The organism is Marinococcus sp. LNSP9103-4, assembly GCF_056034345.1.
In genome coordinates this window covers 114,702-276,398 of sequence record NZ_JBQLIA010000001.1, presented here as the reverse complement: position 1 = coordinate 276,398, position 161,697 = coordinate 114,702, and the positions used below count along the sequence as shown (strand labels likewise).

General features: G+C 47.8%; 163 protein-coding genes, 1 pseudogene and 1 riboswitch (1 of these 165 cut by a window edge). Of the genes and pseudogenes, 114 read left to right on the top strand and 50 right to left on the bottom strand.

Annotation, left to right across the window (positions count from 1 at the left end; translation table 11 throughout):
• Positions 1–235: 235 nt before the first annotated feature.
• Positions 236–1,708 carry a phospholipase D family protein gene (locus ACTRXG_RS01400; RefSeq protein WP_474283761.1) on the top strand — a complete coding sequence of 491 codons (1,473 nt, stop codon included), beginning with the start codon at positions 236–238 and terminating at the stop codon, positions 1,706–1,708.
• Between the two features lie 11 nt (positions 1,709–1,719).
• On the opposite strand, the gene ACTRXG_RS01395 is transcribed toward ACTRXG_RS01400, so the two are convergent.
• On the bottom strand, positions 1,720–2,448 hold the full coding sequence (locus ACTRXG_RS01395; protein WP_474283759.1) for a YwaF family protein: 729 nt from the start codon (positions 2,446–2,448) through the stop codon (positions 1,720–1,722).
• A gap of 237 nt (positions 2,449–2,685) precedes the next feature.
• On the opposite strand from ACTRXG_RS01395, the gene ACTRXG_RS01390 reads away from it, so the two are divergent.
• Complete coding sequence (locus tag ACTRXG_RS01390; protein WP_474283757.1) at positions 2,686–3,648, top strand: bile acid:sodium symporter family protein; 963 nt, start codon at positions 2,686–2,688, stop codon at positions 3,646–3,648.
• Positions 3,649–3,699: 51 nt separating this feature from the next.
• On the opposite strand, the gene trxA is transcribed toward ACTRXG_RS01390, so the two are convergent.
• Positions 3,700–4,014, bottom strand: coding sequence for a thioredoxin (trxA, locus tag ACTRXG_RS01385; RefSeq protein ID WP_322526643.1), 315 nt, complete (start codon positions 4,012–4,014; stop codon positions 3,700–3,702).
• A 201-nt stretch (positions 4,015–4,215) separates the two neighbouring features.
• On the opposite strand from trxA, the gene ACTRXG_RS01380 reads away from it, so the two are divergent.
• Together ACTRXG_RS01380 and ACTRXG_RS01375 are read left to right on the top strand one after the other, a co-directional pair.
• Positions 4,216–4,806 carry a protein-L-isoaspartate(D-aspartate) O-methyltransferase gene (locus ACTRXG_RS01380; protein ID WP_474283755.1) on the top strand — a complete coding sequence of 197 codons (591 nt, stop codon included), beginning with the start codon at positions 4,216–4,218 and terminating at the stop codon, positions 4,804–4,806.
• 107 nt (positions 4,807–4,913) lie between these two features.
• Positions 4,914–5,237, top strand: a complete 324-nt coding sequence (locus ACTRXG_RS01375) for a 2Fe-2S iron-sulfur cluster-binding protein (protein WP_474260918.1) — start codon at positions 4,914–4,916, stop codon at positions 5,235–5,237.
• A 57-nt stretch (positions 5,238–5,294) separates the two neighbouring features.
• On the opposite strand, the gene ACTRXG_RS01370 is transcribed toward ACTRXG_RS01375, so the two are convergent.
• From ACTRXG_RS01370 to ACTRXG_RS01355, 4 genes are all read right to left on the bottom strand, one after another.
• Positions 5,295–6,977: a sensor domain-containing phosphodiesterase gene (locus ACTRXG_RS01370; protein ID WP_474283753.1), complete on the bottom strand. Its 1,683-nt coding sequence runs from the start codon at positions 6,975–6,977 to the stop codon at positions 5,295–5,297.
• Positions 6,978–7,185: 208 nt separating this feature from the next.
• Positions 7,186–8,418: a dicarboxylate/amino acid:cation symporter gene (locus ACTRXG_RS01365; RefSeq protein WP_474283750.1), complete on the bottom strand. Its 1,233-nt coding sequence runs from the start codon at positions 8,416–8,418 to the stop codon at positions 7,186–7,188.
• A 183-nt stretch (positions 8,419–8,601) separates the two neighbouring features.
• Positions 8,602–10,149 carry an L-glutamate gamma-semialdehyde dehydrogenase gene (gene pruA, locus ACTRXG_RS01360; RefSeq protein WP_474283748.1) on the bottom strand — a complete coding sequence of 516 codons (1,548 nt, stop codon included), beginning with the start codon at positions 10,147–10,149 and terminating at the stop codon, positions 8,602–8,604.
• A 17-nt stretch (positions 10,150–10,166) separates the two neighbouring features.
• Positions 10,167–11,372 carry an ornithine--oxo-acid transaminase gene (locus tag ACTRXG_RS01355; protein WP_474283746.1) on the bottom strand — a complete coding sequence of 402 codons (1,206 nt, stop codon included), beginning with the start codon at positions 11,370–11,372 and terminating at the stop codon, positions 10,167–10,169.
• A 330-nt stretch (positions 11,373–11,702) separates the two neighbouring features.
• On the opposite strand from ACTRXG_RS01355, the gene ACTRXG_RS01350 reads away from it, so the two are divergent.
• On the top strand, positions 11,703–13,310 hold the full coding sequence (locus tag ACTRXG_RS01350; RefSeq protein WP_474283744.1) for an L-lactate permease: 1,608 nt from the start codon (positions 11,703–11,705) through the stop codon (positions 13,308–13,310).
• A 93-nt stretch (positions 13,311–13,403) separates the two neighbouring features.
• Here the strand turns inward: ACTRXG_RS01350 and ACTRXG_RS01345 are convergent, their stop codons facing one another.
• Together ACTRXG_RS01345 and ACTRXG_RS01340 are read right to left on the bottom strand one after the other, a co-directional pair.
• A complete protein-coding gene (locus tag ACTRXG_RS01345) occupies positions 13,404–14,453 on the bottom strand; it encodes an EAL domain-containing protein (RefSeq protein ID WP_474283742.1) in 1,050 nt (349 codons plus the stop codon).
• A 134-nt stretch (positions 14,454–14,587) separates the two neighbouring features.
• Positions 14,588–16,162 carry a BCCT family transporter gene (locus ACTRXG_RS01340; RefSeq protein ID WP_474283740.1) on the bottom strand — a complete coding sequence of 525 codons (1,575 nt, stop codon included), beginning with the start codon at positions 16,160–16,162 and terminating at the stop codon, positions 14,588–14,590.
• Positions 16,163–16,603: 441 nt separating this feature from the next.
• Here ACTRXG_RS01340 and aceA point away from each other — a divergent pair, with 441 nt between their 5' ends.
• Both aceA and ACTRXG_RS01330 read left to right on the top strand, forming a co-directional pair.
• Positions 16,604–17,887 carry an isocitrate lyase gene (aceA, locus tag ACTRXG_RS01335; RefSeq protein ID WP_298784703.1) on the top strand — a complete coding sequence of 428 codons (1,284 nt, stop codon included), beginning with the start codon at positions 16,604–16,606 and terminating at the stop codon, positions 17,885–17,887.
• A 30-nt stretch (positions 17,888–17,917) separates the two neighbouring features.
• Positions 17,918–18,052 (top strand): protein YhfH, encoded by a 135-nt coding sequence (locus ACTRXG_RS01330; protein WP_474260926.1) that lies wholly within the window; start codon positions 17,918–17,920, stop codon positions 18,050–18,052.
• A gap of 148 nt (positions 18,053–18,200) precedes the next feature.
• Here the strand turns inward: ACTRXG_RS01330 and ACTRXG_RS01325 are convergent, their stop codons facing one another.
• Positions 18,201–20,381 (bottom strand): malate synthase G, encoded by a 2,181-nt coding sequence (locus ACTRXG_RS01325; RefSeq protein WP_474283738.1) that lies wholly within the window; start codon positions 20,379–20,381, stop codon positions 18,201–18,203.
• A 177-nt stretch (positions 20,382–20,558) separates the two neighbouring features.
• On the opposite strand from ACTRXG_RS01325, the gene ACTRXG_RS01320 reads away from it, so the two are divergent.
• Complete coding sequence (locus tag ACTRXG_RS01320; protein WP_474283736.1) at positions 20,559–20,939, top strand: DUF1516 family protein; 381 nt, start codon at positions 20,559–20,561, stop codon at positions 20,937–20,939.
• Between the two features lie 158 nt (positions 20,940–21,097).
• Positions 21,098–22,300 (top strand): Bcr/CflA family efflux MFS transporter, encoded by a 1,203-nt coding sequence (locus ACTRXG_RS01315; protein ID WP_474283734.1) that lies wholly within the window; start codon positions 21,098–21,100, stop codon positions 22,298–22,300.
• Positions 22,301–22,355: 55 nt separating this feature from the next.
• On the opposite strand, the gene ACTRXG_RS01310 is transcribed toward ACTRXG_RS01315, so the two are convergent.
• The 8 genes from ACTRXG_RS01310 to ACTRXG_RS01275 all read right to left on the bottom strand — a co-directional run bounded on the left by ACTRXG_RS01310 (position 22,356) and on the right by ACTRXG_RS01275 (position 29,803).
• Positions 22,356–22,568 (bottom strand): DUF896 domain-containing protein, encoded by a 213-nt coding sequence (locus tag ACTRXG_RS01310; protein WP_322526655.1) that lies wholly within the window; start codon positions 22,566–22,568, stop codon positions 22,356–22,358.
• 98 nt (positions 22,569–22,666) lie between these two features.
• Positions 22,667–23,260, bottom strand: a complete 594-nt coding sequence (locus ACTRXG_RS01305) for a response regulator (RefSeq protein WP_474260930.1) — start codon at positions 23,258–23,260, stop codon at positions 22,667–22,669.
• Between the two features lie 14 nt (positions 23,261–23,274).
• Positions 23,275–24,396, bottom strand: a complete 1,122-nt coding sequence (locus tag ACTRXG_RS01300) for a sensor histidine kinase (RefSeq protein WP_474283732.1) — start codon at positions 24,394–24,396, stop codon at positions 23,275–23,277.
• 84 nt (positions 24,397–24,480) lie between these two features.
• Positions 24,481–25,530: a Delta(5) desaturase DesA gene (desA, locus tag ACTRXG_RS01295; protein ID WP_474260932.1), complete on the bottom strand. Its 1,050-nt coding sequence runs from the start codon at positions 25,528–25,530 to the stop codon at positions 24,481–24,483.
• Between the two features lie 237 nt (positions 25,531–25,767).
• A complete protein-coding gene (locus tag ACTRXG_RS01290; protein WP_474283730.1) occupies positions 25,768–26,604 on the bottom strand; it encodes an STAS domain-containing protein in 837 nt (278 codons plus the stop codon).
• A gap of 77 nt (positions 26,605–26,681) precedes the next feature.
• Entirely contained in the window at positions 26,682–27,530 is an 849-nt protein-coding gene (locus ACTRXG_RS01285; RefSeq protein ID WP_474283728.1) for a DegV family protein, read from the bottom strand.
• Positions 27,531–27,693: 163 nt separating this feature from the next.
• On the bottom strand, positions 27,694–28,632 hold the full coding sequence (gene cyoE, locus ACTRXG_RS01280; RefSeq protein WP_474260935.1) for a heme o synthase: 939 nt from the start codon (positions 28,630–28,632) through the stop codon (positions 27,694–27,696).
• A gap of 295 nt (positions 28,633–28,927) precedes the next feature.
• Positions 28,928–29,803, bottom strand: a complete 876-nt coding sequence (locus tag ACTRXG_RS01275) for a Cof-type HAD-IIB family hydrolase (protein WP_474283726.1) — start codon at positions 29,801–29,803, stop codon at positions 28,928–28,930.
• Between the two features lie 239 nt (positions 29,804–30,042).
• Here ACTRXG_RS01275 and nirB (ACTRXG_RS01270) point away from each other — a divergent pair, with 239 nt between their 5' ends.
• Positions 30,043–32,403, top strand: a complete 2,361-nt coding sequence (nirB, locus tag ACTRXG_RS01270) for a nitrite reductase large subunit NirB (RefSeq protein WP_474283724.1) — start codon at positions 30,043–30,045, stop codon at positions 32,401–32,403.
• Positions 32,396–34,549 carry an assimilatory nitrate reductase catalytic subunit NasC gene (gene nasC, locus ACTRXG_RS01265; protein ID WP_474283722.1) on the top strand — a complete coding sequence of 718 codons (2,154 nt, stop codon included), beginning with the start codon at positions 32,396–32,398 and terminating at the stop codon, positions 34,547–34,549. Before nirB (ACTRXG_RS01270) ends, nasC begins: the two co-directional genes overlap by 8 nt.
• A gap of 227 nt (positions 34,550–34,776) precedes the next feature.
• Here nasC and ACTRXG_RS01260 read toward each other — a convergent pair whose 3' ends face one another.
• The 4 genes from ACTRXG_RS01260 to cobA all read right to left on the bottom strand — a co-directional run bounded on the left by ACTRXG_RS01260 (position 34,777) and on the right by cobA (position 40,431).
• Positions 34,777–36,318: an MFS transporter gene (locus tag ACTRXG_RS01260; protein ID WP_474283720.1), complete on the bottom strand. Its 1,542-nt coding sequence runs from the start codon at positions 36,316–36,318 to the stop codon at positions 34,777–34,779.
• A 113-nt stretch (positions 36,319–36,431) separates the two neighbouring features.
• A complete protein-coding gene (nirD, locus tag ACTRXG_RS01255) occupies positions 36,432–36,758 on the bottom strand; it encodes a nitrite reductase small subunit NirD (protein WP_474283718.1) in 327 nt (108 codons plus the stop codon).
• An 18-nt stretch (positions 36,759–36,776) separates the two neighbouring features.
• Positions 36,777–39,206 carry a nitrite reductase large subunit NirB gene (gene nirB, locus ACTRXG_RS01250; protein WP_474283716.1) on the bottom strand — a complete coding sequence of 810 codons (2,430 nt, stop codon included), beginning with the start codon at positions 39,204–39,206 and terminating at the stop codon, positions 36,777–36,779.
• A 49-nt stretch (positions 39,207–39,255) separates the two neighbouring features.
• Positions 39,256–40,431, bottom strand: coding sequence for a uroporphyrinogen-III C-methyltransferase (gene cobA / locus ACTRXG_RS01245; protein WP_474283714.1), 1,176 nt, complete (start codon positions 40,429–40,431; stop codon positions 39,256–39,258).
• 629 nt (positions 40,432–41,060) lie between these two features.
• Here cobA and ACTRXG_RS01240 point away from each other — a divergent pair.
• The 14 genes from ACTRXG_RS01240 (at position 41,061) to ACTRXG_RS01175 (ending at position 49,003) form a co-directional block, all read left to right on the top strand.
• Entirely contained in the window at positions 41,061–42,056 is a 996-nt protein-coding gene (locus tag ACTRXG_RS01240) for a hypothetical protein (protein ID WP_474283712.1), read from the top strand.
• A gap of 25 nt (positions 42,057–42,081) precedes the next feature.
• Positions 42,082–43,056, top strand: coding sequence for a hypothetical protein (locus ACTRXG_RS01235; RefSeq protein ID WP_474283710.1), 975 nt, complete (start codon positions 42,082–42,084; stop codon positions 43,054–43,056).
• A 13-nt stretch (positions 43,057–43,069) separates the two neighbouring features.
• Positions 43,070–43,339, top strand: a complete 270-nt coding sequence (gene gvpA / locus ACTRXG_RS01230) for a gas vesicle structural protein GvpA (protein ID WP_022794406.1) — start codon at positions 43,070–43,072, stop codon at positions 43,337–43,339.
• 27 nt (positions 43,340–43,366) lie between these two features.
• A complete protein-coding gene (gene gvpO, locus ACTRXG_RS01225) occupies positions 43,367–43,681 on the top strand; it encodes a gas vesicle protein GvpO (RefSeq protein WP_474281284.1) in 315 nt (104 codons plus the stop codon).
• A gap of 6 nt (positions 43,682–43,687) precedes the next feature.
• Entirely contained in the window at positions 43,688–44,305 is a 618-nt protein-coding gene (locus ACTRXG_RS01220; RefSeq protein ID WP_474260945.1) for a gas vesicle protein GvpO, read from the top strand.
• Between the two features lie 5 nt (positions 44,306–44,310).
• Positions 44,311–45,384: a gas vesicle protein GvpN gene (gene gvpN / locus ACTRXG_RS01215; RefSeq protein ID WP_474278231.1), complete on the top strand. Its 1,074-nt coding sequence runs from the start codon at positions 44,311–44,313 to the stop codon at positions 45,382–45,384.
• Between the two features lie 13 nt (positions 45,385–45,397).
• Positions 45,398–46,147 (top strand): GvpL/GvpF family gas vesicle protein, encoded by a 750-nt coding sequence (locus ACTRXG_RS01210; protein ID WP_474283708.1) that lies wholly within the window; start codon positions 45,398–45,400, stop codon positions 46,145–46,147.
• A complete protein-coding gene (locus ACTRXG_RS01205; RefSeq protein ID WP_079475234.1) occupies positions 46,144–46,401 on the top strand; it encodes a gas vesicle protein GvpG in 258 nt (85 codons plus the stop codon). Before ACTRXG_RS01210 ends, ACTRXG_RS01205 begins: the two co-directional genes overlap by 4 nt.
• 15 nt (positions 46,402–46,416) lie before the next feature.
• Positions 46,417–47,277, top strand: a complete 861-nt coding sequence (locus tag ACTRXG_RS01200; protein WP_474260947.1) for a GvpL/GvpF family gas vesicle protein — start codon at positions 46,417–46,419, stop codon at positions 47,275–47,277.
• Positions 47,258–47,491, top strand: coding sequence for a gas vesicle protein (locus ACTRXG_RS01195; RefSeq protein ID WP_319630721.1), 234 nt, complete (start codon positions 47,258–47,260; stop codon positions 47,489–47,491). Before ACTRXG_RS01200 ends, ACTRXG_RS01195 begins: the two co-directional genes overlap by 20 nt.
• Before the next feature lie 16 nt (positions 47,492–47,507).
• On the top strand, positions 47,508–47,813 hold the full coding sequence (locus tag ACTRXG_RS01190; protein ID WP_474260948.1) for a gas vesicle protein K: 306 nt from the start codon (positions 47,508–47,510) through the stop codon (positions 47,811–47,813).
• 73 nt (positions 47,814–47,886) lie between these two features.
• Positions 47,887–48,213 carry a gas vesicle protein gene (locus ACTRXG_RS01185; RefSeq protein ID WP_474261139.1) on the top strand — a complete coding sequence of 109 codons (327 nt, stop codon included), beginning with the start codon at positions 47,887–47,889 and terminating at the stop codon, positions 48,211–48,213.
• Between the two features lie 11 nt (positions 48,214–48,224).
• Positions 48,225–48,452, top strand: coding sequence for a hypothetical protein (locus ACTRXG_RS01180; protein WP_298784765.1), 228 nt, complete (start codon positions 48,225–48,227; stop codon positions 48,450–48,452).
• A gap of 95 nt (positions 48,453–48,547) precedes the next feature.
• On the top strand, positions 48,548–49,003 hold the full coding sequence (locus ACTRXG_RS01175; protein ID WP_462867864.1) for a YkvA family protein: 456 nt from the start codon (positions 48,548–48,550) through the stop codon (positions 49,001–49,003).
• Positions 49,004–49,054: 51 nt separating this feature from the next.
• Here ACTRXG_RS01175 and ACTRXG_RS01170 read toward each other — a convergent pair whose 3' ends face one another.
• Both ACTRXG_RS01170 and ACTRXG_RS01165 read right to left on the bottom strand, forming a co-directional pair.
• The gene (locus tag ACTRXG_RS01170; RefSeq protein ID WP_474283706.1) at positions 49,055–49,603 is read right to left on the bottom strand and encodes a shikimate kinase; all 549 of its coding nucleotides are present in this window, start codon (positions 49,601–49,603) and stop codon (positions 49,055–49,057) included.
• A gap of 90 nt (positions 49,604–49,693) precedes the next feature.
• Positions 49,694–50,719 carry a hypothetical protein gene (locus ACTRXG_RS01165; protein WP_474283704.1) on the bottom strand — a complete coding sequence of 342 codons (1,026 nt, stop codon included), beginning with the start codon at positions 50,717–50,719 and terminating at the stop codon, positions 49,694–49,696.
• Positions 50,720–51,175: 456 nt separating this feature from the next.
• On the opposite strand from ACTRXG_RS01165, the gene aroD reads away from it, so the two are divergent.
• From aroD to ACTRXG_RS01140, 5 genes are all read left to right on the top strand, one after another.
• The gene (aroD, locus tag ACTRXG_RS01160; RefSeq protein WP_474283702.1) at positions 51,176–51,952 is read left to right on the top strand and encodes a type I 3-dehydroquinate dehydratase; all 777 of its coding nucleotides are present in this window, start codon (positions 51,176–51,178) and stop codon (positions 51,950–51,952) included.
• 159 nt (positions 51,953–52,111) lie between these two features.
• Entirely contained in the window at positions 52,112–52,456 is a 345-nt protein-coding gene (locus tag ACTRXG_RS01155) for a nuclear transport factor 2 family protein (RefSeq protein WP_474283700.1), read from the top strand.
• Between the two features lie 61 nt (positions 52,457–52,517).
• Positions 52,518–53,132 (top strand): hypothetical protein, encoded by a 615-nt coding sequence (locus ACTRXG_RS01150; RefSeq protein WP_474283698.1) that lies wholly within the window; start codon positions 52,518–52,520, stop codon positions 53,130–53,132.
• A gap of 111 nt (positions 53,133–53,243) precedes the next feature.
• Positions 53,244–53,606, top strand: a complete 363-nt coding sequence (locus ACTRXG_RS01145) for a hypothetical protein (RefSeq protein ID WP_474278255.1) — start codon at positions 53,244–53,246, stop codon at positions 53,604–53,606.
• 13 nt (positions 53,607–53,619) lie between these two features.
• On the top strand, positions 53,620–54,060 hold the full coding sequence (locus ACTRXG_RS01140; RefSeq protein ID WP_462867873.1) for a PH domain-containing protein: 441 nt from the start codon (positions 53,620–53,622) through the stop codon (positions 54,058–54,060).
• 268 nt (positions 54,061–54,328) lie between these two features.
• Here ACTRXG_RS01140 and ACTRXG_RS01135 read toward each other — a convergent pair whose 3' ends face one another.
• Positions 54,329–54,598, bottom strand: coding sequence for a glutaredoxin family protein (locus ACTRXG_RS01135; RefSeq protein ID WP_474260966.1), 270 nt, complete (start codon positions 54,596–54,598; stop codon positions 54,329–54,331).
• A gap of 209 nt (positions 54,599–54,807) precedes the next feature.
• Here ACTRXG_RS01135 and dinB point away from each other — a divergent pair, with 209 nt between their 5' ends.
• A complete protein-coding gene (gene dinB / locus ACTRXG_RS01130; RefSeq protein WP_474283696.1) occupies positions 54,808–55,926 on the top strand; it encodes a DNA polymerase IV in 1,119 nt (372 codons plus the stop codon).
• A gap of 20 nt (positions 55,927–55,946) precedes the next feature.
• Here the strand turns inward: dinB and ACTRXG_RS01125 are convergent, their stop codons facing one another.
• The gene (locus ACTRXG_RS01125; RefSeq protein ID WP_474283694.1) at positions 55,947–56,582 is read right to left on the bottom strand and encodes a YIP1 family protein; all 636 of its coding nucleotides are present in this window, start codon (positions 56,580–56,582) and stop codon (positions 55,947–55,949) included.
• A 91-nt stretch (positions 56,583–56,673) separates the two neighbouring features.
• Between ACTRXG_RS01125 and ACTRXG_RS01120 the strand changes: the two genes are divergently transcribed.
• From ACTRXG_RS01120 to ACTRXG_RS01110, 3 genes are all read left to right on the top strand, one after another.
• Positions 56,674–57,264, top strand: a complete 591-nt coding sequence (locus ACTRXG_RS01120) for an HD domain-containing protein (RefSeq protein ID WP_474283692.1) — start codon at positions 56,674–56,676, stop codon at positions 57,262–57,264.
• An 82-nt stretch (positions 57,265–57,346) separates the two neighbouring features.
• Positions 57,347–58,123: an alpha/beta fold hydrolase gene (locus tag ACTRXG_RS01115; RefSeq protein ID WP_474283690.1), complete on the top strand. Its 777-nt coding sequence runs from the start codon at positions 57,347–57,349 to the stop codon at positions 58,121–58,123.
• 272 nt (positions 58,124–58,395) lie between these two features.
• A complete protein-coding gene (locus tag ACTRXG_RS01110; RefSeq protein ID WP_474283687.1) occupies positions 58,396–59,859 on the top strand; it encodes a catalase in 1,464 nt (487 codons plus the stop codon).
• A gap of 235 nt (positions 59,860–60,094) precedes the next feature.
• Here ACTRXG_RS01110 and ACTRXG_RS01105 read toward each other — a convergent pair whose 3' ends face one another.
• On the bottom strand, positions 60,095–60,955 hold the full coding sequence (locus ACTRXG_RS01105; protein ID WP_474260972.1) for a Cof-type HAD-IIB family hydrolase: 861 nt from the start codon (positions 60,953–60,955) through the stop codon (positions 60,095–60,097).
• A 265-nt stretch (positions 60,956–61,220) separates the two neighbouring features.
• Here ACTRXG_RS01105 and ACTRXG_RS01100 point away from each other — a divergent pair, with 265 nt between their 5' ends.
• From ACTRXG_RS01100 to ACTRXG_RS01075, 6 genes are all read left to right on the top strand, one after another.
• Positions 61,221–61,682 (top strand): GNAT family N-acetyltransferase, encoded by a 462-nt coding sequence (locus tag ACTRXG_RS01100; protein WP_474260973.1) that lies wholly within the window; start codon positions 61,221–61,223, stop codon positions 61,680–61,682.
• A gap of 19 nt (positions 61,683–61,701) precedes the next feature.
• The gene (locus ACTRXG_RS01095) at positions 61,702–63,411 is read left to right on the top strand and encodes an FAD-dependent oxidoreductase (protein WP_474283685.1); all 1,710 of its coding nucleotides are present in this window, start codon (positions 61,702–61,704) and stop codon (positions 63,409–63,411) included.
• 157 nt (positions 63,412–63,568) lie between these two features.
• Positions 63,569–64,495, top strand: coding sequence for an ABC transporter ATP-binding protein (locus tag ACTRXG_RS01090; protein ID WP_474283683.1), 927 nt, complete (start codon positions 63,569–63,571; stop codon positions 64,493–64,495).
• Positions 64,492–65,451: an ABC transporter permease gene (locus tag ACTRXG_RS01085; protein ID WP_474283681.1), complete on the top strand. Its 960-nt coding sequence runs from the start codon at positions 64,492–64,494 to the stop codon at positions 65,449–65,451. The genes ACTRXG_RS01090 and ACTRXG_RS01085 overlap by 4 nt, the downstream gene beginning before the upstream one ends.
• A gap of 72 nt (positions 65,452–65,523) precedes the next feature.
• The gene (locus ACTRXG_RS01080) at positions 65,524–65,970 is read left to right on the top strand and encodes a DUF4064 domain-containing protein (protein ID WP_474281216.1); all 447 of its coding nucleotides are present in this window, start codon (positions 65,524–65,526) and stop codon (positions 65,968–65,970) included.
• Positions 65,971–66,021: 51 nt separating this feature from the next.
• On the top strand, positions 66,022–66,522 hold the full coding sequence (locus ACTRXG_RS01075) for a metallophosphoesterase family protein (protein WP_474283678.1): 501 nt from the start codon (positions 66,022–66,024) through the stop codon (positions 66,520–66,522).
• Here the strand turns inward: ACTRXG_RS01075 and ACTRXG_RS01070 are convergent.
• Complete coding sequence (locus tag ACTRXG_RS01070) at positions 66,519–67,847, bottom strand: dihydrolipoyl dehydrogenase family protein (RefSeq protein ID WP_474283676.1); 1,329 nt, start codon at positions 67,845–67,847, stop codon at positions 66,519–66,521. The two genes, ACTRXG_RS01075 and ACTRXG_RS01070, sit on opposite strands and share 4 nt — an antisense overlap.
• A 102-nt stretch (positions 67,848–67,949) precedes the next feature.
• Between ACTRXG_RS01070 and ACTRXG_RS01065 the strand changes: the two genes are divergently transcribed.
• The 5 genes from ACTRXG_RS01065 (at position 67,950) to ACTRXG_RS01045 (ending at position 72,508) form a co-directional block, all read left to right on the top strand.
• A complete protein-coding gene (locus ACTRXG_RS01065; protein WP_474283674.1) occupies positions 67,950–69,128 on the top strand; it encodes an MFS transporter in 1,179 nt (392 codons plus the stop codon).
• 256 nt (positions 69,129–69,384) lie between these two features.
• Positions 69,385–70,227, top strand: coding sequence for an arylamine N-acetyltransferase (locus tag ACTRXG_RS01060; protein ID WP_474260981.1), 843 nt, complete (start codon positions 69,385–69,387; stop codon positions 70,225–70,227).
• A gap of 109 nt (positions 70,228–70,336) precedes the next feature.
• Entirely contained in the window at positions 70,337–70,885 is a 549-nt protein-coding gene (locus ACTRXG_RS01055; protein WP_474260982.1) for a GNAT family N-acetyltransferase, read from the top strand.
• 136 nt (positions 70,886–71,021) lie between these two features.
• Complete coding sequence (locus tag ACTRXG_RS01050; protein WP_474283672.1) at positions 71,022–71,678, top strand: futalosine hydrolase; 657 nt, start codon at positions 71,022–71,024, stop codon at positions 71,676–71,678.
• Entirely contained in the window at positions 71,675–72,508 is an 834-nt protein-coding gene (locus ACTRXG_RS01045) for a 1,4-dihydroxy-6-naphthoate synthase (RefSeq protein WP_474283670.1), read from the top strand. Before ACTRXG_RS01050 ends, ACTRXG_RS01045 begins: the two co-directional genes overlap by 4 nt.
• Before the next feature lie 89 nt (positions 72,509–72,597).
• On the opposite strand, the gene ACTRXG_RS01040 is transcribed toward ACTRXG_RS01045, so the two are convergent.
• Genes ACTRXG_RS01040 through ACTRXG_RS01030 form a run of 3 tightly spaced genes read right to left on the bottom strand, consistent with a single transcriptional unit; the run spans position 72,598 to position 74,315 of the window.
• Positions 72,598–73,089 (bottom strand): CRISPR-associated protein Cas4, encoded by a 492-nt coding sequence (locus tag ACTRXG_RS01040; protein WP_474283668.1) that lies wholly within the window; start codon positions 73,087–73,089, stop codon positions 72,598–72,600.
• Positions 73,053–73,343, bottom strand: coding sequence for a hypothetical protein (locus ACTRXG_RS01035; RefSeq protein ID WP_474283666.1), 291 nt, complete (start codon positions 73,341–73,343; stop codon positions 73,053–73,055). Before ACTRXG_RS01035 ends, ACTRXG_RS01040 begins: the two co-directional genes overlap by 37 nt.
• A gap of 27 nt (positions 73,344–73,370) precedes the next feature.
• A complete protein-coding gene (locus ACTRXG_RS01030; protein ID WP_474283664.1) occupies positions 73,371–74,315 on the bottom strand; it encodes a DMT family transporter in 945 nt (314 codons plus the stop codon).
• A gap of 132 nt (positions 74,316–74,447) precedes the next feature.
• On the opposite strand from ACTRXG_RS01030, the gene ACTRXG_RS01025 reads away from it, so the two are divergent.
• Positions 74,448–75,458 carry a S66 family peptidase gene (locus tag ACTRXG_RS01025; protein ID WP_474283662.1) on the top strand — a complete coding sequence of 337 codons (1,011 nt, stop codon included), beginning with the start codon at positions 74,448–74,450 and terminating at the stop codon, positions 75,456–75,458.
• 14 nt (positions 75,459–75,472) lie between these two features.
• Positions 75,473–76,009 (top strand): GNAT family N-acetyltransferase, encoded by a 537-nt coding sequence (locus ACTRXG_RS01020; protein ID WP_474283660.1) that lies wholly within the window; start codon positions 75,473–75,475, stop codon positions 76,007–76,009.
• 29 nt (positions 76,010–76,038) lie between these two features.
• Here ACTRXG_RS01020 and ACTRXG_RS01015 read toward each other — a convergent pair whose 3' ends face one another.
• Positions 76,039–76,401, bottom strand: a complete 363-nt coding sequence (locus ACTRXG_RS01015) for a VOC family protein (protein WP_462867916.1) — start codon at positions 76,399–76,401, stop codon at positions 76,039–76,041.
• A 142-nt stretch (positions 76,402–76,543) separates the two neighbouring features.
• Here ACTRXG_RS01015 and ACTRXG_RS01010 point away from each other — a divergent pair, with 142 nt between their 5' ends.
• Positions 76,544–77,161: a flavin reductase family protein gene (locus tag ACTRXG_RS01010; protein WP_474283658.1), complete on the top strand. Its 618-nt coding sequence runs from the start codon at positions 76,544–76,546 to the stop codon at positions 77,159–77,161.
• Positions 77,162–77,210: 49 nt separating this feature from the next.
• Here the strand turns inward: ACTRXG_RS01010 and ACTRXG_RS01005 are convergent, their stop codons facing one another.
• Positions 77,211–78,242, bottom strand: a complete 1,032-nt coding sequence (locus ACTRXG_RS01005; RefSeq protein ID WP_474260990.1) for an LLM class flavin-dependent oxidoreductase — start codon at positions 78,240–78,242, stop codon at positions 77,211–77,213.
• A gap of 160 nt (positions 78,243–78,402) precedes the next feature.
• On the opposite strand from ACTRXG_RS01005, the gene ACTRXG_RS01000 reads away from it, so the two are divergent.
• The 4 genes from ACTRXG_RS01000 to ACTRXG_RS00985 all read left to right on the top strand — a co-directional run bounded on the left by ACTRXG_RS01000 (position 78,403) and on the right by ACTRXG_RS00985 (position 82,730).
• On the top strand, positions 78,403–79,422 hold the full coding sequence (locus tag ACTRXG_RS01000; RefSeq protein WP_474283656.1) for a hypothetical protein: 1,020 nt from the start codon (positions 78,403–78,405) through the stop codon (positions 79,420–79,422).
• A 220-nt stretch (positions 79,423–79,642) separates the two neighbouring features.
• A complete protein-coding gene (locus ACTRXG_RS00995) occupies positions 79,643–80,710 on the top strand; it encodes a tartrate dehydrogenase (protein ID WP_474260992.1) in 1,068 nt (355 codons plus the stop codon).
• A gap of 317 nt (positions 80,711–81,027) precedes the next feature.
• Positions 81,028–82,263, top strand: a complete 1,236-nt coding sequence (locus ACTRXG_RS00990; RefSeq protein WP_474283654.1) for a C40 family peptidase — start codon at positions 81,028–81,030, stop codon at positions 82,261–82,263.
• Between the two features lie 188 nt (positions 82,264–82,451).
• Positions 82,452–82,730, top strand: a complete 279-nt coding sequence (locus ACTRXG_RS00985) for a peptidoglycan-binding domain-containing protein (protein WP_474283652.1) — start codon at positions 82,452–82,454, stop codon at positions 82,728–82,730.
• Positions 82,731–82,779: 49 nt separating this feature from the next.
• Here ACTRXG_RS00985 and ACTRXG_RS00980 read toward each other — a convergent pair.
• Positions 82,780–83,714: pseudogene (locus ACTRXG_RS00980) on the bottom strand (aldo/keto reductase).
• A 197-nt stretch (positions 83,715–83,911) separates the two neighbouring features.
• Between ACTRXG_RS00980 and ACTRXG_RS00975 the strand changes: the two are divergent.
• The 10 genes from ACTRXG_RS00975 to ACTRXG_RS00930 all read left to right on the top strand — a co-directional run bounded on the left by ACTRXG_RS00975 (position 83,912) and on the right by ACTRXG_RS00930 (position 94,177).
• Positions 83,912–84,490 carry a hypothetical protein gene (locus ACTRXG_RS00975; RefSeq protein WP_474260995.1) on the top strand — a complete coding sequence of 193 codons (579 nt, stop codon included), beginning with the start codon at positions 83,912–83,914 and terminating at the stop codon, positions 84,488–84,490.
• Between the two features lie 347 nt (positions 84,491–84,837).
• A complete protein-coding gene (locus ACTRXG_RS00970) occupies positions 84,838–85,227 on the top strand; it encodes a tautomerase family protein (RefSeq protein WP_474260996.1) in 390 nt (129 codons plus the stop codon).
• Between the two features lie 120 nt (positions 85,228–85,347).
• On the top strand, positions 85,348–86,751 hold the full coding sequence (locus ACTRXG_RS00965; RefSeq protein ID WP_474283650.1) for an FAD-binding oxidoreductase: 1,404 nt from the start codon (positions 85,348–85,350) through the stop codon (positions 86,749–86,751).
• Positions 86,744–88,051 (top strand): (Fe-S)-binding protein, encoded by a 1,308-nt coding sequence (locus tag ACTRXG_RS00960; protein ID WP_474283648.1) that lies wholly within the window; start codon positions 86,744–86,746, stop codon positions 88,049–88,051. Before ACTRXG_RS00965 ends, ACTRXG_RS00960 begins: the two co-directional genes overlap by 8 nt.
• 107 nt (positions 88,052–88,158) lie before the next feature.
• Positions 88,159–88,719, top strand: coding sequence for a methyltransferase family protein (locus ACTRXG_RS00955; RefSeq protein ID WP_474260999.1), 561 nt, complete (start codon positions 88,159–88,161; stop codon positions 88,717–88,719).
• An 18-nt stretch (positions 88,720–88,737) separates the two neighbouring features.
• On the top strand, positions 88,738–90,240 hold the full coding sequence (locus ACTRXG_RS00950) for a phytoene desaturase family protein (RefSeq protein WP_474283646.1): 1,503 nt from the start codon (positions 88,738–88,740) through the stop codon (positions 90,238–90,240).
• 175 nt (positions 90,241–90,415) lie between these two features.
• Positions 90,416–91,402: a beta-ketoacyl-ACP synthase 3 gene (locus ACTRXG_RS00945; protein WP_474283644.1), complete on the top strand. Its 987-nt coding sequence runs from the start codon at positions 90,416–90,418 to the stop codon at positions 91,400–91,402.
• Between the two features lie 170 nt (positions 91,403–91,572).
• Positions 91,573–92,313: an SDR family oxidoreductase gene (locus ACTRXG_RS00940; protein WP_474261002.1), complete on the top strand. Its 741-nt coding sequence runs from the start codon at positions 91,573–91,575 to the stop codon at positions 92,311–92,313.
• 120 nt (positions 92,314–92,433) lie between these two features.
• A complete protein-coding gene (locus ACTRXG_RS00935) occupies positions 92,434–93,333 on the top strand; it encodes an alpha/beta fold hydrolase (RefSeq protein WP_474283642.1) in 900 nt (299 codons plus the stop codon).
• Positions 93,314–94,177 (top strand): alpha/beta fold hydrolase, encoded by an 864-nt coding sequence (locus ACTRXG_RS00930; protein ID WP_474261004.1) that lies wholly within the window; start codon positions 93,314–93,316, stop codon positions 94,175–94,177. The genes ACTRXG_RS00935 and ACTRXG_RS00930 overlap by 20 nt, the downstream gene beginning before the upstream one ends.
• A gap of 9 nt (positions 94,178–94,186) precedes the next feature.
• Here the strand turns inward: ACTRXG_RS00930 and ACTRXG_RS00925 are convergent, their stop codons facing one another.
• Both ACTRXG_RS00925 and ACTRXG_RS00920 read right to left on the bottom strand, forming a co-directional pair.
• Positions 94,187–95,011, bottom strand: coding sequence for an ABC transporter permease (locus ACTRXG_RS00925; RefSeq protein ID WP_474283640.1), 825 nt, complete (start codon positions 95,009–95,011; stop codon positions 94,187–94,189).
• 17 nt (positions 95,012–95,028) lie between these two features.
• On the bottom strand, positions 95,029–95,961 hold the full coding sequence (locus ACTRXG_RS00920; protein WP_474283638.1) for an ATP-binding cassette domain-containing protein: 933 nt from the start codon (positions 95,959–95,961) through the stop codon (positions 95,029–95,031).
• Positions 95,962–96,107: 146 nt separating this feature from the next.
• Between ACTRXG_RS00920 and ACTRXG_RS00915 the strand changes: the two genes are divergently transcribed.
• Positions 96,108–97,046: an alpha/beta hydrolase gene (locus ACTRXG_RS00915; protein WP_474283636.1), complete on the top strand. Its 939-nt coding sequence runs from the start codon at positions 96,108–96,110 to the stop codon at positions 97,044–97,046.
• Positions 97,047–97,097: 51 nt separating this feature from the next.
• Here the strand turns inward: ACTRXG_RS00915 and ACTRXG_RS00910 are convergent, their stop codons facing one another.
• The 3 genes from ACTRXG_RS00910 to ACTRXG_RS00900 all read right to left on the bottom strand — a co-directional run bounded on the left by ACTRXG_RS00910 (position 97,098) and on the right by ACTRXG_RS00900 (position 99,779).
• Positions 97,098–98,165 carry an SDR family oxidoreductase gene (locus tag ACTRXG_RS00910; RefSeq protein WP_474283634.1) on the bottom strand — a complete coding sequence of 356 codons (1,068 nt, stop codon included), beginning with the start codon at positions 98,163–98,165 and terminating at the stop codon, positions 97,098–97,100.
• Positions 98,166–98,278: 113 nt separating this feature from the next.
• Positions 98,279–98,821 carry a M15 family metallopeptidase gene (locus ACTRXG_RS00905; RefSeq protein WP_474283632.1) on the bottom strand — a complete coding sequence of 181 codons (543 nt, stop codon included), beginning with the start codon at positions 98,819–98,821 and terminating at the stop codon, positions 98,279–98,281.
• Positions 98,822–98,897: 76 nt separating this feature from the next.
• Positions 98,898–99,779 (bottom strand): ROK family protein, encoded by an 882-nt coding sequence (locus ACTRXG_RS00900; RefSeq protein ID WP_474283630.1) that lies wholly within the window; start codon positions 99,777–99,779, stop codon positions 98,898–98,900.
• A 163-nt stretch (positions 99,780–99,942) separates the two neighbouring features.
• Between ACTRXG_RS00900 and ACTRXG_RS00895 the strand changes: the two genes are divergently transcribed.
• From ACTRXG_RS00895 to ACTRXG_RS00880, 4 genes are all read left to right on the top strand, one after another.
• The gene (locus ACTRXG_RS00895) at positions 99,943–100,626 is read left to right on the top strand and encodes a spermidine synthase (protein ID WP_474283628.1); all 684 of its coding nucleotides are present in this window, start codon (positions 99,943–99,945) and stop codon (positions 100,624–100,626) included.
• Between the two features lie 103 nt (positions 100,627–100,729).
• Entirely contained in the window at positions 100,730–101,665 is a 936-nt protein-coding gene (locus ACTRXG_RS00890; protein ID WP_474283626.1) for a glycosyltransferase family 2 protein, read from the top strand.
• Complete coding sequence (locus tag ACTRXG_RS00885) at positions 101,662–102,036, top strand: GtrA family protein (RefSeq protein ID WP_474261013.1); 375 nt, start codon at positions 101,662–101,664, stop codon at positions 102,034–102,036. The genes ACTRXG_RS00890 and ACTRXG_RS00885 overlap by 4 nt, the downstream gene beginning before the upstream one ends.
• A gap of 51 nt (positions 102,037–102,087) precedes the next feature.
• Positions 102,088–104,640: a YfhO family protein gene (locus ACTRXG_RS00880; protein WP_474283624.1), complete on the top strand. Its 2,553-nt coding sequence runs from the start codon at positions 102,088–102,090 to the stop codon at positions 104,638–104,640.
• Between the two features lie 46 nt (positions 104,641–104,686).
• Here ACTRXG_RS00880 and ACTRXG_RS00875 read toward each other — a convergent pair whose 3' ends face one another.
• A complete protein-coding gene (locus tag ACTRXG_RS00875; RefSeq protein ID WP_474261015.1) occupies positions 104,687–104,977 on the bottom strand; it encodes a hypothetical protein in 291 nt (96 codons plus the stop codon).
• Positions 104,978–105,149: 172 nt separating this feature from the next.
• Here ACTRXG_RS00875 and ACTRXG_RS00870 point away from each other — a divergent pair, with 172 nt between their 5' ends.
• A complete protein-coding gene (locus tag ACTRXG_RS00870; protein WP_474283622.1) occupies positions 105,150–105,836 on the top strand; it encodes a YqjF family protein in 687 nt (228 codons plus the stop codon).
• Between the two features lie 47 nt (positions 105,837–105,883).
• On the opposite strand, the gene ACTRXG_RS00865 is transcribed toward ACTRXG_RS00870, so the two are convergent.
• Positions 105,884–106,624: an SDR family oxidoreductase gene (locus ACTRXG_RS00865; protein ID WP_022793291.1), complete on the bottom strand. Its 741-nt coding sequence runs from the start codon at positions 106,622–106,624 to the stop codon at positions 105,884–105,886.
• A gap of 237 nt (positions 106,625–106,861) precedes the next feature.
• The gene (locus ACTRXG_RS00860; RefSeq protein WP_474283620.1) at positions 106,862–107,245 is read right to left on the bottom strand and encodes a hypothetical protein; all 384 of its coding nucleotides are present in this window, start codon (positions 107,243–107,245) and stop codon (positions 106,862–106,864) included.
• Between the two features lie 115 nt (positions 107,246–107,360).
• Between ACTRXG_RS00860 and ACTRXG_RS00855 the strand changes: the two genes are divergently transcribed.
• Positions 107,361–107,690, top strand: coding sequence for a tRNA-binding protein (locus ACTRXG_RS00855; protein WP_474261017.1), 330 nt, complete (start codon positions 107,361–107,363; stop codon positions 107,688–107,690).
• Positions 107,691–107,702: 12 nt separating this feature from the next.
• The gene (locus tag ACTRXG_RS00850) at positions 107,703–108,557 is read left to right on the top strand and encodes an NmrA family NAD(P)-binding protein (RefSeq protein ID WP_474283618.1); all 855 of its coding nucleotides are present in this window, start codon (positions 107,703–107,705) and stop codon (positions 108,555–108,557) included.
• Positions 108,558–108,597: 40 nt separating this feature from the next.
• On the opposite strand, the gene ACTRXG_RS00845 is transcribed toward ACTRXG_RS00850, so the two are convergent.
• Positions 108,598–109,407 carry an alpha/beta fold hydrolase gene (locus ACTRXG_RS00845; RefSeq protein ID WP_474283616.1) on the bottom strand — a complete coding sequence of 270 codons (810 nt, stop codon included), beginning with the start codon at positions 109,405–109,407 and terminating at the stop codon, positions 108,598–108,600.
• Between the two features lie 188 nt (positions 109,408–109,595).
• Here ACTRXG_RS00845 and ACTRXG_RS00840 point away from each other — a divergent pair, with 188 nt between their 5' ends.
• From ACTRXG_RS00840 to ACTRXG_RS00820, 5 genes are all read left to right on the top strand, one after another.
• Complete coding sequence (locus ACTRXG_RS00840) at positions 109,596–110,336, top strand: alpha/beta hydrolase (protein WP_474283614.1); 741 nt, start codon at positions 109,596–109,598, stop codon at positions 110,334–110,336.
• Between the two features lie 40 nt (positions 110,337–110,376).
• Positions 110,377–110,586, top strand: coding sequence for a hypothetical protein (locus ACTRXG_RS00835; protein WP_474283612.1), 210 nt, complete (start codon positions 110,377–110,379; stop codon positions 110,584–110,586).
• A gap of 83 nt (positions 110,587–110,669) precedes the next feature.
• The gene (locus ACTRXG_RS00830) at positions 110,670–110,990 is read left to right on the top strand and encodes a YrhK family protein (protein ID WP_474261021.1); all 321 of its coding nucleotides are present in this window, start codon (positions 110,670–110,672) and stop codon (positions 110,988–110,990) included.
• Positions 110,991–111,058: 68 nt separating this feature from the next.
• Positions 111,059–113,047 (top strand): penicillin-binding transpeptidase domain-containing protein, encoded by a 1,989-nt coding sequence (locus tag ACTRXG_RS00825; RefSeq protein ID WP_474283610.1) that lies wholly within the window; start codon positions 111,059–111,061, stop codon positions 113,045–113,047.
• 123 nt (positions 113,048–113,170) lie between these two features.
• Positions 113,171–113,779, top strand: coding sequence for a VanZ family protein (locus ACTRXG_RS00820; protein ID WP_474283608.1), 609 nt, complete (start codon positions 113,171–113,173; stop codon positions 113,777–113,779).
• A 49-nt stretch (positions 113,780–113,828) separates the two neighbouring features.
• Here ACTRXG_RS00820 and ACTRXG_RS00815 read toward each other — a convergent pair whose 3' ends face one another.
• Entirely contained in the window at positions 113,829–114,191 is a 363-nt protein-coding gene (locus ACTRXG_RS00815) for a DoxX family protein (RefSeq protein WP_474283606.1), read from the bottom strand.
• A gap of 19 nt (positions 114,192–114,210) precedes the next feature.
• A complete protein-coding gene (locus tag ACTRXG_RS00810) occupies positions 114,211–114,531 on the bottom strand; it encodes a hypothetical protein (RefSeq protein WP_474283604.1) in 321 nt (106 codons plus the stop codon).
• Between the two features lie 42 nt (positions 114,532–114,573).
• A riboswitch (Fluoride riboswitch) is annotated at positions 114,574–114,637 on the top strand.
• Positions 114,638–114,689: 52 nt separating this feature from the next.
• On the opposite strand from ACTRXG_RS00810, the gene crcB reads away from it, so the two are divergent.
• Positions 114,690–115,064 (top strand): fluoride efflux transporter CrcB, encoded by a 375-nt coding sequence (gene crcB / locus ACTRXG_RS00805; protein ID WP_474283602.1) that lies wholly within the window; start codon positions 114,690–114,692, stop codon positions 115,062–115,064.
• On the top strand, positions 115,064–115,414 hold the full coding sequence (locus ACTRXG_RS00800) for a fluoride efflux transporter FluC (RefSeq protein WP_474283600.1): 351 nt from the start codon (positions 115,064–115,066) through the stop codon (positions 115,412–115,414). Before crcB ends, ACTRXG_RS00800 begins: the two co-directional genes overlap by 1 nt.
• Before the next feature lie 36 nt (positions 115,415–115,450).
• On the opposite strand, the gene ACTRXG_RS00795 is transcribed toward ACTRXG_RS00800, so the two are convergent.
• Positions 115,451–116,638 (bottom strand): MFS transporter, encoded by a 1,188-nt coding sequence (locus tag ACTRXG_RS00795; protein ID WP_474283598.1) that lies wholly within the window; start codon positions 116,636–116,638, stop codon positions 115,451–115,453.
• A gap of 255 nt (positions 116,639–116,893) precedes the next feature.
• On the opposite strand from ACTRXG_RS00795, the gene ACTRXG_RS00790 reads away from it, so the two are divergent.
• From ACTRXG_RS00790 to ACTRXG_RS00705, 18 genes are all read left to right on the top strand, one after another.
• Entirely contained in the window at positions 116,894–117,790 is an 897-nt protein-coding gene (locus ACTRXG_RS00790; protein ID WP_474283596.1) for an ABC transporter ATP-binding protein, read from the top strand.
• Positions 117,783–119,000: an ABC transporter permease gene (locus ACTRXG_RS00785; protein ID WP_474283769.1), complete on the top strand. Its 1,218-nt coding sequence runs from the start codon at positions 117,783–117,785 to the stop codon at positions 118,998–119,000. The genes ACTRXG_RS00790 and ACTRXG_RS00785 overlap by 8 nt, the downstream gene beginning before the upstream one ends.
• Before the next feature lie 60 nt (positions 119,001–119,060).
• Positions 119,061–119,435, top strand: coding sequence for a PH domain-containing protein (locus ACTRXG_RS00780; protein WP_474283593.1), 375 nt, complete (start codon positions 119,061–119,063; stop codon positions 119,433–119,435).
• A 130-nt stretch (positions 119,436–119,565) separates the two neighbouring features.
• Positions 119,566–120,387, top strand: coding sequence for an AraC family transcriptional regulator (locus ACTRXG_RS00775; protein ID WP_474283591.1), 822 nt, complete (start codon positions 119,566–119,568; stop codon positions 120,385–120,387).
• Positions 120,388–120,496: 109 nt separating this feature from the next.
• Entirely contained in the window at positions 120,497–121,648 is a 1,152-nt protein-coding gene (locus ACTRXG_RS00770) for a Gfo/Idh/MocA family protein (RefSeq protein ID WP_474283589.1), read from the top strand.
• Between the two features lie 13 nt (positions 121,649–121,661).
• Entirely contained in the window at positions 121,662–122,846 is a 1,185-nt protein-coding gene (locus ACTRXG_RS00765; protein WP_474283587.1) for a dihydrodipicolinate synthase family protein, read from the top strand.
• Positions 122,846–123,664: a sugar phosphate isomerase/epimerase family protein gene (locus ACTRXG_RS00760; RefSeq protein ID WP_474283584.1), complete on the top strand. Its 819-nt coding sequence runs from the start codon at positions 122,846–122,848 to the stop codon at positions 123,662–123,664. The genes ACTRXG_RS00765 and ACTRXG_RS00760 overlap by 1 nt, the downstream gene beginning before the upstream one ends.
• Positions 123,665–123,735: 71 nt before the next feature.
• Positions 123,736–124,815, top strand: coding sequence for a Gfo/Idh/MocA family protein (locus ACTRXG_RS00755; protein ID WP_474283582.1), 1,080 nt, complete (start codon positions 123,736–123,738; stop codon positions 124,813–124,815).
• Positions 124,816–124,831: 16 nt separating this feature from the next.
• On the top strand, positions 124,832–126,022 hold the full coding sequence (locus ACTRXG_RS00750; RefSeq protein ID WP_474283580.1) for a Gfo/Idh/MocA family protein: 1,191 nt from the start codon (positions 124,832–124,834) through the stop codon (positions 126,020–126,022).
• Between the two features lie 28 nt (positions 126,023–126,050).
• Positions 126,051–127,082 carry an aldose epimerase family protein gene (locus tag ACTRXG_RS00745; RefSeq protein ID WP_474283578.1) on the top strand — a complete coding sequence of 344 codons (1,032 nt, stop codon included), beginning with the start codon at positions 126,051–126,053 and terminating at the stop codon, positions 127,080–127,082.
• A 178-nt stretch (positions 127,083–127,260) separates the two neighbouring features.
• Entirely contained in the window at positions 127,261–128,301 is a 1,041-nt protein-coding gene (locus ACTRXG_RS00740) for a TRAP transporter substrate-binding protein (RefSeq protein WP_474283576.1), read from the top strand.
• A 24-nt stretch (positions 128,302–128,325) separates the two neighbouring features.
• Positions 128,326–128,832 carry a TRAP transporter small permease gene (locus ACTRXG_RS00735; RefSeq protein WP_474283574.1) on the top strand — a complete coding sequence of 169 codons (507 nt, stop codon included), beginning with the start codon at positions 128,326–128,328 and terminating at the stop codon, positions 128,830–128,832.
• Positions 128,823–130,130, top strand: coding sequence for a TRAP transporter large permease (locus ACTRXG_RS00730; protein WP_474283572.1), 1,308 nt, complete (start codon positions 128,823–128,825; stop codon positions 130,128–130,130). The genes ACTRXG_RS00735 and ACTRXG_RS00730 overlap by 10 nt, the downstream gene beginning before the upstream one ends.
• Before the next feature lie 193 nt (positions 130,131–130,323).
• On the top strand, positions 130,324–132,411 hold the full coding sequence (locus ACTRXG_RS00725; RefSeq protein ID WP_474283570.1) for a bifunctional aldolase/short-chain dehydrogenase: 2,088 nt from the start codon (positions 130,324–130,326) through the stop codon (positions 132,409–132,411).
• A 119-nt stretch (positions 132,412–132,530) separates the two neighbouring features.
• A complete protein-coding gene (gene rhaI / locus ACTRXG_RS00720) occupies positions 132,531–133,751 on the top strand; it encodes an L-rhamnose isomerase (RefSeq protein ID WP_474261046.1) in 1,221 nt (406 codons plus the stop codon).
• The gene (locus tag ACTRXG_RS00715) at positions 133,748–135,238 is read left to right on the top strand and encodes a rhamnulokinase (RefSeq protein ID WP_474283568.1); all 1,491 of its coding nucleotides are present in this window, start codon (positions 133,748–133,750) and stop codon (positions 135,236–135,238) included. The genes rhaI and ACTRXG_RS00715 overlap by 4 nt, the downstream gene beginning before the upstream one ends.
• Before the next feature lie 98 nt (positions 135,239–135,336).
• Positions 135,337–136,086: a sugar phosphate isomerase/epimerase family protein gene (locus ACTRXG_RS00710; protein WP_474281131.1), complete on the top strand. Its 750-nt coding sequence runs from the start codon at positions 135,337–135,339 to the stop codon at positions 136,084–136,086.
• A 45-nt stretch (positions 136,087–136,131) separates the two neighbouring features.
• Entirely contained in the window at positions 136,132–136,704 is a 573-nt protein-coding gene (locus tag ACTRXG_RS00705) for a thioredoxin family protein (protein WP_474283565.1), read from the top strand.
• A 28-nt stretch (positions 136,705–136,732) separates the two neighbouring features.
• Here ACTRXG_RS00705 and ACTRXG_RS00700 read toward each other — a convergent pair whose 3' ends face one another.
• Positions 136,733–137,194, bottom strand: coding sequence for an OsmC family protein (locus tag ACTRXG_RS00700; protein WP_474261050.1), 462 nt, complete (start codon positions 137,192–137,194; stop codon positions 136,733–136,735).
• A gap of 140 nt (positions 137,195–137,334) precedes the next feature.
• Between ACTRXG_RS00700 and ACTRXG_RS00695 the strand changes: the two genes are divergently transcribed.
• The 9 genes from ACTRXG_RS00695 (at position 137,335) to ACTRXG_RS00655 (ending at position 145,528) form a co-directional block, all read left to right on the top strand.
• Complete coding sequence (locus tag ACTRXG_RS00695; protein ID WP_474283563.1) at positions 137,335–138,108, top strand: NAD-dependent epimerase/dehydratase family protein; 774 nt, start codon at positions 137,335–137,337, stop codon at positions 138,106–138,108.
• Positions 138,109–138,113: 5 nt separating this feature from the next.
• Complete coding sequence (locus ACTRXG_RS00690) at positions 138,114–138,629, top strand: N-acetyltransferase family protein (RefSeq protein ID WP_474283561.1); 516 nt, start codon at positions 138,114–138,116, stop codon at positions 138,627–138,629.
• Between the two features lie 97 nt (positions 138,630–138,726).
• Positions 138,727–139,950, top strand: coding sequence for a dicarboxylate/amino acid:cation symporter (locus tag ACTRXG_RS00685; protein ID WP_474281124.1), 1,224 nt, complete (start codon positions 138,727–138,729; stop codon positions 139,948–139,950).
• 52 nt (positions 139,951–140,002) lie between these two features.
• Positions 140,003–141,094 carry an NAD(P)-dependent alcohol dehydrogenase gene (locus ACTRXG_RS00680; RefSeq protein ID WP_474283559.1) on the top strand — a complete coding sequence of 364 codons (1,092 nt, stop codon included), beginning with the start codon at positions 140,003–140,005 and terminating at the stop codon, positions 141,092–141,094.
• 59 nt (positions 141,095–141,153) lie between these two features.
• Positions 141,154–141,678, top strand: a complete 525-nt coding sequence (locus ACTRXG_RS00675) for a 5' nucleotidase, NT5C type (protein WP_474261055.1) — start codon at positions 141,154–141,156, stop codon at positions 141,676–141,678.
• Positions 141,679–141,803: 125 nt separating this feature from the next.
• Positions 141,804–143,036: a CynX/NimT family MFS transporter gene (locus ACTRXG_RS00670; protein WP_474283557.1), complete on the top strand. Its 1,233-nt coding sequence runs from the start codon at positions 141,804–141,806 to the stop codon at positions 143,034–143,036.
• Positions 143,037–143,143: 107 nt separating this feature from the next.
• A complete protein-coding gene (locus ACTRXG_RS00665; protein WP_474283555.1) occupies positions 143,144–143,791 on the top strand; it encodes a DUF4396 domain-containing protein in 648 nt (215 codons plus the stop codon).
• Between the two features lie 122 nt (positions 143,792–143,913).
• Entirely contained in the window at positions 143,914–144,834 is a 921-nt protein-coding gene (locus tag ACTRXG_RS00660) for a DMT family transporter (protein ID WP_474283553.1), read from the top strand.
• Between the two features lie 37 nt (positions 144,835–144,871).
• Positions 144,872–145,528: an MOSC domain-containing protein gene (locus ACTRXG_RS00655; RefSeq protein ID WP_474283551.1), complete on the top strand. Its 657-nt coding sequence runs from the start codon at positions 144,872–144,874 to the stop codon at positions 145,526–145,528.
• A 17-nt stretch (positions 145,529–145,545) separates the two neighbouring features.
• Here ACTRXG_RS00655 and fdhD read toward each other — a convergent pair whose 3' ends face one another.
• The 3 genes from fdhD to ACTRXG_RS00640 form a co-directional block, all read right to left on the bottom strand.
• Complete coding sequence (gene fdhD / locus ACTRXG_RS00650) at positions 145,546–146,358, bottom strand: formate dehydrogenase accessory sulfurtransferase FdhD (RefSeq protein ID WP_474261061.1); 813 nt, start codon at positions 146,356–146,358, stop codon at positions 145,546–145,548.
• A 147-nt stretch (positions 146,359–146,505) separates the two neighbouring features.
• Entirely contained in the window at positions 146,506–147,945 is a 1,440-nt protein-coding gene (locus ACTRXG_RS00645; RefSeq protein WP_474283549.1) for an alanine/glycine:cation symporter family protein, read from the bottom strand.
• Positions 147,946–148,050: 105 nt separating this feature from the next.
• Positions 148,051–148,575: a sigma-70 family RNA polymerase sigma factor gene (locus ACTRXG_RS00640; RefSeq protein WP_474283547.1), complete on the bottom strand. Its 525-nt coding sequence runs from the start codon at positions 148,573–148,575 to the stop codon at positions 148,051–148,053.
• A 156-nt stretch (positions 148,576–148,731) separates the two neighbouring features.
• Between ACTRXG_RS00640 and ACTRXG_RS00635 the strand changes: the two genes are divergently transcribed.
• The 5 genes from ACTRXG_RS00635 (at position 148,732) to ACTRXG_RS00615 (ending at position 154,607) form a co-directional block, all read left to right on the top strand.
• A complete protein-coding gene (locus ACTRXG_RS00635; protein WP_474261064.1) occupies positions 148,732–149,850 on the top strand; it encodes a glycerol dehydrogenase in 1,119 nt (372 codons plus the stop codon).
• A 141-nt stretch (positions 149,851–149,991) separates the two neighbouring features.
• Entirely contained in the window at positions 149,992–150,828 is an 837-nt protein-coding gene (locus ACTRXG_RS00630) for a PRD domain-containing protein (RefSeq protein ID WP_474261065.1), read from the top strand.
• 207 nt (positions 150,829–151,035) lie between these two features.
• Positions 151,036–152,475 (top strand): sucrose-specific PTS transporter subunit IIBC, encoded by a 1,440-nt coding sequence (locus ACTRXG_RS00625; protein ID WP_474282410.1) that lies wholly within the window; start codon positions 151,036–151,038, stop codon positions 152,473–152,475.
• 10 nt (positions 152,476–152,485) lie between these two features.
• The gene (locus tag ACTRXG_RS00620; protein ID WP_474283545.1) at positions 152,486–153,925 is read left to right on the top strand and encodes a glycoside hydrolase family 32 protein; all 1,440 of its coding nucleotides are present in this window, start codon (positions 152,486–152,488) and stop codon (positions 153,923–153,925) included.
• Positions 153,926–154,007: 82 nt separating this feature from the next.
• Complete coding sequence (locus ACTRXG_RS00615; protein WP_474283543.1) at positions 154,008–154,607, top strand: short chain dehydrogenase; 600 nt, start codon at positions 154,008–154,010, stop codon at positions 154,605–154,607.
• Positions 154,608–154,653: 46 nt separating this feature from the next.
• Here ACTRXG_RS00615 and ACTRXG_RS00610 read toward each other — a convergent pair whose 3' ends face one another.
• Positions 154,654–155,280 carry a uracil-DNA glycosylase gene (locus ACTRXG_RS00610; RefSeq protein ID WP_474283541.1) on the bottom strand — a complete coding sequence of 209 codons (627 nt, stop codon included), beginning with the start codon at positions 155,278–155,280 and terminating at the stop codon, positions 154,654–154,656.
• 103 nt (positions 155,281–155,383) lie between these two features.
• Here ACTRXG_RS00610 and ACTRXG_RS00605 point away from each other — a divergent pair, with 103 nt between their 5' ends.
• The 5 genes from ACTRXG_RS00605 to ACTRXG_RS00585 all read left to right on the top strand — a co-directional run.
• A complete protein-coding gene (locus tag ACTRXG_RS00605; protein ID WP_474283539.1) occupies positions 155,384–156,532 on the top strand; it encodes a M14 family metallopeptidase in 1,149 nt (382 codons plus the stop codon).
• 237 nt (positions 156,533–156,769) lie between these two features.
• Positions 156,770–157,636 carry a BglG family transcription antiterminator LicT gene (licT, locus tag ACTRXG_RS00600; RefSeq protein ID WP_474283537.1) on the top strand — a complete coding sequence of 289 codons (867 nt, stop codon included), beginning with the start codon at positions 156,770–156,772 and terminating at the stop codon, positions 157,634–157,636.
• Between the two features lie 126 nt (positions 157,637–157,762).
• On the top strand, positions 157,763–159,664 hold the full coding sequence (locus tag ACTRXG_RS00595) for a beta-glucoside-specific PTS transporter subunit IIABC (protein WP_474283535.1): 1,902 nt from the start codon (positions 157,763–157,765) through the stop codon (positions 159,662–159,664).
• Between the two features lie 20 nt (positions 159,665–159,684).
• Entirely contained in the window at positions 159,685–161,148 is a 1,464-nt protein-coding gene (locus ACTRXG_RS00590) for a glycoside hydrolase family 1 protein (protein ID WP_474283533.1), read from the top strand.
• Positions 161,149–161,301: 153 nt separating this feature from the next.
• A protein-coding gene (locus ACTRXG_RS00585) for a threonine synthase (protein ID WP_474283531.1) crosses the window boundary here: on the top strand, positions 161,302–161,697 show its start. The gene runs 711 nt beyond the window's last position; the window shows 396 of its 1,107 coding nt (coding positions 1–396); its start codon is at positions 161,302–161,304; its stop codon lies beyond the right edge, outside the window.

Here is a 161,697-nt window from a genome sequence, read left to right as displayed (position 1 = left end):
ACTATTGCACCCCGTTGGAAGTATTCATGAGGTATATGGAGAATGATATGGTGTCTAACTTAATTTGACGATTTAAATAAATAGAATATACAGAAACTACATTTTGATATTTAATCTGTCGGGAATAAGAAACTAATTGAAGGTTCAGAGAGAAAGGCAGACAGTAATGTCCGTTGGCAGAAAATTTTAGTTAAAGAAAGATTGGAGAAGCAAAACCAATAAAAGGAGCACTGTTATGAAAAGAGAAATTCCGAAAATATTTCAGAGAGACGCTCTTAGACAGAAGTGGATGCTGGTGGCTTTACTCAGCACTATTTCAGCTGTAGTCGCGGCCGCTGTTTATGGAAGCAATAAGCCCCTGCCTGCGAATGTCTCCTATGAAGGGCGAAAGCATCGTACAGACCATGTTCTTTTTCTGGAAGATCATACCTACGTTTCCTCCACAGAGTCACAGGTGGCAGAACAAGAAATATTTGATACAGTGATCCGGAACATTGAAGAAGCGGACCAGTTTATCGTGATGGACATGTTCTACTTTAACAGCGATCATGAAGCGGGAGTGGATTTCCCCCCTTTAACGAGGCGTTTGTCGGAGGCATTAATCGACAAAAAAGAAGCGGAGCCGGACATAGAAATAGTGGTTATAACTGACCCGGTTAACACTTTTTACGGGGCTTATACGCCTGAACATTTTCAGCGGCTCGAAAAGAGCGGCATTGAAGTCATTTTTACGGAACTGGATGCATTAAGGGATTCGAATCCGTTTTACTCATGGTTTTACCGGACCTTTGTTCAGTGGTTTGAAAACCAGGGGAGGGGATGGCTACCTAACTTTTTCACGAGTAACGCTCCCGATGTAACGCTCCATTCTTATCTGGAGATTTTAAATTTTAAAGCCAATCACCGGAAAACGCTTGTTACAGAAAAGGCAGGAATGGTTACTTCAGCTAATCCTCACGATGCCAGCGGATATCATGCAAATACAGGCTTTGAAGTCAGAGGAGCTGTGCTGAAGGATTTATTGAAAACAGAAAAAGAAGTAGTGGAAATGGCGGGCCGCTCAGGGGAAAAATTCGATTCGTTTATCTCTAAAGTGGAAGTGCCGGAAGAAAACGGGAAGTACGAGGTTCAGCTGTTAACAGAGCGCAAAATTAAAGAGCGGGTGCTGAGAGAAATACGCGAATTACCCATGGACGGGAAATTACGTATGGGAATGTTTTATTTAGCGGACCGCGATGTTATTGAAGCGCTCATCGAGGCCGCTGGCCGTGGCGCTGATATTGATATTATTATGGATATAAACGAAGAAGCTTTTGGAAACGAAAAAATAGGCATACCCAATCAGCCGGCAGCTAACGAGCTCGTGGAGAAATCAAATGGCCATATTAACATACGCTGGTATCATGCCGATGGGGTACAGTATCATGCCAAAATGATGATGATGGAAAAGGCTGAGGAGACAGTAGTTATTGGTGGATCAGCGAACATGACAAGAAGAAATTTGAATAATTACAATTTGGAAACTGATGTTGTAGTTACCGGCAGTAATGAGTCGGAAGCCGTGAAAGGCGTACGGGATTATTATCATCGGCTGTGGAATAATTCTGATGGCACGCACACGCTGGATTACACAAAATATAAAAATGATTCCCGTTTGCTTTATTGGCGTTACCGGCTGCAGGAATGGAGTGGAATGTCTTCGTTTTAAACACAGAAAAATTAAAAAAGCAGAAACTTTTTCAGGACGAAGCGATACCCTGCGTACAGGCATAGAAACGCAGTTAACGCTATCGCTTGAAGCGTGAGCAAATAATAGGGCCATGGGCCGAAGAAATCGTAAGGGGAAGGAGACGCTGGTTTTTCCATTAAATACATGTAATTGGCGTCGAAATAGAGGTTTACCAAAAATGCCACCACGGCAGCAGCGTTCAAGGCTCCCCAAACGACAAACAAGGAACGAAAGGAGATAAACGTACGCTTTACAACGACCTGATAAACAACGCCTGCCACAATCAGCGCATGTGTAATAAAAAAGTGAAGAAACCGGAAATGGGGAAAGCCGTACCGTTCCATGTCTGGAAACACTATAGTAAGCAGGGCGCTTGAGGTGCCGGCATAAAACGCGAATGCCGTCCAGAAGCGGCTGCCGGTTATAAGCATAATAACGACTGCTATCCAGGCCAGATCGCTGACTTTAAGTGGAAGTGAAAACCGCGGGTTCCACATACCGTTTGTAATATAAAAAAGCTGCAAGGCCAACTGTCCAAGGAGGAAGGTGGAAATGATAAACCACTTTATCGTCTTTCTTGCTAAGGGCTCGCGCCGAAGGTAGCTTTGAAAAAGTATAAGACCAATACAGGCGAGGGCGAGAAAAAGCCATACCATAAGCTGCCCGGTACCAAAAGGTTCAAAGGCTGGACCGTCATGATTAAATTTCCACCACCACACGTTTCATCCCCTCCTAATTGTTTTTCTTTTATCAGTAAACACGTTGCCGAAAGATTCCCTCAGCCACTCTTCTTTAAACAAACGACTCCAGGGCCAGGCCTGGTTTCAATAATAAATAGTGTAAAGGAAAAACAAAGTATTCCTCTTCCTTTTTTACACTAAAGTATTGAAATATTAGTATAATAGCGTTAAAATGCTAAATATTTCATAATTTAGAGAAAATAAAGGGGTGGGAGAATGAACAGCCTGAATATATTTGTAAATAAATATTTTGCTGTTTTTGTGTTAATTGTTGCGTTCATTGCTTATCTGCTACCGGATGCATTTGTAGGAATTACCGGCTACATAACTATTTTACTCGGGATCATCATGTTTGGTATGGGACTCACGCTAAACCTTTCCGATTTCCGTATTGTGGCGAAAAAGCCGCTGCCGGTGCTGACCGGGGTGATTGCACAGTTCGTTATTATGCCGCTTGCGGCCTTTATCATTGCCCTGGTTCTGCAACTTCCGCCGGAAATAGCGGCAGGTCTCGTACTTGTAGGCGCGTGTCCGGGAGGGACAGCCTCGAATGTTATGGTTTATCTGGCCAAAGGGGACCTTCCGGTATCGGTTGCTATGACGACAGTGTCGACGCTGCTCGCTCCTCTTCTGACACCGTTTGCTCTATTGGTGTTTGCAAATGAGTGGCTGCCGGTGGACCCGCTGGCAATGTTCTTGTCCATTTTCCAGGTCATTATTATACCTATCGCGCTCGGCTTAATTATTAAACAACTGTTTCCAAAAACAGTGGAAAAAAGCGTTCAGGCGCTTCCAATTGTATCTATGGCAGCAATTATTGCTATTGTAGCCGGGGTCGTAGGAGCAAATCAGGAGAACATTGCTGCAACCGGACTATTGGTTTTTGCAGCGGTTGTGCTTCATAACAGCTTTGGTTTGGCCCTTGGCTATGTAACGGCGAAGCTGGTGGGATTAGACGAAACAAAACGGCGGGCGGTATCTATTGAGGTAGGAATGCAGAATTCCGGGCTTGGCACCCAGTTGGCCACGGTCCACTTCACACCGCTTGCTGCACTTCCAAGCGCTATTTTTTCCGTCTGGCATAATATCTCCGGGCCGCTGCTCGTGTCCTGGTGGGGGAGAAAAAACCAGAAGAAGGAAGAGGCTGTGAAGGAAAAAGAGTGGAAGCACTATAAGTAAGAGAAAAAATCCCGTGCTCATATCGAGCGCGGGATTTTTAATAAAGAAAAATTACATGTGTTTTTCAAGCAGACCCTGAAGCTGGTCCTTCGGCTGGAAGCCGACGATTTGTTCTACCATTTCGCCGTCCTTGAAAATCATGAGTGTTGGAATGCTCATAACGCCGTATTTACCGGCAGTTTCCTGATTTTCGTCAACGTTTAATTTAGCAATTTTGACATTGTCGCCGATTTCTTCGTTAATTTCTTCGAGAACCGGAGCAATCATCTTGCAGGGTCCGCACCAAGGTGCCCAAAAGTCAGTTAGAACGACACCTTCGGAAATCTGTTCGGAAAAGTCCTGGTCTGATACGTGTACAATAGCCATTGATGAGTACCTCCTTCATTTCGCTTCATTGCGAGTATAGAGTAATCGTAGTACGAATAACCCTATTTGTCTAAAAGTATGCTTGGATCATTCAATTTTTTCAAGAGAAGGAATGGAAAATGAAGCGTGCGGGAAAAGAATATAAGTAAGAAAGCTCTCAAAGAGTATGTATTCGGGAACATAAGAAGAAAGGAGGCCGCCATGTCAAAAAAAGAAAGGGATAAAGAAATACGAAGCTACTTTCGGGCAATGGACCGCAGTTTTTATATGGATACAGACAAAAATCTTGCTAATTGGGATCAGGCTTTATCGATTGGGCACGGACAGACCATCTCCCAGCCATCGCTTGTATTGAAAATGACGCTGGAGCTGGACGTTGATGCCGTTTCCAGGGTGCTCGAGATTGGTACGGGCTCCGGCTACCAGACGGCTCTATTAGCAGCTTTTGCTGAACAGATCTATACAGTCGAACGGATTTTACCGCTGCAGGAAAGGGCCCGGGAGCGCCTGCAGGAAGCAGGGTTTACGAATATTAAGTATCGTCTGGGTGATGGCAGTAAAGGCTGGCCGGAGCATGCGCCGTACGATCGTATTATGGTAACAGCAGCAGCTAAAACTGTGCCGGAGTCCCTGGTCGGGCAGCTGGCAGCTCCCGGGAAAATGATCGTGCCGGTAGGTGGCCGAATGGGGCAGGAACTGCTGCTTATAGAAAAAAACAGTCAGGGAGAAGTGAACTCCTCTGTAGTCGAATATGTAGCGTTTGTACCGCTCAAGCAGGATGAAGAAACGTGATAAAATGCGGGAGGCATAAAGGGGCATCTGATTAAAGGATGATTAGGCTTGCTGTTTTTCATTGTGTTACGCTTTACGTGCATTTTATTTCAAAGAGGAGGTTTATTATGCCAACGGTTAATGTAAAAGGCTACGGTACATTTGAAGTGGAAGAAGGAAAAAAATTAGTGCTCGCGCTTGAAGACAATGGTGTTGATATTCTACACCGCTGCGGCGGGAACGCCAGGTGCACCACCTGCAGGTGTGAAGTAAATGAAGGAGAACTCGGGCCGAAGGAAGCTCCGGAAGCCGCGATTCTCGAAAACAAAGACATTACTGATGAAAATATCAGGCTCTCCTGTCAAAACCGGGTGTATTCCGACCTGACGGTAACACCAGTCATGACGGCCTCCAATTCTGATATGGAGCCGGGAAGACGCCCGGTGGATTAATAAAAATGAATACTAAAAGACTCTCCTGGCAACTGCGGAGAGTCTTTTTTACATAGATTAAGCATCATTCAAAAGCTCCTGAAAAGGAAGCGGCTTGTAATAATAATATCCCTGCCCCCATTTCACGTGGCGGGCCTGGTAAAAGGAATGCTGATCGTAGGTTTCTATTCCTTCCACTACAGAACGCATATCCAGGGAATAAGCAAGCTCAATAATCGCACTGACTATTTTTTTGTTCGCAGTGGAGGTCAAATTAGTGCTTAATTTTTTGTCGATTTTTAAAACGTCAATAGGGAAACGATGGAGAAGATGAAAAGAAGCATAGCCGACACCGAAATCATCGATGGCAATGCGGACTCCCATTGCCCGGAGCTCCTTCAGGTTTTTTAGAACCTCCGGCTTTTCGTCAATGAACAGCCGTTCTGTAATTTCCAGAATGAGGCGGGAAGGCGGAAATCCTTTCTTCGTTAAAATGTCATATACATTTTCTGAAAAGGAAGATTCATATAATTGGATCGGTGATACATTTACGGAAAGATCTACCGGTTTATTTCGTGAAAAATAATACGCCAGTTCGGCGCAGCTTTTTTCGAGCACCCATTTACCGATGCCAGGAAGAGCGCTCGAGTTTTCGGCAATGGGCAGCCATACGTTTGGAGGAATTCTTCCGTAAACCGGGTGGTCCCAACGAAGCAGAGCCTCTACTCCGCCAATTTCTCCATTCTTCAGGTCCACCTGAGGCTGGTAATGAAGGGAAAGCTGCTCGTATAATTCCTCTTTTTGGAGTTCGTTACTGAGCATAAACTCTTGCTGGACAAGGTCAGTATGATTATCGTTATTGATTATATAGCGATAGTCCTTTTTGTGCTTAGCCTGCATCAGCCTTCGTTTAGCAGTCTCAAGGAGTTCTTCATATGTGGCAGTTTCTTTTGGGAAATAAGCAAGCCCGATACGAAAATGAACGTACACATTATTACCATTCAAGGAAAAGGGGGAATTGCATAAGTGATACAGCAATTGTTGTATAGCTTTCGTAGAACTGTATTCTTCATTTTCATCCTCCGGATGAGGAAGAAGAACCGCAAATTCGTCCTGGCTCATGCGTCCAATAATCGCTTCCTGCGGAAGCTCCTCGGAAAGAAAATGAGCAATTTTTTGAAGCAGGCTGTCACCCTGCGCCCATCCGTACTGCTGGTTAATCATCTGCAGGTTTTGCACATCAATGTAGAAAAGACTGCAGATAGGGTAGTCCTGCATTAAATGCTCGAACAACAGAGGGAAAGAACGTTGATCATAGAGGCCGGTCAAAGGGTCACGTACTTTTTCCTGCTCCATCTGCACTGTCTGACCAACCATAAAGGCCATGCCCTGCATCCACTTTTCATCTCTGTCACTGAATTCGTAGGGCTGGTCACTGATTAAACATAACGACCCGATAGAAGTGTTGTTATCCAGGGTGATGATAGTGCCTAAAAAGCTGCCGTTTCCATATGTTCGGGTGAAAGGATGATTTTTGGCAGTGGGATGATCAGCGAGAGAAGGTATGCGTATTGATTGAGTCAGTTCGGCTAAAGCTAACCGGCAGAGCGAATGATGAAAAGATTCAGTGTAACCTTCAGGCACGTCCAAATATGCCTGGTCCCACACCCGGTGAATGACATTGGTATTATGATCGTGAGTAGCAAAAAATACCGTATGGGCGGGAAACATGCTGCCAATTAAACGCATCAAATGACTCATGGTCCTTTGGAGGCGCAAATAATAATGGGTATCCTGATGAAGAATATGATTCCCCTCCCTTCCTATCACGTTCATTACTCAATAGCTGTTTAATTAAGTCGTAAGTACTATTATATACTTTAGTACCTTATTTGTATATTTTAGAAAAACATGGAAATATGAACTATGAAAAACGCCGGATAGCAAAGAATGCCTCCAGCGCTTCGAATTATGATTTTCCAGCAGCATCGCCCGTTTTTTCTGTTTTGTTGATCAGCTTCGTTCCGACGAGGTCTCCGGTAACGTTTAAAGCTGTTGCTCCCATACCGACAAGTACATCAACTGCGGTTAAAAGTGCTACTGCTTCCATCGGGAGACCGACCTGGGCAAAAACGGTGGCAATCATAATAATGCCAGCTCCGGGAACCCCTGCGGTACCAACCGTAGCCAGTGTGCCGACAATTACAATTTGGAGAATGGCCACAAAGCTGAGCGGCTCGCCTACGACGTTTGCTGCAAAAACGGCGGAAACAGCGACCCGGATGGCGGCCCCGTCCATGTTAATCGTCGCTCCGAGAGGCAGGCTAAAGCCGTAAAGGCTCTGCTTTAATCCAAGGTCACGGGCAGCGTTTAACGTGAGAGGAAGGGTGCCTGAGCTGCTTTGAGTGACGAAGGCCGTGAGCATCGGGGTGCGTGCTTCCCGGAAAAAGGCGCCCAGATTAGTTTTGGCGGCTAAAAGAAAGACAATATAAAGGCCAAGCTGTACTGCAAGGGCAATGTACAGCACGAGTATAAAATTACCGAGGGAGAGAAGCGTATTTGCTCCCTGACTGCCTACAATTTCAGCTATAATAGCAAAAATGCCGAAGGGAATGAACTGTAAAATGCCTTTCATAACGGTGAGCGTAAGTTCGTTTAAGGCTTCTGCCCCGCGGTACAGACGCTCGCCCATTTCTTTATAGCTTGAGGATGAACGCAGATAAGTTAAAGCAATGCCAAAAGCAAAGGCGGTAAAAATAATGCCCAGAAGATTCATCTCCGTAAAGGCTACGGCGATATTATCAGGAACGATATTTAATATAACCTCTGTAACTCCGGGGTTTTCCGGTGTATCAAAGCTTTCGCTCCCATCCAGTGTAGTGCCGGTGCCGGGGTTGAAAAGACTGGCGACAGAGGTGCCTACTACGATAGCTACAGCAGAGGTAAGAAGGTAATAAATGAATACTTTGCCTCCCATCCGGCCGAGACCACCGACAGTAGTCTGATTAACCCCGACAATCAGTGTAAATAAAATCAACGGAACTATAATAAATTGAAGCAGCCGAAGCATAAGGTCGCCGATAGGGGCGAGCACGGCGGCGTCTTCACCGAAAATAAAACCTACAGCGATACCGGCAATAAGAGCAGTTGTGATTTTGGCAATCAGCGACACATCAAAGTAACGCTTCATCAAGTGTTTCACCAGTTGAACCTCCTTTATTAATAAATTCTTATCGGTTTAATCAACATTATAAAAACTAAAGCAAACAGATGCTTCTGTCAAAGTGAACGCTCAGGTGAGGGATGAGATTAACGATAAAAAAGAGTTTTCCCGCGTTGGAGAAAACTCTTTTGTAAAAGATATAAGACAGCACAACTAGCCATTTTAAAGCATCTGGCTGATGGTTTTTGGATGCAGGTGCTGAATCAGGTAATCCGGGCCGCCGGCTTTGGCATCCGTGCCGGACATTTTGAAGCCGCCAAATGGGTGGTAGCCGACGATGGCACCGGTGCAGTTACGGTTGAAATAAAGATTGCCGACGTGGAAATGCAGCTTGGCGTATTCCAGACGGTCGATGTTATTGGAGATGACTGCCCCGGTTAAGCCGTATTCAGTATTGTTCGCAATATCAATGGCTTCTTCGTAGGAGGACGCTTTCGTAAAAGCGACGACCGGGCCAAAAATTTCCTCCTGCATAATACGGGCTTTCGGGTCAAGATCAGCGAAGACGGTTGGGTCAATGAAGTATCCTTTGGAGTCGTCACTCTTTCCTCCGGCCACAAGCCGTCCTTCCTGCTTGCCGATATCAATATAGCCGGTGATTTTATCAAATGCTTTCTGATTGACGACAGGGCCCATGTAGTTGTCATAGGAAGTTGGATCCCCGACGGATAAAGCTTTGGCCTGCTTTTCCACTTTGCTCAGAACTTCGTCGTACACGTCCTGGTGAGCGACGACCCTGGAGCCTGCCGAGCATTTCTGGCCGGAAAATCCGTAAGCGGAAGCAATTATGGCCTCAGCGGCGGTGTCGAGATCTGCTTCGCTGTCGACGACGATTGTATCTTTGCCGCCCATTTCAACGATGACCCGCTTTAAATGCTGCTGGCCTTCCTGAATCTCGGCGGCTTTTTTATAAATGCGTGTGCCGGTGGCACGGGAGCCGGTGAAGCTGATGAGTGCTGTTTTCGGATGGTCCACGAGGTGGTCGCCAATTTCTTCCGGTTCACCGGGTACGAAGTTAATGACGCCGTCCGGCACGCCGGATTCAATCAGAATGTCCACAAACTTCGCAGCAATGACAGGGGTCGGCTCGGCCGGCTTTAACAAAACGGTGTTGCCTGTAACCAACGGAGCAACGGTCGTTCCCACCATGATCGCGCAGGCGAAATTCCACGGCGGAATCGTAACAGCCACACCGAGCGGCTGGTACACATACTGATTGTACTCTCCCTCTCGGCTGTTAATCGCCTTGCCGTTTTTCAGCTCGAGCATTTGGCGGGCATAATATTCGACGAAATCAATAGCTTCGGCCACATCGGCATCTGCTTCCTTCCAGGGCTTGCCGCCTTCTTTCACGAGCGTGGCCGACAATTCATGCTTCCGGCGGCGCATTTTTGCAGCTGCGCGGAACATGACTTCCGCACGGGCATCAGCACTTGTCGTTCTCCAGGACTTAAACGCTTCGCTTGCGGCATCGAATGCCTGATTAATTAATGCGGGGTTGGCTTTGGAAACACTTCCGACGACTTCCTTTTTATTGGCAGGGTTGATGGAAACAAGCTTTTCCCCAGTGATAATCCGCTCCCCGCCAATAATCAGCGGGTAATCCTGACCGAGGTTTTTTTCGACTTCTTTGATTGCCTCTGCAAATTCCTTTCGGTTCTTTTCATCCGTAAAATCGGTAAAAGGTTCATGACGATACGCTGTATACATTTGAAAGCCTCCTATTATTAAAGTTCAGTAAGCACTTCTTCAATTCGTTCAGCCGCCCAGTCCAGATCCTGCTGTGAAATAACTAGCGGCGGGGCGAAGCGGATAACAGTATCATGTGTTTCTTTGCAGAGAATTCCTTTTTCTTTTAGATGCTCACAGCAGGCACGCGCCGGAATATCGAGTTCGATGCCGATAAACAGCCCTCTGCCCCGTACCTCTTTAATGTGAGGATTTGTGATAGAGGCAAGCCTGCGTTTAAAATGCTCTCCGAGTTCGAGTGAACGGGAGGCAAGCTGCTGCTCTTCGATCACGTCAAGAGAAGCTGCCGCCACTGCACAGGCGAGGGGATTGCCGCCGAATGTAGAGCCGTGGGAGCCCGGGGTGAAAACGCCAAGGATATCCTCATCAGCAGCTACGCATGATATAGGAAAAACGCCGCCTCCCAGTGCTTTTCCAAGAATATATATATCAGGAGTAACACCGTCCCAGTCGCATGCGAACATTTTACCAGAGCGCCCCAGGCCGGATTGAATTTCATCAGCGGCAAACAGCACCTGATGGGCCTGGCACAGCTCGGACGCCTGCTGCAGAAATCCTTCAGGGGGTAGTATAATTCCGGCTTCCCCCTGAATGGGCTCAACTAAAAATCCAGCTGTATGAGGAGTAATGGCTTTTTCGAGCGCCTTGAGATCCCCGTACGGTACGATTTTAATACCCGGGAGCATCGGACCGAAGCCCCGTTTGTATTCCTCTTCGGAAGAAAGAGAGACAGCGCTCATCGTACGACCATGAAAGTTTCCCGCGCATGCAATAATTTCCGCGCGCCCTTCCGGAATACCTTTCTTTTCGTAGCCCCAGCGGCGAATCGCTTTGACAGCTGTTTCTACTGCTTCTGCCCCGGTATTCATGGGGAGTACCATGTTCTTGTTGGTTAAGGCTGACACCTTGTCATAAAAAGGAGCAAGCTGATCATTATGAAATGCCCGGGAGGTAAGCGTTACCCGATCGGCCTGATCTTTCAGGGCCTGTATAATTTTGGGGTGGCGGTGGCCCTGATTGACCGCGGAGTATGCACTCAGCATGTCAATATAGGAGCGGCCTTCCGGATCCTTCACCCATATGCCCTCCGCTTCAGTAATAACAATGGGAAGCGGGGTGTAATTCCGGGCACCGTGTTTATCGTTTTGATCGATAATCTGACTCGAAGACATTGTCTCTGCCATGCATACCCACTCCTAAAGTAAGGTTACTGTAAAAGTTGCAAGAACCGTGCCAACTTCAGAAGGCGCCTACAGCAGGAAGCAGCTGGTGAAAGAAAGAGGAAAGGAAAAAAATTTTGCATCCAGTGATTAATTTTTTTGCACTTTTTTGAAAATTAAAGTGTTTTAATTGCAAGCAGGAAAAACCGAATACTGGAGGAAATAAAGAATAATTTTAAATTTAGAACTTTATGTGAATATATTCACAAATTTATTGTGTCGGTGACTTCTTCGGGTTATGCTCTATATGTGAAATGATTCACATATAGAGATGGAGAGAAGGAAGGGATTTTCATGTTTGTGGAAACGTACGATCCGTTTCAAAATATTGTTTTTTCTGCTCTGTCAGCTGCAGTGCCAATTTTATTGTTTCTGGTATGCCTGACACTGTTCAAAATGAAAGGGATCTATGCCGCATTGCTTACGCTCGGCGTTACTTTTGTAATAGCAATGGGAGTTTTTGGCCTGCCGCTTGCTCAAAGCGGCGGGGCAGTGACAGAAGGAATTGTGCAGGGGCTGTTTCCGATCGGCTATATTATTATCATGGCTGTCTGGCTGTATAAAGTATCGGTCGCATCAGGAAAATTTCAGACGATCCAAAACAGCATCGCTTCGATTTCCGCAGATCAGCGGGTGCAATTATTATTAATAGGTTTTTGTTTTAATGCCTTTCTGGAAGGCGCTGCAGGGTTTGGAGTACCGATAGCTATTTGTGCCGTGCTGCTCGTTCAGCTCGGATTTCAGCCGCTTCAGGCAGCTATGCTTTGTCTGATTGCCAACGGCGCAGCCGGAGCTTTTGGGGCCATTGGAGTGCCTGTAGGTATTATTGATACACTTCAGCTTGAAGGAATCACTGCAATGGATGTGTCGCAGATGACTGCACTCACGCTTCCGTTCGTGAACTTCAGCATTCCGTTTTTACTGATATTTCTTCTGGATGGGTTAAAGGGGATCAAAGAAACTCTTCCGGCAATCCTGGTAACAGCTGTAACATATACGGTGCTCCAGGCAGTGATTACGATTACTGCCGGTCCTGAGCTTGCCAATATTATTCCTTCCCTGGCAGCGATGGGGGCTCTTGCCGTCCTCCAGCGGTTCTGGCAACCGGTTAATATTTTCCGCCTTGATGGTAAAGAGTATGTGCGGGCTGAACCGAAAACGAAAGGGTCGTGGCAGACGGTAGTGTTTGCCTGGTCGCCGTTTTATCTGCTGACGATTTTTATCATGATATGGAGCTTTCCAGGATTTAAAGCGCTTTTTGAAGACAGCGGCATACTTTCCCCTGCGGTGCTTGGTTTTATTCTGCCGGGAACGTACAGCAGCTCGGCGGGCCAGGGAATTGTATTTAACCTGAACTTTATCGGAGCTACAGGTACAGCTATTCTGCTGGCGGTGCTCGTGACAGTGTTATTTGCCAAAAACATGAACTGGTCCAGGGCGCATGCAGAATTAATGCAGACATTAAAAGAGCTGTGGCTGCCGATTGTCACCATTTGTGCCATTCTTGCAGTAGCTAAGCTTGCCACCTATGGCGGACTAACGATGGCTATGGGGGAAGCAGCAGCTATGACAGGGAATATCTTTCCTTTCCTATCACCTGTACTTGGCTGGATTGGAGTATTTATGACAGGATCGGTCGTAAATAATAATACGTTGTTTGCTTCTATTCAAACGACAGCTGCTGCGGGAGTTGGCGTTGATGGGGCTCTGCTGGTAGCTGCCAACACAGCAGGAGGAGTAATGGCGAAGCTGATCTCGCCGCAGTCCATCGCTATTGCGACTGCCGCTGTCGGACAGACAGGTAAGGAAGGGCAACTAATGAAAATGACGCTCAAATACAGCCTGTACCTTCTATTATTTGTCTGCCTGTGGACGTTTGCTCTGAGTTTATTTATTCATTAAAGCGGATTGTTGGGACAAAAAATACAGCAAAAAGGACCGGCTTTTCAGCGTCGGTCCTTTTTATTGCCCGGGAAATAAACAGGTTTATTCTGATTAGCCCGAAATCGAAGGGGATTCAGGTACTGCTCTTGGTTTTCCGATCAGGTACCCCTGGGCCAGGTCAAATCCAATTTCGCGCACACAGTTCAATTCTTCAGAACGCTCAATTCCCTCAGCCAGCGTAATAATACCGTAGCTGCCTGCGCGTGAAACGATTTTTTCCAGCCGCTGCTGCTTTTTAATGTCCTGATCGCAATGGTCGACTAGTGAACGGTCGATTTTTACGTAATGCGGCTGCAGCTCCTCCATAACATCAATCGTCGAGTAGCCGGCTCCAAGATCATCTAAAGCAACACGTACACCGTACGATTGAAAGGCTTGAAAAATACGGAGCAGGTGTTCGAGCTCATCAAACTTTTCTGTCTCCACCACTTCAAACACAAGATCCTTTGTAGAAATCCCGCAGCTTTTGGCTGTTGCAAATGTAGAGAGCAGACAGTGGTCCGGATCATAGATCGAAGAGGGGAGAAAATTAATAAACCGTTTGATGCCGGGCTTTAGATATTTGGCACTGGTTTTAATAGACGCAATGCGTGCCCGGTTGTCTAAAAGCGACTGCAGGCCGCTCTGCTGGGAAAATGAAAACAGCTGATCCGGGCGGAACTGGGCAGCATCTGCCTGCGGGCGCATGAGAAATTCGTATCCCATTACTTCACCGGTGTTCAATTGAATAATCGGCTGCATGTGATGAGTGAACTGCTCATTATTGATGACAGTCATAAAAGAGGGGCGGGAAACCCGCTCTTTCAGTTGGTGGAAATTAATCATGTTCGCATGGGCCTGCTGATCTTTACCTGTCCAGGTGCCCTTTAACTCGGCCGGGTCTCCGGGAAGGGTGCGTTCAATGAAATCCAAAAAAGGGCCGAGTGTCTGAACAGCAGAATAGTAATAATGAAGCGTATTATCCTGAGTGTAGGAATTGTAACCGTTTTGGAGCATGTGATAATGAAGCTCACGGAGCACACTGAAGGTTGTATGGGTGAACAACAGATACCCGGAAGATTCCAAATCAGGCAGTGCTGTGCAGCTGGAGCATTGATTCATGATCTTAGGTCCTCCTAATCAAAACGTACGCTTATATAGCTTTATGTTCTCTCTATTTTATCGGATTCCGAAAGAAATTGTTGAAAAAAACATAAAAAAGCAGAGAAAAGGAGGTGTCCCTTTCTCTGCGCATATTATTGTGCTTCTTTTTTTATTTCACTATTTACGGAAGAGGATGCTGTAATTCCCTGCTTTTGAGCCATTGCTTTGGCTGCTTTCGGCGCGAGCCAGAGCGTTGGCAGCAGAATAAGGGAGACGGGAACGGCGGTTACTACGATAAATGACTGCAGGGCGTCCACGCTGCCTTCACCGATAAACAACAGGCAGGCAGCCACGGCTCCCATAATAACCACCCAGAAAACACGAATGGCAGAATGCGGCTCTTCGCTGTCACTGACTACAATTGAAATCGTGTAGGACATAGAATCCGTCGTAGTCACAACGAAAAGAATAGTAACTAATAGAAAACAGAAAGCGATAAATGTTCCGAGAGGCAGCTGCTGCACGATTGCCATCATCGAAGCAGGCATGCCCGATTCAAACAGGGCATCTGAAACTGAGCCCGGGTTGTTTAATTCATAAAAGATGCCCGTGCCGCCAACAATGGTAAACCAGAAGTTTGTGACAAGAGGAGCGATAATAGACACGGCTAGAATCAGCTGCCGGATCGTTCTTCCGCGGGAAATTCTCGTAATGAAAATGGCCATCATCGGCCCATAGCCTAAAAACCATCCCCAGAAAAAGATCGTCCATAAACCGAGCCACTCATTGTTTCCGCGAAAGCTGCTCATTTGTGCAAATTCCTGCGTATAAACCCCGAACGAAGAGATAAAGGCGTCTAAAATGAAGCTGCCCGGGCCAATAAGCAATATAAATAAAATCAGAACCATCGTAAACCATACATTGAACCGGCTTAAAAGCTGAATTCCTTTATGAATACCGGTGACGGCGGATATAGAAGCCACGGCTACAAGACCGGCAATAATCATAAACTGTGTCGGATAATTGTTTGGGATCCCCATAAGGGTCTCAAAGCCATAGCCAGCCTGGGTACCTAAAAAGCCAATAGGACCGATAGTGCCGGCAGCTACCGAAACGATCGAACACACATCCACGATCGTGCCAAGCGGACTGTGAATAGCGATTTTTTCGCCGAAGACCGGATAAAGAAGCGTCCGTGGACGAAGAGGCATGCCTTTATCGTAATGTGCATGCATTAACACTATAGTACTAAGCGTTCCGAGAATAGCCCAAGCGAGAAAGCCCCAGTGTAGAAAGCTTTGGGCGAGTGCGGGCTGTATTGCTTCGGAGGAACTGCTTTCCAGCCCGGAAAATACCGGTGGCAGATCCATGAAATGATAAATAGGCTCGGCTGCAGCCCAGAAAACCCCGCCGCCGGCCAGCAGGGTACACATAATGATGGAAAGCCATTTAAAATAGCTGAATTCCGGTTCAGCTAAATTGCCAAGGCGTACACGTCCGTATTTCGAAAAGCCGATATAGAGTCCGATGAAAAAAGTGGCAAGTAAAAGAATCTGCCAAAAAGCTCCGAAAAAGGCAACAGCCCAGTTAAAGGTGGTCGTGACAAACTGGCCGACAGCTCCTGCGTTAATAAGAGAAAAAACGACAAATAAGATCAACAGTCCACCGCTGAGAAGCGTGACCGGCCAGTCATTGTTTTTCCAATGATTCGGGGGTTGTGAAGACACAAATATTCCTACTTTCTTTATATATGGAGTAAAGATTTATGCGGACAGAGAAAAGTCAGGACTGAAAAATCGATTTTCAGTAGCCCGACACAAAGAACATATCATAGTAGAACCAGTTGGTTTCGTCAATGAAAAAGGCTGTAAGTTTTGCAAAACCAGCAGGTTTTAAGGTAAAAGCATTCTTCTTGAGAAAAAGTGTTCTTCTGTATTAATACAGAAGGTATTTAAGTGCTCTATTTATTAAAAAAGAAGAACTCATTTCAATCGGTGCCTGCGAACCTTTGATATAAAAGGAAATAAAAATTTCAAAAAATTATTATAAAACAGTTGACGAAATTTATATACTGTTATAATATAGTCTCAACAAAACAAATTGTACTATAACAGAAAACACAGCTGCATCTCAAATTTGTTTAATCTGAAGAAAAAGGAGAGAGACATATGATTCGTCAGGAAGATGTAAAACAGATGGAAGAAGCCTGGGAGAACGAGGAACGCTGGAAAGGAATTACACGCCCATATTCAGCAGAGGATGTATTGAAGCTTCGTGGGTCGATTAAAGTAGAATATACACTCGCTGATATGGGGGCGAATCGTCTTTGGAATTTAATGCAGGAGGATCCGTTCGTACGGGCGCTTGGGGCACTTACAGGCAATCAGGCCGTACAGCAGGTGAAAGCAGGATTGAAAGCGATTTATTTAAGCGGATGGCAGGTTGCCGCTGACGCCAACCTCTCCGGCCATATGTATCCGGATCAAAGCTTATATCCTGCCAACAGTGTTCCTCATGTAGTACAGCGTATTAACCAGGCACTCCAGCGGGCCGATCAGATTGAGCATCTTGAAGGAAATGACGAAACAAACTTTTTTGCTCCAATCGTAGCCGACGGGGAAGCAGGATTTGGAGGCCGTTTGAACGTGTTTGAATTAACCAAATCGATGATCGAAGCGGGAGCCGCCGGTGTTCATTTTGAAGACCAGCTTGCCTCTGAAAAGAAATGCGGCCACCTGGGCGGAAAGGTATTGATACCGACGAGCACCGCTATCCAGAATCTTATTTCTGCAAGACTCGCAGCAGACGTAATGGGAGTGCCGACAATTATCGTAGCCAGAACCGATGCGAATGCGGCCGATTTGCTTACAAGCGACATTGATGCCTATGATCACTCATTTATCCGAAGCAACGAACGGACCGAGGAAGGCTTTTACCGTACAAATAATGGGCTGGACCAGGCGATTGCAAGAGGTCTTGCTTATGCACCGTACGCCGACCTTGTCTGGTGCGAGACCTCTGAACCAAACCTTGAGGAAGCACAGAAATTTGCAGACGCGATTCACGAAAAATTCCCGGGGAAAATGCTTGCCTATAATTGCTCGCCTTCCTTTAACTGGAAAGCAAAGCTGAGTGACGAGGAAATTGAAACCTTCCAGGAGCGGCTGGGTGAGATGGGATATAAGTTCCAGTTTGTTACTCTGGCCGGCTTTCACGCTCTTAACAACAGCATGTTTGAACTGGCTGGCGGCTATAAGGAGCGCGGCATGGGTGCTTATTCCGAGCTTCAGCAAAAGGAATTTGCCAACGAAGACCATGGCTACACGGCAACGCGCCACCAGCGTGAGGTTGGTACAGGATACTTCGATCAGGTAGCAACTACCATTTCAAGCGGAAAATCATCCACAACAGCGATGAAAGGCTCTACAGAATCAAGTCAGTTCAGCCGGTAAGTATTAAAAAATCATAAGGAGGTTTTTCCAATGAGAGAAACGACGATGGAGTATCAAAGCGAAATACCGACAATGATTTGCAGCGACTGCGGAGGCGAAATGACAGAGCATCAGGAAACACCAATGATCCAGTGCGATCACTGCTTAAGTAAAACTGAAGAATAACAGAAAAGATACGGCCGGTGTCCCGCGTTACAGCAGGACGCCGGCTTTTTTGCTGTATACATATGTAAAAGAAGTAGCTGAAGTGGGGAACAAAAAAAGAGCCTCAGGATTTCCATACAGTGGAAGCCCCGAGGCGGCGGAAAAGCAGTTATTTGGTCTCTGCTTTTAAACGATTCTTAGCTTCTCTACGGCGTCTATGCAGGATAGGCTCGGTGTAGCCGTTTGGCTGATTGTACCCCTTGAATACTAAATCGCATGCAGCCTGAAAGGCGGTTGATTGTTCAAAGTCCGGGCTCATCGGACGGTATTCGGGGTCATGGGCGTTTTGTTCATCTACAACAGCGGCCATTCGTTTGAATGTATCCATTACCTGCTGCCTGGAGCAAATATGATGGTGAAGCCAGTTGGCAATATGCTGGCTGGAGATGCGAAGCGTTGCCCGGTCTTCCATAAGAGCAACATCGTTGATATCAGGCACCTTAGAGCAACCAATGCCAAGCTCAACCCAGCGTACAACATATCCAAGAATGCCCTGGGCGTTGTTATCAAGCTCTTCCTGGATTGCAGCCGGGGACCAGTCTGGCCTGTCGGCAACAGGTATAGTTAAAATAGAATCAAGATGGGATTCAGAGATCTGCTTTAAATCTTTTTGAACCTCCGGGACATCGACCTGATGATAATGGAGAGCGTGCAGTGTGGCGGCCGTTGGTGACGGCACCCAGGCGGTGGAAGCCCCGGCTTTTAACTGCCCGTCTTTCTGATCCATCATCGCTGCCAGCTGCTCGGGCATTGCCCACATACCTTTACCGATCTGAGCACGCTGTTCGAAGCCGGCAGCAAGCCCAGTCTGTACGTTTGATTTTTCATAGCTTCCGAGCCAGGCAGAGGTTTTCATTTCGCCTTTCCGGATCATCGGTCCAGCCTCCATGGAGGTGTGAATTTCATCTCCGGTCCGGTCCAGAAAGCCTGTGTTAATGAACATTACCCGGTCTTTTACTTCTTTAATGCATGCTTTCAAATTAATCGTTGTTCTCCGTTCCTCGTCCATAACGCCTATTTTCAAGGTATGGCGTTCCAGGTGGAGCATGTCTTCAATACGGTCAAACAGTTTGTCTGCAAAGGCAGCTTCTTTAGAGCCGTGCATTTTTGGTTTTACAATATAGATGGAGCCTTCGCGGGAATTTTTGTATTTTCCGTTCCCAAGCAGGTCGTGTTTGGCGATCAGGCTCGTAATGACCCCATCCATAATGCCCTCAGGAATTTCTTCTTCCTTTTCGTTCAATATGGCGTCGGTCGTCATCAAATGGCCAACGTTCCGGTTCAGCATGAGAGAACGGCCTGAAAGAGTAAATTCTTCGCCTGCAGGAGACGTGTAGCTACGGTCGGGGTTCATAATACGGGTCACTGTTTTGTCGCCTTTTTGGAACTGGGCTTTAATATCTCCTTTAATGAGCCCGAGCCAGTTGCGGTAAACGAGCGTTTTATCTTCAGCATCTACAGCAGCTACAGAATCCTCGCAATCCATAATGGTCGTAAGCGCGGACTCAACGACTACATCCTTTACCCCGGCTGGATCGTTCCTGCCAATCGGGTGGCCGTAATCAATTTGAATTTCGATGTGCAGCCGGTGATGCTTTAAAAGAACAGCTACCGGCTGGGCACTCGCTCCCTGGTAACCTGCAAATTGTTCAGGATATTGGAGCTGGTCCTTGCTGCCATCCTGAAAAGAAACTTCGAGGCTGCCATTTTCGATCGAGTAGCTAGTGGCGCTCTTGTGGGAATGGCTGCGCAAAGGAAAGTATTCATCTAAAAATTGTTTGGCATAAGCAACGACTTTTTCTCCGCGTACGGGGTTATAGGCTTTCTGCTGCTCTGCCCCGCCTTCGTCATTGATGATATCGCTTCCATATAAAGAATCGTAAAGACTCCCCCAACGGGCATTAGCAGCGTTAATGGCGAAGCGTTCGTTACTGATGGGAACGACAAGCTGCGGCCCAGCCTGCATAGATATTTCTTCATCCGTTTGCTCAGTTGCAATTTGAAAATCGTCCGGCCCCTGTTCAAGGTAACCGATACTTTCGAGAAACGTCCGGTACTGATCCGGGTCCCACCGTGAGTGAGCCTGGTGCCATTCGTGAATCTGATTCTGCAGGTTATCTCTCGTGTGCAGAAGCACTTCGTTTTCAGGAGTCAAATCGTGAACAATCTGTCCGAAGTCCTGCCAAAATTGTTTTTGTTCCAATCCAGAGCCGGGAAGCACTTCTTCATTAATAAATTGATATAAAGAAGGGTGTACATGAAGGCTGCCTGTCGATCGATACGTCGTCATACTATTCCTCCTTTAAAGTAAGGGAACAGAAAAAGCTGCTCCCAGGATATAATATCATTGTATTATAACAGTTATATAAATATCAATACTGTTATATAAAATTATAAACTTCGTCAAACGAATTTTTCTTTAGTATAGTGGAGGCACTGTGAATTAAAGTTAAGAAAGGAAGAGAAAATGACCCCGCAAATAGTGCAATTCCTTGTTACGGCTCACCTTTCATTGATAGTCCTCCTGCTCGTGTTATTCGTTTCTGCGAATATTTTTTACCAGACGGGAAGAAACAAATTTGCTTTAGGAGTGCATTACACACTCCGGGGTGCATATTTGCCTGGATTAATTTCTGGCGGGCTGCTTATAGGACTGACACCGGATTTTCCGGCAATATTTTTAAAAGCTGCTTTAGGACTGTTAACCCTTATTTTTATGGAAATTCATCTCAATCATATTATCGGCAGTGAACACCGCCCCAGGTTCGCTTTTCTAACGTATTCTATGATTGTGTTCACGATCGTATTAGGCATAGTGTTTCCCGTTGGTATATCCGTTATGGAGTAAAACCAGTAATGAGCAGCTCTTATGCTGACACTTAAGAGCTGCTGGCGAAATGAGGTGTACATGAGCAGGGAAACGGGATAGAATAACTAACGTATGCAGAAAATGTAAAATTGCATGCGAATGCACGGTTATCTCAAGTAGAAAGGTGTTCCTTATATATGATTCAAAATCCAAAAGGAAAAGAGCGGGTCGGGCTGGCGTTGATTCTTAGTATGCTTGCGATCCTTGGACCGCTCAATATTGATATGTACCTGCCAAGCTTCCCGGGAATAGCGGAAGATTTGAACGCCCGCGCTTCGATGGTGCAGCTTAGTTTAACTGCCTGTCTTGTAGGGCTTGCAGTTGGTCAGGTGATTGTCGGGCCGATTAGTGATGCGAAAGGAAGAAGAAAGCCGCTGCTGGTTTCTATCACATTGTTTGCGGCTGCTTCGTTTATTTGTGCAATCGCACCGAATATATACATATTGATTGCTGCTCGGCTGCTGCAGGGTTTAACCGCTTCTGCCGGTATTGTCGTTTCACGGGCAGTGGTAAGGGACATTTTCAGCGGCCGGGAGCTGACAAAGTTCTTTTCCTTATTGATGGTTATTAATGCTATCGCCCCGATGGCAGCACCGATGATCGGGGGAGCTATTTTGCTTCTTCCGTTTTCAAACTGGTCGACAATTTTTCTTTTTCTGGCGGCCGTAGGAGTTGCCATTGTCGTTACGATTGGTTTTCGGCTCGAGGAGACTCTTCCGGAGGAAAGAAGGACGCCGAGTTCACTCAAATATACGATCCGCACTATTGGTGATCTGTGGAAGGATCGTTCTTTTATAGGCTATGCCTTAACGCTTGGCTTCGTGCACGGCGGAAGCTTTGCTTACGTTTCCGGCACGCCGTTTGTTTATCAAGAGATCTACGGGGTTTCTGCCCAGGTATTTAGTGTGTTATTTGGCATCAACGGTCTCGCGATTATCACCGGCAGCTTTTTAATAGGCCGGCTGGCAGGCATTATTGCTGAACGCAAACTGCTGCGCACAGCCGTAATCACGGCGGTAAGCGCAAGTTCTTTTCTTCTCGTGATGACAATCATTGAAGGACCGCTTGCGCTGCTTGTCATTCCCATCTTCATTTATATGACAGCGATGGGCATGGTGCTGACAAGCTCGTTTACACTGGCAATTGCCAAACAGGGTCACCGGGCAGGGAGTGCAAGCGCGCTGCTCGGTATGCTTCCGCTCTTGATTGGCTCGATAGTTTCCCCGCTTGCCGGTATTGATGAAACAACGGCTGTCCCGATGGGGTTTATTATGTTTATTACGACTGTTTTTGGACTCACAGCCTTCAGTACACTCAGTGAACGCCCGCAAAAAGAATAAAAGTAAGCCGGCACGCTGTTTTATTTAGCGTGCCGGCTTTTATATCAGGCGTCTTTTAGGATTGAATGTTTTTTAATTTATCCGGTGTTACATCGTTACCTTCCGGGTCCTGCACGGTGGTGGTAAGCAGAGTCGCCTCCATCGATCCGCGGATCATCTGAAGGTACTCTTCACGAAGCTGCTTTTGCTCCTGCTGCTCTTGTACAGTCAGTCCCTGATTCACCTTTTTTCTCGCCAGTTCATTAATGCGAGGAAGCGTTGCGATCATGTGAATTCCCCTTTCTTTTTATACCCATACATGTATATGGTATAAAAATAGTATAGCAGAAGCCTGCTGCATATGCAAGTCGGAGCAGCAGGCGCCCTTTAATGCTTTAATTCCTGAAATTTAGTGACGGCTTCCACACGGTTGCTTACTTCAAGCTTATCGAAAATAACTGAAATATAGTTTCTTACAGTACCGTTGGTGAGGGAAAGCTGCCGGGCTATGGCTGTAGTGCTTTTCCCCTCTGCGATTAAAGCGAGTACTTCTTCTTCACGTTTAGTAAGTGTAGCGGCAGTGTTATATGCAAGATCCACTAAATCAGGCGAATAGACTTTTCTCCCGCTCATAATAATGCGGATAGACTGAGCCAGTTCTTCACTCGGGCTGTCCTTCAAAAGGTAGCCGCTGATTCCCGCTTTTCGGGCCCGTTCAAAATAACCGGTGCGGGCGAAGGTGGTGAGAATGATAATTTTGCACGTGCTTTCCTTTAGTTCCTCTGCAGCCTCTAACCCGCTTTTTACCGGCATTTCAATATCCATAATGCAAACATCGGGCTGCTCATTTTCAATAAGAGTCAAAGCTTCCTGTCCATTTTCCGCCTTTCCGACCACTTCCATATCCTCTTCTAAATCAAGAAGAGAACCGAGCGCTCCTAAAAGCATCTGTTGATCCTCCACGATCACTATTCTTATCATAGCTGGCGGCTCCTTCATTTAATTTGCTGAACGACCAGGGGCGCTTGAATCGCAAGCTTTGTGCCCCCGGAGGAATAATAATCCAACTGGCCGTTGATGAAACCGAGGCGTTCTTTAATACCCTGCAGACCGCTTTCGGACCACGATTTCTGATCAGAGGACATGCCTTTGCCGTCGTCTTCGACTGTAAGTGAAAGACTGGTGGTTGATTGATCAATCGTAATATAACAGTTTGTGGCTTCGCTGTGTTTGACAACGTTGGTGACAGCTTCCTTTAAACACATACTGAGCACGTTTTCAATGAGAGGCGGGGCTTCGTTAAAGCTAGCGCTCCCTGTTACATGAAGAGTAATACCGGCGGCCTGGAGAATCTCTTCTACGCGGAGGAGTTCGTCGCTCAGCTTGGCCCCTTTCATATCTGATACAAGCTCGCGAACTTCTTTTAACGCGGTTCGGGCGGTCTGGTGAATGTCTGTTAACTCTGCCTGACTCCGCTCAGGTTTAGTGTCTATTAATTTTCCTGCGAGTTCACTTTTTAAACCAATCAAAGAGAGCTTCTGCCCAAGAGTATCATGCAGGTCTCTGGCAATCCGCTGCCGCTCTTCAAGAACCACGAGCTGGGAAATGCGTTGGTTAGCCTGGTGAAGCTCGGTTTCAAGCTTTTCACGCTTATTCCGGTTGTATATGTTAAAAGGAAGAAGAATGACGCCGATAACACTGATCGCAATAAAGGGAAGCTGCATCATGAACAGTTCATTTTGGACGTAAAAACCTATAATAACAGCGGTCAGGGTAGTGATAAGGTGGAGAACGTATAAGGTGATAAAACCGGCTTTATGCTGGATATTGCCGATAAAGAAAGCCAAAAACAGGGAAAAATAAACATAACCGAAATAAAGGGTCATTCCGATGCTGATCAGCATTTCAATGCTCACAGATAAATAAACCGTCCAGCCTTTTTTAATGAAAGATAAACGATAGGTTGTAAAGAATAGAAGAATCATAAAGACACCGAGGGCAATTTCAAAGTACGTAGCGGAGCGGATAATAAAATAAAATGGCAGTAAACAGAAAATGATCCAGGCGTACAAGCTGAGTCCCGTACTTTTTGGAAAAATATCGAACCAGTGATGCATAAACGGGCTCCTTTTTCATGAGGCGTAGCACTTCTTTATATTAAGTATAACAAACCCCTCTCTGTAACAGAGAAGGGTTTGTTTTTAAGATTTTTTATCAGCTGGTGCTGGAGAGGTTCTGGAAGCCTCTGCCTGTCTTTTGCTTCGGATATTTGCTTCCTTGAAGCTGACAAAGGTTTTATTTGTTTCATCGTACAGCCGGAACCGAATGGATGTGAGGCTTGTCCTAAGAGTAATCTTTGTAGCCTGCTGCAGTGGTTCAATGTTTTCATGGGTTTTTGGCAAATTATAGTTTGGCACACGTGGACTGAGGTGATGCACGTGATGGTAGCCGATATTGCCGGTAATCCACTGAAGCACCTTTGGAAGCTCGTAGTAAGAGCTTCCGTCTACGGCAGCTTTTACAAAGTCCCATTTGTCTTCGTTTTCAAAGTAGGAGTCTTCAAATGTGTGCTGGACATAAAACAACCAGATGCCGAGAAATCCTGCTGTGAAAAGCATAGGGATCTGAATAGTGAAAAAAGCAGCCCAGCCGACAAGCCAGATTAACAAAGCGTAAATAACTACAATAGAAATATTGGTGAAATATGTGTTCAGGCGTTCTTTTCTTTTCGCATTTTTACGGTTGAATCGGTTCTCCACGAGAAACAGGTAAAATGGCCCTAAAAAGAAAAGTACGAATGGGTTGCGGTACATGCGATAGCTGAGCCGGAGCCATTTGCTGGCGTTTTGGTATTCCTCGACGGTCATGACCCAAACATCTCCGGTGCCCCGTTTGTCGAGGTTGCCGCTGGTGGAATGGTGCATCATATGGCTTCTTTTCCATTTTGCGTATGAGAAATGAGTAATGATCCCGGTTAACGTACCAATCCGGTCATTCGCTTTGCTGCTTTTGAAAAATGAACCGTGTGTGCAATCGTGAAAGATGATAAAGGTACGGACGACAAAGCCTCCGGCGACGATCGCAATGGCTGCACTGATAAAAGGAGATATGAAATAAGCTCCGTATGCAAGCGCCCAGAGGGCCAGGAGAGGAAGAATGGAGTTAAATAATTGAATAATACTTGCTTTATGGTCAGAATGTGCGTAAGGGGCAGCACTTTTTTTCAATTGCATTTGTTCTTGCCTGCTCATGGTTAATCGCTCCCTGTTTTATGGGGTGTATCTCTATTAATAGAATATAAAATTTTGACTCCGTCTGTAAGTCATAGACGTCAGGGAGAAAAAATGACAAATGTCATATACGGGCTGAATGAAGCGGAAGGAAATGGAATATGTATAAAATGGGCCATCGTATATATGGTTTTGCCTTGCTTAAATAATTGGCAGACCAAAGCCTCTGAACACTTTAGGAGCTCAGAGGCTTATGCTTTATAAAGCGTAGTTTGTGCGCAGTGCATGGGTCAGCTCTGAAACGATATCGATATTTTTAAAGCTGATGCCAAGCTGGACAGCCGTCTGGGCCATCTCCGGGCGCATGCCGCACAGCGTAGTCTTTACCCCAACCAGCTTTAAGGCGGTGGCAAGCTGCATGATGCGCTGAGCAACGAATGTGGTGATGTCACGAACGCCGGAAAGGTCAATATACAGACGTGTTAATTCGCTTTCGGTGCACTGCTTTAACGTATGCTCCACAATAACCTGTCCCCGCTGTTCATCGATATGGCCAATAAGCGGAAGGAGGCCGGTTTTCTTTTGAATCAAAATGATCGGGGAGGAAAGCTCCATGATCATTGCCTCTTTCAGCTGCATCTGTTCGTTCATATGATAAATGGCTTCTTTCATGAAGGCCCGCCCGGCGTAATCGAAAGCCTGGAGTGCTTTGCGCTGCCAATCGAGCACGTGATCGATGGGAATTGATTCCTCATACTGATGAACAAACAGGCGGATCTGTTCTAAAATGGCGTTGCGGTAATAAGTGAATTCTTCCTGAATGGTCAGCATTGGCTGCCACATTTCCTTATTTTCCTCCACAATGTCATTGATTTTTTCTTCAAAGTGCTCGTAAAACTGAGTTTCTTCCTCCTGAAACACATGAATAAGCTCCTGGGCAAAGACTTTTTTCATTTCTTCGAGCTTGTGACTTGTATAATCATCGGAAGAGTGGCCGGGAAAAGAATCGGCAGAAGATGTGTCACGCATCGTATCTATATGTTCAATCAAATAATCGTATAAGGAGCCGTCGGCTTTTTCCTGATTAAATTGCACGGTCGTTTTCCTCCAAAATGAAAGTATGGTGCGGATTGGTCTAATTATAGAGCCTGGAAGGAAAAGTCACAAGTTTTTTATCCGTATTCATACCACATGATTCCCATCGTTTCAGCCCCGCCGTGAACACCGATTACCGGGCTGAGAGGGCAAAGGTGAATCGTGAGGTCAGGGGAGAGGTTCTGCAGCTCTGTTTTCCATGTCTCTGCTTTTTCCTTCGTTGTCGTATAAATAATACTCATGTCCTCGACCTGATAGGAGGCTATGGCTTCTTTAGCAATTTGCAGCAGCCGGTTTTCCGCCCGTTTCCGGGTTCGTATTTTTTCAAAAGGAACAATCTGTCCACCATCAAAGGTAAGAAGAGGATGGATCTTTAAAAGCGTGCCAAGGATCAGCTTTCCGCGGGAGATTCTGCCTCCTTTGTGTGCCTGTTCAAGGCTTCCGAGCAGCAGATAGCCTCTGGCGTGCCCGGCCATCTCTGTTAACCGCTGCTGTATTTTCTTCGGCGTGTGCCCTTCGTCTGCTAATTGCGATCCTCTCGTCAGCAGCGGGCGGATGCTGCCGGCGCCCATCTTCGAATCCACAGTGAAGAGCGGAAATCCGGTCATATCTGCTGCGAGCTGGGCTGTCTGAAGAGTGCCGCTTAAATGACTGCTGATATGTATGGCAATTCCTGCATCATAAGAATCCTTCAGCTGTTCAAACAGTTCGGAAAAACTGCCTACAGATGGTTGGCTGGTCGTAGGGAAAACTTCTTCATGCGGCAGCCGCTCATAAAATTCATCCGTTGTAATTTCAATATTTTCTTTATAGCTTTCGTTTTCAAACACAACAGATAAGGGAACAATATGAATATTATATTTTGCGGCCGTTTCTGCATCGATAGAACTGGTACTGTCTGTAATCCAGGCTATGCGCTGTGTCATCATCCACCTCTTTTTTTATGTTAATTTGACAACGTTTTCACCGGTCTTGAATATATTATACATATTTCTGTATGGGAATTCGAATGAAACCCCCGCAGGATCCATATAAAAACGAGGGTAAAGAAAAACATGTCCGGGACCCATGCGGGCGCCAGAACATGCTTTAATTAAAAAACGGGGAGATTAGAGAAAATCCAATTACGACAGTGAACAAAATCGTCATATGGTTCAGCGAAAAAATAAACATAGTAGTTGCCCATTTTTTACTGTCCATCCGCCGGTAGCATATAAAGCTTGCAGCAAGCCAGGCGGCGCTTAATACGAAGGAAACGCCAACGATAAAGCTGCTGACAGGAAGGAAAAGAAAGCTCGAGAGCGTTAACAGAACAAGGTAAACGTTTGTCTGAATATAGGTCCGCCGGTTTCCTTTGATTACTGGAAGCATAGGAATATTTGCTGCTTTGTACTCGTCATGTCTGCGTATGGCGATGGCATAGAAGTGCGGCATCTGCCATAAAACCATAATAACGAAAAGGCCGAGAGCTGCCGGGTGGAAAAAGTCATTGGAAATAGCTGCCCAGCCGATAAGCGGGGGCACTGCTCCGGAAATACTCCCAATCTCTGTATTGTAGATCGTGCGCCGCTTGCTCCACATTGTATATGGAACAACATAAAAGAATAAGCCTGTAAATCCGAAGAAGGCAGCGAGCGGTGAAGCCGCATATAAGAAGCCTAAGCCTGCAAGTGTCATAACAATTCCTAGTATAAGTGCATTTTTCAGCTGCATCCGGCCAGTCGCCGTAGGGCGGTTCTTCGTCCGGTCCATGATCTTATCAATGTCGCGGTCGTATAAGTTGTTAAACGTGCCGGCAGCGCCGATAACAAGACCTGAGCCAAGCGTAGCAAGGACTATCGCTCCGATTTTTTCAGAAAAAGCGATGTTGTGAATATATAAAGCAAGGGTAATCCCTGCAAACATAACGATTAAATTGGATTTGATAATCCCGGTTTTAATCGTTTCCGCCAGTACTTTACGAAGTGCCTGTTTCGGGGCAGCGAGGGATCCTTGTTGAACCGTGCGTTCGATATTTTCCGATTTCATTTTATTCCCCCCAACCGTGTTCATCCGATACTAATGTATCACATATGTCGTTAAATTTAGAGATATTGACAAAAAAGTTCGCTATCTTGTCAATTGTTTGTGAACGATTCATGACAAATTATTATATATATATGTACTTCGTACTTTTAGCAAACAAAATTATATTCTCACATTAACCGCGTGTTGGCAAGTGTTACTTCCCGGGTGGTCCGGGCACAGGAGTTCATGAAAATGCTTCTGTGTGGGCTTATTCCCGGCCGTACAAAAGCCGTCCGGCAGGGAAACGGCATGATTATCAGCTGCTTTTTGTTTTTAATTCATGGAGCATTTCATGCACAGCGTGAGCAACGCCGTGTTCAGTATTCGTTTTTGTAGAAAAGCCGGACGCGTCCTTAACCTCCGGAACGGCATTTCCCATGGCGACGCTCCGGCCGGCCATTTGGAGCATATTCAAATCGTTAAAGTTATCCCCGAGAGCCATAACGTCTTCAAGGGAGATTCCGCGTCCGAGCGCGAACTCCTGAAGGGCAAAGCCTTTTTGGGCACGTACGTGATTTAATTCAAGGTTTCCCATGCCCGAAGAAGTCAGAGCGAGCTCGTTATCACCCCGGAGCTCGTATTTCATCCGCTCGAGAACGGAAGCCTCTGAAGAAAAGGCAAGCATTTTATACACATCGAGGCCCTCGTAATCGAGTATTGAAAAGAAATCGTCTGCGAACTGGAAATTTTCATCCTCAAGCCGGCGCTCAGCATACTGTTCTGCTGCAGCTGTTGTTAGCTCGGGGTGCGCGGTCTGCAGCATTCCTACAACGACACTCATATATGCTTCTCTTGAAGGGGCGAAAATTCCCTGGCTGGTAAACAGTTCAATATAAGAGCCGGCAGCGTGATGCACGGTTAAAATTCGTTCGCAGGAGCTTTCTGATATCGGAGCAGACCGCTGTATTTCTTTCCGGTTTTTGTAAGTGACTGCCCCGTTCATACTGATAATTGGGTAGGACAGACCGGCCGAAGCCAATGGTCTGTGTGCTGCTTCGTAGGTTCTCCCTGTGGCGATCACAATATCAATGCCTTGTGCCGAAGCAGCCTGAAGCGCTTCGGCGTTCTCTTTACTGATTTCTCCGTTCTGATCCAGCAATGTTCCGTCCATATCCGTTGCAATTAGTTTCATTTCTTCTCCTCCGATATGCTCCAGGTCTGTTGACTCCGTTTTAATTATTACCTCCTATTATCGAACAATTCACCTAAGTCATCAACTTTTTTGTTTTCAGCAGGAACGCTGGGACTATAAAAACATCGACAGCTTATCTTACAAGGTGATTGAAGAATTCGTAAGGTTTCTACAGACTGATAGTAGCTTATGAAAATTTCGGAAAACATATTTCGCTCTGCGGGAGGGCGGTTTTTAACATGAAAAAACAGCATGTAGTCATTATAGGAGGAGGGCTTGCGGCGATCCGGTTAATGGAACAGCTGCGTGAGCGGGCGGCCCGGGTGCATATTTCTATTTTCAGTAAAGAAAAAACGCTTCCATACAACCGGATTCAGCTTTCATCCTATTTAAATGGAGAAATAACAGAAGACGACTTAACAACCTATACAAATAAATGGTTCCGCCGGAATAATATATCTTTTCATCCGGGAGAGCCGGTCGAGCATGTGTTAAAAGAGGAAAAGAAAATCGTGACGGCTGGCGGAGAACACTCATACGATCATTTAGTCTTCGCTACAGGATCATCGCCGCTCATCCCCCCGGTGGAAGGTGTAGAAAAAGAGGGAGTATTTCCTTTTCGCACGCTTGAAGACTGCCGCAGGCTTGTAGAAGCAGCTGAACGTAAGCGCCGGATTCTGGTTATTGGCGGAGGTCTGCTTGGGCTTGAAGCGGCTAATGGATTGAGCCGCTTCGATGCAGAAGTGACTGTCATACAGCGGGCGGATAACATTATGGACCGCCAGCTTGACAGGCAGTCTGCCGCCATGCTGCAGGGAAAACTGGAACGGCGCGGAGTGAAATTTTTGCTGAGTAAAGACGTTACTTCTATTTTGGGGCTCCGGAAGGTATCAGGAATTGCTTTTGGGGACGGGACACACATGGAAGCAGACATGGTGGTATTTGCAATCGGGATCCGGCCGCAGCTGAAGCTTGCAGAGGCATCCGGTATTGCAACGAACCGCGGAATAATCGTGAACGATCAAATGGAGACAAGTGACAAGCACATATACGCAATAGGCGAATGTATAGAACATGACGGCCGAACATACGGTCTTGTACAGCCGGTGAACGAACAGGCGGATGTATTGGCCCGGCGTTTAAGCGGCGAGCATAAAGCCTACTATAAAGGCTCAAGTACTTCAGCAAAGCTGAAAATATCCGGGGTGGAGTTGTTTTCTGTCGGCTCTCTGATAGAGGATGAAGCTACAAAATCATGGGTGCTTCATGATGAGGAGAATGAGCTTTATAAAAAAATAGTTTTTCGTCATAAAACGGTCCAGGGAGCTGTGCTTTACGGAAATACGACTAACAGCGATCTGTTAAAGAGCCTGGTGATGACGGACAAACCCATCAATGCTTCGGAGAAAAAACAGCTGCTGTCAGCAAGCAGCGAGCCGGCCGGTTTTCTACTGGAAATGCCAGGGTCTGACACGGTGTGTGCCTGTAATAATGTAAATAAAAATACCATTATCCAGGTCGTTCAGGAGAAAGAACTGACCACGCTGGATGAAGTGAAAACCTGTACAGGAGCTTCCACCTCCTGCGGGGGCTGCAGCAGCATGGCAGAGGGGTTGCTGAAGCTTGCCTGTGAAGGGAGGGTGGAAGCGGAAAACAAGGCAGAAGCGCTGTGCGGATGCACGGGTCTTGACCACCCTACGTTGATTAACCGGCTGATGGAAGTAAAACCATCGACGCCGGAGGAAGCGATGGAGGCGTTAAACTGGAAAACGCCTGAAGGCTGTGAAATGTGCCGGCCTGCCATTGCGTACTATCTATATATGATTCAAATGAAGAAGGGAGAGCTTTCAAGCAATGAAACGCTGCCATTTACATATTCGCCGTACATTTCCCTGGAGGCGGATGGGACCTATACTCTGCAGCCGATCATGAAGGCAGGAATTATATCTCCTGAGCTGATCAAAAATTTAAATGCCGTTATCGAAAAATACCAGTTGAGCTATTTTCACATTACAGCGGGCGGACGCATACAGCTCCCTTATGTAGAGGACGAAGATGTGGTGGAGGTATGTGACAGCCTGGATATTCCCCTCCTTAACTTTCCAGGTTTTCAAATGACGGCTGTACAGAGTGTATTCAAGGACCGGATCCGGGAGCGTCACAATCCCGGAATGGTACCGTACGCTCTGGAGCTCGAGGAACCGGTGGAAGCTGTTCCTTTTCCCGATACGCTCCGTTTTGTCATGCTGGAGGGTTTTTCAATTCTTGAAGGAAATCACGTTGACGCCGGACTGCTTAAAATGGAAGACAAGTGGGAGTTTCATATTCATTTTGAGGAAAAGTCCGTGCTGCTGTTCTCAGCCCCTACCTTTATGGAAATAAAAGAGTATATTTGGGCGCTGCTTCAATATTACCGGGAAACAGCGTTTTTTAAGGAATCATTTGCCGGATGGTGCGGACGTATGACCGTTATTCACATACGGGAAGGACTCTTTGATCCGGAGACAAGAGAGCAGCTGCTCCACCAGTTAAGTGTCTGTTTGAAGAAGCCGCTGCCGTATCATTTTTCGATTCCAGAAGGGAGTACAGTTCATGAATGATTTCGGATCCAATTACGGACAAATAATAGAGCCGGCGGTGCTCGAAGAAAACCGGCATCAGGCTCAGTGCCCTTTCTGCAGTATGCAGTGTAAAAAGGAAGTAGTGGAGCAGATCACTACAAAAGGCATTAAATATAAAACCGTAGGTGTGGATAACCCCACCACGCACGGCCGGTTATGTGTCAAAGGTCACTCCGCCTACCAGCACGTTATTCATGAAGACCGGATTACGATGCCGATGAAAAAAGTGAACGGCCGGTTTAAGTCCATTGAATGGGACGAAGCCCTGGATATTATTGAACAGCGGACGAAGGAAATTCAAAACGCCTCCGGCAAAGATGCTTTATCGGTATACGGCGGAGGCTCGCTTACGAATGAAGAATCCTATCTGCTCGGCAAATTTGCCCGTATTGGGCTGCAGACAAAATACATTGATTACAACGGCCGGTTCTGTATGTCTTCTGCTGCCTCGGCGGCGACAAAGACGTTCGGAGTCGACCGCGGTTTTACCAACGGCATTGAGGAAATTCCAAACGCAAAATGCATTATACTCGCCGGTACTAATATTGCGGAATGCCAGCCAACCATTATGCCGTATTTTGAACAGGCGAAACAGAACGGATCCTTTATTATTGTGATTGATCCGAGGGTGACAGAGACAGCTAAAATGGCAGACCTGCATCTGCAGCTGAAGCCCGGGGAGGACTGGTCTTTGACGACCGCGCTTTTAAAAGTGATTTTTGATAAAAACCTGCAGAATAAAGAGTTTCTGCAGAACCGCACAGAAGGTGCTGAAGAGCTTGAAGCTTACGTGCGCCAGTACAGCGTAGAGGAGCTTGCGACACGGGCAGACGTGCCCCGCGGCGACATTGAGCAGGCGGCTACGGTCTTCGCCGAAGCTGGTACAGGCATGGTATTTACTGCGCGGGGAGTGGAGCAGCAGATTGACGGGCACCAGGCTGTCCGCCATTTTATTAATTTAGCGCTGATCTGCGGCCACATCGGTAAACCAGGTGCTGGATACGGAGCGATTACAGGTCAGGCAAACGGCCAGGGAGGGAGGGAACACGGCCAGAAATCTGATCAGCTTCCAGGGTACCGCTCGATTGAAGACCCAAAAGCCAGGGAGCATATAGCTGCGGTTTGGAATGTGAATGAGAAGGATTTGCCCGGAAAAGGTGTCTCCGCCTATGAAATGATGCAGAAAACGCAGAACGGGGAAATTAAAGGGATGTTTTTAGTAGGATCCAATCCTATCGCTTCCAACCCGAACGCCTCTATTGTGAAGCAGGGGCTGGAGGCGCTTGATTTTTTAGTGGTCGTCGATTTATTTATTTCAGAAACGGCCGAATACGCCGACCTGGTCCTCCCGTCGACCGCTTATATTGAAGATGAAGGAACGCTTACGAATATGGAAGGGCGGGTGACCTGGAGACAGGGAATGCGCCCGGCTCCTGGCCAGGCAAAGCACGACTGGGAGATTTTATCGCTGATTGCTTCGCGTCTTGGTAAAGAAAAGTGGTTCAGCTACTGCTCGGCAGAAGATGTTTTCGAAGAGCTGCGTCTTGCTTCAAAGGGAGGACCGGCTGATTATTACGGAATTACGTATGAACGGATTAAAAAGGAAGAGGGCGTTTTCTGGCCGTGCCCTTCCCCAGAAGAAAAAGGAAGGCAGCGTCTGTTTGATGACTCTTTTGTACATGATGGCGGCAGAGCCCGCTGCTTTACTCCGGAAAACGGTAAAGAAATTATTAAAGAACGACTGTCGGAAGCGAGACCGCTGTATTTAACGACTGGCAGGGTAATGTCGCATTACCTGACCGGGGTTCAGACTGGAAAAAGCGCCAGATTAAATGCCCGTTATTTTGAATCATTCGTCGAAATTCATCCAGAAACAGCAGAAAAGTACGGCATTAAGGAAAACGACCTTGTCACCCTGGAATCTCTGCAGGGCTCTATTGTGGTTAGAAATCAATGGTCGGAAAACATCCGGAAGGATACCATCTTCGTGCCTTTTCACTGGGCAGGCAAACAGAACGTGAACCGGCTGATTGCGGGTACGCTGGATCCAGTGTGCCAGATGCCGGGGTTTAAGCTGGCAGCAGTCTCCATGAAGCCGGCAGAAGCGCAAAAACAAAAAGTATAATAGATACAACGAACGCTGCCGGGATCGACAGCGTTCTTTTTTGTGCCGGAATGGTGTCTATTTAATAAATAAAAAACCAGCCCCCGTACCGGTTGTGAACGGCACGGGGGCTGGTCGGGGTTTGTGGCTGACATGGCAGGCTGTGGCCTCAGCAGCCCGCGGAGCGTTTATCCCTGATAGAGAAAAGCTCCGCGGGCCGGCCTGGTAAACCAGGACCGGGCCCTCACTCAGCGGTCTTTATCAGAAACCTGGCTGGCGTAGGAAACGGCTTCCTTCGAGCGGAGGGCCGCTCCTTTTGCTTTTTCTTTAAGCAGCTGATCCTCCTTCGAGAGGTAGTAGTCGTCGGCAAAGGAATGCTCCGGTTCTTCGAGTGTGAAATAGCATATGATAAAGCTTACGAAAGCCCCTCCGGCCAGAATGAAGAAAAACTGGCTCGGGGTGACGAACGTATAAAGCGTTAAATATACACTTGCACCGATGCTTCCATAAGCTCCGGTCATACCGGCCACCTGCCCGGTGACCCGTTTTTTTACCATTGGAACCATTGCGAAGGTGGCGCCTTCGCCTCCCTGCACGAATAACGAAGTAAGGACCGTCATGAGGACAGCGAGTATTACCGGCCAGCCGGAGTTGATCATGCCCATGCCGCACATGCCGATCACGATGCCAAACATGTAAACGAGCATCACCTTGCGCCGGCTTCCAAGGCGGTCGGATAGTACACCGCCAAGCGGACGGGCAAGCAGGTTCACGAAGGCAAATGAAGCTGCAATAAGACCGGCTGTGGACGGTGTAAGGGAGAAGGTGAGCTGGAAGAACATAGGGAGCATCGATACAATCGCGAGCTCTGCACCGAAGTTGGCGAAATAAGTACTGTTCAGCGCTCCAACGTTTTTGAAGTTGTATTGATCGTCTTTTGCTATGCCTTGTTTAATAATAGGAACGTTTACTTTGACGATCATATAGATTTGATAAATTAATACGATACCTACAGCTGTGAAAATGCCGTATACAATAGATGTGGAGATAAAGCCCATATCGAAGACTCTCCAGGCGCTAAGGGCTACGGCACCGCCGACAGGTATCGTCCAAAACATCAGTTGAGCCATGTCTTTCCAGGAGCTCACTTCTATGGCACCGAACCGCTTCGGTTTAATAAGCGTATGACCTTCCGGCGTGTCGCGGACATTTAAATAGAAAACAATACCATAAATAAAGCAGACAACCCCGGTAAAGGCGACCGCGTACCTCCAGCTGTCATCGCCTCCGATAAGGGTAATGGCGAGCCACGGGAGAATAATAGCTCCTGCTGCTGAACCAAAATTGCCCCAGCCGCCGTAGATCCCTTCAGCAAATCCGACGTGCTTGGGCGGGAACCATTCTGCGATCATTCGGATACCGACAACAAAGCTTGCGCCAATACTTCCTAGTACAAGCCGGCTGATGGCAAGCTGTGCCCAGGTGCTGCCGAATGCAAAAATAAATGTAGGCACCGCCATAATAATCAACAGTGTGGAAAAGACGACCCGCGGGCCAAATCGGTCGAGGAGTGAGCCGATAATGATCCGGGCCGGAATAGTCAGGGCTACGTTCATAATTCCGAGGGCGGCGATATGTTCAGTTGTGAGCCATCCAAGGTCAGCCATCATAGTGGTCGCGAGTGGAGCCATGTTGTACCAGGCGAAAAATGAGATGAAGAACGCAAACCAGCAGAAATGAAGAATTTTAATACGTTCATCCTGAAAGCGGAAAAGGTCTTTAATAGTCAAAAGGAGAACCTCCTAAGGTGGGGTAATTATTTTTGGTTTATTCAAAAAACAATTGACAGCTGACACTCGCATACTTATTTCTCAGGAAGTTCGCCGATGCGGGCAAAGAAGATTTATTTTAAAAGCAGATAAACCATGTTGTTTTCAATTCTTGTATCATAGGAGGCGGTACAGCCTTCATCCGCTCCCTGGGCCTGTCCGTCGTTTAGGCTGATTTTCCAGTCGTGAAGCGGGCAGAAGACATGCTCTCCGCTGACAATCCCCTGGGAAAGAGGCCCTCCTTTGTGAGGGCATTTATTTTCCAGGGCGAAAATGGTGTTTTCTTTAGTCTTAAAAATGGCTATTGAAGTTTCTTCAATGATCAGTTCTTTAGGAATATCGACCGTAATTTCATCGACAGTTGCTACAGCTACTTCTTTTTGTTTATCTACGCTATTCATCACTATTCCTCCCTCATATTAAACGAGCTCCACTTTACGCTGTTCAAACAGCTCCTGCTTTTTCTTTTCGTTATACGTAAGTTCCTTCCATGGGTCTTCCCCTTTATGCTCGAGGGCTACTTCCATGCGCTCAATTAAGTTTGCCCGTCCCTCTTCATCTTCGAGAACGACCGCTTTTACATGATCAAGGCCGACGCGTTCGATCCAGTGGGAGGTACGCTCGAGGTAGTGGGCGGACTCCCGGTAATACTGAAGAAAGGCACTGATAGAATCCAACAGCTCGTCATCACTGTTCATTTTTCCGAGCAGTTCGCCGCCCCGGAGGTCAACGCCGCCATTTCCGCCGACGTACATTTCCCAGTGCCCTTCAAGACCGACAATACCGATGTCTTTGATACCGGACTCCGCGCAGTTTCTCGGGCAGGCAGAGACGGCCATTTTCACTTTATGGGGAGTGTTGAGCCGTTCGTATTTTCGTTCGATGCTCATACCCATCCCGATGGAATCCTGAGTACCGAAACGGCAGAAGTCTTCACCGACGCATGTTTTAACGGTGCGTATACTTTTTCCATAAGCATGGCCGGAGGGCATATCGAGTTCTCCCCATATGGACGGAAGGTCTTCTTTTTTGACACCAAGCATGTCGATACGCTGGCCGCCTGTCATCTTAAGCAGCGGCACTTCATACTTTTCTGCGACATCGGCAATTCTTCGGAGCTGATCTGAATTAGTGACGCCTCCGTACATTCTTGGAACAACGGAATAGGTGCCGTCGTTTTGAATATTGGCGTGCACACGTTCATTGATAAAACGGGAGGAGTAGTCGTCTTCATACTCTTCTGGTTTCGAAACGCTCAGGTAATAGTTCAGGGCAGGGCGGCACTTGGAGCAGCCTTCAGGCTCCTTCCATCCCAGCACATTCATCACTTCGCGGGTATGGGTGAGCTGCTTAGTCTTTATTTCTTCAGTGACCTGCTCGTGAGAGAGATCGGTACAACCGCACAGCGGCTCCACTTCGGAACCAGAAGCCTCGTCCCCGAGCGTGGCATTCAGCAGGTCGGAAACGAGCGGTTTACAGCCGCCGCAGGAGCGTGAAGCGTTCGTATGCTGTTTGATCTCGTTGACGGAAGTCAGTCCTTTGTCATTAATGGCAGAAACGATATCGCCTTTACAGACCCCGTTACATCCGCAGACCGTTTCTTCGTCCGCCATGTCTACGACTGGACTCTCCATTGGCGCATTGCTTTCAGAAGGGAGGATAAGCCCTTTGCCAACGTCGGAGATGTCTTCTTTTTTATTAATCAGGTTCAAAAGCTTCGGCGAATCAGAGGTATCTCCGAATAAAACAGCTCCGACCACCTTGTTATCACGGATATTCACTTTTTTATAAACGCCATCAAAGTCGTCATGAACAAGCACAGATTTTAAATCGTCCGCTTCTCCAAATTCACCTGCCGAAAAGACATCCACACCTGAAACCTTTAATTTGGTTGATGTAAGAGAGCCCCGGTAGCCGGTCCCGGTTGCTTCCTTGGAGACGAGCCGCTCAGCCAGAATTTTTCCCTGTTCATACAATGGAGCTACCAGGCCGTAGGCAATGCCGTTATGCTCTGCACATTCACCAACGGCGTATACATCGGGAGCGCTCGTTTCAAGATAATCATTCACAACAATCGCGCGGTTTGTATCCAGACCGGAATTCTCTGCAAGGCTAATATTAGGACGGATGCCGACAGCGATAACAATGAGATCGGCGTAAAGTGATTCCCCGTCTTTGAAATGAAGTCCCTGGACGCGTTTGCGTCCGAAAATCTGTTCTGTCTGCTTTTCCATGTGGAACCGCATGCCCTGGCCTTCGAGCTCACGCTTCAGCATTTTGGAGGCGTTCGGGTCGAGCTGGCGCTCCATTAACTGATCCTGAATGTGGATTACTTCTGTTTCCATGTTTAGGTTCAGCAGGCCCCGGGCAGCCTCAAGACCGAGCAGCCCTCCGCCAATTACAGCTGCCTTTTCATATTTTTTGGAGGCTTCAATCATCGTTTCGGTATCTTTTATGTCCCTGAAGGAAATTACTCCTTCTTTGTCAGATCCGGGGATAGGGGGCATAAAAGGGTTGGAGCCGGTAGCTACGATCAGATGGTCGTAAGTACACACAATCCCCCCGGCGCTTTCCACTTGTTTGTTTTCCGTATCAATACGTTTGACCTCATCGCCTGTATGAAGCGTAATATTATGTTCTTCATACCAGTTGTAATCATTTAAAACGATATCTTTTAATTCACTGTCACCCTGAAGAACAGAGGACAGCAGGATGCGGTTGTAGTTTGGGTGCGGTTCCTTGCCAAAAACCGTAATTTCAAAACGGTCCGGCTCCTGCTTTAAAATTTCTTCAATGGTGTACATACCGGCCATGCCGTTGCCGATTAAGACGAGACGCTCTTTATTCATGAATGAATCCTCCTCAGATAATTTAAATAATTTTGACATTTTCACCGGTTTAAATGCCGGACGGTGTTTTCACAGAAAACGAATTAAGGCTGTTTAACTGGTCTGTCATTTGTTCAGGCAGCAGTGAAGGATCTATATAAAACACATCTGCTTCATCTGAAGGGAAGGCCTCCTTATCAAAAATAATGTACACAGGAAAAGCAGTGGTTTGCTGTTCGCTTATCATCCGGTCGATGCCTGGCTTCAGCTGTTGATAGGAGGCGTAATCGGGGACGAAAATAGTATCGATCAGCTCCTCTTCAAGCAGTCGTGAAAGAGCATGTTCGGTGTTTGATGAAAGGCCTCCGGCATCAATCGGCTGATTCGTATGGCAAATGGCGGCCTGCTCGTCCTGCAGATAATCTGTAAAATTCTGAAGCCCGGGACGTCCGGCGGTGAAGGCTGCAATGCTCCGCCCGGTTTTTTTACCCGGGTCAAACCACTGCGTTCTGGAGTGCATTCCGGTAACAGTGCCCACTATAATAATTGCCGGATTTGTAATCTTTTTTCTGTGAACGGCTTCTTCAAGTCCGGCGAGCGAAGCGGCGGTTGACTGCTGCCTGCCGTAGGTGCCCCACTGCACAATAAGAACCGATTCTTCGGGTGAGCGGCCGTGCTGGATCAGCTGTTCTGCGATCCATCCGGCGTGTTTGACGCCCATATAAAAGACGATCGTATCAGAACCAGCAGCAAGGCCGCCCCATTGAATATCGGGCATTCCGTCCTGCTGTTTGCCGTGGCCGGTCACCACGGTGTAAGAGCGTGAATGTTCCCGGTGGGTCAAAGGAACACCGGCGTAAGCTGGAGCAGCGCTCCCGGAAGTGACCCCCGGAATAATTTCAAAGCGTATCTGGTGCTTTTGAAGCTCTTCGGCTTCTTCGCCGACTCTTCCGAAAACTCCCGGATCCCCTCCTTTTAAACGGACGACCCGGCTGCCGCGCCGGGCATGGACCCGGAGCTCGTGGTGAATGTCCTGCTGCCGGAGCGTATGCCGGCACGGCTGCTTGCCACAGTATATAAATTTCGCATCAGGAGAAGCCTGCAGCAGGAGCCCGGGATGAGCCAGACGGTCATAAATAACCACATCGGCCTGTTGTAATTTGCGCAGACCCTTAGCGGTGATTAATTCAGGGTCGCCCGGTCCGGCACCTACAAATGAAACGATTCCGGTATGATTACTGCCCATGCCGCACCTCTTTCCTTTTAATATGTACCTGCAGTATTTATTTTTCGACTACGAGTTTTATTCTAGGTAAAGCCAAAAGGTAATTCAGCATATGTGAAAGAAAACTTAACGTACTTTTTCCTTTTTTCGTACTTCTGAACTTTTTCATACGTGCACTGACGAATATTTGATAAATATAAGTGCGAAAACCACATTATTTTTGTGAGTAAATCTAACAATGGCTTTCCTGAGCCCAAGAGAATAAAGAAAAATTTAGACGCTCGTTAAAAAATATGAATCAGAAATATAGGTATTTAGAACTTTTTTTAAAAATAAATTCATTAAAAAGTTTAGATCCATGAAGTAAAAGGTAATTTCAACTAAAGAAGTTATTCAATTCAGATGAGAAAGCGAGTGTTTGTCATGATTCGTACAATTTTAATGGTTATTGGAGCTATTGTTGTGATTGGAGCAATTCTCTCCTTAATTTAAGAAGAAATTGCTCAAATGATTACATTAAAGACCCTCTCCAGCCCAGCGAATTCATGACTGTTTATTTCCAGCTATTCATTGGAAAAGCATGAAGCCTTTGGCCGGATGAGGGTTTTTGCGTATAAATTAAATTTTCACGTTAAGAAAGGTGAGATACAGTGACCGACGCTAAAGATAAAGTTACGTACGGATTGATGGCCGCTGGCAGCCTTATTGGCGGAGCGCTTCCTCTAATCACTAAAGGGACGAAAAATAAACTTCAATCCTCAGAGGAATCTTCTGAGGAAGAAAATATTGATGAGCCAGCCGAAAACCAGGAGAAAGAAAAAAAGGCTCCCCAGCTCAAGCAGACAGCAAAAAAACCTGCGAATAAAGCAAAGCAGGCGAAAGATAACGTAAAGGAATCGGGCAGACAGCTGCAAGACACCGTGGAACATAAGAAGAAAAGCGCTGAAGATACCGCAAAAAATGCGGGTGAACAGGCGAAAGAAGCCGTCTCAGGAAAAGCTAAAGGAGCCAAACAGGCGGCTGACGCGAGCAAAGTTGTTTATAAAGGAAATAAAAAGGTTAAAGAAACTAAGGGCAGAATAAATGGAGTTAAAAATACTGTCGGCGAAAAAGTAGAAAAAACCGGCATGAAAATACAGGATCAAAAAAACGCCCAAAGCAACGCCAATGAAGCTGAAGAAGCAGAGCACCCAAGACAGGAAGCGGGCAGCGCTCCGAAAAAAGCAAAAAAAGTTTCTAAAAAAGCTGCGCGCCGGCTGACGGATGCGACAGGCCTTGAACAGAGCGCGGCTTCAGCAGAGCCGGGTGCAGAAAATGCGGAAGAGTTAACGCTAACGCAGGAGCTTGAGCGCCGCCCGGAAGAAATGAACGAAGCTGAAGTGGATGCTTACCAATCCAGCAGTCAAAACGGAAGTAAAATGAACCACAGCCTGACGGACGTAATGGATACCGTGAACGATTTCTTTAAAAACTATGTAGCCGAGCCACAGCGGATTACTTCTACGGAAAAACAGGAGGGCCACTGGCTGGTAGAAATCGAAGCGTTGAATAAAGAAGGCAGAAAGTCTAAAAAAGAAACGTATCAGGTGCAGGTAGATGATCATTTAGAGGTGACCTCCTATAAGCGGGTAGATGGAAATAAATAATGCTTCGGTTTGAGGAGACCAAATTATGGCAAAAAAGATTTTATTAACTGAAGGCGGAAAATATGTCGATGGCTCAAAGCCAAAGGTAAGAAAAACGTTCTCCGTACCGGACGAAGCCTGGAAAAAAACGTACTTTTCTTCTTATTCCAAAGAAGCAGCATCCGATGATAAATCATCCGGGAAGCAATCCACTGATGAAGAAAAGAGCTCCGAGGATGATGAGTCATTTTTGGACAAGGTGAAAAGCGGTGGCCAAAAAGCTGCTAAATGGGTTTCCTTTAATAAAACGAAAGAATTCCTTGATGAGCAGACAGAGGATACGTTCATTGAGCCTATTAAAGACACCGCAGAAGAAATCTCTGACTTGAACCCTGTAGAAACAACGAAAAACATGATTCAGGGCAATGCTAAAGAAGAACTGGTAAAAACAGCTACAAAAGGGGTGAAAAATAACCCTAAGGCTGCCAATGCCGTAGCTGCAGCCTATATGGGCAAAAAGTTTTTCAACACCCTGGAGAGCGCCCGTCTGGCAAAAGAACATGCGCAGGAAAAAGTAGAGGAAACAAAGAAGGCACTGGAAGGAAAAGGGGAAGAAGCCCAGGAAAAATTGCAGCAAGCTGTAGAGCAGGCTAAAGAAAAAGGCCAGGAAGCCCAGGAAAAACTGGGTGAAGCTACAGGGCAGCTCCAGGACAACGTCCAGGGCGGCTCCAATAAGTCCGGGAAAGGGGGCGGTAAAATCCTTCGATCGCTGCCCGAAAAAGGCTTGAGCGATCTAAAGGGAATGGAAGACATCAAGGGACCGTCGAACATCAAGACTTACAGCGAGTCCAGGTTAAGAAGCTATGATGAGGTCAAGGGCGTTGATGATATTAAGGGTATAAGCGAACTGAAAGGCTTATCTGACATCAAGAGCTACAAGGAATCGAAGCTGAAAAGCTACGATGACATCAAAGGCATCAGTGCCATTAAAGGAACAGAAAATATTAAGCATTATGATTAAGGAGTGAAAGATTATGGCAACAATTGAAAAAAGTACAGATTCTTCCAGCTTGGCAGAGGTTATTGACCGTATACTCGACAAAGGTATCGTTATCGACCTGTACGCCCGTATTTCTGTGGTAGGAATTGAGCTAATCACAATTGAAGCACGTATCGTTATTGCAAGTGTTGACACTTGGCTCCGTTACGCTGAAGCGGTCGGACTGCTCCGAGACGATGTCCAGGGCGAAATCGATGAAGATGCAGACTCTAATGAGCGTGCCGGGCAGTTAAACTTTGCTTAAATTTCTCTAATCCCGTCATGCGTATGACTGCATGGCGGGATATATTTCTATTGGAAGAAGAAAGCGGGGACCACTATGAAGGAAGTAATGAAATCACTGAACGATTTTTTTGAAGAAAATTTAAAACCTCCATTTCGAATTACTTCGGTTTCCGAAGAAGAGTACGGCTGGTTTGCAGAAGTGGAAGTTATCGAAGAAGATGAGTATATGCAGAAGTACGGACATGACCAGCTTCTGGGCGTCTATGAAGTGAAGCTTAACAACAATCAGCAGGTAGGATCGTTTGAGCGAGTGAATCTGAGACCGAGAAGTGCTCACGTTGAAACGGCAGAAAGGAGATAGGTATCCATGGCGGCCAAACAATCAACGACAAAATCAAAAGAAACTACTGAAGAGAACCAGGGCCAGGAACTGAAAACCAGTAAAAGCGGCTCGTATAAACCTTTCTCCTCTGAAGAAGAAGGAGAAGAGCAGCCGAAAGAGCAGATTAAAGGCCCGGCGAAATCAGGTTCTTCGAGTGAAACTTCAGAGAAATCATCCGGACAGAACGAAAAAACGGACGATAAAGGAGAAAGTGACGAAGTGAATAATACCACGACCGCCAGCAAGAAAAATACAGCCAAAACCAAACAGACAAAAAAAGAAGCCGATGAAGAAGCAGCTCAACAGGAGGAGTCAGACGAGGCATCATTTGCCCCTATTAAAAGTGATATGTTTGAAACCATCCGTTCATTTTTCGAAGAAACGATGAACTCACCAGTCCGTATCACGGCTATTATGGACGCGGGAGACGGCTGGAACATTGAAGTAGAACTAGTAGAAGAAAAAGAGTATACGCAAAAATACGGAAGAGACCAGCTGATTGGGATTTATGAAGCCACGATGAACAAGGATCAAAAAATAACTTCCTATCAAAGGATGAACACTCGTCCGAGAAGTACTCCTTTTGAGAAAAAAGAGAGGTAAAAAATATGGCGACTACTAACGAAAGAAAGCAGCAGACTCAGAAAAAGTCATCCAACACATCGGGGAGCTCCAGAACGAATCAGCAAAAAGGGAGCTCTCAGAGCAGAGGGCAGTCAAAAAAGATCAATGCTCCTGCCACAGCGAATTCGAAGCAAACGACCTCTGAAGAACAACAACAGTCAAAGCAGCAAAAGATCCGTACGATTGATCAAATCGTAGAAACTGAAGAAATGCAGTCGATTTTAGAACGTTCCGAAAAGTATTTAACCTCTGGATATCCTGTACACTTTACAGGTGCAGCCGGAGTAGGTAAAACCACCCTTTCGTTTCAGCTTGCACGCCGGTTTAACCAGCCTGTCACGCTGTTAAACGGGAATGAAAGCCTCTCGAATACGGACCTTCTCGGCGGAAGAATCGGTTATACCAGTGACAAATTAATCGATAATTACGTCCGGAAAGTGTATAAACGCGAAGACCATATTACAGAACGGTGGAGCACCGGCCGTCTGCTTGAAGCAGTAAAAAATGGCCACACGCTCATTTACGATGAATTTACACGTTCGCTGCCGTCTACAAACAATTTATTCCTTTCCGTACTTGAAGAAGGTATACTGCCGCTTTACGGCACTCAGCGTAACGAAAGCTTTATTACCGTGCACCCGAATTTTAAAGCAATTTTTACAAGCAATCCGGAAGAATATGCCGGTGTGCATAAATCCCAGGATGCTCTCCTTGATAGAATGATTACAATTCCGGTGGAGGATCCGAATAAGGAAGCCCAGGTTTCTATCCTGACAGAAAGAGCTTCCATCAGTGAAAAAGAAGCTGAAACCATTATTAAAGCACTGGATTGGGCGAAATCCACGAGCAGGGAAAACGATACGCATGTCCCAAGCTTCCGGCTCGCTGTTATGACTGCGATGTTAAGCTCGGAGCATGATGTTAAAATAGATGTAAAAAATGACGATTTTCAACAATTGTTTTTTGATGTGATGGGGCATTATTTCCTGGAAAATATTCAGGGAGAAGATGTCAGCGAAGCACAAAAAAGAATGAAGGAAGAGTTGAAAAAGGTCTAGGAGGCAAGTAACCGTGGGAATTTATATGTTTGGAGTTATTGAAACTACTGAAAAGCCTACCTTCGGCACCGTGGAACTCGAGGGAAAAGAGCGAAAAATCTATACCCTCCAGCGCGGGCAGGAAGCGATGGTGGTAGCGGAAGCTCCGATGCAGATTTATGATCCAACGAGGAAAAACCTGCGGGCTCATCAAGATACAGTGGCCAGAGTAATGGAAGAATACGATGTCATTCCGATGAGTTTTGGGAACGTCCTTGAGGATCAGAAAGAAGTCTTTGCTCTAATGGAAAAGCTGCAGGATCAGTTTGAAGAAATTTTTCCGAAGATCCGCAGCAAAATGGAAGTTGGACTTAAAATCATCGGAAAGAAAGAATGGCTGAATGAACAAATCCGCCAGGAACCGGGAATGGAAGACCTGCGCAAAAAAACGGATACGAAAGGCAAAAACGCCAGCTATTACGAGCGTATGCAGCTCGGAGAATCAGCGCAAAAATTCATGATCAGGCTGCACGAGCGCTTTGAGGAAGAGGTTTTTCAGCCGCTCGCAGAGATTGCCAATGCAGCTAAAAGTAACGAAGTAATCAATGAGCGGATGCTGTTGAATGCCGCTTTTTTAATAGATAAGGAAAACGAAGAAGCTTTTGATGCAAAAGTAAACGAGATTTTTAATGAATGGAATGAACACGCTGATTTCAAGTATACGGGCCCGTGGCCGGCATACAACTTTATTGACCTGAAAATAAAAGCGGGGAACAGCGTATGATTCATAAATTATTTACCTGGCCGCTTGATACTGTCGTCTGGGCTGGTAAAAAAGTAAAGGAAGAGGCGGATAAGGAATATTTTGACGTCCGCCAGATTCAAAAGAAACTGGCCAATCTGCAGATCATGTACGAAATGGAAGAAATTTCTGAGGATGCCTTCACAGAGCAGGAGGAAGAGCTGCTGCAGCGGTATCGCAGAGCGAAGCAGATTGAACAGGAAGAATTACGGGAAGAGTTAGAGGAAAAGGATTAAAGGAGTGAACCGGCAGTGCAGACAAACTCGGGCGCTCCGGCTCTTTTGTATTTGTATGCCTTGATTCCCACCAGCGAATATGAGGAAGATCCTATGGAGCCGATGGAAGGTATGGAGCCGGACAATAATATCAGCTTTATTGAACATGGCAGTATCACTGCAGTAGTTACTCATGTTCCGGAAGAAGAATTTTCCCAGGAACAACTGCAGAAGAATGTAGAAAAAATGGAATGGCTGCAGGCTAAAGCCTTTCACCATCATGAAACGATGAACCAGCTGCATGATCGCTATACCACGATCCCGTTAAAATTCGGCACGATTTTCGAGCAGGAAGCAAATCTTGCGGAAATGATTGAAAAATACCAGGAGAGCGTAACGGCTCAGCTTTCTTATTTGGAAGGCAAAGAAGAATGGAACGTCAAAACTTACGCTGATCAGCAATTGTTCACTGAAGCCGTCGTGCAGAACAGCGAGGAAATTCAGGCGAAAGAAGCAGAGCTTGAAGCGATGCCGGCTGGCCGGCGCTTTTTTGAGAAAAAGAAAATGGACCAGTTCATTGAAGCGCAGGCAGACGAGCAGATTGAGAAGCACTGCCAATCGTTTCATGATGAGTTAGCTGCCTGGAGCGAAGGCACAGAAATAAAAAAGAATTGGGAAAAGCGTGTCACAGACCGGGAAAAAGAAATGGCTTGGAACGCCGTATACCTGATCCACTCGAAAGACCGGGAGGCGTTTATTCAATTAATTGAACAACGCCAGGCAAAAGAAGAAGCAGAAGAGACCGGAATGGATTTAGAGTGTACAGGCCCGTGGCCGGCATTTCATTTCTCAGGCCTGACAGACAGGAGGGAGCAAAATGCCCCAGGACACTCTTAAAAACCGGGAAGTTTCCCTGCTCGATGTCTTGGACTCCGTACTAGATAAAGGGGTCGTACTCCAGGGCGATGTAACGATATCCATTGCAGGGATAGATCTTGTTTATTTGGATTTACGCGTACTGATCGCTTCTGTCGAAACCCTGCGACAGTCGGAATTGAAGACGCAGAAAGAATTTGTTTCTAATTCTTCAGAACCTTCCCAAGTCGAATAAAGGAGGCCGAACACAGATGGAAAATAGTAACCCGCAAGTAACACAAGCCCAGCAGCCGACCGGACGCATATCACTGGATCCCGACAAAGCAGAAGAAGGGCTCACCCAGCTGGTGATGACGGTGGTGGAGCTGCTGCGTGAGCTGGTGGAACGCCAGGCAATGCGCAGAGTTGAAGGCGGAGATTTAACAGAGGAACAAGTCGAGCAGCTTGGTGTAGCGCTCATGCAGCTGGAAGATAAAATGGAAGAAATGAAGGAAATCTTTGGCCTTACAGCAGAAGATCTGAACATTGATCTTGGACCTTTAGGGAACTTACTGTAAGCTTCAAAATAGGCTTGAAAGAAGGGAATATATTATGGCTGAACAACCTGTACAACGATCAGCACCCGATCACATGGAGAGACCGTCCGGCGGCCTTGTTGACATTCTGGAGACGGTATTGGATAAAGGTGTCGTCATTGCTGGAGACATTAAAGTAAATATTGCGGATGTGGAACTGCTGACCATTAAAATCCGCCTGGTCGTTGCCTCGGTAGATAAAGCAAAAGAAATGGGCATCGACTGGTGGGAAACAGACCCGCATTATTCGTCCAAGGCAAAAGGGCTCGAAGAAGAAAATCAGCGGCTGCTTGAACGGGTGGAACAGCTTGAAGAAAAGCAGCAGACTGAAAGCGAAGAGCAGCAGGCTACAGCACAGAATAAAAACAAAGCCGAAAAGTGAGGTGAACGCACGTGATTTTCCGTGACCTGTCTAAAGACATCGGCCAGCTGGTACGGGACCTGCAGAATCAGGACAAGTCGCAGGTTCAGCGTACAGAAGAGCGCACGTTTGGAAAAGACGAAAACGCACCGAAGCTTCGGATGGAATATAACATGAAAGCAAGAACACTTCCGTCGAAGGAAGAAATGGAAGAATACCGAAAAGAAATCAAGCAGCGGGACAGGGATCGTCTGGAATAACAGATCCTGTCCTGCGTGAAAGCTTTTCCGGGGGCGTCTGTTTTTCTCCGGAGAAGCAGTACATAGCTGTATTAATTAATAAAGGAGCTGGGCACATGGCAAAAGATAAAAAGCGGCGGAGCTTTTTAAAGAAGAAAAACATTGACGAATCAACGTTGAAGGACCGATTAAAGCGCCTGAATCCGCGGGCGAAAAAATATGCGAAAGACCCAAAAGAAACGGAAAAACTGCTACGGCAGGCAAGAGAAAAAGCGGACGAAAATCAGAGTCCGCTGAAAAACGTGTGGCAGGAGCTGCAGCTAATGCTTGAAATGCTTCGTGCCTGGTGGAAAAAAGAGTACCAGCATGCGCCCTACAAATCGATTGTAGCCATCATTGCAGGACTGATCTATTTCGTTTCTCCCATCGATTTGATTCCGGACTTTCTCCCAGGCGGTCTGATTGATGACGCAGCGGTTATTTCGTTTGTGTTCAAGCAGGTACAAAAAGACCTCGATGACTTTAAAGAGTGGAAGCTGCAGCGTGATAATACGATTGATGCAGATGAATAATAATCAAAAAAGCTCCACCCGGCAGTTTGAGCCTGGTTGGAGCTTTGCTTTTTATTCGTATAATTTCCAGGCCGTTTTTAGTGAATTAGTAATATAATCAGCTACTTCTTCTGGAGAATCTTTATCGATGGTAACTTTGGAATGGTGGCTGGCGTATGCTGTCTGCCTGCTGTAAAACAACTCTTCGATATCTTCGAGCGAACGCCCGTGAAGAACAGGACGGTCTGCCATAAGCAGATGTATTCGTTCCTTCCAGGCTTCCCATGGCATGTCCAGGTAAAAAACGGTGCAGTTGTTTAAGCATACGTCCCGGATCTCCTCCTGCATGAAAGCTCCCCCACCGAGAGAAATAACCTTAAGGCTTTGATTGGCGTACTTTTTCACAAGCTCTTTCTCTTTCTGCCTAAACGCAGGCTCCCCGATCAATTTAAACACCTCTGGTACAGGCAATTGAAATTCTTTTTCAATTTGTTCATCGATATCAATAAAGGATCTGTATAGGTTCTGAGCGACAAGTCTGCCGACAGTGGTTTTGCCAACTCCCATAAAGCCTATGAATACTATGCTTTTTTCTCGTAAAGATTTTTCTTTTATTGTCATATGTCTGCACTCTTTCGTTAATAAAATGAGGTAGTCAGCGAAATGTACCGTGATTATAATATAGTTTTCAGCAAAAGTAAAAAACCGGTGCTACATAACAAGCTGCAGAATATAGGCGAAGCTCATCGTAAACAGCATATATCCAATGACAAATGGCAGATTCCACAAACCGAGCCGGTACGGATTGATATTCAGGTGGTAACCTACAATTGAAACAGATATATTAAACGGGCTGAACATGACAGGGCTTAAGCTGCAGACAATTAAAACAAGGGCCAGTGGTATTGCCTGAAGATCCGCAAGCGAAGGTGCAATGATTTCTGCAAGCAGAATAACAGACACCAGCGGGTGAAAACCGATAATACTGGAAACAAGAAAATAAGCACCGATCAGCAGGTAAAAAATAAAAATCTGCTGATGTATGGAGGTGAACAGCTGCTGGAGGACATCAAATAACGAAGTTTCTGCAAGCATTTGGACGAATAAACCGGCGCTTAGAAACATGAAAAAGAAATTAGCCATACCTTTAGTTCTTGTTTTCCATTGATTAAAAACAAATAATGCATATCTGCGCAGACGTTTAATAAAAGCCGCCCATAAAAAGGATACAGGGGCAATAAACAAAACGAGAGTGAATAAGTAATCAAAGCCCGACCACTGATTGACAAAGCTTACACAGGTTACAAGCAGCAATAAGAGAGCAATTAACTGTTTGATCTTTCTGCTTGCGGCATCTGAATGGTGAGTTTGGGTGCCTGCAGGCTGCAGACGCAGTTTCGGGTACTTGAAAGAGGCAGTCAGAATGTCAAATAAAATTACTATAATAATGATTGTAATAATGAACGGGAAAACATAAATGTAATTCTGCCCGGTTACATTTAAAGCTGTAATGACCATAATTTCGAGCGGGCTCCAGGCAAGGCACAGAGCATAAGCTCTGAGTAAATTCTGTGTATAAAACTTCGTCTTTATCTTTTGTGGAACCGAGCTGAAAGTCCGGTCCAGAGTGCGCATCAGAACAGCGAACGTGGCGATGTTTAAAAACACCCCGAGCACGTGGCATACAAAAAAACTTCTTCTGTACAACTGGGTGATGGTGTCCGCGCCCTGTTCCATGAATTTTCGAAGTCCGTAGTCGTACTTGCCCACCCGGATGAGTGAATTGAGAAAGGGGAGCATAAAAAAGAACGAGAGAATGCTGAGCATTGTCTGAAATGACGTAAAGTAATCCTGCCAGGATGCGCCCGTCTGGAAAAATAAAAATGTTCCGATCGTGTAGAAGGCAATGCCTGAATAAAAGAACAGCCCTTTTGCAAAAAAAAGGGAAATGAATATAACAACATTTGCGAGGATACCTATAAATAAAGAAAAATATGGTAATTGTAAAAATTGTGAAAGTACGTAGAAGAGGATTAATAAAGAATATATGTATAAACGCAACTGCTGTTCCCCCAATTTCCGGTTGATGGCATGCAAGAGTATGATAGCATATTAGTTACATACAGAGAGTCAATCTGTACATTTAACAGTACTGGGGAAAACTTAATACTAATCATTTGAGCGGAGGACCATATGACAAGTCACAGATATCAAACACTTCAGATAGGAAATAAATCGTACAGTAATTCGCAGCCAATGGTCTGTGTCCCTCTAACAGAGACCACGGCAGGAGCATTAGAGGCAGAACTGAAAGCGATAAACGTTGCTCAGGCAGACGCTATTGAATGGCGGGCGGATCACTTTAAAGACCTAAAAGATAAAAAAGCTGTAAATCAGGTGCTGCAGATGCTCAAGCAGCAAGCTCCGGAATGCGTGCTTTTATTTACTATTCGTTCTGCTCAGGAGGGTGGAGCTGATCGGGAATTAACTGATAAAGAAACGGTGGAAATCATTTCTGGGGCAGTACGTTCAGGAAGTACAGATATAGTGGATGTAGAGGGAAGAATGAGCAGCGGACTTATAGCTGCCGTTCGTCAAATAACCCGTGAGCATGGAGTGAAATTATTACTATCCCATCACGATTTTTCAAAAACGCCTGCCTCCCTGGAAATGAATCGTTGGGGCGAGGCGGCGGAAAGACATGAGGCAGACATTGTAAAAATAGCAGTTATGCCAAATCATAAATCAGATGTATTGGATCTTTTAAGAATGCTTGTTGAATGGAGTGACAGACTGAATATCTGTACAGCTGCTATGTCTATGGGGTCTGAGGGGCTGGCTTCCCGTCTGGTTGGTCATTCATTTGGTTCTATGATGGTATTTGCTTCCGGAAAAAAAAGTTCTGCACCTGGGCAAATTCCACTTGAGGAAGCCCGCCTGGTGATTGATATTGTCAACAAATATTCGTAAGCTCCGTCTGTATTGTCAGCTTATGCAAGCCGCGGATAAAAATAATCGTTATGAATCAGCAATAAAAGTTGAAAAACCTGTGGAAAAACCCGTATCATTTGATGTAGATACGGGTTTTTACGTATGGTCAGGTCGCATACATAAAAAGGGTGAAGACTGATGGAAGACATACGCCAGCTCGAGGAAGACCTGCTAAAGCCAAGTATCCGGCGGTCGGCTGTAGAAGTGAGCCGGCTGCTGGCAGAGGATTTCCAGGAAATCGGAGCATCCGGCCGGATTTTTACCCGGGAAGATGTGATTTGTGGTTTAGAGGAGGAGCGCCCCGTCCATAGAACGGTGGCTGACTATAAAACAAAACCGCTTTCGGAGCATTTGTACCTGGCAACCTATACCGTAACGAGCGAGCTGGGGACTTCGCTGCGCAGCTCCATATGGCGGAAGACGGCCTCCAGCTGGGAGCTTGTTTTCCATCAGGGGACGCCCAAAAAATCAAACCAGCCATAGAAGCAGAACACAATTGCTATTTTCGGCACGAGTGCAGTCAGCCTGCAGAAGGGCAGTAGAGGTGAACAATGTGGAACTATTCCATTACCATTTTTGGACAACAGAGGTAGAAGAAACAGAAGCTTTTTACAGCAGTCATGGATTTGAAGTAGTAGGGCGCTTTGCCCTGGAAGATTATCGTATTAAACGGTATGATCCGCCGGTTGGGTGGGATGACTTCCGTCATAAAGGGTTAACGTTCCGGATGATAGAAATGAGTCTCGGCCAGGTGAGGGTCACCTTTGGCGCAGGAAGAATGGATACGTTCGGCTACTTTGGCTATCGTGTAAATGGGGAAGAACATGCCGGTATTCTTCGGCGTGCAAAGGAACATGGATGGGGGATCAACAAAAAAGAAAGAAGAACCTTTCTACAGCCGCCGACCGGTCCGAAGATTCAGCTTGATTGGGCGGAAGAGCTTCCTATTGGAGGAAAAGAGAAGGTGCAGTCTGTCCTCATTACCAGTCCCGAGCCTTATGATTCACACGACTGGCTGACCGTTCTGGGTTCAGAAGCGCTAGTGCCTGCCTGGGAGGAAAAGCGTGCCTTCGAACTTGAAAAAGTAGTTATTCAGGGAGCGGAAGAGACAGAGACTGTGCAGGATCCAAACGGTGTCTATCTGGAATTCCGTCCTTAATGGAAGGAAGAACAGCATGATGAAATATGTAATAGGGATGGTTCTGGGGTTTGCGTTGTTTACAGTAAAGCCGAGAACGGCAAAAAGCAGGGAATAGGGAGCGAATACATCTTGGAGTCGTCATTTCGTCAATTAATTATTGTTATTTTAGCTATACTATCGGCTGTGCGTCTGGTCTTCTTTTTTGTGCTGGATCAGCCTCTTATCGATGCCATGATGCCGCTTGCGTTCATGGTGTACTGGATGCTCATTTTATCAATAGCGGACAGCAGACAGCTGTGGAGTGCAAAACGCGAACTAATCACCATACTGGTGGCAACAGCGCCGGTATTGATTGTTTCATTTATCGGGGTCGTAATGGAAGCTCACGAAATCTTTCTTCCGCTGTTTACGAATTCGATGCTTTTAATGGTTCTTATGCCTATTGTTTATAAGTACGGGCTGAAACCAAACGATTCTGATAAAAAAAACTAGAGGAGACCGGATAATGGTGTTTCGAGCGAAAGGAAGCAGACTGCTGTCCGTATTTGCGGTCATAGCCATTGTGCTGCTGGGATATTCTGTTTTTCAGGCGCTGTTTATGTATAACGGAGGGCCGGGGACTATTCTGAGGGCTGTGATTGATGCGGTCATTATCATTTTAGTAACTCAGATTGTATTTTTCACAAAATATGAATTAAACGAAGAGCATCTGGCAGTCCACGCCTCTCTGTTGATCCGGCTGCGTATTCCTTATGACTCTATTCAACGGGTGGAAGAGGCACCCGGGTGGATTAAGGGGGCAACCCCGGAAAGACTGAAGGTGATTTACCAGGAGGGAAATCGTCATCAGCATATTGCACCGAAAGATGAAGCATTGTTTCTGGAGAAACTGGCTGCGAAAAACAAAAATATTGAAATGCCAAAAGAAGGACGGTTCACGCGGTGAACGGTCCTTCTTCATAATTTGTCGTAAAATTTACGAAGGAAATAGAACCCAATAGAAGCTAAAACCATTCCGGCAATAATTATCGTTACGATAAAAAGCACTGTAGGCACGAATCTTCCTCCCTTCGCTGCAAATTCCTGCTGTTATAGGTATTTACCCCGGGAGGCATAACCGCAAGCATCTTTATTTGAACAGCGGGGCCTAAAGGATCTTGTTCAATAAATATAAAAAAGCACTGGCTTAAAACCAGTGCTGAATGCCGTTAGCATTAATTGCTTTGGCCGGATATTCCGACGGTAGTAACAAGCGTTTTTATTTTTTTCAGATTTGGACCGACGACCTGATATCTTTTGTCGTCCGTAACAATAATAGTAATGGGAACGAATTTTTCGTTTAATGCACCGAACTCCTGGTTCGCCTGTGGGTCATTGACGATATCTTTTTCAATAAAAGAAATACGGTTTTCCTGAAACCAGCCTTTTACTTTAGCACAGGAGGAGCAGTTTGGCTGGGTAAAAATCTGAACTTCATAATTCATATATATTCCTCCAATCGGGTGTGGGTGTACCGCGGCGCCTTTGTATTTATACGATTATGATAGTATACCAAAGTGCCGGAGAACGCAATGGAGAGGACAGAGGGCCAGGCCGTAGAATACTATTGAATAAGAACGTACGTTTGTGAAAAGAGGTATTGTCCGCTATAATAGAAGGAACAGAAAACTGCGCGTATAAGGGGGCGTAGGAAATGAAGCAGGAGGAACAAAAGCTCCGGAAGATTATTCATATTGATATGGACGCTTTTTTTGCAGCCATTGAACAGCGCGACCAGCCCCATTTGCGGAACAAGCCTCTAGTAGTCGGAGGTTCTCCCTGGTCAAGAGGTGTCGTGGCTACATGCTCCTACGAAGCGAGGCCGTACGGTATTCATTCCGCTATGTCTTCCTACGAAGCCTACCGAAGGTGCCCGGAAGCTATTTTTATTAAAGGGAACATGGAGAAATACAGGGAGGTTTCGCGTGAAATTATGGCCATCTTTCATGACTGCACAGATTTGGTGGAGCCTCTTTCCCTGGATGAGGCTTATCTCGATGTGACAGAAAACCACTGGAACCTCCCGTCCGCTACGCTCGCAGCTAAAGAGATACGGAAAAGAATTTATCAAAAGACCGGTCTCACTGCCTCTGCCGGTGTTTCATATAATAAATTTCTTGCAAAGACGGCTTCGGATTATGATAAGCCGGACGGCCTGACAGTTATTACTCCGGACCGGGCGGATGCTTTTGTGAAGGCTCTTTCCATTGGTGATTTTCGCGGAGTGGGAAAGGTGACCAAACGGAAATTTGATTCACTCGGCATTGAAACCGGGGAAGACCTGCAGCAGCTGAGTGAAGCAAGGCTCGTGGAATTGTTTCATAAGCAGGGCCATGTTTTTTACCGTCAGGCCCGGGGGATCGACGAACGTCCGGTGAATCCGGAAAGGGAGCGGAAATCGCTCGGAAAAGAGACGACGCTTTCACAGGACCTTCTGCTTGTGCAGGATATGCTTCCAGTCATTGAAGAGCTGCTTGATCAGGTGCTGGCCAGGCTGAAAAAAGACGGCATAAGAGCCAAATGTATTGTGCTGAAAATAAAATTTGCTGATTTTCAGCAGATAACCCGCCGGTCCACCCTCGAGCACCCGAGCAATGATCGTGCGGAGCTCCTCGAGGCTCTGCGTCTTTTACTCGAGGAAGGGGTCTCCGGTGGAGATCCTGTCCGGCTTCTGGGAGTTACAGCTTCGGAATTTTACGGTCCGGGAGAAGTAACGGGAGGTCGTGGCAAGGTTTACAAAACAGTTAATTACGAACAGCTGCGTCTATTTTAAAACGCAGCTGTTTCAGTTGATTAACTGGAGAAGACGCCGAAGAAGAAAATAGCTATCAAAGCTAAAAGCAGAACTATAATAAAAATGAGAAGCGTCAGTAACAGGGCAAACACTACAAATGCCCCGAACGCTTTACCGCCGGAGAAGCCGGCAGCGGCGGAAATTAAATTCACCTGGGTGACAATAGTCCAAATAGAAGCAGCGGCTGTGAGAACCCCGGCGATGGCTGTAAGCATCGCAGCCGTGTCATCATTGCCCGCAAGTTGTCCGATGTATAGTAAACAAATGAGGGGGAAAATGATAGCCTGCGGAAAAAGGGAGAGTCCGTAAATGGTCCGGGATTCCCGGGCGTTCATACTGCCCTGGAATATCAAAATAACGAGCTTTAGGATCAGTCCATTCAAGTAAAAAGTGACAATTTGAAATATAAGGAACGCGGCGATAATACCGGTTGCTGCCAGAAACGTAAAAAAAGCGGAATCCGTTTCAAGCGGTGCCGTTTCTCGGGTGTTTTGTGCAAAGGCCTGAGACATTCCGGCAATGATAACGATCCAAAGGGCGGTGGAGTGAAGCTTTGGATGATCGCTTAATTGCCGGTACGTTTTTCGAGGTGCAGTAAGCAAAGCTGACAGCTGCCTGGGATTCATAATGATCATTCCCCGCTTTCCTTAATGTATCTTTTTTCCATCTAATGTTAGTGTACAATAGTTTGAAGAAAGAAAACAGGTTGTATAAGGAGGTTGGGCCGTGAATGCCAGGCTATTTTCTATTTTAGAAACACTGGAACTGTTTGACGAAATGAAATCCATTCAGCGTGCTTCATTAAAGAAGGATGGCGACCGGGAGAACGACGCAGAGCACAGCTGGCATTTATGCATGTATGCCCTGCTTTTGTACCGGGAGGTTGATCCGGATATGGACATTGCGAAAGTAGTGGAGATGCTGTTGATACACGACCTGGTGGAAATATATGCCGGCGATACGTTTGCGTATAACGAAGAGGGTAAAAAAGATCAGGAAGAAAGGGAATGGCAGGCAGCGGAAAAGATAAAAAGCAGGCTTCCGGCTGAGCTCGGGCGTTGGTACATGGAAAGATGGCGTGAATTTGAAAAGGAAAAGAGTACCGAGGCAGACTTTGCCCGTTCGCTTGACCGGATGCAGGCTATGGGACAGAATATTTTTACCAACGGAGCTTCCTGGAGAAAAAACGGTGTCCGGCCGCAGGACGTGGAGAACCGGGCACAGACATGGAAAAACAGCAGCCCTGCTGCAGAAGAAATTTTTGCTCATTGGTGGCACGAAGCGTTAAATGAGGGGTATTTCACAAGCGAGGATTGACTAGAGCAACGTTCAAACTAACACCCCGGAAATATCTTATGGTACAATTTTCCCAATGTGATATTTAGAAGGGATGGAAGAGATGTCGACGATGAGCAGTGCGGACAAAGTCACTTTGTATTATAAAGAAGCGGGCCAGGGATATCCTGTTATTTTTCTGCACGGACTGACTGGAGATCACACGATGTTTGAACGTGAAATGGATCAGTTGAAAGATCAATTTCGCGTTATAGCACTTGATATGAGAGGGCACGGCAGGTCGGATAAGCCTGAAGCATATACATTGGAAGATCATATACAGGACGTACTGCACATGATGGATGAGCTCAGTATTGAGTCAGCTCACCTGATCGGTGTTTCAATGGGGAGCTATATAGCTCAGGGTGTAGCTGTTGAAGCTCCAAAAAAAGTGGCGAAACTTGTGTTAACAGCACCGAAAGCACATGGAAAAACGTCTTCCACGGCGCGCTTGTTTGCTGAGCATGAAGCCGAGCTGAGCGGTCTTTCCCACCGTGAAAAACTAAATAAAGCCTCGATGTATATCTATCATGATATTGGCAAGGTACAGGATTGGTCAAAGCAGATCGAAGACCGTGCTGTCGAGCTGAATGCCGAAGAAGAGCAGGCAGCGTCTGATGCTTTAAAGGGGTTTGACTTCCGGGACCAGCTTCCTTTTGTAGAAGCGGACTCACTTGTGATCAGCGGAAAATACGACGGCCTGAATCCGCCGGAATACGGGAGGGAAATAGCTGATCTGATTCCTTCGTGCCGGTTTGTGGAATATGAACATTCGGGTCACGGCATAAACGTTGAAGAGCATGAACGATTCGTAGAAGAAGTCAGAGAATTTTTGAAATAAAGCCGATAAAAAGAGCAAGAGCACGTTTACTAAACGAATCGGCGTACTCTTTTACTCAGAACGCCGGAGAGCCGCTGTGATTTTCAATTGAAGAGGCAGATATTCAATTGAGTCGATAGGAATAATGATTTTTGAAGGTTTTAAGCTGTTTTTAAGGTGTGAAAGGTTTGGAAAGCTATTTCCCAGATTAAAATTGTTATAAAATAATATTGATTTTTATGTGGGGTATGTTATCATATGGAATATGAAAATAATTAAGAGGTGATGAAAGCATGGCTGATCGTAAAAATGTACAAACAACCGGTTCAGGTGCTCCAGTAGGAGATAACCAGAACTCGTTGACAGCAGGCACCAGAGGTCCCACTCTTATTCAGGACGTACACCTTTTAGAAAAACTTGCTCACTTTAACCGCGAGCGCATTCCTGAGCGTGTCGTTCACGCAAAAGGCGGCGGTGCTCATGGTGTATTTGAAGTGACAAACGATGAAATTTCTAAATATACCAAAGCTGATTTCTTAAGCGAAAAAGGCAAAGAAACACCAATGTTCATCCGCTTTTCCACAGTGGCGGGCGAATCCGGTTCAGCGGACACAGTACGTGACCCGCGCGGTTTCTCCGTGAAATTCTATACAGAAGAAGGCAACTACGATCTCGTAGGTAACAATACGCCAATCTTCTTTATTCGTGACGCTATTAAATTCCCGGATTTCATCCACACACAAAAACGTGACCCGCAGACGCACCTGAAAGACCCGGATATGGCATTTGACTTCTGGTCCCTTTCTCCAGAGTCGCTGCACCAGATCACGTATCTGCACGGTGACCGTGGCATTCCGGCAACGTGGCGCCACATGAATGGCTACGGCAGTCACACGTTTAAGTGGGTTAACGACCAGGGAGAAGCATTCTGGGTAAAATACCACTTTATTAGTGATCAGGGCGTTAAAAACCTTGACGAGCCAACAGCAAATCAAATAGCTGGGGAAAACCCGGACTATCATACGGAAGATCTGTTTAATGCTATCGAAGAAGGAGACTATCCTTCCTGGACACTGTATGTACAGATCATGCCTTACGAAGAAGCACTTACGTACAAATGGGATCCGTTTGATGTCACTAAAATCTGGTCGAAGGAAGACTATCCACGTATTGAAGTCGGCCGTATGACATTAAACAAAAACCCTGAAAACTACTTCGCAGAAGTAGAGCAGGCTGCGTTTTCACCGGGACACTTTGTACCCGGCATCGAGGCTTCTCCGGACAAAATGCTGCAGGGACGTCTGTTCTCTTACTCTGACGCCCACCGTTACCGCGTAGGCGCCAACCATGAACAGATTCCGGTTAACAAACCAGTAAGCGGGACAAACAACTATCAGCGCGACGGCTTTATGCGTACAGACGACAACGGCGGCGGTTCGAAAAACTATGAACCGAACAGCTACGGTGGTCCTACTGAAGACGCGGCAGCAGAAATCAGCCCGTTTGATGTAGAAGGCAAGGTTGCAAGCACACCTTACCCTGATGACGATCACTACACGCAGGCAGGCGACCTTTACCGCTTGATGAGCGAGGACGAAAAGCAGCGCCTCGTTGATGCGTTTGTGGGCCATATGAAACCAGTCCGTAAGGATGAAATTATTAAACGTCAATTGGAAATCTTCTACAAAGCGGATCCGGATTACGGACGCCGTATTGCTGAAGGACTCGGCTATAAAGTACCACAAGAAGAAGCGTAAGCAGTACCACCGTTTGCGCAATCACCAATTTTAATTTTATGCATCATCCACTCACAACTTGCACCCGTGCCTTTTTAGGCACGGGATTTTTTTATGAAAAAAGCCGGGATCCAAAGAAATTCTTCGGAACCCGGCTTATGCAGTGAAGTTTCAGCGCCTCTGTTTATATTTTGAAAAGAAAGACGAAAATGTTTCAGCACGTGGTATGATAAAGACAGATGAAAAAATGCATCGTTTAAGAATTCAGCATGTATGTAATAGCTTCCGCAACGCCGTGCTCGTCGTTTGTGCCAACAATATGGTCGCTAATGGTTTTGACTTCATCCACAGCGTTTCCGATAGCGACGGCATAGCCGGCTGTTTTTAGCATACTGATATCATTGTAATTGTCTCCGATGGCGGCAGTATCTTTTAACGGTACAGCAAGCTCTGTAGCAAGTCTTTCAAGCGCAAGCCCCTTCGAAGCTCCCGTATGTTCAACCTCAAAATTATGATCACCTGAAGTAACGAGGGTTAAATCTTCCCGGTTTTTAAAGTGGTCAATGCCTGTCTGGCGCTTTTCTTCGATGAAAGAGACCGCCAAAATATTGTACAGGGAAACGTTCATATCATGCAGATCGAGATAGCTTTCAATAAAAGAAAATCCAGTTTGGCTGTACTGCCGTTCCGCTGCCTTCTGCATGGAAGCTGTATCTGCATGAGGATTGGCGCTTTTAATACGGTCCTGCTCGATTTGAAGCAGCTCCCGGCTGTTGTGGGGAGTGTAGATTGCTTTTTCTGTAAACGCTTCATAATAGAATTCGTGCTGATGCAGCCATGAAAGTACTTCCATCCCTGTCTCCTTTGGAAGTGGCACAGAGATATACAACTCACGGGCGGGAGAATGAACAGCAGCCCCGTTCGCAGAAATCACCCACGGGTGAAGAGAAGTGTTTTTAAGTATATTCCATACGTCAAAGTGGGCTCTGCCTGTAGCAATAACGATATCAAGGCCATTTCCGGCCGCTGTTTCAAGTGTTTGTATCGTTTTGTCATCTAATTGGTTTTCGCTGTTTAAAAGAGTGCCGTCCAAGTCAATTGCGACCATTGAAAACATGTTGTGTCCTCCCATTACTAGACGAGGTTAAAAGCATAAACCTTTTATACTTTAACATAAAATATCGTGAACAACGAAATTACGCGCAAAAATTTGTATAATAATGGTAACATGATTATACAGCTTCGTTCGGAAGATGTGTAAAAATCCTGGATTGCTCATGTCCGGAGGATCTTTTTAATGGCCGTAGAAGGATATGGAAAAGTAAGACAAGAAGGTATCAAAGGAAAAAGAATGCGCAGGATATTGAATAGGGGGCGTGGTTATGTACATTAAAAGAACAGAAGACCCGGTGCTGCTCAGCCAGTTAAATCAGTCACTGCACGAATGGCACGTAAACCTTCATCCTGAACTTTTCTTCCCTTATGATCAGCCGTCGGCTCAATCATATTTTGAAAAAAAGCTCGCTGACGACTGCCACATGTTTTTTATCGCTGTCGAAGACGAAGAGCCGCTGGGGTACGTCTGGCTTGAGCTTCGTAAAGAAAAAGGCAGCGATTTTAAACGACCTTCTCACTACGGCTATATTTACCAGATTGTAGTGAAGGATCAACACCAGGGCCAGGGCGTTGGAGCTTTTTTAATGAAAGAGGCGGAATATGCTGCGCGGGACTACGGGGCAGATAGGCTTGAGCTGGACTATTTGGCACAGAATTATATAGCAGAAGCCTTCTATAAAAAAATCGGATATGAACCAAAACGGGTTACAGTGCATAAAGAGCTTTAAGAGGATGGGGGCTGGAGAGATGGTTACGAGTCATACGAATATTATTATCGCCGGTACAAGCATCGAAGGACTTGTGCTGGCACGGGCTTTGGAACGCTATGATGTAAATGTCCGGCTGCTTGAAGCTAAAAAGTCCCCTGCCCACGAACCAAAAGCACTGCTTCTATATGCGCGGACGCTGGAAATGCTAGAAAGCATTAAACTGACGAAGCCATTGCTGGAGATAGGCATACCCTATCATTCACTGGAATTCAATTACGAAGGAAAAAAGATTTTTACTCCCTCCTTCGATTTTTTGAAAGAAGAATCTTTGTATCCATATGTATTGTCGCTCGCTAACTGTGATGTACAGCGTGTCCTGCAGCGTGCGTTAGTGAAAACATCTGTGGAATGGGGCACGCGCATTACGCAGCTGAAGCAGAATGGTTTAAAAACAGAAGCGTTAATCGAAAAAAATAATATGGAGGAGCGGATAATTGCTGATTATGTCGTCGGGGCCGACGGGATTGAAAGTGTTGTCAGAGAGCTTGCTTCCATTAAATGCAAAATGGAGGGCGGCTCTGAATTAATAATGGCAGATATTAATACAGAGCAGCGGATGACAAATAATGCTCCGTCCATGATGTTTAATAAAAAAGGAATTATGTTTGCCGCAGACCTTCCCGGTCACCAGGCAAGAATCATGATGATCGACCGCGACAATCCAGACACCCGCCTTAAAAATACGGAAGCTTCTCTGCGGGGGCTCTATCAAAAAATCACTGGCCGCCCGTTGTCAATGCAAAAGGCGGTGACGGTGCAGTCGAAGCAGGCTGTGTTTCATCAGGCAAAAGAGTTTCGGGCAGGGGACGTGTTTTTAGTCGGTGAAGCGGCACATGCTCATCACCCGATGACAAGCCAGAGTGTGAATCTAGGCATCCAAGACAGCATTAATTTAAGCTGGAAGCTTGGAATGGTATGTGCAAGGGCCTGCCCGGAAACACTACTTAAGTCATATGAGACTGAACGGCTTCCAGTCGCAAGAAAAGTTAACCGGACGACGGATTGGACGGTTCGAAGCCTGACTGTGCAAAAGCCGATTGCTGTGCAGGCAAGAAACCGAACGCTGAAAATGGTGGAGATGATTGAACAGCTCCCGGAGGCCTTTATCCGCCGACTGTCGCATTTGTCTGTGAGATACCGGGCGTCGGCACCGCCGTTGAAGGAAGAGCTCAGGCGTGAAGGCGTACTGCATCCAGGAGACAGGGTGCCTGATGCAGCATTAACGGATTTTGAGAACCGTAAAACCAGGTTATATGAGCATTTGCAGGAAGGAAAATTTTTATTTGTGATGCGCACAAGCGGAAGCCAGATTGATAAGGAATATGCGTTTATTAAGAGGTGGATTCGTAAGTCCGCGCCGTATTTTGGCAGCATGGTACAGCCTGCGTTAGTCGCGCCGACACCGACGATGGGGCAGCCTGATGATATTTTATGCTGGAGTGAAAGGCATTTAAGCAGGGAATTCAGGCAATTAATTGGGCCGGGTGAATCTATGCTCGTACGGCCGGATGGTTATCTGCTTTTTCACAGCGATGCTGCAGGATGGAGCAGCTGGAAGGATGCAGTTGAGCTGTTTCTTGCAGCGGGGGCTGAATGGGACCTCGAGGAGCAGGAAGCGCGGAAATGGTATCAAAATTTCAAGCTGATCAGCCGCAGATGGAAAAAACAGCTGACATTCAGTAAATAAGAAAGCTTCCCGTAAAGCCGGTACCGTATACAGCGGACGCCGGCTTTTTGAAACGCCAGGACATGTATTACGTAAAAACGAAAGAAAACATTGACATCCACATTCCAAAAATAGGAAAATGAACGGGTTGAATGCCTATAAGTAAGGAGAGGAAACCATGTCATCGATTTTAGAAGTGAATGATGTACATAAGCGTATTCACGGTAAACAGATCATTCAAGATCTGAAATTCTCTGTCGAGCCGGGAGAGGTTTTTGGCTTTCTTGGACCGAACGGCGCGGGAAAAACGACGACGATCCGTATGATGGTCGGACTAGCCCCTATTTCGTCCGGAGATATTCTTATCGACGGGTACAGCATCCAAAAATCATACGCGAAGGCGATTAAACAGGTTGGAGCCATCGTGGAAAACCCGGAAATGTACAATCATCTAACAGCGGAAAAGAACCTGGTCCATTTTGCCAGGATGAATGGCAAGGTGGATCACGAACGCATTGACGAACTGCTCGGACTTGTAAAGCTGGAGCATGTGAAAAAGAAAAAAGTGCGGACGTTTTCGTTAGGAATGAAGCAGCGGCTCGGTATCGCCCAGGCGCTTTTGCACCGGCCGAAGCTGCTGATTCTGGATGAGCCCACTAACGGCCTGGACCCGGAAGGGATTCGGATGGTTCGGGCTTACCTGCGCCGGCTTGCCGAGGAGGAAGGGCTTGCTGTGCTTGTTTCGAGCCATTTGCTCTCAGAAATGGAGCTGATGTGCGACCGTTTCGCAATTATCCAGGACGGTAAGCTGATTAACATTGAAGATCAGCGCGTCTCAGAAGAAGAAGGCCGCCAGCTTCCGTACCAGATTGATGTAGGTCCGCAGAAGCTGGAGGCTGCCATGCAGGTGGTGAAAGAAGCTTATGCGGATCTGAAAATAGAAGAAGCAGACCAGCGGCTGACGATCTACATAGAAAAAGAGAATGTCCCTGCCCTGCTGCGCTATGTCATAGAAGCCGGATTTGACCTTTACGAAGCAAAAGAAGACAAACAAACGCTCGAAGACCGGTTTCTTCAAGCAACGTCGAAGGAGGGCTCCTCATGATCCGCCTGATTCAAAACGAATGGATGAAGCTGTTCTGGCGTATCAGTACATGGGTGATGACGGCGATTCTGCTGCTCGGAGTGGTAGGTGTTCTTATTTATTCCCTCACTAATCAGCCTTCAGCGGAAGAGCTACCGTCTGAAGAGCAGTGGAAAGCTCAGCTGGAGCAACGGATTGAAGAAGATCAGCAGGCGCTCGAGGACAGCGGGGCTGCAGCGGAGTTCTACGAGCAGAGAATTGCAGAAAACGAATACCGTATTCAAAATGACCTGCCGCCGCAGAGCGCGACAGGGGAAAGCGTCTGGTCGTTCATGAGCACGAACTCAGGGCTGCTCGATCTGCTGAGTATTTTTGTTATTATTGTAGCAGCTACGATCATTTCCTCTGAGTTTAAAAGCGGGACTATTAAGCTGCTGCTGGTCCGCCCGCCGTCCAGGATTAAGATACTAACGTCCAAATACCTCACAGTGATCCTTTATGCTATTGCAATGCTCGCTCTGCTTTTCGGGGCCTCATTCATCCTGGGAGCTCTTTTCTTTGGATTTGGTGAGCCTTCCACACAGTTAATCTACACGGGCGGAGAGGTCGAACAACGGCCGCAGGTGCTTGCCCTTGCGATCGATTACCTGACCGGCTCAGTGAATTTTGTCATGCTTGCGACTCTGGCTTTTGCTATTTCAGCCATTTTCCGGAGTGAAGCGATGGCGATTGCCATCAGTGTTCTGTTATACGTAGTGGGCGCCGGTGTAACAAGTACTCTGGCTATTGCCTACGACTGGCCGAAGTACCTGCTGTTTGCAAACACGAACCTGAATCAGTACTTTACAAGTGGTGGACCGCCGGTGGAGAGCATGACGCTTGGTTTTTCCATTGTCGTCCTGATTGTGTACTGGCTGATTTTTATGGGTTTTGCGGTGTGGATGTTCAAAAAAAGAGAAATCAGCGTAACCGGTTAACGAAGGTTGTTTGAATCCCGGCATAGACAGGGAACGAGATAACTGAAAGTAAATGAAGAGGAGTGTGCGCCTATGGTGAAACGTACGGCAGAAAAAGTGCTTGGAATTATTGCGGCTGTTTTAAGCGGCCTCGGCATCGTTTTAGGAATTATTTTTCTATTTGTGGACGTCTCGGCGATAGAGGAAGCAAATCAGATGATTCAGGAGGAAGGAACAGGAGAGACGCTGAATGCTCAGGAGGTGGCTGCGCAGGCTACGAATCTGGGAATCAGTCTGATTATCTTTTCAGCGGTCGCAACAATCCTGGCGGTGATAGGCGTCTTTCTGTTGAAGCGCAATAAACGCTCTGTCGCTTCCGGCATTTTGTTTTTCCTTGCGGCAATTGCGGGCTTTATAGCAGTCAGCTTGTTTGCAATTGTTCATTTTATCCTGCTCGTGGTGGCAGGCATTATGGCAATTGTGCGCAAGCCGGATACGCCAGCCGATAATTCCACAGAGGCACAGGAATATCCGGAATAACAGAGACGGGGCTCCGAGAAACTCGGAGCTCTTTTTTATGAGGAGGATTGGATGAGAATACTGGTGATTGCCGATACCCATATGCCGAAAAAGGCAAAAAAGTGGCCGGAGGAGCTTTATAAGGAATTTGCAGAGGCTGATTATATTATTCATGCCGGAGACTGGCAGGACCCGGGCGCGTGGGAAGATTTAAGACAGTATGCTCCGCTTACGGGAGTATATGGAAATGTGGACGGAGACGATATGAAAGATGTCGTGAATGAAAAGGAGGAAGTCGTGCTTGAAGGGTGGCGTATAGGTATCGTGCACGGGCACGGCGAAAAAGGGACAACTGAAAAAAGGGCCGGAGAAGCGTTTGCCCCCGGCCAAAAGGATATTATTATTTTCGGTCATTCTCATATTCCTTACCTGCGGTATGCTGGAAAAACATTGATGTTTAACCCGGGGTCACCGACAGATAAGCGTAAAGCGGCGATGTTCTCATACGGGCTGCTCGACCTCCGTCATGACCATTTTGAAGCCCGGCATGTATTTTTTCCCAGGAAAAGCTAAACGAAATACTGAAGATCCGAAGCATTGGTCGGGTAAGCAAACATCGTCCGGGATAAAGAGCTCGCCGGGATTTCGTGCTGGATGACAAGCGTCATATAGTTAATGAACGAGGCAGCATCGCTGTTTAATGCGTGGGCACCAACAACGGTATCTTTTTCTTTATCAATAATTAATTTTACAAAAGCTGTTTTTTCATTTTTATGCTTGTACGTAAACCACGAGCTGACGTCTTCAATAACTGTAGAAAGTCCGCGGGCGGAGGCAGCATCGCCTGTCAGACCTACCGCTGTTAAACCGGGCACGGTGAATGCTGCAGAAGCGATCGGTCCGTATTGAATGGGCGTACTGTTGTTTTCGAGCAGGTTGGTGGATGCGCAGCCTGCCTCAAAGCCAGCTAATGGAGTTAACGGGCTGCCGGCTGTATCGGCGCAGTCGCCGGCAGCATAAATATTTTCATTGGTCGTGCTCTGCAGATATTCATTTACAGTCACACCCTGCTTTTTATTATAGGCAGCGTCTGCTTTTTCCAGATCCAGCGTTTGTACGTTCGGTGTACGGCCACTGCCATGAACGATAATATCGCCATAAAAGGTGTATTCTGTATTCGTATAAACCTGATAGCCTTGACTCTCGGGACGTATTTCGTCTGCTTCGGTATGCAGGTGTACATGCACACCGATCGATTCGGAGTAGTCAATGAGCTTTTGGACAAGCTCAGTATCAAATCCTTTCAATGCACGATCTCCGCGCTGTAGAATATGAACATCGGCTCCCGCCCGTTTGGCAAGGTGGGCAAATTCAAAGGAAATATAACCGCCCCCGATAAAAACAATGCTTGATGGCAGCTGATCGAGTTCGAGAAAATCATCGCTGCTGAGCATATGTTCAGATCCTTTAATCGGAAGAGTGGCAGGGCTTGCGCCGGTGGCGAGCACGAATTTTTTACTCTTAATATGGCGGCCATCTACTTCTATCGTTTCCTGGTCGATAAAACGGGTGCGTCCGTGCAGGGTGTCGATGCCGCTGTCTTTTAAGCTTTGTTCGATAGTTTCCGGCACGCCCTGGACGAACGTGCGCTTGAAATTCATTAAATCTTCCCAGTGGATGGATAAATTGCCTTCAAGACCAAGGCCTTGCAGGCGCTGGGCCTGGTCGAGAACCTCTGAAGCATGGATGAGCACCTTCTTCGGGTCGCATCCACGCAGGGCGCAGGTGCCGCCGTAGGGACGTTCATCCACTATTGCTGTATTCCATCCGGCTCCGTTTAAGTTTCCTGCAGCGGTCATGCCCGCCGAACCGCTCCCGATTACGATCGCGTCATACATAGTATTTACCTCCTTTAATTTCTTCGTTTCTATTCCTTTTGCCGGAAGAAATGAAACGAAATTCCAAAATGGAAAAATCTCACTTGAAAGAAGGAAAAGCATATGCAGTACGAAACAAGTGAATTCCGCTCCGAACGATTGACGACCGGGCTTTTGTTCTGGTCAGGGCTGATTGTGATGTCGAGTTTGTACATGACAATACCGCTGATACCAACTTTTTCGGAAGCATTTCGCATTTCTGCCGGGGAAGCTGCCTGGGCAGGGAGTGTTTTTTCCATCTTTTTTGCAGCTGGCTGCCTGCTGTACGGACCGTTATCGGAACGGGCGGGGAGAAAACGTACGATCGTAACGGGTCTGCTTGTGCTCGCTGTTGTCACCCTGCTGATCGGTTGGGTGCCGACCTTTTCTGCTCTGCTCATCGGCCGGGCTCTCCAGGGACTCGCGGCGGCTTCATTTTCTCCAGTGGCTCTCGCTTACATTGGAGATATGTTTGCACCGGCTAAGAGAGGTTCGGTTATCGGGTTTATCAGCGCCGGCTTTTTAATTGCCGGAATTTTCGGGCAGACGTGGAGCAGTGCCGCCATTCAGGCGGCCAGCTGGCACTGGGCCTTTTTGCTGCTCGGTGTTGTGTATGTGCTCACCTTTATTTTAATGTGGCGTCTGCTTCCGGTAGATCCGTCAAAAGGAAAAACTGGCAGTAAGCTGTCTTTTTTTTCGCAGCTGCAGGCGGCGGCCAGAAATAAGAGCCTGCTGCTCTGCTTTATCGTCACTTTTTCTGTGCTGATGGTTTTTGTGGGGATGTATTCTTCACTCGGGCAGTACCTGCAGGGCGCATTCCAACTAAGCCAGGGTGACATTTTGTATGTCCGGGCCGCGGGGCTGCTAGGCATCAGTGTTGCTTTTTTCACAGGGAAATGGAGCAGGCATGTCGGCAGTCCGTTTATCCTTCGCGCCGGTCTCGGTATCGGAGCGCTCTCGCTTTTGCTGATGCTCGTGACCGACAGCTTATGGCTGCTTGTAACATGGAGCGTGCTGTTTACGGTCGGAGCTGGTTTAATCGTTCCTGCGATTATTGCGCTCATCAACCAGGTGGGTGCTGAAGTGAGAGGGGTGGCAACGTCGCTGTATACATTTATTTTATTTATCGGTGCCAGTATCGGGCCGGTGCTCAGCACCGCAGTAAGCCAGGCTATGTCTGTCGAATGGGCCTTCGGTGTTCTCGCTTTGATTTACACTGCCAGTTTTGTAACAGCTTTAGGAATACGTGTGCCAAAGCAGTAAAGAAGTCGTTAAACGGCTTCTTTTTCATTTTATGTGAATTTATTTAACATATTTTTTCTTCTGAATAGGTTTTATCGAAAAAATACGTAGGAATAACATAAACAAGAAAGGGTAATGATAGAAAATATAACAAAGTAATTTCTATATCGCCCTCTAATTACTCGAAATTTTCAGAAAATAATGATATGATAAAAATCCAAGCAGGAACACAATAAAAGATATATTTAGATAATCCAGATAAATAGGAGTGGTGAACATGGTTAAAAGCAGTACGAAGCGCTATTTGAAATCCCTACGTTTGACGGTGGAAGAACCTTCTTTTTCTTATCTGGCCAAAATTATGAACGCTCACTTGTTTACTTTTCCATTTGAAAATGCGAGCAAACTAATATACCACCGGGAAAATTCCTGGAAAAATTACACGCCGGACACGCAGAGCTTTGTCGATAATTTCGAAAAATACAAGTTCGGCGGAACGTGTTTTACCGTTAATCAGAAGGTGGCGGCTATACTTCAGGATTTAGGCTTTGATGCTTACAACATTAACATGGGTCCGGAACACATTGCGACTGTTGTCAGGCTGCAGGGCGAGCGTATTCTCGTGGACTGTGCCGTTTCGGCACCGATTTTTTCACCGGTGCGCCTGGAGAGGTCCGACCGGAATATTTATATGTATCATGATGAAAAAATTGTCATCAGTCCGGTGGATAAAGAAAACCAGTTGTATGAATTTAAACGATATATAAAAGGGACGCTGACAAAAGATCAGTGGGTATTTAACGCTGACCAGCCGAGAAGCCAGAAATATCTTAACGATATGGTAGAGCATTCCCACCGGGAAGACGCTATGTTTATGTCGCTGTTGAGACTGCAGATGTGGCAGCCAACGCGAAACATTACGCTGAAAAATAACCGGATGCGCATTTATCATCCAGACGGAACTACGGAAAAAAGAGATCTGCAGTCGATTGAAGAAATCGAAGAAGTGGTTCAGCATGAATTCGGACTCGGAAAGCTGCCTGTGCGAAAAGCGATCGAATATCTCGAAGCTAAAGGGATAGACGTATTCGCCTCCTTAAATAAAGAAGAAGCATCTTAAGTGAAACCGGCGCTGTCTGCGCCGGTTTTTTTGTTTGAAGACGGTTGCGGGCGGTTATCTGTATCGCATATGATAGACAGACAATATTAACATAGGGCAGGTGTCTGGATTGAATAACGCGATTGCTGAGGTGAAACTGGTACCCTTTAAGCGGGAGCATTATGACAGGTTAATCGAGTGGGTGCCGTCGGCCGATTTTTTAAAGCAGTGGAGCGGAGAAGCTTTTACATACCCGCTGAATGCAGAGCAGCTCGATGATTACCGCAGACAGCAGGAGGGAGATAATCCTAAACGGCTTGTCTATACTGCCCTGCATCAAACGACAGGTGTCCCCGTCGGTCACATATCGCTTGGGGCCATTAACTACCACGATCGTTCCGGGCGGATAGGCAAGGTGCTCGTGGGAGAGGAAACGATGCGCGGTGTGGGTCTCGGGCAGTGGATGGTCCGGGAGGTGTGCCGGATCGCTTTTGACGAATTGCAGCTGCACCGGGTGGCGCTCGGAGTTTTTGATTTTAACGCTTCCGCTTTGCGCTGCTATGAGCGTGCCGGCTTTCAGCGCGAGGGGGTAAAACGGGATCTTCGTCTTGTAGGAAACACCTATTGGTCTCTTGTGGAGATGAGCATGCTCGAAGAGGAGTGGGAGAAGCTGCGTTAATTCCCCTGCCGGTGGTTACTGCATTTCTGGAAATTTTGCGGTAAAAGGTTCATAATAAAATGACAGGAGCCATCTGCGCTCGTGTCTTTTTTATAGGCGGGCAGCAGAAGCTTGATTACGGCTTGGAGGGAAGCGCATGGAGAAAAAACCATCTGTACTGGTAATGGTTTCTGTAGAGGCAGAAAAAGAAGCCCTGCAGGCAGCAGTGGAGGCAGAAGACGCCTGGGAGGTGCAGGTAGGCGGTGTCGGAGCAGCACAGATGAGTGTCCGGACATCGCTGCTGCTTGCTGAACAAGACTATGATCTAGTTATAAACGCCGGTATTGCGGGTGCATTTCCGGATAAAGCCTGGCTGGGTGATATTGTGGCAGCCAGCGAAATCGTCGCCGCGGATATGGGGGCAGAAACAGAGGAAGGATTTGCTCCGCTGGAAAAGCTTGGGCTGGGGCCGACACGTTTTCCGGCAGAAAAAAAATACACGCCTGAGTTAGTCCGGCGTCTTGCGGAACAGGGGATTTCAGCTGTTGAAGCCCCGGTGCTTTCTGTGTCAACCGTAACCGGTACACAGGCAACGGTGAATCAGCGGGCGTTTTTATATGAAGATGCTGTGGCAGAAGCAATGGAAGGCTACGGCGTGGCAGTGGCCGCCAGCTATTTCGGAATTCCGGTAATGGAATTACGCGCCATATCAAATGAAGTCGGGCCAAGAGACAGGGACGCCTGGAACATACCGGGAGCACTGGATTCTCTGCGATCGGCTGTAATTATATTGCAGGAGGTTACATCATCATGAAAATAGCTTTTTCCCCGTGTCCGAACGACACGTTCGTGTTCCATGCCTGGACGCATGGATTGTTAAAAGATACAGAAGCTCCGGAGGTCACATTTGCAGACATTGATATCACTAACCATTGGGCTGCAAACAAAGAAGGGCCGGAAGTGATGAAAATTTCCTACGCGGCTCTGCCGTGGGTGCTTGAAGATTATGCTCTTCTTCCGAGCGGTGGTGCCCTTGGGTACGGATGCGGCCCGTTAGTATTAACAAAAGGTGAAAAAACGCCCGAGCATTTAATCGGAAAAACGGTAGCGGTTCCGAGTGAACGGTCCACAGCTTATCTGCTGTTTCGTTTATGGGCATCCAAAGTGATTCCTGAAGGTGTTGGAGAAATTAAAGTGATGCCCTTCGATGATATTATGCCGGCAGTCCGGGACGGCGAAATAGATGCCGGCCTTGTCATTCATGAAGCCAGATTCACTTACCATAATTATGGCCTGTCGCTTGTAGAGGATATGGGCAGCTGGTGGGAAAGGGACACGGGATTCCCAATTCCGCTTGGAGCGATCATTGCCCGCCGCCATTTAGATACGCAGGAGCTTGCAGATAATGCCCGGCGCTCTGTGGAATACGCCTGGGAGCATCCGGAGGCATCAAGTGATTTTGTCATGGAAAACGCTCAGGAGATGTCACCGGAGGTGGCTCAGTCCCACATCGAGCTGTATGTTAACGAATTCACCCGCAAGCTTGGTGAGGACGGATACGCTGCTGTGGAAACCCTGCTCGGACGGGCGATGGAAGAAGAATTAATCCCTTCCTTTGATCTGAAAAAAATCAGGCTGTATTAAACAGAAAGTTCCTAGAGTCTTTTGAGCGGTAATTATTGAGGTGATATTTATCATGTCACCTTGTAATTAAGTTCATGCTCCAGGAATTTTTATTTAGAATAAGTACATTGCTTATCCCGGTAAATGCAGGATCGGCATTTTACTTTAGAAGGGTTTACAGGCACCGGTCCACCTTTTTCCGACGTTTCCATATATCCGAGAATGTCTTCCAATTTTTGCCGCTGCCGTTTTGTGTTCTTTATGTAAAAACTTTTGTTGCGATAATATAAATAACCTCCTCGAACCGTGCCGTATTGTTCAGCCAGGATAAAACCAGCTGTCAACTGCATCTGGTCATGAAAGCGCGGACTGTTTTTAGCTGATACGCCGGATTTCTTTTCTCCGACAGTCACATACCAATTATTTTTCAAAATGAGATCCGGTTTGCCCCGGATTTTCCATTGATGATTTTCAAGAATTGGAGCATAAGTCCCTTTTTTATCTCTATAAACGACCTTGTTTGCTCCTCTGAATATTCTGTACATGAAAAAACATGCAAAGATCGTCAGAAAAATATAGAAGACCATATGGAAAGCGCCCAAAATATACCTCCTCCGGCGAGTAAAGCTGCTCCTAAAGCAGCTAACAGACGTACAAAACCAAAACCGGGCCGCTGGGTTTGATTGAACTTTTCATGTGCTTTATTTCCGCGGCTGAATCGTTGTCCCCTTATTTGCTTCTGTTTGTCATCTAAAAAAATTTTATTATGCTTAAGGGCTTTATCCAAACGCCATTGCTCAGAGCATCTGGTAAAGGTATTGATTTCTGTAGGGGTAAAATACTTTTCTTTTTTCATTGAAAGCTCCTTTCTGCAAAAATAAGATTAAGTTTGTATAGTTTTCATTTTCCTCGCTGCCAAGGCGGCGCGAAGGCTGTGAAGAATCATGCCTGCGAGCACGAGCGCAATGCCGGAGAACGTCAAGGCCGAAGGTGCTGCTGTATGAAGCAGAAGCATTTCACCAATAAGGGCAAACAGCACCTCCCCGGACTGAGTCGCTTCGACTCCAGCTAATTTAGCAGTATCGTTTTTCACTAGTTCTGTGGCGTAAAAAAACAGGACAGTAGCAATGATTCCGGAGGAAACAGCAACGATGAAGGACTGGGAAATCTGAGACCTGCCGGGAAGTCCGTGTACGGAAGCTCCATACAATGCTAAAATAATCCAAAAGGGCATGCTCGCAATAGTCATGCCAAGCACCCGCTGGAAAGTAGTGAGTCCGTTTCCGGCCACGTGCATCATTTTCCGGTTGCCAAGCGGATAGGCAAAGGCAGCCAGCAGAAGGGGAAGAACACAGAGCCAGACATTCAGTAGCGGCACCGCTGAAGCATGTTCAGCCTGCATAATAAACACTCCCGCAAGAATTACTAAAGAGATTAGTACACTCTGGAGCGGGATGCGCTGCTTCGATCCGGGTGTTTTATGTAAAAAAGGCACAAGCAGCGACCCGGCAATGATAGTAATTTGGAAAGTGGCGGCGACAAGCCAGCCAGGACCATAGACGGTGGAAAAGGCTATGGGGGCGTAAAAGAGTCCAAAGCCGACTGTGCTCCAAAGAAGCCACTCGGAAGGCCGGGCGCGGAGATGATGAAAGACGGGGCGAAGCCGTTTCTGTGCTCCGACGATTGCGATAAGCATGGGCAGCATAAAAAAATAACGAAGCGACGCACTCCAGGCCCAATGGCCGCCGGAAAGCTCCATCGAACGGTTCAAAACAAACGTGACAGAAAAAAAGAGGGCTGCTGTAAGGCCCAGCAAAATAGCTTTCATTTATGAGGACCACCTTCAATACAATATTTGGTTATTGTACCACAGCTAAAAATTTTTCCCAATATTCTGTTGAATAAAAATGGCGGCACACTGTGCTTATGAAAAAAATCAGGTAAAGAAAGCAGGTGGAGTATGAAGTACCCTGAAGCTCTAAAAAAGGGAGATACAATTTATGTAACAGCTCCGTCGAGCGGAGTACCTGCGTCTTTACACGGGGTGCTTCAGCAGGCAGTAGAAAAAGTCCGTACGAGAGGGTTTAACGTACGGGTGGGAGAAACGGCCTGGACGCAGCAAAAGGCAGCAAGTACAGATCGTTTTCAAAGAGCTGAGGAGTTGATGATGGCACTGGCAGACCCGGAGGTACAAGTAGTGATGCCTCCGTGGGGAGGGGAAAGAATTGTAGATATTCTGCCCCTGCTAGAATGGGAATGGCTTCGTGAACTGCCGCCCACCTGGATTCTCGGATACTCTGATACGAGTACACTTGCCTTTGCCTACACGATGATGACCGGAACGGCTTCGGCTCATGGCACGAATCTGTTTGATCTGGCTGCGCCTATCTGGGACGACGTGACAAAAAAATGGGAACGGGCTTTAAAAGCTCCGCTGGGCGAAGCCATTTATCAGCACTCAAGCTCGTATTATCAGTCGTCCTGGGAGAAGGCGTTTGAGCAGCCCGGCTCAGGATTTGTGCTCGATAAAAAGACGTCCTGGAAGCATCTTGAAGGGGCGAATACGGATGAATTGAGTGGTCGTCTACTCGGCGGTTGCCTGAATACGCTTCCGCGTCTTGTCGGCACTCCTCTGGACCGGATACAGGAGTGGCGTTCAGAAAAAGTCATTTGGTACCTGGAATCTACAGGCATGGATGCAGCAGAAATGCACCGCTCCCTGTGGCAGCTGCAGCAGGCCGGGTGGCTGGACAACGCTGCCGGCATACTTCTGGGCCGGCCCGAAGGTTATAATGACACAGAAGGCTTTACTCTGGAAGATAGTCTGAAGGAATTGTTCGGGGGCCGCCTTCCTGTCTGGTATGACGCTGATATTGGCCACATGCCCCCGCAGTGGACGTTTATTAACGGGGCATTTGCAAACCTTCGTTTTGACCGGGGCCAGGCTGAGATGACCATGAGAAAATCATAGAGGGGGGGACCATCGTGCAGCTAGAAAGCAGCCGGCTGCTTTTAAGGCCTTTTTCGGAAAAAGATATAGATGTATTAGCAGAGCTTGCCAACAACTACCGTATTGCAAAAACGACCCTGGAGCTCCCCTACCCGTATACAGAGGAAGATGCACGGTGGTGGATCGGACATCATCCAGGCTGGATGGAAGAAGGCTCCCGTTTCCCGTTTGCTGTTACTAAAAAAGATGAAGATGAATTAATGGGAAACATTACGGTGCGCGTGCAGCCTGAACACCGCCGCGGCGAGCTTGGATACTGGCTCGGTGCGGATTACTGGGGGAACGGTTATATGAGTGAAGCAGCGGCGCTGGTACGCGACTTCAGCTTCCACACATTAAAAACGAATCGGCTGACAGCTCCTGTTATGAGTAAAAATCAGGCTTCGGCCGGAGTGTTAAAGCGAATCGGCATGCGTTATGAAGGCACGCTACGCCAGGACGTCTGGAAATGGAGCCGCTACGAGGATGTAGATGTGTACGGCATGACTGCTGATGACTGGAAGGAAGCATAAAATAAGCACTGCCGTATCGGCAGCGCTTGTCAGCTTTTTAACAGAAACACATTATCGTCTTCATCGCGAAAGCTTGCATAAGTAATTCCATTCATCTCTGTTGGTTCTTCATCAAAAACAATATTTTGGGCTTTCATCCACTGGTAGGAGGCGTGCACGTTGTCGCATTCAAAAACAATTGATGGCTTCAGCTCCTGCCAGTTCATAACGTAGGATTTAGGGTAGATAGCGAGTGCTGTTTCCGCTCCCGGGGCTGCTACCTCGAGCCGGTACGCGTTTGGCCCAAGCGGGTCTTCGCGCCGGACCTCAAATCCTATTTTTTCTGTCCAGAATTCTTTTGCCCGCTGCTGATCTTCTACATATACAGCCGTAGAGGCAATTTTTCCTATCATGTTTATACTCTCCTTTAGACGCACTGTTTTATTATATCAACTGCATGCAAAATTCCAAGGGAAATTATTTCCGGCAGTTCTTTTGAAATGGACTCCGGCGGGGAATACGTATAAAATATTCGAAAAAAGGAGACTGTATACTATGCATGAACTACATCCAGATGATCTGCCGGTAAAAGAAGTGTATAAGCTATTGACCGGTTCGGTCATCCCCCGCCCGATAGCCTTTGTCACCACAATGGCAGAAGACGAAACATTAAACGCAGCACCGTTCAGCTTTTTTAATGCGGTAAGTCCGGACCCGCCGGTATTAATGATATCTATTACGAGAAAAGAAGGAAAACCAAAGGACAGTGCAAAAAATATTTTAGATCGCGGGGAATTGGTGGTACACATAAGCGATGAAGGTATTGTAGAGGATTTAAACATTACAGCAGCCACGCTCCCGCCGGAGGAAAATGAACTCGAGCACACTGTTCTACATACGGTGCCGAGCAGAATGGTGGCAGTACCGGGTATCGAAGAAGCAAATATCCGCTTTGAATGCCGGCTGCATAAGCACGTACCGCTTCAAAATGCTGAAGGAAAAACTACTCAGGATGTCATATTTGCAGAAATTATATGCATCCATGTTTCCGAGGGTGTCTATGACAGTGAACACAATTATATTCTTCCCGATAAGCTGAAGCCGGTCGCACGTCTGGCAGGAAATGATTATTCCAAGCTTGGGGAATTGTTTACGCTTGAACGCCCGAAATAAAAAAAGGCCGCACCTGTTGCCGTAAAGCGAACAGGCGCGGCCTTTTTTATCAAATCGAAGCTGTAGTGGCGGTTGATTGTTTTTGTACCTCTTTAATGAGCTCATAGGAACGAAGGCGTTTTGTCTGATCGTACACACTGCCGCTGATCATAATTTCATGAACCGGAACGCTCGAAGAAAAATCTTCGAGCTGCTGGCGTACGGATTCTGGTCCGCCCTGGATCGTGCCGGCGTCCCAGCGTGCCATCATCGCTTTTTCCTGGGACGTCCAGAGTGCGTCCATATCTTCTACCGGTGGCTGTATTTTCCCCGGGCGGTTGCGTATTAAGCTGAGAAACTGCTGTTTCATTGTAGTACCAAGGTAGTCAGCTTCCTCATCTGTTTCCCCGGCGATCACATTGATCCCGGTCATGGCATAGGGTTCATCCAGCACCTCAGACGGCTGGAACGAATCCAAATACAGCTGCAGGGCTGCTTTCATATTCTCGGCTGCAAAGTGGCCGGCGAATGCATACGGAAGTCCCAACTGTCCGGCAAGCTGGGCACTGAATCCGCTGGAGCCAAGCAGCCAGATTGGAATATCCAGGCCTGCGCCCGGCACGGCTTTTACCTGCGGAGGGATGGCCATATTAGCTGGATCCTGGAAATATCTCTGCAGCTCTTCAAGACGGGCTGGAAAGTCTTCTCCGCTGTTTACATGACGGCGGAGGGCTGCAGCTGTCGTTTGATCTGTCCCCGGCGCCCGTCCGAGACCTAAATCAATGCGTCCCGGATACAGGCTTTCGAGTGTGCCGAACTGTTCAGCAATCGCGAGCGGGGCGTGGTTCGGAAGCATAATACCTCCCGAGCCAAGACGGATGCTTGACGTTCCTCCGGCCAGGTAGCTGAGTAGTACAGAAGTAGCCGAGCTCGCGATCCCTTCCATGTTATGGTGCTCAGCGACCCATAAGCGGTTGTAGCCGAGTTTTTCGGCATGCTGAGTCAGCTCGAGGCTTTTTGCAAATGAATCTCCCGCTGTTTCCCCTTCGTTTACCGGGGATAAATTTAATACTGAAAGCGGCATATCTTTAAATGCTGGCATGAAAATCTCTCCTTTATATGACACGTCCTGCTGGTAATTGAGTCATAGAAAATTATACGCCTCCTGCGTATTGTTATTCAAAAAAGGTGCTCATTACTGAAAAATTCTCTAGTATAATAAAGTCATCTGGGCTTTAAAGCCAGGGGGAGGGCGAAAATGCATGAATATTGTTTTATCCGGGTTCGGGGCTGTTGGACAAGCAGCGGTCCGTGTATTGATGAATAAAGAAAAAGAATGGGAGCGCATGTACGGGGTACATATAAAAATTACTGCTGTGCTCGACCGAAGCGGGGCTGTAGTGCATAGCGGTGGGCTGGATCTAAAACAACTGCTGGAAGTAAAAGAGGAAACCGGCCGTGTGGATGACGGCTCGCTGCCGCCAAGAAATGTAGACCAGCTGTGGGCGGACAGCCAGGCTGATATATTCATTGATGCAGCAGAAACAGATATATTAACCGGAGGATCGGGCCTGCCGCTCATACAGTCATCGTTAAAGCATGGGGTGGACGTGGTCTGCGTCAGTAAAGGAGCGCTTGCCTATGCCTGGGACGATCTGCATGAGCTTGCTGAAGCGTCCGGAAGATCAATAAAATACAGTGGAGCGGCAGCCGCTGCTCTCCCGACTGTGGACACAGCTCTGTACAGCTTAGCCGGAGCGGAAATACATACAATCGAAGGACTGCTGAACGGAACCAGCAACATGATTGCGACAAGGGTCGCGGCTGAAAATATTACGCTGCAGGAGGCGTGGGAAACAGCAAAAAAGGAAGGTAAAGCCGAGGCAGACCCCTCTGAGGACATCGGGGGAAAAGATACGGCGCTGAAGATGTATTTTCTGACAAAAGCCTGCCTTGCGAAGGAAGTAACCTGGAAAAGTATTGCGGTGCGTGGTCTGGACCAGCTCTCCGAGGCTGAATGGAAGCAGGCGGAGCAGGGGAAATCAAAGTGGAAACTAGTTGGGAAAGCGCAAAAGACAGCGGATGGAGCCACGGTTTCCATCGAACCCAGGCTGCTTCCAGTGGAGCATCCTTTTTTCAACGTTGACGGTGCCGAGAAAGCAGTGCTTTTTTCCACAGATACGATGGGAAGGCTCCTCGTTTCCGGAGGCGCGTCCTCTCCAACAGGAGCAGCTGCTGCAGCATGGAAAGATGTTATTCATCTTGCACGTGAAAGAGCCTGAGAAAAGGCTCTTTTTTACGTTTGAATGGCTGAAAAGTCCTGTATAAGTAATAGGAGGAATATCGTTCCTGAATTGAGAAATAATTTCTAAATTAGAAGTTTGTTTTAAATCAAAAAAGGCATTTGCTACTAAAAGCATAAGAAGACATAGAAAGAAAAGATGACAAACGTATAAAGAAATGGAAAAATGAAAGTGCATACACTAAAAAGGAGATGAAGAAATGAATACATATACGATTGCGTCAATTGCAGGAGATGGAATAGGCAAAGAAGTTGTACCGGCTGCATGGAGAGTGTTAAAAACGCTTGAGAGAGTGCAGGGAGACTTTGAGCTTCGTGTCACAGAATTTCCATGGAGCTGCGATTACTATATTGAGCATGGCAGAATGATGCCAGAGGATGGGCTGGAGCAGCTTGAAGTTTTTGACGCCGTGTTTTTAGGAGCGGTCGGTCATCCGGATCTCGTTCCGGATCATATTTCTCTGTGGGGGCTTTTAATTAATATTCGCCGCGGCTTCGAGCAGCAGATCAATGTCCGGCCATCCCGCCAGTTTGAAGGGCTTGCTTCTCCGCTTGCGAATCCGAACCAGTTCAATCTAATGGTGGTCAGAGAGAACAGCGAGGGTGAGTACAGCGAAGTCGGAGGACGAATGTACAGAGGGGAAGACGAAATTGCGATTCAAAACAACGTATTTTCCAAAAAAGCAGTAAAGGCAGCCATGGAATATGCCTTTCAGCTGGCAAAAGACCGCAGCGGGCATGTAACTTCTGCAACGAAATCCAATGGGATTGTGTTTTCGATGCCATTTTGGGATGAAGTGTTTAACGAGGTGAAGGAAAGCCATCCTGAAATAAAGACCAGGGCAGAGCACATTGACGCTCTGGCAGCAGCCTTTGTTACCAAGCCGGAGACAATGGATGTTATTGTCGGAAGCAACTTATTCGGAGATATTTTGACAGACATTGGCGCCGCTTTGATGGGGAGCATTGGTATTGCGCCGGCCGCCAATATTAATATAAATGGGAAATATCCATCCATGTTTGAGCCGGTGCATGGATCCGCCCCGGATATTGAAGGGCAGGGACTGGCAAATCCAATTGGCCAGCTGTGGACAGCTCAAATGATGCTTGAGCATCTCGGAGAAAACAAGGCAGCGCAAACATTAATGAACGCTATGGAATATGTCATCAAAGAAGGAACGGTTACGAAAGATCTTGGAGGCAGGGCTTCTACGGAAGAGGTAGTAAAAGCAGTGGAAGAATATTTAACATCAGAAAAAGAAAAATAGGAATTAACTAATAGGCACTTAATAATAATTCAAATGTGCCTTCGCAGCATGCTAATCATGAAATTCCTTGATAGTTAACTAATTTTGATACTAAAGACACTTTGAATTTCCATATTATAATTATTTATCCCAATGTTACAGTTTCAATACAAATGTATTGAGTATATTGTCTATACCCCCTGGCACTTATATACTACTTTATACACAACAGTAGAGTCAGGCATCGCAGCACATGATCAAATGGGGGGTGGATTCGCTCGGGCTTTTCGCATTGCGCTTGTTCAGAGCAGCGGTACAAAAGTTTATAGCGAAAATGTATGAAAAAATATGCATATCCAGCAGCGATTGTTGCTGCGGCAACAGTAGTTTTTGCAGCTCCGACTGCAGCAGATGCTGCGTTAGGTGATCAAACACTACGTCAGGGCTCGAAGGGTTCGGAAGTTAAAGAACTGCAGGACTGGTTAAAGGGAAATGGCTATCATAACGGTTCGGTGGATGGGATATACGGACCGGCGACCGCAGGATCCGTGCAGGCCTTTCAGCGTTCAGCGGGTATCACCTCTGATGGTATAGCCGGATCGAATACATTTTCCAAAATGAGCTTAAACAAAAAACAAGCTTCGCCCGAAAAAAGCTCGAAAGATACTGGCAGTTCCTCCAGTTCATCTTCAAGTGTATTAAAGGCAGGTGCTTCAGGAAGCGATGTCCGGGATCTCCAGACAAAATTGAAAAGTAAAGGCTTTCATGCTGGATCGCTCGACGGAGAGTTCGGCCCGGTCACGAAGTCTTCAGTCATTGCGTTTCAAAAGGCAGCCGGGATCGGCGTTGACGGTGTAGCCGGCCCGAATACGTTCAAAGCATTAAGCAGCTTTAAAGCCTCGGATAAGACTAATAATTCAAGTACTGCCAAACCGGATACATCTTCTTCCGGCACCTCATCCAAAACGCTCCGGCAGGGAGATACGGGAAGCAATGTAAAAAGTATGCAGCAGACGCTTAAAAGCAAAGGATTTCTTTCGGGCACAGCGGACGGCCAGTTTGGTCCGCAAACAGCAGGGGCAGTAAAGGCCCTGCAGCGGGCCGCTGGTTTGAGCGCTGATGGCATCGTTGGTTCTAATACATGGAAAGCATTAAGCGATTCTTCGGTGAAAAGCGGCACGAGCTCTTCTCCGGAAAAAGTAAGCTCAGGCTCTTCAGGCAGTGTATCGGGACTGATAAATACAGCGAAACAGTTTATAGGCGTGCCTTATGTATGGGGAGGTACGACGACAAGGGGGTTCGATTGCAGCGGATTCACCCAGTATGTATACAGGCAAAATGGAACGAACCTTCCACGTACGGTGGCCCAGCAGTATGCTGCGAGTAAAAAAGTGTCAAGCCCGCAGGTAGGCGACATGGTATTTTTCACTACCTACAAAGCGGGAGCCTCGCACAATGGAATATATATTGGAAATAATCAATTCATTCACGCAGGGTCCTCGACAGGCGTCACCATCAGCAGCATGAGTAATTCATACTGGGCTCCGCGCTACATCGGGGCCGGGAGCTTCTAAATTATACTTAGAGCACACCGTTCAGCAGAAACGGTGTGCTCTTATTCAGTCCGGCAGGGAAAGTTTATAAAATTACACGTATGAACAGAGGGTTACGTATTGTTTACAACTCTGTAATAGCCATTGTTCTGTCCGGGCCCCGTGCTTACAATAAAATAGAATCAGACGATAGAAAGCGTGGGATTGTAATGAAAAGAGGAATATCAGCGTTCATGCTCGCTGCTTTATTATTATTTGTACCTGCACAGGCTGATGCCTCTCTGGGGAGTGAAACGCTGCATCCAGGAGACCGTGGAGAAGAAGTGGAGGAGCTTCAGGAAGCTCTCCAGCAGGAAGGGTTTCACAGCGGGAAAACAGACGGGGTTTACGGTTCAGTCACCACCTCGTCGGTGAAAGCTTTCCAGAAGTATGAAGAACTAACTGCAGACGGGGTGGCCGGAGAGGAGACTCTCGAAAAGCTTTCCTGATGAAAAAAAGAAGCTGAAGCCATGTTAGCTCCAGCTTCTTTTCTTTTTTTTAGGAAAAAATACTGCTGATGTGTTCTACTTCTTCTTTCGTCAGTTCCACATCGGAGGTTTTCAGGTTATTGACTACTTGATCAGAGGTTTTGGCTCCTGGAATCAAAACGTCAACCGAAGGCTGATGCAGATACCAGGCGAGAACGACGTGAGCTATTTCTTCGCCTTTTTGATCAGCGATTTTTTTCACTTCATTGACTTTACGGAGATTTTCTTTGAATGTTTCTCCCTGGAAATTAGGCTTTTGGGCACGGATATCGTTAAATGTCGTATTTTCATCATATTTTCCGGCTAACAGCCCGGATTCAAGTGGAAAATAAGGAACGAAGGTGATGTTGTTTTCTGCAGTGTATGGAAGAATGTCTTTTTCCACTTCACGGTTCAACAGGTTATATTCGGACTGTACTACGTCCACGTAGCCATTCTTATTTGCTTCCTTCAGCTGGTCAAGAGTGAAATTTGATACGCCGATGGAACGGATTTTTCCGGCTTCCTTCATTTCCTGCAGAGCACCGACGGCTTCATCTTTCGGTGTATCTTCATCCGGAAAATGAATATAAAACAAATCAATATAATCCGTTTGAAGGCGGCGGAGTGCGTCATCTACGGATTGTTTTAAAAATTCCGGAGAGTTGTCCATCACAGTGTCCCCATTATCGAGAAATTTATGGGCTGCTTTTGTCGCGATAACTACCTTTTCACGGGCGTTTTTTCTTTTACTACTTCACCGACAAGTTCTTCTGAACGGCGCGGTCCGTAAATAAAAGCTGTATCCAGGAGATCCACGCCGTTATCGATGGCAGTCGCGGTTAACGCTTTTCCCTGCTCCTCATCGAGCATGTCAGGATAAATATTATGTCCACCTACTGCGTTGGTTCCCAGTCCAAGAGGGTTTACAGTGACTTCAGATTTTCCAAGTGTTACACGATTCATTGCCATTTAAACGTCACTCCTTTGTAATTTCAGCACACTCTTTCATATTTCACCTGTAACCAAAAGCTAAACATTTCTCAGGGCGTATGAATAAGTGTATATTTCCGCAGAAATTCACGTTTACTAAAGAAAAGATAAAGGTAAGGAATAGATAGGTTCTATTAACGAAGGATACTGAGAATAAAGGGGAGAAACATATGCCAGAGCAGCAAAACAGTAAATTACCAATTATTATAGCTTCTGTAATCATTGCAGGGATCGGGGCAGTATTTCTAAATCGTTCAGCCCGTGACACGGTGAAGGAAAAGTCTTCAGAGGCAAAAGAAACGGCCAGTCAGTACAAGGAAAATGCCAAAAACAGTGATGCAGTGAATAAGGATGACTTCATGGAACGTATCCAGAACGCTACAGAGCTGGCAAAAACAATTGGTACCCAGCTTCAGGAGGTATATAATAATTACGGCAAAGATCTGATCGCCCAGGTGCAAAAGGTGAAGGATGACTCAGAAGAAGTGGTATCGACAGCGAAAGAAGCTGGCGAAGAGTTGAAAGGCGTAGGCGACACGGCAAAGGATGCCGGGGAAGAATTAAAAGAAGCCGGCAGCCAGGTAAAAGAAGCTAAAGACGAAGTTGCAGGTTCTGACGATAATAATGATACTAAAACAAAAGAGTATCAGAGCGCTACCGATGCTTCCAAGTACAGCGACAGCGATCTTCCAACGATCGGATCTACCGGAAACATGGATGAAGATATTAACAAATCTGCAAGAGAATAATGCCTGGACTCCGAAGATCCCCTTCGGAGTCTTTTTATATGCAGGGAAGTATTGAATAGCCAGTTGAATGTGTTTATAATTAGTTAAGCGCTTAACTATATTTTTATAATTTTGTGAAAGCGGTATCATCTACACAAACGAAAAAGTGAGCATCGACATTCAATAAGATAACGGTGCAGGTAAACGATACGTGCACCTCGAAGAGAGTCTATCAAAACTATTTGACCTGCATTAGGACGAGATGAAGGGAGCCAAAGCGAACGTTTTAAAGCATAGGAATATTTTTAGCAGCGCAGGCAAAGCTTCTGAAGTCAAAATAAAATGAAATTTCCTGAAGGAGGGTTACGATGCCGTTAATACGAATGGATGTTATCGAGGGACGCACGGAAGAGGAATTAAAATTGGTCGCAGACGCCATACATGATGCAGTCGTAGAAAGCTTTGAAGTTCCGGAACGAGACCGCTATCAGATAATTAATCAGCATAAGCCGTATGAAATGTATATTGAAGATACCGGGCTCGGCTTTGAACGGACAAATAATATTGTAGTTATTCAGGTGATCAGTAAAACACGTACAGCAGAGCAGAAAAAACAGCTGTATAAAAAAATTGCCAATAACCTGCAGGACCGCTGTTCTATAGCCCCGGAGGACGTGATGGTGTCAATCACTGATAACACAGAAGCGGACTGGAGCTTCGGACTGGGAGAAGCCCAGTTCTTGAATGGGAAACTGTGAAGGCTGGAGACTGCTTGCGGGCAGTCCCGGCCTTCTTTTGTCAGAATATTGCATTCACCCGGGCGGGGGAGTACGATAATGATAAGTTGTTAAAGAGAAGGGAGAAAGGAGCTGCTTGTATTGCATGAATGGGAAGAACAGCTGCGTGCTCTTTTAAGTGATAAACGGGTATTTACAGAGCTTGCCGACCGTTACAGCTACAGCTTTGATGCCTCTTTTGGCGAGCATCTGCCGGAGGTGGTTGTACAGCCTAAAACGACCGAAGAAGTACAGACGATCATGAAAATTGCCAACCGGTTCGGACTGGCTGTAACGCCCAGGGGGCAGGGCACCTGTCTGAGCGGTGGCCCGCTGCCGGTTAAGGGGGGAATCCTGCTGGATATGGCGCAATGGCCCCGGGAAATTGACGTTTTCGCTGATGACTTGATTGCGGTCGTCACCCCGAGTGTGCTGACGGCTGATATTCATACGGCTGCCGAAAATTACGGTTTAATGTACCCGCCTGATCCAAGCAGTGCCCACGTATCAACAATTGGTGGGAATCTGGCTGAGAATTCCGGGGGGCCGAGAGGGCTGAAGTATGGAGTAACCAAGGATTTTGTAATTGGTCTTGAAATCGTTACCCCGGAGGGCGAGGTGATGCATACGGGCGGCCGTACTATTAAAAATGTAACCGGTTACGATTTAACCAAGCTGCTCGTCGGCTCCGAAGGGACGCTTGGAGTAATTACAAAAGCGACGCTCAAGCTGGTGCCAAAGCCTCCGGCCGTACAAACGATGATGGCCGCCTTTACAGACATGGCAACAGCCGGGAAGGCTATCTCTAAAACGCTCACCTCAGGAGTGCTTCCGGCAAAAATGGAATTTATGGACCGGGCCTGTATTGAAGCCGTTGAGCGGTACCGCCCGTCAGGTCTGCCCACTGCCTCGGAAGCACTGCTTTTGATCGAACTCGACGGCCATCCTGAGACAATTAAATTAGAAGCCAAACAGGTGAAGCACATTCTCGAGGAGTTAAAAGCAGATCCAATCATTACAGCCGAAAGCGATGAAGAAGCACAGAAACTGTGGAGTGCAAGAAAGCTTGTGTCGCCGGCAATTGCGACGATCAAACCGACAAAAATTTCCGAAGATGCCACAGTGCCAAGAAGCCGGATCCCGGAAATGATGGAACGGCTGAAGCAAATCAAAGAGGATTATCAGGTGGAGCTCGTCGTGTTTGGACATATCGGGGACGGCAACCTGCATCCGGATATTATGTGCGACCAGCGTGATGAAGAAGAAATGATACGCGCTGAAAAAGCGGTGGCGGAAATCTTCCGGGCAGCCCTGGAGCTTGGAGGCACGCTTTCCGGAGAACACGGTATTGGCACGATGAAAGCCCCCTTTATGGAACAGGAAATGGGAGAGGTGGGAGTATCAATGCTAAAACGGATCAAAGAAGCCTGGGATCCAAACAACATTATGAACCCGGGGAAAATATTCGCAGAAAAAGGGCAGAAGCTGGTGCTGCGTGATGGCTGATACACTAAAAGACATGCTGCGCTACGATTTGACCTTTGACTGTGTGCAGTGCGGCTACTGTCTTCCTGTCTGCCCGACATACGAAACAATGGAGCGCGAGACGCATTCCCCGCGCGGCCGTATTAATTTAATCAAAATGGTTGCAGAAGGAAAAGCGTCAGTGGAGGATTTAAAACAGCCAATCGACAAATGCCTGGGATGCATGGCGTGTACGACCGTCTGCCCGACTGATGTACAGTACGGCCAGCTGTTTGAAAGTGCGAAGCATGTGATCGATGAATATGAAGAAAAAACGTTCATACAGCAAAAGACCGAAAATTTTTTATTTCACTCCTTCTTTCCTTCTGGAGCATGGATGGATCAGCTTGGAAATGCAACATGGCTGTACCAGGTGAGTGGTCTGCAAAAAGCGGCACGGGGGCTGAATTTAATGTCTGCGGCACCGCTTCATCTCGGTAAATTTGAGCAGGTGCTGCCATCGGCCCCGTCGCCTAAAGAAAGGCATGCAAGGAAAAATCGCCTGCACCCGGATGGCCCGGCGAAGGCAGTGGTCGCATTTTTCACCGGGTGTGTAATGGACAGCGTATTTTTTAAGCAAAATGAAAAAACGATGGAGCTGCTCCGGCTTTCTGGAGCGGAAGTGCAGCTTCCGGAGGCGCAGACCTGCTGCGGAGCGCTGCACGCCCATGCAGGTAAAGAGCCTGAAGCTGTCACGCTTGCCAGGGGAAATATACAGGCCTTTGAAGAAAAGCCAGTTGATTATATCGTAAACAACGCCGGGGGCTGCGGAGCCCAGCTCCATAAATACGGGGAGCTGTTCGCCGGCGACCCGGAGTGGGAGCAGCGGGCGAAAGCTTTCTCCGAGAAGGTGAGAGACATTACAGAAGTACTGGTGGAGCTTGACGGCCTGGAGTTTACCGAAAAGGTCGAGGAAACCTATACGTATCAGCCTTCCTGTCATATGACGAATGTGCAGAAGGTAAAAGAACCACCGCTGCAGCTGCTCCGCTCAGTGCCGGGGGTAACGCTTAAAGAGCTCGACCGGCCTGACTTCTGTTGTGGTTCGGCAGGCATCTATAACATTACGCAGCACGAAGATGCAATGGATATTCTGGATGTGAAAATGGAAGACGTTAAGCGGCAGCGCCCAGAGGGAATTGTCACGACCAACCCGGGCTGTATGCTCCAGATGAAATTGGGGGTACAGCGTGAAGGTCTCGAAGAAGAAATTGATACGGTGCATATTGTCGATCTGCTGATGAAAGCTAAGCCTGTAACTAAAAAGGCGGTGCAGGCGTAAAAGTAAATGAACAACTGGAAGGGCCTTTTGGTTTAGCGGCAGCATAGAAGGGGGAAATGGTAACGAGTGTAAAAAGAAACTGAGGCGTGAAGGGAGAAGGTAAAACCATGGTGCTGATTGATACAATATTTGTGGTTGCCACCTTCTTCTGGATCGCTGAATTTTTTTTATTCAGGCAGAAGGCTCCCTCAAAAGAGCCGGAGCTTACTGAACGACGCTCGTTCCGCTGGATACTTGCGGCTATTATTCTGTCGATGGGGACCGCAGTGGTATTTGGCGAGACTGGTTTTCTCAGCCTCTCCTCAGTTTGGCTGCAGGCTGCCGGGCTTTGTCTGTACGGAGCCGGTATTGGCCTTCGGTATTGGGGAATTCTTCATTTGCGGGACCAGTTCAGCAGAGACGTTTCTGTCAGAAACGGGGACCGCCTGGTAAGCAGCGGTCCGTACCGTCGTTTGTGCCATCCGCTTTATACCGCTTTATTTTTCATTGTACTTGGCTTTTGCTTATTCATGAATAGCCCCGGAGCAGCAGTCATAAGTACAGGAGTCATGGTGCCGGCACTTCTTTACCGTATCCGTATTGAAGAAGAAATGCTGCGTCAAACGCACGGCGATACGTATCGTTTATGGTGCCGGCAGAGAAACCGGCTAATTCCATTTTTGTACTAATTCACGGAGGTGTGCTATTTGAAGAAAAAAGCAATTGTCATTGGCGGAGGCCTTGGAGGCATGTCCGCAGCTATCCGGCTGCAGACGGATGGATATGAGGTAACGTTACTGGAGAAAAATGAAAATCTTGGCGGCAAATTAAACCGCCGCAGCGGCAAAGGATTCACCTTTGACACCGGCCCGTCCATCCTGACGATGCCATGGGTGCTTGAACAGCTGTTCCACAGCGCGAACCGCTACCTTGATGACTACATACAGGTAGAACGGGTTGAACCGCAGTGGAAAACATTTTTCGAGGACGGAACATCACTGAATGTTACGAGCGATCTGCCCGGCATGATTGAAGAGGCAGCGAAAGTAACGGATCAGCCGAGCCGTAAAATAACAGAATTTTTATCCTATACAGAAGAAATGTATGAATTATGCATGAAAAGCTTTTATAAATACAGCATCGAAGATTTAAAGGATTTGAAAAGTCACCACACGCTGGGCGACTTAATGAAGATGGATCCGTTGAATACGGTGGCCAAAGCGACGCATAAACAGTTTGACAACAAATACCTCGAGCAGATGTTCAACTTCTTCATTATGTATGTCGGATCCAATCCATACGCAGCGCCAGCTATTTTAAACCAGCTTGTCTATGTTCAGCTTGGGCTCGGCATCCATTATGTGAAGGGCGGCATGTACAAAATTGCCGAGGGTATGGAACGCCTGATGCAGGAGCTCCGGGTTGATATTCATCTGAACAGCCCGGTCAGCCAGCTGTTGGTGGAAAACGACCGGGTGACTGGTGTGGAAACAGAGGATGGAGACAAGTATGAAGCGGATGTTGTCGTTTCGAACCTTGAAGCAATTCCGGCCTACAATACGATTGCTCCTCCGGAAACGAAGGCAAAAAAAGAATCCAAAAAGCTAAGCAAAACGTTTATTCCTACTGTTTCCGGTGTCGTGCTGCTTCTCGGGGTGAATAAAAAATTCGACGGTCTGCACCATCACAATTTCTTTTTTTCAGAGGATCCTGAGCTTGAATTCAAGCAGGTATTCGAAGAAAAGGTTCCGGCTGATGACCCGACAGTGTATATTGGTATCTCCGCCCGGTCGGATGAGACCCAGGCGCCGGAAGGAAAAGACAATCTGTTCGTCCTGACGCATGTACCTCCGATGGATGCCAAACAGAAAAAATCCTTTGACTGGGATAAGTACCAGGAGACAATTTTGAATAAATTAGAGCGAAACGGACTGGACGGCCTGCGGGAGTCGATCGAGTTTGAATACCGTTTCACTCCGGAAGGCCTTGAAGAACTCTACGGCGCTAACGGAGGCTCGATTTACGGCGTAGCCTCTGATCAAAAAGTGAACGGCGGGTTCAAAGTGCCGGCGAAAAGCAGAATATATGACAATTTGTATTTTGCCGGAGGGTCCACGCATCCCGGCGGTGGTGTACCAATGGTGACACTGTCCGGACAGCTGACAGCAGATCTGATTCAAAAACACGAGCAGGCAGAAGTGAAAAAATAGCCTGATAACCCTTCCTTATAAAAAAGGAGGGGTTTTTCCTGTTATGGGCTCATTATGCGAACAAAGGAAAGGAGGCATAAGCCTTGGTTTTGTGATAATATAAATTAAGTATGGGATTCAACGAAAATCAAAGCGAATTGGCGATAATTATACATAAAACGGGGGTTACATACCGATGGTACAATCAAAAGCTTCAATTACAGCATTAGGATCTTTTGTTCCGGAAAAACGACTGACGAATGATGATCTGGAAAAAATGGTGGAAACAAACGACGAGTGGATTACGTCCCGCACCGGCATCAAAGAACGCAGAATCACGGAAGAGGACGAATTCACCAGCACGATCTGTTTGAAAGCAGCGGAAGAGCTGCAGCAGGTGAGCGGCAAGACGCTTGACGACGTGGATTTGATTATTGTGTGCACGTTGACGCCGGACCATAAAACGCCGAGTGTCGCCTCTCTCGTGCAGGCCGGCCTTGGCATTTCCGGCGCGGGCGCCTTTGATTTAAACGCTGCCTGTGCGGGCTTTTCCTACGGACTGCACGTGGCAGATGGTATGATTACCTCCGGTCTTCATCGTAAAGTGCTGGTGATCGGCGCTGAAACACTTTCCAAAATTACAGACTACACGGACCGTGCCACATGTATTTTGTTCGGGGACGGCGCCGGTGCCGCTCTTGTGGAAGCGGACGAAAGCAGCCCCTCCTTTCTTGCGGCCCTCACGGATTCGGACGGAAAAAAAGGAGAGTACCTGTACTGCACCGATTTGTCCAACCAGATTGGCGGCCACGAAGTGGATCCGGATGGTTATGTGGTCCAGAACGGACGGGAAGTTTACAAATGGGCGGTTAAGACAGTGCCTCAAGGTATCGACAAGCTTCTCAGTGATGCAGAAGTGACGATTGAGGACATCGACTGGTTTGCCCCGCACAGTGCGAACATGAGAATGATCGAGTCGATTTGCGAACGTACCGGTATTCCAGTGGAAAAGACGCTGACGAGCCTCGAATATTACGGCAATACCTCGTCTGCGACGATTCCGTTGTCTCTCCGGGAAGCGCAGAAGGATGGCCGGCTGAAGAACGGTGACCTCGTGCTTATCTATGGATTTGGCGGCGGTCTGGCACAATCAGCTTTATTAGTCCGCTGGCATGCAGAATAATGGAACTGAAAAAGCTCCCGGAAACGGGGGCTTTTTTTGATGGATCAAATGAAGAGAAATCGTCTCGCATATAATGTCTGCAGTTAAGAGGTAATGGTAAAGGTTACGATTATAGTGCGGCGGGTATATAGAGTAGGTGATCAATTCAGAAAAGCATTGGAGGAAATAACATGGCAGAGGTTGAAGGAAAAGTAGTTATACTGACAGGTGCTTCAAGCGGTATCGGTGAAGCAGCGGCTAAGGAATTAGCCGCTAAGGGAGCTAAAGTAGTGCTGGCTGCCCGCCGCGAGGAACGTCTCCAGCAGCTTCAGAAAGATATCGAACAGAACGGCGGTACTGCAGCCTATAAAGTAGTGGATGTCACCTCCCAGGAGCAGATGGACGAACTTGCCCGGTTTGCCAATGAAACGTACGGCCAAATTGACGTTATAGTAAACAATGCGGGGCTGATGCCGCTTTCGATGCTCCGGAACCGGCAGTTTGAAGACTGGAATCAGATGATCGATGTGAATATTAAAGGCGTACTTTACGGTATTGGTGCCGTGCTGCCCTACATGAGAGAAAGAAAAGAAGGCCACATTATTAATGTTTCCTCAGTAGCTGGCCATCAGGTATCTCCGGGTGGTGCCGTCTATAGCGGAACGAAATACGCTGTGCGCGCTATTTCGGAGGGGCTTCGTAAAGAAGAATCGCCGGAAAACAACATCCGCTCTACCATTATTTCACCTGGGGCTGTGGAATCGGAGCTTACTGAAACGATATCGGATAATCAGGTGAAAGAACGCGTAGATGAGCTGTATAAAAACGCGATCTCTTCAGAAAGCATTGCCCGCACCATTCGGTATGCGATTGAAGAACCGGCGGAAGTATCGGTTAATGAAATTGTCGTACGTCCAACTGCCCAAATGTAAAAACAACGGCACCTGTCTACACGGACAGGTGCTGTTGTCATTTATAGCGGCATATAGAATTTCACCATTGAAACAAAGCGTTTACGGGTAAAGAAACTCATAGAGTGAAGGAGGTTTTTGATGGCAGAACTATCATTTAAATATGTACATGTGAACGGCATTCGTCTTCATGTCGCTGCTGCGGGCCCAAAGGACGGAGAAATGGTTATCCTTCTGCACGGCTTCCCGGAATTTTGGAGAGCCTGGGAAAAGCAGATGCTCGCCCTGGCGGAGGAGGGCTATTTTGTTGTGGTACCTGATCAGCGGGGCTATCACCTGAGCGCCAAGCCCTCCGGAACAGCATCCTACACAATGGACGCTCTCCGGGATGATATCATCGGCCTCATTTTTCATTTCAAAAGAGAAAAGGCCGTAATAGCCGGGCATGACTGGGGCGGGGCAATAGGCTGGTATATGGCACTTACCCGTCCGGAATACATTTCGTTGTTTATCCCTGTTAATATGCCGCATTTAACAGCTATGCCAAGGACAATGCTCACCCGTCCAATGGACTTGCTCAAAGGGTATTACATGGCGGCCTTCCAGCTTCCCACCCTCCCTGACAAAGCGGCTGCCATGTTCCAATACGCTGCATTGAAGGCTCACCTGACTGTGACGAGCTGTCCCGGAGCGTTTTCAGAGCGGGGCCTGGACGCATACCAGTTTGCCTGGTCTCAGCCCGGCAGCGTAACGGCCATGTTTAATTGGTTTCGGGCAATCCCATTCGGGCCGGGAGAAGCGATGAGTACAGAAACTATCAATGTGCCCGTGCGTATGATCTGGGGCATGCATGATTGGTTTTTGGGCACCGCTGCTGCTAAAGAGAGCCTGAAATACTGCAGCGATGGAAACGGGATTTTTATTGAAGAAGCGACGCACTGGGTACATCATGAACAACCGGAGCTCGTTACGCAGTTCATCAAAAGCTTTATTCAGGAAAAACAACTAGGGGGCAGTACGTATGCAGAATATCAGCTTTGAGACAATAACGGTAAACGGCGTTTCTTTACACACGGCACTGGCTGGGCCGGAGGAGGGACCGCTTGTGGTGCTTCTGCATGGCTTTCCGGAGTTTTGGTATGAGTGGAGACATTTAATCGGACCGCTTGCAGCACGTGGATACCGGGTGGCGGCGCCGGATCAGCGCGGATACAATCAAAGCAGCAAGCCGCTTGAAATTGAAGCTTATGCCCTGGACGAGCTGCGTGATGACGTGACAGAGCTCATCAAAGCACTGGGACGGGAAAAAGCAGTGATCGTCGGCCACGACTGGGGCGGAGCGGTCGGGTGGTACACGGCAGCCTCAAGGCCGGAATACGTGGAAAAATTTATTGCTATCAATATTCCACACCTGCCTGCTATGCCGGCGAGCATGAAAAAAGATCCCACGCAGCTTTTGAGAAGCTCGTATATGCTTTTTTTTCAGCTTCCGAGACTGCCGGAAAAGCTGCTTGCCTATAATGACTTTGAGGAGTTTGCCAACGGACTCGTAAAAACGAGCAGGCCCGGAGCTTTTACCGGGGAGGATCTGGAAAAATATAAAGAAGCATGGTCGCAGCCGAATGCGGCCACAACCATGATCAACTGGTACAGAGGGATGAGAAAAGGGCCAAAGGATATTGTGGAATCAAGTCATGTGACTCCGCCAGTACGGATTATCTGGGGCGTGGGAGACGCCTTTTTATCGAAGGCCTCTGCCCGGACAAGTCTTGAATACTGCCGTGCCGGAGAGCTGATTTTTGTATCCGATGCCACGCATTGGGTAGTTCATGAGCAGCCGGATATTGTAGAGCGGCTGGTGACGGAATTTATAGAACAGACGTGAAGCCGCCGCTCAGGCATTGGCTCTGCGGAAGCTGATGGTGGCAAGCGCGATCAGAATAGAAGTGAAAATAATTAAAAAGAGCAGTTCCTCTGCCACTGTTACTGTACGCCCGAACAGCTGCAGGCTCAGTCCGAGTGCATCCTGGGCGGCGACCGGGAGATCTCCGGCGCCGGTCATTACTTTTTTCATAGCGTCTACGCCGTAGGTGACAGGATTAACCTTAACAAGGATATCCATCCAGGCTGGCATATTCGTTACCGGAAACAATGCTCCGGAAAGAAACACCATTGGAAACACGAGTACCTGCACAATCAGCTGGAACCCCTGCGTTGAGCGAAGCAGGCTTGCTATCAGCAGGCCAAGGGAAGCGAGCGTGCAGGAAAGCAGAAACATAATTGGCAGTACAGCCAGTACGTTGCTCCATTCGTAGGTTACGCCTAGAACAGGGATTAAAATAAACATCAGCACGCCCTGCATAAACGCAACCGTAGAGGCCCCGAGCATTTTACCGATGGCAATGTTCACCCGGGAGACCGGGGACACGAGAATTTCTTTCATATAGCCGAATTCTTTATCCTGGATAACTGATAAAGAAGAGAAAATTGAAGTCATTAAAAGGGTCATGGCGACAATCCCCGGAAAAATAAACGTAAGGTAATTAAAATCTTCGATTTCAGAGGTTTGATTCATCACCAGATTTTCCATCGTTCCGCTGAAGCCCCCGCCAAAAATAATTAAAAATAAAATAGGCATCGCAAAAGATCCGAGCAGACGGGGGCGATCCCGGACGAATTTCATTAAATCCCGCTGCCAGATGGCAAAAATACCTTCCATATGTGTGATCTCCTTTCTTAGGCGGGGCCGGCTTTAATATCTCGCCCTGTATAAGACAAAAATACGTCGTTAAGCGTGGGCCGGCGTATGTTCAGGCTCGTAATAGGAACGGGGATCTGCTGCAGAAAAGTGGATATAAACTGGTCGCTGCTTGGTACCTGGATACGCAGAATGCCTGCTTCCTGTTTTATTTCGGCTTCCGGCATAGCTGACTGCAGCTGCGTGGCGACAGTGTCATTATCCTCGGTGCCGAGTTCAATGACGTCTCCGCCAACCTGCTTCTTTAAGCGCTCCGGCGTATCAAGGGCGATGATAGTTCCTTTATCCATAATAGCGATACGGTGACTGATTTCTGCCTCATCAAGGTAATGGGTGGTAAGAAATATCGTAATATTTTCCTTTTTTTTCAGGCGGAGAATATACTCCCAAATATGGGCCCGCGTCTGGGGGTCAAGACCGACAGTGGGTTCGTCCAAAAAAAGAACCTTCGGATAGTGCAGCAGGCCGCGGGCAATTTCAAGCCTTCGTTTCATCCCGCCGGAGAATTCTTCTACTTTTTTCTTTTGATTGTCGACCAGATCTACAATTTCAAGCACTTCCTGAATACGTTCTGCCCGTTTATTTTTAGGCACACGGTAAAACCGGCAGTGAAGCTTTAAGTTTTCAAGAGCGCTTAATTTTTCGTCGAGTGTATTTTCCTGAAAAATGATGCCAATGCTTTCACGGACTTTTGCTTTTTGTTTAAATGCGTCATATCCATTAATGGTAACGCTTCCGGAAGTGGGAGCGAGCATCGTGCAGATCATGTTGATAGTCGTGCTTTTTCCTGCACCGTTTGGGCCGAGAAAGCCGAATATCTCGCCCTGCGCGACATCAAAATGAATGCCTTTGACCGCTTCCATGTCTTTGAATGATTTTCGCAGATCGTGCACTTGAATAATAGGCTCCATATATTTACCCCTACTTTAGCCATAGTCATTATGTTAGCGTAACTATATAACTTCAGGCAGTTATCGTCAATGGATACGAAAATGAAGAAGGGGTAGGTAATCAAAATTCAGGGTATTGGTTGTATAGAAAGAAGGGGGCAGAAATCATGGAACTTCGAGACCATGTAAAGAAATATTTGGAGCAGAACAATTCTTTCGAGGTGGAAACGGTGGAGGAAGTAGTCGATGAACGCAGACGAAGAAACGAAATGACCTTAGCTCCGTCGGAACGGCCTGCTGTAGCTGAAGTCTTGGATAAAGATATTGATTTAGAAGGACGGACCCTGACCGTGCGCAGATATAAACCAGCATCTGAAGAGCCGCTTCCTGTAGTGATTTTTTTTCATGGCGGTGGATTTGCCGTAGGGAGCCTTGAAACTCATGACACCTTCTGCCGGGTGCTTGCCAACGAACTGGAGGCGTATGTTGTAGCGGTGGACTACAGGCTTGCGCCGAAGCACCCGTTTCCGTCAGGAGTATACGACTGCCTGGACGCTGTTCGCTGGGTGCTTTCCGAGTACCGGGAATGGCCGAATACAGAGGACCGGTTTTACCTGTGCGGTGACAGCGCTGGAGGAAATATTGTCTATGCAGCCTCTACGCTGCTCCGAAGAGAGCAGACATACCTTGAAGGACAGATGCTTCTGTATCCTGTCGCTGATTTTTACAACCGGGAGGAGGATCCGGCGTACGTATCGTATCATCGTTTTAGTGAGGGATACGGCCTGACGGCCAAAAATATAGGCGACTTTTGGTCGCATTACTTAGCGGCCTGGGATGAACGCAGAGATCCGCTCGCTGTACCGATGCGGGATGAAGCAAAACGCGAAAACCCCCCTACTCTTATTATAACGGCAGAATATGATGTGCTTCGGGATGAAGGCGAGGAACTGGCACGTCAGCTGAAAGAGGCAAATGCAGAGGTGCATCACCACAGGGTGGATGGTACTATTCACGGATTTATCAATCAGTTTCCACTCGAGGAAGACGGGCAGGAAGCGATGCATTACATGAGGGCGTTTGTACACAAGCATATTGGCAAATGATGAAACCCCCATCCAGCTTCTGCCGGATGGGGGTTTCAGGCAAGCGGCAGTTTAGTCTGAGAAGTCCGGGATCAGCCGCTGCTCCTGAAATTCACGAAGCAGCTGCCGGAGCATGTCATCACTGTTCACGACTTCAGTAAAACCAAACTGTTTTACTTTATTAGTATCAGACATCACATCATACTCTACATTGAAAATGAAATCACCGAATGGCCAGGCGGCCAGTTTCTCAAATGGAATATTCTGCAGACTGTATTTTTCCTGCATTTCCTCCCATAGATCCTGCTGCAGCGGCATGAAATCAGAAAGTGTAATTGTTTGCACGGGCCCGGTGTTCATTTGGAACTCCTCGGCGATGACCGGCCACATGTGCTCCCACCGAAAGAAGTCACCATTGGTAATATTGAACGTCTCAAATGCACACGGTTCATGCAGCGCAGCCCATACGGAACAGCGGGCGAGCAGGCCGGCGTCAGTCACCTGGGCAAGTGATCGGTAGGTAACATCCTTTCCCGGAAAACGAAGGGGGAGGCCGAGTTCTTTAGAAATAGAGGCATAAACAGCAATAACCATGCTTAAATTCATGGGAGTGCCTACCGAATAGCCACATACCACGTCGGGACGCAAAATTGTCCACGACCAGCTTTTTCCTTTCTGGTGGTTTCGCAGGTAATCCTCCTGATTGTAATAAAAGTTCGGCGGCATATGACGCGGGTCGCTTTCCCGTGCCGGGGTTTTAAAAGCGCTGATGTGCGCACCGTACACTTTGGCTCCCTGCATCAATACGACACGCTGGAGCTGGTCGGATGTCGCTTCCACGGCCTGGACGACGCTTTGGAGCATATTGGTATTAACTGTGATATGTTCTTTGGAGAGTGGATCATAATCCTGGTAGGCCGCGTAAAAAATATGAGTGACGGCAGGCACATCCTGAAGTGCCTGCATTATTTCTTCTTCCTTTAAGAGATCAGCCTCCACGTAATAATCGGCCCCGTGGATGTCTTCAGGCTGGTGCCGGGAAATACCTACAGCGGTCCAGTCTTCGAGCGATGAAATATGTTTTAAAATACTGCTGCCTATGATGCCGGTCGCTCCTACGATCAGGGCGGTTTTAGTCATTACAGAGGGCTCCTTTCAGGATATAGGGTAATACAGCTGTATACCACAAATTGGCAGAAACTTAACCTGTCCAATCAGAAAAATCGTCCGGCCAACGAGCCGGACGATGGTAATTACGTATTCTGCTGTTCAGCGGCACGAAGCTCCTCTAGACTCAGGCCGAAGGTCATTTCAAGGTGGGGGTAGTCTTTAAAACCAGGCCAGTCCCCGCCCCAGCTGAAGCCGAGCTCCTTAGCGATCTCCACAGCTTCCGTCCAGTCTGTCTCTCCGTTACCGTTGTCATCGCGTTCCATATCCCAGGCAAGCTTTCCGTCCGGTGTACGCAAAGCAAAATCAACGGCAAGGCCGTAATTATGATATGATTCTCCGTCCCGGGCCTGCGTTACAATTTCTCCCTGTGAAGTCCGGCCCTGGGCATATAAAGCATCCTGCTCTTCCACCGAACGGTATTCGTCCGTTACGACAACTTCGATCCCCTGCTGTTCTGCACGCTGGATCCATTCATTTTTTCGCTCCTCCACAACAGGGTGAAGGCTGTTCTGTTCGACGACTTCGCTTGCTTCCACCTCGGGAAGAGGGTTTTGCCTGCTGTTCCATCCGAGTACAACCAGAATAAGGAGTAAACCGGTAATCAGTAGCAAGACATGTCTTTTCACTCAGCTGATTTCCTTTCTTTTTCAACCTGCGTACAGGAAGTATAAACGAGTATTTGTGTCCTGGAACTGTCTGCCTTTAGCTGGGGGCGTCTTCGAGCGCCTGGGCAGCAAGCACAAATCCGCCGGTGATGCCCGCACTGTCCTGGAGCCCCGGAGTAACAATATATTGATCGATATTATGAGTAATCATTGGGTCCTGAACGTATCCCTGCAGAAGCTGCTGCGTCTGTTCCTGTACTTTTGTGAGCAGGGAAGGCTGTTTGCTCACGCCGCCGCCGATAATAATCCGCTCGGGGGTGAGAATCAGAATGTAATTCATCATTGCCTGAGCAAGATAATAAGCTTCAAGGTCCCATACTTCCGGGCGGGAGGTCAGTGCGCTGCCCTTTTCTCCCCAGCGCTGTTCCACGGCGGGCCCTGAAGCAAGTCCCTCAAGGCAGTCACTGTGGTAAGGGCACGTGCCGGTGAAATGGTCCTCAGGATGCCGGCGGACCATAATGTGCCCGGCTTCCGGATGGTTCAGGCCTTCAAGAATATTGTTGTTAATAACCGCACCAACACCGATGCCGGTGCCGACTGTCATATACAGACAGCTCGTCTTTCCAGCGCCGGCACCGTGCTTCCATTCACCGAGCGCCGCCGCATTAACATCGGTGGTGAAGCCTGCCGGCAGAGCAAGGTGTTTTTGTACGTCTCCGAGAATGTTAAAGTTTTGCCATGCTGTTTTTGGCGTTGTGGTGATATAGCCGTATGTATCATTTTTTGTATTAATATCAATCGGACCAAAAGAACCAATACCAACAGCTTCGATAGAAAAAACACGGAAAAAATCGTACACCTGCTGCATAGTTTCATCAGGTGTCGTAGTCGGGATGGAAATGCGTTCTTTTATGTCACGGCCGTTTTCACTGACCGCACAGACAAATTTTGTTCCTCCTGCTTCAATGGCGCCGAGCATACAAACAACCTCCTGGTCTTTTGCTGAAATAGTAAACAGATCATTCAAAAATAAATGAAAATTTCATAGGTGATAAAATTCTGCACACTTTTTAATCGTACCTTTTTTTTCTGGTTTTGCAAATATGAAATATACTTTCCGGGCGGGAAAGGAGTAAGCTTGAATGAACAGTAATAGAGAAATAATAGCAAACGTTCAGGGGAAAAGCGGAGAATTGCAGCTGCAGCGCCGCGGTCGGCATTATGAAGTCATAAGTAACGGCACATTTTTGATGGCGACACACAACGGAGAGTCGGAGCGGCGGATGGTGCAAGGAGCGCTGAATCATGCTTGTTCAGCAGAGTCGGTGCTGATTGGAGGCCTTGGTGTCGGTTTTTCACTCCACGAAGCGGTGCAGCATGCAGAAACGGTTCATGTAACCGTTGTGGAACTGGAGAAAAACATTATTGAGTGGAACCGCCTGTATTTTCTGGAATGGAACGGAGGGGCTCTTGAAAACAGTAAAGCACAAATCGTAGAAGAAGACCTTCAGGTGTTTCTGGAAAAAAGCACAAACAACCGTTGGGACGCTGTTTGCATGGATACAGATAACGGCCCTGACTGGCTTGTCCGGGAAGACAACCATCACATGTACGAGGCGGGAGGACTTCAAACGGTTTACGTCGCGCTCCGGCGCGGAGGAGTTGCTGCTTTTTGGAGTGCTTCTTATTCCAGGACTTTTGAAAACAGTCTGAAAGCGGTTTTTGATAATGTATGGATAGAGGAGGTGGATGTCGGACGCGGCGGGCCGGATGTTATTTTTTACGCCCGGAAAGCAGAATATATGCATCCATCACATAATTTTTGAGATTTTTTTAGCCCTCTACAGTGATACAAAAGATACAGAGAAGGGTACGATATGAAAGTACTGTGTAAACAGTGGGAGATGAAGGGGCCAGGGAGGAAATGGAATGAAAAAGATATCAATTGTAATTCCTTCGTTTAATGAAGAGGACAACATTGTATCTGTATATGAATCACTGCAGAACCATTTAGGGCATCTGCCCTATGAAATAGAGGCACTTTATGTAGATGATGGAAGCTCGGACCGGACACTGACAAAGATGAGAGAGCTTGCCGGGATGCATGAAAATGTAAGCTACGTTTCTTTTACCCGTAATTTTGGAAAAGAAGCAGCATTGATTGCCGGACTGCATCATGCGGACGGGGACGCTGTAGTAATCATTGACGCTGACCTGCAGCATCCGTCCGAAGTGATTCTCGAACTGATTGAAGGATACGAAGAAGGCTATGATCAGGTGATTGCAAAACGGAACCGGGAAGGAGATTCCAAGTTCCGTTCCGGTATGGCATCGATGTATTATAAATTTATTAACAGAATGGTGGATGTGAAGCTTGAAGACGGCGTCGGTGATTTCCGCCTCTTAAGCCGGCGGGCGTTGGACGCCCTGCTATCCCTGAGTGAAGCCAACCGTTTTTCGAAGGGGCTTTTTTCATGGATCGGCTTTCCGTCCAAAACGGTTTACTACGAAAATGTCCAGCGCCAGGAGGGCGAAACCAAATGGTCGTTTTCGAGCCTGCTGAATTACGGCGTTGACGGCATGATTTCCTTTAATAACCGCCCGCTGCGTGTCTGTTTGTATACCGGCCTAATCGTGATGCTGCTTGCGCTGGTTTATATCGGTATTACGTTTGTGCAGATTCTGAGGATGGGAATAGAAGTGCCGGGTTATTTTACGACAATATCCGCTATACTGTTTTTAGGGGGCGTACAGCTAATGAGCCTTGGCGTGCTCGGGGAGTATATCGGACGCATTTACTATGAAACAAAAAGGCGCCCGCACTATTTAGTGCAGGAATCTAATACGAAAAGGCGAGATGCATGAAACAGTTGAATAATGAGTTTACCAGATTTGTTTTAGTGGGCGGCATGAATACCTTAAACTACTATGCCGCCTACTTACTGCTTCACGTGGTGCTTTCGGTACCATATATGATCGCCCATATTACCGGGTTTTTTATCAGCTTTGTCATTTCTTTCTTTTTAAATACATACTTTACTTACAAAGTCAGGCCAACATGGAAGAAGTTCTTCCAATTTCCGCTGACCCAGATAGTAAACGTAGGGGCTTCATCCGTTTTTGCATATATATTTGTGGAATGGCTGAGTATTAACAGTACTATCGCCCCGTTGGGAGCGGTGATTTTTACTATACCAATCACTTTCATTGTCACAGGGAAAATACTAAAAAGATAGCGTGGGGAGAGAATGTTGAAGCACAAGCATATATGGGGGGTTATAGCAGCGGTGATTCTGGCAGTCATCGCGGCGCATGCGTTTTTCTTATACCAATGGACCAACGATACGTACATGGCCGGGCCGAATGACGGCCTGAACCAGATGGGCCCGTTTAAGCAGCTGCTGTATGATCATTACACGAGCGGTGAATTTTTTTATTCCTTTCAGCTTGGACTTGGCGGCAGTATGTTTACCCAGCTGGGTTACTATTATTCAACGAACCTGTTCTTTTATTTTCAGATGGCCGTGGTGTATATGCTGGAGCTGGTCGGGCTGATTCGTGAGCCGGACGCCGCTTTTTGGACGGAGGCCGTCATTTTTATCAGCATGGCCCGGATGACACTCGTTTCCTTTTTAGCATACGCCTGCTTCCGTTATATGAAGCTCGACCGTGTACCTGCCCTGACAGGAGCCCTGTTGTATGCCACGTGTGTAATGTATTTCCGTCACACGGCATTTTGGGAATTTTTTGCGGATGCTTTTATCTGGCTCCCGCTGCTCGTATTTGGCGTGGAAAAAATTATTCGGGAGAAAAAACCGCTGCTGTTTATTTTTGCCCTCGCAGCTACCGTCTTTTCGAACTTCTACTTCTCCTATATCGTACTCATTTTTATCGGTATTTATATATTGGCCAGGTGGCTGATCAGACTTACACCTGGAGAAACAAAAATAGGTAAACAGATACTTTATTTCGGGGGCAGCTCTCTGCTTGGATTCGGCATCGGCCTGACCGGCTTTTTCGCCGGCATTTACGGCTACTTTAACAATTACCGGCCGGACTTTGAACAGGAGATCGTATTGTTTGATAATACAAGCAATATTCTGCTCGACAGCCGTTTTCTCATTGTGCCGACTATCTTTTTAGTGTTTGCAGTCTGGAAACAGCTGTATAAGGATCCGCGGTTTGTGCTGTTTACGGTTCTTTCGCTTGTATTTATCGTATTTCATTACAGTCCGCTGATAGGGAGCGCATTTAACGGTTTTTCCGCGCCGCGGAACCGGTTTGAGTATATTGCTGCGTTTTTACTTGCCGGGGCAGTGGCAGCAGGTATTCAGCATATCCGCAAGCTCGACTGGCGGGAGCTCGTTCCTTCGCTTATTTTTGCGACAGGCATGTACGTGTTGTTTTATTTATTGGATGCCGATTTTTCCATCGATCACTGGAGCGGATGGCTGACGCCTGGTATGATCATCATTTCCCTGGTGGCATTTATCGTAACAACAGTTACGGATGTACGCGGCAAAAGAATCATTACTGCCGTTTTTGCCATTATTACGAGCGTGGTGGTCGCGAACCAGTACCAGTACGAAAAACTTTTTGAACGCGGAAGCATGAGCGGCACGACGCAGGAATTTCTCATGAGTGAGGAGTACATGGACACAGATCAAATCGAACTGCTGGATGAAGCCTCGCAGGAGGACCCGGACGCTTTGTCCCGAACTACATGGATCAAGGACCCACAGCGCACGAATACGCCGCTTTATCTGGATTTTTACGGGGCGGGGGCATACTCAAGTATTTTAAATGAAGAAATACTTATGTTTTATTACAATGACCTTCAGATCGATCTTGGCCGGGAGAGCATCAGCCGTTATTCGGACTTCGGGCGAAGGGCCAACATTTACAGCCTGCTGCGCGGGGAATACGCGATGCTTGAAAAGGACGGGGACGAAAATGTACCGTACGGGTTTACTCCGTTTGTAGAAAATGATGACTATATTATTTACCAGAATGAAAATGTGCTGCCGTTTGTGCGGACCACAGGGCAGGTATACGCCTATGAAGACGCGAAAGAAGCGGCACCGCTTGAAAAAGAGCATGCCATGCTGAACGGCGTGATCCTCGAGGAACCGGACGAAGCGGCCGAATTTCCGAGGGAAGAGTCTGTCATTGCCAGGGAAAATGTTGAAGCTGTAAATGGCACCTACGAGAACGAAATGCTTACGGTTACCGGGGAAGAGGGCGGACTCAATATTACAGTGCCGGAGGATGAAAACGTGGAGGATTACTACGTGGATTTTCTCCTCCGCCAGGAGCCCGGCGTTGGTTTTTTCCGGATGAACGTCAACGGATTTGAAACCTCCCGCAAGGCAAGAGATTCGCTGTACCGCACCGATGAAAATGATTTAACGATCCGCGTGGAAAATCCTGAGGCCAACGTCATAGAGATCCGGATGCCTGAAGGAGAATATCATCTTGAAGACCTCGCCGTTTATGGAGAAACGTATGAACAATTAAATGAGGCCAAGGCCCAGGCAGAGGAGAACGCCCGGGATGTAGACGTGAACGGTAATGAAGTGGACGCAGTTATTGAAAACGATACAGGAGAAGCGTACGCTGTGATGCCAATCCCTTATGAAAAAGGTTGGAGAGCTAAAGTAAACGGAGAAGGCGTGCCAATTGAAAAAGCAAACGGGGCGTTTACTGCTGTTCCGCTTGAAGAAGGGGAAAACAACCTTTCTCTCACGTACTACCCGCCTTATTTCTGGTGGATGACCGCGGTATCGGTGGCCTCGCTTATATTAGCAGCATTATGGGGCATTAAAAAAAGAAGAAAATAATATTTCCCGGGAAATAAAAAAAGGCCGCGCGAACGGCCTTTTTTTATTATGAAAATTCTACTGCCGGCCCCGTTAAAATGCCGCTGAACAGATTAATCAGCAGAAGCACCGTTAAAATAAAAAAGATAAGAAAGCTTATCCGGCTCTGGGCTTTAAAATGAGCCGCCAGGCCAACGCCCCATAGAGCGGTAATAACAAGGCCGGCATAAACGTATAAAGAAATACCGCCGCTCACTACGATGGCTGTAACAATCAGAAGAATATCAGTGGTGATAACAAGTAATGCAGAAATGGCTAAAAGCATGCTGCTGAACATTTTCATTCTGGCGTCTTCCATATATAAGCTCCTTTACGAAGAATAAACCTCCTTCAATGTATCATAAACCCTGTTGGAGAGGAAAATAAGAAGTAGGAAAAAATAGTACAGCTGAAGCCACTTATGTTTAAAGCAGCGGCAAACCGTAGTATATTGGGTGGAATAAAACGAAAAGGAAGAGAGAGGGGAAGAGATGAAAGAGCCGCAGCTGATACGGATGAAATGGAGAGACGCCCTGTTTGCACATTGGGAAAAAGACCCCGGTGAAGTGGCCCGAACTCTGCCGGATCGTATGGAAGTAGATACGTTTCGGGGGAAGGCGTATGTAGGGGTGGTTTCGTTTTCAATGTATGATATCCGCCCGTTTTTTCTGCCAGGCCGGACTGGCCTGAACTTCCCGGAATTAAACCTGCGTACGTATGTACGTGTAGACGGGGTGCCGGGCATTTACTTTTATAATTTAGATGCTGCTTCTCCGCTCGGTGTTTGGATAGCACGACGGAATTTTGCTATACCGTACTACCAGGCACGCTTTTCAATCCGCCGTCATCAAAGCTGGACGTACTGGAATCACCACCGGAGATCGGGAAACGTTCGCTTTCGTGCCAGGTACCGGGCGACAGGAGAACAGCTGCCGGCTGCAGCTGGCTCGCTCGAAAATTGGCTTGCTGAGAGGTACCGTTTTTACACGGCCAAAAACGGGCAGATATGGTACGGGGACGTCGTACACGAGCCTTGGGAGCTGTATCGCGGGGAGTATATGGAAGAAGAAAACGGACTGCTTACAGCCGGTGGGTTCGGGAAGTCAGACGGCCGTCCCGCTCATGTGATGGTCAGCCCCGGTGTGAGCGTGGGAGCCGCAAGACTGCGAAAAAAATAAGCCTCTGCTTCCGAATACGGAGCAGAGGCTTAAATACGTTCATGATTTTACGGCTGATCGACCGGGCGAACGACAATTTCATTGACGTCCACGTGAGCCGGCTGGGTAAGTGCATAGTATACTGCTTCTGCAATATCTTCTGAATTCAGCTGCTGCACGTTCAGTACTGAATCGAACTGTTCCATTACTTCTTTATCCGTAATAGTTTCAGTCAGCTCTGTATTAACCACGCCTGGAGAGATGGCAGTCGTACGAATGTTAGTTTGGGCTACTTCCTGTTCTAAGCCCATCATGATAGCCTTCACGGCAAACTTCGTACCACTGTAGACGGAACTGCCAGGGAAGATTTGGTGGGCAGCTACAGAGGATGTGGAAATAATGTGGCCGTCATTATTTTCAATCATGTGTGGAAGGATAGCATTGATGCCGTAAAGGACACCTTTAATGTTTACATCCACCATCTGGTCCCACTCATCCACTTTTTGGTTTTTCAATAAAGAAAGCGGCATTAGGCCGGCGTTGTTAAAGAGGCCGTATACTTTGCCAAAGTGATTTACTGCTTCGCGTCCGAGCTCTTCCATCTGTTCACGGGAAGTAACATCAGTCTCTTTGACGATGATTTCGCCAGGCTGATCGGAAAGCTCTTCTTTAATTTCGTTTAAGCGTTCGAGACGGCGGGCGGCAAGTGCTACGTTAGCGCCGTTTTCGACGAGCTTTTTAGCAGTTGCTCTGCCGATGCCGCTGCTTGCTCCTGTAATAATAAACGTTTTACCTTGAAGTTCTGTCATGACGTTGTATCGCTCCTTTTTTCTATAAGCTGTTTCTGCCATAACGTTAGTTACTTTAAAATGATAAGTGGCATCGGAATATATGATACCCGTTGTGTGTGGATTCAATCATCCAATTTTTTCTAAGAAGGCGAAAATATATTGTGAGAAGTCCATGCCAGGGAAATCCCGGGGGCTCTGCCGGACAATTTTTTTTCTGTTCGAGTATTAAAAAACTCCCGGCTATCTGCCGGAAGCTTACGACTTCACATGTGGGGGTCTTTTCTTCGGAGTGAAAATAATCTGTACCAAAAGACAGAGGGAAGCGGCCATGATGACTCCAATTTCTATGTAATACCAGAACAATTCACCGCTGTTCAGCTGGAACATAGTGACTACACCGATCATCAGCAGGCCAATGCCGATACGGTTCATCCACCTCCAGCGCACAGCAAAAGCAGCGAACCATTGAATGAATGGAAGGTTAAATACAAGCCACAGGACAACCGGGGCCCCGATGCCGATCAGCCAGTACCCCTGCCCGGTAAGCAATTCAGCAGAAAAGCGAGCGATGCTGATAATAGGTATATTCATGGCGGCACCTAAAATAATTCCGAGCAAAAATGTTAGAAAACGCCGCACGTCAATTCACCTCGAATGAGTTTCCCGGCCAAAAATATGCCAGGATATTACAAATAATATAACCGCTTATGATACGATGATACATAATCAAAGTAAAGAAAGGAAGGGTATTTCGATGGCTTCTATTGAAAATTTTCACGACCTGGATATCAGAGTAGGAAAGATTGTACAGATAAAAGAATTTCCAGAGGCGAAAAAGCCGGCGTATAAGGCGTGGGTGGATTTTGGAGAAGAAGTGGGAGTGAAGCAGTCCAGTGCTCAAATTACAGATTTATATGAAATAAATGACCTGGAAGGGAAAAAAGTGATTGGTATTGTGAATCTTCCTCCAATGAAAATTGCTTCATTCACTTCAGAATGCTTAATTTTGGGCGTTTATACGGACGAAGGGGTGACTCTTCTGCAAACAGATCACGAAACGAAGACCGGAGAAAAAATCGGCTGAGAGGGTGAAGGTATGAAATACGTTATTACGGGAGCCACGGGACAGCTCGGGGAAAAAGTAACGGAAGAACTGCTTGAACTTGTCCCAAAGGAACAGGTGACTCTGGGAGTGCGGAGTCCCGAAAAAGCAGGGGTGTTCAGAGAGCAGAATATTAACATAGAAAAAATGGATTACTATTCGTTTGACGAACAGGCGGCGGCTTTTCACAATGCGGATGTTGTGCTTTACATCCCGAGCATTACGCACCCATCCGAACAGCGGATCAAAGAATTTCAGACTTCTGTTGAAGCGGCGGAACAGGCTGGAGTAAAGCAGTTTATGTTTATCGGATTCACGGCAGACCATTGGAACAACCCCTTCCATATGAGCCCATTTTTCGGCTATGCTGTGCGGCGTATTGCGATGAGCCGAATGGCCGGAACGATTATTCGCAACGGAGTGTATGCCGACCCGCTGATTTCTTACACGGAGGAACTGGTTCGGACCAAAAGGCTGCCTTATCCTGCAGGAAGAGGAGCTATTTCCTTTATTTCAAGAAGGGATCTGGCTAAGGCTATAGCTGCTGTAGCTGCAGCACCTGAAAGACACGAAGGTGTTTATACGCTGACCGGGATACAGGCGTATACGATGGAGGAATTGTGTGAGCTGCTTTCCAACATTACAGGAGAACGTATTCGTTATGAACCGATGGGGGTGCAGGAATTTGCCCAGACATACGATGACGGCTCCGGCTTTGGGAGTGTGAACGCTTCTCTGTATGAAGCGGCCTCGATGGGATTAATGGGAGAGGTTACTTCGGATGTGGAGAGACTCACTGGAAAGCCGCCGGAAATGCTGCGGTCATACCTCGAGCGTCACTTATTATAGAAAAAAGGACACGCTGCCTGCGTGTCCTTTGATCGTTGTACTACTCTTTGAGAAAACGGAGCAGCTCCTGGTTGAACTTTTCTTTTTCATCTACAAACAGGCCATGGCCGCTGTTTTCGAAAGGAACAACCTTCAGGTCTTTGATTCCTTTCTGAAGCTCGCTGGAAAATTCATACGGGCAGATCTGGTCGTTTTTTCCGTGAAAGCTTTCGGCAGGGACCGTGATGGAAGAAAGATCCTCAAAGGAATCTTCATCCCGCAGCGCTTCTGCTGAATGGATCGTCGAATAGCTGCCGGCTTCCATCCCCAGACCGTGGAACCAGGTTTTAAATACATCAGAAACATCGTCACTGCCAAAGAACATGCCTCCGAAATCCTCGAGCATTTTCGGACGGTCGGTGTTCAGGTTATCAATGATGCCATCCACGTCTTTTTTCTCCATGCCGTACGGAAAGTTTTCCCGCTGCGTGAAGCTTGGAGCCGCCGGCGCAAGCAGAAGCAGTTTAGAAACTCCCTGCTGCTGATGCCGGGCCATGTAGCGAAGGGCGAGCGGGCCTCCCATGGAAAAACCGGCCAGGACAAAGCTGTCGAGCCCCATGGCGTCAATGACTCCCTTAACATCATCAGCCATCTGATTGTAATCATACCCGTTCCACGGCTTGTCGGACTGGCCGTACCCCCGGAGGTCGATGCCGATAAACCGGTATCCGTGCTTCGGCAGCTCATTGATCTGGTATTCGTACATTTTGTGATTGACCGGCCAGCCGTGTATAAAAACAACCGGCGTTCCTTCACCGATATCCTCCACATAGATATGCACATCTTCTTCTACAGCTACATAATGTCCCATTCTAAGCAAATCCTCCTTCACTGGCTAAATATATAAGATAAAATAAAATACCCTTTTTGTCTTCGTGGTAAACTCTGTGCGCTTTATTTGACAATGATAATCTTTTTCAATTAACCTGTTGCTAATGAGATAAAAGACACCGGTAAAAAAGAAGTAATGGGAAAAATGCAGCAGAAAGGGGGCAGGTCATGAGAGGAACAATCACTCATCATCAGATTATGGACCGCGATGTATATGTATACCTGCCTCCGGATTACCACCGGAACAAGCAGAAGCGTTATCCTGTTATTTATGTTCAGGACGGGGCATATTTATTCCGGGAATCGGGCAGTGTGTGGGAGGCTCTGATGGAAGCGGGATATATGCAGCCGGTAGTAATGATCGGTGTGGAACCGAAAAGCCGTATTCATGAATACACACCGTGGCCTTCAAAGGCGCTCTCTCTGCACCATCCGGATTTTAAGGGTCTCGGTACAGAATACGCATACATACTGACTAATGGCATCCGTCCGTATATTAACGAAAAATACCGGGTGAGAACAGAGGCTTCACATACCGGGTTGATTGGAGCTTCACTTGGAGGGCTTGTGTCAATTTATATTGCCGATCTGTATCCCCACGTGTTCCACAAGGTTGGCCTGATTTCTGCTTCGCTCTGGTATGAAGGGATGGGGTCTTTTATTAAAGATAGACTCTCTCTTACCCTGCGCCATTACGTATATCTGTATGTGGGAGAGTGGGAAGGGAGCGGGCAGCCGCTTATTGAACCCTACATGGTGCCGAGAACGCAGATGATGTATGAACTTCTCCGAAAGCAGCTCGAAAATCAGGTGGCGCTCCATATAAAACCGAAGGCTATGCATGACAGAAAGTATTTCATTTCCCAGTTTCCTGCAGCCTGTACATGGTTGTTTCCGCCCCTGTATTAGCAGTATAGTAAGAGAAAAGGCACACATGGAGGAACTGGGAATGGAAGCAGAGTTTTTCTTTCGGTCCATACTAATGCCAGCGGTTGTTATTTTCTGTCTGATCTTTTATCTGACGCTTTTTTGGGTGCATCGACGAGGAAGGTTCAGCAGAAGTGAAAATAAAAATGCACGCCAGGCAAAAATTGTTCGTAACGGATTTATACTGACAGGTTTTCTTGCTTTTACATGGTTTCTCTCGCTCTATATTTAATCACCTGCGCTGTGGCGGGTGATTTTTATGTTATGGAGGCGGGAGGGAGGGAATCAGGAGGAGTAAAAAAGGAGTGAAAAACGTTGGGAAAAAATATTGACCTCGTATTTGGCGGCTATGAGCTGCGTGTGACGAAAGTATATCAGCTGATTTATCATATCAATGACCTGCTGCTTGCCCTCGTTTTTTTAGTCGGCAGCTTTTTATTTTTCTCAGAGACGACCACATTTTACGGTACCTGGCTGTTTGTGATCGGGAGCCTTCAGATGTTTATTCGTCCGGTCATAGCTCTAGCTCACCAGGTTCATGTAACCAGAGTGAGAAAACAGAGAAAAGAGTATGCCGGAAAGCAGGGTGCACGGGCTGTCCGTGTTCGGAAGGGGAGTCGTTCCTATAAGCTGTAGCCGAACCCGGCGCCTGAAACTGACTTATGTTAAAATATGGCTGTAGAAACGGAGAACGGAGGGGAAAGATGAAAAAGACGGCTGCAGCAGCGGGCGCTATAGTCCTCCTTGGAGGGCTCAGTGCCTGCAATAACCGCGAGAGTGCGGAGGACAAAATGCAGGAATTTACGGACGCATGGAACAACCAAAATTTCGAAGAAATGTACGGGTATTTAAGCTCAGAGGCTCGCGAGCAGATTGACGAAGAAACGTTTATTAACCGGCACGAAACAATTTACGAGGATACAAATGCTGAAGAACTGAATATTCAGAACGGCGAGGCCGGTGAAGACGCTGAGGGGGAAGAAGAAACAACGCTCCCTTTCTCCGTAAGCATGACGACGAGTGCAGGCGATGTTGCCTTTGAAAAGGAAGCTTCCTGGGTGCTTGAAGAGACAGAGGACGACGGAGAGGAATGGCAGCTGGACTGGTCTCCTTCGTACATATTTGAAGAACTGGGATGGGAAGAAACGGTAAATGTAGAACGGACGGAGCCGGAACGCGGAGAAATTCTGGCGGAAGGCGGTGATCCGCTTGCAACGAATGTGGAAACGACCAGAGTAAGTATGGTGCCTGGCAGTATGGGAGAAGAGCAGGATGATACCATTTCCACTATTGCAGAAGAACTGGATATGCCGGAAGAGGATATTACCGGGGCGCTCGAGCAGGACTGGGTTTCAGACGAGAGCTCGGTGCCGGTAAAGACCCTCTCTCCTGATGATGAAGAAGCAGCGTCAGCAGTGGAGGATCTTCCAGGGGTCCAGCTTTCTGAAGTCGGAAACCAGCGGTATTATCCGGAACAGGAGGCCGCTGCTCATTTAACAGGCTATACTGGAAATATCTCAGGAGAAGAGCTTGAAGAACGGGGCGGCACGTATACACAGTCGTCCGAAATTGGCAAGGCCGGGCTTGAATATGTGTATGAAGACCGGCTGCGCGGTGAGCCGGGCATGCTGATCTCTACTTCGGAGGACGACGTGATTGCAGAGGAAGAAGCGGTCGCCGGGGAAGATGTGGAGACGACCATCGATACGTCGCTGCAGGAGCGTGCCTACGAGCAGATAGAGGAGGATGTGGGAGCTACGGCAGCACTAAATCCGCAGAACGGCGATACGCTGGCACTGGTCAGTGCCCCTTCCTACAACCCAAACAATTACATTTACGGCTGGCCGGAAGATGAGCTGAATGATTTCAATGACAGCGAGAACCGTCCGCGTGCTGCTAAATTCAACAGCACGTACGCTCCTGGTTCAACGGTGAAGCCTATTACCGCTTCGGTTGGTCTGAGTAATGAAGCTATTACCCCGGATGAAGAAATGACAATCGAAGGCCTTGAGTGGCAGCCTGACAGCTCCTGGGGCGGCTATTCAGTGACCCGGGTGGACGATGCATTGAGTGAGGTGAACCTGCGCGAGGCGTTAATTACGTCGGATAATATTTATTTTGCGCGCACAGCGTTGAATACTGGAGCAGAAGATTTCACCACTGGTTTGGAAGGATTCGGTTTTAATCAGGAGATTCCATATGATTTTCCAATAGGGGAGTCGACGATTGCTTCGGACGGTCTCGATTCTGAAGTGCTGCTTGCTGACACCGGCTACGGCCAGGGGCAGATGCAGATGTCTCCGGTTCATCTGGCTTCGGCATTTACAGCCTTTACGAACGAGGGGGACATGCTTGCCCCGCAGCTGCTCGCTTCTTCTGAGCGGGAAGTCTGGGAGGAAAACGTTGTACCTGAAAGCGGCATTTCAACGATTCAGGAAGGGCTTGAAGGCGTCGTGGAGGATGATCGTGGCTCTGCGTATGAGCCTGTGAATGAAAATATTTCGATTTCAGGCAAAACCGGTACGGCGGAGCTGAAGCAGGCCGGTGAAGAGGAAGGAACGGAAAACGGCTGGTTTGTGGCGTACGATAATGAAGAGGAGGACTTATTAATTACTTCGATGATTCAAAACGTTGAGGACCGTGGCGGCAGCGAATATGTGGTAGAGCAGACCAAGCCGCTGTTTGAAGAATAATCGGTTCACCGAATTGTCATGGATATGCAAAGAAAAAATTTAGTTGTTTTCTCATATATCAGGCGAATTACGGGTATTGCATAAAAAGGATTTCTTTGTACGTCAGACGAGGGGAGTGAAAGAATGACAGGACTGTTTATTGATCCGTTTTTATGGATCACCATTGGTTTGATTTTGATTGTAATAACATTTTTGTTTTTCTGGTTCCGGCGCAGCCATGACCCGATAGGACGAAAAATTCTGGCTGCGGTATTTATGATCTACCTGGCAACGATTGTTCGTTTTACATTGATTCCGGCACCTTATGAAGGAACGCTCGGCCCCGGCCTTCAGCTGGGGGAATATTATCAGTTTCTACCATTCTATACGATTGTAGAGTCGTTTCAGGAAGGCACATGGTTAGGGGTAATAGGAGGGCAGATTTTGCTGTACCTGCTGCTGCCAATCTTTTTTGGCATACTGATCAGTGATGACATTCACTTTATCTGGGCTTTTGCCATTGGTACGCTTTTATCCTTTTCCATACAGCTGATGGAGTTTGGCATTAACTTAATTATCGGTTACCCGACGAGAGTGGCTGATATTGATTCGATCATCTTGAATACGATCGGTGCGATGATAGGCTACGTCATATTTAAGTATTACCGGCGTATGCGAAGAAAGCAGAACAAACCGATACTCCCACCTGCCATTGCTCCGAGGGATCGCTCGGCGACGGCTAAAAAACTGTAAATGAAAAGCCGCCGTTCTTCTTTTGGGAGACGGCGGCTTCTTCTTTATATCAGCGTTCATTTCTGCTGCATGCAAGTGCCCATTGAACCAACGGCAGCTGTAAAGGAAGGCGCAGCCAGTATAAAAGCGGATAGGCTCTGCCGTTTGGACGCAAAGGAATCTTGTTGACAGCCATATACACATTAGCCGGAAAAATAAGTATAAAAAAGATGGCTGCTGGTCTGCCGGCGTATTTACTCCATTTCCGCACTGTAAAAGCTGTACCTAAAACTAGTTCTGCTGCTCCGGATCCATACACTACGGCCCTTCTCCAGGGGGCTTTTGGCGGCAGAATACGTTCGAATTTTTCCGGTGAAGTAAAATGCAGAATGCCGGCAGGAAGAAGAATTGCTGCAAGAAGCCATCGTTCCATGATAAGTATCCTTTCTGTATTAAAATAAAATGAGATAAATGCAACCTGCACAAAGAAGAGCGAGGACGAGAAAAACGAGGCGGCGGACAATGTTCTGCCAGAGAGGGGATAGGGAGTTTGTCCATTCGTATACCCGTTTTTCGAATGCATGGAAGACGAACATGATGCCGGAGGTGTCTTCTTCTACCTGCTGCCTGGTAAAGGTTAAGGTACGGATGTCTTCTTTCAAACCGATCATCAGAGCAACGAAAAGCAGCAGCAGAAAAGGAAAAACTAAAATAAACTGAAAGACAATAAACATAGCGACCACGCCCCCTGATTTTTTGTTTTCCCTGTTCATAAAAATATCAATCCTGAGTGTAGGATTATGGTATACTGGTGCAGAAATGATGGCGATGGAGTTCGCCGAAACCGCTCTGAAAAGAGCTGATGACTCCTGTCTGTCCACGGGATACGTGTGCAGACAGGATTTTTTGCGTTAAATAAGGAGGAAAAGAGATGAGACTGTACGTATGGATGGCAGTTGGCGGGGCAGTGGGCAGTTTGCTGCGTTACCTTGTAGACCGATTGTTTGCAGCGGCTCCGGGTGTATTTCCGTGGGGAACAATGGCGGCAAACATTGCCGGGTGTTTTTTACTTGGATGGTTTACCTCAAAAATTATACAGCGAAAAGCATGGCCGTCTATGTGGGAGGCTGTAGTAGGCACGGGAGTTATTGGTGCCTTTACCACCTTTTCAACATTCAGTGTGGAAACCATTCAGTTAATCGAAAACGAGGCGTTGCTTGCAGCAGGGATTTACGTTTTGGTCAGTGCTGCAGGCGGACTTGTAACTGCAGGTATTGGTTACCGCGCAGGAAGGAGGAGAAGCTGATGACATGGCTGCTTGTCGCTCTTGGAGGAGCCATCGGTGCTGCTGCCCGTGCCGCTCTGGTGTCGTGGTCCAAAGAGAACGGATGGCACCGGGTACTGCCATTTGGCACGATGTTTGTGAATGTATCGGGGTCGTTTGTTCTCGGCCTGATCGTGGCCCGTGAAGCCGGGATTACAGAAACAGCGGGCATTGGCATCGGTTTTTTAGGTGCCTTTACGACGTTTTCCACCTTTAATATGGAAATCATCCAAAAAATAGAAGCGGGAGAAGGAAGAAATGCTTTATTATACGGAGTTGGAAGCTATGCGCTGGGGATTTTGGCGGCAGCTGCCGGATATTTATTAGGGTGAAAAAAGCCGTTTCCCGGGCAGGAAACGGCTTATTATTCATCCCGGGGAATTTTCCCCTTCTGTTTGAACTTGAAAACGAATCAGCCGGGTAATGAAAAGCCCAGCGAGTGCAAGCAGTGCCCCGAAATAAAAAACACTCGAAAGGGAGAGCTGTTCGGCGACAGAGCCTGCGACAACCGGGCCGAGCAGAATTCCGGCAGCGTAAAACGACTGGTAAAATCCCATTGCGCTTGCTTTCAGCGGCCCGGGGCTCACCTGGACGACCATTCCCAAAAGCAGGGGCAGCACAATTCCAAGGGCGAGTCCAAGCACTGCCTGGTTCATGCTAAGCTCCCATAAAGACGCGGTCGACGGCATCCACACAAGCGCTGCTGCCCCTGTGAGAAAGGAGCCGTAAAGGAGCGGCTTGTGCATACGGACCGACACGGTGTAAAAAGATAAAAACAGAGAAGCTAAAAGGTGTGGAACAAAAAAGGCGATAAAAATAATAACCAGTGTCCGCTCGGTAGCGCCTATCGAAGAAGCATACAGCGGGGTGAAGCCGAAAATGGTCATGAAAATAATAGAATGACCGATAAAGCTCGCGCACGTAATCCAGCGCAGGTCATGCAGACGAAGAGTACGGCTGATTAAAGAACGAATTTTCAACGGCCCGGTTTTGCTTTGTACCGGAATTTCTTTTGTGAACAGCGTAAATCCAATGCCGATAAGAGAAAAAACTGCAGCAATCCAGAACAGCGCTGTAAACCCGAATAAATCAGCCAGGTACCCGCTGAACATCATGCTGATAAACTGGGTGAAAACCGTTAAAAGCTGCAGGATGCCCATCGCTCTCGAAGACTGGTCAGGAGAAAAGTAACGGGAATACATAATTGTCGCCATTACCCACATCGAGGCGGTTACCCCGGCAAGCAGCCGGGCGGTAAAAACTGCTGCAAAAGAATCAGATAAGACGAGCAGCACGCCGCTGACGAATCCGCTGACAAATCCAACAATCAGCAGTTTTTTCAACAGCCCCTTTAGAGCATCAGAAAGAATGCCGAGTGGATAGCGTAACAGCACCTGTGTTGCCCCGTAGGCACCGAGAATAATACCGATAGCCGTGTAGGTGAAATTGCTGTTTTCCAAATACAGGCTAAATACCGGTACGTATACATAGGTCGCGAACCAGAAACAAAAAACCGCAGTTAAAAACAGCGCGTGATCACGCTTTGTAATGGTCATAGCTATCATCCTTATGTAAAAAATCAATCATTTTCGTAAAAAACAGCTGCTTCCATCATAAACCAATTCCATCTGAAAGATAAGCGCTTACCTTTAATTTCAATAAACAAGGACAAAGGGAACAGGCTTTTTTTGTCGAACCTTTTAATGCCAGGGGCTGCCTTCGAAAAAGATTATTTGGGAATTTGTGGTATAAAATGGATGTTATATTGTTTATCATAGAAGAGAAGTTTTCATACCCGGAGGAGGTCGTATATGCTTGAAGTAAATCATTTATCGAAGCGGTTTTTAGAAAAGCAGGCTGTTGATGAGCTTTCTTTTTCCATTCAGCCTGGAGAAAGTCTCGATTTGATTGGTCAGAACGGAGCTGGAAAAACGACTACGTTCCGTATGCTGCTCGGTCTGATGGAGCGTACAGACGGAACAATGGAATGGGATGGCAAAAAAGTCCATCATCTGCCGCTTGAGCAGGTCGGCTACCTGCCGGAAGAGCGGGGGTTGTTTGCGGAAGAACAGGTGGAGCAGCAGCTGCAGTTTCTGGCTGGCCTGAAAAACATGAATAAGAAGGAAGCAAAGACTTCGATGGCATACTGGCTCGAAGTGTTTGAGCTTGAAAAGGAAAAGAAACAGAAATTAAATACGCTCTCGAAGGGCAATCAGCAAAAATTTCAACTGATCGCTGCACTCGTCCACCGTCCAGATTTTCTTATCCTTGATGAACCGTTCAGCGGGCTCGATCCGGTGAATACAGATATCTTAAAGGAAGCCATTCAGAACCTGCGCCGGGACGGAGTAACTATCATTTTTTCGAGTCATCGCATGGAGCACGTGGAAGAGATCTGCGACAAGCTCGTTATGCTTAAAAAAGGCAGAGATGTTTTGAGCGGACGCCTCGGGGAAATCAAGGAACGCATGGATCATAACCGGATTGTCGCTGAAGCTTCCTGCCCGCCGGAAGAGGTCAGGATGTGGGAAGGGGTCCGGGAGGTGCGTGCCGCCGGGGAAAAAATGCACATCTATACGGACACAAAAGCAAGATCCCAGGATATTCTACAGCAGCTTTTTACATATGGAGACGTACGCATCTTCCGGATGGAGCCCCCGTCGCTCGAAGAGATTTTCAAAGAGAAAATAGGTGAAAGCGATGCGTAATACGTGGAGAATCTTTGCTCATACATTCCGCGTACGGGCAGGCGCCAAATCATTTATTGTATCAACGGCGGTTATGCTCTTTGTTGTGCTTATTGCCCTGAGTCTGCCCAGAATTATCGACTTTTTTGGAGACGGGGAAGCTGATATCAGCAGCCTGGCTGTCGTCAATGACAGTGACTCTCTTCAGGTGCCGGGGGAAGCGGCTGGTATAGAGCTTCTGCCTTATGAACAGGAAGCGCAGGCAGAAAATGCATGGGAAAACGGGGGAACAGACGGCTACCTGATCTTTGAAAACAGCGGAAACGGGTATAATGGAAATTTGTATACCGATGAAGAGACGGGGGACACTGCTCGCGCCCTTTCCGCCGGAATTCAGCAGGCACATGTCTCTCAATACGCAGAAGAACTCGGTATCACAGGGGAAGAGGTCCAAAATATTACCGCACCTGTGCAGATTGCAGAAAGCACAGAGGGGAGCGGGGGGTCTTCCTCCGAAGAAGGGTTTAATCTTCTGTCCTACGCGGTTGTTTTTATCATTTATATTTATTCGCTGATGTGCGGAATTATGATCGCGATGCAGATTGCCAAGGATAAAGAGCAGCGCGTGATGGAAATTCTTATTTCGAGTGCGTCGCCGGTTCAGCATTTGTTCGGCCGGGCATTCGGAGTATCAGCCATCTGGCTTTTCCAAATGGCCCTCGTGGCGGTAACAGCCGTAATTTATGTGAACGCGGCCGGGCTCGATGATATCACTTCGCTTATCAGCTCGGCTGGCGGAGCCGCTGTTTCCACATGGATATATGCCGTCGTGTTCCTGCTTCTTGGCATCGTCCTTTACGGAACGCTGTACGCAATGGTCGGATCGATGGCAGCCAAAACGGAAGAAGTCCAGAACTTCAGTCAGCCGCTGACATTCCTGCTCGTAGGGGCATTTGTTCTGTCAAACTTCGGACTCGCTGCTCCGGGGAATATTTTCGTGACTGCGAGTTCCTTCATTCCTTTTTTCACTCCGTTTACAATGTTTGTGAGAACGAATGCATTAGACGTTCCGTGGTGGCAGATGGGCCTGAGCATCGGCCTCACTCTTGCTCTGGTGGCAGCGGCGGCCTGGTTCAGCGTTCGTCTTTACCGTGGAAGTGTCCTCGTTTACAGCGGCGATTCATTTAGCAGAAGGGTCAGGCAGGCACGGGAACTTGCCCGGAGAAAGTGATACACTAAAGGTGCAGCATCTATTCATCTTATGCATACTGGAAAAGGAGACGATCGTACTATGGGATTGTTTGATGCACTGATGGGAAACGCCTCTGAAGCGGATTCAAAAAAGATAGAGGAAGAACTTCGGGAATGGTTAACGGCAGGCGAACAGGTAGAAAGTGCTTTTAAACTGTATCGGGATTTAATGGTATTTACAAACAAACGTCTGATTATGATCGACAAGCAGGGAGTCACCGGGAAAAAGGTGGAATACCACACGGTTCCTTACCGGGGCATCACCCACTACAGCGTAGAAACTGCCGGCACGTTTGATTTGGACAGTGAATTAAAAATATGGGTGGGTAGCACTGCAGAGCCCGTAGCCAAGACCTTCCGAAACGATGATAATATTTTCGATGTCCAGCGTGCACTGAGTAAGTACGTGCTGTAATAGAGGTTTCCGGGTGCCATTTGGGCATCCGGATTATTTTTAAAACAGAAAAGTACATATGGTATGATGAACAAAAGTGAATCCACACAAATCAAACATTATCAAATTTTCAAAAAGATGGAGGCCCATCATGCAGAAGAAGGATCAGTCGGCAGTTATTTCGTTATATGAAAGTAAGCATAAAGAAAAAGACACGGTAGCTACGCACGCGCATGAAACCCATCAGCTGTTGTATGTTCTTGACGGAGACGGGGCCTGCGAACTGGATGAACATGTGTATGATATTACAGCAGACTCTTTTCTTATTGTACCTCCAAAAACGAAGCATTCCATCCGTGCGGATTCACATATGACGGTGCTTGTGCTTGAATTTGATGCTGGGAAGATCAGCCAGGACGTACGTACACAGCTGATTCCAAACGTTTTTGGTACGGCGCGTGTGCAGTCCTTCAGCGCTATTGACAGCAGTGAGCTCCGGCAGATTATGCGGAAAATGCTTTATGAGCAGTCACATGGCGATCAGCTTTGGCAGATGGCGCTTAAAATCCATATTGCTGAGCTTCTTTGCACACTCGCCCGCTCCAATCAGGAGGCAGGGCCGGGAGATACAAATAAACTGCGGGTTGAACGCCTCCGGCAGTATATTGATACGCGCTATTACGATATTGAAAGCGCAGAAGACATTGCGAGTCGGATGGGAATGAGTAAGCGGTATATGCAGACAATCTTTAAAGAATACTACGAACGAACACCGATGCAGTATTTGACCGAGGTCCGCCTCGGACTCGTCAAACAGCTGCTGGTGGAAAGCGATAAAGACATAGTATCAATCTGCTTTGAAGTAGGGTTCGAATCGTTATCCACGTTCTATCGTTTATTCAAAAAACATGTTGGCGTCCCGCCGAACATGTACCGGACGACTCAGAGAAACAGGGAAGGGACTCAGGGCTGAAGGCTAAATCATTTCCGAATCTGAGAATAAACGTCTGTAACTAATAAGACAGCGCATACATTTATCTCTAGACTGGTTAGTAATCAGTCTAGAGAGGAGCAGGATCAAGATGGCAGAACATACTATTGGGATTATTATGAACGGGGTAACCGGAAGAATGGGGACGAGGCAGCACCTTATCCGCTCGATTGCAGCTATCCGTGCACAGGGAGGCGTCGAGATTGATAAGGGTGAATACATCATGCCGGACCCTATTTTAGTAGGCAGAAACGAAGAAAAATTGAAAGCGCTTGCGGAAGAGCATGGTATTGCACGATGGACGACCAGCCTGGATGAAGCACTTGCAGACGAACATAATGTTATTTACTTTGATTCGCAGACGACATCCAGACGTGCTGAAGGCATTAAACGGGCGATTGAGGCCGGCAAACACATTTACTGTGAAAAACCGACAGCCACTTCGATGGAAGATGCACTTGAATTGGCTCGTCTGGCTAAAGAAGCAGGAGTTAAAAACGGGGTCGTGCAGGACAAGCTCTTTCTACCGGGGGTATTGAAGCTGAAAAGGCTGATCGATTCCGGATTTTTCGGGGAAATACTCTCGGTCCGCATGGAGTTCGGCTACTGGGTGTTTGAAGGCGGCTGGCAGGAGTCCCAGCGCCCGTCCTGGAACTATAAAAAAGAAGAAGACGGCGGTATCGTAGTAGACATGTTCCCGCACTGGCGCTACGTGCTTGATGAATTATTCGGCTCGGTACAATCGGTTTCTGCTTCGGTTAAAACGCATATTCCGGAGCGTGTGGATGAGGAAGGTAATACGTATAAGGCAACAGCAGATGACGCTGCCTATGCAACGATGGAGCTTGAAGGCGGCATCACAGCTCAAATCAATTCCTCGTGGGCAGTGCGGGTCGACCGTGATGACCTGCTGACAATTCAGGTGGATGGGACCGAAGGCAGCGCTGTATCCGGTCTTAGAAACTGTAAGACCCAGCACCGGGTGAACACACCAAAGCCTGTATGGAATCCTGACCTTGAAAACACGATCGATTTTCAGAATCAGTGGGAAGAAGTACCGGACAACCAGCTGTTTGAAAATGCGTTTAAAATCCAGTGGGAAATGTTTTTAAAGCACGTTCATCAGGACGAAGCTTTCCCGTGGGATCTTCTTGAAGGAGCGAAAGGGATGCAGCTGGCCGATCTTGGCCTGCAGTCATCTCAAGAGCGACGCTGGCTGGATGTACCGGAGCTGAATATATAAGGAGGCGCAGCTGATGACTAACTATATTTATTTACCGAAGGCAGACGGCAGCACGTATCGGTATGACTTGACGCAGACAGAAGCGCTGCCGGCTCCTTCGAAAAACGAATTCACTTCCAGAGTAGCTTACTCCGCCGTGCACGTAACAGCGGATCCGTTTGGAAGCAGCGATCCGGTCCGCCATCCTGCAATTGACTGGGATAAAACGATGGAATACCGCCATTACCTTTGGTCTCTCGGTCTCTCAGTGGCAGAAGCGATGGACACCGCTCAAAGGGGCATGGGTCTGGTCTGGGAAGACGCTAAAGAACTGATCACCCGCTCGGTCCGGGAAGCTAAGAGTGTGGGCGGAAACATGGCCAGCGGAACCGGCACCGATCATCTGGAGCCCGGGCCGGATGTTACCATTGACGATGTGGTGAAAGCGTACGAAGAGCAGTGCTCCTTTGTGGAGCAGGCCGGAAGCAAAATTATTATGATGGCCAGCCGGGCTCTTGCCAGAGCGGCCTCGTCAGCAGAGGATTATGAATACGTCTACGGCAAAATTCTGAGGCAGGTAAAGGAACCGGTGATATTGCACTGGCTCGGAGATATGTTTGATCCGAATCTTGCCGGTTACTGGGGCTCAGACAATGTCGATGAAGCAATGGAAGTGTGCTTGCGTGTGCTTCATACGCATGCAGACAAAATCGAGGGCATCAAAATTTCGCTTCTGGATGATCAAAAAGAAATCGAGATGCGTCGGAGGCTGCCGGAAAGCGTTAGAATGTATACCGGTGATGACTTTAATTATCCGAGTCTGATTGAAGGAGACGAGCAGGGATACAGCCATGCGCTGCTTGGTATTTTTGATGCGATCGCCCCGGCAGCAGCATCTGCACTGAAGGAACTCGATGCAGGTAATATGAAGAAATATCACGAAATTATGGATCCGACTGTTCCGCTTGCCCGTCACATTTTTCAGCACCCGACATTTGCTTATAAAACCGGCGTGGTGTTCCTGGCTTATTTGAATGGCCATCAGCCGCACTTCCGTATGATTGCCGGTGCTGAAAGTGCCCGCTCCGTGTTTCATTTAAGCGAATTATTCCGCCTGGCCGACGAAGCCAGGGTGTTCCGGGATCCGGAGCTTGCTGCAGCACGCATGAAGCCGGTACTTGAGCTTGCCGGGCTTCAGGCAAAGGAGGTTTATAAATAATGACATCTCCTGATATGAATCGTCTAAGCCTGAATCAGATCACTACGGAAAACTGGTCGCTGAAGGAGGCCGCCGAAGGATGCGCCAGCCAGGACATCCCCTGGATTTCCGTATGGCGGCACAAAATACAGGAAATAGGCTTAAAGGAAAGCAAAAAAATAATCGACGCCAATGGCCTGCAGGTCTCAAGTGTTTGCCGGGGCGGAATGTTTCCAGCCGCTGAGAAGGAAGAACGCAGCCGGCGCATCGATGACAATAAACGGGCGGTGGAGGAGGCTGCCGAACTCGGAACTGACGTATTGGTACTCGTATGCGGGCCCTCTCCGGATAAAGATCTTATCCAGAGCAGGGAATGGGTGCGTGAAGGGATTGAAGCAGTCCTTCCATTTGCAGAGCAGCACGAGGTGAAGCTTGGAATTGAACCGCTCCATCCGATGTATGCGGCGGATCGTTCGGTAATTACCACTCTCGGAGAAGCCAATCAGCTTCAGCAGCAGGTGGGCAGCAGCCATCTTGGCGTCGTCGTGGACGTATTCCACGTCTGGTGGGATCCATTTTTGTACGGTGAAATTGAACGCGCCGGTGAAACCATTTTGGGCTTTCACGTGTCGGACTGGAGTGTGCCACTGCCGGATATGTTCAAGGGCCGCAGTATGATGGGGGAAGGCGTCATTGATATTCCACGCATCCGCCAGGCGGTTGAAAAACAGGGCTACAATGGACCGATAGAGGTGGAAATTATCAATCAGGCCATCTGGGACCAGCCTGGGGAGCAAACCTTAAAGCAGATGAAAGAAGCTTATCATACCTATGTTTAAACCGATAATAGCGGGGCCGTAAGGCTTGCCGCTATTGTCGTATGTTACAGCGTAGAAGGAGAGATATTTTAATGTCGAAGCCGTCCGAACACACGAATTTTGAGCCGATGCACCACGTAGAGAGTGCTGTGGAAGAAGGAGCGTTGACGATGGCCGCTGCTGGTCTTGAGCACGGCCATATTTATGCCATGTGCCATGGGATGAAAAGCGCTGGTGCGGCAATCAAATGGGTCTGGGACAACGATCCGGAAAAGGTGCGTATATTTCAGCAGAGCTTTCCGGAAGCAGAAGCGGCAGCATCACTTTCGCAGATTCTGCAGGACGGGGGAGTAAATCTGGTGGCAAGCGCCGCCATTCCTGCAGAAAGAGGACCGCTTGGCCTCAAGGTGATGGATCATGGCAAACATTACTTTTCCGCTAAGGCCCCTTTTACGACTCTCGAACAGCTGCAGCAGGCGGAGGAAAAAACGAAAGCCACAGGACTGAACTGGGCCGTTTTTTACAGTGAACGGCTGCAGGTGGAGTGCGCCGGCTTTGCCGAGCAGCTGATTGAGCAGGGGACGATTGGAGAAGTCATTCAGGTGCTTGGAACTGGTCCGCACCGGTTGAATATAAATTCGCGCCCGGAATGGTTTTTTCAGAAGGAGCCAACCGGGGGCATTGTATGCGACATTGGCAGCCACCAAATTGAACAGTTTCTCTGGTTCAGCGGTGCCCGGGACGCAGAGGTGCTCAGCAGTACAGCAGCAAATATGGCGCACCCGGAGCACCCGGAATTTGAGGATTACGGCGACGCCCATTTCCGGGGAGATAACGGAGCGGTACACTATTTTCGCGTTGACTGGTTTACCCCGGACGGCCTCAGCAACTGGGGGGACGGACGGACAATTATTCTGGGCACAGAAGGGTATATAGAACTCAGAAAATACGTGGACCTTACAGACAGCTCGCGCGGCGAGCGGCTGTACCTGGTTAACCAGGGCGGCGAAAGAAAATTTGATGTAGAAGGTAAGGTAGGATTTCCTTACTTTTTCCGGCTGGCAAAGGACGTAGTGCACGGCACAGCAACAGCCATGCCGCAGAAGCATGCGTTTAAAGCGGCGGAGCTGAGCCTGCAGGCACAAAAGCAGGCAGTGAAGATTAAAAGGTAGCAGGAGGTTGGCCAACATGGAACAGTCATGTCGGATCGTCCTGGCAGGCACAGCAGGATACGGAGAATTATATTTGCAGACTTTAAAAGAACAAAACCGCCTTTCCTGGCTCGTAGGCGTGGTCGACATTTTTCCGGAAAACAGCTCCTTTTATCCGGATATTCAGGCAGCAGGCATCCCGGTGTACGAATCACTTGAGGCTTTTTACGCCGAAAAGGAAGCTGAACTGGCAGTAATTGCGACACCTATTCATCTTCATGCCGGCCAGGCAGTGACAGCAATGAGGGCGGGAAGTCACGTGCTCTGCGAAAAACCGGCGTCGGCGTCTTGGGAGGAAGCGGAAGAAATGCGCCGGGTGCGCGACGAAACCGGAAAATTTTTAGCAGTCGGCTTTAACTGGTCGTTTAGTGACGCCGTGCTCGAGTTCAAGGAAGATATTCAGACGGGTAAATTCGGCCGGCCGCTGCACGGAAGCGCCCTGGTGCTCTGGCCGCGGAACGATGCCTATTACGGCCGCTCCAGCTGGGCGGGGAAAAAGCTTGGCGGAGGCGGCGCCCCGATTTTTGACAGCGTGGCGAATAACGCGACAGCTCACTTTATGCACAATTTATTTTACGTGCTTGGGAGTACGAAAAACGAAAGCGCAAAAATAAACATGCTGGAGATGGAAGTCTACCGTGCCAACCCGATTGAGACATTTGATACTTGTGCACTACGGGCGGTAACTGATGAAGATGTGGATCTGACATTCTTCGCTTCACATGCGGTTGAAAAAGAAGTGAACCCCTCTTTTTATATGGAGTTTGAGGAGGCGGTAGTTTCCTATGAATGGGGCAGCCCGATGAAAGCATTGTGGCACAGCGGGGCAGAAAAAAGCTATAATGATCCTGAGAGTGAGCATATGCATAAACTTGATGTGTGTATCGATGCGGTGCTTGGGAATTCCCAGGATATCCGCTGCGGGCTGGAAGCCTCTTACTCTCATCTGCTGACCATCGAAAGCGTGCATCAGGCATTTCCGGAAAGCTATGCATTTGCGGAGGAGGATAAACAGGTAGACGTCTCCCTCGGTTTAACGTATGTTCCGGGACTCGCAGAGGTGCTTGAAACCTGCTACGCTGAGCGGAAGCTTCCAGGGGAAACTCCAGCCTCCTGGGCACGGGGAAAGAAAATGATGAGCATTAACCCCATCCGCTATCCGTATTGAATATGCATTATATAAGGGGGACAAAAGCATGATTCAGGAAGAAGAGCTAGAGCACCAGAAAATGCGGAAATGGATAATCCAAAAAGGAAAAAGCCCACGGGTCGAACTGCTGAACTTCGGAGCAAGAATTCAACGGATATGGGCGAAGGACCGTAACGGCATCGAAGAAAATATTCTGCTCAGCTATGCAGGACCGGAACAGTACGAGCGGGACAGTATTTTTCTTGGCGCAGTCGTCGGTCCGGTTGCCGGACGCGTCAAGGAAGGGCAGATGACTGCAGCGGACAGAAAGCACGCCCTGACTAGGAATGAAGGCAGGCATCATCTGCACGGAGGAGACGGCGGCTTTGGCAATGTTTACTGGGAAGCAGACACCGGCGAAAATGAACAGCAGGCATGGGTGCGTCTTTCGATTAGCAGAACAGACGGCACCGATGGCTATCCTGGGAACGTGAAAGCATCTGTCACATATACTGTGGAGGCCGGCGGCGATTTTACCGTCGAATACGAGGGAGAGTCAGATACCGATACCTGGTTCAGCCCGACCCAGCATATGTACATAAATCTGAGTGGAAATAACAAGCTTCCGGTCACAGAACAGTATGCTAAGGTTCACGCATCGGATGTGCTGGAGCTTGACAGTGAGCTGATTCCTACAGGGGAACTGCTGCCAACGGCAGGAACGCCCTTTGAACTAAACGGAAGTAAGCCGCTTGGCGAACATATCGACAGCTCCCATGAGCAGGTGCGTGATGTAGCTGGCGGCATTGACCATTTCTTCATTCTCAAAGAAGAAAAAGAACCGCAGGCAAGCCTATGGGATGAGGCTTCAGGACGGCGGCTTGATATTATTACAAGCGCCCCAGGAGCTGTCGTGTATACATCAAACAACGTGCCTGACCAGGATTTTGAAGCGGGACCTAAAGAAAAGCACCGCGGGATTTGCATCGAGACCCAGCATCTGCCGGTGGATTTTGCTCATTTAGGAAAACCGACTGCATATCTGAAGGCAGAAAAACATTTTCAAAGTTCTACGACCTTTCGATTAAATACACTATAACCAAGAAAAAAACAACTCTTTCGGAGTTGTTTTTTTATAGAATTCTTCTGTTTTCTTCTGAAATTGAGAGTGAAATTCTTAATTTAATAAGACTTAAGTTTTGAAAGCGCTTAAAATAATAACAAAGCAGTAGAGATCAGATGTTTCCTTGCTGACAAAATAGAAAGGGGTTTCTTATATGAAAAAGTGGAAATGGGCACGGGCCGGAACGATAGCATTAACTTCTTCGGCACTGCTGACACTCGCGGGCTGTGGCGGAAGTGGAAGTAATTCCTCAGAAGCAACAGAAGCGAATGCAGAAGAAACACAAACATTAACACTTGCACACATTCACAACGATGCAAGTCCTGTATACCAAAGCCTTGAAGACTTTGCTGATAAAGTGGAAGAAAAGACTGACGGAAGCGTACAGGTGGATATTTACGCAGAGGGCGTTCTTGGCGGGGAAACGAAGGTAATGGAGCTGGTGCAGAACGGAGTGATTGATTTCGCCAAGGTAAACGGCGGGGTCGTTGAAAGCTTTGATCAGCAGTTCTCTGTCTTCAGTCTGCCGTATATATTTTCGAGTAACGAACAATTCCGCTCATTTATGGAAACGGATACAATTGATGAAATGTACAGCGATTTATCAGAAGCCCAGCTTCGCGGCATCACTTATTATGATGCAGGCGCACGGAGCTTTTATACGCGGAATACAAAAGTAGAAAGCCCGGAGGACCTCCAGGGGCTGAAAATCCGGACGATGACGAACGTTACTTCGATTGAAACAATGGAAATGCTCGGTGCTTCGCCGACACCACTAGCAGCAACTGAAGTTTACACGTCCCTGCAGCAAGGGGTCATTGACGGAGCAGAAAGCAGTCCGATTGCCCTGACGGACGCCAATCACGGTGAAGTGGCAAAACAGTTTTCGTTTGATGAGCATACACGTATACCAGACTTTCTCATTATGAGTGATGAGACATGGCAGGAGTTAAGCGAGGAAGAACGTACGGCCATTCAGGAAGCCGGGGAGGAAACGACGGAAACGCACAACGAACGCTGGGATGACATGATTGAAGAAAGCATGCAGCAGGCGGAAGAGGAAATGGGCGTGGAGTTCTCTTATCCTGATCAGGAACCATTCCGGGAAAAGGTGGAGCCTCTTATTGAGGAACGACGATCGGAAAATCCGGACGTTGATAACGTGATCAGTGAAATTGAAGCAATGGAAGAATAAGTGGACAGGTAAGGGGTGAGGAACATGCAGGCAGTAAAAAAGAGTATCGACATGGTGCTTTTAGTTATTACAAGTGCCCTGGTTATATTTCTGACTGTAGCGGCGATATGGCAGGTATTTACGAGGTTTGTACTTGGAGATCCGAGTATTATTACAGAAGAAGTACTGCGTTTTTCATTAATCTGGATCGCTTTTTTAGGAGGAGCGTATGCATTTGGTCAGGACGAGCATTTAGCCATCTCTTTTTTAAGAGACAAAATTACCGGAAAAGCCCACCTGGGGCTCCGGTGGCTGATTGATCTGATTGTCATCGGTTTTGCATTGTTTGTTCTGGTAATTGGCGGCTATACGATTGCAAATGCAACAATGGCGGAGCTTTCTCCTATTTTAAGAATTCCAATGGGAATGATTTACGGCATACTTCCGGTAAGCGGGGTCATCGTTATTTTCTATCAAATTTACAACATGATGAACCGCCGGGAAGTGGACACGCCCCGTATTGAAGAAAAGGGGGATCATAAATGGATGTAGCTGTTTGGACTGGCGTTATATTATTTGGATTGTTTTTCCTATTCTTATTTATTGGCGTACCGATCGCGGTAAGTATCGCAGCCGCAACATTCGCAGCGGCTCTGCTGATTTTATCCGTGGACGCGTCGCTTCTTGCGGTGTCCCAGCAGTTAATTACCGGGGTGGACAGCACCGTGCTTCTCGCGCTTGTATTCTTTATGCTTGCGGGAAGCATTATGAACAATGGTGGTATTGCTCTTAGACTGATTAACCTGGCAAAGCTGATCGGCGGGAGGATGTCCGGATCACTTGCGCATACGAACATTATCGGTAACACACTGTTTGGCGCTATTTCGGGCTCAGCGATCGCTGCGGCTGCCTCGATGGGAAGAATCATGCATCCCCAGCAGGAAAAAGAAGGCTATTCTTCTTCTTATTCTGCGGCGGTTAACATTGCTTCGGCACCGACCGGGCTGATTATCCCGCCAAGCGGTATGCCGATTATTTATTCGCTGTTAACTGGCGGAACGTCGATCGGAGCTTTGTTTATCGCCGGGTATCTGCCGGGGCTCCTGATGGTCGGACTGTTAATAATTGTTGCTTACATTCTTGCCAGGCGGGCGAAATATCCAGTTGCTGATAAAACGGGAGCCAGTGAAGCAGTAAAAATCGTATGGCAGGCTGTGCCTAGTTTGTTTTTGATTGTAGTCGTCATCGGCGGTATTGCCGGCGGAATATTCACAGCAACGGAAGGTGCGGCGGTAGCAGTATTTTATGCACTTCTGCTTTGCCTGATTTACCGAAGTCTTTCACTTTCTGATTTTCCAAAGATTTTGAAAGAGACTGTTTCCTATTCGGGCATTATTCTGCTTTTGATCGGTGCATCGACGGCGATGAGCTGGGTGCTTGCGTATGCGGAAATTCCACAGTCGATCACTAATGCGATGCTGTCGGTTACCAATAACACCATTATTTTATTACTTATTATGCTTTTAATTTTGTTAGTTGTCGGCACGTTTATGGACGTCGCTCCAGCCCTGCTGATTTTCACCCCAATTATGTTCCCGGTGGCCACAGAGATGGGGATTCATCCGGTACACTTTGGAATGATTATGGCAATGGCACTTGCGATCGGGGTTACGACACCTCCAATCGGAACTGTACTATTTATCGGCAGCAGTGTCAGCAAAGTATCAATTGAAAAGATTATACCAAAGCTGATGATGTTCTATGTGCCGCTTGTGGCAGCACTGGTCTTAGTGGCATTTATTCCAGAAATCAGTTTGTTCCTGCCAAGGCTGTTCGGCCTGGTGGAGTGACAGCTTGCAAAGCAGTTCTGCGTAAAGCAGGGCTGCTTTACTAATAAAATAAGTTTTAAAAATTGAAAGTGAAAGCGACGAAAATTATAGTGAATTTTATTTGTTTTATTTTGTTTTATGTTTGTTTTTGCCGTAGTTTATGATAGGATAGGTGTATGAAAACGCTTAAAGAAGATTAAATGGAGGGTGAAGAATGATTACAAACGTTAAAAAGGTGAAAAACCTCTGGGACGAAAACGAAGCATCCAGGTTCAAGACCGGCGTAGAGCAGCTTCGCTACCGTTCCAACCTGCTGGGCCAGGACCGTTCGGTATGCAATTGGGGCGGTGGAAATACGTCACTGAAAACCACGGAAAAGGATTTTCGCGGACGTGATATTGAAGTAATGTGGGTAAAGGGAAGCGGCTCGGACCTTGCAACCATGGAAGAAAAACACTTTACCGCTTTGAGTATGGAAGATATCCGCCCGTTAATGGAGCGCGAAGAAATGCCGGACGAGGAAATGGTAGCCTACCTGCGTCACTGCATGATCGACCCGGGCCATCCGCGTTCATCCATTGAAACGCTTCTCCACACTTTTCTGCCTTTTAAACACGTGGATCATACGCATCCGGATTCCATCATCAGTATCTGCTGCGCAGACAACGGCAAGGATATTGCCCGGGAAATATTCGGGGATCGGTTTGTCTGGGTACCGTATGTACGTCCGGGCTTTACACTGTCCAAAATGATCGCCGAAGGCGTACAGAACAATCCGAAAGCAGAAATGGTGCTGATGGAAAAGCACGGTTTGGTCACATGGGGAGAAACATCGAAAGAAAGCTACGACCACACTATTGAAGTAATTCAGAAAGCAGAAGACTACATTGTAAAAACGCAGGAAAATCAGCAAACCGTTTTTGGAGGCGAACATACAAAAGCGCTGCCGGAAGAAGAACGCAAAGAACTGCTTGCCGGAGTCATGCCGGTTATCCGCGGAGCAGTGAGCGACCATAAAAAAATGATCCTTTCTTACTCCGATGACGAAGCAGTGCTTGAATTCGTGAACAGTAAAGACGCGCCTGAGCTTTCACAGGTGGGAGCTGCCTGCCCGGACCACCTCGTGCACACGAAACGAACGCCTCTGTTTGTTGACTGGAAGCCATCCGAGGGAGAAGACGCTCTGGTTGAAAAAGTAAAAGCAGGCATCGAGACATACAAGCAGGAATACACCAAGTACTTTGAAAGAAACAAAAATGACGGCGACACAATGTTTGAGCCGGCGCCGCGCGTCATTTTAATTCCGGGCGTAGGTATGGTCAATACCGGCAAGGATAAGCGGATGGCTAACGTAAGTGGAGCACTTTACCACCGGGCGATTGCTGTAATGAAAGGAAGCACCGCTCTCGGTTCCTTCGTTTCTCTGTCGGAAAATGAATCCTATAACGTGGAGTACTGGCCGCTTGAGCTGTATAAGCTTTCTCTCGCTCCACCGGAAGCAGAGTTCTCGAGACAGGTGGCATTTATTACCGGAGGAGCCGGCGGTATCGGATCGGCAGCCTGCAGAGAACTACTAGGCGACGGTGCTCATGTCGTGATTGCCGACTTAAACGCCGAGGGCGCACAGGAAAAAGCCGAAGAATATACGCAGGCATACGGAGAAGAAAGAGCCTATGCTGTAGCGATGGATGTCACCTCTGAAGAAGCTGTCGCGGCTTCCTTTAAAGAAGCGGCTCTGCAGTACGGGGGTGTGGATATCATCGTGAACAACGCTGGTCTGGCTTCTTCAAGCCCATTCGACGAAACGACGCTGAAGCAGTGGCAGCTGAATATGGACGTGCTTGGTACCGGCTACTTCCTGGTGGCCCGTGAAGCATTTACTCAGATGAAAGCCCAGGGGGCCGGAGGAAATATGGTCTTTGTTGGGTCTAAAAACTCTGTATATGCCGGAAAAAATGCGGCAGCATACAGCTCGGCAAAGGCGCTTGAAACCCACCTTGCACGCTGCATCGCAGCAGAAGGCGGCGAGTACGGCATCCGTGTGAACTCTGTTCTGCCGGACGCAGTGCTGCAGGGATCGAAAATATGGACCTCTTCGTGGAAGCAAGAACGGGCGGCGGCCTACGGTATTGAAGCTGACGAACTGGATGAACATTACCGTAAACGTACAACGCTGCTGGTTAATATTTATCCGGAGGATATTGCAGAGGCGATTGCTTTCTTCGCTTCATCAAAATCAGAAAAAACGACTGGATGCATGCTGACCGTAGACGGCGGTGTGCCAGCGGCCTTTACACGCTAAACGAAAACAAGGAGCTGCCTGCCGCTCTCCGGCGGGCGTGCCCCTCCTGAATAAAGAAGACAGACGGCGGTACGGCTTCGGTGCGTCCCGCTTTTGAAATAGAGATAGGAGGATAACACATGAGTGATCGTCATTATACATTATTCGAAGAACAGCAGCAGGCAAGGGGCATTGACCTCGAAGCGGTGAAAAAGAAGCTGCAGAAGCTGCAGGTCGAAACCCCTTCCTGGGGCTTTGGAGATTCCGGCACCCGTTTTAAAGTATTTCAGCAGGAAGGCATACCGCGAGATCCTTTTGAAAAATTAGAGGACGCCGCTCAGGTGCATAAGCACACCGGGTCAAGCCCTTCAGTTGCGATTCATATTCCGTGGGATAAAGTAGATAATTACAAGGAATTGAAAGCGCACGCAGAAGGTCTTGGCGTGAGTATTGGAGCCGTGAATCCGAATCTGTTTCAGGATGACGATTATAAATTCGGCAGCTTAACCAATACGGACCCGGCGATCCGCCGGAAGGCGCTCGATCATCTGCTTGAATGCATTGACATTGCCCGGGAAGTAGATTCCAATGTGTTAAGCCTCTGGTTTGCCGATGGTACCAACTACCCGGGGCAGGCGGACTTTCGAAAGCGGAAAAACTGGATGCTTGAAGGACTGAAAAGCACGTATGATGCACTGGACGATTCGATGCGCATGCTGATTGAATACAAGTTTTTCGAACCGGGATTTTATCACACTGATTTTGCAGACTGGGGCATGGCATTTAACGCAGCCAACAAGCTTGGCAGCAAAGCGGAAGTGCTGGTGGACACCGGACACCATCCGCAGGCGACTAATATCGAGCACATTGTGGCGTACCTGCTCGACGAACAGAAGCTGGGCGGCTTTCACTTTAACAGCCGCAAGTATGCAGATGATGATCTTATTGTCGGCGCGCATGACCCGTATGAAGTATTTTTAATTCTGCAGCAGATTGTGCAGGCTGAAGAGGACCCGGATCCAGCGGTACGTCAAAACGCAGAGAACATCGCGTATATGCTCGACCAGTGCCACAACCTGGAACCAAAAATCCCAGCCATGATCCGTTCGATTGAAAACGTTCAGACGATGTATGCCAAGGCGTGCCTGGTGAATTTGGAGGAGCTGAGAAACGCTCAGGAGAAGCAGGACGTTCTCGGTGCTGAACGCGCGATCCGGTCTGCCTTTGAAGCCGACGTTACACCGCTGCTCGAAGCGTTTCGCGAAGAAGCGGGAGCTTCGGTGAAGCCGATGGACGCTTATCACGCCAGCGGCTATGGGGAAAAAATTCTCTCCCGCGGCAAAGGTGGTGCCAGCTGGTGAGTGTACTCGCGTTCGATTTAGGGGCAGGCAGCGGAAGAGCTGTGCTTGGCTGGATCGAAGCCGGACGGCTTGAAACCATGGATGTGCACCGCTTTAAAAATGAACCGGTGCGGGTGAATGGCCGTTTTCACTGGGATATTTACCGCATTTTTCATGAATTAAAAGAAGGCATTCGTGCTGCTTACGAGGAGCGCCAGGACATTGAAAGCATCGCCATCGACAGCTGGGCGGTCGACTTCGGTTGTGTAGGGAAGGATGGGGAACTTTTGCGCCACCCGTATCATTACCGCGATCCTCATACAGACGGAGTGATGGAGCAGGTAACGGAGCGTCTCGGCAAAAAATTTATTTTTGAACGCACCGGCATTCAGTTTCTGCCATTTAACACTATTTATCAGCTTGAAGCGATGGTGAAGACCGATTCCCCAGTTTTAAAGGAAACGCGGACGCTCTTAATGATCCCTGACCTGCTTCGCTACTTTTTAACGGGAGAAATGAAAAGTGAATTTACAAATGCGACCACGACCCAGCTGTTTAACCCCCGGAAAATGGACTGGGACGAGGAGCTGTTAAAAGCTATCGGCGTGCCGCGGGAGTGGATGCCTGATGTAGTGATGCCGGGTACCCGGGTGGGAGAGCTGCGTGAGGATCTGCAGCAGGAGCTGCAGGTGCCGGCAATACCTGTCTACACAAGCGCCGAACATGATACGGGGGCAGCGGTAGCCGGAGTTCCAGCTGAATCCTCCTCCTTTGCCTATTTGAGCTGCGGCACATGGTCGCTGATGGGCACCGAGATTGAAGAGCCTGCTACGACTCCGGAAGCGTTTGAATGGAATTTCACCAACGAAGGCGGTGTCGAGCGGACCTTCCGGCTGCTGAAAAACATTATGGGGCTGTGGATTTTCGAAGAATGCCGGCGTGTCTGGCGCGGCGATGATGTTTCCCATGAAGCACTGCTTGCCCAAATGGAAGAAGCCCCGGCCTTTCAGTCATTTATCGATCCGGATGATCTCCAGTTTTTGCATCCGGCAGACATGCCTTCCCAAATCCAGCATTACTGCCGGGAGACCGGCCAAAAAGTCCCTGAAACGAAGGGAGAAATTGTTCGGTGCATTATGGAGAGTCTGGCAATGAAATACCGGCACGTGCTCGAGCGTACGGAACAGCTTTCCGGCCAGTCATTTTCCGGGCTGTATATGGTCGGTGGCGGGATAAAAAATACGCATCTTTCCCAGTTTACAGCGAATGCGCTTGGGCGTAATGTATGGGCCGGGCCGAAGGAAGCGAGTGCCCTCGGTAATGTTACCGTGCAGCTGACCGCCGCCGGAAAAATCAAGGACCGCCACGAAGCGCGGAAGTATATCCGTGAAGCAGTGGACGTAAACGCCTTTTCCCCGAAAGAGCATACTGCCTGGAATACGGAATACGAGTCGTTCTGTGAAAAGACAGGCCTTAGAAACGGTTTATCGAAAGCAAAAAAAGCGTAATGAGAAAGGTCTCCGGACTCTGTTCCGGAGGCTTTTTTGTATAGAGCGGCAAAACCGTATATACTATATGTAAACGTTTACCAAAAGGAGAGGAATCTATGAACATTGCACTGCAGCTTTACACGCTTCGAAATGAGCTTGAAGAGGATTTTATCGGAACGCTTCAGCAGGTGAGAACCATGGGATACAAAGCGGTGGAGCTGGCCGGTCAAAGCGGCGGCTTCGGTACGGAGGAGCTCGCTGGGACAATGAAGAATATTGGCCTTCAGATAGTCTCGAGCCATGTACCGCTCGAACAGCTGCAGGATGACCTGGACGGCGTAATACAAAAGCACCTGGCGCTTGGGTGCCGCCACATTGTGTGTCCATATCTCGAAGAAGAAAAACGTTCGAGTCTGAAAGCTTATAAGCAGACGGCAAAGGAGCTGAACAGGATCGGAAAAGCATGCCGGAAGGAAGGGATCACATTTTCGTATCATAACCATGATTTTGAACTGCTTCCGCTCGAAGGGCGACTGCCGTTTGAAGTGATGCTGGAGGAAATGAAGCCGGAGCACGTGCAGGTAGAGCTTGATACATACTGGGTGCAGAAGGCGGGGGAAGACCCTTTTGCCTGGATGGAACAGCTGAGGGAGCGGCTTTCGCTTGTGCATATTAAAGATATGACCGCCGACGGCGAGGAGTTTTTTGCTGAGCTGGGCGAAGGCAAAATGGATATTGAGGCGATTATGAAAAAAGCAGAGGAAGCCGGGGCTTCCTGGCAGATCGTGGAGCAGGACGCTTCGAGGCGTAAGCCGCTTGAAAGTGTGCAGATAAGCATGAATTACATCCAGAATACATTTGTTTAAAGAAACGGCGGCTGAGGTAGAGAACTATCAAGGAGGACGATAATTATGCCATCCGCATTTGATATTTCAGATAAAATAGGCCGTGGTCTGGCCGTAGATGATTTTGTTGAACGCATGCGCCCCACTTACCGGGAGAAAATGGAGCCGTGGCAGGCTGCTTTTTCCTGGAAGCATCACCCGGAGGATAAGCTGCTCGCCCTGCAGTCACGGGATGATCTGCACTGCGCTATTCTTGTATCCGACTGGTGCGGGGATGTGCACCGGAACTTTCCGGTAATCGTGGAAGTGATGCGGAAAGCAGGTATTCCGGTGGAAGTGTTTATTCAGGAGGAACACCCGGATTTTATCGATCAATTCCGGACGCTTGGCGGCACGTCAGTGCCAAAAGTGGTAGTTTCTGATGAACACGGAAAGGTTTATTTCAGCTGGGGACCGAGGCCCGCTTTTATTCAGGAGCCGATGAAGCATTTCAAAAGTCTCGGCCTGACAGAAAATGATGAAACGTACGCAGATGAACGCTCGGCAGCATACGAAAGTATTTTTTCCAGATACGGCGATGACGCAGACTATCAGCGGCTGGTCGTATACGAACTCACCAACCTGCTCGAGCAGTGCTGAGAGCTCGTATAAAAAAGCCCGTGCCTTTTCAGGTACGGGCTTTATCTGTGCGGCGGAGCGTTGGTTCGAGCGTAAGCTCCACGTTCCCCTGAATGGCCCGGGAAATCATACAGCCTGCTTCCGCTTTTTCAATCAGCTTCTGCGCTTTTTCCATCTGTTTGTCGGAAGCGCCGGCTTCGAGGGTGATCACCGGGCGATGGATAATTTCTTTATACGTAAATACGCCGTTTGTAACATCTACGCGGCCTTCGCTCGTATGCGCCATGGAGTCGACCGGAAGCTCTGCCCGTTCAAGCATGGCACCGAGTGTGATGATGTAGCATGTAGCTGCGGCGCCCAGGAGCATTTCATCTGGATTAGTGCCAACGCCCGGTCCGTCCATTTCTTCGGGAATGGAAATATTCGTTTTCAATTGGCCGGCATCAATAGAGCCGACTGCATTGCGGCCGCCGGGCCACTCCGCCGTTAAATGGAAGTGTTCGATAGCCATAACGTATCCCTTCTTTATATAAAGTCTTTTCTTGAGGATAAAAAATAAACAAAGGAAAAGCAAAAAAAGTGCCTGCCATAGGTTTCAAATAAAAGGAAAAGGTTTATAAAAGAATATGACATGAAAGGGGAGACTTACATATGAAGAAGGTATTGCTTACGGGAGCTGCGGGTACAATCGGCACTGTGCTGAGAAACTACCTGTCAAAGCGTTTTGATCTTGTACTGACAGACACGAAAACTCCGGAGGATTTAACAAGCGAAGAAACATTCAAGGAAGCGGACATTACGAATAAAGCAGAGGTCCGCGATCTGATGCAAGGGGTGGATGCGGTCATACATCTGGGAGGAATACCGGTTGAGGTGGACTTTGAATCCATTGAGCAGGCGAATATACAAGGTACGTTTCATGTGATGGAGGCGGCGGCGGAGGCCGGCGTGGAACGGTTGATTTTTGCAAGCAGCATCCATGCGGTCGGCTTTTATCCGGCGGATGAATGGGTGAACGAAGTCTCACCAGTGCGCCCTGACACACTTTACGGGGTTAGTAAGGCTTACGGGGAAGCGCTCGGTCGTTATTATCACGACAAATTTGGTTTAAAAGGCATTGGAGTGCGCATCTGTAATTTTCAGGACCGGCCGGCATCCGAACACGATTTGGAAAACTGGTTCAGCCCCCGTGATGCAGAGCGATTATTTGAAGCAGCGCTCACGTGCTCAGTGCCTGAGTATCTGATTGTTTACGGCATTTCAAATAACACCCGGGCAAGGTTTGAAAATAAACGGGCAAAAGAGATTGGCTACGAGCCACGGGAGAATGCAGAAGACTACGCTGGTGAAGTAGAGGCAGGGAGTCATCCGAAAAAAGGAGGAGACTTTACGGCGAAGGACTTCGGAAAAGAGAATGGGAGGTAAGACGAGTGCAGGAAGCAGAATTGAAGGCCTTAGGAGGCGGAGACGCTGAAGCATACGCAGAGCTTCGGATGAAGGCCCTGGAGGAGAGCCCGGAGGCCTTTGCTTCCACCCTGGAAGAGGAAAAACAGAACCCGGATCTGGTCAGAAAATATAAAGAAAGGCTGGAAGGAAGCCGGTCTTTTACATGGGGCATAGAGGTCGGAAGCGAGCTTGCGGGTGTCATCACTCTGCTCCCGATGCAAATGCAGAAGCTTCAGCATAAAGCGACGATTCTCGCTATGTATGTAAAGCCAGTGTTCAGGGGATACGGGTTTGGAGGCAGGCTCGTAGAGGCTGCTTTGAAGCAGGCAGATAAAGACGGGGTGGAACAGGTGCAGTTAACCGTAGTGAGTAAAAATAAGCATGCGGTCCGCCTGTACGAAGCCTGCGGATTTTCTGTTTTTTCGACAGAAAAAGAAGCGATGAAAACAGAAAAAGGATACGATGACGAGCACTGGATGGTTTGCTTTTTAAAAAAATAAAAAATGTTTAAAGTTCCATAGTTTTCCACTTCAGCTTTCCGTATAATAAATAATATTATTTATTATCTTAAAGTTTAAAAGGAAAGGAAGTGAAAGCATGGGATCCTGGAAAGCATATCGGTTTCCGGTAATTATGCTTATTGCTATTATCATTGGAAGCATAGCGGGTTTTATTTGGGGCGAAGACGCCATGGTGGTTCAGCCTCTCGGTGATTTATTTTTAAATATGATGTTTACTATTGTAGTACCATTGGTGTTTTTTTCTATTGCTTCAGCCGTAGCGGTCATGGATTCGGTGAAGCGGCTTGGTCGTATTCTGGGTTCAATGATGATTGTTTTTATAATAACCGGCATTATTTCTTCCTGCCTTATGCTGGCGGCTGTTGTAGTTTTTCCGCCTGCAGAAAACGTAAGTGTAAGCGAAGAGCAGCCATCTCAGCAGGAGGAAGAGGGCTCGTTTGCTGATCAGCTTGTAGAGACATTCACAGTTTCTGATTTTATAGACATCTTTTCAACTGAAAATATGCTCGCTCTTATTGTTTTTGCGATGCTTGTCGGCGTAGCTACAGGTTTATCGGGGGAAGCTGGAAAGCCCTTTGCACGGTTTTTACAGAGCGGGTCGGAAGTATTTATGAAAATAGTGGCTCTGGTTCTTTATTACGCCCCAATTGGGCTAGGTGCTTATTTTGCAGCTCTGGTAGGGGAATACGGCCCACAATTGATCGGAGAATACGCTAAAGCAGTAGCAGTTTATTACCCGGTAGCTATTTTGTATTTTATTCTTGGTTTTTCTTTTTATGCCTGGGTGGCCGGAGGAAAGCAGGGATTCAGCCGCTTTTGGAAAAATATCTTTGCACCGGCGGTAACTTCACTTGGTACAGCCAGCAGCGTAGCATCTCTGCCGGTGAACTTAAACGCAGCCAGAAATGCCGGAGTACCTAAAGATATAAGAGAAACGATACTTCCTATCGGAGCTACCATACATATGGATGGTTCCTGCTTATCAGCTATATTAAAAATAGCTTTTGTATTCGGTGTTTTTCAAATGGAATTTACCGGGTTAGATACATATTTAACTGCGATCGGCATTGCGCTGCTCAGTGGAATGGTGATGAGCGGGGTGCCCGGCGGAGGGTTTATTGGAGAAATTATGATTATTACGCTCTACGGCCTGCCTATTGAAGCCCTGCCTATTATTACTGCTATCGGGATTGTTGTTGATCCTCCTGCGACAACTGTAAACGTTGCGGGTGATAACGTTTCAAGTATGCTTGTAGCAAGGTATTTGGAAGGTAAAAATTGGATGAATGTTCACTTCTAGACTCGGTTTTCCTTTGCGTTCTATCGGGAAGAACCAAGCAGGAGGGATAACAATGAAAATTCAAGCAGCGGTAGTCAGTGAACAAGCTGGCGCCATTCAGCATACAGAAGCAGAACTCGATGAACCGAAAACAGGAGAAGTGAGAGTGAAAATTGCTGCAGCCGGTATTTGTCATACCGACCTCGGCGTGCAGCAGCAGGAGATTCCGACGCCGCTTCCGATTGCTTTAGGGCATGAAGGAGCAGGTGTGGTGGAGAAGGTCGGCGATGGGGTCGAGGATGTAGAGCCCGGCGATCATGTGGTTATCACATTTTCGCACTGCGGAACATGCCGTAACTGCCTGGAAGGACATCCAGGGGCATGTGAAAATTTTAATGCCCTGAATTTTGGCGGCACCATGAACGACGGCACCCGGCGTCTTCACAGTGAAGACAGTGAAGTGTCTTCTTTGTTCGGCCAGGGGTCACTTGCCACCTACGCTGTGACACCTGTCAATAATGTAGTAAAAGTCCGTCGAGACGTAGATATCCGTCTGCTCGGTCCTTTAGCCTGCGGGGTTCAGACTGGTGCAGGCACAGTTCTCAGCCGTTTGAACGTAGGCGTTGGCGATACGATCGTCGTTTTTGGCTGCGGAGGAGTCGGCATGAGTGCCGTTATGGCGGCCCACCTCGCCGGCGCCCTGCAGGTCATCGCTGTCGACGTTAATGAAGAGCGTCTGGAGCTTGCGAAAGAACTCGGAGCTACGAATACGATCAATGGTAAAAAGGAAGATGTGGTTGAAAAAGTGAAGGAATGGACCGATGGCGGGGCCGATTATGCGCTTGAATCCACCGGAGTGGCGGCCCTGGCAAAACAGGCGATGGAGGTGCTCCGTTATAAAGGGGAGTCGGCCGTCGTCGGTGCTGGCGCAGATACCGAATTTCACGTGCATCAGAACTTCATCGTGCCAAACGCCACTATGTCAGGTGTCGTAGAGGGAGACGTCGTGCCGAAGCTGTTTATTCCGATGCTTGTGGAATATTACAAGCAGGGCAAATTTCCTTTTGATAAATTGATTACCATGTATCCATTTGAAGATCTGGAGCAGGCCCTTGAAGATATGAAAGCGGGCAAAACGATCAAACCAGTAATTACATTTGAATAGCAGGTGGAAGCTGCGCATATTTGCGCGGCTTCTTCTTAATGTAAAAAGGGAGGTTTCACATGGAACGGATAGCGATTGATATGGATGAAGTCACGGTAAATACGCTGCCAACGCTGCTACATAGATTTAACAGTGATTACGGATACAGTGTTACAGCTGAGGATCTTAGAGGGATGAAGCTGGAGGCTCTGCACCCGGAGCTTCATGATGAGATTAAAGCTTATTTCTACGAGCCGTCTTTTTTTCGTCATCTGCAGGTCATGGACGGTGCGCCGGAGGTAATCGGGCAGCTTGCCAAACAATATGAAGTGTTTATTACAACAGCAGCTATGGAATTCCCGCCCTCGTTTGCGGCAAAATACGAGTGGCTGAAAGATAATTTATCTTTTTTGGGAGACATGAATTTTGTATTCTGTGGCGATAAAAGCATCATTCATGCAGATTATTTGATAGATGATAATGCCAGACACTTTGAACGCTTTGCCGGCAAAGGAATTTTATATACCGCTCCTCACAACGTTTATGATACGGCTCATACAAGAGTTGATCACTGGGAAGACATCCGGCGCTATTTTTTAACCTAAAGACTCCCTTGTTCTGAAATTGAGAATCAAAATGACAGCAGGAAGAAAAGCAGAGAAAGGTTGTTGTACAATGAAAAAGAATGTAGAGTAAACCAATATGAAAAGCGATCGTAGGAGAGAGAAGTATGCAGAATAAACAGACAGAAGAAAGGCTGCGGCAGCGGGGGCAGCATCTATCAACAGCACAGCTTGCCCTGCTGTTTGCCGGAATCATCATGCTCGCAGTCAATCTCCGGCCGGCGTTAACAAGCGTCGGTCCGTTAATTCCGTTAATCCGGGAAGATATTTCGCTGACAAGAGGGACGGCTGGTTTGATTACAACTCTGTCACTGCTGACGTTTGCGGTAGTTTCGCCGGTGGCGCCAAAAATCGGAGCAAAAATCGGGCACCAGCGGGCTTTAATGGTTGGTGTTATCGTACTCATTGTGGGCATTGTTATGCGCTACGTCCCCGAAGCCTTGTTTTTGTTTGCCGGCAGTCTGCTTGTCGGAGCGGGCATTGCGATGCTCAATGTGCTCCTCCCGGGTGTCATTAAAGAGTCCTTTCCGCATAATGTCGGCGTGATGACCAGTATTTATACGACTACGATGGTATTAATGGCGGCAGTCGGTTCAGGAGTTTCGGTGCCGCTTGCGGCCAGCGCCGGCCTGGGATGGCAGTGGTCGCTCCTGTTCTGGGTCGTTCCCGCGGCAGCAGCAGTATTGTGCTGGGGATTTGTGCTGAAAAACAGGCAGCTGCAGATGCCGGGCCGCGTGAGAGCGGTGGAGCGAAGCAGGCCCGAAGGCTCAATTTGGAAGTCTCCGCTCGCCTGGCAGGTAACGTTATTTATGGGCCTGCAGTCCATCGGATTTTACGTGACTATCACCTGGCTGCCGGATATTTTAAATAATCTTGGAAACATGTCGCTTGCAGCTGCGGGCTGGCTTGTGGCACTTATGCAGGTCGCAAGTCTTCCGGCTACCTTTTTAACGCCAATTCTTGCCGGCAGGTTCCGTAATCAGCAGGGTATTATTTCCGTGATCGGTGTGGTGGCGGTGCTCGGCCTGGTGCTGCTTATGACAAACACAGCGCCGTTTATGCTTACGATTGCGGTACTGTTCGTCGGCCTTGCACAGGGCGGAAGCATCAGCCTGGCGCTTGCTTTGTTGAGCATTCGTGCTTCCACTCCGCAGCGGGCAGCAGATTTATCGGGCATGGCCCAGTCGGTGGGTTATTTTATGGCTGCCCTTGGACCCATTCTGGTAGGTGCTTCCTTTGATGCCTGGGAAACATGGATGCCTGCGCTGCTTATTTTAATGATTGTATCCGTTCTGCAGGTGGGAGCCGGTATGGGAGCCGGCCGTAACAAAGAAGTATAAACAGAGAAGGCTTTCCGAAATGGAAAGCCTTCTTTATGTATTGCAGATGTGTAAAATATACGTATGCGGGGTATCATTGTCCATGAAACAAAAAGAAAGGGGGCAATATGATGGATACGATTTCTATTGTTGCTGTTGTTTCATTGGCAGCTGCCTTTATTTCTACGGCAATCGTGATCGTGGATGTCCGGAGAAATCCGCAGCCAATGATGGTTATGAATATTGTATGGCCGCTGACCGTGCTGTATTCGGGACCACTGGGACTGTTTTTCTATTATTATATCGGACGTAAAGGGCATGGTGATAAGCCGATGTGGCAGTCAACGGTCGCCTCCACCAGTCATTGCGGCGCCGGATGTGCGCTTGGAGATATTATAGGTATTCCCATCGTTGTGGCTTTAGGGTGGACGATTGCAGGAACCAGGCTGTTCGCTGACTATATCGTGGAATTTATACTGGCCTATACGTTCGGGATTTTCTTTCAGCTGGCGTCTATCCTGCCGATGAATGAACAGATGAGCAAAAGCCATGGCATCAAACAAGCCGCCAAAGCGGATACACTCTCGCTTGTTGCTTATCAGATCGGTATGTTTGGTTTTATGGCTTTAGTTCATTTTGTGTTCTTTGCGGCTCCGCCAAGCCCGGCCGGCCCAACATTCTGGTTTATGATGCAGATTGCGATGGTTATCGGATTTTTAACCAGCTATCCGGTGAACTGGTGGCTCGTCGACAAAGGCATCAAGCACGCGATGTAAACAGAAGCAGAAGGCTGTATGGTCTTCTGCTTTTTTTATGCAGATTTTGTCAGCTGAGACGGGGGATATGATAAGCTTAATTCATATAAATAATGCAGCGAAACATAAAAGGAGAGAGAGTCATGCCGGCACGGTTAGCGTATCTGCTAGTCCTGGCAGGGGCAGCATTGTGGGGCACAACGGGGTTGTTTGTGCAAAACTTATATACATATGGATTTACGCCGTGGGAGGTCGTAGGCATCCGTCTGATTTTTTCAGCGGTTATTATTACCCTGTTTTTGAGTATTGTGGAGAGAAGCCTGCTTCGCATCCGTTGGCAGGATCTGCCGCTGTTTGTCGGCACTGGTATTATCAGTATTGCTTTTTTTAACTTTTTCTTCTTCTCGGTGATGGAGGTGTCCGGCATCTCTCTTGCGGTAGTGATGCTTTACACGGGGCCGTTGTTTGTGGCCGTTATTGCCAGGTTTGTTTTTAAGGAAATGCTGACGACAGGGAAAATAGCGGCGCTTGTGATTATGATTACCGGGTGCATGTACGCGGTCGGACTGATTCCTCTTGGGTCGGACAGTGTCGCCGCAGCGGCCGTTTTGTTCGGTGTTGCTTCTGGTTTCTTTTACGCGCTCTACAGTATTTTTGGAAAGTTTTTAAGTGGCCGGTATCATCCGCTTACGATCACGACCTATTCCATGATCCTCGGCGGCCTGTTTTTGCTGCCGACAAGCCGCCTGTGGGAAAAGGCGGAGGCTTTTACGGAACCGGGGGTATGGTGGAACGGCATTGGGCTTGCGGTGGCAGCTACAACGATAGCTTATGTAGCATATACAGCCGGTCTGGCCCATGTGGAATCATCAAGGGCTTCCATCCTTTCGATTATCGAGCCGGTGGTGGCGATCGTCATCGGTGTAGCTGTTTTTGGTGATTCCTTTACGCTCTGGCAGACCTTCGGCATTGTGCTCGTCTTTGTGGCAATTATTGCTACGGTTTACGGGGATACGCTGCTCGGCAAAATGCTGGGGAAAGCATCCTTAAACCGTCAGTCTTAAATAGAATCTAAATATACTACACGAGGAGGTAAAGTGTATGAACATACGGGTAATGGAATGGTTTACGGGAAAGCCGGAGGACATATCAGCCGAAAAGGAAAAGCCAGTATTTTCGGCTATTAATAAAACAAAGCGATTCGAAGATTCCCTGTATTTATCGGAGACCGGCCTGGATGGAGATGAGCAGGCAGACAAAAAGAGCCACGGGGGGCCGGAGAAAGCAGTTTGCGTGTATCCGTGGGAGCATTACGCGTATTGGAGCAGAACGCTCGAAGACGCTCTTCCGCACGGAGGGTTTGGGGAAAACCTGACGGTTCAGAACGGTGTCGAGGAGGATGTGATGATCGGCGACGTTTTCCGCTGGGGAGAAGCAGTTGTGGAAATCAGCCAGCCGCGGGAGCCCTGCTATAAAATTGCGAAACGCCACGGTATCAAAAAGCTGCCCCTCTATGTTCGTGACACCAGTTATTCCGGCTATTACATGCGGGTGCGCCAGGCAGGAACCGTAGAAAAAAATCAGCCGCTGCACCTCGAAACGAGAACCACGTCCTTAAGTGTTGCTAGCGTGAACCGGATCACCTACCATTCAGAAGATCCGGCCGAAGTTGAAAAAGCGCTGGAGTGTGCCGCTCTTTCAGAAGAATGGAAAAAGTCCCTGTATAAAAAGCTGGATAAACTGAAAAATAAGCACTGAGCCATAAAGGCCAGTGCTTATTTTGTCGCAGAAGGGACGTCGGCGCTGATTCGTTCAGCATGGGCATAAACGTTAAAGGTAGAGCCGCGGATAAACCCGACAGCCGTGATATTTAAATCATCTGCAAGGCGGATTGCAAGGTTTGTCGGAGCGGATTTGGATAAAATAATACCCATGCCCATTTTGGCTGCTTTAGTCAGCACCTCGGAGCTTAAGCGCCCGCTGAAAACAAGTACTTTGTCGCGTACCTGGATGCCGTTCATCAGACAGTACCCGTACAGCTTATCGAGCGCGTTGTGCCGGCCAATGTCAGAGCGGTCAACGATAATGCCGTCTGTATCGCAAATGGCAGCATTATGGACTCCGCCGGTGTTCTTAAACACGACGCTGTTGTCCTGCATTTCCTTCATAAACCCGAGACACTGCTCAGGTGTGAGCGTGCGTTTGGTAACAGCTGTTTTCGCTGTCTGGACATCGCTTTGAAAATAAAACTGGCGGCTCTTGCCACAGCAGGAACCAATCACCCGCTTTGAGTAAAAAGAAGCTTCCTTTACCCGGTTGGAGTTGATGGAAACGTAGGCAAAGCCCAGGTCATCGTCAAGAGAAACCGATTCAATCTCCCGGTAAAATAAGATGACTCCTTCAGATGCGAGAAACCCGACGACGAGCTCCTCCACGTGGGTGGGGGTGCATACAAGTGTTGCGAACTCTTCATCGTTTACGACAATCGTCATTGGCTTTTCCAGTGCAACCTGATCTTCTGCTGTGTAAAGCCCCTCTTCCGGCGAATAGGAGACGATAGGCTGAAGGGCGGTGGAACGGTCCGGCATATTGGTACCCCTTTCAAAATCCGTGCCCGGCACGAGGTAGAGTTTATAACATTATATTTTTATCGTACCACGTAATACGGTATATACAGAAAAAAATGCACAAAAAACCTGCATCTTCTAAAAAGATGCAGGCCGAACGGATTGGAATTATCGCTTTTTGCCCCAGACTTTTAAATTTTTCAGCCATGGGATGCTGTCATTATAAAAGACCGGATCGAGCCCCTGCTTGCGCTGATCCATGTAGTTTTTGAGGGCAGCGGCAGCTATATGACCGAGCAGCGCGATCGCTATAAGGTTGACGACTGCCATTAAGCCCATAAACAGGTCTGCCATCGCCCACACAAGCTCGAGGCCGCTGGCTGCTCCAAGAAGAACGAACAGCAGGAAGCAGACACGGAAAATTTGGACGTATCTGCGTTTTGGAGAGATGAATTCCACGTTTACTTCCCCGTAGTAATAGTTCCCGAGCAGGGAGCTGAAAGCAAAGAAAAAGATCGCAAGAGAGACGAATGTCTGTGCCCAGTCCCCTAAGTGAAAGGCGAGTGCCTGCTGGGTCAGCTGGATGCCTTCAATATTTGCCCCGGCATCAGCGTACGTACCGGAAAGCAAAATGATGAACGCTGTCGCGCTGCATATAATAAGCGTATCGGTCAGAACACCAAGAGACTGAACGAGTCCCTGCTTGACCGGGTGGCTTACATACGTTGTTGCGGCCGCGTTCGGTGCACTACCCATACCGGCTTCGTTGGAGAAGAGCCCGCGCTGGATACCAAGCATGAGAGCACCGCCAATTGTGCCTCCGGCGACCTCACGAATTCCGAAGGCCTGACCGAAAATAAGACCGAATACCTGCGGTACGTCTGCGATGTTAATAATCATAATGATAACGGCTACAATTACATACAGCGAAGCAAAAATTGGCACAATAATTTCGGCTACGACAGCGATACGCCGGACCCCGCCGTAAATAATAACGCCAATTAAAAGCATAATGGCGATCCCGACATAAACTGTTGGAATATTATAAGCACCGTTGAACGCCTGGGCGATCGTGTTGGTTTGCACGCCATTGAAAATAAAACCAAAACAAAGGGTAATCAAAACAGCGAAAATAATACCGAGCCAGCGGGCGTTCAATGCCTGCTCCATGTAATAGGCCGGACCGCCGCGGAAGCCGTCTTTATCCTTTACTTTATACATCTGTGCAAGCGTACTTTCCACAAACCCGGTAGCAGCACCGATAATAGCGATGACCCACATCCAGAAGATTGCACCAGGACCGCCGGCACTGATGGCAAGGGCTACCCCGGCAAGGTTCCCGGTACCGACACGGGCAGCGGTACTGATCGCAAATGCCTGAAACGCTGTAGTACCCTTGCGTTCCCTAAAGCCTGAGCGATCAGTGCCCTCTTTAAATAAAAGTACAACCATCTCTTTGAGCAGCCTGAACTGCACAAAGCCGGTGCGGATGGTGAAATAAACGCCTAAAATAAGTAAGAGTGCGATTAGCAGGTAACTCCAGATCACGTCACTGAGAGACCCTACAAGGTTATAAAACCATGTATCAGCTGTTAACCAATTTCCCATATGTATCCTCCTTCAATTAAGGTTGCATCTATTATACATTTTTCAGAGGCGCTCGGACACTGTTTTCAAGGAATTCCTGTAAAGGAATACAAGAAAAAACATAAATTACTTATCAATGGATGCCACGCAGTTTTCCAAATGTGTTTTTAGGATGCGCAGGGATTTTTGTTTGATTTTAGAGACAGCCTGCTGGGACACGTTCATCGTCTGGGCTGTCTCCGCCGTTGTCGATCCTTCAACAAACAAAGCGTATAACACCGCTTGCTCCTTCTCAGGACGCTGTTGAATAATTTCATAAAGCTCCGGATTTTCAATATGTGCGGAAAGTTTGACGGAAAAGCTCCGGGCCTGATCTGCAAAAGAAACAGCAGGAAGGAGCGTCTGAGATGTTTCTTCCCCTGTATCAACAGCAAGTGGAAACCGGTCCCGTTGCTTTCTTTCCCGCTTGTCATAGTGAACCGCTGCCCAGTAAATTGTTTTTTGCATGAAGACCTGCTTTTTCACATCGAGAAAAAAGGTGCGGAAGGCCTCGTCGAGCTTGTCTGTATACCCGTGTTCCCAGAAGTATTGATGTTCGGAGATGTCTAAAAATTGCTGAATGAGCTTTTGCTGATGAAAGGTCGCGGTCAATATGAATTCCTCCTTGTATGTTATATGTATAAAAGGCATCTTCTGTTAAAAATGACAACCTTTATACGAACATAAGTTCGCTTTATAATGATGAGTAAAAATCTTACATAAGGGAATGATGTTGAAGAGTGGAAAATTGAACCTGGAGGAATGAAAATGGGAAACAAAGTATTTATCAGTCCGAGTAAATATGTGCAGGGAGTCGACGTTGTGGATGAGGTAGGCGCCTATGTTAAAGAAATGGGCAGTAAAGCAATTGTGATTGCAGACGAATTTGTATGGGACCTGGCCGGCAACAGAGTAGTTGACAGTCTCAAGCAGCAGAGTATAGAAGCCGTAAACATTACCTTTAACGGGGAAGCCTCCACCGGGGAAATTAACCGGATTACCGAAGAAGCCCAATCGGCTGGAGCAGAAATGATTGTGGCTGTAGGAGGCGGTAAGACGCTCGATACAGCAAAAGGGGTCCGCGACCAGATTCCTGATGCCTACTGCGTCATCGTTCCGACGACGGCTTCCACAGACGCCCCGACGAGCGCCCTTTCCGTTATCTATTCGGACGAGGGTGTGTTCGAATCGTACCGCTTTTACTCGAAAAATCCAGATTTAATCGTCATGGATTCCAAAATCATCGCCGGCGCCCCGCCCCGTTTTCTCGCGTCCGGGATAGCAGATGCGATGGCCACATGGGTGGAAGCGCGCATGGCTATTCAGGCGAACGCCAACGCAATGTCCGGCGGACTTTCCACGATTGCTGGCGCAGCAATTGCGGAAAAGTGTGAAGAAACGCTGTTTCAGTATGGACTCCTCGCCTATGAATCCAACAAAAGACAGATTGTCACCCATGCCCTTGAACAGATTGTCGAAGCAAATACGCTTTTGAGCGGTCTTGGATTTGAAAGTGGCGGCCTTGCGCTTGCTCATGCGATTCATAACGGATTTACCGTTCTCGACGGGGACGTGCATCACATGACGCACGGGGAAAAAGTAGCCTTTGGCACGCTGAGCCAGCTGACACTTGAGAACCGCTCGAAAGAGGAATTCGAAAAGTACGTGGATCTGTATTACCGCCTGGAGCTGCCGATCACTCTGGATGATCTTCATCTTGGAGACGCGTCGGAGGAAGAATTGATGAAGGTGGCGGAAGCGGCCTTAACTGAAGGAGAAAGCAGCCATAATATGCCGTTTGCGCTGACTCCTTATGACGTGGTAAGCGCCATGCAGGCAGCTGATCAGTACTCGAAAGCGTATAAAAAAGAACACGGCCTGAAATAAATTTATCTGCACGTTCATGAAGCCGCCGGGTTATACGACCCGCGGCTTTTTGTGTTATCTTTTCGAGGAAAGAGAGGTTTGCTCTCTGCGTGAAATCTCGGCTGGAGGGTGATATAGTATCGAAGGAGAGGAGGCCGGTGCATGAAGATCCTGCGTGTACTGAACAATAATGCGGTAGTCGTCCATCACGGAGACCGTGAGAAGATCGTTTTTGGTGCGGGAATTGGGTTTCAAAAAGGTAAAAACGATCCCGTTAACCAGAAGAAAATAGAAAAGATATTCAGCATGGAAGAAGAAACGCCAAAATTTGAGCAGCTTTTGAAGACTCTTCCGATTGAAGTTATTGAAGTCGGGGAAGAAATTATCAGCTACGCGGAGGGCGAAATGCATCTGCCCCTCAGCGATCACATTCATATTTCGATCATTGATCACCTGGCGTTTGCGCTCGAACGTATTAAGCAGGGGTTTAAAATAGAAAATAAGCTGCTTCATGAAATTAAGGCGCTTTACCAGGAGGAGTACAGCATCGGCGTTTGGGCCATTCAGAAGATCAAAAAAGATCTGGGCGTCGAGCTGCCGGAGGACGAGGCAGGCCATATTGCACTGCATCTGCATACGGCGAAGCTGCAGACCGGATCAATGGAGGAGACGATGCACAGAACCTCATTGATCCAGGAGCTGATTCAAATTGTGGAAGACCGTGCCGGGCTCGAGCTTGCGGACCGCGGTATGTCATATCACCGGCTCGTCGTTCATTTAAATTTCGCCCTTTCGAGAGCAGAGGACGGAAAAGTGTTTGATGACATGGACCCCGAGATGCTCGAGCTGATTCAGACGAAATATGAGAAGGCCTATACTGTCGCGTACGAGCTGGCCGATTACGTTAAACAGGAGGCAGGTCTTCCATTTCCCCTGCCGGAAATCGGCTATATTGCGCTTCATATTCAACGCATTTTATCGAATCAGTCGATTTCATAAATTTGAAAAGAAAGCGTTGACATAAATCTTTTCATTTTGTATACTTTTCGTACATTACACATATCGGGAGTTGTTACTGCTTCGAGCAGGCAAGACCCAAAATGAGGACAGGAAACGTGTATCCTAGGCACACGTTTACCCTTCTCGTTTTGGGTCTTTTTTATGTTTAAAAACAGCTTCCGTTACTTTAGGGGAGGGAATGTCCGAATGGATCATAAACAAATAGCAAAAGAACTTGTACCGCTCCTTGGCGGAAAAGATAATGTTATCAGCGCCAGCCACTGCGCTACAAGGCTCCGGCTGGTCATCGACGATGAAAGCAAAATCGATAAGCAGGAAATTGAAGACCTGGAAGGCGTAAAGGGAGCTTTTTCAAGCTCCGGACAGTTTCAGATTATTTTTGGCACAGGTACGGTTAATAAGGTGTTTCAGCCATTTGCAGAGGAAATTGGTCTCGATGACGAATCCGCAGAGCATAAACAAAAACAAATGGATCATAATGAAGCTGTAAAAAAGAAAATGAATCCGGTATCACGATTTGCGAAGGTGCTATCCAATATTTTCGTGCCGATCATTCCGGCTATTGTAGCCGCCGGTATGCTGATGGGTCTTTTGAATTTGATGAACCGCTTCGGCTGGGCGGACGGCGACAGCTCGTTATACATTCTGCTTGATATGTTCTCCTCGGCCGCCTTTATTATTCTCCCGATTTTAATTGGCTACAGTGCGGCACGTGAATTCGGCGGTAATACGTACTTAGGGGCTGTTGTCGGCGGGATTATGACCCACCCGACGCTTTTGAACCCGTGGGGGCTGCAGGAGGGCGGCGTTGAGCCGGAAATGCTCAATTTCGCCGGCATGAATATCGAACTGCTCGGCTATCAGGGTACGGTTATTCCGGTGCTGCTGACTGTGTATGTCATGTGCTGGCTCGAAAAGCTGTTCCGTAAATTTGTACCTAATATGGTGGATTTGCTCGTAACTCCATTTTTAACGATCATGACGACAGGATTTGTAGCACTAATGGTCGTCGGCCCGCTAGGCCGTCTGCTCGGAGAAGGCGTAACCACGTCGCTGTCATTTTTGTATGATTCGGGTGCCGGTTTTGCCGGACTCGTGTTTGGCGGCCTGTATTCGTTGATTGTTTTAACCGGTGTGCACCACAGCTTTCACGCGATCGAGGCAGAAATTCTCGGCCAGGTCGGCTTCAACTACCTGCTCCCTATATGGGCGATGGCTAACGTAGCTCAGGGCGGAGCCGGGCTTGCCGTATGGGTGAAAACGAAGAGCAAAAAAATGAAAGAAATCGCTGGTCCGTCAGCATTCGCTGCCTTTCTTGGCATCACGGAGCCAGTCATTTTCGGGGTAAACCTCCGCTACCGCCGGCCATTTATCGGGGCTGCAATTGGCGGCGCTCTTGGCGGTGCGTACGTGACAATTACAAATGTCACAGCAAATGGCATTGGGGTGACCGGCCTGCCGATGTTTGCGATTGCAAACGATCCGGTTAACTACGCAATCGGTTTACTGGTCGCTGTTGGCGGCGCATTTACTGCGGCATGGCTGCTCGGCTGGCAGGAAGAAGAACAGCAGCCGAAGAAAGAAAAAACAAACACAGAAAAAGACAGTGAGGAAAAAGCTGTATAAGGAGGAAGCAATGAAAGAGGAGCAGGCGCTTCGAAAGGAAGCAGAACAAATAGTACAAACAGTTGAAGCGGCAGGCCCCTTTCGACAGCAGTTTCACCTGATGCCTCCAGCAGGATTAATGAATGATCCGAACGGTCTTGTGCAGTGGCAGGGAGTGTACCATGTGTTTTACCAGTGGATGCCGTTTCAAACTGGTCACGGCAGCAAATGGTGGGGGCATGCGGCGACGCGGGACTGGGTCCATTGGGAGCTTCTGCCCCCGGCACTTGCACCAGTGCACGATTTTGAGAAAAACGGCTGCTATTCCGGCAGTGCGGTAGCGCATGAGGGCCTTCTATACTTGTTTTATACAGGAAATGTCAAAGACGAACACGGGAACCGGACGAGCTATCAGTGTGTTGCAGTCTCAAGTGACGGAGTGGAGTTTGAAAAGCACGGCCCGGTGATTTATCAGCCGGAAGGGTACACTGCTCACGTCCGTGATCCAAAAGTATGGTTTGAGGCGGATTTTTGGTGGCTCGTGGTCGGTGCCCAGCGCCACGATCTGGAAGGACAGATACTGCTGTACCGTTCGGCGGACCTGTGGGAGTGGGAATATTTAGGACCACTTGCCGGAAAAGGAGTTACGTTGGATGCCTCCTTTGGCTACATGTGGGAATGCCCGGACTTTTTTGAACTGGACGACTCGCGGGTACTGCTCATCTCTCCGCAGGGGCTTGAAGCAGAAACGTATCGGTATCAGAATCAGTATCAGACCGGTATTTTTGCCGGTGAATTCTTTCCGGAAACGGGCACGTTTTCCCATGGCGGGTTTCGTGAAATTGACCTCGGTTTTGAATTTTACGCCCCGCAGACGTTTCTGGATGAACGGGGCCGGCGTCTGATGATTGGCTGGATGGGAGTGCCGGACCAGCAGGAACAGGCGCAGCCGACGATTGCTAACGGCTGGGTTCACTGTCTGACGGTCCCCCGGGAGCTGACAATGAAAAACGGGCACCTGTACCAGCAGCCAATTAAAGAGTACCGGCAGCTGCGGGAAGAGCACGCATCCGCGGTCGTTGCTGTGAATAATGAGGCGGTAGTATGGCAGTCATGGAATGCCGCAGTGGCAGAGGTTTATCTGGATGTGGAGGAGGATAAAAGCTGGACCGTTTCCTGGCGCCGTTATTTTCATATTTCCTATAATGCCTGGGAGCAGACGATTACCTTTGAACGGCCGGACCTGGAGACGGGCGCTCTGGTCCGCCGTACGGGCCGGGTAAACAGCGTGCGTTCGATTCGCTGCCTGTTTGACCGTTCCTCTGCAGAAGTGTTTGTGAACGACGGGGAATATGTCTCGACCTCCCGCCTGTTCCCGGAGCAGGAAGAAGGGGAGCTCCAATTTTCAGCTGAAACACCTGCAGTCTTTCATGTCGATGCATGGGAGCTGGAGTCCCTGCAGTGGACATGAGGAAACGTCCTGGTGTTTGTAAGACGGAAAAAAGTGGAACAATAAGCGTAGAGAAACTTTGGAGACAGAAAGGAAGATTTTCATGCGCATATTGTTAGTCGGGGCTTCAGGTACGATCGGAAGTGCCGTATACGAACGCTTAAAAGACGAACACGACATTCTTTGTGCGGGGCGAAATGGCCGGGACGTGCAGGTGGATATTACGGACGAAGACAGCATCCGACAGATGTATGAGTCCACCGGCCGCGTGGATGCAGTCATTACGGCCTCAGGAAGCGCCGGCTTTGCTCCGCTCACTGAGCTGACTCCAGAAAAGAACCAGACAGCAATCAACAGTAAAATGAAGGGCCAGATCAACCTGGTGCTGATCGGTATTCCATACGTGAACGACGGCGGCAGCTTCACGCTCACATCCGGCGTCATGATGGACGATCCGATTCCTCAGGGAACATCCGCTGCGATGGCGAATGGTGCCGTAAAAGGCTTCGTCACCTCTGCGGCTATTGAACTGCCGAGAGACATCCGGATTAACAATATCAGTCCGAACCTGTTGAGCGAATCGGCAGAAAAGCTTGGCGGCTTTTTCCGCGGCTTTGATCCCGTGCCGGGAGATAAAGTTTCCCTTGCATATCAGAAAAGCGTTGAAGGCCAGCAGACCGGCCAGACGTACGAAGTATACTAATAAAAAGCTCCGGAGCACAGACATTCATCTGTGCTCCGGAGCTTTTTCAGGTGCGAAGCGCGTGAGCGGCGAGTGTGTTCAGGTAGTTCTTCATTGTCTGTTCGAGACTTCGGTTATACAGAATCGCGGCCGGATGATAGATCGGAAAAATATTGTAGTTTTTCTTCGTCCAAATGTACGAGTTGGATTCTTCATCCCATTGCTGTACTGGAGACGTCTGAATTCTGCCGGTCACATCACCGAGTCTGGGGCTTTTTCCGAGCAGCCGCTGGTAGGCGATTTTGCCCATCGGCACAAGCCACTCGGGCTGTACCTGGGATATTTCATAATCCAGTACAGGCGCATGGGCCTGTATTTCTTTCTGGTTCGGGGTCCGGTTGTATTTCCGGCGCACCCCGGCCTTCGTTTGTCCCCATTTAAACGGACGGCTTCGCACGGCGCTTGTAACATAAATATCGTCCCGTTTAATGTTCAAGTCGTCGAGATACGAGTCGAAAATAACTCCTGCTCTTCCGCTGAAGGGGATGCCATTATGAATTTCGGTTTCGCCTGGAGCTTCCCCGACAAACATAATTGTGGCGTCTTTCGGACCGGCTCCCGGCAGAAATCCTTCACAGTCAAATGGTTCAATGCGTTCGTTGGCGAGCTGTACTAAAGAAGAAGGCAGCTGCATAGTTATCATCCTTTTTATGGTTTCTTTTGCCGCTAATAGGTTTGTACCCGAATTGGCGAGGAATAATGAGCGTAAGACCAATTTTGATGAGGGAGGCAGTAAAATGAAATCATCCGATCAATATTTTTTCCCTACGTACGAAGAAGCAAGAAGGGCTTTCCGGAAAAGAAGCGCAGACGTGGCAGCAGTATGGCCGGAGGCCTCGCTGACCCAGTACGCTGTCGGAGAGCCGGAAAACAATAACACGACCGATATTATTGCAGCGGACGCCAGATACCATTCCAGTACGCTGATTGTCGTCACCACCGGCGTGCACGGGATAGAAGGATACGCAGGGTCGGCGCTTCTGCAGCTGTTTATCGACGAGTGTTTGACCCAGCTGAATCCGAATACGACCGGCATACGTCTTGTGCATGCCGTGAACCCGTGGGGGATGAAAAACCGGCGGCGGGTGAGTGAAAACAACGTGGACCTGAACCGTAATTTTATGAAGGATTGGAACAATGTGCCTGCTTCACTGAACAAGCGATTTGAAAAAGAAAAGAAACATTTTGTGCCGGAGGGACCGGTGAAAAGCTGGAAAAAACAGCGGTGGAATCTATTAAGCTCTCTCGGGGCAAAGGTGTTTAAGCGAGGCGTATCCGGACTGGAAAAAGCAGCAACGATGGGACAGTACCAGTATCCAACCGGTATTTTTTACGGCGGAGCAGCTTATGAAGAGCCGGTGGAAAAGCTCCTGTCGCGTATGGATGAGTGGGTAAAGGAATACGAAACGGTCGTCCATATTGACATTCATACCGGGCTGGGGCCTTCCGAACAGCTGTGGCTGCAGGTGCCGCATTCAGACCCGCGCAAGGAAAAGCAGCTCCAGAAGCACTTTGGGCATCCTGAGGTAAACGATGTGCAAAAAACAGATGTGCGGGAAATCAAAGGAGAGGACGCAGAATACGTGAAGGATGTCTACAGCCGAAGACATCCGGATAAGTATATTTTCTCCTGCCTGCTGGAGTTCGGCACAATCGGCAACCGGCTGCCGGATCAGATGAGAGCGCTCGATATTGTCGTGCACGAAAACCAGTACTACTGGTACGGGGCAAAAAAAGAAGCGGATGCCCGTGAACTGCAGAAGGAATTTCATCAGCTCTTCGACCCGCCCGAGGAAAGCTGGAGACAGGCAGTGCTGAAAAAGGGCAAAGCCGGTTTTAATCTCGTGCTTGAAAAAGAAGCGGGGGTGCAGCTCGTTAAAAAATAGCCGCCAGCTGCGACGAAAATCTAAAGTCCCGGTTGTTATTTAGGAAATAAGTATTGACCCCGGCCACTGCCTGTGATAAAAATAGATATATAGAAAACGTTTACAAAAGAATATTCCCTTAAATTAGGATTGTTACTGATGAAGCAGGCAAAACCTAAACTCCGCGCCGTTCTGGTAGAATGGTGTGTGTGAGTTTAGGTTTTTTTATTGGACTATTCAGGCAAAGGGCGAGGAGATATGCAGATAAAAAAAGTCTTCAATAACAATGTAGTTCTGACGGAAAACCGCCACGGAAAAGAAATGGTAGTGATGGGGAAAGGTTTGGCGTTTCAGCGCAAAGCCGGGGAAACGGTCGATCAGGAGCAGGTGGAGAAAACGTTTGTGCTTGAAAATGAAAACGTCTCCGACCAACTGGCTGAGCTTCTGGCAGATGTGCCCGAAACCTACCTGTCGATTGCAGAACAGATTATTTCCCTGGCTAAAGAGGATCTTGGTGTAAAGCTTGATGATTACTTATACGTGGCACTGACGGATCATTTAAGCTTTGCGATCCGCCGCTATGAACAGGGAATGTCGCTGCAGAATACACTCGCCTGGGAAATCAGGAAGTATTACCGTAAAGAATTTGCTGTCGCTTTAAAAGCACTGAACATTATTGAAGCAGAAACCGGCCACCGGCTTGATGAGCACGAAGCAGCTTCGATTACGCTGCATCTCGTGAACAGCCAAATGTCCGGGGAAGGCCTCGAAGAAGTTGTAGAAACTGTAGGCATCGTTAACGATATGCTGAGTATCGTGAAATACCACTTTCAAATGGAGCTTGATGAAGATACGCTGAATTATGAACGCTTTTTAACGCATCTGCGCTTTTTTGCCTGGCGTCTCGTCCGAAAGGAGCGGCTGCAGTATGATGCCGATGATGATTTTTTATATCAGCAGGTGAAAAAGCAGTACAAAGAAGCCTTTCTGTGCAGTGAAAAAATTAAAAAATACGTCGAAAACAAATATGATTGGAGCGTATGCAACGACGAACTGATTTATTTAACGGTTCACATTCACCGGGTCGCATCCAGGCATCAACTGAATAAAAACCACTCAGAGTAGGGTTGTTACTGATGAAGCAGGCAAAACCTAAGCTGAGCAGAGTATGGAAGGGGATTTTTCCTTTCTGTCATCTGTTCAGTTTAGGTTTTTTCATTGCCTAAAATACTAATAAAAAGGGGTGTAGACATGAAAAAAGATTATCAGGAGCTTGGCAGAAGTGTCGTCGCCGGCGTCGGCGGCGAAGAAAACGTACAGTCGCTCGTTCACTGTGCCACACGACTTCGATTCCGGTTGAAAGACAGAGGCCAGGCAGACAAGGAGCAGGTGGAGGCGCTTGAAGGAGTTATTCAGGTCGTGGAAAGCGGCGGTCAGTTTCAGGTCGTTATCGGTAATGAAGTCTCCGACGTCTACAAAGCGATCGCGAAGGACACAAAGCTTGGCGACGATGATGCTAATGCAGGCACTTCGGAGGACAAAGGAAACGAGGGTAATTTGTTTAACCGGGCGATTGATATTATTTCCGCCATTTTCACTCCAATATTGGGAGCGCTTGCAGGAGCCGGTATTCTAAAAGGGCTGGTAGCGGTGCTGCTAGCCACAGGCGTATTAACGGAAACAAGCGGGACGTACCAGGTGCTGAACGCTGCTTCGGACAGCTTGTTCTACTTCCTTCCGGTCCTGTTGGCCATCACGTCTGCCCGTAAATTCGGGGCAGATCCATACGTAGCAGTGCTGATCGCCGGAGCTCTTCTGTATCCGGATTTAATCGCATTTGGGGAAGAACAGGGTGGCAGCTTTGGATTTCTCGGGATTCCGGTGCTGATGGGTAACTACGCATCGTCGGTTATTCCCATTATTTTAGCTGTTTATGTGATGTCGAAGCTGCAGGCGGTACTGAACGGCTGGCTGCATTCAAGCATCCGGATGTTTTTCACGCCGCTTCTTATTCTAGTTATTATGGTTCCGTTAACATTGATTGTTTTCGGTCCGGTTGGTACGGTAATCAGCGGCTGGCTTGCTGATGGCTATACGTCGATTTATGACGCAAGTCCAATGATTGCCGGGGCGTTTATGGGTGTGTTCTGGCAGGTGTTTGTTATTTTTGGTCTGCACTGGGGATTCGTACCAATTGGAATCAACAACTTAAGCGTGTACGGGGAGGATACGTTTTCCGCTCTGCTTGCGCCGGCTGTGTTTGCACAGGCCGGAGCAGCGTTGGGTGTTTATTTAAAATCACGCCAGCGGAAAGTAAAAGCGATCGCCGGTCCGGCTGCAATTTCCGGATTGTTCGGTATTACCGAGCCTGCAATTTACGGGGTGACGCTTCGCTATAAACGTCCGTTTATTTTAGGCGCAGCTGCCGGTGGTGTCGGCGGTGCGATTGCAGGTATTGCTAATGCCTCTGCGCTTGCGGTAGCACTGCCAAGTCTGGCTGCCCTGCCGGTATACTTCGGGGAAGGATTTGGGCTGTTTGTGGTATCGATTATCGTCGCGTTTTCCCTCGGGGCTCTCCTCACTTACCTGTTTGGCTATAAGGATGAGCTTGAAGAGAAAGCACCGGACCAACCGGAAGAAACGACTACTGATACCCAGACTGCGAAGGAGGTAGCGGCAACGTCAACCATATCGAAGGAAAACCAGGCAGTTGCGAGCCCGCTTAAGGGCGCTGTGATTCCGCTTGAAGAAGTAAATGATGCTGCGTTTTCCTCTGGAGCCATGGGGAAAGGCATCGCTGTGATTCCGATAGAAGGAAAGCTTTATGCTCCGGCAGACGGCGAAATGTCCACCGTCTTCCCGAGTAAGCACGCCTTCGGCCTTAAAATGAATTCAGGGGCGGAGCTGCTTATGCATATCGGGCTCGATACGGTACAATTGGATGGGCAATATTTCCAGGCGAACGTGCAGCAGGGTGATACGGTCACTAAGGGACAGCTGCTTGCAGAATTTGATATTAAAGCCATACGTGAAGCAGGCTATGATTTATCCACGCCGATTATTGTTACCAACACAAACGATTATTTAGATGTGATTGGAGACAATGACGGTAACGTTGAACCAGGCGATACAATGCTTTCAATTATTCAGTAAATAGAGAAGGAGTGGGCACTATGACATTTAAACCATCATTTCCAGAAGGATTCCTATGGGGCGGAGCTATCTCCGCCAACCAGGCTGAAGGAGCCTATAATAGAGACGGCAAGGGGCTCTCCACCGCAGACATTATCGAACTGATTGAGCCTGAAGACCGGACGTCCATGAAGCTGCCATATCCGAGCCGGGAGGAGATTGAACATGTGCTGAAAACTGAAGAAGACCGGATCTTTCCGAAGCGGTTCGGCATCGATTTTTATGATACGTACAAGGAAGATATTGCCCTTTTAAAGGAACTCGGATTTAAAACGTTCCGCATTTCGATCGGTTGGGCGCGCATTTTTCCGACCGGTACTGAAACAGAGCCGAACGAAGAGGGACTGGCGTTTTATGATAATGTGTTTGATGAAATGCACAAGCACGGCATAGAGCCGCTTGTTACCCTCTCCCACTATGAAATTCCACTGCATTTGGCGACCGAATACGGCGGCTTTTACGGAAGAGAAACAGTGGATCATTTTGCCCGCTACGCCGAAACCGTGTTTGAGCGCTACAAAGGAAAGGTGAAATACTGGATCACCTTTAACGAAATTAATTCATTGATGATGGCCCCGTACGTCGGCGGCGGGCTGATTCCGGACGTAGTCCCGGAAGACCGGAAGCTTGAAGCGATCTACCAGACAGCTCACCATCAGCTTGTGGCGAACGCAAAGGCCATTGAAGCGTGCCGGAGAATCAGTCCGGATGCACGTATCGGCTGCATGGTAATCGGCATGATCAACTACCCGAACAGCCCACACCCCGAGGACGTGCTCGCTGCCCACCAGGACATGCGCAATACGCTTTTCTTCACTGACGTCTTTACGAAGGGCGGCTATCCGGGCTATATGACACGGGTGTTTGCAGAAAACGACATCCAGCTGAAGACGGAGCCCGGAGATGAAGAGCTGCTGCGGGAAAACACGATCGATTTTCTGCCGTTCAGCTATTACATGTCAGCGGTATCCGCGCGTGAAGAAACGACGGGAGAAAAGGCAGGGGGCAACCTGCTGACCAAGCTGAAGAACCCGTATCTTGAAGCGTCGGACTGGGGCTGGCAGATTGACCCGGTCGGCCTTCGGACGCTGCTGAACCAGCTGTATGAGCGCTACGACACACCGATGTTTATCGTGGAAAACGGCCTGGGGGCCTACGACAAGATGGAAGAGGATGGATCGGTGCATGATCCGTACCGCATCGATTACCTAAAAAGCCACATCGAACAGATGAAAGAAGCGATTGGAGACGGGGTGGAGCTGATCGGCTACACCACCTGGGGGCCGATTGACCTTGTGAGCTTTTCCACGTCCGAAATGTCCAAGCGCTACGGCTTTGTTTACGTAGACCGGGACGATTACGGAAAGGGCTCCAACAAGCGCAGCAAAAAAGACAGCTTCTACTGGTACCAAAATGTGATTCAGACGAACGGGGAAGAGCTGTAAGAAAAATCATGCATTATTAATTTGGCTGAAGCCGGGGCGGGTGCTCCGGCTTCAGCTTTTGTTGCTGGCATTGGCATTTTCGTTTAAGTGTGGGAAAGTAATGAAAAAGCAGCTTAAATTTTTCATTAAAGCATTCGAAAAGGCGGGATCGGAATGAACCAATATATTTGCAGTGAGTGTGAACAGATTCACCCGATCACCCTCACTATCTGGAAATGCCCGGTATGCGGAGGAGTGCTGGATCTCTTAAGAGAAACACCTTCCGTAAATCCGGAGGTGTGGGAAAGCTATCCATTATCCATCTGGAGGTACGCAGAAACGATGCCGTTTTCGAAGGAAACTCGGCCATGGGAAGCCGTGTCTATGGGAGAAGGCCAGACCCCGCTGCTTCCTTTATCACCCGGAGATCCTGAGGTATACGTTAAAGTGGACTACATGATGCCAACGTTGTCGTTTAAAGACCGTGGCGCGGTGGCGTTGATAACAAAAGCAAAAGAGCTGGGCGCGGAGAAAGTAATCGCGGACAGCAGCGGGAACGCCGGCACCGCC

What these genes read in the sequence shown, in the direction of transcription:
- ACTRXG_RS01400 (WP_474283761.1), top strand. Translation starts at nt 236, where the DNA reads ATGAAAAGAGAAATTCCGAAAATATTTCAGAGAGACGCTCTTAGACAG.
- ACTRXG_RS01390 (WP_474283757.1), top strand. Translation starts at nt 2,686, where the DNA reads ATGAACAGCCTGAATATATTTGTAAATAAATATTTTGCTGTTTTTGTG.
- trxA (WP_322526643.1), bottom strand. Translation starts at nt 4,014, where the DNA reads ATGGCTATTGTACACGTATCAGACCAGGACTTTTCCGAACAGATTTCC.
- ACTRXG_RS01380 (WP_474283755.1), top strand. Translation starts at nt 4,216, where the DNA reads ATGTCAAAAAAAGAAAGGGATAAAGAAATACGAAGCTACTTTCGGGCA.
- ACTRXG_RS01375 (WP_474260918.1), top strand. Translation starts at nt 4,914, where the DNA reads ATGCCAACGGTTAATGTAAAAGGCTACGGTACATTTGAAGTGGAAGAA.
- ACTRXG_RS01370 (WP_474283753.1), bottom strand. Translation starts at nt 6,977, where the DNA reads ATGAGTCATTTGATGCGTTTAATTGGCAGCATGTTTCCCGCCCATACG.
- pruA (WP_474283748.1), bottom strand. Translation starts at nt 10,149, where the DNA reads ATGTATACAGCGTATCGTCATGAACCTTTTACCGATTTTACGGATGAA.
- ACTRXG_RS01355 (WP_474283746.1), bottom strand. Translation starts at nt 11,372, where the DNA reads ATGGCAGAGACAATGTCTTCGAGTCAGATTATCGATCAAAACGATAAA.
- ACTRXG_RS01350 (WP_474283744.1), top strand. Translation starts at nt 11,703, where the DNA reads ATGTTTGTGGAAACGTACGATCCGTTTCAAAATATTGTTTTTTCTGCT.
- ACTRXG_RS01345 (WP_474283742.1), bottom strand. Translation starts at nt 14,453, where the DNA reads ATGAATCAATGCTCCAGCTGCACAGCACTGCCTGATTTGGAATCTTCC.
- aceA (WP_298784703.1), top strand. Translation starts at nt 16,604, where the DNA reads ATGATTCGTCAGGAAGATGTAAAACAGATGGAAGAAGCCTGGGAGAAC.
- ACTRXG_RS01330 (WP_474260926.1), top strand. Translation starts at nt 17,918, where the DNA reads ATGAGAGAAACGACGATGGAGTATCAAAGCGAAATACCGACAATGATT.
- ACTRXG_RS01325 (WP_474283738.1), bottom strand. Translation starts at nt 20,381, where the DNA reads ATGACGACGTATCGATCGACAGGCAGCCTTCATGTACACCCTTCTTTA.
- ACTRXG_RS01320 (WP_474283736.1), top strand. Translation starts at nt 20,559, where the DNA reads ATGACCCCGCAAATAGTGCAATTCCTTGTTACGGCTCACCTTTCATTG.
- ACTRXG_RS01315 (WP_474283734.1), top strand. Translation starts at nt 21,098, where the DNA reads ATGATTCAAAATCCAAAAGGAAAAGAGCGGGTCGGGCTGGCGTTGATT.
- ACTRXG_RS01310 (WP_322526655.1), bottom strand. Translation starts at nt 22,568, where the DNA reads ATGATCGCAACGCTTCCTCGCATTAATGAACTGGCGAGAAAAAAGGTG.
- ACTRXG_RS01305 (WP_474260930.1), bottom strand. Translation starts at nt 23,260, where the DNA reads ATGATAAGAATAGTGATCGTGGAGGATCAACAGATGCTTTTAGGAGCG.
- ACTRXG_RS01300 (WP_474283732.1), bottom strand. Translation starts at nt 24,396, where the DNA reads ATGCATCACTGGTTCGATATTTTTCCAAAAAGTACGGGACTCAGCTTG.
- desA (WP_474260932.1), bottom strand. Translation starts at nt 25,530, where the DNA reads ATGAGCAGGCAAGAACAAATGCAATTGAAAAAAAGTGCTGCCCCTTAC.
- ACTRXG_RS01285 (WP_474283728.1), bottom strand. Translation starts at nt 27,530, where the DNA reads ATGACACAGCGCATAGCCTGGATTACAGACAGTACCAGTTCTATCGAT.
- cyoE (WP_474260935.1), bottom strand. Translation starts at nt 28,632, where the DNA reads ATGAAATCGGAAAATATCGAACGCACGGTTCAACAAGGATCCCTCGCT.
- ACTRXG_RS01275 (WP_474283726.1), bottom strand. Translation starts at nt 29,803, where the DNA reads ATGAAACTAATTGCAACGGATATGGACGGAACATTGCTGGATCAGAAC.
- nirB (WP_474283724.1), top strand. Translation starts at nt 30,043, where the DNA reads ATGAAAAAACAGCATGTAGTCATTATAGGAGGAGGGCTTGCGGCGATC.
- nasC (WP_474283722.1), top strand. Translation starts at nt 32,396, where the DNA reads ATGAATGATTTCGGATCCAATTACGGACAAATAATAGAGCCGGCGGTG.
- nirD (WP_474283718.1), bottom strand. Translation starts at nt 36,758, where the DNA reads ATGAATAGCGTAGATAAACAAAAAGAAGTAGCTGTAGCAACTGTCGAT.
- nirB (WP_474283716.1), bottom strand. Translation starts at nt 39,206, where the DNA reads ATGAATAAAGAGCGTCTCGTCTTAATCGGCAACGGCATGGCCGGTATG.
- cobA (WP_474283714.1), bottom strand. Translation starts at nt 40,431, where the DNA reads ATGGGCAGTAATCATACCGGAATCGTTTCATTTGTAGGTGCCGGACCG.
- ACTRXG_RS01235 (WP_474283710.1), top strand. Translation starts at nt 42,082, where the DNA reads ATGGCAAAAAAGATTTTATTAACTGAAGGCGGAAAATATGTCGATGGC.
- gvpA (WP_022794406.1), top strand. Translation starts at nt 43,070, where the DNA reads ATGGCAACAATTGAAAAAAGTACAGATTCTTCCAGCTTGGCAGAGGTT.
- ACTRXG_RS01220 (WP_474260945.1), top strand. Translation starts at nt 43,688, where the DNA reads ATGGCGGCCAAACAATCAACGACAAAATCAAAAGAAACTACTGAAGAG.
- gvpN (WP_474278231.1), top strand. Translation starts at nt 44,311, where the DNA reads ATGGCGACTACTAACGAAAGAAAGCAGCAGACTCAGAAAAAGTCATCC.
- ACTRXG_RS01205 (WP_079475234.1), top strand. Translation starts at nt 46,144, where the DNA reads ATGATTCATAAATTATTTACCTGGCCGCTTGATACTGTCGTCTGGGCT.
- ACTRXG_RS01195 (WP_319630721.1), top strand. Translation starts at nt 47,258, where the DNA reads ATGCCCCAGGACACTCTTAAAAACCGGGAAGTTTCCCTGCTCGATGTC.
- ACTRXG_RS01190 (WP_474260948.1), top strand. Translation starts at nt 47,508, where the DNA reads ATGGAAAATAGTAACCCGCAAGTAACACAAGCCCAGCAGCCGACCGGA.
- ACTRXG_RS01185 (WP_474261139.1), top strand. Translation starts at nt 47,887, where the DNA reads ATGGAGAGACCGTCCGGCGGCCTTGTTGACATTCTGGAGACGGTATTG.
- ACTRXG_RS01175 (WP_462867864.1), top strand. Translation starts at nt 48,548, where the DNA reads ATGGCAAAAGATAAAAAGCGGCGGAGCTTTTTAAAGAAGAAAAACATT.
- ACTRXG_RS01170 (WP_474283706.1), bottom strand. Translation starts at nt 49,603, where the DNA reads ATGACAATAAAAGAAAAATCTTTACGAGAAAAAAGCATAGTATTCATA.
- ACTRXG_RS01165 (WP_474283704.1), bottom strand. Translation starts at nt 50,719, where the DNA reads ATGGAACAGGGCGCGGACACCATCACCCAGTTGTACAGAAGAAGTTTT.
- aroD (WP_474283702.1), top strand. Translation starts at nt 51,176, where the DNA reads ATGACAAGTCACAGATATCAAACACTTCAGATAGGAAATAAATCGTAC.
- ACTRXG_RS01155 (WP_474283700.1), top strand. Translation starts at nt 52,112, where the DNA reads ATGGAAGACATACGCCAGCTCGAGGAAGACCTGCTAAAGCCAAGTATC.
- ACTRXG_RS01140 (WP_462867873.1), top strand. Translation starts at nt 53,620, where the DNA reads ATGGTGTTTCGAGCGAAAGGAAGCAGACTGCTGTCCGTATTTGCGGTC.
- ACTRXG_RS01135 (WP_474260966.1), bottom strand. Translation starts at nt 54,598, where the DNA reads ATGAATTATGAAGTTCAGATTTTTACCCAGCCAAACTGCTCCTCCTGT.
- dinB (WP_474283696.1), top strand. Translation starts at nt 54,808, where the DNA reads ATGAAGCAGGAGGAACAAAAGCTCCGGAAGATTATTCATATTGATATG.
- ACTRXG_RS01125 (WP_474283694.1), bottom strand. Translation starts at nt 56,582, where the DNA reads ATGATCATTATGAATCCCAGGCAGCTGTCAGCTTTGCTTACTGCACCT.
- ACTRXG_RS01115 (WP_474283690.1), top strand. Translation starts at nt 57,347, where the DNA reads ATGTCGACGATGAGCAGTGCGGACAAAGTCACTTTGTATTATAAAGAA.
- ACTRXG_RS01110 (WP_474283687.1), top strand. Translation starts at nt 58,396, where the DNA reads ATGGCTGATCGTAAAAATGTACAAACAACCGGTTCAGGTGCTCCAGTA.
- ACTRXG_RS01105 (WP_474260972.1), bottom strand. Translation starts at nt 60,955, where the DNA reads ATGTTTTCAATGGTCGCAATTGACTTGGACGGCACTCTTTTAAACAGC.
- ACTRXG_RS01100 (WP_474260973.1), top strand. Translation starts at nt 61,221, where the DNA reads ATGTACATTAAAAGAACAGAAGACCCGGTGCTGCTCAGCCAGTTAAAT.
- ACTRXG_RS01095 (WP_474283685.1), top strand. Translation starts at nt 61,702, where the DNA reads ATGGTTACGAGTCATACGAATATTATTATCGCCGGTACAAGCATCGAA.
- ACTRXG_RS01090 (WP_474283683.1), top strand. Translation starts at nt 63,569, where the DNA reads ATGTCATCGATTTTAGAAGTGAATGATGTACATAAGCGTATTCACGGT.
- ACTRXG_RS01085 (WP_474283681.1), top strand. Translation starts at nt 64,492, where the DNA reads ATGATCCGCCTGATTCAAAACGAATGGATGAAGCTGTTCTGGCGTATC.
- ACTRXG_RS01080 (WP_474281216.1), top strand. Translation starts at nt 65,524, where the DNA reads ATGGTGAAACGTACGGCAGAAAAAGTGCTTGGAATTATTGCGGCTGTT.
- ACTRXG_RS01075 (WP_474283678.1), top strand. Translation starts at nt 66,022, where the DNA reads ATGAGAATACTGGTGATTGCCGATACCCATATGCCGAAAAAGGCAAAA.
- ACTRXG_RS01070 (WP_474283676.1), bottom strand. Translation starts at nt 67,847, where the DNA reads ATGTATGACGCGATCGTAATCGGGAGCGGTTCGGCGGGCATGACCGCT.
- ACTRXG_RS01065 (WP_474283674.1), top strand. Translation starts at nt 67,950, where the DNA reads ATGCAGTACGAAACAAGTGAATTCCGCTCCGAACGATTGACGACCGGG.
- ACTRXG_RS01060 (WP_474260981.1), top strand. Translation starts at nt 69,385, where the DNA reads ATGGTTAAAAGCAGTACGAAGCGCTATTTGAAATCCCTACGTTTGACG.
- ACTRXG_RS01050 (WP_474283672.1), top strand. Translation starts at nt 71,022, where the DNA reads ATGGAGAAAAAACCATCTGTACTGGTAATGGTTTCTGTAGAGGCAGAA.
- ACTRXG_RS01045 (WP_474283670.1), top strand. Translation starts at nt 71,675, where the DNA reads ATGAAAATAGCTTTTTCCCCGTGTCCGAACGACACGTTCGTGTTCCAT.
- ACTRXG_RS01035 (WP_474283666.1), bottom strand. Translation starts at nt 73,343, where the DNA reads ATGAAAAAAGAAAAGTATTTTACCCCTACAGAAATCAATACCTTTACC.
- ACTRXG_RS01030 (WP_474283664.1), bottom strand. Translation starts at nt 74,315, where the DNA reads ATGAAAGCTATTTTGCTGGGCCTTACAGCAGCCCTCTTTTTTTCTGTC.
- ACTRXG_RS01025 (WP_474283662.1), top strand. Translation starts at nt 74,448, where the DNA reads ATGAAGTACCCTGAAGCTCTAAAAAAGGGAGATACAATTTATGTAACA.
- ACTRXG_RS01015 (WP_462867916.1), bottom strand. Translation starts at nt 76,401, where the DNA reads ATGATAGGAAAAATTGCCTCTACGGCTGTATATGTAGAAGATCAGCAG.
- ACTRXG_RS01010 (WP_474283658.1), top strand. Translation starts at nt 76,544, where the DNA reads ATGCATGAACTACATCCAGATGATCTGCCGGTAAAAGAAGTGTATAAG.
- ACTRXG_RS01005 (WP_474260990.1), bottom strand. Translation starts at nt 78,242, where the DNA reads ATGCCAGCATTTAAAGATATGCCGCTTTCAGTATTAAATTTATCCCCG.
- ACTRXG_RS01000 (WP_474283656.1), top strand. Translation starts at nt 78,403, where the DNA reads ATGAATATTGTTTTATCCGGGTTCGGGGCTGTTGGACAAGCAGCGGTC.
- ACTRXG_RS00995 (WP_474260992.1), top strand. Translation starts at nt 79,643, where the DNA reads ATGAATACATATACGATTGCGTCAATTGCAGGAGATGGAATAGGCAAA.
- ACTRXG_RS00990 (WP_474283654.1), top strand. Translation starts at nt 81,028, where the DNA reads ATGAAAAAATATGCATATCCAGCAGCGATTGTTGCTGCGGCAACAGTA.
- ACTRXG_RS00985 (WP_474283652.1), top strand. Translation starts at nt 82,452, where the DNA reads ATGAAAAGAGGAATATCAGCGTTCATGCTCGCTGCTTTATTATTATTT.
- ACTRXG_RS00975 (WP_474260995.1), top strand. Translation starts at nt 83,912, where the DNA reads ATGCCAGAGCAGCAAAACAGTAAATTACCAATTATTATAGCTTCTGTA.
- ACTRXG_RS00970 (WP_474260996.1), top strand. Translation starts at nt 84,838, where the DNA reads ATGCCGTTAATACGAATGGATGTTATCGAGGGACGCACGGAAGAGGAA.
- ACTRXG_RS00960 (WP_474283648.1), top strand. Translation starts at nt 86,744, where the DNA reads ATGGCTGATACACTAAAAGACATGCTGCGCTACGATTTGACCTTTGAC.
- ACTRXG_RS00955 (WP_474260999.1), top strand. Translation starts at nt 88,159, where the DNA reads ATGGTGCTGATTGATACAATATTTGTGGTTGCCACCTTCTTCTGGATC.
- ACTRXG_RS00945 (WP_474283644.1), top strand. Translation starts at nt 90,416, where the DNA reads ATGGTACAATCAAAAGCTTCAATTACAGCATTAGGATCTTTTGTTCCG.
- ACTRXG_RS00940 (WP_474261002.1), top strand. Translation starts at nt 91,573, where the DNA reads ATGGCAGAGGTTGAAGGAAAAGTAGTTATACTGACAGGTGCTTCAAGC.
- ACTRXG_RS00935 (WP_474283642.1), top strand. Translation starts at nt 92,434, where the DNA reads ATGGCAGAACTATCATTTAAATATGTACATGTGAACGGCATTCGTCTT.
- ACTRXG_RS00930 (WP_474261004.1), top strand. Translation starts at nt 93,314, where the DNA reads ATGCAGAATATCAGCTTTGAGACAATAACGGTAAACGGCGTTTCTTTA.
- ACTRXG_RS00925 (WP_474283640.1), bottom strand. Translation starts at nt 95,011, where the DNA reads ATGGAAGGTATTTTTGCCATCTGGCAGCGGGATTTAATGAAATTCGTC.
- ACTRXG_RS00920 (WP_474283638.1), bottom strand. Translation starts at nt 95,961, where the DNA reads ATGGAGCCTATTATTCAAGTGCACGATCTGCGAAAATCATTCAAAGAC.
- ACTRXG_RS00915 (WP_474283636.1), top strand. Translation starts at nt 96,108, where the DNA reads ATGGAACTTCGAGACCATGTAAAGAAATATTTGGAGCAGAACAATTCT.
- ACTRXG_RS00910 (WP_474283634.1), bottom strand. Translation starts at nt 98,165, where the DNA reads ATGACTAAAACCGCCCTGATCGTAGGAGCGACCGGCATCATAGGCAGC.
- ACTRXG_RS00900 (WP_474283630.1), bottom strand. Translation starts at nt 99,779, where the DNA reads ATGCTCGGCGCCATTGAAGCAGGAGGAACAAAATTTGTCTGTGCGGTC.
- ACTRXG_RS00895 (WP_474283628.1), top strand. Translation starts at nt 99,943, where the DNA reads ATGAACAGTAATAGAGAAATAATAGCAAACGTTCAGGGGAAAAGCGGA.
- ACTRXG_RS00890 (WP_474283626.1), top strand. Translation starts at nt 100,730, where the DNA reads ATGAAAAAGATATCAATTGTAATTCCTTCGTTTAATGAAGAGGACAAC.
- ACTRXG_RS00885 (WP_474261013.1), top strand. Translation starts at nt 101,662, where the DNA reads ATGAAACAGTTGAATAATGAGTTTACCAGATTTGTTTTAGTGGGCGGC.
- ACTRXG_RS00875 (WP_474261015.1), bottom strand. Translation starts at nt 104,977, where the DNA reads ATGGAAGACGCCAGAATGAAAATGTTCAGCAGCATGCTTTTAGCCATT.
- ACTRXG_RS00870 (WP_474283622.1), top strand. Translation starts at nt 105,150, where the DNA reads ATGAAAGAGCCGCAGCTGATACGGATGAAATGGAGAGACGCCCTGTTT.
- ACTRXG_RS00865 (WP_022793291.1), bottom strand. Translation starts at nt 106,624, where the DNA reads ATGACAGAACTTCAAGGTAAAACGTTTATTATTACAGGAGCAAGCAGC.
- ACTRXG_RS00855 (WP_474261017.1), top strand. Translation starts at nt 107,361, where the DNA reads ATGGCTTCTATTGAAAATTTTCACGACCTGGATATCAGAGTAGGAAAG.
- ACTRXG_RS00850 (WP_474283618.1), top strand. Translation starts at nt 107,703, where the DNA reads ATGAAATACGTTATTACGGGAGCCACGGGACAGCTCGGGGAAAAAGTA.
- ACTRXG_RS00845 (WP_474283616.1), bottom strand. Translation starts at nt 109,407, where the DNA reads ATGGGACATTATGTAGCTGTAGAAGAAGATGTGCATATCTATGTGGAG.
- ACTRXG_RS00840 (WP_474283614.1), top strand. Translation starts at nt 109,596, where the DNA reads ATGAGAGGAACAATCACTCATCATCAGATTATGGACCGCGATGTATAT.
- ACTRXG_RS00835 (WP_474283612.1), top strand. Translation starts at nt 110,377, where the DNA reads ATGGAAGCAGAGTTTTTCTTTCGGTCCATACTAATGCCAGCGGTTGTT.
- ACTRXG_RS00825 (WP_474283610.1), top strand. Translation starts at nt 111,059, where the DNA reads ATGAAAAAGACGGCTGCAGCAGCGGGCGCTATAGTCCTCCTTGGAGGG.
- ACTRXG_RS00820 (WP_474283608.1), top strand. Translation starts at nt 113,171, where the DNA reads ATGACAGGACTGTTTATTGATCCGTTTTTATGGATCACCATTGGTTTG.
- ACTRXG_RS00815 (WP_474283606.1), bottom strand. Translation starts at nt 114,191, where the DNA reads ATGGAACGATGGCTTCTTGCAGCAATTCTTCTTCCTGCCGGCATTCTG.
- ACTRXG_RS00810 (WP_474283604.1), bottom strand. Translation starts at nt 114,531, where the DNA reads ATGAACAGGGAAAACAAAAAATCAGGGGGCGTGGTCGCTATGTTTATT.
- crcB (WP_474283602.1), top strand. Translation starts at nt 114,690, where the DNA reads ATGAGACTGTACGTATGGATGGCAGTTGGCGGGGCAGTGGGCAGTTTG.
- ACTRXG_RS00800 (WP_474283600.1), top strand. Translation starts at nt 115,064, where the DNA reads ATGACATGGCTGCTTGTCGCTCTTGGAGGAGCCATCGGTGCTGCTGCC.
- ACTRXG_RS00795 (WP_474283598.1), bottom strand. Translation starts at nt 116,638, where the DNA reads ATGACCATTACAAAGCGTGATCACGCGCTGTTTTTAACTGCGGTTTTT.
- ACTRXG_RS00790 (WP_474283596.1), top strand. Translation starts at nt 116,894, where the DNA reads ATGCTTGAAGTAAATCATTTATCGAAGCGGTTTTTAGAAAAGCAGGCT.
- ACTRXG_RS00785 (WP_474283769.1), top strand. Translation starts at nt 117,783, where the DNA reads ATGCGTAATACGTGGAGAATCTTTGCTCATACATTCCGCGTACGGGCA.
- ACTRXG_RS00780 (WP_474283593.1), top strand. Translation starts at nt 119,061, where the DNA reads ATGGGATTGTTTGATGCACTGATGGGAAACGCCTCTGAAGCGGATTCA.
- ACTRXG_RS00775 (WP_474283591.1), top strand. Translation starts at nt 119,566, where the DNA reads ATGCAGAAGAAGGATCAGTCGGCAGTTATTTCGTTATATGAAAGTAAG.
- ACTRXG_RS00770 (WP_474283589.1), top strand. Translation starts at nt 120,497, where the DNA reads ATGGCAGAACATACTATTGGGATTATTATGAACGGGGTAACCGGAAGA.
- ACTRXG_RS00765 (WP_474283587.1), top strand. Translation starts at nt 121,662, where the DNA reads ATGACTAACTATATTTATTTACCGAAGGCAGACGGCAGCACGTATCGG.
- ACTRXG_RS00760 (WP_474283584.1), top strand. Translation starts at nt 122,846, where the DNA reads ATGACATCTCCTGATATGAATCGTCTAAGCCTGAATCAGATCACTACG.
- ACTRXG_RS00755 (WP_474283582.1), top strand. Translation starts at nt 123,736, where the DNA reads ATGTCGAAGCCGTCCGAACACACGAATTTTGAGCCGATGCACCACGTA.
- ACTRXG_RS00750 (WP_474283580.1), top strand. Translation starts at nt 124,832, where the DNA reads ATGGAACAGTCATGTCGGATCGTCCTGGCAGGCACAGCAGGATACGGA.
- ACTRXG_RS00745 (WP_474283578.1), top strand. Translation starts at nt 126,051, where the DNA reads ATGATTCAGGAAGAAGAGCTAGAGCACCAGAAAATGCGGAAATGGATA.
- ACTRXG_RS00740 (WP_474283576.1), top strand. Translation starts at nt 127,261, where the DNA reads ATGAAAAAGTGGAAATGGGCACGGGCCGGAACGATAGCATTAACTTCT.
- ACTRXG_RS00735 (WP_474283574.1), top strand. Translation starts at nt 128,326, where the DNA reads ATGCAGGCAGTAAAAAAGAGTATCGACATGGTGCTTTTAGTTATTACA.
- ACTRXG_RS00730 (WP_474283572.1), top strand. Translation starts at nt 128,823, where the DNA reads ATGGATGTAGCTGTTTGGACTGGCGTTATATTATTTGGATTGTTTTTC.
- ACTRXG_RS00725 (WP_474283570.1), top strand. Translation starts at nt 130,324, where the DNA reads ATGATTACAAACGTTAAAAAGGTGAAAAACCTCTGGGACGAAAACGAA.
- rhaI (WP_474261046.1), top strand. Translation starts at nt 132,531, where the DNA reads ATGAGTGATCGTCATTATACATTATTCGAAGAACAGCAGCAGGCAAGG.
- ACTRXG_RS00710 (WP_474281131.1), top strand. Translation starts at nt 135,337, where the DNA reads ATGAACATTGCACTGCAGCTTTACACGCTTCGAAATGAGCTTGAAGAG.
- ACTRXG_RS00705 (WP_474283565.1), top strand. Translation starts at nt 136,132, where the DNA reads ATGCCATCCGCATTTGATATTTCAGATAAAATAGGCCGTGGTCTGGCC.
- ACTRXG_RS00700 (WP_474261050.1), bottom strand. Translation starts at nt 137,194, where the DNA reads ATGGCTATCGAACACTTCCATTTAACGGCGGAGTGGCCCGGCGGCCGC.
- ACTRXG_RS00695 (WP_474283563.1), top strand. Translation starts at nt 137,335, where the DNA reads ATGAAGAAGGTATTGCTTACGGGAGCTGCGGGTACAATCGGCACTGTG.
- ACTRXG_RS00685 (WP_474281124.1), top strand. Translation starts at nt 138,727, where the DNA reads ATGGGATCCTGGAAAGCATATCGGTTTCCGGTAATTATGCTTATTGCT.
- ACTRXG_RS00680 (WP_474283559.1), top strand. Translation starts at nt 140,003, where the DNA reads ATGAAAATTCAAGCAGCGGTAGTCAGTGAACAAGCTGGCGCCATTCAG.
- ACTRXG_RS00675 (WP_474261055.1), top strand. Translation starts at nt 141,154, where the DNA reads ATGGAACGGATAGCGATTGATATGGATGAAGTCACGGTAAATACGCTG.
- ACTRXG_RS00670 (WP_474283557.1), top strand. Translation starts at nt 141,804, where the DNA reads ATGCAGAATAAACAGACAGAAGAAAGGCTGCGGCAGCGGGGGCAGCAT.
- ACTRXG_RS00665 (WP_474283555.1), top strand. Translation starts at nt 143,144, where the DNA reads ATGATGGATACGATTTCTATTGTTGCTGTTGTTTCATTGGCAGCTGCC.
- ACTRXG_RS00660 (WP_474283553.1), top strand. Translation starts at nt 143,914, where the DNA reads ATGCCGGCACGGTTAGCGTATCTGCTAGTCCTGGCAGGGGCAGCATTG.
- ACTRXG_RS00655 (WP_474283551.1), top strand. Translation starts at nt 144,872, where the DNA reads ATGAACATACGGGTAATGGAATGGTTTACGGGAAAGCCGGAGGACATA.
- fdhD (WP_474261061.1), bottom strand. Translation starts at nt 146,358, where the DNA reads ATGCCGGACCGTTCCACCGCCCTTCAGCCTATCGTCTCCTATTCGCCG.
- ACTRXG_RS00645 (WP_474283549.1), bottom strand. Translation starts at nt 147,945, where the DNA reads ATGGGAAATTGGTTAACAGCTGATACATGGTTTTATAACCTTGTAGGG.
- ACTRXG_RS00635 (WP_474261064.1), top strand. Translation starts at nt 148,732, where the DNA reads ATGGGAAACAAAGTATTTATCAGTCCGAGTAAATATGTGCAGGGAGTC.
- ACTRXG_RS00630 (WP_474261065.1), top strand. Translation starts at nt 149,992, where the DNA reads ATGAAGATCCTGCGTGTACTGAACAATAATGCGGTAGTCGTCCATCAC.
- ACTRXG_RS00625 (WP_474282410.1), top strand. Translation starts at nt 151,036, where the DNA reads ATGGATCATAAACAAATAGCAAAAGAACTTGTACCGCTCCTTGGCGGA.
- ACTRXG_RS00620 (WP_474283545.1), top strand. Translation starts at nt 152,486, where the DNA reads ATGAAAGAGGAGCAGGCGCTTCGAAAGGAAGCAGAACAAATAGTACAA.
- ACTRXG_RS00615 (WP_474283543.1), top strand. Translation starts at nt 154,008, where the DNA reads ATGCGCATATTGTTAGTCGGGGCTTCAGGTACGATCGGAAGTGCCGTA.
- ACTRXG_RS00610 (WP_474283541.1), bottom strand. Translation starts at nt 155,280, where the DNA reads ATGCAGCTGCCTTCTTCTTTAGTACAGCTCGCCAACGAACGCATTGAA.
- ACTRXG_RS00605 (WP_474283539.1), top strand. Translation starts at nt 155,384, where the DNA reads ATGAAATCATCCGATCAATATTTTTTCCCTACGTACGAAGAAGCAAGA.
- licT (WP_474283537.1), top strand. Translation starts at nt 156,770, where the DNA reads ATGCAGATAAAAAAAGTCTTCAATAACAATGTAGTTCTGACGGAAAAC.
- ACTRXG_RS00595 (WP_474283535.1), top strand. Translation starts at nt 157,763, where the DNA reads ATGAAAAAAGATTATCAGGAGCTTGGCAGAAGTGTCGTCGCCGGCGTC.
- ACTRXG_RS00590 (WP_474283533.1), top strand. Translation starts at nt 159,685, where the DNA reads ATGACATTTAAACCATCATTTCCAGAAGGATTCCTATGGGGCGGAGCT.